The 227215-nt window shown below is 63.8% G+C and carries 218 protein-coding genes, 1 tRNA gene and 5 pseudogenes (2 of these 224 only partly in view); 101 read left to right on the top strand and 123 right to left on the bottom strand.

The features are described from left to right. The 3 genes from LY284_RS18980 to LY284_RS18970 form a co-directional block, all read left to right on the top strand. Positions 1 to 1160 carry the 3' end of a penicillin acylase family protein gene (locus LY284_RS18980; protein ID WP_233387608.1) on the top strand. The gene continues 1300 nt to the left of window position 1, outside the view, so 1160 of the gene's 2460 nt are visible here — the last part of the coding sequence; its start codon lies beyond the left edge, outside the window; the stop codon is at positions 1158 to 1160. A gap of 85 nt (positions 1161 to 1245) precedes the next feature. Then, on the top strand, positions 1246 to 2715 hold the full coding sequence (locus LY284_RS18975) for a M20 family metallopeptidase (protein WP_233387607.1): 1470 nt from the start codon (positions 1246 to 1248) through the stop codon (positions 2713 to 2715). A 178-nt stretch (positions 2716 to 2893) separates the two neighbouring features. Beyond that, complete coding sequence (locus tag LY284_RS18970; RefSeq protein ID WP_233387606.1) at positions 2894 to 4003, top strand: malate/lactate/ureidoglycolate dehydrogenase; 1110 nt, start codon at positions 2894 to 2896, stop codon at positions 4001 to 4003. A gap of 55 nt (positions 4004 to 4058) precedes the next feature. On the opposite strand, the gene LY284_RS18965 is transcribed toward LY284_RS18970, so the two are convergent. Continuing rightward, positions 4059 to 4955, bottom strand: a complete 897-nt coding sequence (locus tag LY284_RS18965; RefSeq protein ID WP_233387605.1) for an NAD-dependent epimerase/dehydratase family protein — start codon at positions 4953 to 4955, stop codon at positions 4059 to 4061. Positions 4956 to 5063: 108 nt separating this feature from the next. Here LY284_RS18965 and LY284_RS18960 point away from each other — a divergent pair, with 108 nt between their 5' ends. Both LY284_RS18960 and LY284_RS18955 read left to right on the top strand, forming a co-directional pair. Next, entirely contained in the window at positions 5064 to 5963 is a 900-nt protein-coding gene (locus tag LY284_RS18960; RefSeq protein ID WP_233387604.1) for a LysR family transcriptional regulator, read from the top strand. 44 nt (positions 5964 to 6007) lie between these two features. Further along, positions 6008 to 6400, top strand: a complete 393-nt coding sequence (locus LY284_RS18955; protein WP_233387603.1) for a RidA family protein — start codon at positions 6008 to 6010, stop codon at positions 6398 to 6400. A 3-nt stretch (positions 6401 to 6403) separates the two neighbouring features. On the opposite strand, the gene LY284_RS18950 is transcribed toward LY284_RS18955, so the two are convergent. Both LY284_RS18950 and LY284_RS18945 read right to left on the bottom strand, forming a co-directional pair. Then, complete coding sequence (locus LY284_RS18950) at positions 6404 to 8107, bottom strand: acid phosphatase (RefSeq protein WP_233388384.1); 1704 nt, start codon at positions 8105 to 8107, stop codon at positions 6404 to 6406. 253 nt (positions 8108 to 8360) lie between these two features. Beyond that, complete coding sequence (locus LY284_RS18945) at positions 8361 to 9155, bottom strand: sulfite exporter TauE/SafE family protein (RefSeq protein ID WP_053569457.1); 795 nt, start codon at positions 9153 to 9155, stop codon at positions 8361 to 8363. 156 nt (positions 9156 to 9311) lie between these two features. Here LY284_RS18945 and LY284_RS18940 point away from each other — a divergent pair, with 156 nt between their 5' ends. Further along, positions 9312 to 11561, top strand: a complete 2250-nt coding sequence (locus tag LY284_RS18940; protein WP_077159110.1) for an amylo-alpha-1,6-glucosidase — start codon at positions 9312 to 9314, stop codon at positions 11559 to 11561. A gap of 23 nt (positions 11562 to 11584) precedes the next feature. Here LY284_RS18940 and LY284_RS18935 read toward each other — a convergent pair whose 3' ends face one another. Both LY284_RS18935 and LY284_RS18930 read right to left on the bottom strand, forming a co-directional pair. After that, positions 11585 to 12766 (bottom strand): 4-hydroxybenzoate 3-monooxygenase, encoded by a 1182-nt coding sequence (locus tag LY284_RS18935; RefSeq protein WP_045454006.1) that lies wholly within the window; start codon positions 12764 to 12766, stop codon positions 11585 to 11587. 192 nt (positions 12767 to 12958) lie between these two features. Then, positions 12959 to 14011 carry an aldo/keto reductase gene (locus LY284_RS18930; RefSeq protein WP_053569454.1) on the bottom strand — a complete coding sequence of 351 codons (1053 nt, stop codon included), beginning with the start codon at positions 14009 to 14011 and terminating at the stop codon, positions 12959 to 12961. Between the two features lie 228 nt (positions 14012 to 14239). On the opposite strand from LY284_RS18930, the gene LY284_RS18925 reads away from it, so the two are divergent. The 5 genes from LY284_RS18925 to LY284_RS18905 all read left to right on the top strand — a co-directional run bounded on the left by LY284_RS18925 (position 14240) and on the right by LY284_RS18905 (position 17355). Next, positions 14240 to 15238 carry an AraC family transcriptional regulator gene (locus tag LY284_RS18925; protein ID WP_041731702.1) on the top strand — a complete coding sequence of 333 codons (999 nt, stop codon included), beginning with the start codon at positions 14240 to 14242 and terminating at the stop codon, positions 15236 to 15238. A gap of 165 nt (positions 15239 to 15403) precedes the next feature. Then, on the top strand, positions 15404 to 15784 hold the full coding sequence (locus LY284_RS18920) for a hypothetical protein (protein ID WP_233387602.1): 381 nt from the start codon (positions 15404 to 15406) through the stop codon (positions 15782 to 15784). 74 nt (positions 15785 to 15858) lie between these two features. Then, entirely contained in the window at positions 15859 to 15999 is a 141-nt protein-coding gene (locus tag LY284_RS18915) for a hypothetical protein (RefSeq protein WP_156903125.1), read from the top strand. Between the two features lie 46 nt (positions 16000 to 16045). After that, positions 16046 to 16567 (top strand): RNA polymerase sigma factor, encoded by a 522-nt coding sequence (locus LY284_RS18910; protein ID WP_014250888.1) that lies wholly within the window; start codon positions 16046 to 16048, stop codon positions 16565 to 16567. Further along, complete coding sequence (locus LY284_RS18905) at positions 16564 to 17355, top strand: anti-sigma factor (RefSeq protein ID WP_082378104.1); 792 nt, start codon at positions 16564 to 16566, stop codon at positions 17353 to 17355. The genes LY284_RS18910 and LY284_RS18905 overlap by 4 nt, the downstream gene beginning before the upstream one ends. A gap of 69 nt (positions 17356 to 17424) precedes the next feature. Here LY284_RS18905 and LY284_RS18900 read toward each other — a convergent pair whose 3' ends face one another. After that, positions 17425 to 17646, bottom strand: coding sequence for a hypothetical protein (locus LY284_RS18900; RefSeq protein WP_233387601.1), 222 nt, complete (start codon positions 17644 to 17646; stop codon positions 17425 to 17427). A 411-nt stretch (positions 17647 to 18057) separates the two neighbouring features. Between LY284_RS18900 and LY284_RS18895 the strand changes: the two genes are divergently transcribed. Beyond that, on the top strand, positions 18058 to 18582 hold the full coding sequence (locus LY284_RS18895; RefSeq protein ID WP_014250885.1) for an Rrf2 family transcriptional regulator: 525 nt from the start codon (positions 18058 to 18060) through the stop codon (positions 18580 to 18582). Positions 18583 to 18595: 13 nt separating this feature from the next. Here LY284_RS18895 and LY284_RS18890 read toward each other — a convergent pair whose 3' ends face one another. Then, positions 18596 to 19018 carry a BspC domain-containing protein gene (locus LY284_RS18890; protein WP_233387600.1) on the bottom strand — a complete coding sequence of 141 codons (423 nt, stop codon included), beginning with the start codon at positions 19016 to 19018 and terminating at the stop codon, positions 18596 to 18598. A 236-nt stretch (positions 19019 to 19254) separates the two neighbouring features. On the opposite strand from LY284_RS18890, the gene LY284_RS18885 reads away from it, so the two are divergent. From LY284_RS18885 to LY284_RS18845, 9 genes and pseudogenes are all read left to right on the top strand, one after another. Then, on the top strand, positions 19255 to 19818 hold the full coding sequence (locus LY284_RS18885; RefSeq protein WP_233387599.1) for a putative glycolipid-binding domain-containing protein: 564 nt from the start codon (positions 19255 to 19257) through the stop codon (positions 19816 to 19818). A 42-nt stretch (positions 19819 to 19860) separates the two neighbouring features. Further along, positions 19861 to 20916, top strand: coding sequence for a selenide, water dikinase SelD (gene selD, locus LY284_RS18880; RefSeq protein ID WP_233387598.1), 1056 nt, complete (start codon positions 19861 to 19863; stop codon positions 20914 to 20916). A gap of 28 nt (positions 20917 to 20944) precedes the next feature. Next, positions 20945 to 21871 carry a cation diffusion facilitator family transporter gene (locus LY284_RS18875; RefSeq protein ID WP_014250881.1) on the top strand — a complete coding sequence of 309 codons (927 nt, stop codon included), beginning with the start codon at positions 20945 to 20947 and terminating at the stop codon, positions 21869 to 21871. 94 nt (positions 21872 to 21965) lie between these two features. Continuing rightward, a complete protein-coding gene (locus LY284_RS18870) occupies positions 21966 to 24524 on the top strand; it encodes a mechanosensitive ion channel family protein (RefSeq protein ID WP_233387597.1) in 2559 nt (852 codons plus the stop codon). Between the two features lie 99 nt (positions 24525 to 24623). Next, positions 24624 to 25690: pseudogene (locus LY284_RS18865) on the top strand (purine nucleoside permease). 147 nt (positions 25691 to 25837) lie between these two features. Further along, complete coding sequence (locus LY284_RS18860) at positions 25838 to 26098, top strand: hypothetical protein (RefSeq protein WP_143281662.1); 261 nt, start codon at positions 25838 to 25840, stop codon at positions 26096 to 26098. Positions 26099 to 26207: 109 nt separating this feature from the next. Beyond that, positions 26208 to 26525, top strand: a complete 318-nt coding sequence (gene flhD / locus LY284_RS18855; protein WP_014250878.1) for a flagellar transcriptional regulator FlhD — start codon at positions 26208 to 26210, stop codon at positions 26523 to 26525. Positions 26526 to 26550: 25 nt separating this feature from the next. Continuing rightward, positions 26551 to 27213 (top strand): flagellar transcriptional regulator FlhC, encoded by a 663-nt coding sequence (gene flhC, locus LY284_RS18850; protein WP_014250877.1) that lies wholly within the window; start codon positions 26551 to 26553, stop codon positions 27211 to 27213. 161 nt (positions 27214 to 27374) lie between these two features. Next, positions 27375 to 29756 (top strand): DNA polymerase II, encoded by a 2382-nt coding sequence (locus LY284_RS18845; RefSeq protein WP_233387596.1) that lies wholly within the window; start codon positions 27375 to 27377, stop codon positions 29754 to 29756. Positions 29757 to 29768: 12 nt separating this feature from the next. Here LY284_RS18845 and LY284_RS18840 read toward each other — a convergent pair whose 3' ends face one another. Next, positions 29769 to 30773, bottom strand: a complete 1005-nt coding sequence (locus tag LY284_RS18840) for a hypothetical protein (protein WP_233387595.1) — start codon at positions 30771 to 30773, stop codon at positions 29769 to 29771. 246 nt (positions 30774 to 31019) lie between these two features. Between LY284_RS18840 and LY284_RS18835 the strand changes: the two genes are divergently transcribed. The 4 genes from LY284_RS18835 to LY284_RS18820 all read left to right on the top strand — a co-directional run bounded on the left by LY284_RS18835 (position 31020) and on the right by LY284_RS18820 (position 33346). Then, on the top strand, positions 31020 to 31259 hold the full coding sequence (locus LY284_RS18835) for a hypothetical protein (protein WP_041731693.1): 240 nt from the start codon (positions 31020 to 31022) through the stop codon (positions 31257 to 31259). A gap of 94 nt (positions 31260 to 31353) precedes the next feature. After that, positions 31354 to 31773 carry a DUF3574 domain-containing protein gene (locus LY284_RS18830; protein ID WP_052485729.1) on the top strand — a complete coding sequence of 140 codons (420 nt, stop codon included), beginning with the start codon at positions 31354 to 31356 and terminating at the stop codon, positions 31771 to 31773. A gap of 313 nt (positions 31774 to 32086) precedes the next feature. Further along, entirely contained in the window at positions 32087 to 32521 is a 435-nt protein-coding gene (locus tag LY284_RS18825) for a hypothetical protein (protein ID WP_233387594.1), read from the top strand. A 66-nt stretch (positions 32522 to 32587) separates the two neighbouring features. Then, the gene (locus LY284_RS18820; RefSeq protein ID WP_233387593.1) at positions 32588 to 33346 is read left to right on the top strand and encodes a hypothetical protein; all 759 of its coding nucleotides are present in this window, start codon (positions 32588 to 32590) and stop codon (positions 33344 to 33346) included. A gap of 43 nt (positions 33347 to 33389) precedes the next feature. On the opposite strand, the gene LY284_RS18815 is transcribed toward LY284_RS18820, so the two are convergent. Continuing rightward, on the bottom strand, positions 33390 to 33806 hold the full coding sequence (locus LY284_RS18815) for an HPF/RaiA family ribosome-associated protein (protein WP_014250872.1): 417 nt from the start codon (positions 33804 to 33806) through the stop codon (positions 33390 to 33392). A gap of 95 nt (positions 33807 to 33901) precedes the next feature. Then, positions 33902 to 34783, bottom strand: coding sequence for a LysR family transcriptional regulator (locus tag LY284_RS18810; protein WP_233387592.1), 882 nt, complete (start codon positions 34781 to 34783; stop codon positions 33902 to 33904). A gap of 128 nt (positions 34784 to 34911) precedes the next feature. On the opposite strand from LY284_RS18810, the gene LY284_RS18805 reads away from it, so the two are divergent. Both LY284_RS18805 and LY284_RS18800 read left to right on the top strand, forming a co-directional pair. Next, positions 34912 to 35706, top strand: a complete 795-nt coding sequence (locus tag LY284_RS18805) for a TerC family protein (RefSeq protein WP_233387591.1) — start codon at positions 34912 to 34914, stop codon at positions 35704 to 35706. A gap of 237 nt (positions 35707 to 35943) precedes the next feature. Continuing rightward, positions 35944 to 37398: a hypothetical protein gene (locus LY284_RS18800; protein WP_233387590.1), complete on the top strand. Its 1455-nt coding sequence runs from the start codon at positions 35944 to 35946 to the stop codon at positions 37396 to 37398. A 5-nt stretch (positions 37399 to 37403) separates the two neighbouring features. On the opposite strand, the gene LY284_RS18795 is transcribed toward LY284_RS18800, so the two are convergent. After that, positions 37404 to 39014 carry a Na+/H+ antiporter gene (locus tag LY284_RS18795; RefSeq protein WP_233387589.1) on the bottom strand — a complete coding sequence of 537 codons (1611 nt, stop codon included), beginning with the start codon at positions 39012 to 39014 and terminating at the stop codon, positions 37404 to 37406. Positions 39015 to 39151: 137 nt separating this feature from the next. Here LY284_RS18795 and LY284_RS18790 point away from each other — a divergent pair, with 137 nt between their 5' ends. The 4 genes from LY284_RS18790 (at position 39152) to dhaK (ending at position 43029) form a co-directional block, all read left to right on the top strand. Beyond that, positions 39152 to 39376, top strand: a complete 225-nt coding sequence (locus LY284_RS18790) for a hypothetical protein (protein ID WP_041731690.1) — start codon at positions 39152 to 39154, stop codon at positions 39374 to 39376. A gap of 93 nt (positions 39377 to 39469) precedes the next feature. After that, positions 39470 to 41308, top strand: a complete 1839-nt coding sequence (locus LY284_RS18785) for a glycoside hydrolase family 15 protein (protein ID WP_233387588.1) — start codon at positions 39470 to 39472, stop codon at positions 41306 to 41308. A gap of 71 nt (positions 41309 to 41379) precedes the next feature. Then, positions 41380 to 42018, top strand: coding sequence for a dihydroxyacetone kinase subunit DhaL (gene dhaL / locus LY284_RS18780; RefSeq protein WP_233387587.1), 639 nt, complete (start codon positions 41380 to 41382; stop codon positions 42016 to 42018). Between the two features lie 21 nt (positions 42019 to 42039). After that, the gene (gene dhaK / locus LY284_RS18775) at positions 42040 to 43029 is read left to right on the top strand and encodes a dihydroxyacetone kinase subunit DhaK (RefSeq protein ID WP_233387586.1); all 990 of its coding nucleotides are present in this window, start codon (positions 42040 to 42042) and stop codon (positions 43027 to 43029) included. Here dhaK and LY284_RS18770 read toward each other — a convergent pair whose 3' ends face one another. Together LY284_RS18770 and LY284_RS18765 are read right to left on the bottom strand one after the other, a co-directional pair. Then, positions 43030 to 43473, bottom strand: coding sequence for a MarR family winged helix-turn-helix transcriptional regulator (locus LY284_RS18770; RefSeq protein ID WP_233387585.1), 444 nt, complete (start codon positions 43471 to 43473; stop codon positions 43030 to 43032). Between the two features lie 20 nt (positions 43474 to 43493). Further along, positions 43494 to 45389, bottom strand: coding sequence for an FAD-binding monooxygenase (locus tag LY284_RS18765; protein WP_233388382.1), 1896 nt, complete (start codon positions 45387 to 45389; stop codon positions 43494 to 43496). Positions 45390 to 45728: 339 nt separating this feature from the next. Between LY284_RS18765 and murJ the strand changes: the two genes are divergently transcribed. Beyond that, positions 45729 to 47105, top strand: a complete 1377-nt coding sequence (gene murJ, locus LY284_RS18760) for a murein biosynthesis integral membrane protein MurJ (RefSeq protein ID WP_233387584.1) — start codon at positions 45729 to 45731, stop codon at positions 47103 to 47105. 189 nt (positions 47106 to 47294) lie between these two features. Then, complete coding sequence (locus LY284_RS18755; RefSeq protein WP_045453964.1) at positions 47295 to 48431, top strand: branched-chain amino acid ABC transporter substrate-binding protein; 1137 nt, start codon at positions 47295 to 47297, stop codon at positions 48429 to 48431. Position 48432: 1 nt separating this feature from the next. On the opposite strand, the pseudogene LY284_RS18750 reads toward LY284_RS18755, so the two are convergent. Together LY284_RS18750 and LY284_RS18745 are read right to left on the bottom strand one after the other, a co-directional pair. Next, positions 48433 to 48600: pseudogene (locus LY284_RS18750) on the bottom strand (helix-turn-helix domain-containing protein); the annotation flags it as partial. Positions 48601 to 48935: 335 nt separating this feature from the next. Beyond that, a complete protein-coding gene (locus LY284_RS18745; RefSeq protein ID WP_233387583.1) occupies positions 48936 to 49946 on the bottom strand; it encodes an IS110 family transposase in 1011 nt (336 codons plus the stop codon). Positions 49947 to 50227: 281 nt separating this feature from the next. Here LY284_RS18745 and LY284_RS18740 point away from each other — a divergent pair. Then, positions 50228 to 50304 (top strand) — tRNA-Val (locus LY284_RS18740). Positions 50305 to 50395: 91 nt separating this feature from the next. Here LY284_RS18740 and LY284_RS18735 read toward each other — a convergent pair. The 4 genes from LY284_RS18735 to LY284_RS18720 form a co-directional block, all read right to left on the bottom strand. Then, the gene (locus LY284_RS18735) at positions 50396 to 50614 is read right to left on the bottom strand and encodes a hypothetical protein (protein ID WP_014250860.1); all 219 of its coding nucleotides are present in this window, start codon (positions 50612 to 50614) and stop codon (positions 50396 to 50398) included. 82 nt (positions 50615 to 50696) lie between these two features. Continuing rightward, the gene (locus tag LY284_RS18730; RefSeq protein WP_053569291.1) at positions 50697 to 52037 is read right to left on the bottom strand and encodes a DUF3100 domain-containing protein; all 1341 of its coding nucleotides are present in this window, start codon (positions 52035 to 52037) and stop codon (positions 50697 to 50699) included. 76 nt (positions 52038 to 52113) lie between these two features. Beyond that, entirely contained in the window at positions 52114 to 53634 is a 1521-nt protein-coding gene (locus tag LY284_RS18725) for an aldehyde dehydrogenase family protein (RefSeq protein WP_233387582.1), read from the bottom strand. 14 nt (positions 53635 to 53648) lie between these two features. Next, on the bottom strand, positions 53649 to 54518 hold the full coding sequence (locus LY284_RS18720; RefSeq protein WP_233387581.1) for an NAD(P)-dependent oxidoreductase: 870 nt from the start codon (positions 54516 to 54518) through the stop codon (positions 53649 to 53651). Positions 54519 to 54631: 113 nt separating this feature from the next. Here LY284_RS18720 and LY284_RS18715 point away from each other — a divergent pair, with 113 nt between their 5' ends. After that, positions 54632 to 55540: a LysR family transcriptional regulator gene (locus LY284_RS18715; protein WP_014250856.1), complete on the top strand. Its 909-nt coding sequence runs from the start codon at positions 54632 to 54634 to the stop codon at positions 55538 to 55540. A 22-nt stretch (positions 55541 to 55562) separates the two neighbouring features. Next, positions 55563 to 56048, top strand: a complete 486-nt coding sequence (locus LY284_RS18710; protein WP_233387580.1) for a nucleoside deaminase — start codon at positions 55563 to 55565, stop codon at positions 56046 to 56048. Positions 56049 to 56187: 139 nt separating this feature from the next. Here the strand turns inward: LY284_RS18710 and LY284_RS18705 are convergent, their stop codons facing one another. The 9 genes from LY284_RS18705 to LY284_RS18665 form a co-directional block, all read right to left on the bottom strand. Continuing rightward, positions 56188 to 57402: a porin gene (locus tag LY284_RS18705; protein ID WP_233387579.1), complete on the bottom strand. Its 1215-nt coding sequence runs from the start codon at positions 57400 to 57402 to the stop codon at positions 56188 to 56190. A gap of 10 nt (positions 57403 to 57412) precedes the next feature. Next, on the bottom strand, positions 57413 to 58918 hold the full coding sequence (locus tag LY284_RS18700) for an aldehyde dehydrogenase family protein (protein ID WP_233387578.1): 1506 nt from the start codon (positions 58916 to 58918) through the stop codon (positions 57413 to 57415). Between the two features lie 11 nt (positions 58919 to 58929). Beyond that, on the bottom strand, positions 58930 to 59388 hold the full coding sequence (locus LY284_RS18695; RefSeq protein ID WP_233387577.1) for a cytochrome c: 459 nt from the start codon (positions 59386 to 59388) through the stop codon (positions 58930 to 58932). After that, complete coding sequence (locus LY284_RS18690; protein WP_045453948.1) at positions 59385 to 59870, bottom strand: cytochrome c; 486 nt, start codon at positions 59868 to 59870, stop codon at positions 59385 to 59387. The genes LY284_RS18695 and LY284_RS18690 overlap by 4 nt, the downstream gene beginning before the upstream one ends. Next, positions 59867 to 60388 (bottom strand): methylamine dehydrogenase light chain, encoded by a 522-nt coding sequence (locus LY284_RS18685; protein ID WP_014250850.1) that lies wholly within the window; start codon positions 60386 to 60388, stop codon positions 59867 to 59869. The genes LY284_RS18690 and LY284_RS18685 overlap by 4 nt, the downstream gene beginning before the upstream one ends. 39 nt (positions 60389 to 60427) lie before the next feature. Next, on the bottom strand, positions 60428 to 61072 hold the full coding sequence (gene mauD, locus LY284_RS18680) for a methylamine dehydrogenase accessory protein MauD (protein WP_014250849.1): 645 nt from the start codon (positions 61070 to 61072) through the stop codon (positions 60428 to 60430). After that, a complete protein-coding gene (locus LY284_RS18675; protein ID WP_014250848.1) occupies positions 61069 to 61617 on the bottom strand; it encodes a MauE/DoxX family redox-associated membrane protein in 549 nt (182 codons plus the stop codon). Before LY284_RS18675 ends, mauD begins: the two co-directional genes overlap by 4 nt. 9 nt (positions 61618 to 61626) lie before the next feature. Next, on the bottom strand, positions 61627 to 62778 hold the full coding sequence (locus tag LY284_RS18670; protein ID WP_375294268.1) for an amine dehydrogenase large subunit: 1152 nt from the start codon (positions 62776 to 62778) through the stop codon (positions 61627 to 61629). 207 nt (positions 62779 to 62985) lie between these two features. Continuing rightward, entirely contained in the window at positions 62986 to 63927 is a 942-nt protein-coding gene (locus LY284_RS18665) for a helix-turn-helix domain-containing protein (RefSeq protein ID WP_233387576.1), read from the bottom strand. A gap of 287 nt (positions 63928 to 64214) precedes the next feature. Between LY284_RS18665 and LY284_RS18660 the strand changes: the two genes are divergently transcribed. After that, a complete protein-coding gene (locus LY284_RS18660) occupies positions 64215 to 65624 on the top strand; it encodes an MFS transporter (RefSeq protein WP_233387575.1) in 1410 nt (469 codons plus the stop codon). 109 nt (positions 65625 to 65733) lie between these two features. Continuing rightward, positions 65734 to 66702 (top strand): PDR/VanB family oxidoreductase, encoded by a 969-nt coding sequence (locus LY284_RS18655; RefSeq protein WP_233387574.1) that lies wholly within the window; start codon positions 65734 to 65736, stop codon positions 66700 to 66702. Between the two features lie 2 nt (positions 66703 to 66704). Here the strand turns inward: LY284_RS18655 and LY284_RS18650 are convergent, their stop codons facing one another. Next, a complete protein-coding gene (locus tag LY284_RS18650; RefSeq protein WP_233387573.1) occupies positions 66705 to 67625 on the bottom strand; it encodes a LysR family transcriptional regulator in 921 nt (306 codons plus the stop codon). Between the two features lie 156 nt (positions 67626 to 67781). Here LY284_RS18650 and LY284_RS18645 point away from each other — a divergent pair, with 156 nt between their 5' ends. Then, the gene (locus LY284_RS18645) at positions 67782 to 69065 is read left to right on the top strand and encodes a Rieske 2Fe-2S domain-containing protein (RefSeq protein WP_233387572.1); all 1284 of its coding nucleotides are present in this window, start codon (positions 67782 to 67784) and stop codon (positions 69063 to 69065) included. Further along, positions 69062 to 69562 (top strand): aromatic-ring-hydroxylating dioxygenase subunit beta, encoded by a 501-nt coding sequence (locus tag LY284_RS18640; protein ID WP_077158451.1) that lies wholly within the window; start codon positions 69062 to 69064, stop codon positions 69560 to 69562. The genes LY284_RS18645 and LY284_RS18640 overlap by 4 nt, the downstream gene beginning before the upstream one ends. A gap of 21 nt (positions 69563 to 69583) precedes the next feature. Here LY284_RS18640 and LY284_RS18635 read toward each other — a convergent pair whose 3' ends face one another. Further along, complete coding sequence (locus LY284_RS18635) at positions 69584 to 71050, bottom strand: PAS domain-containing sensor histidine kinase (protein ID WP_233387571.1); 1467 nt, start codon at positions 71048 to 71050, stop codon at positions 69584 to 69586. 185 nt (positions 71051 to 71235) lie between these two features. Here LY284_RS18635 and LY284_RS18630 point away from each other — a divergent pair, with 185 nt between their 5' ends. The 5 genes from LY284_RS18630 to LY284_RS18610 are packed head-to-tail and all read left to right on the top strand — an operon-like array spanning position 71236 to position 75220. After that, positions 71236 to 72411, top strand: coding sequence for an acyl-CoA dehydrogenase family protein (locus LY284_RS18630; RefSeq protein WP_233387570.1), 1176 nt, complete (start codon positions 71236 to 71238; stop codon positions 72409 to 72411). A 34-nt stretch (positions 72412 to 72445) separates the two neighbouring features. After that, on the top strand, positions 72446 to 72820 hold the full coding sequence (locus LY284_RS18625) for a hypothetical protein (protein WP_053569237.1): 375 nt from the start codon (positions 72446 to 72448) through the stop codon (positions 72818 to 72820). A 4-nt stretch (positions 72821 to 72824) separates the two neighbouring features. Beyond that, a complete protein-coding gene (locus LY284_RS18620) occupies positions 72825 to 73334 on the top strand; it encodes a nuclear transport factor 2 family protein (RefSeq protein ID WP_233387569.1) in 510 nt (169 codons plus the stop codon). After that, entirely contained in the window at positions 73331 to 74464 is a 1134-nt protein-coding gene (locus LY284_RS18615; protein ID WP_233387568.1) for an amidase, read from the top strand. The genes LY284_RS18620 and LY284_RS18615 overlap by 4 nt, the downstream gene beginning before the upstream one ends. Before the next feature lie 12 nt (positions 74465 to 74476). Next, positions 74477 to 75220 carry an SDR family NAD(P)-dependent oxidoreductase gene (locus LY284_RS18610; RefSeq protein WP_233387567.1) on the top strand — a complete coding sequence of 248 codons (744 nt, stop codon included), beginning with the start codon at positions 74477 to 74479 and terminating at the stop codon, positions 75218 to 75220. A gap of 7 nt (positions 75221 to 75227) precedes the next feature. Here LY284_RS18610 and LY284_RS18605 read toward each other — a convergent pair whose 3' ends face one another. Further along, positions 75228 to 75860: a response regulator transcription factor gene (locus tag LY284_RS18605; RefSeq protein ID WP_041731677.1), complete on the bottom strand. Its 633-nt coding sequence runs from the start codon at positions 75858 to 75860 to the stop codon at positions 75228 to 75230. 294 nt (positions 75861 to 76154) lie between these two features. On the opposite strand from LY284_RS18605, the gene hpaC reads away from it, so the two are divergent. Continuing rightward, positions 76155 to 76691 carry a 4-hydroxyphenylacetate 3-monooxygenase, reductase component gene (gene hpaC, locus LY284_RS18600; protein ID WP_233387566.1) on the top strand — a complete coding sequence of 179 codons (537 nt, stop codon included), beginning with the start codon at positions 76155 to 76157 and terminating at the stop codon, positions 76689 to 76691. A 140-nt stretch (positions 76692 to 76831) separates the two neighbouring features. Further along, complete coding sequence (locus tag LY284_RS18595; RefSeq protein ID WP_052485673.1) at positions 76832 to 77284, top strand: SgcJ/EcaC family oxidoreductase; 453 nt, start codon at positions 76832 to 76834, stop codon at positions 77282 to 77284. A 45-nt stretch (positions 77285 to 77329) separates the two neighbouring features. On the opposite strand, the gene uraD is transcribed toward LY284_RS18595, so the two are convergent. Both uraD and LY284_RS18585 read right to left on the bottom strand, forming a co-directional pair. Next, a complete protein-coding gene (gene uraD / locus LY284_RS18590; RefSeq protein WP_053569233.1) occupies positions 77330 to 77854 on the bottom strand; it encodes a 2-oxo-4-hydroxy-4-carboxy-5-ureidoimidazoline decarboxylase in 525 nt (174 codons plus the stop codon). Positions 77855 to 77982: 128 nt separating this feature from the next. Next, complete coding sequence (locus LY284_RS18585; protein ID WP_233387565.1) at positions 77983 to 78930, bottom strand: LysR family transcriptional regulator; 948 nt, start codon at positions 78928 to 78930, stop codon at positions 77983 to 77985. A 288-nt stretch (positions 78931 to 79218) separates the two neighbouring features. On the opposite strand from LY284_RS18585, the gene LY284_RS18580 reads away from it, so the two are divergent. From LY284_RS18580 to LY284_RS18565, 4 genes are all read left to right on the top strand, one after another. Next, entirely contained in the window at positions 79219 to 80559 is a 1341-nt protein-coding gene (locus tag LY284_RS18580) for an MFS transporter (RefSeq protein ID WP_041731674.1), read from the top strand. A gap of 1 nt (position 80560) precedes the next feature. After that, positions 80561 to 81085, top strand: coding sequence for a hydroxyisourate hydrolase (locus LY284_RS18575; RefSeq protein WP_014250828.1), 525 nt, complete (start codon positions 80561 to 80563; stop codon positions 81083 to 81085). A gap of 38 nt (positions 81086 to 81123) precedes the next feature. After that, positions 81124 to 81462 (top strand): hydroxyisourate hydrolase, encoded by a 339-nt coding sequence (uraH, locus tag LY284_RS18570; protein WP_233387564.1) that lies wholly within the window; start codon positions 81124 to 81126, stop codon positions 81460 to 81462. An 86-nt stretch (positions 81463 to 81548) separates the two neighbouring features. After that, entirely contained in the window at positions 81549 to 82478 is a 930-nt protein-coding gene (locus tag LY284_RS18565; RefSeq protein ID WP_233387563.1) for a LysR family transcriptional regulator, read from the top strand. 25 nt (positions 82479 to 82503) lie between these two features. Here LY284_RS18565 and LY284_RS18560 read toward each other — a convergent pair whose 3' ends face one another. The 4 genes from LY284_RS18560 to LY284_RS18545 are packed head-to-tail and all read right to left on the bottom strand — an operon-like array spanning position 82504 to position 85954. After that, entirely contained in the window at positions 82504 to 83469 is a 966-nt protein-coding gene (locus LY284_RS18560) for a nitronate monooxygenase family protein (protein WP_233387562.1), read from the bottom strand. Between the two features lie 3 nt (positions 83470 to 83472). Next, positions 83473 to 84057: a cytochrome b gene (locus tag LY284_RS18555; protein ID WP_233387561.1), complete on the bottom strand. Its 585-nt coding sequence runs from the start codon at positions 84055 to 84057 to the stop codon at positions 83473 to 83475. Between the two features lie 17 nt (positions 84058 to 84074). Then, complete coding sequence (actP, locus tag LY284_RS18550) at positions 84075 to 85646, bottom strand: cation/acetate symporter ActP (RefSeq protein ID WP_233387560.1); 1572 nt, start codon at positions 85644 to 85646, stop codon at positions 84075 to 84077. Next, positions 85643 to 85954 carry a DUF485 domain-containing protein gene (locus LY284_RS18545; protein WP_233387559.1) on the bottom strand — a complete coding sequence of 104 codons (312 nt, stop codon included), beginning with the start codon at positions 85952 to 85954 and terminating at the stop codon, positions 85643 to 85645. The genes actP and LY284_RS18545 overlap by 4 nt, the downstream gene beginning before the upstream one ends. Positions 85955 to 86314: 360 nt before the next feature. Between LY284_RS18545 and LY284_RS18540 the strand changes: the two genes are divergently transcribed. Further along, the gene (locus LY284_RS18540) at positions 86315 to 86818 is read left to right on the top strand and encodes an H-NS family nucleoid-associated regulatory protein (protein WP_233387558.1); all 504 of its coding nucleotides are present in this window, start codon (positions 86315 to 86317) and stop codon (positions 86816 to 86818) included. Between the two features lie 76 nt (positions 86819 to 86894). Here LY284_RS18540 and LY284_RS18535 read toward each other — a convergent pair whose 3' ends face one another. Together LY284_RS18535 and LY284_RS18530 are read right to left on the bottom strand one after the other, a co-directional pair. Beyond that, positions 86895 to 87296 carry a VOC family protein gene (locus tag LY284_RS18535; protein WP_233387557.1) on the bottom strand — a complete coding sequence of 134 codons (402 nt, stop codon included), beginning with the start codon at positions 87294 to 87296 and terminating at the stop codon, positions 86895 to 86897. A 105-nt stretch (positions 87297 to 87401) separates the two neighbouring features. Then, complete coding sequence (locus LY284_RS18530; protein WP_014250819.1) at positions 87402 to 87827, bottom strand: organic hydroperoxide resistance protein; 426 nt, start codon at positions 87825 to 87827, stop codon at positions 87402 to 87404. Between the two features lie 262 nt (positions 87828 to 88089). Here LY284_RS18530 and LY284_RS18525 point away from each other — a divergent pair, with 262 nt between their 5' ends. Continuing rightward, positions 88090 to 88785, top strand: coding sequence for a GntR family transcriptional regulator (locus tag LY284_RS18525; RefSeq protein ID WP_233387556.1), 696 nt, complete (start codon positions 88090 to 88092; stop codon positions 88783 to 88785). Position 88786: 1 nt separating this feature from the next. Here the strand turns inward: LY284_RS18525 and LY284_RS18520 are convergent, their stop codons facing one another. The 3 genes from LY284_RS18520 to LY284_RS18510 form a co-directional block, all read right to left on the bottom strand. After that, a complete protein-coding gene (locus LY284_RS18520) occupies positions 88787 to 89182 on the bottom strand; it encodes a hypothetical protein (RefSeq protein WP_014250817.1) in 396 nt (131 codons plus the stop codon). Positions 89183 to 90085: 903 nt separating this feature from the next. Then, positions 90086 to 91609 carry a HAMP domain-containing sensor histidine kinase gene (locus tag LY284_RS18515; RefSeq protein WP_233387555.1) on the bottom strand — a complete coding sequence of 508 codons (1524 nt, stop codon included), beginning with the start codon at positions 91607 to 91609 and terminating at the stop codon, positions 90086 to 90088. Further along, positions 91606 to 92337: a response regulator transcription factor gene (locus LY284_RS18510; RefSeq protein WP_014250815.1), complete on the bottom strand. Its 732-nt coding sequence runs from the start codon at positions 92335 to 92337 to the stop codon at positions 91606 to 91608. The genes LY284_RS18515 and LY284_RS18510 overlap by 4 nt, the downstream gene beginning before the upstream one ends. A gap of 153 nt (positions 92338 to 92490) precedes the next feature. Here LY284_RS18510 and msrB point away from each other — a divergent pair, with 153 nt between their 5' ends. From msrB to msrA, 3 genes are read left to right on the top strand one after another with little or no spacing between them, the layout of a single operon-like run. Then, positions 92491 to 93006, top strand: coding sequence for a peptide-methionine (R)-S-oxide reductase MsrB (msrB, locus tag LY284_RS18505; RefSeq protein WP_233387554.1), 516 nt, complete (start codon positions 92491 to 92493; stop codon positions 93004 to 93006). Positions 93007 to 93046: 40 nt separating this feature from the next. Beyond that, complete coding sequence (locus tag LY284_RS18500) at positions 93047 to 94870, top strand: cytochrome c biogenesis protein DipZ (protein ID WP_233387553.1); 1824 nt, start codon at positions 93047 to 93049, stop codon at positions 94868 to 94870. A gap of 15 nt (positions 94871 to 94885) precedes the next feature. Then, on the top strand, positions 94886 to 95599 hold the full coding sequence (msrA, locus tag LY284_RS18495) for a peptide-methionine (S)-S-oxide reductase MsrA (RefSeq protein WP_233387552.1): 714 nt from the start codon (positions 94886 to 94888) through the stop codon (positions 95597 to 95599). On the opposite strand, the gene LY284_RS18490 is transcribed toward msrA, so the two are convergent. Next, complete coding sequence (locus LY284_RS18490) at positions 95563 to 96690, bottom strand: aminotransferase class I/II-fold pyridoxal phosphate-dependent enzyme (RefSeq protein ID WP_233387551.1); 1128 nt, start codon at positions 96688 to 96690, stop codon at positions 95563 to 95565. The genes msrA and LY284_RS18490 overlap by 37 nt on opposite strands. 93 nt (positions 96691 to 96783) lie before the next feature. Here LY284_RS18490 and LY284_RS18485 point away from each other — a divergent pair, with 93 nt between their 5' ends. Next, the gene (locus LY284_RS18485) at positions 96784 to 97677 is read left to right on the top strand and encodes a LysR family transcriptional regulator ArgP (protein ID WP_233387550.1); all 894 of its coding nucleotides are present in this window, start codon (positions 96784 to 96786) and stop codon (positions 97675 to 97677) included. Between the two features lie 3 nt (positions 97678 to 97680). Here LY284_RS18485 and LY284_RS18480 read toward each other — a convergent pair whose 3' ends face one another. The 3 genes from LY284_RS18480 to LY284_RS18470 form a co-directional block, all read right to left on the bottom strand. Then, on the bottom strand, positions 97681 to 98061 hold the full coding sequence (locus LY284_RS18480; RefSeq protein WP_233387549.1) for a DUF427 domain-containing protein: 381 nt from the start codon (positions 98059 to 98061) through the stop codon (positions 97681 to 97683). A 93-nt stretch (positions 98062 to 98154) separates the two neighbouring features. After that, the gene (locus LY284_RS18475; RefSeq protein WP_053569215.1) at positions 98155 to 98490 is read right to left on the bottom strand and encodes a DUF4148 domain-containing protein; all 336 of its coding nucleotides are present in this window, start codon (positions 98488 to 98490) and stop codon (positions 98155 to 98157) included. Between the two features lie 115 nt (positions 98491 to 98605). Continuing rightward, a complete protein-coding gene (locus LY284_RS18470; protein WP_233387548.1) occupies positions 98606 to 99499 on the bottom strand; it encodes a ketopantoate reductase family protein in 894 nt (297 codons plus the stop codon). Positions 99500 to 99969: 470 nt separating this feature from the next. Here LY284_RS18470 and LY284_RS18465 point away from each other — a divergent pair, with 470 nt between their 5' ends. Next, complete coding sequence (locus LY284_RS18465; protein WP_014250806.1) at positions 99970 to 100680, top strand: FadR/GntR family transcriptional regulator; 711 nt, start codon at positions 99970 to 99972, stop codon at positions 100678 to 100680. Between the two features lie 183 nt (positions 100681 to 100863). After that, complete coding sequence (locus LY284_RS18460) at positions 100864 to 101346, top strand: bacterioferritin (RefSeq protein ID WP_014250805.1); 483 nt, start codon at positions 100864 to 100866, stop codon at positions 101344 to 101346. Between the two features lie 54 nt (positions 101347 to 101400). On the opposite strand, the gene LY284_RS18455 is transcribed toward LY284_RS18460, so the two are convergent. Then, positions 101401 to 102057 carry a peroxiredoxin gene (locus tag LY284_RS18455; protein ID WP_014250804.1) on the bottom strand — a complete coding sequence of 219 codons (657 nt, stop codon included), beginning with the start codon at positions 102055 to 102057 and terminating at the stop codon, positions 101401 to 101403. A 381-nt stretch (positions 102058 to 102438) separates the two neighbouring features. Here LY284_RS18455 and LY284_RS18450 point away from each other — a divergent pair, with 381 nt between their 5' ends. Next, a complete protein-coding gene (locus LY284_RS18450) occupies positions 102439 to 103926 on the top strand; it encodes an amino acid permease (protein WP_045453859.1) in 1488 nt (495 codons plus the stop codon). Between the two features lie 21 nt (positions 103927 to 103947). On the opposite strand, the gene LY284_RS18445 is transcribed toward LY284_RS18450, so the two are convergent. The 9 genes from LY284_RS18445 to LY284_RS18405 all read right to left on the bottom strand — a co-directional run bounded on the left by LY284_RS18445 (position 103948) and on the right by LY284_RS18405 (position 116675). Next, complete coding sequence (locus tag LY284_RS18445) at positions 103948 to 105948, bottom strand: acyl CoA:acetate/3-ketoacid CoA transferase (protein WP_233387547.1); 2001 nt, start codon at positions 105946 to 105948, stop codon at positions 103948 to 103950. 97 nt (positions 105949 to 106045) lie between these two features. After that, complete coding sequence (locus LY284_RS18440) at positions 106046 to 107971, bottom strand: potassium transporter Kup (protein WP_233387546.1); 1926 nt, start codon at positions 107969 to 107971, stop codon at positions 106046 to 106048. Between the two features lie 118 nt (positions 107972 to 108089). Then, a complete protein-coding gene (locus LY284_RS18435) occupies positions 108090 to 108926 on the bottom strand; it encodes a shikimate dehydrogenase (protein WP_014250800.1) in 837 nt (278 codons plus the stop codon). A gap of 90 nt (positions 108927 to 109016) precedes the next feature. Further along, positions 109017 to 109751, bottom strand: coding sequence for an ABC transporter ATP-binding protein (locus LY284_RS18430; protein WP_233387545.1), 735 nt, complete (start codon positions 109749 to 109751; stop codon positions 109017 to 109019). Between the two features lie 604 nt (positions 109752 to 110355). Then, entirely contained in the window at positions 110356 to 112299 is a 1944-nt protein-coding gene (locus LY284_RS18425) for an ATP-binding cassette domain-containing protein (protein ID WP_053569212.1), read from the bottom strand. 10 nt (positions 112300 to 112309) lie between these two features. Then, on the bottom strand, positions 112310 to 113182 hold the full coding sequence (locus tag LY284_RS18420; RefSeq protein ID WP_014250797.1) for a branched-chain amino acid ABC transporter permease: 873 nt from the start codon (positions 113180 to 113182) through the stop codon (positions 112310 to 112312). A 632-nt stretch (positions 113183 to 113814) separates the two neighbouring features. Next, the gene (locus LY284_RS18415; RefSeq protein ID WP_374730242.1) at positions 113815 to 115023 is read right to left on the bottom strand and encodes an ABC transporter substrate-binding protein; all 1209 of its coding nucleotides are present in this window, start codon (positions 115021 to 115023) and stop codon (positions 113815 to 113817) included. Positions 115024 to 115294: 271 nt separating this feature from the next. After that, positions 115295 to 116014 (bottom strand): anti-sigma factor, encoded by a 720-nt coding sequence (locus LY284_RS18410; protein ID WP_045453845.1) that lies wholly within the window; start codon positions 116012 to 116014, stop codon positions 115295 to 115297. Continuing rightward, on the bottom strand, positions 116004 to 116675 hold the full coding sequence (locus LY284_RS18405) for an RNA polymerase sigma factor (RefSeq protein WP_233387544.1): 672 nt from the start codon (positions 116673 to 116675) through the stop codon (positions 116004 to 116006). Before LY284_RS18405 ends, LY284_RS18410 begins: the two co-directional genes overlap by 11 nt. A gap of 306 nt (positions 116676 to 116981) precedes the next feature. On the opposite strand from LY284_RS18405, the gene LY284_RS18400 reads away from it, so the two are divergent. After that, positions 116982 to 117971 (top strand): metallophosphoesterase, encoded by a 990-nt coding sequence (locus LY284_RS18400; RefSeq protein WP_085952652.1) that lies wholly within the window; start codon positions 116982 to 116984, stop codon positions 117969 to 117971. Then, a complete protein-coding gene (locus tag LY284_RS18395; RefSeq protein ID WP_014250792.1) occupies positions 117968 to 118372 on the top strand; it encodes a cupredoxin family copper-binding protein in 405 nt (134 codons plus the stop codon). Before LY284_RS18400 ends, LY284_RS18395 begins: the two co-directional genes overlap by 4 nt. A 24-nt stretch (positions 118373 to 118396) precedes the next feature. On the opposite strand, the gene LY284_RS18390 is transcribed toward LY284_RS18395, so the two are convergent. The 3 genes from LY284_RS18390 to LY284_RS18380 form a co-directional block, all read right to left on the bottom strand. Continuing rightward, positions 118397 to 119491 carry a 4-hydroxyphenylpyruvate dioxygenase family protein gene (locus LY284_RS18390; protein ID WP_233387543.1) on the bottom strand — a complete coding sequence of 365 codons (1095 nt, stop codon included), beginning with the start codon at positions 119489 to 119491 and terminating at the stop codon, positions 118397 to 118399. 174 nt (positions 119492 to 119665) lie between these two features. After that, a complete protein-coding gene (locus LY284_RS18385; protein WP_014250790.1) occupies positions 119666 to 119914 on the bottom strand; it encodes a hypothetical protein in 249 nt (82 codons plus the stop codon). Positions 119915 to 119961: 47 nt separating this feature from the next. Further along, positions 119962 to 120462 carry a lecithin retinol acyltransferase family protein gene (locus tag LY284_RS18380; RefSeq protein WP_045453836.1) on the bottom strand — a complete coding sequence of 167 codons (501 nt, stop codon included), beginning with the start codon at positions 120460 to 120462 and terminating at the stop codon, positions 119962 to 119964. A 474-nt stretch (positions 120463 to 120936) separates the two neighbouring features. Here LY284_RS18380 and LY284_RS18375 point away from each other — a divergent pair, with 474 nt between their 5' ends. Both LY284_RS18375 and LY284_RS18370 read left to right on the top strand, forming a co-directional pair. After that, positions 120937 to 121269 (top strand): hypothetical protein, encoded by a 333-nt coding sequence (locus tag LY284_RS18375; protein WP_045453833.1) that lies wholly within the window; start codon positions 120937 to 120939, stop codon positions 121267 to 121269. A 106-nt stretch (positions 121270 to 121375) separates the two neighbouring features. Then, positions 121376 to 122146 carry a PP2C family serine/threonine-protein phosphatase gene (locus tag LY284_RS18370; RefSeq protein WP_233387542.1) on the top strand — a complete coding sequence of 257 codons (771 nt, stop codon included), beginning with the start codon at positions 121376 to 121378 and terminating at the stop codon, positions 122144 to 122146. Positions 122147 to 122153: 7 nt separating this feature from the next. Here the strand turns inward: LY284_RS18370 and LY284_RS18365 are convergent, their stop codons facing one another. The 11 genes from LY284_RS18365 to LY284_RS18315 form a co-directional block, all read right to left on the bottom strand. Then, positions 122154 to 122411: a BrnA antitoxin family protein gene (locus LY284_RS18365; RefSeq protein WP_233387541.1), complete on the bottom strand. Its 258-nt coding sequence runs from the start codon at positions 122409 to 122411 to the stop codon at positions 122154 to 122156. Beyond that, a complete protein-coding gene (locus LY284_RS18360) occupies positions 122389 to 122667 on the bottom strand; it encodes a BrnT family toxin (protein ID WP_233387540.1) in 279 nt (92 codons plus the stop codon). Before LY284_RS18360 ends, LY284_RS18365 begins: the two co-directional genes overlap by 23 nt. 80 nt (positions 122668 to 122747) lie before the next feature. Continuing rightward, a complete protein-coding gene (locus LY284_RS18355; RefSeq protein WP_014250786.1) occupies positions 122748 to 124061 on the bottom strand; it encodes a sigma-54-dependent Fis family transcriptional regulator in 1314 nt (437 codons plus the stop codon). Next, complete coding sequence (locus LY284_RS18350) at positions 124058 to 127117, bottom strand: peptidase domain-containing ABC transporter (RefSeq protein ID WP_233387539.1); 3060 nt, start codon at positions 127115 to 127117, stop codon at positions 124058 to 124060. Before LY284_RS18350 ends, LY284_RS18355 begins: the two co-directional genes overlap by 4 nt. A 23-nt stretch (positions 127118 to 127140) precedes the next feature. Next, positions 127141 to 127893 carry a peptidylprolyl isomerase gene (locus LY284_RS18345; RefSeq protein ID WP_014250784.1) on the bottom strand — a complete coding sequence of 251 codons (753 nt, stop codon included), beginning with the start codon at positions 127891 to 127893 and terminating at the stop codon, positions 127141 to 127143. Positions 127894 to 127966: 73 nt separating this feature from the next. Then, positions 127967 to 129340 carry an HlyD family efflux transporter periplasmic adaptor subunit gene (locus LY284_RS18340; protein WP_077158421.1) on the bottom strand — a complete coding sequence of 458 codons (1374 nt, stop codon included), beginning with the start codon at positions 129338 to 129340 and terminating at the stop codon, positions 127967 to 127969. Beyond that, positions 129318 to 131864, bottom strand: coding sequence for an FHA domain-containing protein (locus tag LY284_RS18335; protein ID WP_233388379.1), 2547 nt, complete (start codon positions 131862 to 131864; stop codon positions 129318 to 129320). Before LY284_RS18335 ends, LY284_RS18340 begins: the two co-directional genes overlap by 23 nt. A gap of 245 nt (positions 131865 to 132109) precedes the next feature. Further along, positions 132110 to 133558, bottom strand: coding sequence for an efflux transporter outer membrane subunit (locus LY284_RS18330; RefSeq protein WP_014250781.1), 1449 nt, complete (start codon positions 133556 to 133558; stop codon positions 132110 to 132112). Between the two features lie 341 nt (positions 133559 to 133899). After that, positions 133900 to 134199, bottom strand: coding sequence for a hypothetical protein (locus tag LY284_RS18325; RefSeq protein ID WP_053569205.1), 300 nt, complete (start codon positions 134197 to 134199; stop codon positions 133900 to 133902). 315 nt (positions 134200 to 134514) lie between these two features. Continuing rightward, positions 134515 to 134916: a DUF4399 domain-containing protein gene (locus tag LY284_RS18320; protein WP_045455665.1), complete on the bottom strand. Its 402-nt coding sequence runs from the start codon at positions 134914 to 134916 to the stop codon at positions 134515 to 134517. A 93-nt stretch (positions 134917 to 135009) separates the two neighbouring features. Then, complete coding sequence (locus LY284_RS18315) at positions 135010 to 135450, bottom strand: DUF4399 domain-containing protein (protein ID WP_041731661.1); 441 nt, start codon at positions 135448 to 135450, stop codon at positions 135010 to 135012. Between the two features lie 362 nt (positions 135451 to 135812). Between LY284_RS18315 and LY284_RS18310 the strand changes: the two genes are divergently transcribed. Next, the gene (locus tag LY284_RS18310; RefSeq protein WP_233387538.1) at positions 135813 to 137765 is read left to right on the top strand and encodes an SUMF1/EgtB/PvdO family nonheme iron enzyme; all 1953 of its coding nucleotides are present in this window, start codon (positions 135813 to 135815) and stop codon (positions 137763 to 137765) included. Between the two features lie 18 nt (positions 137766 to 137783). Here the strand turns inward: LY284_RS18310 and LY284_RS18305 are convergent, their stop codons facing one another. Next, the gene (locus LY284_RS18305; protein WP_375294290.1) at positions 137784 to 139640 is read right to left on the bottom strand and encodes a DUF3857 domain-containing transglutaminase family protein; all 1857 of its coding nucleotides are present in this window, start codon (positions 139638 to 139640) and stop codon (positions 137784 to 137786) included. Positions 139641 to 139822: 182 nt separating this feature from the next. Here LY284_RS18305 and LY284_RS18300 point away from each other — a divergent pair, with 182 nt between their 5' ends. The 4 genes from LY284_RS18300 (at position 139823) to LY284_RS39050 (ending at position 143632) form a co-directional block, all read left to right on the top strand. Beyond that, a complete protein-coding gene (locus LY284_RS18300) occupies positions 139823 to 140977 on the top strand; it encodes an HPP family protein (protein ID WP_233387536.1) in 1155 nt (384 codons plus the stop codon). 25 nt (positions 140978 to 141002) lie between these two features. Continuing rightward, on the top strand, positions 141003 to 141413 hold the full coding sequence (locus tag LY284_RS18295; RefSeq protein WP_014250774.1) for a MarR family winged helix-turn-helix transcriptional regulator: 411 nt from the start codon (positions 141003 to 141005) through the stop codon (positions 141411 to 141413). Positions 141414 to 141448: 35 nt separating this feature from the next. Continuing rightward, on the top strand, positions 141449 to 143230 hold the full coding sequence (locus LY284_RS18290; protein ID WP_233387535.1) for a chloride channel protein: 1782 nt from the start codon (positions 141449 to 141451) through the stop codon (positions 143228 to 143230). 228 nt (positions 143231 to 143458) lie between these two features. After that, positions 143459 to 143632, top strand: coding sequence for a SymE family type I addiction module toxin (locus LY284_RS39050; RefSeq protein WP_309243207.1), 174 nt, complete (start codon positions 143459 to 143461; stop codon positions 143630 to 143632). On the opposite strand, the gene LY284_RS18280 is transcribed toward LY284_RS39050, so the two are convergent. From LY284_RS18280 to LY284_RS18270, 3 genes are all read right to left on the bottom strand, one after another. Then, positions 143616 to 143942, bottom strand: coding sequence for an immunity 53 family protein (locus tag LY284_RS18280; RefSeq protein WP_233387534.1), 327 nt, complete (start codon positions 143940 to 143942; stop codon positions 143616 to 143618). The two genes, LY284_RS39050 and LY284_RS18280, sit on opposite strands and share 17 nt — an antisense overlap. A gap of 1082 nt (positions 143943 to 145024) precedes the next feature. Further along, complete coding sequence (locus tag LY284_RS18275; RefSeq protein ID WP_233387533.1) at positions 145025 to 146512, bottom strand: RHS repeat-associated core domain-containing protein; 1488 nt, start codon at positions 146510 to 146512, stop codon at positions 145025 to 145027. Positions 146513 to 146630: 118 nt separating this feature from the next. Further along, complete coding sequence (locus LY284_RS18270; protein WP_233387532.1) at positions 146631 to 147104, bottom strand: hypothetical protein; 474 nt, start codon at positions 147102 to 147104, stop codon at positions 146631 to 146633. 318 nt (positions 147105 to 147422) lie between these two features. On the opposite strand from LY284_RS18270, the pseudogene LY284_RS18265 reads away from it, so the two are divergent. After that, positions 147423 to 148477 (top strand): annotated as a pseudogene (locus LY284_RS18265) (IS630 family transposase). On the opposite strand, the gene LY284_RS18260 reads toward LY284_RS18265, so the two are convergent. Continuing rightward, positions 148464 to 150218 carry an RHS repeat domain-containing protein gene (locus LY284_RS18260; RefSeq protein ID WP_233387531.1) on the bottom strand — a complete coding sequence of 585 codons (1755 nt, stop codon included), beginning with the start codon at positions 150216 to 150218 and terminating at the stop codon, positions 148464 to 148466. The pseudogene LY284_RS18265 and the gene LY284_RS18260 sit on opposite strands and share 14 nt — an antisense overlap. On the opposite strand from LY284_RS18260, the pseudogene LY284_RS39250 reads away from it, so the two are divergent. The 7 genes and pseudogenes from LY284_RS39250 to LY284_RS18230 all read left to right on the top strand — a co-directional run. Continuing rightward, positions 150183 to 150284: pseudogene (locus LY284_RS39250) on the top strand (DUF6531 domain-containing protein); the annotation flags it as partial. The gene LY284_RS18260 and the pseudogene LY284_RS39250 overlap by 36 nt on opposite strands. A 7-nt stretch (positions 150285 to 150291) precedes the next feature. After that, positions 150292 to 151350 carry an RHS repeat domain-containing protein gene (locus tag LY284_RS18255; protein WP_233387530.1) on the top strand — a complete coding sequence of 353 codons (1059 nt, stop codon included), beginning with the start codon at positions 150292 to 150294 and terminating at the stop codon, positions 151348 to 151350. Positions 151351 to 152407: 1057 nt separating this feature from the next. Next, positions 152408 to 153319: an aldo/keto reductase gene (locus LY284_RS18250; RefSeq protein ID WP_233388375.1), complete on the top strand. Its 912-nt coding sequence runs from the start codon at positions 152408 to 152410 to the stop codon at positions 153317 to 153319. A 10-nt stretch (positions 153320 to 153329) separates the two neighbouring features. Beyond that, complete coding sequence (locus LY284_RS18245) at positions 153330 to 153752, top strand: DUF1810 domain-containing protein (protein WP_233387529.1); 423 nt, start codon at positions 153330 to 153332, stop codon at positions 153750 to 153752. A gap of 56 nt (positions 153753 to 153808) precedes the next feature. Beyond that, positions 153809 to 154024, top strand: a complete 216-nt coding sequence (locus LY284_RS18240; RefSeq protein WP_077158416.1) for a DUF2945 domain-containing protein — start codon at positions 153809 to 153811, stop codon at positions 154022 to 154024. A gap of 168 nt (positions 154025 to 154192) precedes the next feature. Beyond that, positions 154193 to 154630 (top strand): PRC-barrel domain-containing protein, encoded by a 438-nt coding sequence (locus tag LY284_RS18235; RefSeq protein ID WP_014250767.1) that lies wholly within the window; start codon positions 154193 to 154195, stop codon positions 154628 to 154630. Positions 154631 to 154734: 104 nt separating this feature from the next. Then, positions 154735 to 155727 carry an MDR family oxidoreductase gene (locus LY284_RS18230; protein WP_233387528.1) on the top strand — a complete coding sequence of 331 codons (993 nt, stop codon included), beginning with the start codon at positions 154735 to 154737 and terminating at the stop codon, positions 155725 to 155727. A 4-nt stretch (positions 155728 to 155731) separates the two neighbouring features. On the opposite strand, the gene LY284_RS18225 is transcribed toward LY284_RS18230, so the two are convergent. Further along, positions 155732 to 157438, bottom strand: coding sequence for a methyl-accepting chemotaxis protein (locus LY284_RS18225; protein ID WP_233387527.1), 1707 nt, complete (start codon positions 157436 to 157438; stop codon positions 155732 to 155734). 294 nt (positions 157439 to 157732) lie between these two features. Between LY284_RS18225 and LY284_RS18220 the strand changes: the two genes are divergently transcribed. Then, positions 157733 to 158989: an aminotransferase class V-fold PLP-dependent enzyme gene (locus LY284_RS18220; protein WP_233387526.1), complete on the top strand. Its 1257-nt coding sequence runs from the start codon at positions 157733 to 157735 to the stop codon at positions 158987 to 158989. A gap of 3 nt (positions 158990 to 158992) precedes the next feature. On the opposite strand, the pseudogene LY284_RS18215 reads toward LY284_RS18220, so the two are convergent. Beyond that, positions 158993 to 159850 (bottom strand): annotated as a pseudogene (locus tag LY284_RS18215) (NAD-dependent protein deacetylase); the annotation flags it as partial. A 127-nt stretch (positions 159851 to 159977) separates the two neighbouring features. Here LY284_RS18215 and LY284_RS18210 point away from each other — a divergent pair. Next, complete coding sequence (locus tag LY284_RS18210; protein ID WP_053569193.1) at positions 159978 to 160988, top strand: zinc-binding alcohol dehydrogenase family protein; 1011 nt, start codon at positions 159978 to 159980, stop codon at positions 160986 to 160988. A gap of 8 nt (positions 160989 to 160996) precedes the next feature. On the opposite strand, the gene LY284_RS18205 is transcribed toward LY284_RS18210, so the two are convergent. From LY284_RS18205 to LY284_RS18195, 3 genes are all read right to left on the bottom strand, one after another. Further along, entirely contained in the window at positions 160997 to 161395 is a 399-nt protein-coding gene (locus LY284_RS18205) for a GFA family protein (RefSeq protein ID WP_053569192.1), read from the bottom strand. Between the two features lie 34 nt (positions 161396 to 161429). Then, positions 161430 to 161972 (bottom strand): hypothetical protein, encoded by a 543-nt coding sequence (locus LY284_RS18200; protein WP_233387524.1) that lies wholly within the window; start codon positions 161970 to 161972, stop codon positions 161430 to 161432. 203 nt (positions 161973 to 162175) lie between these two features. Continuing rightward, positions 162176 to 162793: an OmpW family protein gene (locus tag LY284_RS18195; protein WP_233388373.1), complete on the bottom strand. Its 618-nt coding sequence runs from the start codon at positions 162791 to 162793 to the stop codon at positions 162176 to 162178. A 230-nt stretch (positions 162794 to 163023) separates the two neighbouring features. Here LY284_RS18195 and LY284_RS18190 point away from each other — a divergent pair, with 230 nt between their 5' ends. Continuing rightward, entirely contained in the window at positions 163024 to 163326 is a 303-nt protein-coding gene (locus LY284_RS18190; RefSeq protein WP_233387523.1) for a hypothetical protein, read from the top strand. A 9-nt stretch (positions 163327 to 163335) separates the two neighbouring features. Here LY284_RS18190 and LY284_RS18185 read toward each other — a convergent pair whose 3' ends face one another. Both LY284_RS18185 and LY284_RS18180 read right to left on the bottom strand, forming a co-directional pair. Next, entirely contained in the window at positions 163336 to 163842 is a 507-nt protein-coding gene (locus LY284_RS18185) for a hypothetical protein (RefSeq protein ID WP_148276121.1), read from the bottom strand. Positions 163843 to 163957: 115 nt separating this feature from the next. Further along, a complete protein-coding gene (locus LY284_RS18180; protein ID WP_233387522.1) occupies positions 163958 to 164926 on the bottom strand; it encodes a GlxA family transcriptional regulator in 969 nt (322 codons plus the stop codon). A gap of 199 nt (positions 164927 to 165125) precedes the next feature. Here LY284_RS18180 and LY284_RS18175 point away from each other — a divergent pair, with 199 nt between their 5' ends. Next, complete coding sequence (locus LY284_RS18175; RefSeq protein WP_014250756.1) at positions 165126 to 165815, top strand: HD domain-containing protein; 690 nt, start codon at positions 165126 to 165128, stop codon at positions 165813 to 165815. 1 nt (position 165816) lies between these two features. Here the strand turns inward: LY284_RS18175 and LY284_RS18170 are convergent, their stop codons facing one another. The 10 genes from LY284_RS18170 to norR form a co-directional block, all read right to left on the bottom strand. Continuing rightward, positions 165817 to 166527, bottom strand: coding sequence for an extensin family protein (locus LY284_RS18170; protein WP_041731649.1), 711 nt, complete (start codon positions 166525 to 166527; stop codon positions 165817 to 165819). Positions 166528 to 166534: 7 nt separating this feature from the next. After that, a complete protein-coding gene (locus LY284_RS18165; RefSeq protein WP_233387521.1) occupies positions 166535 to 167599 on the bottom strand; it encodes an NAD(P)/FAD-dependent oxidoreductase in 1065 nt (354 codons plus the stop codon). A gap of 103 nt (positions 167600 to 167702) precedes the next feature. After that, the gene (locus LY284_RS18160; protein WP_233387520.1) at positions 167703 to 168221 is read right to left on the bottom strand and encodes a GNAT family N-acetyltransferase; all 519 of its coding nucleotides are present in this window, start codon (positions 168219 to 168221) and stop codon (positions 167703 to 167705) included. Between the two features lie 683 nt (positions 168222 to 168904). Further along, complete coding sequence (locus LY284_RS18155) at positions 168905 to 169714, bottom strand: c-type cytochrome (RefSeq protein WP_233387519.1); 810 nt, start codon at positions 169712 to 169714, stop codon at positions 168905 to 168907. Continuing rightward, positions 169711 to 171336: a cbb3-type cytochrome c oxidase subunit I gene (locus LY284_RS18150; RefSeq protein WP_045453782.1), complete on the bottom strand. Its 1626-nt coding sequence runs from the start codon at positions 171334 to 171336 to the stop codon at positions 169711 to 169713. Before LY284_RS18150 ends, LY284_RS18155 begins: the two co-directional genes overlap by 4 nt. Beyond that, on the bottom strand, positions 171326 to 171892 hold the full coding sequence (locus tag LY284_RS18145; RefSeq protein ID WP_014250750.1) for a cupredoxin domain-containing protein: 567 nt from the start codon (positions 171890 to 171892) through the stop codon (positions 171326 to 171328). Before LY284_RS18145 ends, LY284_RS18150 begins: the two co-directional genes overlap by 11 nt. Positions 171893 to 171919: 27 nt before the next feature. Next, the gene (locus LY284_RS18140; protein ID WP_014250749.1) at positions 171920 to 172090 is read right to left on the bottom strand and encodes a hypothetical protein; all 171 of its coding nucleotides are present in this window, start codon (positions 172088 to 172090) and stop codon (positions 171920 to 171922) included. Between the two features lie 9 nt (positions 172091 to 172099). Then, positions 172100 to 173317, bottom strand: coding sequence for a cytochrome c (locus LY284_RS18135; protein ID WP_077158404.1), 1218 nt, complete (start codon positions 173315 to 173317; stop codon positions 172100 to 172102). Positions 173318 to 173375: 58 nt separating this feature from the next. Next, positions 173376 to 173987 (bottom strand): c-type cytochrome, encoded by a 612-nt coding sequence (locus LY284_RS18130; RefSeq protein ID WP_233388371.1) that lies wholly within the window; start codon positions 173985 to 173987, stop codon positions 173376 to 173378. 444 nt (positions 173988 to 174431) lie between these two features. Then, complete coding sequence (gene norR, locus LY284_RS18125; protein WP_233387518.1) at positions 174432 to 176024, bottom strand: nitric oxide reductase transcriptional regulator NorR; 1593 nt, start codon at positions 176022 to 176024, stop codon at positions 174432 to 174434. A gap of 125 nt (positions 176025 to 176149) precedes the next feature. On the opposite strand from norR, the gene hmpA reads away from it, so the two are divergent. The 4 genes from hmpA (at position 176150) to LY284_RS18105 (ending at position 179201) form a co-directional block, all read left to right on the top strand. Then, positions 176150 to 177331 carry an NO-inducible flavohemoprotein gene (gene hmpA / locus LY284_RS18120; RefSeq protein ID WP_233387517.1) on the top strand — a complete coding sequence of 394 codons (1182 nt, stop codon included), beginning with the start codon at positions 176150 to 176152 and terminating at the stop codon, positions 177329 to 177331. Between the two features lie 111 nt (positions 177332 to 177442). Beyond that, positions 177443 to 178666, top strand: coding sequence for an NnrS family protein (locus LY284_RS18115; protein ID WP_233387516.1), 1224 nt, complete (start codon positions 177443 to 177445; stop codon positions 178664 to 178666). A gap of 31 nt (positions 178667 to 178697) precedes the next feature. Beyond that, positions 178698 to 178886 carry a hypothetical protein gene (locus LY284_RS18110; RefSeq protein WP_233387515.1) on the top strand — a complete coding sequence of 63 codons (189 nt, stop codon included), beginning with the start codon at positions 178698 to 178700 and terminating at the stop codon, positions 178884 to 178886. Between the two features lie 141 nt (positions 178887 to 179027). Continuing rightward, positions 179028 to 179201: a hypothetical protein gene (locus LY284_RS18105; RefSeq protein WP_233387514.1), complete on the top strand. Its 174-nt coding sequence runs from the start codon at positions 179028 to 179030 to the stop codon at positions 179199 to 179201. A 201-nt stretch (positions 179202 to 179402) separates the two neighbouring features. On the opposite strand, the gene oxlT is transcribed toward LY284_RS18105, so the two are convergent. From oxlT to LY284_RS18070, 7 genes are all read right to left on the bottom strand, one after another. Next, complete coding sequence (gene oxlT, locus LY284_RS18100) at positions 179403 to 180719, bottom strand: oxalate/formate MFS antiporter (protein WP_085952650.1); 1317 nt, start codon at positions 180717 to 180719, stop codon at positions 179403 to 179405. Positions 180720 to 181069: 350 nt separating this feature from the next. Beyond that, positions 181070 to 182476 (bottom strand): OprD family outer membrane porin, encoded by a 1407-nt coding sequence (locus tag LY284_RS18095; RefSeq protein ID WP_233387513.1) that lies wholly within the window; start codon positions 182474 to 182476, stop codon positions 181070 to 181072. A gap of 205 nt (positions 182477 to 182681) precedes the next feature. After that, positions 182682 to 183665, bottom strand: coding sequence for a murein tripeptide/oligopeptide ABC transporter ATP binding protein OppF (oppF, locus tag LY284_RS18090; protein WP_233387512.1), 984 nt, complete (start codon positions 183663 to 183665; stop codon positions 182682 to 182684). Further along, the gene (locus LY284_RS18085; RefSeq protein ID WP_233387511.1) at positions 183658 to 184644 is read right to left on the bottom strand and encodes an ABC transporter ATP-binding protein; all 987 of its coding nucleotides are present in this window, start codon (positions 184642 to 184644) and stop codon (positions 183658 to 183660) included. The genes oppF and LY284_RS18085 overlap by 8 nt, the downstream gene beginning before the upstream one ends. A 3-nt stretch (positions 184645 to 184647) precedes the next feature. After that, positions 184648 to 185538 (bottom strand): ABC transporter permease subunit, encoded by an 891-nt coding sequence (locus LY284_RS18080; RefSeq protein WP_233387510.1) that lies wholly within the window; start codon positions 185536 to 185538, stop codon positions 184648 to 184650. Between the two features lie 11 nt (positions 185539 to 185549). Beyond that, a complete protein-coding gene (gene oppB, locus LY284_RS18075; RefSeq protein WP_014250738.1) occupies positions 185550 to 186470 on the bottom strand; it encodes an oligopeptide ABC transporter permease OppB in 921 nt (306 codons plus the stop codon). Positions 186471 to 186488: 18 nt separating this feature from the next. Then, positions 186489 to 188135, bottom strand: coding sequence for a peptide ABC transporter substrate-binding protein (locus LY284_RS18070; RefSeq protein ID WP_233387509.1), 1647 nt, complete (start codon positions 188133 to 188135; stop codon positions 186489 to 186491). A gap of 434 nt (positions 188136 to 188569) precedes the next feature. On the opposite strand from LY284_RS18070, the gene LY284_RS18065 reads away from it, so the two are divergent. The 4 genes from LY284_RS18065 (at position 188570) to LY284_RS18050 (ending at position 193913) form a co-directional block, all read left to right on the top strand. After that, the gene (locus LY284_RS18065; RefSeq protein WP_045453760.1) at positions 188570 to 189499 is read left to right on the top strand and encodes a LysR substrate-binding domain-containing protein; all 930 of its coding nucleotides are present in this window, start codon (positions 188570 to 188572) and stop codon (positions 189497 to 189499) included. 106 nt (positions 189500 to 189605) lie between these two features. Next, positions 189606 to 190367: an SDR family NAD(P)-dependent oxidoreductase gene (locus tag LY284_RS18060; RefSeq protein WP_233387508.1), complete on the top strand. Its 762-nt coding sequence runs from the start codon at positions 189606 to 189608 to the stop codon at positions 190365 to 190367. Positions 190368 to 190436: 69 nt separating this feature from the next. Then, positions 190437 to 192170, top strand: a complete 1734-nt coding sequence (gene ggt / locus LY284_RS18055) for a gamma-glutamyltransferase (RefSeq protein WP_233387507.1) — start codon at positions 190437 to 190439, stop codon at positions 192168 to 192170. Between the two features lie 336 nt (positions 192171 to 192506). Continuing rightward, positions 192507 to 193913 carry an NCS2 family permease gene (locus LY284_RS18050; protein WP_014250733.1) on the top strand — a complete coding sequence of 469 codons (1407 nt, stop codon included), beginning with the start codon at positions 192507 to 192509 and terminating at the stop codon, positions 193911 to 193913. A 54-nt stretch (positions 193914 to 193967) separates the two neighbouring features. Here the strand turns inward: LY284_RS18050 and LY284_RS18045 are convergent, their stop codons facing one another. From LY284_RS18045 to LY284_RS18015, 7 genes are all read right to left on the bottom strand, one after another. Beyond that, the gene (locus LY284_RS18045; protein ID WP_233387506.1) at positions 193968 to 194408 is read right to left on the bottom strand and encodes an SRPBCC family protein; all 441 of its coding nucleotides are present in this window, start codon (positions 194406 to 194408) and stop codon (positions 193968 to 193970) included. Next, positions 194401 to 194724: a helix-turn-helix transcriptional regulator gene (locus LY284_RS18040; RefSeq protein ID WP_041732160.1), complete on the bottom strand. Its 324-nt coding sequence runs from the start codon at positions 194722 to 194724 to the stop codon at positions 194401 to 194403. Before LY284_RS18040 ends, LY284_RS18045 begins: the two co-directional genes overlap by 8 nt. Before the next feature lie 120 nt (positions 194725 to 194844). Next, the gene (locus tag LY284_RS18035) at positions 194845 to 194994 is read right to left on the bottom strand and encodes a hypothetical protein (RefSeq protein ID WP_156903120.1); all 150 of its coding nucleotides are present in this window, start codon (positions 194992 to 194994) and stop codon (positions 194845 to 194847) included. A gap of 108 nt (positions 194995 to 195102) precedes the next feature. After that, positions 195103 to 195570 (bottom strand): RbsD/FucU family protein, encoded by a 468-nt coding sequence (locus LY284_RS18030; protein WP_077158396.1) that lies wholly within the window; start codon positions 195568 to 195570, stop codon positions 195103 to 195105. Positions 195571 to 195614: 44 nt separating this feature from the next. Further along, the gene (locus LY284_RS18025; protein WP_233387505.1) at positions 195615 to 196745 is read right to left on the bottom strand and encodes a succinylglutamate desuccinylase/aspartoacylase family protein; all 1131 of its coding nucleotides are present in this window, start codon (positions 196743 to 196745) and stop codon (positions 195615 to 195617) included. A 75-nt stretch (positions 196746 to 196820) separates the two neighbouring features. Next, positions 196821 to 197609, bottom strand: coding sequence for an ABC transporter substrate-binding protein (locus tag LY284_RS18020; protein ID WP_014250689.1), 789 nt, complete (start codon positions 197607 to 197609; stop codon positions 196821 to 196823). A 103-nt stretch (positions 197610 to 197712) separates the two neighbouring features. After that, positions 197713 to 198807: a calcium:proton antiporter gene (locus tag LY284_RS18015; protein WP_233387504.1), complete on the bottom strand. Its 1095-nt coding sequence runs from the start codon at positions 198805 to 198807 to the stop codon at positions 197713 to 197715. 269 nt (positions 198808 to 199076) lie between these two features. On the opposite strand from LY284_RS18015, the gene LY284_RS18010 reads away from it, so the two are divergent. Further along, the gene (locus LY284_RS18010) at positions 199077 to 200051 is read left to right on the top strand and encodes a diguanylate cyclase (RefSeq protein WP_233387503.1); all 975 of its coding nucleotides are present in this window, start codon (positions 199077 to 199079) and stop codon (positions 200049 to 200051) included. A 6-nt stretch (positions 200052 to 200057) separates the two neighbouring features. Here the strand turns inward: LY284_RS18010 and LY284_RS18005 are convergent, their stop codons facing one another. The 3 genes from LY284_RS18005 to LY284_RS17995 are packed head-to-tail and all read right to left on the bottom strand — an operon-like array spanning position 200058 to position 202996. After that, positions 200058 to 201374, bottom strand: a complete 1317-nt coding sequence (locus tag LY284_RS18005) for an MFS transporter (protein ID WP_014250686.1) — start codon at positions 201372 to 201374, stop codon at positions 200058 to 200060. A gap of 36 nt (positions 201375 to 201410) precedes the next feature. After that, complete coding sequence (locus tag LY284_RS18000; RefSeq protein WP_233387502.1) at positions 201411 to 202154, bottom strand: SDR family NAD(P)-dependent oxidoreductase; 744 nt, start codon at positions 202152 to 202154, stop codon at positions 201411 to 201413. Continuing rightward, complete coding sequence (locus tag LY284_RS17995) at positions 202151 to 202996, bottom strand: fumarylacetoacetate hydrolase family protein (protein ID WP_053569172.1); 846 nt, start codon at positions 202994 to 202996, stop codon at positions 202151 to 202153. Before LY284_RS17995 ends, LY284_RS18000 begins: the two co-directional genes overlap by 4 nt. 138 nt (positions 202997 to 203134) lie before the next feature. On the opposite strand from LY284_RS17995, the gene LY284_RS17990 reads away from it, so the two are divergent. Continuing rightward, the gene (locus LY284_RS17990) at positions 203135 to 204073 is read left to right on the top strand and encodes a LysR family transcriptional regulator (protein WP_233387501.1); all 939 of its coding nucleotides are present in this window, start codon (positions 203135 to 203137) and stop codon (positions 204071 to 204073) included. 39 nt (positions 204074 to 204112) lie between these two features. Here LY284_RS17990 and LY284_RS17985 read toward each other — a convergent pair whose 3' ends face one another. Further along, the gene (locus LY284_RS17985) at positions 204113 to 204544 is read right to left on the bottom strand and encodes an OsmC family protein (RefSeq protein ID WP_014250682.1); all 432 of its coding nucleotides are present in this window, start codon (positions 204542 to 204544) and stop codon (positions 204113 to 204115) included. 408 nt (positions 204545 to 204952) lie between these two features. On the opposite strand from LY284_RS17985, the gene LY284_RS17980 reads away from it, so the two are divergent. From LY284_RS17980 to LY284_RS17965, 4 genes are all read left to right on the top strand, one after another. After that, complete coding sequence (locus tag LY284_RS17980; RefSeq protein WP_233387500.1) at positions 204953 to 205720, top strand: hypothetical protein; 768 nt, start codon at positions 204953 to 204955, stop codon at positions 205718 to 205720. Next, the gene (locus LY284_RS17975; protein WP_233387499.1) at positions 205717 to 205950 is read left to right on the top strand and encodes a hypothetical protein; all 234 of its coding nucleotides are present in this window, start codon (positions 205717 to 205719) and stop codon (positions 205948 to 205950) included. Before LY284_RS17980 ends, LY284_RS17975 begins: the two co-directional genes overlap by 4 nt. Positions 205951 to 206101: 151 nt before the next feature. Next, entirely contained in the window at positions 206102 to 207451 is a 1350-nt protein-coding gene (locus tag LY284_RS17970) for an FAD-binding oxidoreductase (RefSeq protein WP_233387498.1), read from the top strand. Between the two features lie 126 nt (positions 207452 to 207577). Continuing rightward, positions 207578 to 208231 carry a DsbA family protein gene (locus LY284_RS17965; RefSeq protein WP_077158389.1) on the top strand — a complete coding sequence of 218 codons (654 nt, stop codon included), beginning with the start codon at positions 207578 to 207580 and terminating at the stop codon, positions 208229 to 208231. Between the two features lie 24 nt (positions 208232 to 208255). Here the strand turns inward: LY284_RS17965 and LY284_RS17960 are convergent, their stop codons facing one another. From LY284_RS17960 to LY284_RS17950, 3 genes are all read right to left on the bottom strand, one after another. After that, positions 208256 to 209158, bottom strand: a complete 903-nt coding sequence (locus LY284_RS17960; RefSeq protein WP_233387497.1) for a flagellar brake protein — start codon at positions 209156 to 209158, stop codon at positions 208256 to 208258. Between the two features lie 166 nt (positions 209159 to 209324). Then, positions 209325 to 210317 (bottom strand): lipopolysaccharide heptosyltransferase I, encoded by a 993-nt coding sequence (gene waaC, locus LY284_RS17955; RefSeq protein ID WP_233387496.1) that lies wholly within the window; start codon positions 210315 to 210317, stop codon positions 209325 to 209327. A gap of 225 nt (positions 210318 to 210542) precedes the next feature. Beyond that, positions 210543 to 211418, bottom strand: coding sequence for a neutral zinc metallopeptidase (locus LY284_RS17950; protein WP_053569164.1), 876 nt, complete (start codon positions 211416 to 211418; stop codon positions 210543 to 210545). Between the two features lie 390 nt (positions 211419 to 211808). Here LY284_RS17950 and LY284_RS17945 point away from each other — a divergent pair, with 390 nt between their 5' ends. From LY284_RS17945 to LY284_RS17935, 3 genes are read left to right on the top strand one after another with little or no spacing between them, the layout of a single operon-like run. Next, positions 211809 to 213206, top strand: a complete 1398-nt coding sequence (locus LY284_RS17945; protein ID WP_233387495.1) for a cytochrome ubiquinol oxidase subunit I — start codon at positions 211809 to 211811, stop codon at positions 213204 to 213206. Positions 213207 to 213210: 4 nt separating this feature from the next. Beyond that, on the top strand, positions 213211 to 214212 hold the full coding sequence (gene cydB / locus LY284_RS17940; RefSeq protein WP_045453715.1) for a cytochrome d ubiquinol oxidase subunit II: 1002 nt from the start codon (positions 213211 to 213213) through the stop codon (positions 214210 to 214212). Then, positions 214190 to 214327, top strand: coding sequence for a hypothetical protein (locus tag LY284_RS17935; RefSeq protein WP_167350994.1), 138 nt, complete (start codon positions 214190 to 214192; stop codon positions 214325 to 214327). Before cydB ends, LY284_RS17935 begins: the two co-directional genes overlap by 23 nt. Positions 214328 to 214337: 10 nt before the next feature. Here LY284_RS17935 and LY284_RS17930 read toward each other — a convergent pair whose 3' ends face one another. Beyond that, positions 214338 to 215387: a permease gene (locus LY284_RS17930; protein ID WP_014250672.1), complete on the bottom strand. Its 1050-nt coding sequence runs from the start codon at positions 215385 to 215387 to the stop codon at positions 214338 to 214340. 26 nt (positions 215388 to 215413) lie between these two features. Then, a complete protein-coding gene (gene mnmH / locus LY284_RS17925) occupies positions 215414 to 216478 on the bottom strand; it encodes a tRNA 2-selenouridine(34) synthase MnmH (RefSeq protein ID WP_233387494.1) in 1065 nt (354 codons plus the stop codon). A 134-nt stretch (positions 216479 to 216612) separates the two neighbouring features. Here mnmH and LY284_RS17920 point away from each other — a divergent pair, with 134 nt between their 5' ends. Together LY284_RS17920 and eutC are read left to right on the top strand one after the other, a co-directional pair. Further along, entirely contained in the window at positions 216613 to 217989 is a 1377-nt protein-coding gene (locus tag LY284_RS17920) for an ethanolamine ammonia-lyase subunit EutB (protein ID WP_233387493.1), read from the top strand. Continuing rightward, the gene (eutC, locus tag LY284_RS17915; protein WP_233387492.1) at positions 217986 to 218762 is read left to right on the top strand and encodes an ethanolamine ammonia-lyase subunit EutC; all 777 of its coding nucleotides are present in this window, start codon (positions 217986 to 217988) and stop codon (positions 218760 to 218762) included. The genes LY284_RS17920 and eutC overlap by 4 nt, the downstream gene beginning before the upstream one ends. Here eutC and LY284_RS17910 read toward each other — a convergent pair. From LY284_RS17910 to LY284_RS17900, 3 genes are all read right to left on the bottom strand, one after another. Next, positions 218759 to 220621, bottom strand: a complete 1863-nt coding sequence (locus LY284_RS17910; protein ID WP_233387491.1) for a sigma-54-dependent Fis family transcriptional regulator — start codon at positions 220619 to 220621, stop codon at positions 218759 to 218761. The two genes, eutC and LY284_RS17910, sit on opposite strands and share 4 nt — an antisense overlap. A 135-nt stretch (positions 220622 to 220756) precedes the next feature. Further along, positions 220757 to 220930: a DUF1328 domain-containing protein gene (locus LY284_RS17905; RefSeq protein ID WP_041731592.1), complete on the bottom strand. Its 174-nt coding sequence runs from the start codon at positions 220928 to 220930 to the stop codon at positions 220757 to 220759. A 145-nt stretch (positions 220931 to 221075) separates the two neighbouring features. Next, positions 221076 to 222215 carry an OpgC domain-containing protein gene (locus tag LY284_RS17900; protein ID WP_233387490.1) on the bottom strand — a complete coding sequence of 380 codons (1140 nt, stop codon included), beginning with the start codon at positions 222213 to 222215 and terminating at the stop codon, positions 221076 to 221078. Positions 222216 to 222505: 290 nt separating this feature from the next. Between LY284_RS17900 and LY284_RS17895 the strand changes: the two genes are divergently transcribed. Then, on the top strand, positions 222506 to 223258 hold the full coding sequence (locus LY284_RS17895; protein ID WP_014250665.1) for a TerC family protein: 753 nt from the start codon (positions 222506 to 222508) through the stop codon (positions 223256 to 223258). 3 nt (positions 223259 to 223261) lie between these two features. Here the strand turns inward: LY284_RS17895 and LY284_RS17890 are convergent, their stop codons facing one another. The 5 genes in view from LY284_RS17890 to LY284_RS17870 are tightly spaced (at most 7 nt apart) and all read right to left on the bottom strand, a layout consistent with a single transcriptional unit that may run on beyond the window. Beyond that, a complete protein-coding gene (locus LY284_RS17890; RefSeq protein WP_233387489.1) occupies positions 223262 to 223666 on the bottom strand; it encodes a DUF4186 domain-containing protein in 405 nt (134 codons plus the stop codon). 7 nt (positions 223667 to 223673) lie between these two features. Next, a complete protein-coding gene (gene cobM / locus LY284_RS17885) occupies positions 223674 to 224399 on the bottom strand; it encodes a precorrin-4 C(11)-methyltransferase (protein WP_233387488.1) in 726 nt (241 codons plus the stop codon). Further along, the gene (locus LY284_RS17880) at positions 224396 to 225133 is read right to left on the bottom strand and encodes a cobalt-precorrin-6A reductase (protein WP_233387487.1); all 738 of its coding nucleotides are present in this window, start codon (positions 225131 to 225133) and stop codon (positions 224396 to 224398) included. Before LY284_RS17880 ends, cobM begins: the two co-directional genes overlap by 4 nt. Beyond that, on the bottom strand, positions 225130 to 226221 hold the full coding sequence (locus tag LY284_RS17875) for a cobalt-precorrin-5B (C(1))-methyltransferase (protein WP_014250661.1): 1092 nt from the start codon (positions 226219 to 226221) through the stop codon (positions 225130 to 225132). The genes LY284_RS17880 and LY284_RS17875 overlap by 4 nt, the downstream gene beginning before the upstream one ends. Before the next feature lie 6 nt (positions 226222 to 226227). Further along, positions 226228 to 227215: the 3' portion of a bifunctional cobalt-precorrin-7 (C(5))-methyltransferase/cobalt-precorrin-6B (C(15))-methyltransferase gene (locus LY284_RS17870; protein WP_014250660.1), read on the bottom strand. It continues 224 nt past the right edge of the window; only the last 988 of its 1212 coding nucleotides appear in the window; its start codon lies off the right edge, out of view; its stop codon occupies positions 226228 to 226230.

The following is a 227215-nucleotide window of genomic DNA, read 5'->3' as shown; positions in this document are numbered from 1 at the left end:
TCGCCATCGGACGCGGCGACGAGCGCGTCTGGTTCGCCGATATCGGCCCGATTCCAAACGTGCCCGATGCGCTCGCCCAGTCATGCACGACGCCCGCCGGCCGCGCGTTCGCGGCGCGCGTGCCGGGCGTGCCTTTCCTCGACGGCTCGAAGAGCGCATGCGCGTGGCGCGTCGATCCGGCGAGCGTGCAGCCGGGCGCGCTGCCGCTCGATCAACTGCCCAATACCGTGCGCGGCGATTACGTCGGCAATTTCAACGACAGCTACTGGCTCACCAACGCCAACGCGCCGATGTCGGGCTATCCGCTCGTCGCGGGCGCGACGCGCACCGAGCAGTCGCTGCGCACGCGTTACGGCCATCTGCTCGCGGCGCGATTGCAGCGCGAGCGCGGCGGCGTGACGCGCGAGGCGCTGGAGACGGCCGTGCTGGAGACGAACTCGATGTCCGAGCGGCTCTTTCGCAAGCCGCTGCTCGACGCGGTCTGCACGGTCAACGAAGCGGGCGGGCCGCTGCACGAGCCCTGCGAAGTGTTGCGGCGCTGGAACGGCACGGCGGAGATCGACGCGCGCGGCGCGAATCTGTGGGACGAGTTCTGGCTGCGCGTGACGCGCATCGCGCCGGAGCGTCTGTACGAGTCGGGCTTCGATCCGAACAAGCCGCTCGCGACGCCCGGCGGCTTCAACGTCGACAATCCGGCCGTACTTCAGGACTTGCGCCAGGCGCTCGGCGGCGCGGCGCTCGCGCTCAGGCTCAACGGCTTCGCGATCGATTCGCGGCGCGGCGACATTCTCTATACGACACGCAACGGCGCGCGCGTGCCGCTTTACGGCGGCTGCGACGAAGCGGGCTATTTCACGATCGTCTGCGCGCGGCGGCCGCTCGACCGGCAAGGCTATCCGATGGACGCGAGCGGGCAGGGCGACAGCTACGTGCAGGTCGTGACGTTCGGCGAGAACGGCGTGGAAGCGGACACGATGCTGTCGCATTCCGAATCCGACGATCCGGCCTCGCCGCATTCCGGCGACGCGACGCGCGCGTTTGCCGCGAAACGCTGGCTGCGCTTTCCTTTTAGCGAACAGGCGATCGATTCGGACCCGGCGGTGACGCGCGCCGTCGTATCGGCCGCGCGCGATCAGGCGGCGAGCGCGGCGGGACGTTAACAAATCGCTTCAAAAGGCGCGCGTCCGGTCGAGCGGCGAGCAAATCCCGTCTATCATGGAAGTTTGCTCGAATGGAATTACGGTCATGACTATCGGCGACAGCACGCAACACGACGAAGCGGTGCGGCTCGATTCCGCCGCGCTGCGGGATTTCGTGGAACGCAAGTGGAACGACGAGATCGTGCCCGCACTCACCGACTACATCGCGGTGCCCGCGAAAAGCCCGATGTTCGACAGCGACTGGGCGCGCCACGGCTTTATCGAGCGCGTGGTCACGGATGCGGTGGACTGGGTCAAGACCCAGCCAGTGAAAGGCCTGAAAGTCGAGATCGTGCGCTTGCCCGAGCGCACGCCGGTCATTTTCTTCGAAGCGCCCGCGACACGTTCCGGCAGCACGGAAACGGTCGTGCTGTACGGCCATCTGGACAAACAGCCGGAATTCGAAGGCTGGCGCAGCGATCTCGGCCCGTGGACGCCGAAACTCGAAGACGACAAACTCTACGGCCGCGGCGGCGCCGACGACGGCTACGCGACCTACGCCAGCATCACCGCGCTCGCGGCGCTGGACGCGCAGGGCGTCGAGCGGCCGCGCTGCGTCGGCATCATCGAGACGTGCGAGGAATCGGGCAGCTACGATCTCCTGCCTTACATCGACGCGCTGCGCGACCGGCTCGGCGACGTCGGCCTCGTGATCTGTCTCGATTCCGGCGCGGGCAACTACGATCAGCTCTGGCTCACGACTTCGCTGCGCGGGCTCGTCGCCGGCGATCTCGAAGTGCAGGTGCTTGACGAGGGCATTCATTCGGGCGGCTACGGCGGCATTGCGCCATCGGCGTTCCGCATTCTGCGGCAACTGTTCGAGCGTCTCGAAGATTCGAGCACCGGCGATCTGTTGCCGAAGGAATTTCACTGCGCGATCCCGATGATGCGCCGCCGCGAAGCCGAAACCACCGCGCGCATTCTCGGCGACGACATCTGGAAGAAGCTGCCGTGGGCCTGCGGTCAAGACGGCGGCAGCGTGCTGCCGACGACTACCGATCCGCGCGAAGCGCTGCTGAATTCGACGTGGCGTCCGTCGCTCACGGTGACGGGCGCATCCGGCCTGCCGCCGCTCGCCGATGCAGGCAACGTGCTCGCGCCGCGCACGGCGTTCAAACTGTCGCTGCGCCTGCCGCCGCTCGTCGATGCGACCGAAGCCGTCACGCGCCTGCAACGGCTGCTCGAACGCGACGCGCCGTACAACGCCAAGGTCACGTTCAAGCCGGAAGCGGGCGCGGCCACGGGCTGGAACGCGCCCGATCTCGCGCCGTGGCTCGCGACCTCGCTCAACGAGGCGTCGAAACGTCACTTCGGCGCGAACGTCGCGTATATCGGCCAAGGCGGCACGATTCCGCTCATGAATACGCTGAAAGAAGGCTTCCCGCGCTCGCAGTTCATGGTGTGCGGCGTGCTCGGCCCGAGATCGAATGCACACGGCCCGAACGAGTTTCTGCACATTCCGTACGCGAAGAAGCTGACGGCTTCCGTCGCGGAAGTGATCGCGGCCGCGCCCTGAACCGCCGCAAGTCGTTCGATGAATCTGAAAGCCCGGTTCGGCCGGGCTTTTTTTTCGGCCGTTTTCAGCGATTTTGTAAAAACAAACTGGTAAGGCCAGTTGATCGTCTGTAAAGTGGGAGGCCCGCGCGTCTCGAAAACGACGCGCGCGCCATCTAACTACGGAGACGAGTGCCGCAATGAATGCATCCCCCACGTCCAACCTTGCCGCCAACGAACGACGCATCGCCGCCGACACGCTGCACGCCTACGTGCGCGCGATCTGGGAATCCGCCGGCAGCGCGCCGCGCGAGGCGGAACTGGTCGCGGATCACCTCGTGATGTCGAATCTGTCGGGCCACGACTCGCACGGCGTCGGGATGATTCCGCGTTACGTCGCGTCGCTGGGCGAGGGGCAATTGAAGCTCAACACGCACGCCGAGATCGTGCGCGACGCCGGCGCGGTGCTGACCGTCGACGGCCGCAAGGGATTCGGGCAGGTCGTCGCTTACGAGGCGATGGAGCACGGCATCGAACGCGCGAAGAAGCTCGGCGTGTGCGCCGTGGGCTTGCGCAACGCGCATCACATCGGGCGCATCGGCCACTGGGCGGAGCAGTGCGCGAAGGCGGGGCTCGTGTCGTTCCACTTCGTGAATGTGGCGGGCGATCCGCTCGTCGCGCCGTATGGCGGCATCGACCGGCGCTTCGGCACGAATCCGTTCTGCGCGGCGTATCCGCGCACGGGCAAGAGCCCGCTCGTGCTCGACTTCGCGACGGCCGGCATCGCGTACGGCAAGACGCGCGTCGCCTACAACAAGGGCGTGCAGGTCGCGCCGGGCATGCTGCTCGATCACGAAGGCAATCCGACCGTCGAGCCGAAGGTGATGCACGAAGAGCCGTTCGGCTCGCTCACCGCGTTCGGTCTGCACAAGGGTTCGGGACTCGCCGCGCTGTGCGAGATTTTCGGCGGGGCGCTGTCGGGCGGCTATACGACGCATGAGAGCACGCTGGAACAGTCGAGCGCGATCATCAACTGCATGACCTCGGTGATCGTCGATCCGAACGCCTTCGACGCGCCCGCCGCGCAAGCGGAAGCCGAGGCGTTCCTCGAATGGATGAAGGCGTCGCCCCGCGCCGAGGGCATCGATGCGATCTACGCGCCGGGCGAGCCGGAAGACGCACGTCGCGCGGACCGCGGCGCGAACGGCATCGCGATCGACCCGACGACGTGGACGCAAATCCGCGATTCGGCCACCAAATCGGGCATGGCGGAAGCGGACATCGAGAAGTTCGCGAGCGCGCTGAAGTAAGTTTCGATGCAGGGCGCGGCAAATTGGTCAAGCCAGTTTGCCGCGCCGCGTGCGATTACGCGGTCATGTCCTGCGCGATCCAGTCGATGACCGACGTGCGCTTCGGATTCCAGCCGAGCACATCACGCGTGCGCTGGCTACGCACGCGGCTGTTCGAACCGAGACCGTACGACGCCATTTCGTAGCCCCATTCCTCGATCGCCTGATCGAGCGGCCAATCCTCCGGCCCGCGCAGCCCGAGCGCCTTCGCCATGGCGGCGGTCATGTCGCGAAATTGCGCTTCGCCGCTCTCGACGAAGTAGAACGTGCCCGCCGGCGACTTTTCGAGCGCGAGGCGATAGATCTCGACGACATCGTCGATATGCACGTTCGACCAGATGTTCAGCCCGCGCCCCACATGCCGCACGATCCCGCTCTTCTTCGCCTGGCGTTCGAGGCGCGGCAACTGCACGCTCGACGTATCCGGCACTGCGCCGTGTCCGTAGATCAGCGTGTTGCAGAGCACGGCGGAGCGCACGCCGCGCTTCGCGGCGTCCAGCACGAGATTGTCGATGGCGACGCGCGGCGCCTTGTCGGGCGTCGGTTCCGGCAAATCGTTCTCGGTGTAGATCATGTCCGACGCCTCGCCGCCTGACGCGTCGCCGACGATGCTCGACCCGCTCGTGTGCAGAAACGGCTTGTTCGAGCCTTCGAGCGCGGCGATCAGCGCCTCGACCGCGCCGCGATGATCGCTGCTCGCCGCGTTGATGACCGCATCGGCGGCGCGCGCTTCGGCGGCGAGCAGGGCGGTGTCATCCAGACTGCCGATCACCGGTTCGATATTCAGACGCTTCAGGTCGTCGGCCTGCTCGGCGCGCCGGATCAGCCCGCGCACGCGATGGCCGTCGCGCGCGAGTCCCGCCGCAATCGATCCGCCGATGAAACCGCCCGCGCCCGTGATGAAAATGTTCATATTCCTGCTCCGTTGAATGTTCAAACTGCGATGAATGCAGTATGGACCGCTTCGACTTTCGCAAAAACAGTGATAGTCTCAAATGAAACTTGACTTCGAATCAATAATTTGAAGACCAACACGGATGAACTGCTCGTTTTCGTCACGGTGATCGACGCCGGTTCGATGACGGCTGCCGCCGAAATGCTTCAGCAGACGGTATCGGGCGTGAGCCGTACTTTGACGCGGCTGGAGAAGAAGCTCGATGCCACGCTCGTGCGTCGCACGACGCGCCGTCTGCAACTGACCGACGAAGGCGAACTCTTTCTCGCGCGCGCCCGTGCCATCCTCGCGGCGATGGAAGATGCCGAAGAAACGATGGCCCGCCATCGCGAGCGGCCCGCCGGAAGGCTGCGCGTGGACGCGGCGTCGCCATTCGTGCTTCACTGCATCGTGCCGCACGTGCAGGCGTTCGCGGCGCTGTATCCGGAGATCACGCTGGAATTGACGAGCAACGAGCGCATCGTGGACTTGCTGGAGCAGCGCGTGGATATCGCGATTCGCATCGGCGCGCTGCGGGATTCGACGCTGCGCGCCCGCGCGCTCGGCAGCAGCCGTCTACGCGTGCTGGCGAGTCCCGCTTATCTCGCGGAGCATGGCGAGCCGCGCGACATCGACGAACTGATGCGCGCGCGCCTGATCGGTTTCACCGCGCCCGAAAGCCTCAACGACTGGCCGCTCGCCGACACGCGCGACGGCCGCGGCGCGTCGTTCGTGTCGATCCGTGCGGCGATCGCGGCATCGAGCGGCGAGACGATACGGCAGCTCGCGCTCGATGGCGGCGGCATTGCCTGCCTCGCCGAGTTCATGACCGCCGCCGACATGCGCGCGGGCCGCTTGCGCACAATACTCGACGACATCCTCGAAGACGTGCGCCAGCCGGTTAACGCGGTGTATTACCAGAGCGAATCGATGGCGGTCCGCTCGCGCGCTTTTCTCGATTTCCTCGCGAGCAGGCTCGAACTCTGATGCGCGCTGCCCGCCGATTCAACCCAACCCCACCGAACCCGACCATGCCACCGATCGAAACCATTACCGCGCCCGGCCTGCCCATTCCCGCCGGCCACTACAGCCACGCGACGCGCGCGGGCAACCTCGTCTGCGTGTCCGGTCAGTTGCCGGTCCGCCCAGACGGGACGCATACCGGCGACCTGCCGTTCGAAGCGCAGGCCGAGCAAACGCTGTCGAACCTGCGAACCGTGCTCGAAGCGGCGGGCGCGGGCCTTTCGGACTGCATCGAAGTGACGGTGTATCTCGTCGGCGTCGAGCACTGGAAGGCGTTCAACGAGATTTACGCGCGCCACTTCGGCACGTGGAAGCCGGCGCGCGCCGTCGTGCCCGTCGGCGCGCTGCACTACGGCTATCTGCTGGAAATTTCAGCGCGCGCCTGGGTCGAGCGCGCGTAGCCGCTAGGCCAGATCCAGCGGATTCGTCAGGTCGCCGAGCGGCGTCTCGCCATTCGCCGCGAACGCGCGATCCCGCGCCGCGACGCCTTCGAGCGGTGCGAGATCGTGCACGCGCGAGATGAAGCGCAGGATCGAGTTCGTGTCGTAGACCGTGTGATCGACGTAGCCCTTTTTCGCGAAGGGCGATATCACGAGCGCCGGAATGCGCGAGCCGGGACCCCAGCGATCGCCCTTCGGCGGCGAAACGTGATCCCACCAGCCGCCGTTTTCGTCGACGGTGACGACGATCACGGTGTTCTGCCACTGCGGCCCGCGCCGGATGTGCTCGATCACGTTCGCGATATGGCGGTCGCCCGAGGCGATGTCCGCGTAGCCCGCGTGCATGTTGAGATTGCCCTGCGGCTTGTAGAACGTGACGGTCGGCAGGCGGCCCGCATCGATATCGGCGAGCAGCTTGTTCGTCGATGGATCGTCGCCGAGACCGGCGTCACGCAGATGCTGCGCGCGCGCGGCCGTGCCCGGCGCGAAGTTCGCGAAGTAATTGAACGGCTGATGGTGATACTGAAAATCCGGCACGGCACCGGTGTCGCGATGCTCCAGCGCGTACTGCCAGGCGCCGGAATACCACGCCCAGTCGACGTTCCTCTCCGACAGGCGATCGCCGATGGTCGCGTAGGTCTGTGGCGGCAGCACGAGCGCGTTCGATCTGTCGGCGAAACGCGGATCGCCGCCTTGCGGGGGCGGCACGTTGCTCGGCTGATACGGCGGAAACATGGTGTTGACCGCGTAGCCGTCGGCGGTGAGCGCGCCGTCGCGCACGTATTTGGGCGGTCCCTGGAGCGCTGATTGGGGCGAATCCGGCGCGAGCTTCAGGCGCGTGCCCTTGGGGTCGTCGCCCTCGATGACCGCGAGCAGCTTCGCCGCCGGTCCGTTTTTCACATCCGGATAGAAGGGCGCCTGCGCCGAAATCAGGAAGATATGGTTCAGCCACGAGCCGCCGAATGCCGACATGAAGAAGTTGTCGCAGAGCGTGTATTGCTGCGCCAGCCCCCACAGCCTGAGCGTGTCCGGCGAGTTCCGGTAATGGCCCATGACGAGTCCGCCCGAATCGCCCCAGGCCGCGAACTGATTGTTGCGGCCGGCGTTGATCTGCATCTGGTTCTGGTAAAAGCGATGCACGAGATCCCGCGTGATGACGGAATTGGGCAGCGGCGCGCCCTGCGCGTCCATGATCTGAAAGGGCGCGTTGCGCAGACCGGCGATCTGCGGCTCGGTGATCGCGTAGCGCTTGCCGTCGACCTCCTGCGCCTGCGGCACGAGCCCGCCCCAGATTTTCGGCAGCGTGGACATGGGCGTGGCGCCGTCGCGATCGAGTTGCACGTAGCGAGAGGCAGGCACCGCCGACAGCGGATACTGCACGCCCGGATAGTCGCCGTAGAGATTCGTGAAGCTGCGATTTTCGGCGTAAATCACGACGATATTCCGCACTTTGGCCGCGAGCGTGCGATCGAGCGCGAGGTCGGCCGCGGTCTTGGGCGTGGCCGGCTTCTGGTCGAACAGATTGCACCCGCCGAGCGACAGGCCCGCGATGCCGACACCCGCCGCGAGCAGCCGGCGCCGCGCGGGGTCCGCAGGAGCGTCGCCGGAAGGGGTGTCGTTGTCGTTGCTGGAGGGAAGCTCGTTTTGCGGATGGTCGTGCTCATTCATCGCCTGACTCCTCGTGAATAGGCGCACACGCCCGATGGCGCGCGCCTGCATGATCGGCACCGAAAGATGACGCGCCTGTACACGGCGCCCCATTCGACCGTCCTGCGGCTGACGGGTCGATTGAGCGGCAATGATGCCGCAACGGCCGCTTGCGTGAAAGCTGGCCGAACGGCATAGGAGAAAAATCAGAACGATGTGCGACTCGGCCTATGTCTTTTGGCCGACTGGAAACCGCAATGCAGGGTGACTAACATCAACTGAATACGAGCTTAGCTCCGACCAGAACCAGCGTCGCGGCGAGCACATGGCGCAGCAGCGCTTCCGGCGCCTTGGAGGACAGCATGCTGCCGATGGCAATGCCCGGAATCGAGCCGACGAGAAGCGAAGCGAGCAGCGACCAGTCGACCGAGCCGAGCATCCAGTGGCCCGCGCCGGCGATCAGCGTCAGCGGCACGGCGTGCGCCACGTCGGAGCCGACGATGCGCACCGTCGCGAGACGCGGATAGAGCAGGAGCAGCACGGTCACGCCGATCGCGCCCGCGCCCACGGAGGTGATGGAGACCAGCATGCCGAGTATCGCGCCGGTCGCAACGGTCCAGGCGGCGGTGCGCACCGGGTGTTCGGGGCGGCCGTGGCCCTTTTTATAGGCGAAGCGCGCGAGCTGCGGCCGGAAAATCAGCGAGACGGCGGTAATGAGCAGCGCGGTGCCGAGAATGAGCTGAATGAGCCGCGCGGTGCCCGGCGATGCAATGCCGTGCTCATGCAGGAAATACAGTGTGATGGCGGCGGCCGGCACGCTGCCCGCCGCGAGACGGCCGGTGATGCGCCAGTCGACTGAGCCCTTGATGCCGTGCACGAGCGTGCCGGCGGTCTTGGTCGCGGCGGCGTACAGCAGGTCGGTGCCCACTGCCGTCGCCGGGTGAATGCCGAACAGCAGCACGAGCAGCGGCGTCATCAGCGAACCGCCGCCCACGCCCGTCAGGCCGACCAGGAACCCTACCGCGAGCCCTGAGGCAGAATAAAGTAAGTCGATATGCGGAAATGACATTGCGCGCGGAGAACCCGTCAGGCGTGGTTGGGTCGAAAAACCGTCGATGATAGCGGGTAAGCGGCTCACTTGCTTCAGGAAGCGCGCGAAAGCGGCATGGGCGCGCATTTGCGGAAGCTTACGAAACACCCTGCAGATCACTTTCAGGAAGGTGCGATGAATACACAGCAACAGACGCAGGAACAGGTGCAGGAACAGATCCAGCAGTCGCAGGCCAGACTGGCGGACGAGGCGTTCATCCCCACCGAGCACGCCAGCATGCCGAGCGAGCGCCAGTTCGTGCTGAAGTCCGGCAACACCTTCGCCGTGTACGACGCGAACGGCGACATCCGCGGCCACGACGACGGACTTTTCGTCAACGACACGCGCGTGCTCTCGGAACTCGTGCTGACCTTCGGCGGCCGCGCACCGTCGCTGCTTTCGGGCAGCGTATCGAGCGACAACGCCGTGTTCACCGCGCACCTGACGAACCGCCCGCTGCCGCCGATCGGCGGGGCGCGCACGCCCGAGGGCGTGATTCACGTCGAGCGCAAGCGCGTGCTGTCGGGCCATGTGCTGCACGAGAGCATCGTGCTCACGAACTACGGCACCGAGCCCTCCACCGTGCCGCTTTCGATTTCCTTCGCGGCGGACTTTCTCGACATGTTCGAGGTGCGCGGCGCGACGCGCGGCAAGCGCGGCACCCTGCGGCCGCCGGAGATCGAGAACGGCGAAGTGGTGCTGCGCTATGTCGGTCTCGATGAAGTGGAACGCACGGCGCGCATCCAGTTCACGCCCGCGCCGGACGTGCTCTCTCCGACGCGCGCGGATTACGCGCTGCATATCCAGTCGGAAACCGCGATCTCCATGTATCTGTCGGTGACGGCGGTGACGCACGCCCTGTCCGACGCCAGTGAGGAAAGCAAGCGCAACGCGGCGGAAGCGGCCGAGTGCGCGCCCGAATCGGGCCGCCCGGCGATTCGCGAGGCGCTCGTCGAGGCGCATCGCCGCATGCGGGACCGGCGCCGCGCCAGCGCGCGCGTGCGCTCGAGCAATCCGCTCTTCAGCGAATGGATCGACCGTTCGCTCGCCGACCTCGGCCTGCTCACCACCGATCTCGAAACCGGCCCTTATCCGTACGCAGGCATCCCGTGGTTTTCGACGGCATTCGGCCGCGACGCCATCATCACGTCGCTGCAGATGCTTTGGCTGCATCCCACGCTCGCGCGGGGCGTGCTGCGCTTTCTCGCCGCCCATCAGGCGCGAGAGGACTCCGCGTTCCGCGATGCCGAAATCGGCAAGATCATGCACGAGACGCGCAAGAGCGAAATGGCCGCGACCGGCGAGGTGCCGTTCGCGCTGTACTACGGCGGCGTGGACAGCACGCCGCTCTTCATCGTGCTGGCGGGCGCGTACGTCGAGCGCACCGGCGATCGCGAGCTGATCGATGAAATCTGGCCCGCGCTGCAACTCGCGGCGCAATGGGTCGCGCGTCATTGCGACAAGAACCCGCACGGCCTGCTCGACTATCAGCGCGCGTCGGAGCACGGTCTCGCAAATCAGGGCTGGAAGGACAGTCAGGATTCGGTCTTCCACGCGGACGGCAAGTTCCCGATCGGGCCGATCGCGCTGGTCGAAGTGCAGGCGTACGCGTCCACCGCGTTTTCCACGATGGCGCGCCTCGCCCGCGAGCGTGGCGAAGACGAGCAGGCGGGCGACTACGAGCGGCGCGCGCGGCACATTCGCGAACGCGTGGAGGCGATGTACTGGATGCCGGAGATGGATTTTTACGGCATCGCGCTCGACGGCAAGGGCGAACTGTGCCGCGTGTTGTCATCGAACGCGGGGCATCTGCTGGCGTTCGATCTCGTCGAGCGCAAGCGTGGCGAAGCCGTCGCGCGTCAGCTCGAATCGACGCTCTTTCACACTGGCTGGGGCGTGCGCACGCTGGCCGCGAGCCAGCCGCGCTTCAATCCGATGTCGTATCACAACGGCTCCGTGTGGCCGCACGACACGGCGCTGTGCGCGCGCGGCCTCGCGCGTTACGGCGAGCGCGGCGCGGCCGTGGGCTTGCTGCAATCGCTGTTCGAAGCGGCCGTCACCTTCGACATGCGCCTGCCGGAGCTGTTCTGCGGATTCACGCGCCAGCGCGGCGAGCGGCCGATTGCGTATCCGGTCGCATGCCTGCCGCAAGCCTGGGCGGCGGGTGCGCCTTTCATGGTTCTGGAAGCTTGTCTCGGCGTGACCGTCGACGCCATTAACGACGAAGTGCGCATCGACCGGCCGCAACTGCCCGAGGGTATCGACTGGCTGGAAATCGGCGATCTGCGCCTCGGCGACAAGATCGCCACGATCACGTTCAGGCGCGTCGGCGGGCAGGTGATTCCGTCGGTGGACGGCGACGTGCGGGTCGTCGCCGTGCTTTGAAGCGGCGAGCGGTTTGAACCGGCTTAAACCGCCACGCTGCCGACGTAGTTTTCCGCGAGCGCCGTGGCGGCGGCGCGCGAAGTCGTCACGTGTTCGAGTTCCGCCACTTGCAGCCGCTGCTCGAACGGCGAGGTGTCGTCGAGCTTGTGCAGCATGCGCGTCATCCACCACGAGAAGTGCTCGGCGCGCCATACGCGCTTGAGCGCCGTCTCGGTGTAGCGGGCGAGCTTGTCGCTGTGGCCTTCCTTGTAGAAATCGACGAGCGCGGCGTTCAGCACGCGCACGTCCGACACCGCGAGGTTCAGGCCCTTCGCGCCGGTCGGCGGCACGATGTGCGCGGCGTCGCCGGCGAGAAAGAGCTTGCCGGACTGCATCGGCGTGGACACGAAGCTGCGCATGCCGACGATATTCTTCTGGAAGATCTTGCCTTCCGTGATCTGCCAGCCATCGGCGGTATCCACGCGTGCATGCAGTTCGGCCCAGATGCGGTCGTCCGACCAGGCATCGACGGAATCCTTCGGGTCGCACTGGAAATACATGCGCTGCACGCCCGGCGAGCGCGTGCTGATGAGCGCGAAGCCGCGGTCGTGGCGCGCGTAGATGAGTTCGTCGGAAGAGGGCGGCGCTTCGACCAGAATGCCGAACCAGCCGAACGGATAGATACGCTGATAGTCCTGCCGCACCGCCTCGGGAATGCACTGACGCGCCACGCCCTGCGAACCATCACAACCGATGATGAAGTCGCATTCGAGTTCTTCATCGCGGCCTTCGTGCTGATACTTGATGCGCGGCTTGCGGTCGCTGCCATCGTGGAAGTCGTGCAGTGACACGTTCGACACGTTGAACTTGAGCGCGCCGTTCGCCGCCAGCCGCGCCGCGACGAGATCCTTGATGACTTCGTGCTGCGCGTACACTGTGATCGAATGTCCGGTCAGTTCGGTCAGCGCGATGCGGCGCCGCTGGCCTTCAAAGGCGAGTTCGAAGCCGTGATGCAGCGCGCCTTCCGCCTGCATGCGCGCGCCGAGACCGGCCTGGCTGAGCGTGTCCATCGTGCCTTGTTCGAGCACGCCGGCGCGAATCGTCGATTCGATATCGTTCTGGCTGCGCGCTTCGAGCACGACCGATTCGATGCCGCGCAGATGCAGCAGATGGGAGAGAAGGAGTCCGGCGGGGCCCGCGCCGATAATGCCGACTTGTGTACGCATGATGTCTCCGTGAGGCAGTGGTGATGTTGTGCGTACAGTGTCGGAAAAGCGGCCTTATGCCGCAACGCGATAGCGAAGATAGGGTCTATCTTAATTTGAGATAAAGGCCCGAAAATGGCCGAAAATGCGTCGAATCGAGGGTAAATCCCTACGTGAAGCGGGCGGCGTCGGACGCCGCCCGCGTCTTGAAACTTACTCCGCGCGCTCTTCCTTCAACTGATTGCGCCGGTATTCACCCTGCCGCGTGAGCATCCAGCCGGGATATTCGGCGGGCAACTGGCTCACTTCGTCGAGTGCGGCGAGTTCGTCCGCGTTGAGCCGGACCTTCGTCGCCGCGATGTTGTCGTCCAGTTGCTCCACGCGTTTCGCGCCGATGATCACGCTCGACACCGCCTTCTGATGCAGCAGCCACGCCAGCGCGACCTGCGCGACCGATACGCCTTTGGCCTCGGCCACGCGCCGCATCACGTCGACGCAGTCATGCGCGCGTTCGACATTGACGGGCGGAAAGTCGAACTTGGTGCGGCGGCTGCCTTCTTCCTTGCCGCCGTCGCGCGTGTACTTGCCGGACAGCAGGCCGCCCGCGAGCGGACTCCACACCATCAGGCCGACGTTCTCGCTTTGCAGCAGCGGCACGATCTCGCGCTCCAGATCGCGGCCCGCGATCGTGTAATACGCCTGGAGCGACTCGAAGCGCGCAAGCCCGAGCCGCTCCGAAATGCCGAGCGCCTTCATGATCTGCCACGCGGCCCAGTTCGACACGCCGATATACCGCACATGCCCGTGCTGAACGAGATTGTCGAGCGCGCGCAGCGTTTCCTCGATCGGCGTCGCCGGATCGAAGCCGTGAATCTGGTACAGATCGACGTGATCGAGTTGCAGGCGCTTCAGGCTCGCCTTCACGCCGTCGATGATGTGATAGCGCGACGCACCCCGCGAATTCGCGCCCTTGGTGCCGGTTTCGCCGAGAATCTTCGTCGCGACGACCACGTTTTCGCGCGGCACTTTCAGATTCTTCAACGCCTGACCGGTGATGATTTCGGAGCGGCCGTCGGCGTAGACATCGGCGGTATCGATGAAATTGATGCCCGCGTCGAGCGAGCGCCCGATCAGCGCGTCCGCCTCCGCCTGCTGCAACTGCCCGATGTTGTCCCAGATTCCGCCGGTGCCGCCGCCGAAGGTCATCGTGCCCAAGCACAGTTCGGAGACGAAAAGACCGGTATTGCCGAATTTCCTGTAGCGCATGGTTGCTCCCGAGTGACGCCGAGTGACGGATAGAGCGCGGCATCGCACGAGCAAGACGAGGCGATCCGCGCAGGCAATGCAGTATCGTCCCGGGTCGCGGCCGGGTCATAGCCTGATCCTGTTCGATCCTTGCCTGTTCCTGCAAACGCGCAGGGCGGCCCCGAGCAATCCCGCGCTGGCGCGAGTAAGCTAGTCGGACTCCTCCCATCTCGAAATAGTCCGCGAATCATGGCTTTGAACGACACGCCCGGCCTCGCCGGAAAAGACAGTCACGACCAGCCGAGAGAGAGCCGCCACGGCGGCACGGCCGATGCCGCGCTGGATCAGGCGCGGCTCGATCTCGTCGCGCTGCTCGACCGGTTCACCATCGGTTGCGAAGGCTCGGTCGAAACGCCGGTGCCGGGGCTTTTCCTGCATCGCATCATGAATCCGGGCGGGCCGAAGCATGGCATCCAGACGCCGGCGCTCGCGCTGATTGCGCAAGGCAGCAAGCGTCTCATGGTCGGCGACGAGGTGTATATCTACGATCCGATGCACTATCTGGTGTCGTCGGTGGATCTGCCCGTGTGCGGGCAGGTGTCGGTCGCGAGCGAATCGGAGCCGTATCTGGGCATGCGGCTCGATCTCGATGTCGACGAAATCACGTCGCTGATCCAGGACGAACATCTGCCGCCCGCGACGCAGGCCGACGCATCGCGCGGCCTGTACGTGAACCGCCTCGGCAACACGATGCTCGACGCGGTCCTGCGCCTGTTGCACCTCGTCGATCACCCCGAAGACGTGCCGATCCTCGCGCCGCTCGTGAAGCGCGAGATTCTCTATCGGCTGCTGATGAACGGCTCGGGCGCGCGGCTGCGGCAGATCGCGCTGCAGGACAGCCAGACGCAGCGCATCGCCAAGGCCATCCAGTTGCTGCGCCAGAATTTTGATCAACCGCTGAGGGTGGAAGATATCGCACGCGACGTGCACATGAGCGTGTCGTCGCTGCATCATCATTTCAAGGCCGTCACCGCCATGAGCCCGTTGCAGTATCAGAAGCAGCTGCGGCTGCAGGAAGCGCGCCGCCTGATGATGCTCGATATCGTCGACGCCGCCACGGCCGCGCATCGCGTGGGCTACGAGAGCGCGTCTCAGTTCAGCCGCGAATACAGCCGCCTGTTCGGCGCGCCGCCGCTGCGCGATACCCGCCGCTGGCGCGATGCGACGGCGGCCGCGGCCGGCGCTTGAACAACAATATTTCGATGAACCCCTGGCCGAGCGCGCGCGAATGGTCTTGAATGGATTGCCGACAGCCGATGCGAAGGCGCTGCCGCATCGATTTATTTCATCGTCCGCGGAATAGTGCAGCGCTTACGAACGTTCTACGGATACTTCTACAACAGGAAAGATGAAATGAAGAAGCGCATCCAGATGTTCGCCGCTGCCGCAACGGTCGCAACCGTGTTCGCCTCGCTCGCTTCGTCCGCGCAAGCCGCGGCGCCGAAGGAAGCCAACGGCATGTATGTCGATGAAAACGGCATGACGCTCTATACCTTCGACAAGGACACCAAAGGCGGCGCGAGCGCCTGCACGGGCGGCTGCGAGCAGGCGTGGCCCGCCGCCATGGCAAGCGATTCGGACAAGCCGAGCGGCAAATGGACCATGGAATCCGCCGATGGCGGCAAGCAATGGGCCTACGACGGCAAGCGCGTCTATCGCTTCGCGAAGGACACGAAGCCCGGCGACAAGAACGGGGACAACTTCCGCGACGTCTGGCATGTCGTGAAGCCCTGAAAGCGTTCGCATCGCGGCGGACTCGCGGAATAAACCGGCGAGTCCGCCGGTCTATCAATCAACGGGTATGGATCATGAAACGATCGATCGGAGTGACGGCGCTCCTGATCGCGCTCGGCCTCGCATTCGGCGCGGCCGGTTGCGCGACCGGCACGCAAAGTGCGCCGGGATCATCGGGCGCGCCAAGCGCGCCGGCGGGCGGAGGCAGCTACTGATGGCGCGGGCCTTCATTGCGTCGCGCGCGCAGACGGACGCGCGGCCTTGAGCTTCGAGAGCGACCTGCTCGCGCATCTGCCGCAGTTGCGGCGCTATGCGCGCGCGCTGACGGGAGACCGCGCCTGGGCCGACGATCTGGTGCAGGACGCGACCGAGCGCGCGCTCAACCGCGCGAAATCGTTCCAGGCCGGCACGAATTTGCGCGCGTGGCTGTTCACGATCATGCGCAATCTGTATATCGACCAGTTGCGCGGGCGCCGCGACATCGCGGTCGACGACGAAACCGCGCCCTGGCGGCACATGGCCGCGCCGCGCGGGGAAATCGACGGCCTCGTGCTGCGCGACGTGCAGCGCGCGCTGTACTGTCTGCCGGTCGAGCAGCGCGAAGTGATGCTGCTCGTGTGTGTCGAGGAAATGAGTTATCAGGAGGCCTCCGTGGTGTTGAACGTGCCGACCGGAACCGTGATGTCGCGCCTTTCGCGGGCGCGGGAGCACATGCGCGTTCTGCTCGGCGAGGAACCGGGCCGCAAGGCGTCGGCGTCGCTGAAAGTGGTGAGCCGCTCATGACGAATCAAGACCGTCCATCCGAAGGCGGCGACCGTATGGGGCCGCCAAAGCCCGATCGCGATCTGCAGGCGCTGTCCGCCTTCATCGACGACGAACTGCCCGGCGACGAGCGCGACGCCGTGGCCGCGCGCATCGCGGCCGATCCCGCGAGCCAGGCGACCGTCGATGCGTATCGCGCGCAGGACAACGCGTTGCGCGCGCTGTTCGCCGACCAGACCGAGCCGCAAGTGGTTCGGCTGCGGCCGCGCTCGCGCGAGCGCTATCTGATCGCGGCGTGCTTTCTGGTCGTCGGCATCGCGTGCGGGTATCTCATGCACATGCTTCTGCCCGCGCTCGGCGAGAAGCCGCGCTTCGCGGAGCGCGCGGATATCGCGTATGCGGTGTACGCGCCCGAGCAGCGGCACGCGGTGGAAGTGGCGGCGTCGCAGCAGGATCATCTGGTCACGTGGCTCTCGAAGCGGCTCAATCGCGCGGTGACGATTCCGTCGCTGGCCGAGTACGGTTTTCAGCTCGTCGGCGGACGCCTGTTGCCGGACGAAGAGGGGCCCGCCGCGCAGTTCATGTACCAGAACGCGGCAGGCGAACGTCTTACGCTCTACATGACGACCGCCACGATCCGCGGGAACGACAACCGTATCCGGATGCTGAAGGACGGTCAGCGCACGACGTTCTACTGGGCGTGGAACCGGGTCGGCTATGCACTCTCGGGGCAGATCGGCGAGGCGAAGCTGCAGGCGATCGCCTATGACACCTGCAAGGAGCTCGGCGGCGATCCCAAGAACTGGTGAGCCGTCGATCCAAGGAAAAGGCCGCAGCGAAGACGATTCGCTGCGGCCTTTCTTCATGCGCTGCCCGGCTTAGTAATAACGATGCGGCGGCGGTGCAACGCGGTGGTGATGACGCTCCCACTCGCTGCGCTGCCAGTAGCGATGACCATCCCAGTAGCGGTCGCCATGCCAGCCGACGTTCACGTGATGCGGCGCGGGGCGATGCATGTCCGCCGAAGCGACGTTCGCGAGGCCCATGCCCAGCGCGGCGGCGAGGGAGGCGATCAGCAGGCTCTTTTTCGTCTTGTTCATGATGTTGGCTCCTTTCTCGTGTGCCCGTTCAACCGATGCGCGCACGGAACTGCGATGCATCGGGTAAGAGTTCAGTGGGTCGATTCAGTGCGGGTTCAATCGCGGTAATAGCCGTGATGATGGTGATATCCGCCGCCATCCGGCACGACGATGCAGCCCGACAGCGCGCTAGTCAGCAACACGCCCAACGCTGCCAGGATCGCTAGTTTCTTCATTGGTTTCTCCCTGTGAATCCGTGAGAACCAATTTAGCGGTTCGCAAAATGACAAGCCGTGTTCGTTTGTAAGCAAACGTGTAACCTGAAATAATTGCAACGGCCGCCTGAAAGGAAGCGACGCGGCGCGTCGCGCCCGTTGCAAGCGGCCGCGCAACGCGTTATCCTGAACTCCGATTCGAATTGTCGGAGTGATCATGTCTCATATCAGCACGGGCGTCGAGTATGCGCTGCATTGCATGCTGTATCTCGCGGAGCCGCCGCACGGCGTGCGCGAGGCGAGCGTGCGCGACCTCGCTGAGTTGCAGGGCGTGCCGGCGGAGTATGTCGCGAAGCTCTTCACCAAGCTGCACAAGGCCGGGCTCGTGGTAGCGACGGAAGGCGCGCGCGGCGGCTTCGCGCTCGCGCGGCCGTCGCGTGAGATCAGCGTGCTGGATGTCGTCGACGCGATCGACGGCGACAAGCCGCTTTTCGACTGCAGAGAGATTCGCGCGCGCTGCGCCGTGTTCGGCGAAGACGCGCCGCCCTGGGCGACGAGCGGCGTCTGCGCGGTTCACGCGGTGATGAAGAACGCCGAGAAGCGCATGCGCGAGGCGCTGGCGGCGGACCGCATCTCCGATCTCGCGGACCGCTTGCATGCCAAGGCGCCGCGCACGTTCGCGCCGCAGGTCGTCAAGTGGCTGGACGAGCGCACCCACCAGCGGCGCGCGGGCAGAACCTGAGGTTCGAGCCGGACTAGCGGACGATCTTCGGCTTCATGTTCGGCGTGAGCGACACTCCGACCACGTGACCATCGCGCACGCCGCAACGGCTATCCACGCGCGTCCATTGTTCCTTGCCGCGCGCCTTCGCAAAGGCGCGCATCACGATCACCTTGTCCACGGGAATCGGATTGCCGACGCTGAAGATCGCAGTATCATCGTCGATTTTCGCGGACAGCACGCGCCGGTCGGGGACGATCAGCGTGTCGTACTTCGGCGCGTTCTCGACCCAGCGATCGAAAGCGGCGACGCATTGCGCGACGGATTCCGGCACGTGGAGCTTCGTCAGATACGAATAATCCTCGGGCAGATCTCGCGCTTCCTGCGCTTCGGCGAACTGAAACATCGACGCGGACAGCGCGAGCGCGCACAAGACGGGGGCAAGCATGTTCTTCATGCGATGAACGATGAAAAAGGGCGTTCGGAACGGGCGGGCAGAGCGCGGGATCGCCAAGGACACGGATCGCGTGAATGGCGCTGTGAGGGAGGCGCGCGCCTGCGCTGGAATGGCGCGAAGTATACCGTGTGAAGTTTTGTCACGTCGAGCGAATTGCGCATTCCGAATGCCGATCGAAAGCATCGCGCGGGGCGTTGTATCCTTCGAATCGGACGAACACGGCGGCGAGGTGCGCAATGAAAGCGGTGCAATGGTCGCAACAGGACGGCACGGGGCTCGAATATCTGGTTCTGAACGAGTCGCCGGAGGGCGCCGTGATCGAAAGCGCGGTCGTGGGCGAAGACGAGGCGCATGCGTTCGGCCTCGTCTATCGCATCGAGTGCGATGCGCGCTGGCAGGTCACGCGTCTCGCGCTCAAGCTCGCGGGCGGCGCAACGCTCGATCTGCATCGCAAGGGCGGCGACAACGGCGACGCGCATGCGTGGAGCGGCGCGAACGGCGAAGCGCACGAACTGCTGCGCGGCTGCATCGACGTGGACATCACCGCGACGCCTTTCACCAACACCTTGCCGATTCGCCGTCTGCGGCTCGAACGCGGCGAGCGGCGCGTGATTCGCGTCGTCTATGTGCGCGTGCCCGAGCTCAGCGTGAGCGCCGTGGAGCAGGCGTACACGTGCCTCGAGCCGGATCGCCGCTATCGCTACGAAGGGCTCGATACGGGCTTCACAGCGGATATTACCGTCGATGAAGACGGCCTCGTGCTCGACTATCCCGGCCTCTATACGCGCATCCGGCGATAATAAGCGCACCTCCGCTTCGAACCGCTTCGGACGATTGCCACGATGACCGACACCACCTTCCCCCGTCTCACGAGCCTGTCGCACGGCGGCGGCTGCGGCTGCAAGATTGCGCCCGGCTTGCTTGCCGATCTGCTCAAACGCACGACGCCGCTGCCCGCGTTTCCGAATCTCCTCGTCGGCAACGACACCGCCGACGACGCCGCCGTCTACAAGCTCAACGACGAGCAGGCGATCGTCGCGACCACGGACTTCTTCATGCCGATCGTCGACGATCCGTTCGACTTCGGCCGCATCGCCGCGACCAATGCGCTCTCCGATGTCTACGCGATGGGCGGCAAGCCGATCCTCGCGCTCGCGCTCGTCGGCATGCCGATCAACGTGCTGCCGCACGAGGTCATCGCGCAAGTGCTGAAGGGCGGCGAAGCGGTGTGCGCCGAAGCGGGCATTCCGGTCGCGGGCGGGCATTCCATCGATTCCGTCGAGCCGATCTACGGGCTCGCGGCGCTCGGCATCGTGCATCCGTCGCGCGTGAAGCGCAACGCGGCCGCGCGCGCGGGCGACGTGCTCGTGCTCGGCAAGCCGCTCGGCGTCGGTGTGCTGTCGGCGGCGCTCAAAAAAGAAAAGCTCGATGCAGCCGGCTACAAGGCGATGATCGATGCGACCACGAAGCTCAATCGGCCGGGCGCGGAACTCGCGCAGCTCGACGGCGTGCACGCGCTCACCGACGTCACCGGCTTCGGCCTGCTCGGCCATGCGCTCGAACTCGCGCGCGGCGCGAAGCTCACGGCGCGCATCCGCTATGCCGATTTGCCCTGGCTGCCGCAGGTGCGCGAGTTCGTGCGCGAGGGCATCTACACGGGCGCGTCGGGGCGCAACTGGAGCGCTTACGGCCATGACGTTTCGCTGAACGCGCAGGGCACGGAAGGGGACGAGGCCCGCGCCTTGCTGACCGATCCGCAGACTTCGGGCGGCCTGCTCGTATCGTGCGCGCCGGAAGCCGTGAACGACGTGCTCGCGATCTTCCGCGCGGACGGCTTCGAAGATGCCAGCGTGATCGGCGAAATGGCGGACGGCGCGAGCCGCGTCGACGTGAGCTGATCGACCCTCGACAATCAAAAAGAACCGCATGAAGGAAGAATCCCCGAAAGCCATTTTCTACGCGCTCGCCGCGAACTTCGGCATCGCCGTCTGCAAGTTCGGGGCGGCGGCCTACACCGGCTCGGGCGCGATGTTCGCCGAAGCCATCCATTCCACCGCGGATTGCGGCAATCAACTGCTGCTGCTCTTCGGCCTGAAGCGCGCACAGGCGCCCGCGAACGCGCTGCATCCGCTGGGCTCGGGGCGTGAGATCTATTTTTACGCGCTCATCGTGGCGCTGCTGCTGTTCTTCGTGGGCGGCGCGTTTTCGGTGTACGAGGGCGCGCATCGGCTGCTGCATCACGAGCCGTTGAGCAATCCGATCGTCGCGCTCGTGATTCTCGGCGTCTCCGTCGTGCTCGAAGCGTTTTCGCTCGCGGGCGCGATACGCGAAATCCGCAAGGGCGCGCCGAACAAGACCTTGTGGCGATGGTTCCGCGAGACACGCGAATCGGAGCTGCTCGTGGTCGCGGGCGAGGACGTCGCGGCGCTCCTCGGCCTTGCCATCGCGTTCGCCGCGGTGCTCATGACCATGCTCACCGGCAATCCCGCCTACGACGCGGCGGGATCGGTCGGCGTCGGCGTGCTGCTGATGATCATCGCGTTTCTCGTCGCGCGCGAAGTCAAGTCGATGATCGTCGGCGAGTCGGCGAGTCCGGAAGTGCGCAAGGCGATCGATGCGCACCTGCGGGCGCGTCCCGAAATCAAGCGCATCATCAGCCTCATCACGCTGCAGTGGGGCAAGCATGTGGTCGTCGCCGTGCAGGCGGAAATGCTCGACTATCCGAGCGGGCGCGCGATGATCGATGCGATCAACCTCATCGAGGACGATCTTCAGCGTGCGTTTCCGCAAGTGCGCTGGGTGTTCTTCGAACCCGATATCGCGCGCGATCGCGGCGAACCCGCGACCGTGTGACCGCAGTGCACGCATGAGGGCGTCGGGGATGGTTTTTGCTGGCCCGACCACACCGCGCTAACATAGGCCGAGCCATTTCGAGATCATCCGACCCATGCGCAAATTGTTCCTTTCTGCATTGTTTATCGTTTTATCGACCAGTCTTTCGCTTATTTCGCAGTCCTCCTTCGCCGCGGCCGATGCCACGCAAAACGCGTCGCAGGCCGTTGCGCTGACGCCGCAACAGGCGCGCGACGCCCTTTCGGTGCTGAACGATCCTGCGCGCCGGTCTCAGGTCGCCGATACGCTGCGCGCCATCGCGGCGGCCGGTGCTTTGGCCGCGCCCGCGAGCGCGCCGCAGAGCGCTTCGGCATCGGCAACTGTGGCGGCGGCGGCGCCCGCGTCGGGGGCGTCCGGCGTGCTGGCCCATTCGCTGACGGCGAACGGGCTCGCGTCGCAGATATCGCGTCAGGCGGGGCACTGGCTCGTGGAGATCGGCGCGGGCATCCGTCATTCCGTCGCCGCGCTGCTCGACTTCGGCTCGATGGCTTCGTGGTGGCGCGATCGCATGTCGAGCGACGAGGCGCGCGCGCTCATCGGGCATGTCGCGTGGACGGTGCTCGCATCGCTCTTGCCCGCGCTGCTGCTCGAATTCCTGTGCTCGCGCCTGCTCGCCAAGCCGCGTGCGCGGATCGCGGCGCGCGGCGTCGCCGATGCCGAGGACCAGCAGCCCGAGCTCGTGCGCGAGCAACGCGCCGCCGAACGTGAAGAAGACGCCGCGGCCAGAAGCGGCGACGAAACCGCGATACATCTCGCCGAGCGCAAGGTCGATACCGCACGCGGACAACGTCATGCGGCGCGTCACTGGACGCTCCTGCAGCGCTTGCCCAGCGCGCTGCTCCACGGCTTTCTCGCCATGGTTCCGCTCGTCGTGTTCATTGGCGCGGTGACGGTGCTGATGTCGGTGTTCATCGACGACAACACGCCCGAAGCGCGGGTCGCCGGCTCGATCATCGACGTCTATCTGGTGTGCCGCGCGATCGTGATCGTGAGCGGTTTCTTCTTCGCGCCGCGCGCGCCGGGCTTGCGTCTCATCCAGATGGGCGATGTCCATGCGGCCTACCTGCATCGCTGGCTGCGGCGCACCGTATGCGTCGCGGGCGCGGGCATCGCGCTCGCCAACGCCGCGGAGCCGATCGGCTTGTCCGACGATGCGCGCATCGCAATCCTGAAGATCGTGCTGCTCGGGGTGCATCTGATGATCGCGTTCGTGATCTTCGAGAGCCGGGTGCCGGTGGCCGAGCGCATCCGGGCGAGCGCGCGGACGAATCGCTCGGTGCGGCTTTTTGGCAACTGGGTCGCCGATGTCTGGGCGGGCGTCGCGATCTTCTTCGTGATCGCGCTGTGGTTCGTGTGGGCGCTCGACGTGCGCAACGGCTACCGGACGCTCTTCCATCTGGGCGGCCTGTCGCTGCTCGTGCTGGTCGGCGCGCGCGTGGTGGCGATCGTCGTGTTCGGCGCGCTCGGCCGCGTCTTCCATCGCGAGGACGAGGACGACCTGACGGGCGAGTCGATCGTGCGCCGCCGCGCGTATCGCTATTACCCGGCGCTGCGGCGCATCGTGCAGACGCTCATCTTCATCGCGATGATGGTCGCGCTGCTCCAGGTGTGGGGCATCGACATCATTCATTTCTTCACGTCGGGCGGGGTCGGCAACCGTCTCGCGTCCGCGCTCATCACGATCGTGATCGCGGCGGCGTTCGCGGTGCTCGTGTGGGAGGCGGCGAACATCGTCGTCGAGCAGCGTCTCGAACAGTGGACCGCGAGCGGCGAACGTCTGCGCGCCGCGCGCCTGCGCACGCTGTTGCCGATGATGCGCACCGGCCTTTTCATCGTCATCGCGATGGTCGTGGTGCTGACGGGTCTCTCGGAGATCGGCGTGAACACGGCGCCCTTGCTCGCGAGCGCGAGCATCTTCGGCGTGGCGCTCGGCTTCGGCTCGCAAAAGCTCGTGCAGGATTTCATCACCGGCATCTTCCTGCTGATGGAAAACGCGTTGCAGGTCGGCGACTGGGTGACGCTCGCGGGCGTGTCGGGCACGGTCGAGTATCTGTCGATCCGTACGGTGCGGCTGCGCGGCGGCGACGGCTCGCTCTATACGGTGCCGTTCAGCTCGGTTTCGACGGTGAACAATACCAATCGCGGCATCGGCAACGCGGCGGTGCGCGTGTCGATCGCGCTCGGCCAGGACGTGGATCTCGCCATTTCCACGCTCAAGGAAATCGGCGCCGCCTTGCGCGACGACGAAGCGTTCCGCGACGGCATTCTGTCCGACTTCAGCTTCTGGGGCGTCGATGCCGTCGATGGCTCGACCGTCACGCTCGCCGGTCAGATGCAGTGCCGCGACAGCACGCGCTGGCCGGTGCAGCGCGAGTTCAACCGTCGCATCCTGAACGAATTCACGGCGCGTGGCATCGAGATCGCGAATCCGCAGCGCAATTTCGTGATCGTCAACGGCGGCAATCAGGAAGGCTCGCCCGATGCGAACGAAGCGGGCGCGGATCAGCAAGGCGAGCCGTCGAAGGCCGCGCAGCATCCGACGAGCGAAGCGGCGGGCGCGCCAAGCGTGGCGTCGAATGCGCCGCCGCCGCGGTCGTCGCAAGGCGGGACGTGATCCTATAATCGTTTCGGCCCCGATCGCGCCCATGATCGCGCCCACTGCCGGGCGCGATTTTTTTTGCATGATCGACTGTCTGCGAGGAGCACGCCCGCCATGAGAAACGCCGCATCGCGAACGAAGAAAATAACGAAAGCCGTCGCCGCGGTGGCGTGTGCGGCCAGTCTCGCGGGATGCGCCTCTTCGCCGCGTTCCGTCGACAGCGCGGCCGGCGCGCGCGAAGTCAAGGTGATGATCGTCACGATGTTCGCGCCCGAAGGCAAAGTCTGGCTCGACCGGCTCGGCCCGTGGGACGCCGTCAAGGTGGCGGGGCTGTCGCCGGATTATCCGGACGTCCATTGCAATCGCGACGATGTCTGCGTCGTCACCACGGGAATGGGTCACACCAACGCGGCGGCGTCGATGATGGCGCTCGCGTTTTCGGATCGCTTCGACTTGCGCCGCACGTACTTTCTGGTCGCGGGCATCGCGGGCATCGATCCGGCGCAGGGCACGGTCGGCTCGGCGGCGTGGGCGAAGTATCTCGTCGATTTCGGTCCGCAATGGGAACTCGATGCGCGCGAAAAGCCCGCCGCCTGGCCAAGCGGGTTCACGGGTATCAACACGAAAAATCCGAATGAAAAGCCGCCGCCCGACTATCGCACGGAAGTCTTCGCCCTCGATGCCTCGCTCGCCGACACCGCCTACGCGCTGTCACGCAACGTGACCCTCGCCGACAGCGACGCGGCCCAGGCCGCCCGCGCCAAGTTCAACTACGCGCCGGCGAACCAGCCGCCGCGCGTGATCCAGTGCGACACGCTCGCCGGCGACACATGGTGGTCGGGCAGGTTCATCGGCGAACGGGCGCGCGAGTGGACGCGTCTGCTCACCGACGGCCGCGGCGTCTACTGCACGACGCAGCAGGAGGACAACGCGACCTACGAGGCGCTCAGGCGGGCGGCAAGCGTGCAGCGGGTGGATGTCTCGCGCGTGGCGGTACTGCGCGCCGGATCGGATTTCGATCGGCCCTACGAAGGGCAGAGCGCGGTCGAGAATTTGCTCGACTACGCCGCGCAAGGCGGTTTTGCGCCAGCACTCGAAACTTGTATCGCGCCGGTAATCCGTTCGTACGGGAAGTTGTTACAAACTGGGGCGTGTGGAGAAACGGCTCGCCAAAAAGGTAACAGACGGCGTTACAAACGAGGGTAACAAAGACCGTAACAAGCAATAGGTAATTATTGCCTCATCTTCGTTGCATCGGTAAAGCCCGTCTGAGCGACGATTTTGGCGTTTATTCTTCTGATGAATAGCGCTAAAAATAGGCGATACCGATGTCAACCGAATCTCGAAATCCCCCGTTATTGCTGGCGGCCAGCGATTTTACCGACAAAAACGAAGCTGCCCTGATTTTGCGCGGAAAACATAAGAAGAATAGAAATGGTCCGGCAAAATCAGTCAAAATCTCCATACCGAAAAAATTACCGATCGAAAGTGTTGTTTGCAACAAAATATTATTGAGATGTGCTTGCTTTCGTCTCAGACAGTTCTTAGAATCCGTCTCACAGTGGTTGTTACAAGATGTAACTCACTGAAACAAAGATTACGCGGTACGTAGCCGGGCAGAACTAGCCCGGTGAGGCACAAAAAAGATATCGGCGAAAAGCCGGCGGGAAATTCGGGGATTTACTGGAAGTTGCAACCATGAACGGTCGCGAAACGCTGGAATCGATCCGGGAAATCAACTTGTCGTACATCATGCTCGCGCAGCGTCTGTTGCGCGAAGACCGCGCCATCGGCATGTTCCGGCTCGGTCTGTCGGCGGAGCTCGCCGATCTGCTGTCGGGCCTCACGCTCGCGCAGGTCGTCAAGCTCGCGTCGTCGGATAACCTGCTTTGCGCATTCCGCTTCAACGATCACACGATGCTGTCGGCTTTGACGCAACCCGCGAAGAACGCGGACATCGCGCCGACGCACGCGGCCATCCTGCTGGCTGGCCAGCCGGCTGAACAGTTCGCTTAAGGTGACCCAGGTGACGGAGCGAGCCATGCTGAAGAAGAGCCTCACTGAAGACGCCCAGGAAGTGTTCCGCGCCATCGCGTTGATCGAGCTCGGCGCGCGCATGCAGGTGCTGGAGAGCGAACTCACGCTCTCGCGCGACCGCATGATCCGCCTCTATCGCGAAGTGAAGGGTGTATCGCCGCCGAAGGGCATGCTGCCTTTCTCGGCCGACTGGTACATGACGTGGCTCGCCAACATCCACGCATCGCTTTTCTACAACACCTATACGTTCCTCAAGAACGAAGCTGGTTGCTCGCATCTCGATGCGTTGACCAAAGGGTATCGGCTGTATCTCGAGCACTGCAATCATAGCGGCGCCGAGGCGGTACTCGATCTCACGCGGGCCTGGACTCTTGTGCGCTTCTTCGACGCGGGCATGCTGCAGATGACGCCGTGCTGCCGCTGCACCGGGAAGTTTGTCGCACACAAACATGATTTGCAGAACAACGTGGTGTGCGGGGCCTGCCAGCCGCCGTCACGCGCGGGGAAGACCAAGAAAGCGGCGGCCGCTAAACAGGCCAGCAAAGAAGCCGCTCTGGAGGTGGTGATGTCGAAGAACGAAGTGCCGGAGCATGCGGAGCACACGGTACTCGCAAACGTAGCGGCGTTACAGTCGCAACGGGCAGGCCTGGTCGCACAGGCCGCTTAGGCGGTAGCGGCGGCGGCCGCCCTCCGGGGACCGTCCGCGAGGATGGTGGACGACCGGTCCGCCGCTACCGCGTTTTACTTTTTCCGTACCGAATTCATGCGGCTCGGCGTCGAAAGGCGCCGGGCCGCTTTCTCATCCGGCCAGTAAAATGCTTCGATGGCATGGGCTTTCGGGGTATCGGTTTGGCTTTGGCACAACAGGGTTTTCTGCTGACTCGTCACTGGCGCGACACCGCGGCCGGGACGGAAGTCGATTTCTGGCTCGCCACCGGCGACGGCCCGAAGAAAATCCGCATCGCGCTGCAAACGAGCGTCGCGTTCATTCGCGCCGAGGATCGCGCGAAGGCGGAGCCGATCGTCGCCGGCGTGCGCGACGCCTATCTGCGCGAACTGCCGCTCAAGGATTTCCGTCAGAAGCCGGTGCTCGGGCTGTATTGCCCGCACTATCGCCCGATGCTCGCGCTCGAAAAGTCGCTGCGCGGCGCGGGCGTCAACGTCTTCGAGGCGGACATTCGCCCGCACGAGCGCTATCTGATGGAGCGCTTCATCACCGCGCCGGTGTTGTTCGAAGGCGTCGAGCGCGACGGCGCCATTTTCAGCGAGCTGAAGCCCGCGCCGGATTACCGGCCGTCGCTCAAAATCGTCTCGCTCGATATCGAAACGAGCCTCAAGGGCGATCTCTATTCGATCGCGCTCGAAGGTTGCGGCGCGCGTCAGGTCTTCATGCTCGGGCCGCCGAACGGAGATACTGCCGGCACGGATTTCGCGCTCGATTATTGCGATTCCCGCGCCGACATGCTGCGCCGTTTCAACGCGTGGATCGCGCATCACGACCCGGACGCGATCATCGGCTGGAATGTCGTGCAATTCGATTTGCGCATTCTTCAGCGGCACGCCGACGACTACGGCGTGCCGCTCGCGCTCGGCCGCGACGGCAGCGTCGCCGAGTGGCGCGAGCACGGCATGAACCGCAATCACTGGTTCATCGCGATCGCGGGGCGGCTCGTGATCGACGGTATCGAGGCGCTGCGCTCGGCGACGTGGAATTTTCCGTCGTTCAGTCTCGAATACGTCGCGCAGTCGCTGTTGGGCGTTGGCAAGGCGATCGACAGTCCCTATGCGCGCATGGACGAAATCGAGCGGCGTTTCCGGGAAGACAAACCCGCGCTCGCGCATTACAACCTGAGCGATTGCGAACTGGTCACGAAAGTCTTCGAGAAGACGGAACTGCTGTCGTTCCTGCTCGAACGCGCGACCGTCACGGGCCTGCAGGCCGACCGCAGCGGCGGTTCGGTCGCGGCGTTCACGCATCTGTATATGCCGCGGATGCACCGGCTCGGCTTCGTCGCGCCGAATCTCGGCGACGTGCCCGAGGAAGCGAGCCCCGGCGGCTTCGTGATGGATTCGCGTCCCGGTCTTTACGATTCCGTGCTCGTGCTCGATTACAAGAGCCTGTATCCGTCGATCATCCGCACCTTTCTGATCGATCCGGCCGGACTCGCGCAAGGCATGGCGACGGCCGATGAAACCGCGACCGTGCCCGGCTTTCGCGGCGCGCGTTTTTCGCGCGAGACGCACTGCCTGCCCGCGATCGTCGCGCAGGTGTGGGAAGGGCGCGAGGCGGCGAAGCGTCAGCACAACAAGCCGCTGTCGCAGGCGCTCAAGATCATCATGAACTCGTTTTACGGCGTGCTCGGATCGAGCGGTTGCCGCTTTTTCGATCCGCGTCTCGCGTCGTCGATCACCATGCGCGGTCACGAGATCATGCATCGCACGCGCGAGCTGATCGAAGCGCGCGGCTACAGCGTCATCTACGGCGACACGGATTCGACTTTCGTCTGGCTGCGCCGCGCGCGCACGGAAGATGACGCGGCGCGCATCGGCCGCGCGCTCGTTGCGCATGTGAACGCCTACTGGCGGGACCATCTGCGCGACGCGTTCGGCCTCGACAGCGCGCTCGAACTGCAATTCGAAACGCACTTCAAACGCTTTCTGATGCCGACGATCCGCGGCACGGAAGAGGGCAGCAAGAAGCGCTACGCCGGACTGACGGCGCGAGCGGATGGCAGCGAGGACATCGTCTACAAGGGCCTGGAGACCGTGCGCACCGACTGGACGCCGCTCGCGCAGCGTTTCCAGCAGGAGCTGTACATGCGCGTCTTCAAGGGCGAGGCATATCAGGACTACGTGCGCGATTACGTCGTACGCACGCGGCGCGGCGAGCTGGACGAATTGCTCGTCTATCGCAAGCGGCTGCGACGCACGCTCGGCGACTATCAGCGCAACGTGCCGCCGCACGTGCGCGCCGCGCGCATCGCCGACGAATACAACGCGCGCGCCGGCCGTCCGCTGCAATATCAGAACGGCGGCTGGATCAGCTACGTGATGACGACGGCCGGTCCCGAGCCGGTCGAGGCGCGGCATGCGCCGATCGACTACGAGCACTACGTGAGCAAGCAGCTTCAGCCGGTCGCGGACGGCATCCTGCCCTTCATGCGCGACGATTTCACCGCGCTCATGTCCGGCCAGAAAGCGCTGTTCTAGCGCCGGTTCAGGTCAGAACCGCATGCCGACACCCGCTTCGATGATGTCCGCGTCGCGGTCGTAGCGCGTGACCATGCGATTCCACGTGACGCGCGCGAGCCAGCGGTCCGTGAACCGGTAGCTCGCCGATACCGAGACGAGACCGGAAAAGCGTCCGTCGCCGGTGCGGTTTTGCGGCAGATCGTCGTTTTGCGTGATCGACAGATACGGGCCGATACCGACGCCTAACGTGAGCCTGTCGTCGAAGAAGGCGCGCGTCGCCCAGAGTTGCGCGGCGACGCCATCGCGGCGCGACTGCACGTGGCCGCCTTCATGCAGGTACGAGGCGGTGAAATCGACGTAGTGCCACAACCCGCGCCGGTACTCGATGCTCTCCGCGAGATTCGATTCCGAGTCCGGGCTGTTCAGGATCGTCGTGCCGAGCATCACGGTGACTTCGTTGCTCGTGACGTTCGTCGTGCGCGACGGCGGCCGCGCGCGCGGACCCGGGCCATCGGGTGCGTCGAGCTGATAGCCAATACCGAAAAGCAGCGCGGTCGTATCCGGACCGCCGTACGCCTGCACGCGATTGAGCTTCACCTCCGCGATCCAGCGGTTGTCGAAGTAATACGCGGCGCGCAGCGAAAATAGGCCGCCCCAGCCATGCGTGTTCGAATAGTCGCCACCCAGTTGCGCCTGCTTGGTGTCGAACCAGCGATACGGCCCCGCGCCCGCCGACAATTCCAGCCGGTTGTTCCAGAGCGGCAGCCGTCCCCAGAACTGCACGGCCTGGCCGTCGCGGTGATGATCGGGAATATGGCCTTCATTCAGCCACGAGAAGCTCCACGCGGCGTAGCGGCCGAGCCCCTCGCGATAGGTGCCTTCCCAGGAATACGTGTTGTTGCTGCTGCTCTTGAGCGCGCCGGCGAGCAGCGACAACTCCTGAGCGTGCAATGCAGTACTCGCGAAGCCGAGCCCCGCGCAGGCGATGACCCAGGCGGCGGCTCTGCAATGTCGTTCTTTTTTAAAGTTTGTCATTACACGAAGTCGGCTTGCTGGAACTTCCGGCAATTTTTGTCGGGGCCCGTTCGTCGGAGCATACCGGCTTAGGAAAATTCTTGCATGAAACGGACTCATTCCTATTTGATGAGGCGATTGGTGAAACGTTTGCGCGGAAGTTTCGATCAGCCTACGTTCGCGGCCACTCACACGCGGGGTTACGCGCCCGGCCGACCTTGCGTAGATTGATCGAATGCGTTTCCGATCATGCAAGCGAGGTCAACCGTGGACTCCACTCCCATCGAATATCGAGGCTGCGAGCTCTCGGTCATCGTCCGGCATCTGGCCGGCCAGTTCGTCGCGACGCTGCTGATCGAGCGGCCCGGCGGCGTGCGTCGCGCAATCGGGCCGTTTCGCGCATTTCCGACCGCGCTAGCCGCCGCGAGCTACGCGATCGAATGCGGCAAGGCGGAACTCGACGGCCGTCTGGCTGCACGCGGTCCGCAGGTCGCGCTGAGAGGCTGAGGTTCACTCCGGACCCGGGCATCGGGAGACAACCCAGAAGCACAATCCGCTGCCCCGCTATAACATGGCGTTCTTCATAGAAACGACGCCGCGCATGTTCGGATTTCGAACGATTTCGATGCTGTTCGTCGCCGTGATGCTGCCGGCGTGCATCACGACGCCCGCGCCGCCTGCGTCAGCCTGCGCGACGGGCGAGCAGCGCGTGGTGAGCGATCTCGTCTATTTCGGCGCCGGCCGTGCAAAGGGCGCCGTGACGCAGGGTGAATGGGACGACTTCCTGCGCGATGAAGTCACGCCGCGCTTTCCGCAAGGCTTCAGCGTGTGGCAGGCTCGCGGCCAGTGGCGCGCGGGCGATGGCGCGATCATGCGCGAGCCATCTTGGGTGCTGAGCGTGGTGCATCCCGACGACGAAGCCAGCGATACCGCCATCGGTGAACTGCGCGAGCGCTATCGCGTGCGTTTCGAGCAGGAGTCGACGATGCGCGTCAGGCAAGCGGCGTGCGCATCGTTTTAGGCCTGCGTGCGCCGTTCATGCGAAAGGCGGCGCACGCACCCGCGCGTTAGACGGCGTAGCACGCGCAACCCGCACCGTCGTCAAGATGTACTCCTAAAAATTCATGAAACCAGCGAATTCCTAGTGTCGAGCGGCCGTTTAGCCCAATAATTTCAGGTTTCCGCTGCCCTCGCGCGCCATATAAGGTCGCCCGCAGCCCTCGCCCTTCGACTGTTGAACCGCCGTGACCATGACTATGCTGGTTAGCTGTTTCGCTGATCGCAACGCGACATCGTCGCTCGACAACCATGTCGAGTATTGTCGGCGCACGAATGTGAAACATCGTTTCGAAGCGATCTCCCAATGCGTCGATTCGATCGAGTTGCGCACGCTTTACAAGTACCAGTTGCTGAGCGACGTGTTGCGCGAGAGCGAAGAGGGCGAAGTCGTTATCTTCGCGACAGAAAACGCGCTCTTTATTCGCTTTCACGATTTCGAGCCGATCATGGCGGGCCGCGACGTCTTGTTGACCAAGGGCCATTTCGGCGTCAACACCGAGATCTTCGTGTTGCGAAACAATGAGGAGAATCGCCGCATCGCCCGCGGTCTAGCCGCACGGTGCCGCAAGTACTATGACTACGGCGCGTTCGTCACCGAAGAGACGCTGCTCGACGATCTGCCGACCGTGCCCGACTGGGATCCGCTGAACGGCGTGGTGCCGATAGCGTCGATGTGGTCGAGTCAGCATCCGGATGTGCATGGCCGCTAGGTCGTCGCGGTCTCGCTCGTCTACACGCCGCGGCTTTACAGCAAATATGGCCCGCAATGGCGCGTCGTGTTCGCACGGCATGTGAACGCGTGCCACGCATCGGGCGAACCGGGCGTGTTACAAAACGCGGCCCCGCTTCTTATCGATTCGAACGAGCCGTTCTCCGTGTATCAGCCAGGGCGCGCCATCGCGGTCGTGATGCTCCATACGCCGAATATCGCCAGCTACGCCCGCTTTGGAGAGGCGAGCCTGCGCGCTTACTGCGAGCGGCACGGGTACACGCTCTACGTGTATCGCGACGTGCCGCCGGACTTCGGGCGCGACGCCTGCGGCAACTGGGTCAAGCCTTTCCTCCTCAGCAAGTATCTGCCGCATCACGAATGGGTGTTCTGGATGGACGCGGATATCATCGCGATGAACCAGACGGTGAAGCTGGAAAAGTTCACCGAAGGGCGCGACCGCGTGCTGACGGCGGACATCTGCGGTTGGTCGTTCAACTCGGGCGTGATGGGCTTTCGCCATATCGAGACGAATGCGCGCCTCCTCGACGCCGTGCTTGCGAAGGTGTACGAGATCGAGGACGTCAAGTCCACGTTTGCGAGTCACGGCGATCAATACATCTTCATGGAAGTGTCGATGGGCCAGGGCCTGTGCCCCGAGATGGATTCGCCCGAACTCGTGAGCTTCAGGGAGTTGAACACGCCGTGGTATTTCGCGGACGGGAACACGTTCCTGTGCCACTTCCACGGCCTGAGCACGGAGCTGCGGGCCTTGTACATGTCGATGGACTGCGTGCCCGACGGCGGCTTCGAAGCCGTCGGATGACAGGCCCCGTCAACCCCGGCCGGATGCAAACCGCGTCTGCCGCTTACGTTCCGTGCACGAAGGTCTTCCTCATGAGCGATTCACGCGGATCGATCGCTTCCTGCAAGACCGGCTCCGGCGCGAAATGCCATGCGAGACTGCGCGCCCGCACACGCCGCGCCGGCTTGACGTTCTGCCGCCGGCGCACGAGCGAGCGCACCGCGCGGGCGAGCGCCAGATCGATCGCGCCGCGCCAGTCGCGCGCGATCGATGTCGCCACGACCTTGTTTTCCCGGCTCACCTGCAATTCCACCTGACAGCGCTTGTCGACCCCTCCGCGCGGGCCGTTGATGTCGGACAGGCTGACGGTCGCTTTCGAGATCAGCCACGCGAGGCGGCGAAAAACGAATTCGCTGCGCGCCTTCGCGAGTTCGTGCATCGCAATGGCTTCGGGTTCGCGGGACTTGAACAGGACTTTCATTGAGGCCTCCTCGTTGGACATGAATCCAGCGTAAGGCGTCGGCTCGCTGCGAAAAAGCAGAAGCAATGGAACACGAACTTCGGAAAAACCGAAGTTCAGCCCGCGGCGTGCGCGAGCACTTGCTGCGTCAACGGATGATGCCGCCCGCGCCGCGACACGATCGCGTGCACTTCCTCCTTCACGTCGGGCGAGCGGCCGAGCCAGCGCAGGCCGCGCAAAAGCGGCGCATCGCCCGCGCCGAATTCCGCGAGCGGAAACACGCCGAGCCCGCGCGCGCCGAACACCGCCATCAGTGCGCTATCCTCGAATTCGCCGACGATGTGCGGCGCGATGCCTTGCGTTTCCAGCCATCGATCGAGCCGCGCCCTGAGCGACGAATGACCGGTCGGCAGCAGCATGGGCAGCGACGCGAGACTGTGCGGGAACTGGTCGATGGCGCTCTTGCGCACGATGGAAGCGGGCCCGTACCAGTCGACCGGCGAAGCGACGAGCCGCTCGCTCGTGAGGCGCAGATTCTGATTGTGCGGCGCGGCGTGGCTTGCGAGCACGAGATCGAGCCGATGCAGCGCGAGTTCGCCGAGCAGTTCGTCGGTCTCGCCTTCATGACACAAAAGACGCAGCGCCGGATTGCCGAGCACGGGCGCGAGCAGCGCATGCGCGGCGAGCTTGGAAATGCCGTCCGACAGACCGACCGCGAGACGCGCAAGCGTGCCGCTCGCGGCGCCGCGCACTTCGTCCTGGATAAGCTGGCCGATCTGGAAGATTTCCTCGGCGCGCGCGAACGCCGCCTGGCCCGCTTCGGTCATCGTGACGCCGCGCCCGGCGGGCTTCAGCAACTGATGACCCAGCGCTTTTTCCAGATCGCGCACCTGGGCGCTGATCGTCTGCACCGCCATGTCGAGGCGCTCCGCCGCGCGCGCGAAACCGCCTTCCTTCACGACGACCCAGAAGTAATGCAGATGCCGGTAGTTGAGCATGCGTGCCTTTCGTGGTTTTTACCCGGTTCGAATAAACCGAAGTCTGGCTTCGATTATCGCTGATTTTTCCGGGCGCACGAACAGACCATCATGGCGCGAAACGTCCAATCAATCCTCCTTCCTCGCTCATGGAATATCTTCTTTCGCTTGCCGCCGATCCCGCCGTCTGGGCCGCGCTCGTCACACTGATCGTGATGGAAGTCGTGCTCGGCATCGACAACCTCGTCTTCATTTCGATTCTCAGCAACAAGCTGCCCGTGGCGCAACGCGCGCGCACGCAGCGCATCGGCATCATGCTCGCGCTCGTGATGCGGCTGGCGCTGCTCGGCACCGTCGCGTGGATCGCGCAACTGACCGCCCCCGTGTTCTCCGTCTTCGACCACGCCTTCTCGTGGCGCGACCTCATTCTGCTCGCGGGCGGCCTGTTCCTCGTCTGGAAGGCGACCAAGGAAATGCATCATCACGTGAGAAAGGATCACGACGATGCGTCCGGCGTCATATCGAGCGCCGGCACGCTGACCGCGTGGTCCGCGATCGGCCAGATTCTGCTGCTCGACCTCGTGTTCTCCGTCGACAGCATCATCACGGCGGTCGGCATGACGGACCATCTGCCGATCATGTTCATCGCCGTCATCTTCGCCGTCGCGACGATGCTTTTCGCCGCGCAACCGCTGTCGCGCTTCATCGAGCGCAATCCGACGGTCGTGACGCTCGCGCTCTCGTTCCTGCTCGTGATCGCGATGACGCTGATCGCCGAAGGTTTCGGCACGCACGTGCCGAAAGGCTACATCTACGCGGCAATGGGCTTTGCGGGATTCGTCGAAGCTTTGAATCTGCTGGCGCGCGGCGCGAAGGTCAAACGCGAGCGGCGCGTTCACGGCGATGCACGGCATGAAGGGCTTCGGGCCGGCGAGGCGCGCTGAAAGACGAAGCACAGGCCAAAGAAAGCTGACGAATAGCATTGCCCGCGGCGCACTGTGCGGCACCCGGCAGTCCGCGCGATATCGGGCGGGAATTCGCCTTGCTTATCTCCGGCCAAGTGACTACGGTAAGCGATAGCGCGCGCCGCATTCTTTCGGTTCCCGAAATATCGGCTGAAACATCCGCCGAAAGAAGCGCCGCGCGGTCACTGCGATCAATCGTCTTCGGAATGGACCAGGATGAGCCCGCACTGGGAGATCGGCACGGCGAGCGAGGGGTTCGAGCCCATCGCGCCGCACGCGCTCGCATCCGTCGCGCGGATCGATCCGTATATCGTGTGGGCCAACGCCACGCAGTATCGCGATCTCGGCGGCATGCCGCACGGCCGCATTCCGGTCGCCATCGAGATGAAGCAGGGCGGCGGCACCGCGCGGCAGTTCGCGCAGGAAATCGAGCGGCGCGGCTGGCAGAGCTGGATCTGGATGTCGGCGCTCTACCGCGATCCGCCGCCCGCGCTCGAAGCCACGCGCTTTTGCACCGCCCACGTCACGCGCGAGTTCTACGCGCGCCTCGGCACCGACCTCGCCGGTAAATTCGAGCGCTTCACCGAAGCGCTGGCGATCATCTCGCACGCCGACGGCCCCGTGGACCGTGTTCCGGCCAGCCACGCGGCCACGCACGCGGCGGCGGGCAATGCGATCGTCGGGATTTGCGACGAGGACGTCACGTTCACGCACCGGCGTTTTTCTGAGGACGGCACGGGCACGCGCACGCGCTTTCTGTGCTTCTGGAACCAGAACGATGCCGCCGATACGGCCGCCACGCTCGGCTACGGAAGCGAGCTGCTCAAACATCAGATGGACGCGCTGCTCGGCGACGTGCGGCTCTCCGTCGAAGCCGCGCAAGCGGCGGGCGGGGCGCGCGTCTATGCCTTCGCGGACGGCGACGACGCCAGCCGGCCGGTCGATCACGACGCGCCCTTGCCGATGGTCGGCGTGCAACTCAAGAAACGCTGCCGCTCGATGCGTGACGCCTTCGGCCCCTGTCTCGACGCCGAAGTGCTCGACGCGGTCCGCTATATCGTGCAGCGCGCGCGGGAGATCGGCGGCGCGGCGTGCCATGCGCTCGTCAGCGTGAGCGCGGGCAACGCGGCGTGGCAGCAGGACGGCAGCTCGCTCATCGAAAGCGCGCTCGACGAATTGATGGACACCGGCGCATGCTCGGTCGTACTGCCGTCCGGCAACGCCGACATGTCGCGCTGCCGCGGCGCGCTGACGATCGCGCAACGCGCCGTGGCGGAACTGCGCTGGCCGGTGCGCGCGTACGCGTCGTCGCCGAGTCTCGCGGAGATCTGGTTCGCCAGCAACGACGGCGCACCCAGCATCGACGTGCAGATCGTGCCGCCGGGCGGCATCGCGAGCGCCTGGCTCACGCTCGGCGATATCGCCACCTACACGCGCGGCGGCGAAGCGATCTGCACCGTCGTGCATCTTGGCCGGGGCGCGCGCGGCAACGGGCATATGATTCTCATCGCGCTCGCGCCGACATCCGCGCGCAGCGGCCTGCGCCGCGCGGCGGCGGGCGAATGGCTGGTGCGGCTGCGCAACAACGCGCGCTCGGGCGTGACCGCCTATACGTGGATGCAGTGCGACGAATCATCCGGCGACACGCCGCTCGTCGCCCCAACGCGTTGAACAAATCAACCGCGCGAATGCATCGCCATGATTTCCTGCAGATCGAGATCGTGCTCCAGCGAATGCAGCAGCTCGTCGTGGATCTGCCCCGCGCGATGCATGCGCAGCAACTCCGCGCGGCCGGCCGCGATCGCGGCGAGCACGACGTCGTAATGCGCATGGCGCGCGTCCGCCGGGAAGGTCTCCATGTCCTGAAAGCGCTTCGTGAGCCCCGCCCGATACGTGTACTGTTCGAGCAGGCGCGGGTGGATCACATTGCCGTCGGCGTCGCGCACGAGCGGCTGGATCGCGGCGAGTTGCGCCTCTTCCATGCGCGCCCACGCCTGCGGTTCGCTGAGATGACGCGACGAGCGCTCGTGCCCGGCCGCGAGCGAGAGCCACGCGATCAGCGGGCCGATGGTCGCGCCTTGCAGCAGCACCGTGACGAGAATCACCGCGAAGCCCGCGAACACGATGAGATCGCGGCCTGGCATCGCCTCGGGCAAGGAGAGCGCGACCGCGAGCGTCACCACGCCACGCATGCCGGCCCAGCTCACGACCGTCGCCGCGCGCCAGTCGGGCACGGCGGCGCTGGCTTCTTCGCTCTGCGCCTGCTTGCGGCCGGTGACGGTCCACGCGAGCCACTTCACGCTTTCCGTGGCGAACACCCAGACGAAGCGCGACAGAATCACGACCGCGATCACCGCGGCCGTCGCCGGTCCGAGCAGCGAAAACGCATCGCCGATGCCGCCCAGACGCACGACGATGCCGCGCAGCGAGAGCCCGATCAGGACGAACACGAGCGCTTCCAGCACGAACACCACGACTTGCCAGAACGCCGTGCCGCGCATGCGCTGCGCCGCCGAGAACACTTCGTGCTGATGCCAGCCGACGACCATGCCGCACGTGACCGTGGCGATCACGCTCGACACGCCGAGCTCTTCGCCCGCGATATAGCTGACCCACGACGTGAGCATCGACGTGGTGATGACGAGGTAATCGTCCTCCAGCGCGCGCATGACTTTCACGGCGATGAAGCCCGCCACGATCCCGACGACGATGCCGCCGATCGCGAGGCCCGCGAAGCTCGCGACTGCGCGCGGCGCGCTGAACACGCCGCTCAGCGCCGCGACCATCGCGAAGCGGAACAGCACGAGACCCGCCGCATCGTTCAACAGGCTTTCGCCTTCGAGCAGCACCATCAACCGCCGCGGCAGCGCCACGCGTTCGAGCACCGCCTTGGCCGCGACGGCGTCGGGCGGCGAGACGACCGCGCCGAGTGCAAAGCACGCGGCCCACGGCAGCGCGGGCACGACCAGATGCACCGCGACGCCGACGACGAGCGTGGTGAAGGCCACCGCGCCGATCGCGAGCAGCAGGATGCCGCTGAGATTGCGCTTGAAATCGTCCCAGACGAAGAAATACGCGCCGTACATCAGAAGCGGCGGCAGAAACACGACCAGCACGAGTTCCGGGTCGAGCTCGAAATGCGGCAGTCCCGGCACGAACGCCATCGCGACACCGCCGATGAGCAGCGCCGCGGCGGGCGGCAGACGCAGGCGCCGGGCGAGCACTTCCAGCGCGATGATGGCGATCAGTGAGACGAGCACCAGGTTGAATGCCGTTGCGGCGTGCATGAATTGTCCTCGGGTTCAGATGGGTTTTCTTATGATGCAATGCGCGGCGGACCACGCAGACGCTGCCTCGCGCGCTGCTACCATCGACGCGGTCCGGGCCGCGAGCCGGGGTGTCATCGTATCCGAAAGGAGTGAAAATGAGACGAAAGTCGTCGGGCGTCGCGGTTGCGGCGGTGCTGGTGGGCGTCGCCGTGGCGGCCGTGGTCTACATTGCGAGCTTCGGCAAGTCGCGCCATGCGGATGCGCCCGTGCCGGCGGTCTCGACCTTCGCCGCGCAGAACGGCGCGGCGAGTGCGGCCGCCTTCGGCGATGCGCCGCGCGAGCATGTCACGGCGTCGGGCGAGCAGACCGCCGCGCAATAAAGCGCAAGGTCCCGAATCTGTCATTCCCGACAGGAATATGACTTGCTGCCCGGCCGATGTCGCCTTTACAAGGCTCATCGGGAGCAGATTGCGATGGGACATGATCCCGGGCAGATTCCACCCGCCGCGCTGCCCGTCGATGGGCGCGGCATGATCGGCAACATGAAGACGGCGGCGCTCGTGTCGCTGTCCGGCGCGATCGATTTCATGTGCTTTCCGCGCATCGACTCGCCAACGGTCTTCGCCGCGCTGCTCGATCGCGAGCGCGGCGGCGCTTTTTCGATCACGCCGCGCGAGCCGCACGCGAACGTCAAGCAGATGTATCTGCCCGAAACGAACGTGCTGCTCACGCGCTTCATGACCGGCGACGGCGTCTGCGAACTGCTCGACCTGATGCCGGTCGCATCGGAGGCGAACGCGGCCGGTACGGCGCCGAACTGCGTGTTGCGCATCGCGCGGCTCGTGTACGGACGCATGACGCTCGACGTGCGATGCGATCCGCGTTTCGATTACGCGCGCGCGAAGCATACGGCGCGCGCCGTGGAGCAGGGCGTCGAGTTCGTTCGCGACGATGGCGCGCCGTCCCTGCGTCTGCTCGCGAACGTGCCGCTCGCCATCGAGGACGCGGGTGCACGCGCCACACTCGACCTCGCGCAAGGCGAATGCGCATGCTTCGCGCTCGGCGACGCCAACGGGCTTGGCGAGATCGGCGCGAATCACGATGCGGTGCTCGAACAGACCATCGATTACTGGAAGACGTGGTCGTCGCGCTCGACGTATCGCGGGCGATATCGCGAAGTCGTGCTGCGCTCGGCGCTTACGCTCAAGCTCCTGAGCTCGGAAGAATTCGGCGCGATCGTCGCCGCGCCGACATTCGGCCTGCCCGAAACGCACGACGGCTCGCGCCGCTGGGATTATCGCTATACCTGGATTCGCGACGCGGCTTTCTCCGTCTACGCGTTGCTGCGCCTCGGCTATACCGGCGAGGCGGAACGCTTCATGAAGTGGATTGCCGAACGCAGCCGCGATTGCAGCGCGCACGGCCAGTTGCGCGTGATGTACGCCGTCGATGGCGCCGACGCGCTCGCGGAAGCCGAACTGAAAAGCCTCGTCGGCGAAGTGCCGGGGCAGGTGGTCGTCGGCAACGAAGCGCGCGAGCAGATCCAGCTCGACGTCTACGGCGCGCTGCTCGACTCGGTGTATCTCTACAACAAGTACGGCGCGGCCATTTCCTACGACGGCTGGCGGCACGTGACGCGCACGGTCGATTACGTCGTCGAGCACTGGCGTGAGGCGGATCACGGCATCTGGGAGTTTCGCAACGGCACACGCGCACTGCTGCATTCGCGCCTGATGTGCTGGGTGACCGTCGATCGCGCGCTGCGTCTCGCCGAAAAGCGCTCGCTGCCCGCGCCGCTCGCAAGCTGGTTCGACACGCGCGACGCGATTCATCGCGACATCCACGAGCAGTTCTGGAACGACGACCTGCAAAGCTTCGTGCAGACGCCCGGTTCCGCCACGCTCGACGCCGCCGCGCTGATGATGCCGCTCGTGCGCTTCATCGGCCCGAAAGATCCGCGCTGGATCGGCACGCTCGATGCGATCGGGCGCGAACTGCGCGTCGATCCGCTGATTTTCCGCTATACGCGCGGCTCGACGCTCGACGGCTTGCCGGGCATGGAAGGCGGCTTCTCGGCGTGCTCGTTCTGGTACGCGGAGGCGCTCGCGCGCGCGGGGCGTGTCGACGAAGGGCGGCTCGTCTTCGAAAAGATGCTGGCGTACGCGAATCATGTCGGTCTCTTCTCGGAGGAAGTGGCGATCAGCGGCGAAGCGCTCGGCAATTTTCCGCAGGCGCTCACGCATCTCGCGCTCATCAGCGCCGCGTATCAGCTCGATCGCGACCTCGATCGCGTGCACGTGCCCTGGACCTGAGCGCTTCCACGCGCCGCGCCGCGACGCTGTATCCTTGCTGCTCACGCTTTTCGTGAACGGAGGAACGGCGCATGAACGGCAAGACGCTCATGACGTGCATCGACGCGGCGCACGCGTCGCTCAAGGAACATGCCGACGAAATCGCGTCGCTCGATCAGGCGATCGGCGACGGCGATCACATCATCAACCTGCTGCGCGGCATGGATGCGCTCGCGGCCCTGCGCGCGTCGATCGAAGCCGAAGCGTTCGCGCCCGCGCTCAAGCTGGCGGCGGCGAAAGTGCTTTCCACGGTCGGCGGGTCGTCCGGGCCGCTGTTCTTTTCGATGCTCACGGGCATGGCGAAAGCCGCGCCCGACGAGGCCGGCGAGACCGACGTGAAGGCGTTCGCGCGGGCCTTCGCGGCGGGCGTGGACGCCGTCGGCCAGCGCGGCAAGACCGGCACGGGCAGCAAGACGATGATGGACGTGCTGATTCCCGTTGCCGAACGATTCACCGCCCTGGCCGACGCGGGCGCTTCGAAGCAGGACGTGCTCGAAGCGCTGCCGCGCATCGCCGAAGACAACATGCTCGCCACGCGCGACATGCTCGCCACCAAAGGGCGCGCGTCGTTTCTCGGCGAGCGCTCGCGCGGTCATATCGATCCGGGCGCGCGGTCGAGCCAGCTCATGATCGCGGCGGTCTGCGCGCATCTCGCGCAAGACGGCGCCTGAACACAACAAGGAGCAGGGGATATGAAGAAGTTCATCAATCGCGTCGACGATTACCTGACGGAGAGCCTCGCGGGATTCGCCGCCGCGCACGCCGATCTCGTCACGGTCAGCTTCGACCCGCTGTACATCGTGCGCAAGACGTTGAAGCCCGGCAAGGTGGCGATCATTTCGGGTGGCGGCTCGGGTCACGAGCCGCTGCATGGCGGCTTCGTCGGTCACGGCATGCTCGACGCCGCGTGCCCCGGCCAGGTCTTCACCTCGCCGACGCCCGATCAGATGATGGCCGCGGCGCAGGCCGCCGACACCGGCGCGGGCGTGCTGTTCATCGTGAAGAACTATTCGGGCGATTTGATGAACTTCGAGATGGCGTCCGAACTCTGCGAGATGCCCAATGCATCGGTGTTGGTCAACGACGACGTCGCCGTCGAGAATTCCAGCTTCACGACCGGCAGGCGCGGCGTCGCGGGCACGGTGATCGTCGAAAAGCTCGTCGGCAGCTTCGCGGAAACCGGCGCCGATCTGCAGGCGTGCCGGGCGTTCGGCGAACGGGTGACGGCGCGCATCGCGTCGATGGGCGTGGCGTTTTCGAGCTGCACGGTGCCTGCCGCGGGCAAGCCGACCTTCGCGCTCGGCGACGATGAAATCGAAATCGGCGTCGGCATACACGGCGAGCCGGGACGCAGGCGCGCGAAGTTCGACACGGCGAACGCCATCGCGGACGAACTGCTCGCGGCGATGGTCGAAGACCTCAAGCCGGCCGCCGACGCGCCGTTGCTGTTGCTCGTCAACGGGCTCGGCGGCACGCCGCTATCGGAGCTGTATCTGCTGTATCACGCGGCGCGTGCCTGGCTCGACGGGCGCGGCCTGAGCGTGGCGCGCTCGCAGGTGGGCGCGTTGACGACATCGCTGGACATGGCGGGCGCATCGCTCACGCTCTGCACGCTCGACGACGAAATGATGCGGCACTGGGACAGTCCCGTGCATACGGCGGGACTGCGCTGGGGCATGTGATTATTCCGCGCGCTCGGGCAGCAGCGCCGCCAGCAGGCGCCGCAGTTCGGCGGCTTCGCGCGGCGTGAGCCTCGCCGTGAGGATGCGTTCGACTTCCTCGACCCGCGGCCGCAACGTCGCAAGCTGCTTCTTGCCCGCCGCAGTGAGAAAGAGCACGTAGCTGCGCTTGTCGACGGGATCGTCGGAGCGAGCGATCAAGCCGTTGCGAACCATGCGCGCGACGAGATCGGCGATGGTCGAACGGTCCACGTCGAGTTCATCGCCGAGCTGCCGCTGATTGACGCCCGGCGTTCGCTGCAGGATCTCGAGCGCCGCGTACTGGACGCTCGTGATCTCCGCGGAGACTTCGCTGAGCCATACCGCCACATGGCGCTGCTGGGCGCGGCGCACGAGGCTGCCCGTGAATTTCGCGAGCGTTTCGGGATCGTCGTTTCTAGTCGGCAATTTCGCGGAGTCGTTGTAAGTCAGTGCGCGCGGAAGATCGGCCGGAAGAAGGCGGCCAGTTCCTCGTAGGCATCGAGTGGCAGAACGTGCGCGACATACTGATCCGGACGGACCACGACGAGCACGCCCCGTTCGCGGTCGATGCCACGCTCGTCGAAGATATCAGTCGCCGCGTCGCTCGTAAATGCCTTCTCGTAGTCGACGAGACCGTGACAACCTTTGCGCGGCAGCAGCAGCGCGGGGAGTTCTTCGAGCCGCACTTCGCGATGAGGCTGCTGCAGCACCGCACGCACGTCGAGCACGCTGTCGATGTCGGCGCCTTTCGGCGTGAAGCGCCGCAAGACCGAATCGGGCGACGTGGCGAGATGCTCGCACCACGCATGCAGCGCACTGCGATTCGCATCCGCGAATGCATACAGACGCCAGCGGCCATCGGCGCGCGCGGCGTGGCCGAGATGCATCGGCTTGGCATCGGCCAGACGCACGACGGGTGACGAATGAAAGCGCGTGCCGATCGTAAAGCCCTTCGCCAGCGGCTGATGCGTCGATTCGCCCGTGAGCACCGCCGGCCGATAATGCGTCGCGACGCCCGCCGTATAGCGGCCCGCGCGCACGAAGTACGCCTGAAGCTCGGCCGGATCGACGCCGCCTGCTTCGGGCCGGTTCGGGTCCTTCGGCGGCGCGGCCATCATCGCGGACCATTCCTTGTCGAAGTCGATCAACTCCTGCGCGATCGGCTGGCGCTCGTCGGAATAGGTGCGCAGCAAGTCGGCGTCGCTGCGTCCCTGCAATACCGCGCCGAGCTTCCAGCCGAGATTGAAGCCGTCCTGCATCGACACGTTCATGCCCTGGCCGGCTTTAGCGCTATGCGTATGACAGGCGTCGCCGGCGATGAACACACGCGGCTCGCGCGACGTTCCATCGGCCGCGAGGGCGTCGTCGAAACGGTCGCTCAGACGCTGTCCCACTTCGTAGACGGAGAACCAGGCGACTTCCTTCACATCGAGCGAGTAGGGATGCAGGATGCGCTGCGCCGTCTCGATGATGTGATCGACCGACGTCTGCTTGATGCCGTCGCGATTGTCGGGCGAGACCTCGCCCAGATCGACGTAGAAGCGCACGAGATAGCCGCCTTCGCGCGGAATGATGAGCAGATTGCCCTTGCTCGCGGACTGTATCGCCGCCTTCAGCCGTATGTCGGGGAAGTCGGTGACGGCGAGCGCATCCATGACGCCCCACGCGTGGTTCGCGGCATCGCCATGCAGCGTTTGCCCGATGGCGGTGCGCACGCGGCTGCGCGCGCCGTCGCAACCCACGACATAGCGCGCGCGCACGGTCACTTGCTCGTCGAGCCGCGCGGCGTCGGTGCGGCGCATCGTGACGCGCACGGGATAATCGCCGGCGTCGTCGCGCTGCACGTCGATGACTTCGAGATCGTAGTCCGGCTCCAGACGGTGCGCGGAACGGCGCATGACATCGAGCAGATAGTCCTGCACGCGCGCCTGATTGACGATCACATGCGGAAACTCAGACATGCCTGTTTCGGTATCCTGAACACGTCCGGTACGTTTGATTGCGCCGCGATCCTGCGCATCGGGGCGCCAGAACACGGTCTCGTTCACCCAATAGGCTTCGCGCATCAGGCGGTCGCTGAGGCCGAACGCATTGAACATCTCGACGGTGCGGCATGCGACGCCGTCAGCCTGTCCCATCTGCAGCGGTCCCGCGCGGCGTTCGACGATGCGCAGGTCGATGCCCGGAAACTGCGAGAGCTGCGCCGCGAGCACGAGCCCGGCGGGGCCGCTCCCGACGATGAGCACGTCCACCGTGTCGGGCATTTCCGTGCGGGGCGCGCCGTCGGCGGCGGGTTCGATCGTCGGATCGCCGACCCGAAAGCCATTGAGATGAAACTGCATGGTGTCTTCCTCCATTCGATGCTCGTCAGTGTGATGAGAAATATACTCCGTACACCAACCATTTCCAAGACTTTCCGGCGCGCCTGATGTTTACCCCTAGTTTTGGTCGTTAAGAACGCGATCTTTGTCGTATCAAATGAGGTAAGGGAGCGTAAGAATGCGTTACAGACTGCGGCCAGTCCGTGTGATAAAAAGCTTGTCGCAGCGGCTGCCTTTATCGCTTTCGGGGAGTAAAGCGTGGGCAGGCCACGCCGCTGGCTTCCGAGTCGTCCAACAATAAACAGACGCCTTCCGGCGTCGATTCTTTTCGGCGAAAAGCTTCAGTGTCGGAGGCACAACATGTTGACCCTGGCGGTCGAATCGGTAAGACGGCGCTTACGGGGCGTTCATCAGGACCACAAACGGATTGCACGAAGCGCGGTCGTGCTGCTTGTTTTCGTTCTCGCCGGAAAATGCATAGGCGCATCGAAGGAAATGGCGATCGCTTATCGCTACGGGATCAGCGGAGTCGTCGATGCCTATCAGCTTGCGCTGACGCTCGTCACCTGGCTTCCGACGATGATCACGAACCAGTTGAGCGTGCTGCTCGTTCCGGCGCTCGTCGCATTACGGAAGGACAAGTCTCAGCAGAACGGATTTCTCGGCGAACTGGAAGGCATGGGGCTCGTCATCGGCCTTGCATCGTGTCTGCTGCTGTTTCTCTTCTGGCCGTACATGGCCGAACTCGTCGCAAAGAATCTTGCCGACTCGACTCGCGAAACGGTCGGGCGGATGATCATCGGCATGGCGCCGGCCGGCGTATTGAGCTTCACGATCTGCATTTCGTCGTCGCGGCTGCAGGCATCGGGACGGCACATCAATACCTTGCTCGAATGCGTGCCGGCCATCGGTTTGCTGGTCTTCGTGCTGGCCGCGCGCGATAACGATTCGATCATGCCGCTCGTGCTGGGCACGTCGATCGGCTTCGTGATTCAGAGCCTGTGGTTGAGAATCCTGGCGCGGCGTGCAGATGCTTTGGCCGCCGCGCCGCGCCTTTCGACGCGTGCGCGCCAATGGCCGAACACCGTGCGCTCGATGGGCACGCTCATGATCGGCTCGGTCGCCGCGGGCCTGTGGCTGCCGGTGGATCAATACTTCATGGCGCAGCAGGGCGACGGCGCCATCGCCACGCTCGGCTATGCGAACCGGCTGCTTTCCTTACTGCTCAGCATGGGTGCGCTCGCGATCAGCCGCGCGACCTTGCCGATCCTCTCGGAGATCCTGTTTCAAGGCGACCACGCCCGCGCGCGCAACACCGCGCTGAAATGGTCGGGGATCATGCTGACAGTCGGCGTCGTCGGCGCGGGCATTGCGTACGCGCTCGCGCCGTATGTCATCAGGCTGCTGTTCCAGAAGGGCGCTTTCACGGCGGAGGACACCATCGCGGTAACGAACCTGTTCCGCTTCGGGCTCGTGCAGGTGCCGTTCTATTTCGGCATGTGCGTGCTGGTCCAGTTGTTCGCGAGCGAGACGCGCTACCGGACCATTTCCGTCATCTCCGTTCTGGGCTTCGCCATCAAGATTCTGGGCAACGTCGTGCTGGCCCGGCTGTATGGCGCGCAAGGCGTGCTTCTCGCTACCGGCGTCGGCGCGGCGAGCGTGCTCGCTTGCTATGTCTTCGGAACGCGATACATTCCGCTCGCGACAGATACAGGCCGGCGCGGCCCGGCCGATTGAAAGTAGGCGGCTAATTCAGTGAGGCGATGCGAAGGGGAGAACATCGACACCTATTTTTTATCCGCGGAATTGACGATATAGTGGGCCGAATCGCGAGCCTTGCGACCAATGTTCAGCAGATGCCTAACCTCGTGCCGGCATCATGATGCCGGCGTCAGCCAATAACATTCCTCTGAACGGGTGTGCGACATGAAAGTGCTCCTTTCCTTCCTCGCGGCTTCGGCGCTTTGTCTCGTGACGGCGGCGGCCAGCGCCCAGCAAACCGTTCACATTGGTGTTTCGGCGCCGCTCACCGGCCTGGGCGCCGCCAACGGCAAGGACATCGAAAACGGCGTGCGTCTTGCCGTGGAGGAGGCGAATGCGCAACGCCTCACTATCGGCGGGCAGCCGGTCAAATTCGAACTCGCATCCGTCGATGATCAGGGCGATCCGCGCATCGGCGTTCAAGTGGCGCAGAAGCTCGTCGACGATGGCGTCGTGGCCGTGGTCGGCTACTACAACTCCGGCGTGGCGCTGCCTTCGGCGCCGATCTTCGCGCGCGCGGGCATTCCGTTGATCGACCCGGCGGCGACGAATCCGGCGATCACACGCCAGGGCTTGAACAACGTGTTCCGCATCATCGCGACCGACACGCAGAACTCGGGCAACGCGGGCACGTATGCCGTGAAAGTCACGAAAGCGAAGCGAATCGCGGTGATGGACGACCGCACGGCCTTCGGGCAAGGCGCGGTCGAGGAATTCAAGAAGGCGGTGCAAGCGGCGGGCGGCCAGGTCGTCGCCGAGGAATACACCACTGACAAGGCCGTCGAGTTCAATGCGCAATTGACGAACATAAAGGCCGCCAACGCGGACCTTCTGTATTTCGGCGGGCTCGATGGCCAGGCGGGCCTGATCGTCAAGCGCATGAAGCAACTGGGCATCCGGGCGCAGTTCGTGGGAAGCGGTGGAATTGCCGATAGCGTGTTCATCAGTTCGGCGGGCAATGCGGCCGAAGGTGCGATGGCATGGGAGTATGGCCGGCCTGTCGAGTCATTGCCGGAAGGGCGCGCGTTCGCGGAAAAATTCAAGAAGCGCTTTGGCGCGGAAACGCTGACTTACGCGCCGTTCGCTTACGACTGCGCGTGGCTCGCCATCACGGCGATGAAGCAGGCCAACTCCGTCAAGCCCGCGACGTTCATGGAGACGCTGCGGAAGATGCAATATAACGGCATTACCGGGCATATTTCGTTTGATAAGTATGGAGACCTGAATAGTCCGACGTCGACGCTTTATCAGGTGAAGTCGATGAAGTGGCAGCCGGTTACTACTATTGGGGCGGAGAAGTAGTCGGTCCGTCCTCACGGAAACGCGCCACCAGACGCCGAATCTGACGGGTCGTGAGCGCCAGCCGCGCGGCGGCACGCCCCGGCTTGAGGCGACCGTCCGTGACGTCTTGAATGACCTTGAATCGATCGAGTTCGCGCATGCTCATGGTGATCTGTCCGGTGCTCGCCATCGAAGCCTCCGTCGCCGCGAAACCCGCGAACGGTCAGCTTGCGTGCCATCAAAGCGGACATTTGAACTTGGTTAAAAGCGGACATTACTTATATGGTCGCCTCCCATTTGCAAGGTAATTGTTCGTAGCGAGGAGGGTGGTTGCGGACTTATATCCGGACTCGATCGCGGGCATGCCCGCCGGCCCCGATGGATTTCGCCGCAAAGGTCCTAATCTAAATAGCGGACTCGAAGTCCGAGTAATGTCTCAGGCTTGCCTTTGCGCGGTCCAACCTGTCTTGCCATCGTTCAATCCACCTGTGCAACCGTGGATAAGTTTTACGTTGCGTAGCTTGCTTAGTGCAGCGGTGAGGCTTGATACGTTCGTCCATACGCAAGCAGCGCCCAAATCGTTCGTGCCATCTTGTTGGCGAGAGCGACAGCAACGACGTTCGTCGGACGCCGGGTCAACATCAGGCGCAATCGCTCCGGCAAATGCCTTGAGCTTGAGATCACCGCCCGAGCACCGTGAATCAGCAGCGTTCGCAAATAGACGTCACCGCGTTTGCTGATGCCTCCAAGCTTCGTTTTGCCTCCGGAGCTATTCTGTCGCGGCACCAGACCAAGATAGGCAGCGAACTCGCGTCCGGAGCGGAACGACTTCGCTTGTCCGATCACCGATACCGCAGCGGTCGCCGTAAGCACACCAACGCCGGGAATTTCGGAGATACGGCGACATGCGTCGTCGTTGCGCCGCCATTCCTGAATGCGATGTTCGAGCAATTCGATCTGCTCGTCGAGCATGCGAAGTCGCGAGAGTTGATCTTGCAGACTGTCCGTCAGCATGACGGGAAACTGGTCATCGAATGACACTAGGGACGCTTTTGCAGCCTCAATGGATGGGCGACGGCCTTGCGGCAGTACGATGCCGAACTCGTAGAGCAATCCACGAAGCTGATTGATGTGCATGACGCGAATCCGGACCAGTTGCTGACGGATCCGGTGCAGCGCCAGCATGGCCTGCTGATCTTCGGTCTTGACTGCGACGAACCGCATGCCAGGGCGCTGGGCGGCTTCCCAGATTGCGGCGGCATCAGCCGCATCGTTCTTGTTCGACTTCACGAACGGTCGTACGAACTGGGCCGCTATGAGCCGCACGTCGTGGCCGAGTCGTGCCAGAGTTCGGGCCCAATGATGAGCGCTGCCGCAAGCTTCCATGACGACGCGGCATGCCGGCCGGTTCGCAAAGAACGGCACGAGCTGCGCACGTTTGAGCGCCTTGCTGTAAATCGCGCCGGTCTGAGGATCGACGTAGTGAATCTGGAAAACGCGCTTGGCCAGATCGATGGCGATGGTCGTGGATTCCATCTGGTTCTCCTTGACGGCGGACACGCCGAACCAGCAATGTCGCACGCTCCAGTCAACCGAACTGCGGCGACGGATGACCGCTAAGGCGGGAGGCGACCATTCCATCTAAAGAGCTCTAACACACAAAAATTCGCTAATTTATGTTATGTCAAATAAAAAACGCAAGCTCATCAATTCCCCTCCAAAAACCACAACCCGCCCGCCAACCCCACACCCTCAAAAATTTTTCACCCAAAAACCCCCACACCCAAAAACTTTCCCCTATAATTCGCGGCTTCCGTAGGCTCGTAGCTCAGCTGGTTAGAGCACCACCTTGACATGGTGGGGGTCGTTGGTTCGAGTCCAATCGAGCCTACCAACGCACAAATTAAAACGCACCGTCGCGATATCAATCGCCACGGTGCGTTTTTCATTCATGCGCCGCTTTCATCCGGCGCACAGACTCAATCTCAATCCCAGCAATTTCGAAATGCCACCGCGACGATCACCGGCACGGTAAGCACGAGCGGAATGGCGAAGTACGGGATTTCCAGATGGACGATCCATGTGTAGATCAGCCAGCCCACGCCCAGCGCGAGCGTGGCCAGGCCGATGAGCGCCGTCAACACGTTGAGCGTGCGCGGCGACATCCGCTTGACGGGAGATTCTTTGCCCGAAGGAGTTTCCATGGCGGCGGGCGCGTTCGAGCGCGAAACAAGTACATCTCGATTTTATACCGCGCTGCCCGCCCCTGTACTGCCGCCGTCGTCTTCAGATATGGAACAGTTGCGCCACGAGCGCCGCGCCCAGGAACGTCCCGGCGTTCGCCACGAACGAGACGAGCACGATCCGCCAGCCGAGCCGCCTGAACGCCGGGATATCCTTGGCGATCGAAAGCCCCGCGAAAGTCAGCATAGGCGTCGTCACGCCGAGGAAGTCGTTTTGCGCGCTCAGCGTCGCGATCTGCGCGCCCCACGGGCACCACGGCGAGGTCAGGAACATCGCCACGATCGACACCCAGCACACCGCCGGAATCTTGCGCCCGGTCGCTTGCGCAATCGCGTCGCCGACGATCGTCGCGAGCACCATCACGGCCATGCCGGGCAAGCCTTGCAGCGGCGTCGTGCCGTGCGTGATCCAGTCGGCGACGAGCGCCATCAACGCCGTCACGCCCCACGCGAGCATCTTGCCGCCGTAGCCGAGATGCGGCGCCTCGGTCTTCACATCGCCCAGTTTCGGCGCCGATGAAGCCGTCTCCCGCGCACTCGATGCCTTCGTCGTGCGGCCGATCAGAGGCTCCAGCAGCCGGTATCCCCACACCGCCATCGGCAGCGAAATGAACAGCGTGAAATACGTGCCGATGGTCGTCGTGATCAGGTTGCTCGCCGCCGCGAACGTCAGCACCGATTTCGCCGTCTCCGGGTCCTGCTGTGCCGCGATCGCGCCCGATGCCGCCGCCATCATGCTGCCTGAGCCGACGCCCGAGCCCATCGCGAGCGCGAGCGGATGAAAGATATGCAGGCTCGCGACGAAGCCCGCGAAAATCGCGATGAACACCGCGCCGAACACCGTGCCCGTCAGATACTCGGCGAGCACGCCGCGCCCTTCCGCCGAATCCATGCCGTACTTTTCGCCGATGATCGCAAGGCTCGGCTCGCGCCCGACCGAAAACGTCGCGCCGATCGCCTCGCGCTTGATGCCGAGCAGAAGCGCGAGCGGCAATCCAAGCAGAATCGTCCCGACGAAGTGGCCGAGTTCCTGGAACGCCAGCGCCCAGCCCGCCGCGGCGAGCTTGGGCAATGCGCTGCCAACCATCAGGCCGAGTTTCGAAACGAACAGCAACAGCGCGGGCTGCAGAATGGCCGCGGCATAGAACTGGCTGCGCACGTCGAGCCGCGCCGGGCTCTTCCAGCGTTCCGAAGCCAGCCCGAGCGCCGCGCCGAGCAAAAGCGCCCAGATCATCGGCAACAGAACGACCTTGCCCGGGCCGATCCTGAACGTGAACGAGCCGATGAACTCCGCGATCAATAAAATGATCGCCGCATAAAAAAAGAGCTTCGCGGTTCTCAGGCCGCTGCCTTCCGCGCCATCCGCGCTCAACGTGCTTTCCATTGTCTCGTCCCCTTGTTGGCCCGCGCGACGCATCGGCGACGCGCGGGCGCCTTGGTCATCGATTACTCATAGCCAGTCATAGATAGCCGAAGGTCGTGGCCGGCTCCTTCGCCGTCTCGACCCACACGCTCTTGGTCTGCGTGTACTCGTAGAGCGCCTCGACGCCGCTGGATCGTCCGTAGCCCGACAAGCCGTAGCCGCCGAACGGCGACGCCACGTTGATGGTCTTGTAGCCGTTGACCCAGAACGTGCCCGCATCGACGAGACTCGCGACGCGATGCGAACGCGCGACGTCGTTGGTCCACACCGCGCCGGCCAAGCCGAACTCGGTATCGTTGGCGATCGCGATGGCTTCCTCTTCCGACTCGAACGGGATCGCCGCGACGACCGGCCCGAAGATTTCCGTGCGCGCGACGTCCATCTCGTTGGTGACGCCGGCGAGCACGGTCGGCGGCACGAAATAGCCCGCATCCGAGCGCTCGGCCGTGCCCGCCGCGAGCGTCGCGCCGGCCGCCACGCCCTTCTCGATCATCGAGATGACGTGATCATATTGCCTGCGATTATTGATCGGGCCGACTTCGGTGGCATCTTCGAGCGGCGCGCCGACGCGAATTTTCTTCGCGCCCGCCGCGACCATCGCGACGAATTCGTCGTAGACGGAACGCTGCACGAGCAGGCGCGAACCCGCGACGCAGCTTTGTCCCGCGCCCGCGAAAATCGCCGCTTGCGCGGTCAGCGCGGCGCGCTTCAAATCGGCATCGGCGAAGATGATGTTGGCCGACTTGCCGCCCAGTTCGAGCACGCACGGCAGCACGCGCTTTGCCGCCGCTTCGGCGATGCGCGCGCCCGTTGCAGGCGAGCCGACGAACACGACTTTCTTCACCGCCTTGTGCGCGATCGCCGATTGCGCAACGGTCTGTCCAAGTCCCGCGAGCACGTTGACGAGGCCCTTCGGCGCACCCGCGCGCTCGGCCAACAAGCCGATGACAAGCGACGTGAACGGCGTGAGCTCGGAAGGTTTGAGCAGCACGGCATTACCCATCGACATGGCGGGCGCGACCTGCCAGCCGCACGTGAAGACCGGCGCGTTCCACGGCGTGATCTGCAGCACGGTGCCGGCCGGTTCGCGGCGCGTGTAGTTCAGGTGCGATGTCGGCACGGGAATGACATCGCCATAAAACTTGTCGGCCCAGCCGCCGTAGTACTCGAACATCTCGGCGACCTTCGCCACTTCGCCGCGGCAATCGCGGATCGGCTTGCCCGAACCGAGCGATTCGAGCCGCGCGATGTGCTCCGCCTCCTTGCGGATCTCGCGCGCGATCTCGAACATCACGCGGCCGCGCGCCGCGTGGGTGAGCGCCCACCATTGCTTCTGGGCACGCGTGGCCGCTGCTGCCGCCTGCTCGACGACCGCCGCGCCGCCGTCCTTGTACGCGAGGCTCGGCTTGCCGGTGGCGGCGTCGTAAAGCTGGATGCTGTCGCCCGCGCCTTCGATCAACTCGCCGCCGACATACGATCCGATGGTCTTCGCGCCCGGAAAGAAATGCGTGAAGGCCGCGAGAAGCTGTTCTGCTGCGTCGTATTCCCTATTCGCCATGTCGATGAGTCCCGTTACTTCGATTCAGTGAACTGCACGATGCGATTGAAATCCTCCGCATCGCCGATGCTCGTCTCGCTTGCCGCCCACAAGCGCCCTGCTTCACGCGCGATCGGCGCGTTCTCGTGCTGGCCGTCGAGCAGCGCCATCGCGAGGCGCACGTCCTTGCGCATCAGCTTCATCGTGAAGCCGGAGTCGAACTTGCCGTTGAAGATCCACGTCGGATAGTTGGTGAGCGTCGCGCTGTTGCGGCCCGATCCGCCGTTGAGCGCCTCGACGAGCTTCTCCGGATCGACGCCCGCGCCCTGCGCCGCGCGCACGGCCTCGCTCGCGGCGAGCAGATGCACGCCCGTCAGCATGTTGTTGATGATCTTCGTCACATGGCCCGCGCCGACCGGCCCGACATGCACGCGCTTGGCGCTGATCGCCGCGAGGATCGGTTCGACGGCCGCGACGTCCGCTTCCGAGCCGCCGAGCACCATCGTCATCGTGGCGGTCGCCGCGCCTTTCGGGCCGCCGCTCACGGGCGCGTCGACAAAGCCGATCTTGCATTCCGCGAGCGCCGCGGCCACTTTCTTCGTGCTGTTCGGATCGGCGGTCGTCGTATCGACGACGATCAGACCAGCCTTGCCGCTTGACGCCACACCGCCCTGCCCGAGCACGACTTCCTCGACGATCGCGGAGGTCGGCAGCGAGAGAATGAGCACATCGGCTGCGCTCGCAATCGCCGCAATCGATGCGCACGCTTCGATCCCGTCGTCCCGCAGCGCTTCTGCGACGCCCGGCGCCGCATCGAAGCCGAGCACGCGAAAACCGCCGCGTCGCGCGCAGCGCGCCATGCCGCGCCCCATGTTCCCCAGGCCGATCACACCTACAGTCTTCATCCGTCTTGCTCCTCTCATGCGTTGTGCGGTTCCGTCATATTCGGCCGCCGAAGCCGTACAATCAATCAACGCCAATATTGGAATTGTTCTAATTTTTAGAACACTCAAGCGCCATGACGGACAACCTCACCGACAGCCGCATCGTTTATTTTTTCGAAGCCGTGCGCTGCGGCACGATTCGCGCGGCGGCGGATTACCTCAACGTCGCGCCTTCTGCGGTCAGCCGGCAGATCGGCCTGCTGGAAACGGAACTCGATGCGGCGCTCGTCGAACGCCATGCGCGCGGCGTGAAGCCGACCGAGGCCGGGCAATGCGTGATCGAATATTTTCGCGAGCAGCTCGCGCATCGCGACGATCTGCTTTCGCGTCTTCAGGAATTGCGCGGATTGCGCACGGGGCAAGTGAACATCGTGCTCGGCGAGGGCTTCGTGTCGGATCTGCTTTCCGGGCCGATGCAGCAGTTCTGCCGGCAATATCCCGGCATCAAGGTGAATCTCGATCTCGGCGGCACCAATGACGTGATCCGCAAGATCTCGGAGGATGAAGGCGAGATCGGTCTCGTCTATAACCCGCCGCAGGAACCGAAGCTCGTGTCGCGCGCGATCAAGCGTCAGCCGATGATGGCGATCGTCGGCGCGAGTTTTCCGCGCAAGGAACACAAGTCGATGACCGTGCACGAGCTTGCGCGCTATCCGCTCGCGGTGACGCACGCTTCATACGGCACGCGGCAGATGTTGCAGGCCGTCGAATACGCGGAGAAGCTGCGGCTCGATCCTGTGGTGACGACCAATTCCATCGCCATACTCAAGCAGTTCGTAAAATCGGGGCTGGGCATCACGGTGCTGCCCGCCTTCGCCGTGACGAGCGAAATGGAAGCGGGCGATCTTTTCGCGATCGACATCACGCATCCCATTCTCGCCGATGCCGAAGCGCATCTCGTCACGCGCGCGGGGCGCAGGTTATCGGTTGCATCGAACAAGATGCTTCAGTTCATGACCGCGCAGATGCGCGCGTTTCGCTAACCCGTCAACAGGAGGACATGACATGATCGACGATATCGACCGGAAGCATTTGCTACGCTGCATCGAACTCGCGCAGGAAGCGCTCGACGATGGCGACGAACCCTTTGGCTCGATGCTCGTCGCGAAAGACGGGCGCGTGCTATTCGAAGATCGCAATCGCGTGAGCGGCGGCGATCACACGCGGCATCCGGAATTCGCGATCGCGAAATGGGCGGCGGAGAACATGCCGGAAGCCGAGCGCCGCGACGCGGTCGTGTACACGTCCGGCGAGCATTGCGCGATGTGCTCGGCAGCGCACGCGTGGGTCGGTCTCGGGCGCATCGTGTACGCGGCGTCCACTCAGCAGTTCACGCGATGGCGAGCCGAACTCGGCGCGAAGCCCGGGCGCGTGCGTGCTCTGGCGATTCAGGACGTTATCGACGATACGGTAGTCGATGGACCCGTCGAGGACTTCGCCGAACGCGTGAAAGCGCTGCATGTTGCGCACTATCGTAAGGCGAATGCCTAGCGAGTGGCAACAGGGCGTCGATGCTCGCTCATATATGGCGTGCCGTATCGATGAATCTTATCGCTGCGCAAGCGCAATGCAACGCAAAAAACCCGGCGGGGAATGTCCCGGCCGGGTGAAAAGCACGCCCTCGGATGGTTTAGAAGTTATGCCGTATGCCAAGCGTCACGGACAACTGGCGGTCGCTGTTCGAGTTCGGCAGGTTCGGAATCTGCGCGTAATTCGCCGGTCCGCCCGTTGCCGGATCGACGCCGAGTCCCGCGCCCACCGCCTTCTGCATGATCGCGACGCCGTACAGCGCCGTGCGCTTGGACAACGCGTAATTCGCGCCGAGGTTCACCTGATGAAAGCGCGTCGATGAACCGCCGTCCGGTTTCGCGTTGTTATAGATATACGCAAGGCCCAGTTGCAGGAATGGCGTGGCCGCATACGTGAGATTCACTTCGCCGATGTCGAAAGCAATGTCGCGGCCCTGCGGATTCGCGCTGTCGGCGAAATACTGGCTATGCTCCAGACGGCTGTGCGTATAAGTCAGCGCAATGGTCGCCGGCCCGATCGCATACGATGCGCCCGCGCCATACGCCTTCAATGCTTCCGCGTTCTGCAACTGGCAATACAGCGCTGTCGGATTCGAGCAGGCGAAATCGCCGATATAACCATTCGTGCCGCCCAAAGCCGCATCGAGCGGATTATGCAGGTTCAGATAGCCCGCGCTGATCGACACGGGCAAACGCGTATAAGCCGCGGCAATCGCATAGCCGCGCCGTTGCGAGAAGTCCCCTGCCACACCGCCGAGACTATACGTGCCGCCGATCGAGAAACCATTCCAGTCCGGGCTCGTGTACTTGATCGCGTTATTGAAGTTGAAGGCTTCGTTGAGGTTATCCACGTCGCCGATATGCGATCCGTATAGCGTCGCCCATGAATTGCTCGACACATACACGCCGAGGAAATCCGAGTACGAATCGTACTGACGCCCGAAGGAGAGCGTGCCGAATTGCTCTTGCGCCAATCCGACCCATGCCTGCCGGTTGAATAACGCACCGCCCTGAACGAAACCGCCGCTACCTGTGTAGAAGCTGTTTTCCAGGTTGAACTTCGCCTGCAGGCCGCCGCCCAGGTCTTCCACGCCGAGAAAGCCGAAGCGCGAAGGCACCAGATTGCCGCCCGAAAACGCGATGTTATGCCCCGAGCCGACGCTGCCGTCGGCGTTGGTGAACTGCTGATTGGTCGTATATGTCAGCCCGGCATCGACGGTGCCGTACAGCGTCACCGTGCTCTGTGCCGATGCGCTCGCGCATACGGCGAGCGCCGCCGTGGACAGCAACTGGCGCGAGATCGTTCTAGTTATCATGCGAGCGTCCTCACGCGTAGTTGATCAGCACCGACTTGGTTTCGGTGTACATGTCGATCACCGCGCGTCCGAGTTCGCGCCCGAAGCCCGATTGCTTGAAGCCGCCGAAGGGCATGGCGTTATCGAGCAGCGAGTGGCAATTGACCCACACCGTGCCCGCCTTGATGCGCGGCACGAGCTTGTGAATCGCCGAAAGATCATTCGACCAGATGCTCGCGCCGAGGCCATACGGCGTGTCGTTCGCCTTCGCGACCACGCTGTCGATATCGCTGAACGGCATCGCGACCAGCACCGGCCCGAAGATTTCCTCGCGCACGACCTTCATCGAATGATCGGTATCGACGAGCACGGTCGGCCTCACGAAATAGCCTGCGCCTTCCTTGCGCGCACCGCCCGCGATCGCGCGCGCGCCTTCGTCGCGGCCCGCTTCGATATAACTCAGCACACGATCCATCTGCCGCGCCGATACCAGCGGCCCGATCTGCGTCGATGCATCGAGTCCCGGCCCCATCGGCAAGGATTGCGCGATCGCCGCGACGCGCTCCATCACGCGATCGAATACCTTGTCGTGCACATAGACGCGCGAGCCTGCCGTGCACACTTGTCCCGAGTTGAAGAAGATCGCATTGGCGACGCCTTCCGCGGCCTTGTCGATATCGACATCCGGCAGGACGATCACCGGCGACTTGCCGCCGAGTTCGAGCGACATGCGCGTCATGTTATCGAGCGCGGCGTGACCGATCGCCTTGCCGGTGGGGGTCGATCCCGTGAACGCGATCTTGTCGATGCCCGGATGACGCGCGAGCGCCGCGCCCGCCGTGCGGCCGAGGCCCGTGACCACGTTCACGACGCCCTTTTCGATGCCCGCTTCCTCGATCAGCATCGCAAGACGCAACGCCGACAGCGGCGTGTCTTCCGCGGGCTTGAGCACGACCGTGCAGCCGGTCGCAAGCGCGGGCGCGAGTTTCCACGAAGCCATCAGCAACGGGAAATTCCACGGAATGATCGCGCCGACGACACCCACCGCTTCCTTGCGCGTATAACCGAAGAAATCGTTCGAAGGGCTATACGGAATCGAGGCTTCGAGCGTGCTGCCTTCGATCTTCGTCGCCCATCCCGCCATATAGCGGAAGCATTGCGCGGCCATCGACACATCGAGGCCTTGCGCGACCGTCACGGGCTTGCCGTTGTCGAGCGATTCGATCTCCGCGAGCTCGCGCGCATTCGCTTCGATCAGATCGGCGACGCGCAACAGCAGACGTTCGCGATCCGTCGGCTTCATGCGCGACCATGCCGAATCGTCGAATGCGCGGCGCGCGGCGAGCACGGCGCGGTCCACATCCGTTTCGTCCGCACTCGGCACGCGTGCGAGCAATTCGCCATCGGCGGGATCGATGACATCGAGCGTCTTGCCGCTTGCGCTTTCGACCCATGCGCCGTCGATCAACATCTTCTGTTTCGACGCGAGAAACGCGCGCGTCGAATCGAGCATCGCGGGATGCTGGCTGTCATTCATGTTCTTGTCTCCTAGTAGTGTTCCGGGACGGCGTTCACGCCGTTCTCCTGCAATTCCTTCACGAGCTTCGTGCGGGTGCGCGCGACATCGGTGAGCGCGGGACGGCGGTGCGCCGCGATCTCTTCCGCCGTATAAGGCCTGAACGATGCGGGCCGCGATTGCGCGTTCATCGTCGTGAGCAGCCAGTTCAGAACGTTCGCGAGTTCCGCGTCGTTCAATGCCGAATTGGCCGCGCCGGGCACGCGCATCACGAACGTCCGGCCTTCGGGCAGCGAGACGAAATGCCCGAGCGATTCGCGCAACGGCGGCACCTTGCCGGGAATGCCCGAACCGTCGGCGGTATGGCATCCCATGCAGTTGAGCACCCAGTCCTGACGCGCACGCGCCGCGTCCTGCGCCTGTGCCTGCGAAGCAGCCGCCGGGCCGAGCGCGGCGAGCATCGCGGCGGCGATGACCGCGCGCGGCTTCATAGCCCGAGGCCCTTCACGACCGCGTCGCGCCGCTGATGCACCGCGGTCTGATCGAGCGGCGCCGCGCGCCATGCCTTCACTTCGGCGGCATCGAAGGGCTTGGCCGAACCGTGCTGCGCGTTCAGATCGAACACGACGTAATTCAGCACATCGGCGATTTCCTCGTCCGACAGCGACGCGAAACTCGGCATCTTGAAGTTGTAGCTTTTCTCCTTGACCTTGATCGGGCCGAACATGCCGTACATCACCGTATGGCCCAATTGCGCGCGGCCCTCGGGCGAGCCCGCATACTTGCCCGGATAGTCGACGAGCGGCGGCGCAAGTCCGTCCATGCCCTTGCCGCCCGCCTGATGACAGACCGCGCATTTGCCGTCGAAGGACGATTTGCCGCCGGGATAATGCACCGTTTGCGCGAAGCCCTGCGATGCGAGACTCATGGCGCCCGCGACGAGCGCCGTCATCCATACACGTGCCGTCTTCATTGCGTTGCCGCCCCCAACAGGACCGATACCGAGCAGTGGTAATTCGAATTGCCGTTCGCCATGCACCAGTTGATGTCGTTATTGAGCGACAGTTTGTAAAGCGGCTTTTCGCGTTCGTTGCGATTGCAGAAGCAGCGTCCGCAACTCGTCTTGCCGCAGCAATCGTTGTACGACACGATGTAATCGGAGCCGTCGTGCGGATTGCGGCATGTGCCGATCCACGTGATCGGCGAAGGCGTCGTGCCCGGCGGGCAACTGCTCGACGTGCCGCCGCAACAACTGCAAAGCCAGCCGTCGATCGCGCAATACTTCCAGTAATCGCAGCTCAGCGGATCGTCGCTTGCCGATGAACCCGGCTTCTTCGGTTCCGTCGCATAGGCGGTGCGGTCCACCGGCAACAACGGCACCATCGCCGATCCGACCAACACCTTGCCGAGCTTCGCCATCGCGCTGCGCCGCGAGCTGCGCTGCGCGACACCGCGCGCCTTATGTTCGAAGAATGAATCCAGCCATTTCATGGACGCTCACCTGTAGGAATGAATGATTTATCGGCGTCTTCAGGCGTGCTGCCCGACTTGGCCTTCATGGTCGTGATGCGCGTGATCGTCGTGCTTGCCGTGCACGAATTCCTGCAGCGATGCGACACCGCGCTCCTTCGCTTCGAACAGGCTTTCCAGATGCTCGCGCGTATTCACGAGACCCTTCGCGCGCACCTTGCCTTCTTCGTCGAGCAACACCGCATAAGGCAGCTTGCCGATCTGATAAGAGAGGCCGAGTTCTTGCGACAGCACATACGGGTATTGCGAAAGACCCGCCTTGCGATAGAACGCGGCATGCTCCGCGAAATCGCCATCGCTCGCGAGCACGATGTCGGTCGCGCCTTCGCGTGCCTGGATCGACGGGAGCAAGGGCAGCAGCTTCTTGCACACGGGGCAGCTCGGCGACAGGAAGAACACGAGCGTATTGCGCTTGGAGTTGGACAAGCCGCCGACCTTCACGGCGCGGCCGGCGATATCGCCGAGTTCGAAGACCGGTGCAATGGTGCCGACGGCCGGGCCTTTGTCGATCATGAGCGCGCCCGCGGGCATCATGCGTTCATAGAGAATGCCGACTTGGCGAACGAGTGCGAGACAGATCGCGCCGAGCGCGAGCAAAGCGGCCCACGACAGTGCGGCCGAAATCATCAGGGCGGTTTGCATCATGAATTCCTCAGAGAATCGAGCTTGGGAAGATTGACCAGCAGCACGTCGAGCGTGAACCACGCGGCGACGGCGAAAAGCGTGCAGGCGGCCGCGCTCATATAGTCGAACCACACGAGCGAGCGCGTTGCTTCAGGGATAAGCGTGAGCGCGGTCAGCGCGGCAAGCGCGAAAGCGCGCGCCACATGCCACCAGCCGATCGATTTCGGCGTGCGTGCCGAGGCGATGAAGCCCGAGCAGCCGCAATCGATATCCGTATGGCCGCGCATCACGTTGATCGCGAGCGCCGCGCCGAAGAGCGTGAACAAGGCGATCAAGGCGATGGCGCTCGGCATGCGCGTATCGGCGAACAACAAGCCGAGCGCACCGGCGGTCTCCACGGCCGGAAACGCAAACGACAGCGGCGTGAGCGCGAACGACGGCAGCAAAGCGAACGCTTCGAGCGATGCACGGAAGCGCGACGGATCGCGCCATTTGGGCGCTGCGCTCGCGAGCGAGACGATCGCCGCCGACGCGATGCACACCATGAGAATGACAGGATCGATCATCGCGTCACCTCAAGGATTGAGCAGCAGCGTCGACGTCGTGCCGAGCTGCTTTTCGACGTGCTGGCGCTTGCCGGTCATCGCGTCGAGCACGACGAGATCGGACGTCGGCGTGAGGCCGTAGAACAGCGGCTTGTCGTCGGTGCTGACCTGAATCGCGAGCAGCGGATCGATCTTCTGCTTCGCGAGATCCCAGCGCGCGACCCGCTTCCTGCTCTCGGTGTCGTACACCCAGACTTCCGTGCCCGGTTCCTTGTGCGAACCGTCGACGCCCTTATGCATCGCGACGTAAAGACGATGACTCGCCACGTGCAGCGCGGTCTGCTGCAAGCCGCCCGGACGCCATCCGGCCTTGCGCTCCTGATCGCTCAGCAAGGACCACGAAGTGCCGAACACCGGCGCATCGCCCGAGAAATCCGCCGTGCGCGCGTTGCCGTTGAAGGTGACGAAGAGATACTTGTTGCCGTCGCGCACCGCATTGACGAACGCGGGATCGCGATCGACATCGATGAACGCATCGGAGAGCTTGCGGCTCGCTTCCTTGCCCGCCGCATCGAGCCTGATCGTGAGCGCCTTGCCGCTCTCGCACAGCGCGGAGAAACGATCGTTGCCGCTCGGGTACGCAAGCACGCAGGCATCGGTGTCGATCTCGCTCACGACCTTCTTCGTGGCCGTATCGATCACCGTCACCGATGTGGACGGCGTGATGTTCGACACATACAAACGGCTGCCGTCTTCCGACAAGATCGTGTTGTACGGCGTCGGCACAGCCTGGCCGTGCTTCGCCGGAATGACGATTTCGCCGGTCACGTCGAGCGTCGTGTTGTCGATGATCTCGACCACGTCCGTGCGCGCGCCGTGACCGCCGCGCGCGAAGTAGGTCGTCGCGACATAACTCGTCTTGTGATCGGGCGAGATCGCGAATCCCGGCGCAAAGCCGCCATCGATCTCGCCGACGAAGCGTTCCATATCGCCATCGAAAACATGAACGCGCGCATCGGTCATGCTCGCGAACGATACGTCCGCCACGAACACGCGATGCGGGTTATACGGCGGCAACTTCGCCACCGTCAGTTCTTCCGGCTTCTCGGCCGCGTGCGCCTGACACGCAAGCAGTCCATACAGTAAGGCCCCCATCGCGGCGGCCAGCCGTCTCAGCTTCATCTGTGCTCCTCCTTGTTTATCGTCGAATTGACTCTAAAGACGACAATAAAAAAGAGCACTTCGGAACCGGCAGCGCGTGCGTGCCGAAATGGAGCATTCGAAAGCAAGCCGACAGAGAGACGCCTTTACGCAAGGATCGACAGGCGATAGCGATCCACGCCGCGCCAATGCGGCTTACGTTCATTTAAAAGGAAAAAGCGCGCCGCTTTATCGGGCGCGCTGTGTTTGAGAGGGCAGCTCGCCGAACAGGCTTTTGTAATCGCTCGCGAAATGGCCGAGATTGGAGAATCCCCAGCGCATCGCGGCTTCGCGCACCGGCACTTCGTTCGGCGATGTTGTCGTCAGCACGCGTCTTACCTGTGCAAGACGCACGGCGCGCAGATAACTGACCGGATTCATCTGCGTGACGGATTGAAAGCTGTTTTGAACGGTCCGGCGGCTCACGCGCAGTTTCTCGCACAGGTCCAGCACGGATATGGGCTGCTCGGGGCGCGCGAGCACGAGATCGTGCGCGCGCTTGACGACATCGGCGCGGCACGCATAAGTCAGCCGGTCCTCGCGCGTCGGCACATGAAATGTCAGCAGATCGATAAGGCTTTCCGTGACCGTTTGCGTGAAGCGGTGCGCGCCCTCGCCGGAAACGAAAGGATCGGGATCGGCCAGCACCGATTCGACCGCCGCGATGATGCGCTTGCCCGCGCGTGCGCCCGCCGCGCTCGGGATGCTCAAGACGTGCCGGTGAAGAATTTCGTCCTGGACATCGACGCCTGCGATATCCGCCGCCGCGGACAGCAGTTTCGCGTCGACGGCGACGCCGAGCATCGACATATTCGGCGGCGAGTGCAACAGGAATTCCCGCGATCCGGGCGCGACGACGAGCGCGTTCTCGTCGACCTTGACGCCCTGAAATGAAAACGGCGCACCGCCGCCGAGCACGAGCCCGAAGGTAACGAAGCCCGCCGGCAACTGCCCGCGCTGAACAATGCGAACGTTCGCGGATTCCTGAAATACCTGCACGCCCGCGATCGAAACCTGCTTCACCGTGCTGCGAAAAGCGCCCTCGCCAACCTGGTCGTAACGCTGTTCCCAGCCCGTCAGCGCATGCGCGTGGCGGTCGGCGTCTTCAAAGGTTTCGAAATTGGCGTACATCCCTCCTCCTGCTACTTGCGTCGCCACTGATGCGACTGCTTATAGATTTTCATTTTCATGGCGTCAAGCTTTTCAATTTTTCTCCGGCAGCGGTTCGTTGCGCAATGCTAGGAATGCACGATTGAAAAACATGCGCGAGCGTGCATAGGCGCGAGTTGAGACATTACTTTAAGTTGACGAACATTTGCCGCACTGATGACCGCTGCCCTTTTCGGCGAATTTGACGCGGATTTACGCCGCATCGACACTGCGCACGTCGAAAAACCAGCATTCATCGGAGACGCACGATGCATTCATCAAGCACCACGAAGCCCGAAGGCAAGCGCTACAGATACGAGTGGTATGTCGTCGTGATCTGCATGCTGGCCTACGTTTTTTCGTTCATCGACCGCCAGGTGCTCGCGCTCATGATCGAGCCGATCAAACGCGATCTCCATCTCACGGATACGCAATTCAGCCTGCTGCACGGCTTCGCGTTCTCGCTCTTTTATGCGGTGATGGGCATGCCGATCGCCTATCTCGCCGACCGTTTCGCGCGGCCGAGAATCATCGCGGCGGGCATTGCGCTGTGGAGCATCGCGACGGCGACATGCGGTCTGAGCCAGAGCTTCGTGCATATGTTCGCCTCGCGCATGAGTGTCGGCGTGGGTGAAGCGGCGCTGTCGCCCGGAACCTACTCGATGCTCGCGGATTACTTTCCCAAGGAAAAGATGGGCCGCGCAATCGGCATCTATTCGCTCGGCTCGTTCATCGGCGGCGGCATTGCCTTTCTCGTCGGCGGCTATGTGATCGCGCTGCTCAAGCATGCAAGCGCGTTCACGCTGCCGCTCGTCGGCGAAGTGCGCGCGTGGCAGCTTACGTTCTTCATCGTCGGCTTGCCGGGTCTGCTCGTCGCGCTCGTCTTCATGCTGACGGTGCGCGACCCCGCCCGCAAAGGACTCGCGCAGGACGGCACGGGCAAGGTCAAACGCGTGGCGATGAGCGACGCGCTGCGCTTCATCGCGAGCCATCGAAAGACATTCTTCTGTCATTACGCCGGCTTCTCGTTCTATGCCATGGGCCTCTACTGCCTGATGGGATGGACCCCCGCGTTCTATATGCGCCGCTTTGGCCTGACGCCCGTCGAGACCGGTTATATGCTCGGCATCGTGATGCTTGCCGCCAATACGACGGGCGTGTTTTGCGGCGGCTGGCTCAACGACTGGCTGCTGCGCCGCGGCCGCACCGATGCGCCGATGCGCGCCGCATGGATCGGCGCTGCGTGCATGCTCGTGCCGGCCATCGCGTTCACGCAGGCTTCGAGCCTCGGCGTATCGCTTGCATGGCTCGTTGCGGCGATGTTCTTCGCGTCGTTCCCGCTTCCGACTTCGGCCGCGGCGATGCAGGCGCTCGCGCCGAATCAGATGCGCGCGCAGATATCGGCGATGTTTCTGCTCGTATCGAACCTGATCGGCCTGGGTCTTGGCACGACGCTCGTCGCGCTCGTCACGGACAAGGTGTTCGCCTCGCCGCTCGCGGTCGGCCACTCGATGGCGATCATCAACGCCGTGGCCATCGTGCTCGCCGCCGCACTGCTCTTCGCCGGATGCAGACAATACCGGGCGAGTCTCGATCGCGAAGCGCGTGAAGCGCGCACGACGGTCGAGGCGGCATCCCCACGCGAATCAGCGCCCGCAGCTGCGGCGACGACCGCGTGAAATATCCGTCGCATTGATATCACGGGTTATTTTTAATCTATTTTGTTTATCCGAAAAGGGACGATACGCTAGACACATCGTCCCTTGATCACTTCGGAAAGGCATCATCATGCAAGCTCAAACGTTCAAAGTTCGCGTCGATGCATTGCGCGAGGAAGCGCACGGCATTCGCTCGTTCAGCGTCTCGCGGCTCGACGGCCTGCCCTTCGACAGCTACGAACCCGGTGCGCATATCGATGTCACGGGTCCGACCGGCATCACGCGCCAATACTCGCTGTGCGGCGATCCGTCTTGCCGCGACTCGCATGTTTTCGCGGTCAAGAAGGAAGATGAGTCGCGCGGCGGCTCGCGTTCGCTGCATGACGAAGTGCGCATCGGGAGTGAACTGTCGATCGGCGCGCCGCGCAACCTGTTCCGGCTCGAAGAAACCGCGAGCGAGCATATTCTGATCGGCGCGGGCATCGGCATTACGCCCTTGCTTTCGATGGCGTACCGTCTCGTCGCCATCGATGCGCCCTTCACGCTGCACTATTTCGCGCGCAGCGAAACGCATGCGGCTTTTCTGCCCCTTCTCGCGCGCGCGCCGTTCGACCGCCATGTAAAGCTGCATTTCGGCGTCGGCCGCGAGGCGCTATCGGATGAACTCGACGCCTTGCTGCGCGATGCGAACGAGCGCGCGCATGTCTACACGTGCGGTCCCGCGGCATTCATGGACGTCGTGGTGGAGTCGGCGCAGAAACGTCTTCCCGCCGATGCCATTCATCTCGAACGCTTCAAGGCCGAGCCGCACGCTCAGCCGGAAACATCGCTCGATACGTTCGATGTGAAAATCGCAAGCAGCGGCGAGACCGTGCGTGTCGATGCCGCCACATCGATCGTCGATGCGCTCGCTTCGATCGGCATCGAAGTGGATACGTCATGCGGCGAAGGCGTTTGCGGCACCTGCATGGTGGATGTCGTGAGCGGCGAACCCGAGCATCGCGATCATTGTCTTTCCAAGGCCGAGCGCGCGAGCAACAGTGTGATCTGCTGCTGTGTGTCACGCTCCCGTTCGCCGGTGCTCGTGCTCGATCTCTGAGCTCACAGTTTCCCGAAGCTTGCGAGGATATCGGCGATCAGGCCGCGCATCCATGCGATGCCTTCGTCTTCGTGGAAGTGCTCGTGCCAGTGCATCGTGACGGCGGCCTTAGGCAACTGCACCGGCAGCGCATAGATGCGGAAGGCGTCGTTGCGATTGAGGATATGCGCGAGGCGTTCGGGCAGCGTCGCGAACAAATCCGTCACCGTGAGCACGCCGGGCACGGCGACGAAGTGCGGCAGCGCAAGCACGATGTTGCGGCCTACGCCCTGCGCGCGCAACGCGTCGTCGAGCGCGTGATGGCTATGTTCGAGCGAACGCACCTGCACATGGGACGCCCGTAGAAACTCATCGAGATTCAATGTCTCGCCTGCGGGCAAGTCCGCGCGCTTTCTCGTCATGCAGACATACGCTTCCTCGAAAAGCAGCGCATGACGCGTGCGCGGCAGCAACGACGGCAGATTGCCGATCGCGAAGTCCAGGCGGCTCGAACGCAGCGCCTCTTCGATTTCCTCCACGGGCGAAGGCTCGATCAACAGCTTCACGCGCGGCGCGGTCTCGTGCAGCGCCTGGCAAATCGCCGGCAAATACGCCATTTCTCCCGCATCGGAAAGCGAAAGACGAAACGTGCGATTGCTCGTGGATGCATCGAAGCGCTCGGCGAAGCGCAACGCTTCGCGCACGGTATCGAGCGCGCGTCCGACGATCTCGGCCAGTTCCAGCGCGACGGGCGTCGGCTGCATGCCCGCGCGCGTGCGGATAAAAAGCGCGTCGTCGAAAAGCGTGCGCAGGCGGCCGAGCGAATAACTCACCGCGGGCTGCGATAGCGCGAGCCGCTCGCCGGCCTTCGTGAGGCTGCGCTCTTCCACGATGGCCTGAAAGACACGCAGCAGATTGAGATCGACATGGTCGAGGGAAGTCATTGCGGAACTCTCAAGATATCGGCCGCATTTATCGGGCAACCGTTTTTTAATCGATTTGACGCATGATCTTCGCAAAGCGAGACTGATGTCAACGAGAGGATGTGCCGATCCGCATCGCGCGCCTCTTGACCGATCAACCTCACCCCACAACGAACGATGAGTACATCGACCACCCACATCATCGACACGAGCGCGCTGCATACGCGCGCGCAAGCCGATCGTATCGCGCCGTCGCTCTATTACGACGCCGATCTCTTCGAAGCGGAACTCGAACGCATCTTCTATAAAACATGGATCTGGGTCGCGCACGAAAGCGAATTGCCGAAGCCCGGCGATTTCGTGACGACGACCATCGGCCGCCAGCCGGTTATCGTCGTGCGCGACAAGAGCGGCGCGGTGAACGTGCTGCAAAACCGCTGCCGTCATCGCGGCGCCACCGTGTGCGAAGAACACAAAGGCAATGCGAAGGGCTTCACGTGCCCCTATCACAGCTGGTCTTATGCGCTCGACGGCACGCTGCGCGCATTGCCCTACGGCGACGGCTACGAAGGCGTGTGCGAGAAAGGCGATCTGCCGCTCAAGAAACTGCGCGTGGGGATTTATCAGGGCTTGATCTTTGCGAGCTTCAACGAAGCGATCGAACCGCTCGAAGATTTTCTCGGCGGCGCGAAGCCGTGGATCGATCTGTTCATGAAGCAAGGCGCGGGTTATCCGATCAAGGCCAACGGCGAGCACAAGTTCAAGTTCAAAGGCAACTGGAAGATTCAGCTCGAGAACACGACCGATCTTTATCACTTCCCCGTGGTCCACAAGTCGTGGATGAAGTCGATCGACGATGAAACCGCTGCCGCCATCACGAGCTTCATGACGAGTGAAGACGCCTTCTGCCGCTCGCTCGGCAACGGCCACAGTCTCGCGGTGCTGGTGCCCGAAATCGTCGATCTCGACGAGGACGACGGCGCGCCCTTGCCCGAACGCTTCAGCGAACTCGCCGCGCAGCTCGCAGAGAAGCACACGCCCGAGGAAGTGCGGCGCATCGTGCGCTCGCTGATGGGCGTCGGCTTCAATCTGAATCTCTTTCCGAATCTCGCGCTTTCCATGGCGTTCTTCCGCGTGCTGCGCCCCATTTCCGCGCAGGAGACCGAGATTCGCCACGTCGCGCTTGCGATGGACGGCGGGCCGGAAGAAGCCAATCGCGTGCGCTTGCGCATTCACGAGCATTTCCAGGGTCCCTTCGGCTTCGGCAGTCCGGACGACGCCGAAGCATGGGAACGCGTGCAGCGCGGCTCGCATGCGGGCCCCGATGTGCCGATTCTCGTGAATCGCGGCCTGAACCGCGAAACCACCGCACCCAACGGTGAAAAGACCGCGCACGCCACCGACGAAACCGGCATGCGCGAAGCCTACAAACAATGGCGCGCAATGATGGAGCATGCATGATGGACGATCGCAACGCACTCTTCTCTCAACAGACTTTCGCGCGCGCGATCGAATTCATCTGGCGCGAAGCCGAACTGCTGGATCGCCGCGACTATGCCGCGTGGCTCGACTTGTGGGAGCCGTCGGGCTTCTACGTGGTGCCGATCGATCCGGAAACCACGGACTATGCCGCGACCCTGAACTATGCCTACGACGATCACGACATGCGCGAAAAGCGCGTTCAGCGCATGATGTCGGGCTACTCGGCTTCGGCATCGGATGCGGCGCGCACGGTGCGCACGGTATCGCGCTTTACGCTGTCGAGCGATAGCGCCGATAGTGTCGAAGTGAAATCCGCGCAGGTGATCGTGGCCTACAAGCGCGGCGTAGCGACAATCTTTGCCGCCGATCTCACGCACAAGATCAGCATGACGAGCGGCGAACCGAAGCTCGTCGAAAAGGTGATTCGCCTGATCGATTCGACCGAAGCACTGAGCGCAATCGGTTTTCTGCTCTGATCATTGGTGACGCATAAGCCTTCATGCGGGACGAGACAGCGGCAGCGCGAAGCGGCATTCGAGGCCGCCGCCTGCCGCGCGCCGCGCCCAGATGCGTCCTTCGTGGCGCGACACGATGTTCTTGCACAGGGACAAGCCGATGCCGTTGCCGCCCGCCTTCGACGAAGAGAAACCGTCGAAGAGGCGTTCGAGCGCATCGTCGGGCACGCCGGGACCATTGTCGATCACATGCAGTTCGGCCATCTCCCCATTCATCGCGGTCGCAAGCGTCACGATGCCCGTCGATGGTGTCGTGCCCGTCAACGCTTCGACCGCGTTGAACGCGAGATTGAGCACGACCTGACCGATAAGCACTCGCTCGCAACGTATCGGCAAGGGCTTCGCACATTGCGCGATCCTGACCGTCACGCCTTCGTCGCGCGCGCGCAACTGGATGAAGTACGCGACGTCCGCGAGCACGTCGCGCAGATCCGCGTGCGCTTCGATAGGCTCGCGCTTGACGATGAACTCGCGCACGCTCTTGATGATGTGCGCCGCGTGCTCGGCCTGGCGATCCGCCGCGCGCAGGCCCCATATCGCGCTTTCGACGGCATCCGGTTGAGCGAGCCGCTGTATCGCGCCTTCGATGAAGTTGCGCACCGCGGCGAGCGGCTGGCTCAACTCATGCGCGATCGCCGTCGCCATCTCACCCATCGCGTTGTAACGCCCGGCGTATTCGAGCATGCGCGCTTCGTTCCGGCGGGCCTCTTCGGTCGCGACTTCATCGCTGACATCGCGAAAGTGCACCAGCGTTCCCTCTTCGATATCGATACGTCTGCACGTAATGCGAAGCCATCGCTTCGCCCCGTCGCGGCGCGTGATCGCATAACGTTGCGCGGGCGTCGAATGCAGGCGCTCCGCGCTGCGCAACTGCGCGATCAGACGGTCGCGGTCTTCTCTCGTGCAATAGTCCAACGCGACGCCGAGCGGCGCATTGCTCGCGACGCCGAGCACGCGCCGTCCCGATTCGCTGATGAAACTCACCTTGCCGCGCGGCGTAATGACGGCGACCCCCTCGCCCAGATCCTGCATGTATTCGCGCAGGCGCGCTTCGTAGCGGCGCAGTTTGCGGCGCATCGCGTCTTCCTCGCTGATGTCGCGAAACTGCACCATCACCACCGCGCGGCCGGAAAGCGGCACATAAGTCGCGATTGCTTCGGAAAGCATGTCCACGCCCGCGCGCGAGCGGTAACACCATTCATAGCTTTGCGGACCTTCCGCGACCGAGCGGTCCATTGCGCTCACTGCGATCTCGCGGCGATAACGGATGTCGTCGCGCGTCATGTCGTGCGCCTTCAGCGGCAGCAACTCCTCGACCGAAAACCCGAGCGCGACGCATGCCGCGCGATTCGCCCAGACGATCGCTTTCGTTTGTGCGTCGTGCAGCAGCACGCACTGCGTCAATGCGTCGAGCAGACGGCGGAAATCGTCTTCGGCGGGAAAGTCCATAGCGAGGCGCGACAAAGAAAACCGGGTAACGATAACCATAGCATCGGCGCAGGCCGCGCGCCCCTAAAGATTTCTTTAGAAGACCGGGATGCTTCACCCAATCGCGCGCACGCCTTCCCAATTGTGCCGGTCTTTTTGCGTTTCTAGACTGGCATCAACGTGAACAAACGAAAAGGAGACGCCCCATGTCAGCTTCCGCGAGTGCTGTCGCGATCCGCGACGATTTCTCGACTCAACCCGATGTCCTCACGCTCGACGACGTGATTGCGGAAATCGCGCAGCGCCGTGACGAATTCGATCGCCTTTCGCACATTCCACGCGATGTCATCGCGAAGTTGAAGCGCGTCGGCATCTATCGGGCGGCGACCCCTGAGCGCTTCGGCGGCGATGCGCGCGCGCCGGGCGAATTCCTCGAAATGATCGAACGTATCGCCGTGGCTGACGGGTCTGCCGCGTGGGTCGCGAGCTTCGGCTCCGCGAATCTCTATCTCGCCGCGCTGCCGCTCGCGACGCAAGCCGCGATCTATGCGGACGGTCCCGATCAGGTCTTCGCGGGCGGCCTTTTCCCGGTGCAGAACGTGCAAGCCTCGCCAGGCGGTTATCGCGTGAACGGTACGTGGAAATTCGCGAGCGGCTGCAAGGGCGCGGACTGGCTAGGCGTCGGGATCGGCACGGGAAAGCCGGGCGAAGCCCCGGGCAAGCCCCGCACCGCGGTGTTTCGTCCGCACCAGGTGGAGATCGTCGAGAACTGGAATGTGGTCGGCATGCAGGGCACCGGCAGTCACGATCTGCGCGTGACGGACCAGTTCGTCGCGGAAGACTGGACCTTCGTGCGCGGCGGCCCATCGACGGTCGATGAACCGCTCTATCGCTATCCGACGATCGCCTATGCGGCGCAAGTGCTCGCCGTCGTGAACCTCGGTCTCGCGCGCGCCGCGCTCGATGTCGCGAATCAAATGGCGGGCGGCCGCAAGACCACCACGGGCGCGCCGCAGCTCGCGGATCGCGCTTATTACCGCATCGAGCTCGCCAAAGCGGAAGCGCAACTGCGCTCGGCGCGCGCGTTCTTCTATGAAACGACGGACAACGTATGGCGATCGATCATGGCGGGCGATGACGTCACGCCCGATCAGGTCAGCCTGCTGCGGCTCTCAGCGACGCAGATCGCGCGCGAAGGCGCGGACGTGGTGAATCGCGCCTATCGGCTGGGGGGAACGATGGCGATCTACCGCACGCATCCGCTGCAACGGCTGATGCGCGACGCGATGGTCGTCACGCAGCACGCATTCCTCGGCGAGGGCAACTACGACGGCGCAGGCGCGGTGTTCGTGGGCGTGCCGCCGATTCCCGGCTATCTCTGATCATCATCGGCGCATAACAAAAGGAGCATCAAACATGGACGAAAAACGAAACCTTCCGCTGCGCGTGTTGTTCTGTTGCGGCGTGACGCAAAACTTCTTCGACTTGCCGCGCGAGCAGATCGGCGAAGTCTGGCAGGCCTACGGCAAGATGCTGGCTGCAATCGAAGCCATGAACGACGTGCGCGTGCTCGGCGTGATGGACGACGATCGGCTGGTCGTGGGTCAGTCCGATGGCGCGCCGTGGACCTTCTACATCATGGCGGATGTCGCCGATTTCGACACGGCCGTGGCCGTATGCAATCTCTATCGCACCACACCCGTTGGCGAGTACAACCTGTGGCGGTATGGAAAAATCGAAGCGCGCGTCGGTCGTGCGCTGACCGTGCCGCCCGCAGTGAACAATGCGTGACGCCATGACGCAAACCACGATCGATGCCTTGTTCACGCGTCTCGCGATGCTCGAAGCGCAGAACGAAGTGCGCAAGACCGCAGCACGTTACATGGCGTTATGCGACGTGCCCCGCGCCGCGCTCGAAGGCGAAACGCTTGGCGCGCTCTTCACCGATGATGCCGTGTGGGAAGGCATCGGCCCGCACTATGCGCACAAGTTCGGGCGGTTGCAAGGCCCCACAGCGATCGTCGGCATGCTCCAACGCTATTTGCCGCCCGCGCCGCATTTCGCGACCAATGTGCATTTTCTGACGTCCGAGCATATCGAGGTCATGGGCGATAAGGCCAAGGGCCGATGGATCATGCTGCAAGCGTCGGGGTATGTCGACGCGAAAGCCGAACTCATTGCGGCGCGGCTGGAAATCGATTTCTCACGCGGCGCCGATCATGCGTGGCTGATTCGGCACTTTCGTACCGAGCGGCTTTTCGACGCGCCGTGGCAGGTGAATCCGCGAAAGGAGACGAAGGCATGAGCGCATTCATCAGCGAATTCGATTTGCACACGCGCGACGCCCAAGGCCCGAGCATCGCGATCAAGGACAGTATCGATATCGCAGGTTATCCGACGACAGCGGCTAGCCGCGCACTCGCGGATGCACCCGCCGCGACCGCGCATGCGGAAGTTGTCCAGCGCCTGCTCGATGCGGGCTGGCGCATCAAGGGCAAGGCCAACATGCACGAGCTCGCGTTCGGCATGACCGGCATTAACGACTTCACCGGCACGCCCGAAAATCCGCAAGACGTCACGCGCATTCCGGGCGGCTCGTCGAGCGGTTCGGCGTCCGCCGTGGGCCTCGCATTGGTCGATGCCGCGCTCGGCACCGATACGGGCGGTTCCGTTCGCGGCCCCGCTGCATGTTGCGGCGTAATCGGACTGAAGCCGACGTTCGGCCGCGTGTCGCGCCGTGGCGTCGCGCCGCTGAAAACCACGCTGGATTGCGTTGGCCCGTTCGCGCGTGAAATGCGCGTGCTGATCGACACGATGCAAGCGATCGATCCGACATTCGATACGCGTATCGCGCAACGAGACGCATCGAAGACGCGCGTGGGTATCGCCGCCGTGAATGCGGATGCGGACATCAGCCAGGCGATCGATACGGCCGCGCGCCGTGCAGGACTCGCGTCCTGCAGCATCGCACTCGATTCGATTGGCGACGCATTCAACTCGGGCCTCGCGGTCATCAATGCGGAGACTTGGCAAGCGTTCGGTCATCTCGTCGATACGGGCAAGCTCGGCGCAGATCTCGTCGCACGTCTGCGCTTGGCATCGAACACCACGGCCGCCGATCTCGACAACGCGGAGCATGTCAGACGCATCTTCACTGCGGCAGTGGATCGTGCGCTCGATGAGGTCGATGTCATCGTGCTCCCTACCCTGCCCGCGTTTCCGATCACGTTGCAAGCCGCGCGCGCAGGATCGTCGGTCATTGCCATGTCGTCGTTGATCAGGCCATTTAATCTCAGCGGTCATCCCGCGTTGAGCCTGCCGGTGCAGGTCGAAGGCGCATCGCTCAAGGCAGGCTTGCAGATCGTCGGCCGTAAAGGCGACGACGAGACAGTCTGCGCGGTAGCGGCCCATATCGAAGCGGCGCTCGCTCTATAAAGGAACTCGAACATGTCGAACAGAATCGCGCTCGTCACGGGCGCAGCGCGCGGCCTTGGCGCAGTCGTCGCGCGCCGTTTTCACGCTGCGGGCTATAGGGTCGCCCTCGCCGATATCGCAACCGATGCCACGCAAGCGCTCGCGCGTGAGCTGAGCGAAGATCAAAGCAGCGCATGCGCAGTCAAACTCGACGTCACCTCGAAAGCGGATTTCGAACGCGCGCGCGACGCGGTGCTCGAACGCTGGGGCGCTATCGATGTGCTCGTGAACAACGCGGGCGCGTCGAAGGTCATACCCGTGATGGAAATCACCGCCGAGCAATTCGATGACGTCATCGACATCAATCTGCGCAGCGTGCTATTCGGTTGTCAGGTCCTGGGCCGCTATTTCGCGGATCGCGGCGCGGGACGCATCGTGAATATCGCATCGCTCGCCGGCCAGAACGGCGGTTCGGCAACCGGCGCGCATTATGCGGCAGCGAAAGGCGGCGCGATTACGTTGACCAAAGTATTCGCACGCGATCTCGCGGCTTATGGGGTAACCGTCAATGCGATCTCGCCGGGTCCGCTCGATCTGCCCGTCGTGCACGAAAGCGTGCCCGCCGACAAGCTCGACAAAGTGATCGCGGGGATACCCGTCGGCCGTCTGGGCTCGGCGGATTACATCGCCGATGTGGCCGTGCTGCTCGCGTCGCCCGATGCGTATTTCGCCAATGGCGCGTGCTGGGACGTCAATGGCGGGCTTTACATGCGTTAGCGCGCGTTCAGGCGAGCCCGTCGTCGGGCGGGCTCCATACTTCGAGCACGTCGCGCACGAGCGTGGCGATGGATGCCGCGCCGAGCTTGTCCTTGATGCTCGCGCGGTGCACGTCGACGGTCTTCACGCTGATCGACAGATCGGCCGCGATGCGCTTGCTCGCCTTGCCTTCGATCACGCCGCGCAAGACATCTTTTTCGCGCGCGGTCAGCGATTCGACGCGCTCGCGCAGTTCACGCTGCCGCTGATCTTTTGCGTGACGCTGCGTGGCGAGCTTCATCGCGCGCTGCACGCGATCGAGCATTTGCTGCGAGTTGTAGGGCTTTTCGACGAAGTCGATCGCGCCATGCTGAAGCGCTCGCACCGACATGGGTATGTCGCCGTGACCGCTCACGAAGATGATCGGCAAGGTCGCGCCGCGACGGTTGAGTTCGGCTTGCACATCGAAGCCGCTGGTTTCGGGCATGCGCACATCGAGTACGAGGCAGGCGGGCCGGCTCACGTCGAAGGCACGCAGAAATTCAGCGGCATTCGCGAATCCTTCCGACTTCACGCCGACCGAATCGAGCAGCCATGCGAGCGAGGTGCGCATGCCGTTGTCGTCATCGACGATATAGACCACGGGAGCGGGAGAGTTCATTGCGAGTGCTCGTTCGATGCATGCGTCTCGGACCGTGCGCGCCGGAAGATTCGGCTGTCTCATCGCAGGGGTCTCGTTTTTATGGAGCGTCAATGATAACCAGAGGAAATTCGCCGCGAAAGCCCCTTCTTTTAGCGGGATCGAATGAGATAGGTAAAAGCTTTAGTGCGCTTGGTAACGGCGCAGGGCAAGTCGGCTGATCGTGCCGATATGTTTTGTGCGGTTGAGCGCGTACGCTTGACTCACAACTTGATATACACAGACTTGAAAACGAATCGAACAGGAGACGCCGATATGTCCGCGATGCCCCGCCCCGACTATACCGACATCGAACAGGTGCGCAAGCAGTTTCGCCAGGCCATGTCTCATCTCGGCGCCGCAGTGAACGTCATCACCACGGCGGGCACGCACGGACGCTGCGGCATTACCGCGAGCGCGGTGTGCTCGGTCACGGACTCGCCGCCCACGCTGCTCGTCTGCATCAACCGGTCGAGCGCCATGCATGCGGCATTCGCGGGCAATCGCAATGTGTGCGTGAACGTACTGCCGGGTCATCAGGAACAGATCGCGCGGCATTTCGCCGGGCTCACTCAGTTGTCGATGGAAGAACGCTTTTCCTTGCCGGTGTGGGACGAAGGCGCGAACGGCGTGCCGGTGTTGCGCGATGCATTGGCGAGTCTGGAAGGCACCATCGTCGAAGCCAAGGAAGTGGGCTCGCATTCAGTGATGTTCGTCCAGACGACAGCGATCCGCGTGCGTGACGATGGCGATAGCCTGATTTACTTCGATCGCAACTTTCATCGCGTGCCGCGCGTGTGCGCTGCGCAATGATGTCTTAGCGCCGGTTCCGCGTTAATTGATTACAGGAACACCGCTTCCTATACTCCACGCGCAGACAGGCGATTGAAAGGAAGGCGTGAATAACGGCGCGCATCGCCCGGGTCTGCTCGTTCGCCACTTGGAGAGTCGTGATGAACAAGATCTCGAGGCAATGGAGTGCGTGTGTGCTGTTTGTGCTGGTCGCGTCACCGCCGGTTTTCGCGCAAGGCGACAAGGTCGTCGACGATGCGAACACAACCTGGAATGCGGCTTTTAACAAGGGAGATGCTCGGGCGCTCGGCGCCTTGTACGACGAAAAAGTGGTGTTATCGCCGGGGAATGGCACGACGATTCAGGGACGCCCGGATGTCGAGAAGTTCTATAAGGGCTTGTTCGAGGCGGGCTTTCGCGATCATACGATCGATGTCGTCAGCGCGAAACGCGTCGGCAATCTGATCTATCAGACGGCGAACTGGACGGCCGTTGCCGAGAAGGACGGCAAGAAGACGCCTTATAAGGGCGTCGTACTCAAGGTGCTCACCAAAGGCACGGACGGAAAGTGGCGAACGACCGCGCAGACATGGAACGCGGCGCCATCGCAGTAATGCTATTGCGAGCCCGAACGGGGATCGGGCCCGCGAAATCGCGCCTCAGTTCAATGCGGAAAGCCGCGCATTCAGCCGTGCGCGCGTGATCGCCGCGATCTGCGCCAGCGCCTCGTCGAGCTCTTGCTGCGTGCTGCGTCCGATACGGCGCTCCAGCGCGCTGAAAATGCCTTCACGCGTGTAATTGCGCACACAGATGATGAACGGAAAGCCGTGGCGCGCAAGATAGCTTCCATTGAGGCGATCGAGCGCAGCTTCCTGATCCACAGGCATCGTGTCGAGGCCGGCGCTCTTCTGTTCGGCATCCGAATCCGCCGTCATCGTTCCCGAACGAATGTTCGCTCCGGACAAGAGCGGATGCTGATTGAGAAAAGCCCGCTGCGCATTGGCGTCGAGCTTGCGAATGACGTCCATCATCGCGTCGTGCAGCGCCGCTTCGGATGCGAAAGGACGCGCGCTCCATGCGCCCTCCGCTGCCTGCGGAAAATGCTCGAATACGCTTGCGAACGCGCCGACGAAGGCCGTGCGATCCAGCGCGTTGACCGGCTCGAAATTGATCGACTGTGACATGAACTCCTCTCCTATAAGGCACGCCGAATTCGCATGGCGTCGATGGCGATTCGTGCCGAGTATAGGAAGCGCGCGAACGCGCGGCGAGGCATCCAATCCTATTGACCGCATAACAGAACGCGATAGCGCTACGCGCGATTCATATCGCGCAGCGCGCGCAATTCCTGCGCAGCCGCCGTCAGCATGCCGCGCAGCCATACGTGCGACGCCGATCGATGCCGCGACGGATGCCATAGCTGATAAAAGCGCATGAACGGAAACTCGATCGGCGGTTCGAGCACCGCGAGCGGCAGATGCTGAGCGTGATAGTTGGCGAAATGCCGGCCCGTCGTGAGAATCAGATCGGTGCCCGGAATCAGGCTCGGCGCAAGGTTGAAATACGGGCAGCTCACGCGATTGTCGCGATGCACGCGCATGGTGCTGAGCCCCGTATCGACCACGCCTCGCTGATCGCGCGAATACGGCGCCGGCACGATATGCGACGCGCTCAGATAATCCTCCGCATCGAACTTGCCGGACTGCGCATACACGCTGTCGCGCGCGACGACGCATACGACCTCGTCTTCCAGCAGGACCGACAAATGCAAATGCTCCGGCGGATTGGGCCAGTTGCCGATGACGATATCCGGCGAGCCTTCGGATAGCCCCTGTTCATAGTTGAACGATGCCGAGAGCGGCACGGCGACGATGCGCGCGTGCGGCGCAGCACGCCTGAATTCGCGCACGACATGCGCGAAAAACGGCGGCGCCAGATAGTCTGGCATGCCCACGGTGAAGCTTTGTTCGGTCGTCGCGGGATCGAAATGATCGTCCGATACGAGCAGGTTATCGAGCGCGCTCAATGCGGCCTGTGCGCTCTGCGCGAGTTGAATCGCGCGTTCGGTCGGCACCATCGCGTTTTTTTCGCGCGTGAGCAGCGGATCGTTGAAGATCGCGCGCAGCCGCTTCAGCGCCGAACTGATCGCAGGTTGCGACTGGTTCATACGAATCGCCGTGCGCGACACGCTGCGCTCGCCGATCAGCGTGCATAGCACGCGCAGCAGATAGGTATCGAATGGATCGTCGGTGCGATTCATGGTGAGTTCCGTGTCTGATAAGTTCGCGTCGCCGCGCCGCTATTTTGACAGCCGCAATCGCCATAACCGCTTCAACGGCACCGCGCTAGGGTAATCCATAGGTCGCGGAAAGCGGCATGAAAAATCGCGCACAGCCCCACCGTATAAGGCTTCGCAACCCATACAGGTGTTGCTATGGGGCTTATTGGCCCGCCCGCCGTTCCCCTATTCATGGCCGTTTCTATACTTGCTTCCAACCGGACGCACGGCCGTCACCGCGCGACGCAAACCGACAGGAAAGGAGACACCATGTCGCTCATCAAACAGGAGATGCCGGTATTCGCGAGCGAGGCCGAAAGCGCCGAAGCGAGCGTGTATCGCAAAGTCTCGTGGCGCTTGCTGCCGTTTCTCGGCGTGTTGTGGGTGCTCGCGTGGCTGGACCGCGTGAACATCGGCTTCGCCAAATTGCAGATGCTGGACTCGCTGCATTTCAGCGAAGCGGTGTACGGCCTTGGCGCGGGTATTTTCTTCATCGGCTACTTCCTCTTCGAAGTGCCGTCGAACATGCTGCTGCAGAAGATCGGCGCGAAAAAGACGATCATGCGCATCACGATTTGCTGGGGCGTCATCTGCATGCTGCAAACGCATGTCACGACGCCGACGCAGTTCTATCTCCTGCGCTTTCTGCTCGGCGCATTCGAAGCCGGCTTCTATCCCGGCGTGATTCTCTACCTCACGTACTGGTATCCGTCACAGCGGCGCGCCCGCGCGTTCGGCACGTTCATGTCGGCATCCGCGATTGCGGGCGTGCTCGGCGGCCCGCTCGCCGGCTGGATCATGACGTCGATGGGCGGCGTGCAGGGCATGCATGGCTGGCAATGGCTCTTCATTCTCGAGGGCATTCCGTCGGTGCTGGCCGGCATCTTCGCGTGGTTCTACATGACCGACAAGCCCGAGCAGGCGCGCTGGCTGTCCGACGATGAAAAGCGCGTCGTGCTCGACGCCCTGCAACGCGATAACGCGGCGATGGGCGAACGCGGCCACGACTGGCGCTCGCTCTTCACGAACCGCAAGGTGTGGCTCCTCATCGCGATCTTCTTCTGCCTGCTGTGCGCGAATTCGACGCTGACGTTCTGGATTCCGACCGTCATCAAGGACGTGGGTATCAGCACGCCGATGGCCGTCGGCTGGATCGCGGCGGTAGCGTATCTGTGCGGCGCGGCCGGCATGATCCTCAACGGCGCGCATTCCGACCGCAGCAACGAAGTGCGCTGGCATTTCAGCGGCGCGGCGATTGTGGGCGGCGTGGCAATGGCGGTGCTGGCGATTCTGATGGGCTTCGACAAGCTGTCTCCGGTGGTGGCGTTGCTTGCGATGACCGTGTCGCTCGTCGGCACCATGAGTGCGATCCCCGTGTTCTGGCAGTTGCCTAACCGCTATCTGGCCGGCAGCGCGGCGGCGGTCGGCGTGGCGCTGATCAACTCGGTCTCCAATCTCGCGGGCTTCGGTGCGCCGTACGCGATGGGGCTCATCAAGAATGCGACGGGCAAGGTCACGACCGGCCTGTATATCGTCGCCGTGATCGAAGTGATCGCCGCGGTGCTCGTGCTCATCGGCATTCGCAAGCTCGGCAACAAGCAAGGGGCCTGACATGCGCGACAAAGACCTTTCCCCCGCATTCGATGCGAGCCGCCGTCGTTTCGCGCTGCGCTCGGTGGCGCTGGGCGGCAGCATGCTCGTGGCCAATGCCGCGCTCGCCGCCGATCCTCAGTCGCCGGTGGCGCCCAACCAAACGACCGGGCCGACGCAACAGGACGGTCTGAGCCCGCGCCTCACGATGCATGCGCTCGACACCTGGCACGGCACGCCCGGAGCCGGCATGCGCGTCGATCTGTTCGCGATAGAGGATGGCCGTTCGAAGCTACTGCAGACCATCACGCTTGCCGCGAGCGGCCGCAGCGAGCCGCCTCTTCTGATCGGCGACACGTATCGCGCGGGCACGTATGAATTGCTGCTTCACGCGGACGACTACTTCGCCGCGCGCAAGGCAAATCTGCCGCAACCGCTGTTCCTTTCGAAGATACCGCTGCGCTTTCGCATTACCGACGTCAATCAACGCATTCACTTGCCCGTGTTGTTCGGACCGTGGAGCTATAACTATTACCGCGGCAGTTGAGCAGAAATCGAACGGCAAACGAGATCAGGAGACACATCATGGCCGCAGGCATCACCACGCATGTACTCGACGTCGCGCTCGGCAAGCCCGCTGCGGGCATGCAGATCGAATTGTTCGATGTCGGCACTCAACCGCCGACGCTCATCGCCCGCACACGCACCAATCGCGACGGCCGCACGGACTCGCCGATTCTGCCCGCTGCGCAGGCCCGCGCAGGCGATTTCGAATTGCGCTTCTGGGTTGCGGATTACTTCAAGACGCCCGATGTTTTCGCCGATGTCGTCCCGGTGCGTTTCACGCTCGCCGATGCCGCTCAGCACTATCACGTGCCCTTGCTCTGTTCGCCCTGGAGTTTCGGAACGTATCGCGGCAGTTGAGCCGGGTCTGCTTTACATGCCTTGCATCATCAATCAGAATGGAAGCGCGACTGCTTCATCATTCTCGATGATTAAGGGGCATACCGATGGAACTTCGACATCTGAAGATCTTCTGCGCCGTGGCGGAAACCGGCAGCTTCACCGCTGCGGCCGAAAGAGTGCATAACGTTCAGTCAAATGTCACGATGCGCGTGAAGGAGCTGGAAAGCGAGCTCGGTCAGCAATTGTTCGTGCGGTCCAAAGGTGGCGTGGTGCTCACCTCCGCGGGCCATACGTTTCTCGGTTATGCACGGCGCGTGCTGCAATTGATGGACGAGAGCCGCAGCGCCATGCTCGATGTGACCACGCCGAAAGGACCGCTGCGTCTCGGGTCGATGGAAACCACCGCGGCGATCCGCTTGCCGAAAGTGCTCGCCGGCTATCACAAGAAGTATCCGCAAGTGCAGCTTTCGCTCATTACCGGCACGACGAGCGAACTCATCAAGGCCGTGGAAACCCATCGGCTCGATGCCGCATTCGTCGGCGGATTTCATCAGAATGCCGCGCTTCATCAGGAAGAAGTGTTCCGCGAAGAGCTTGCATTGCTCAGCAGTATGCAGTTCCGTTCGCTTGAACAATTAATGGCGCAGATCTCGAATCAAACGGTGCTCGTATTCAGAACCGGTTGCTTCTATCGTTCCACGCTCGAGAACTGGTTTTATCAGTCGAGACTCATTCCGGGACAAATACTCGAACTGGGCACGCTCGACGGCATCATGTCGTGCGTCGCGGCGGGAATGGGCATCACGCTCTTGCCGAAAGCGGTCGTCGAACGACACAGCAGCCGGCGCTCTGTACGCATCCACGAACTGCCGCCGGATTTTTCGAATGTGACCACGGTTTTCATCCGCAATCAGGATGCGGTCGTGACGCCCGCGTTATCAGCGCTGCTCGCGCTGGCGCATGAGCAGTTCGGCAATGGTTCCGGCCAACCGAATGCCGATAGCGAGCTTTCGCTCGCGAATGCGCCTGCATAAGATCGCAGGCGCATTCGTGTTCGAATCACGCATAACGAAACTGCAATCCTTCCTCGCAGTCGAACGCCAGACCTTCGGCCAGTTCGGCCACGCGCGCCGCTGCGGGCATGACGCGATCGATCTTGCCCACCCCTTGTCCCGCATAGAGCGACAGCTTTTGCGCCATGCGCGGCTTGTCGATGATGCGCGCACCGCCGCCGATGAATCGCAGCAGATTCCAGCGTTCCCGGTTTGGCATGACGCGATGCGGTGTGCCGTATTTCCAGCCAAACGAATAACCGGTGCGATACTCGGTATCGTCGACCGTCGCTTCGACGATCTTTTGCTTGTACAGCGCATGCGCGTTGGATTCCTCGCAAGCGACGAACGCCGTGCCCACGAGCACGCCGGACGCGCCCATGCGCATCACCGTTTCGACATCGCTTCTATTCGTGATGCCGCCGGCGGCGAGGACGGGCCGCTCTTTTGCGACGGCAAGAATGCCCGGCAACAAAGACAGCAATCCGATCGTGCCGCGATTCAAATGCCCGCCGCTTTCGCTGCCCTGCGCGGTGATGATATCGGCGCCGTTGGCAATCGCCTGGCGCGCCAGTTCCACCGAACCGACCTGAACCATCACGACCATGCCCGCGTCTTTCGCGCGCCGGATCATATCCGGATAAGCTTCCGCATAGAAAAGCGAAAGCATGTTCGGCTTCTTTTCGAGGACAACCTGAAACTGTGCCTCGAATACATCCGGCCCGCCGAACGACGGCACCAGATTCACGCCGAAAGGCTTGTCCGTCAGCGCCCGCGTTTCGTCGATCCAGCGTCGCAATGCGAGCGGCGGCAACCGCAGTCCGCCGATCGTACCCATCCCGCCCGCATTGGCGACCGCCGCGACGAGCCGAGGCCCCGAGATGGCTGCCATGCCGGCGAGGAAGATCGGATAGCGGACGCCGCAAAGCCTGGCGACGGCGTTGGTCGGCCCATTTCTATTGATTGCATTCATGGTTCAAAGCTCCACATGCTTGCCAAGCATTCGCCTGAGCGAATCGTTCTTCAACACGAAGTGATTTTTGAAGGCGCCGAACATGTGCAGGATAAGTCCGCACAAGAATGCGCCGGCGCCGATGTCGAACAGCACGCCGAATACATGCGCAGCACCGAAATGTGGACGCATGAGGGCCGGCACGATGACACCGCCCGGCAATTCGATCGGTACGCCCGCGCTCGATTTCGCAAGCCACGCGGCAATCGGCAGGAGCACCATCGCCAGAGCCAGCGCAACGGCGACCGAGCGGCTTACCATCACTTCCACCGGATTCGGCGTGCCGACCGGCAACGGATGCCACGACGTGATGCGCGCCCAGAACCGATAAATCGAGAGCGGAAAGAGTAACGTTGCGCACAGATTGACGAAGCGCTCGGCGTTGTCCGACGCTGCGAAAAGCGCGACGATTTTCATTGCGATGATCGATAGCACGAGAAACGCAATCAGCCAGTGAAGCACGATGGTGATTGGCGAAAACCCGAGTCCGTTGTCTCTCGTCTTGAAACGCACGGATCCCGGCATGAGGTGAGGCTGAGCTTTGGACATGACGACTCCTTCGAGGATCAATGACTCACCGCGCCCGATGCGCCCATTCCGGTCTGCGCACGAACGAACTGATCGTTGAATCTGCGCCGTTCTTCATTGGCCTGAGCGCGGCGATCGGTCACGGAGCCGAGCCACATGAAGAAGAACGCGATACTCATGGAGATGAGCGCCGGATAGTCGTAAGGAAAAACGGGCGCCGCATGCCCCAGAACCTTCACCCAGACGGCGGGCGAAAGGACCACCAGCGAAATGGCGCTGACGAGCCCGGCCATGCCGCCGATAAGCGCGCCGCGCGTGGTCAGGCCTTTCCAGTAGATCGCGAGCGTCAGGACCGGAAAATTCACCGACGCAGCAATGCTGAATGTCAGCGCAACGAGAAACGCGACGTTCTGATCCTTGAACAGCATGCCGAGCATGATGGCGACCACCGCTATGCCCATCGATGCAATGCGCGATACGCGCTTCTCGTTCTCTGGCGTCGCGCGATTCTTCTTGTAGACCATCGCATAGAGATCGTGCGAAATCGCGGATGTGCCCGCCATCGTGAGGCCCGCGACGACAGCCAGAATCGTCGCGAAAGCAACGGCGGAGAGAAAGCCGAGCGCCGGGTCGCCGCCAAGCGCTTTCGCGAGATGCATGACAGGCATGTTCGACCCGCCGATCAGCTTGCCGCCTATCACCCCGCCCTCGTAAAAGAGCGGATTGCGCCCGACGATCGCAATTGCCGCCACGCCGAGCAAGGCCACCACGAGAAAGAAATAGCCGATAAAGCCCGTCGCAACGAATACCGACTTGCGCGCGGCCTTCGCATCGCGCACCGTGAAAAAGCGCATGAGGATATGAGGCAGGCCCGACGTGCCGAATACGAGTCCGACCGATAACGAAAGCATCGCAAACGGATCGGCGACGAGTTTGCTCGGCAGCATGATCGCGCTTCCGTTCTTGTGCGTTCGAATCGCCTGCTCGAACATCGTGTCCAGTGAGAAGCCGAATTGCCTGAGCGCAAGAAATGTCAGCAAGGTTGCGCCGAACAACATCAGCACGGCTTTGATGATCTGAACCCACGTCGTCGCGACCATGCCGCCGAATGTCACGTACACGGCCATGAGCACGCCGACGACGACGATCGCCTGGTTGTAGCTCAGCCCGAACAAAAGATGAATCAATTGCCCTGCCCCGACCATCTGCACCACGAGATAGAAACAGACGACCGTGAGCGAGCCCAGAGCCATCATCGCGCGCGTTCTTTGCTGATCGAGACGGAATGAAGCAATGTCCGCAATCGTGACTTGCCCAAGGTTCCGGATGCGTTCGGCAAACAGAAACATCAGCAACGGCCAGGCGACGAAGAAGCTCACGGCATAGATCATCCCGTCATAGCCGTTGAAGAAGATCATGCTCGTGAGACCGAGCAATGCCGCCGCCGACATGTAATCGCCAGCCAGCGCGAGACCGTTTTGAAAGCCGGTGATCGATCCGCCCGCGTTATAGAAGTCCTTCATGGAGCGCGTCTTCGAAGCCGACCACCAGGTGATCGCGAGCGTGGCGAAGACGAAAGCGAGAAACATCGAGATAGCCGTCAGATTCATTGACCTGCTCCCTTCAGGATTTCGCTCGTAAGCGCATCGAATTCGCCATTCGCACGGTAAATGTAGAGGCCCGTGAGAAGCCAGGTTCCCGCAATGAGCAACACGCCGACGGTCCACCCCGCCGTCATGACGCTTGCGCCGAAGACCCGCGCGGCAAGCAGATTCGGCGCGAATGCGGCGATCAATACGAAGGCGTAATACGGCACCAGCGTGCCGAGCGTCAGGCGCGCGATGAACTTGCGTTTGCGCGAGACGAGTTGGTGGAAAGCAGGCATCAGCCAGAGGTCCTGGCCAGCAGTCGAGGGCATTGCGGTGTCTCCTGATTTGGAATGTTATGGATGTCGAAGACACGATAGGCCGCGCGATGTCTCATGTAAAATGATGATTGATGATTCCATGCATCATTTTTGATGAACCATCTGTTTGCCTCGCATGGCCTTTCGTTCGCTTCGCCGCCGTTCGCGTGCCGAAGGAATGCAATCGTGAAACGAAAGTTCATCGCAGGACGCTAAAGAACTGGAGGGTTTTTTTAAGGCTGCCGTTATGAATGTGCGACGCACCGCCTAACAAAGTTATCCCTTTCATTTGCAACGCATTTATACGAATTACCTCTGGCGTATCGTGCATGCGCATGGCATAGTGCAAAAACCATCAATTAGAGATTCGTCATGTCAACGCTCGAAAGTATTCAGGCACGTATCGAAGCACTTCAGGCGAAAGCCGATGCACTCGTCGCAAAGCAATCGGAAGGCGCGCTGCAAAAGATTCGGGACTTGATGTCGCTTCACGGATTGAGTATCTCGGACATCGAACAGTATTCGGGCACGCGCAAGAAAACCGGACGGTCGAAGTCGCTAAAGAAGCAAAGCACGGTGGCTTATCAGGATCCGAAAACCGGAGCAACGTGGAGTGGTCGCGGGCGTGCGCCCGGATGGATCGCTCAAGCGAAAGACCGCAGCAAATTCGCGGTGGGCGCAAGCGAATCAGTTGCCAAGACTAAAGGCAAAGCCGGCGTCGCAGCCAAGGGGAAAGGCAGAGCAAAGGGGCAACCGCGCGGCCCTCAACCTGCCCTCTATCGCGATCCGCAGTCCGGCGCAACGTGGAGCGGACGTGGCCGCGCGCCTGCGTGGCTCGCATCTGTCGAAGACCGCACGCCATTTCTGATCGGCTGATCAAGCATTCAGAACCGGTGGAGTTCGTCACTCCCCCGGTTGCGTTCGAAAGCATGCCCTTAGCGCATTTCCTCAGCTAAACGCGAGGATCGAAATCGAATTCGATCCGGATGCCGCCCGGTTCATAAATCATCATATGGCGTTTGGGACCGGCGCCTAACAGTTCTGGCGCAAACTCCACCTCGACACCCGGCCAGGCCGACACGCGCTCGAGAATCGTCGCGAGCGCGGCTTCATCCGCTGCGCGAAACGCGAGATGGTGAAGCCCGATATTCTTTCGCCTATCGAACGCGTTTGGCGCCGAGTCGTCTTTCACCTGCCATAGCGTAACCAATAGTTTTCCGTCGGAGACGAATACGGCGGGATACTCCGGCCGCTCGCCGACGATCTTCCATTCGAGGCATTGCACGAAGAAGTCTCGCGTCGCTTCCAGGTTACGCACGGTAAGGCCAACGTGGTCGATTCCAGATGTCAGCATCGTTTCCTCCTGTACGGCATCTACGCGCGCCCGAAAAACAATACGGCGTTCGAGCGTGCGCAGAAGGAGCGCTCGAACATTCGAGCGCGCTCAGGCAAGCGTCACTCAGACAAGCGTCAACTTGACATCGATGTTATTGCGCGTCGCATTGGAATACGGGCATACGTAATGAGCCTTATCGATCAATGCCTGCGCCTCGTTGCGATCCATGCCCGGCAATGAAATCTTCAATTCCGCTTCGATACCGAAGCCATCCGGGATTTGACCGATGCCCACGCTGCCATCGACCGCGACGTCTTTCGGCAGCGTGATCTTGTCGCGCGCGGCGACGAACTTCATCGCGCCGATGAAGCACGCGCTATAACCTGCGGCAAAAAGCTGCTCCGGATTCGTGCCGTCGCCGCCACCACCGCCTAACTCTTTCGGTGTTGTCAGTTTGAGTTCGAGATTACTTTCGGGCACGGTCGCGCGGCCGTCGCGTCCGCCAGTGACATGGGCATGCGCACGGTATAAAACCTTTTCGATCGACATCGCCAGACTCCTGTGCATTGTGTTGAGCGGCCTGCGCGGCGCGAACGCGCCGTTCGAGTCCGCTGACATGGATTCCTGATGGGACGCCGTCCTGCAAGGGCCGGATTCCCAGTATCGAAGGATACTCAAGACGCGGCAAGCTCGCTCACGGGCTGCTCGCGTTCCGTAGCTAGCGCAGTTGTTTCCCTCGCAGCGCGTTGACGCACGACGCCGCCGCGCTGTAAGCTTGGCGTATTCTGTATCCAGACATGTAGTAAATACCATGGCCGCCAAACTTCTCAAGCTCCAGGCGCGCACCGACTATGTGGACGAGGTCTACAAAGTGCTGCTCGACGCCATCAGCTCCGGTACGCTCGCGCCCGGAACGCGCATCACGCAGGAAGAAATCGCCGAGCAACTCGCCGTCTCGCGCTCGCCCGTCCTTCAGGCCTTGCGCCTGCTGAAGAAGGACGGCCTCGTGGTCGATGCGCCCGGACGCGGCCTGCTCGTCACCCCGCTCGATCCCGCGTGGATCAGTCACCTCTACGAAATTCGCGGCGCGCTCGACTCGCTCGCCGCGCGTCTTGCCGCCGAACGGGGCGCGAAGATCGACAAGGCGCTCATCACCAACGGAAGGCGCGCCTCGAAGAGCGACGATGTGAAGGCCATGATCGACGCCGACCTGGCGTTTCACAACGCGATTTACGCGGCGTCGGGCAATCCGCTAATCGCCGAGACCGCGCAGACGCATTGGGTGCATCTGCGCCGCGTGATGGGCGCGGTGCTGCAAGTATCGGGACAGCGCAAGGCGATCTGGGACGAGCACGCGGCCATCGCGACGGCCGTCAACGAAGGCGACGGCCAGCGAGCCGCCGCGCTCACGGATCTGCACACCGCGAACGCGCGCAAGAATCTCGTCGAACGGCTCGGTCTCGTGCTGAGCGAACAGCGCGAGCGGGAATCGGCAGCCGACGCCTGAATCACGCGGCCTGTCGCGCTCGCTCCTCTTCCAGCATCCGCGCGTGGGCATAGACGCGGTCGCGCTCCCGTGCGACGAGCGTGCGCTTGCCCGCGAGCGTCTGTCTGTGATATTTCGGATCGCCCATCTGCGTCACGTATTCGCCATGACGATGCCGCAGATAACGCTGGAAGAACTCCGCTCCGGGCAAGCCGCTGTCCAGCGCCATGAGCACGCCATAGTCGATGTCGCGCACATCGCCGAGCGTCTTGATCGCGGATTCGAGCGCCGCATAGCGCTGAGGCAGCGGCACGCTCTTGTCGCACAGTGCATGAAAGCGCTGATAGGCCAGCACATGCCCGTGCAACGCACAACGCCATAATGCCTTCGCAAGCCGTTGGCTGAGTTCCGTTTCCACGTTCCCTCCCGCATGGTGTGCGCATCCTGTGCGCGTGATATCCCATCGTCATTCGAAAGCGATGACGATAACTCATTGCCTGGAAATCACCTGCAACGCCAAGAGATATGCGCGTCTTATGTCGAAGCGCCGAATTGAATTGCGCGCGCGTTTAAACGTGCTGCGACAAAACCGGCAACATTCGATCCGATTACCTTAAGATTCGGCTAAAGACGCTTCACGAAAGCGATACGTTTTTTAATTACCCGCGTTAAACGAAACAGCGCAAATGGCTGTGCACAATGAACGCGCTGAAGATATGCTTATCAGGTTCCCCACGAAGCGACTGTGCCTCGCGCATGATGTGACAAACGAGTGAAGGCCAAGCGCGGACATTACGCGCTTCGATTACTTTTCGCCTCAAAGATCCTTATTGAATCGGCCGCCGGGTGTTGCGCCTCGTGACTCGGAACGCGCGCGTCAGCATGCGGCTCGATTACATGCTAGCAAACATATCGCGGGAAACCAAGGAAAGTTTCCTCATAGAGGAACGCCGCAGGGTTTCACATAGGTGTCACTCGGCACATTTTGCCGTCGAGCACGGCCAGAATCGTGTGTATGCATCCACCACATTGCGAAACAACACGAGCAGGGGCAACGAATAAACGCATTATGACGAAAACGCCGGCGCGGCGTTTCGCGCACCGCACGGTCCTTAAGATTGGTTTAAGCATTGGAGATTAAAACATGACTTAAGGCGCGGGCAACATAGCGGCGCGATGCCGCTACTCGCAGCGCACCGGCTTTCATCCAACGTCCACGCGGATGGTCAGACCGGGCAACGCCACACGCGCTCTCAACAGCGCGGCACGGCGCAGGCGATGACCATCCCATTCAGCCCGGCATTCACGCCGGGCTTTTTTTTCAATCGTGCCGTCCGCTTATTCGGGGCGCGCCATTGCCTGTCGGCGCAGTGGCGGCAGGAAGGTCGAACTCGAACGCCGTGCCGGTCTCCGTCGTATCGATCAGGCGAATCTGGCTGCCGTGCAATTGCAGCATCCGTTGCACGATCAATAAGCCCAGGCCGCCGCGATGCGCGCCGCCGGATGCAAACGGCCGCTGAAATAGCGCGTCGCGCATGGCGGGCGGAATGCCCGATCCCGTGTCGCGGACCGTGACGGTCACGCTATCGCCATGATTGCGCCCGTGCGCGAGCGACACGCTGACCGTTCCCTGCGCGGGCGTATGACGGATCGCGTTGTCGAGCAGATTGGTCAGCACGCGCTCGATCATGCCCAGATCCGCCATGACATTCGGCAAACGCGGGGCGATCTGCGCATCGAGCCGCACGCCGCGCGATTGCGCGGACAACTCGAACTTTTCGAATACGTCCTGCAGCAGATCGACGAGCGAGAATGGCTCGGCTTCCGGTGCAACCATGCCGTGTTCGAGCTTCGCGAGTTCGAACAGCGACTGCGCGAGATGGCCGACTTTCGCGCTCTGCGCAAGCGCGATCGACAGATAACGTCGGCGCTCGGCATCGGCGAGCGTATCCGACTTGAGCGACAGCGTTTCCAGATAACCATGCAGCGACGATAGCGGCGTACGCAAATCGTGCGAGATATTGGCCACCATCTCGCGACGCTCGCGGTCCTGCCGCCCAAGCTCGCGCCATTGTTCCGCGATGCGATCCGCCATCTGCGCAAAGGTCCTTTCGAGCACGGCGATCTCGTCGCGTTCATCGGCTTTATCGGCGGGCAGCATCGCCGACAATGGCTTCTCGGCGGGCGCACCGCGTGCGTCGAAGTTGCGCATCGCCTCGGTCAGGCGGCGCAGCGGCCGCGTGACCAGACCGAACGCGACCACGCCCGCGACGAGGCCAAGCAACGTGACGAGGCCCATCGACGCCAGCGTGGTCCGCAGTACCGCGCTCGCCGATGCCTTCGCCGCGAGCGCATCGTGCTCTTCGCCGAGCAGCACGACATAGACATAGCCGAATGGCGGCATGCCGGGCGCGGCGAGCGGCGCGGCGCTGAAAACCTTTCGCTTGTCGCCGCTGCGCGGATCGTCGCCGAGAATCGGCAAGGGATCGCCATCGAGAAACTTGCCGATGGGAGCGAGATCGACGCGATCGCGTTTCAAGTGCCCCGGCGGCGCATCGTCGGCGCGGATATGGCCGGCGCTGTCGAGCAAATACACTTCGACGCTCGGATTCACCACCATCAGTTGATTGAAGAGACGGCGCACGGCGGGCGCGTCGATATCTTTCGCATCGGCAAGCGCGCCGTCGCGCGCGATATGCGCCGCGAGTCCGCGCGAAAGACTTTGAATGACCTCTTTCTCGCGCAGATCGCTCGCGCGAATCTGCAGCCATGCCGACGCGCCGCAGCACGCGAGCAGCAACACGCAGAACACCGCGAAGAGCCGTTGCGACAGCGTGAGCTTCACGGCGCGGCGTCCTTGTCATCGGGCGCATGCGGCGCGAGCTTGTAGCCGTGGCCCCATACGGTGAGAATGCGCTGCGGATCGGCCGCGTCTTTCTCCACTTTCGCGCGCAAGCGGTTGATATGCGTGTTCACGGTGTGCTCATAACCTTCATGCCGATAACCCCACACCGCGTTGAGCAGATCCATGCGCGAGAACACCTTGCCGGGATGGCGCGCGAAGTGATACAGCAGATCGAATTCGCGCGGCGTGAGTTCGATGCGCGCGCCATCGACCCATGCCTCGCGCGCAAGTGGATCGATCGCGATGCCCGCGACTTCGACACGCCCCGCATCGAGCCGCGAATCCTTCGCGACGGCATCGACGCGGCGCAACAGCGCCTTCACACGCGCGACGAGTTCGAGCACCGAGAAGGGCTTGGCGAGATAGTCGTCCGCGCCGAGTTCGAGACCGAGTATGCGATGCACTTCACTAGAACGCGCGCTCGTGATGATGATCGGCGTATAGCGCGTCATCGCGCGGGCGCGGCGGCAGATTTCGAGGCCATCGACGCCGGGCAGCATCAGATCGAGAATCAGCGCATCCCAGCCGCCCTGTTCGAGCAGGCGCAGGCCTTCGGCGCCGTCGGCGCTGTGGACGACTTCATAGCGCTCGTCGCGCAGATTGAGACTGAGCACCTCGGCGATATGCACGTCGTCTTCGACGATCAGAATGCGTTTCGGATGATCCATGAGCGAATGTCGTCGGCAAACGAGGTTTCCTGTGCGTCATTGTGCAGAAAAGCGCGCAGCCAAGTATCACATTTAATTTAACTTTCGGTGAGGACTCGGGGATACGCGCGCGGCTACGATGCAGCCAATCCAGTCGAAAACGAGGATCGCATCATGCAGACACGCCGCCGTTTTCTCATGACGGGCGCCGCCGCGGCCGTCGCCACGTTCGCCTTCGGCGGCCGCCTGCGCGTGCTGGCGGCGGGCTCGCCAATGAAAGCCCCATCGCAGGAAAGCTTCGAGATCGTCCATGGCGACGACGAGTGGCGCCGCCTGCTGAATCCCGCGCAATTCGACGTGCTGCGCCGCGAAGGCACCGAGCGCCCTTATACGAGCCCGCTGAACGGCGAGCATCGCGCGGGCCTGTTCAGTTGCGCGGGCTGCGCGCTCGCGGTGTTTTCGTCGCGCACCAAGTTCGACAGTCACACGGGCTGGCCGAGTTTCTGGGCGCCGCTCGATCATGCGGTCGGCACGCGCATCGACGGTTCGTTCGGCACGGTCCGCACCGAAGTGCATTGCCGCCGTTGTGGCGGTCATCTCGGCCATGTGTTCGACGACGGTCCGAAACCCACCGGCCTGCGCTACTGCATGAACGGCATCGCGATGAACTTCACGCCTGGCGCGGCCTGAACCGCGCCTGCTTTCCTCTCACTCACGACACGACATCATCATGCTGCTCATCGTTCTTGCCTATCTCGGCGGCGCGCTGACGATTCTCAGTCCGTGCATTCTGCCCGTGCTTCCTTTCGTGTTTTCGCGCGCGGATCAGCCGTTCGTCAAGAGCGGCCTGCCTTTGCTCGCGGGCATGGCGCTGACCTTCGCCGCGGTCGCGACGCTTGCCGCCGTCGGCGGTGGCTGGGTCACGCAGGCCAATCAGTACGGCCGCTGGGCGGCGATCGTCTTGCTCGCGGTGTTCGGCCTCACCTTGCTGTTGCCGAGCCTGGCCGAGCGCGTGATGCATCCGCTCGTCAGCGCGGGCAATCGTCTGACCGCATTCGCGCAACGCGGCGACGGAACACCGGGGACCGGCAGCTCGTTCGTGCTCGGCATCGCGACGGGGCTGCTGTGGGCGCCGTGCGCAGGCCCGATTCTCGGCCTCGTGCTGACGGGCGCGGCGCTCAATGGCGCGAGCGTCGGTACCACGCTCCTGCTGATTGCCTATGCGGCGGGCGCGGCCACGTCGCTCGCGATTGCGCTGCTCATCGGCGGACGCGTCTTCACCGCGATGAAGCGCTCGCTGGGCGCGGGCGAATGGGTGCGGCGCGGCATCGGCGTGGCGATGCTCGCCGGTGTCGCCGCGATTGCGCTCGGGCTCGACACCGGCGTGCTCGCCCGGGTATCGACGGTCGCGACTTCGGGCATCGAGCAGCATCTCGTCGACAAGCTGTCGAATCGAAACGACGGCGCGATGATGAAAGCCGCCAATACGTCCAACAATGCGTCCAACGACGCGTCCAACGACGCCCCCGCGATGATGCGTGCAAGCACCGAACCGCCGAAAGCCGCGACGCTTCCCGTGGAAGGCGCGCTGCCGCCGCTCGACGGCGCCGTGCAATGGCTCAACTCGCCGCCGCTCACGAAGGAAGCGTTGCGCGGCAAGGTCGTGCTCGTCGATGTGTGGACGTATTCCTGCATCAACTGCCTGCGCACCTTGCCTTATCTGAAAAGCTGGGCGCAGAAGTATCGCGATCAGGGGCTCGTCGTGATTGGCGTGCATGCGCCGGAATTCGCATTCGAGCGTAATGTGGATAACGTGAAGCAGGCGGTTCACGATCTCGGCATCGATTATCCCGTCGCGATCGACAACAACTATGCGATATGGCGTGCGTTGAACAACCAGTATTGGCCCGCGCACTATTTCATCGATGCGCAAGGCAATATCCGTTATCACCATTTCGGCGAAGGCGATTACGCGCACTCCGAGCGTGTGATTCAGACCTTGCTCGCCGAAGCGGGCCACGGTGCGCCGCCTGCCGCTGCGATGACCACGCACGACGACAAGGCCATCGGCCAGGGCGCGATGATGCAGGCCGATAACGCGGACATGCGTTCGCCGGAAACGTATATCGGCTATGAGCGCGCGCAGCAGTTCATGTCGCCGGGCGGCGAGCGGCCCGATCGCATTCACGACTATGCCGCGCCGAAAGCGCTGGATGTCAACGACTGGGGGCTTGCGGGCGCATGGAAGGTCGGCGCGGAGAATGCGACGCTCCAAGGCGGGACGGGCCGCATCGTGTATCGCTTCCATGCGCGCGATCTGCATCTGGTGCTCGGGCCGTCGAAGGATGGCAAGCCGGTGCGCTTTCGCGTGAGCATCGACGGCGCCGCGCCGGGTGCATCGCATGGCAGCGATGTGAATGCCGATGGAAGCGGCACCGTCACCGGGCAACGCCTTTATCAACTCGTGCGGCAAACGGGACAGGTAGCGGACCGCACCTTCACGATCGAATTTCTCGACCCTGGCGTCGAAGCCTACGCATTCACGTTCGGTTGAACCCGAGGAGCAAACATGTCGAAGATCACCAGCAGGACTTTCAAAGCCGCGAGCGTGGCCGTGCTGTTCGCGGGCGCATTCGCCTTGCAGCGCGCCGCGCATTCGAGCGAGGAAGCCGTCAGGATTCCCCCGCCCGCGCACGATGAAACCGCGGGCGCCGTGCATACGGAAACCGCCGTATTCGCAGGCGGCTGCTTCTGGGGCGTGCAAGGCGTGTTTCAACACGTGCGCGGCGTGAAGGAAGTGATGTCGGGTTATGCGGGCGGCGCGGCGAACACCGCGCAATACGATCGCGTCAGCGAAGGCGACACCGGGCACGCGGAATCGGTGCGCATCACCTATGACCCGGCGCAGGTCACGTACGGCAAGCTCTTGCAGGTCTTCTTTTCGGTTGCGCACGATCCGACGCAACTGAACTATCAAGGACCGGACCACGGCACGCAATATCGTTCCGCTGTGTTCCCGACCAACGCGGCGCAACGCGATATCGCCGGTGCGTATATCGCGCAGCTCGACAAAGCGCACCTCTATCGCGGCAAGATCGTCACGAAAGTCGAGGATTACAAGGGCTTTTATCCGGCGGAAAGCTATCACCAGAACTACTTGACCGAGCATCCGGAAAGCCCGTATATCGCGATCAACGATCTGCCGAAGGTGGCGAATCTGAAGCGGGCGTTTCCGGATGCCTACCGTCAGGATGCGGTGCTCGTGGCGGTCGCGTCGAGATAGTCCGCTACCACGGCGAGCACCTCGGGCATGTTGCGCCTGCCGAAGCCAAGACGGACATGCGCATCGCCATGATCGATCAAGGTCGAAGGCAGCAGCAACACGCCCGTGCGTTCGAGCAGTTGCGCGCAGAACTGCTCGGCGCGTCCGTGCTTCAAGCGCACGAAGCCGATCGTGCCCGCACGCGGACGATGCCATGTGAAGCGATCCGCGTAACGCGCGAAGAATGCGTCGAGCAGCCGCAGATTGGCGCGCACGATCCCCACGTTGCGTTCGATGAGCGCATCGCTGTGACGTACCGCGATGGTCGAAAGATACTCGCTCGGCGCGCTGTTGCTGATGGTGAGATAGTCCTTGAACGTACTCATGCGCTCGATCACTTGCGCGCTTTTCGACGTGATCCAGCCGAGGCGCAGGCCCGCGAGTCCATGCGTCTTCGATAAAGCGCCGAGCGAGATCGCCCGCTCGTAGACGTCGCAGGCGGCGGGCAGGCGATCGGCGGGATCGTGTTCCAGCCCGCGATACACCTCGTCGCTGAAAAGCCATAAACCGTGCTTGCGCGCGAAGGCGACGATCGCATCGAACACATCGCGCGACGGCAGATAGCCGGTCGGATTGTGCGGCGCGCAGAGCACGATCGCGCGCGTGGCGGGCGTGACGAGCGCTTCCAGTTCGTCCGGATCGAGCGCCCAGCCCGCTTCCTCGCGCGCCCTCCAGGGCGACACCTTCACGCCCATCGCCTCGGCAACCGAATAGTGCGACTGATAGCCGGGCATATGCACGATCACGTGATCGCCCGGCGCGAGCATCGTGTTCATGAACGAATAGATCGCTTCCTGCGCGCCCGTGTGCACGATGATGTCGTCGGCCTCGATGTTCTGGTATCGCGATGCGAGCGCGCGCCGCAGTTCCGGCGCGCCGGGATATTCGGTGTAGCCGAGCCAGGTCTCGCGCAATCCGTCGATCGCGTTCGGCTCGTAAGCGAGCAATTCGCCTACCGACATCGATTCGGGATCGGAACTGCAGAGCAGATGGCGCGCGGTGAATTCATGCCGCGCGAAGTAACGTTCGAGTTTGAAGGGAGTCGGTTGCATGGCGCGCTTGATCGCAATGAAAGAAAGCCGTAGTCTGCGCTCATGCCCGTCATTCAAACAGCTAAACTTTCTAATTTGAATTAAGCAACGCTAATGCTCGACTATGCCCTGCTCGATGCCCTTCTCGCCGTCGTTCGGACCGGTTCGTTCGAACGCGCCGCGGGCGATCTCAACGTCACGCCCTCGGCCGTGTCGCAAAGGGTGAAACTGCTGGAAGAACGCGTGGGCAGCCTGCTCGTCAAGCGCGGCCAGCCGTGCGAGGCGACCGCGTCGGGCGCGCTTTTGTGCCGTCACACGGAACGCGTGCAACTGCTCGAAGCGGAACTCGGCGGACGCATGCCGACCTTGCCCGGCACGCCGAGCGAACGGCGAGCGAAATTGCGCATCGCCGTGAACGACGACAGCATGAGCACCTGGTTCATCGACGCCGCGGCGGACTTCTGCATCGAACGTGAACTCATGCTCGATCTCGTCGTGGACGATCAGGACCACACCGCGCAGCGCATTCGCGAAGGCGACGTGCAAGGCGCGATCACGACGCAAGCCGAGCCCGTTCCCGGCTGGCGTTCGCTAAAACTCGGACGCATGCGCTATCGCGCGGTGTGCTCGCCCGCCTACTTCGAGCGCCATTTCGCGCACGGCCTCACGCGAGACGCGCTGCGGCGCGCGCCGTGTGTGAACTTCAACGAGAAAGACGAATTGCAGAAGCGCTTTATCAAGCGCGTGAGTCGCGTGGATATCGAACCGCCCGCGCATATCGTGCCGCACGGCGAAGGCTTCGTGCGCGCGTGCACCTCGGGACTGGCGTGGGGCATGTGTCCGCAACGGCTCGTCACGCGGCAACTCGAAAGCGGCGAGCTCGTGGAAGTGCTGCCCGGCTCGCGCTTCGATGTGGATCTCTACTGGCAGAGCTGGCGTCTCGCGCTCGGCTGGCTCGATGATTTCAGCACGATGCTGAAGCACCGCGCCAAATCGTTTCTCGATTGAAGCTCAGGAGGCCTCGTGCGTCTCGAACGAATCGACGCGATCGCGATAGAAAGCGAGATGCTCCTTGATGTCAGCGACGGCGTCGTAGGGCGACTCGTACGTCCACACCGCATTGGCCGCCTTTTGTCCACCGGAGGGAATGCTGTAATAGCTGCATTCGCCCTTGTAAGGACAATACGTGCTGTGCGACGTGCGCGCCAGTTGCGACATGTCCACATCCTTGCGCGGGATATACAGCACTTCGGGGTACGAGGCCTCGTGCAATGAAAGCGCCTCGGTCGTATCGGCGATTACGTGCCCGCCTGCTTTAACGATCACGCGCAGCGGACTGCGCGCGATCGTGATCGGATGATCGGGACCGGGAATCTTGACGGCTTTGTCCATGAGTGTCTTCCTGCGCTTCGCGCTTGGGCTAAACGAGAAGCGATGGTAGCGCCGTTGCGCGCAATGCGCAGGATCGAACCGCCGCCAGAAGCATTAATGCCCGAAATACAGGGGCTTGCTGCCGTCGTCGTTCATCGGGCGCATCGTGCGCATTCCCGCTGCAGATCGGCCGGCGGCGGCTCCGCCGTATGCGTTCATGTTCGCGTTGTCGGTATTGTCGCCCTGCCCAGAAGCGCGGCGTTCTGCAGCCTGGATATCCGACGGATACGAAGTCTGGTCGGAGCGCGTCGGGTCATAGCCCGCGGCTTCGACCCGCCGCAGATCATCCTTCACCTGGCCGCGCGTGAGCGACGAATCGGTTTGTGCAAACGAGAGCACGGGCGCCACCACTACGGCGGCGACGGCGATTGCCTTGACGATCGATTTCATGGTGAACCTCCGGTTTGTTGGGCTACGCACGGTGTTTTCTGTGCGTGCTGCATAAAATCAGCATCGCCCGTGCCCGCCCGTTTGCCGGAGTGCGCCCGCGTGTGTCGATCAAGCGCTATGCCGCTTTGCTTTCGATTGCCTTCACGAGCACATGCAGCATGCGGTTCGCGGGCGTCGGCACGCCGAGCGCCTCGCCACGCCGCACCACCAGCCCGTTCAAGTGATCGATCTCGCTCTTCTTGCCGCGTACGAGATCTTGCGCCGTCGACGAATACTGGTTCGGCATCGTTTCGGCGATGCGCCGCACGGCTGTATCGACGTCGCCGGGAATCGTCACGTTGTCGGCCTTCGCCACGGCGAGGCATTCGTCGACGACATCGCGCATGGCCCGCGTCACGCCCTCGCCGTGCACGAGCTTTCCATACGGCAACTGCGTGATGGCCGACAGCGCGTTGTAAGCGCAGTTCAGAACGAGCTTGGCCCACAGCGCGCCGCGCACGTTATCGGAGATCTCGGTCGGCACGCCCGCCTCGACGAGCGCGCGCGCCACGTTCTCGCTTTGCGCCGACGGCTCGATCACGAGTTCGCCGCGACCGTTGTGCTTCACATGGCCCGGCCCCGCCATTTCAGCGGCGACGTACACGACCGCGGCCGCGGCTTCTTGCGGCAAAAGTTCGCGCAGACGCTCCGCGTTTTCCACGCCGTTTTGCAGCGAAAGAACCAGCGCGTCGCGTTCGAGATACGGCGCAAGCGACTGGGCGGCGCTATCCGTATCGGTGGATTTCACGCAGAAGAGCACCAGTTGCGCGCCCTTCGCGGCGCTCGCTTCGGTGCTCGCGGCCACGCGCACACGCTCGTCGAAATGCTGCGTATCGAGGCGCAAGCCTTCGCGCTCGATCGCCTCCACATGCTGCGGCCGCGCGATCAGCACAACCTCGTGACCCGCGCGCGCGAGCATGCCGCCGTAATAACAACCGACCGCGCCTGCTCCCATGACAGCGACTTTCATGTTTCGCTTCTCCTTGTTGCGTTGCTATGGCACGCAAAGGTAACACACGGGCATGCATCGAAACGATGCGTGCGATGCTTCGCATAACCGATGACGCGCAAACGCTTGCGCATCTCGAGCGCTATCACGCGGCGTGCCGCGCCCGCCCGATTTTGTGGGCCGACGCACGATAGTCAGTCGAATTAGCGGTGGACCATATTGTTAAAACGGGGCACGCGGATATACGCTTCCTTCAGCGGATCGACGATGCAGTCCAAACAAAAGCCGGCCGCTGCGGGGTGTGCGGCTGTTGCCGCATCGGTAGCTGAAAACCTGGGGACCAAATACACGGCGTGCCGGAAGGGGAAGCGCTTCGCAGAGATGCAGACGCGTGCGCACCGAGGCGCCGTGATCTTAGACAAACGCTGGCTTCGCCGCTCCTGACCGGGCGGCGAAGCCGCAAGCGTGGGCGTTATCACGAGAACAAGAAAATGAATCATGGATATGAAGCATCGCTCGTCAAGCGCGTGGTGAATCAACTCGTCGCGGGCATCGTGGGCGGCGAATACCAGGACAACGTGCTGCCGCCACAAGTCATTCTGTCGAAGCAGCACGGCGTGAGCCGCACCATCATGCGCGAGGCCCTGAGCATCCTCATATCGCGGCGCATGCTCGACGTACGACCCAAGACGGGCACGCGCATCAAGCCCGCGCGCGAATGGCTCATCATGGACCCGGAAGTGGCCGAGTGGCGCCTTCGTGCGCTGCACGATCCCGATTGCATACGCAGGCTGATCGAGTTCCGCTCGCTCGTCGATCCGCCCGCCGCAGGCCTCGCCGCGACGCGCGCGAACCGCCACCAGCGCATCGCCATCAACGCGGCTTATCAGCGGCTCGTGCACGCGAGTCCGTCCGAGCCGTTGCAGTCCGCCGCCGAAGATGCGTTGCAGGCCGCCATCGTCGATGCGAGCGGCGACGAACTGCTACGGCAGATGGGCAGCGTCGTACGCGTCGGCATCAGGACGATGAAGGCCGCGCTGCGCACGCAGCCGCATGCGCTGCCGCGCGTGCCCGATTCGCAGCTCGGCGACTACGGCAGGGTCGTGCGCGCGATCGAAACCGCCGATGGCGACGGCGCGCGCACGGCGATGTCGCAGGTGCTCTCGCGCACGGCGTCGATCTGGATAGAGGAAATCGCCTGAGGGCATGCCGCCGGCGCGGCCACGAGCCGCCGCGCCGCACCCGCCTTCCCCACCCCTTCGAGCCGGGAGCGTATCTTGCGCGCCCCGACGCCGCAGTTTCGCCTCGCATGCGCCGCTCACGTGACTACAATGAGTGAAGCCGCATGCGATTAAGCGCCTGGCGTTGAAAATACGGAGGCTGGAATGGCAGAGCTCGAAAAGGAAAAGGTCGTCGCCGTCCTGAACAAGATTCTCGAATCCGAACTGGCCGGCGTCGTGCGTTACACGCACTATTCGTTTCTCGTGTTCGGCTTCGGCCGCATTCCGATCGTCTCGTGGCTGCGCGCGCAGGCCGACGAATCGCTCGTGCACGCGCATCAGGCCGGCGAATGGATCACCACGCTCGGTGCGTATCCGTCGCTGGAAATCGGCCCGCTGCTCGATAATCACACGTTCGACATCGCAACGATCCTGCGCGAATCCCTGCAGGCGGAGACGGTTGCGCTCGGTCTTTATCGCGACTTGCTGAAGGTCGTGGAGGACCGTTCGGTCGCGCTCGAGGAATACGCGCGGCAGATGATCGAAGTCGAGGAAATGCACGCGGGCGAAGTCGACAAGATGCTGCGGCGGCCCGGCGAAGTCGATACGTCGCCCGAGCGCCGCACGGGGCACGCCGAGCCGAAATGACAAAGCGCCGGTCCGCATTGCGCGGGCCGGCGCCGCATTGCACGAAAAAGCGCGTTACTTCGGCTGCGCGACGGTGCGCAGATAAGGCTTCAGCGTCTTGAAGCCGTCGGGGTACTTCTTCTTCGCGTCGTCATCCGACACCGAGGTCGGGATGATCACGTCATCGCCCGGTTTCCAGTTCACCGGCGTCGCGACCGTGTGCTTCGCGTTCAGTTGCAGCGCGTCGAGCAGGCGCAGCACTTCGTCGAAGTTGCGGCCCGCGCTCATCGGATACGTGAACGTGGCTTTCACTTTCTTGTCCGGACCGACGATGAACACCGCGCGAATGGTCGCGTTATCGGCCGCGGTGCGCGGGTTCGCGCCGCTCGCGTTCGGGTGGATCATGTCGTAGAGCTTCGCGACGTTGAGGTCGGCGTCGCCGATCATCGGATAATTGACCGCGGTGCCCTGCGTTTCCTCGATGTCCTTCGCCCACTGCGAGTGATTCGTCACCGGATCGATCGAAAGGCCGATGACCTTCGTGCCGCGCTTGTCGAACTCGGGCTTGAGCTTGGCCATGTAACCGAGTTCGGTCGTGCAGACCGGCGTGAAGTCCTTCGGGTGCGAGAACAGGATGGCCCACTTGTCGCCGATCCACTCGTGGAAGCGGATCGTGCCCTCGGTCGTCTCTGCCGTGAAATCGGGAGCTTCATCACCAATGCGTATAGCCATATCAAATCTCCACGTGAGGGAAAGTCCGGGGAACGTTCCGCCGTCGCGGCAAAACGGTTTCCGGGATTGAGAAACGCAACTATGAGTTCGATTATAGTGCGCGGCGCATCGGTGCCCGCAGCGGCCCGTTTTTGCCCTTGAGCGCCGTGGGGTCTTGCGTTCTCATGGCCTTTCAAGGCGCATCGGCATGTAAGGCACGCTTCGTGCTGCCGCATCGTCCTGCCGTTCGCCGCTGAACGAGCGTACGCTTAAAAATGCGCTTGCCATACGGATCGCGCATCGGGTCGCGCTCGAATTCCGCTGCAAAATCTGCTATCACGAAACGACATCAACTCAGAACCAACGTGCAGCCGTAGCGCACAGGAGGCGATCGTGACCGTCATGCAAAGAAAATCCGTCGCTGCGCTGCAGAGCGAAGCGGCCGAAACCGAAGAAGTGCTTCAGGAGCACGGCGGCCATGCGCTCACCCGCTCGCTCACCGGGCTCGATGTCACCCTGCTCGGCATCGGCTGCATCATCGGCGCGGGGATCTTCGTGCTGACCGGTCACGCGGCGGCGACCAACGCCGGTCCCGCCATCACCATTTCGTTCGTGCTGGGCGCGATCGTCTGCGCGCTCGCAGGCCTCTGCTACGCCGAAATGGCCTCGACGGTGCCGGTCTCGGGCAGCGCCTACACGTATGCCTATGCGACGATGGGCGAACTGATCGCCTGGCTCATCGGCTGGGATCTGATTCTCGAATACGCCGTCGGCGCGACGACGGTCGCGATCGGCTGGTCGGGTTATGTGGTGAGCTTTCTGCATTCGCTCGGCATCGACATACCGGAGCAGTTGTCGAAAGCGCCCTTCGCTTACGAGCCGGGACACGGCTGGAGCCACGCCGGCGCGATACTCAACGTGCCCGCGATGGTTGTCGTCGGGCTCATCACGATGCTGCTCGTGGTCGGCATACGCGAGTCGGCGCGCGTGAACAGTGTGATCGTGGTCATCAAGGTGCTGATCGTGCTCGCGTTCATCGCCGCGGGCTTCGCGTATGTGGACAAGGGACACTGGGTCACCGCGCAGAACCCCACGGGCGCGTTCCTGCCGCCGAATACGGGCGAATCCGGCGTGTTCGGCATGAGCGGCGTGTTGCGCGGCGCGGCGGTCGTGTTCTTTGCCTATATCGGCTTCGATTCCGTGTCATGCGTGGCGCAGGAAACGCGCAACCCGAGGCGCGACATGCCCATCGGCCTGCTCGGCTCGCTCACGATTTGCACGATTCTCTACGTGCTCGTGGCGTATGTCCTGACGGGCATCGTGCCGTACGACAAGCTCAACGTCGCGGACCCGATCGCCGTCGGCGTCGATGCGATCGGCATGCGCTGGCTCTCGCCCATCGTGAAACTCGGCGCGATCTTCGGCCTGACTTCCGTGATTCTGGTGCTGCTGCTTTCGCAGCCGCGCATCTTCTACACGATGGCGAAGGACGGCCTTTTGCCGCCGTTCGCTTCGAAGATTCACCCGCGCTTTCGTACGCCGTACATCACGACGATCGTCACCGGCATCATCGTGATGATTCTCGCGGGGACGCTGCCGATAGGGCTCGTGGGCGAGCTCGTCAGCATCGGCACGCTGTTCGCGTTCATGGTCGTGTGCGTGGGCGTGCTCGTGCTGCGCATCACGCAACCGAATCTGGAGCGCGCGTTCAAGACGCCCGCCGTGTTCATCGTCGCGCCGCTCGGTGCGCTGTCCTCGCTCTTTCTGATGTCAGGCTTGCCCGCCGATACGTGGATACGCCTCGTCATCTGGATGGCGATCGGCGTCGTGATCTACTTTGCGTATGGCATACGCCATAGCAAATTGCGCAATCGACGAGACGCATCGTGACGACGCCAAGGCCCGTTGCTTTCACTCGGTAGCGCGCTTCGATTCGTGTTCGCGCGCTTCTTCCGGGCTTTCATAAATATACGGCGCGACGCCGCGGCGCTTCAGTGCATCGCCCAGTTTCAGGCGCAGGAAACTGCTCGTCGTATAGCGCGTCACGCGGTCGTAATGACCATCGACTAGTTTCGTCACCATCTCCGAATAGGCGTCGAGCATATCGGGGCGAATGGAAAAGTTATCGTAATTCACGATCGCGTGCGGCCGTGTCTTGGCATCGGCCAATTGCTTTTCGACTTCGCGGCGAATCGCTTCGACATCGCTCAGGCTCTTGACTTCGAGCCCTTCGAAATTGATGAAGAAGAGATGCTTCTCCGCGTCGTAGCTGAAGCGTTCGGACAGGTCGAGACTCAGCAGGATCTTGCGCAGGCCCATTGGCGCATCGCGGAAAATGCGTTCGTCCATGAGACGCGGCGGCGTGTTCATGACCGGCGCGAAACCCATTTGCGCGACGATGTCCCGCTCGATATCGATGCCGGGCGCCACTTCCGTCAGCGCGAGTCCTTTCGCGGTGAGCTCGAACACGCAGCGCTCGGTGATATACAGCACGGGCTGTCCGCGCTCGGCGGCGTAACGGCCGCTGAAGGTGCGATGCTCGACCGCATCGACGAACTTGCGGCAATCCCCTTCGCGATTGATCCTGAGCAGGCCGTCTTCGATCGTCACATCCAGCTTGCCCGCGTTGAACGTGCCGACGAACACGACCTTTTTGGCCGCCTGGCTGATGTTGATGAAGCCGCCCGCGCCCGCGAGCTTCGGGCCGAACTTGCTCACGTTGAGATTGCCTTCGCGGTCCGCCTGCGCGAGACCGAGGAATGCGATATCGAGGCCGCCGCCATCGTAGAAATCGAACTGATACGGCTGATCGATGATTGCCTGAGTATTCGTCGCCGCGCCGAAGTTGAGGCCGCCAGCCGGAATGCCGCCGATCACGCCGGGCTCGGTCGTGATCGTGAAGAGATCGATCACCTGCTCTTCGTTCGCCACGCTCGCGATGCCTTCCGGCATGCCGATGCCGAGATTCACGATGCTGTTCGCCATCAACTCGAAGGCGGCGCGGCGCGCGATGATCTTGCGCTCGGTGAGGCCCATCGGCGGCACGGAGCTCGCGGCCACGCGCAATTCGCTCGAAAACGCCGCGCTGTACTGCTCGCCGAAGGTCTGCCAGTGGTTGTCGGGTTTCGCGAGCACGACGCAATCGACCATTACGCCGGGAATCTTTACCTGACGTGAATTGAGCGTGTTCGATTCAGCGAGCCGCTCGACTTGCGCAATCACGATGCCGCCGGAATTGCGCGCGGCCATGGCGATGGAAAGCGCTTCGAGCGTCAGCGCCTCCTTTTCCATCGTGACGTTGCCGTTGAGATCGGCCGTGGTGCCGCGCACGATCGCGACATCGATCGGGAAGGTCTTGTAGTAAAGATAATCCGTGCCGTCGATGGGCATGAGCCGCACGAGGTCTTCCGTCGTGCGCGCATTGAGCTTGCCGCCGCCGTTGCGCGGATCGACGAAGGTGCCGAGCCCGACCGTGGAAAGCTGTCCCGGCCGGTGCGCGGCGATATCGCGAAAGAGCTGCGAAATTACGCCTTGCGGCAAGTTATAGGCTTCGATGAGGTTATCGATCGCCATCTTCTGCAAACCCGGCACGAGGCCCCAATGGCCACCGATCACGCGCTTCACGAGGCCTTCGTGCGCGAGATGATTGAGGCCTTTCGCGCGGCCATCGCCCTGACCGGCCGCATACACGAGCGTCAGTCCGGCAATGGGATCCGCGCCTTCCACGAACCGTTCTTCCAGCGCGATCGCGACTTCCTCCGCGAAGCCGATGCCGACGAAGCCGCTCGTCGCGATCGTGTCGCCCGAGCGGATCAGGCGCACGGCCTCGCGCGCCGACACGATCTTGCCGCGCTCGACGAGGCGCGTGGTGGAGGGAAACGAATGGCGGGTCGGCGTGCTGCTGGCGGTCATGGCGTCTCCTGTGCGCGGCGTTGTCTTGTCGTCAGTCTCGCTCCCCGTCGCGTTGCATGCTTGCGTCCAAAGCACGCAGATCAGCCGATTTGCGCCGTCATATCTCGACACGCGCCCCAAGCTCGATCACGCGATCGGCGGGCAGGCGCAAATAGGCCGCGACGTTCCCCACATTGTGCAGCATGATGGCGAACAGCCGCTCGCGCCATAACGCCATGCCGGTGCCCGGCGTCGGCACGACGGTCGCGCGCGACAGGAAATACGAACTCGTGGCGCGGTCGAATTTCACGCCCGAGGGCCGGCATTTTTCCAGCGCGGCGGGCAGGTCCACTTCGTCCTTGAAGCCGTAGTTCACCGTCACCTGGAAGCAGCCCTCGCCGAGCGCCTGCAAGACCACGCGGCGGCCCTCGTCGACCCACGGCACGGGTTCGGTCGCGACCGTCAGAAACACCGTATGCTCGTGCAGCACGCGGTTATGCATGAGGTTGTTGATCAGCGAATGCGGCACGCCTTCGGGATCGTTCGACATGAAGATGGCGGTGCCTTCCACGCGCGCGGGCGAATGCGCGATCAGATTCGCGAGAAACGGCTTGAGCGGCGCCGCGCCCGCGCGCGCGCGCGCTTCCTGGATCATCATCTGCGCGCCGCGTCCCCAGGTCGCCATGATCGTGAACATCACGAGGCCGATCACGACCGGAAACCAGCCGCCCTCCCTGATCTTCAGGCAATTCGCCGAGAAGAACATCGCGTCGATGATGAAGAAGAACGACGTCGCGAAGAGGCATAGCGCCCAGTTGTAGCCCCAGGCGTAGCGGATCACGAAAAAGGTCAGCACGGTCGTGATGAGCATCGTGCCCGTCACGGCGATGCCGTATGCGGAACCGAGCGCGGTCGACGAGCCGAAGCCGAGCACGGCGGCCACGACCGCGAGCAGCAGCGTCCAGTTGATGCCCGGCACATAGATCTGACCGATCTCTCTCGCCGAGGTGTACACCACGCTCATGCGCGGCAGAAAACCGAGCTGCATCGCCTGCTTGGTCATCGAGTAAGTGCCGGAGATCACGGCCTGCGACGCGATCACGGTCGCGATGGTGGACAGCACGACCATCGGATAAAGCATCCACGACGGAAAGAGCCGATAGAACGGATTTTGCAATGCGCTCGGATCGGCGATCAGAAGCGCGCCCTGCCCGAGATAGTTCAGCGCGAGTGCGGGAAAGACGACGGCGAACCAGGTCAGGCGAATCGGCCGCGAGCCGAAGTGGCCCATGTCGGCATAGAGCGCTTCAGCGCCCGTGAGCGACAGCACGACCGCGCCGAGCGCGACGAAGGCGAGCCAGCGATGATGCAGGCCGAATGCGAGGCCTTCGAGCGGATTCAGCGCGGTGAGGATATGCGGCGCATCCTTGATGTTCACGATGCCCGATACCGCCAGCACGATGAACCACAGCACCATGACCGGCCCGAACACCGCGCCGATGCCCGAGGTGCCGTGCTTCTGCATCACGAAGAGCGCAATGAGCGCGACGAGCGTCAGGGGCACGACATACGGCTGCAGCACCGGCGCGGCCACTTCGAGGCCTTCCACCGCGCTCAGCACGGAAATGGCGGGCGTGATGACGCCATCGCCGTAAAAGAGCGCCGCGCCCATCACGCCGATGAGCAACAGCACGTGCTTCAGCCGCTTCTTCGATTCCACCGACGACGCCGCCAGCGCGAGCAACGCCATGATGCCGCCTTCGCCATGATTGTTGGCGCGCAGGATCAGCGTGACGTACTTGAGCGAAACGATGACCGTGAGCGACCAGAAGATCAGCGAGACGATGCCGATGACGTTCGCGGGCTGCAACGGCAGGCCGCCCGCGGGATCGAACACGGTTTTGAGCGTATAGAGCGGGCTCGTGCCGATATCGCCATAGACGACGCCCAATGCCGCGAGCGAAAGCCCCAGCAATGCCGGATGGCCGTGCGGTTCGGGCGCGTGTTTGTCGTCGGCCGGCACGCCGGGTGCAGTCGATCCCATGATTCCTCCCTGCATTGTTCAGGCCGCCGAGATTCGCGAGCCGCCTATTTGTCAGAGGATGAGCGTCTGCGTTGCTGTGTCGATAAGAGTATAGAAACGGATGCGCGTTCGAGAAGCTTTACGCGTACTTGATTTGCGCGACGGCGCGCAAATCGTCGGCGGTGGCGGTGCCGTAGCCGAAAAACTCCAGATACGCCGGGATCATTTCGAAAAGCATGTCCGTGCCAACCTGCACGGCGCAGCCCTTTTCCTTCGCCGCACGCAAAAGCGGCGTGTACTCCGACTTCATCACGACTTCACCGACGAACGTGCCCGGCGCGATTCGATCGATATCGAACGGCAGCGGGTCGCTGTCTTTCATGCCCAGGGGCGTCGCGTTCACGATCACGTCGAAGCCGTCGGGGTCTTTAGTGTCGGTTCGCACGACGAGTGCGGGATAGTGCTCGCGCAAGCGCGACGCGAGGCCATCGACGGAGGCCGTATTGGTGTCGAAGACCGCGAGTTCGGCGACGCCCGCAGCCGCGAGCGATGCGGCGATCGGCGAACCGACGCCGCCGCTGCCGAGCACGAGCACGCGCGTGCCCGCGAGCTTGCGGCCTTTGCGTTCGACGCCGCGCACGAAGCCCGCGCCATCGAACTGATCGCCGACGAGCGTGCCGTCCGGGCGCTTCAGGATCGCATTGCAGGCCCCGGCGATGCGCGCGGTCGGGCTCACTTCGTCCATCAGGCCGACGGTCGTGATCTTGTGCGGCATGGTGACGAGCGCGCCGCGGATGTTGGTCAGCTTGAACAGATGCGGCAGGAACGCGACGTAATCCTCGGGTTTGACGCCCATCGGCACGACGACGGCGTCGATGCCCTGTTTGTCGAACCATGGGTTATAGATCATCGGCGCCTTGAACGCTTCGGTCGGGTAGCCGAGATGAGCAATCAGAGTGGTCTTGCCGCTGATCATGGCAGCTCCTTGTGAGGATGTCGGACAGGCGTCTTCGCGCCTTCACCATGATAGAGCGTATTGTTTCGTTCCTTTTGCGCAGTGCGGCAATCAGTGACTCGCGCCGAGATACGCCGCCTTGACGGAGGGATCGTTGCGCAACTGCTCGGCCGGGCCGTGCGTCGCGACGCGGCCGTTTTCCAGCACGTAGCCGTAATCCGCGACATTCAGCGCGGCGGCGGCGAACTGCTCGACCAGCAGCATCGTGACGCCATCGGCTTTCAGGCGCTCGATGATGCGGAAGACTTCATCGACGAGAATGGGCGCGAGGCCCATCGACGGTTCGTCGAGCAGGACGAGATCCGGATTGAGCATGATCGCGCGCGCCATGGCGAGCATTTGCTGTTCGCCGCCGGAGAGCGTCCCCGCGAGTTGATTGCGGCGTTCTTTCAGGCGCGGGAATAGCTCGATCGCGCGTTCGAGATCGCCGTTGACGTCGCCTTTTGGTCTTGACCATGTGAGGCGTGGGAAGGCGCCTAGCAGCAGGTTATCGGTGACGGACATCGTGGCGAAGACGCGTCTGCCTTCGGGGGAATGGGCGAGTCCCAGGCGCGCGATCTTGTGCGAGTCTAGCGAGTCGATGCGCTTTGTTTCATTGCCGAGGCCCATCGTGATCTCGCCTTCTGTTGGCTTGATCATGCCGGAGATCGCGCGCATGGTCGTGGTTTTGCCTGCGCCGTTTGAACCGATCAACGTCACGACTTTTGCCTTCGGCACGGTTAGCGATATTCCGTGGAGGACTTTGACTTTGCCGTAGCCGGCGTGGAGGTTTTTTATCGTCAGCATGTTTTGTTTTTTGATGTCGTGGAAGCCTGAAATCGTGTCGGTCTATTTGCACTGCCCCTCCCCGGGGCGGGGGTAACTTTCTTTGCTGCTGCAAAGAAAGTCACCAAAGAAAGCAGCTTTGTCACCGCCCGCGGTCACACGCACGTTGGCCATTTTTCTCCTCCGGGAACGGCCCTCGCCTAAAGAGTGCCCTCACAGGACCCATCGGGCTTGGATCGCACACGGTCCGTCACATCGCACCACTCAACAAACTGGTACAGCCATTTCAAGTTCCGGCCCGCTTCGCGGCCGATGGGTTTCCCTTGCATACCCGGCGGCAGCGCGTAGCGCTGTGCCGAAGCTATTTCGTGCTGAACCAGCGCGCTTCGCGCACTGGCTTGTCAGACCGTGCGCGATCCAAGCCCGATTGGGCCTACGAGGGCACTCTTTAGGCGAGTGCCACTGTGGGCTGGCAAGCATGGTCAAACTGCGTGTGACCGCGGGCCTGAACGAGCTGCTTTCTTTGCCTACTTTCTTTGCAGCAGCAAAGAAAGTAGGTGCCGCCCCGCACAGGGGCAACACTAATAGACCACCAAGAAAACAGGATTCCACGAAACGAAAAAAATCAAACCGCCTCAGCCGTCTGCCCGCCCAAATAAGCCTCAATAACCTTCTCATTAGCCTGAATCTCGGAAGGCTTCCCTTCAGCGATTTTCTGCCCGAAGTCGAGCACCGACACCACATCACACACACTCATCACCACATCCATATGATGCTCGATCAACACGAGGGTAATCCCGTGATTCCGCACCTTCCGAATGATGGCGACAAGCTCGCGAATATCCGGCGCGGTCAACCCCGCCGCAGGCTCATCGAGCAAGAGCAATTGCGGATCGAGTGCCAACGCACGCGCAATCTCGAGCAGACGTTGCTTACCATAAGGCAGGTTCCGCGCTTCCTCGCCCGCGACATTCTCCAGCCCCACGAAACGCAGCATGTTGAAAGCCCGCTCGCGCGCCGCGCGCTCTTCGCGACGGTATCGCGAACTCATCACCCCGACATCCGCGAGATTCGACTTGAACGTGTGATGCAATCCCACGAGCACATTCTCGAGCGCCGTCATCTCGCCAAAAAGCTGCACGTTCTGAAACGTACGCGCGATACCCGATAGCGCAATCTTCGACGATGTACGCCCCGCAAGCGACTGCCCTTCGTATTCGATCGCGCCCGCGGTCGGCACATAGATGCCCGTCAGCACGTTCATCATCGTGCTCTTGCCCGAACCGTTCGGACCGATGAGGCCGTGAATCGTGCCGCGCTTCACGGTCAGATTCACGTCGTTCAATGCCTTCAGTCCGCTGAACTGCATCAGCACGCCGCGCACGTCCAGGAGCGTGTCCGCGCCTTCCGTGGCGACCGCCGCAACCGCATCGTCCTGGCGCGTGTGGCTCGCGAGTTCATCGGTATCGACCTTGGTCACGCGCACGCGTCCGAGATTCAATGTCTTGCGCACGAAGCCCACGATGCCGTCCTGCAGGTAATACACCACGAGCAGAATCATCAAACCGAAGATGGTGAGCCGCCAGTCGGTCAACGCATCGATCCAGAACGAAAATGCGGCAAGTCCCGCCGTGCCGATGATCGGCACCGCCACGCGCTGCGGCGTCGTGGTCTTGCGCATGAGCGCGAGCGCCGCGCCCGCCACGACGACCACCGCAAGCGCCGTCGCCACCACGCGAAAGTTGGCGATGTCGTCGAGCAGCTTCGGCAACAGCACGATAACCGTCGAGCCGATGATCGCGCCGGTGCGCGTCTTGCGCCCGCCCATGATGATCGCGAGCAGGAACAGAATCGTCAGCTCGAAGTTATACGTGTTCGGCGAGATGTACTGCTCCGAGTACGAATAGAGGCATCCCGCAAGGCCCGCAAAACCCGCGCTGATCACGAAGGCATACACCTTGTAGCGATACACCGACACGCCCATGCAATCCGATGCGATCGGACTGTCGCGCAGCGCTTCGAATGCGCGCCCCAGATGCGACTTCAGCACGCGATGCACGACGATCAGCGACACCACGAGCATCGCCGCCACGAGCCAGTAATACTCCACTTCGTCGAGCTTGTGACCCGCGAACATCGGCTTCGGAATCTTGAGGCCCATCGGCCCGTTCGTCAGAAAATCCATCTCGTTGATGAGAATCTGGATGATCGTGCCGAACGCGAGCGTCACCATCGCGAGATAAGGGCCGGAGACGCGCAGCGCGGGCAAGGCGAGGATCGCGCCGAACGCCGCGGTGACGAGTATCGAAAGCGGCGCGGTGACATAGAACGGCATGCCGAGCTTCATGAAAAGCACGCCCGCCGTGTACGCGCCCACACCGAACAAGCCGGCGTGACCGAGCGAAACCTGCCCCGTATAGCCCACCACGATATCGAGCCCGAACAACAGGATCGCGTAGATCATGATGGTTTCGACAAGGTGGATGTAGTACGGGTTGCCCGATGCCACCGGAAAAATAAGCAGTGCGGCTAGTCCAATCAGCGCCGCGATCCAGTTCTTTGCTTTCATCGTCGCCGCCTCAGACTTTCTTGATCGCCGTCTTGCCGAAGAGACCTGCCGGTTTGACCGCAAGCACGATCAAGAGCAGCACGAGTCCCGGCACGTCTTTATAGCCGGTGGAAATATAAAAGCCGGTCGTCGTCTCGGCGATGCCGAGGATCATCCCGCCGACGATGATGCCCATGCCGCTCGACAGGCCGCCGATGATCGCCACGGCGAATGCCTTGAGGCCGAGCACCGCGCCCATGGTCGCGCCGGTCAGCGTGAGCGGCGCGATCAAAACCCCTGCAAATGCAGCGGTCAGCGACGAAAGCGCGTACGAGAACGTGATGACGAGGCCCGTGTTGATGCCCATGAGCGAGGCCGCATCGCGATCGTTCGCGGTGGCGACCACGGCCTTGCCGAAGATCGTCTTGCGGTTGAAGAATTCGACCGCGAGCATCATCACGACCGCGCCGCCGATGACGAGCAGTTCCATCGGCAGAACATTCGCGCCGAAGATCTTGAGCGGCGCTTCGGGCAAGGGTGACGGAAAGCGCAGGTCGTCGCGGCCCCAGACGTTTTCCGCGACGTTCTTGAAGATGATGCCGAGCGCGATCGTCGACATGATCCAGCCGAACTCCGACTTGATCTTGATGGCGGGCCGCACCCCGATGCGCTCGACGAACGAGCCCTGCACGAGGCCGAAGAGACAGACGAGCGGGATCATCAGCCAGTAGTTGACGCCTGCCGAGACGAGCGTGAGACCGACGAGCGCTCCGAGCATGAGCGCATCACCTTGTCCGAAGTTCAGCGTTCCCGATGTGGCGAAGGTGAGTTGATAGCCGAACGCGATCACGGCGTAGATCATGCCGAGGGCGATGCCGCTGTAGATGAGTTGGAGGAGAATCATCGGGGGCTTTCTGGGTGGCTGGGTTGGGTGTGCCTTGTGCTTCTGTGAAATCCTGAATTCTTGTCGGTCTATTAGCATTGCCCCTCCCCGGGGCGGGGGTAACTTTCTTTGCTGCTGCAAAGAAAGTCACCAAAGAAAGCAGCTTTGTCACCGCCCGCGGTCACACGCAGTTTGACCACTCTTCTCCTCCGGGAACGGCCCTCGCCTAAAGAGTGCCCTCACAGGACCCATCGGGCTTGGATCGCGCACGGTCTGCCGCATCGCGCCACTTAATGTGTTGGTACAGCCATTTCAAGTTCCGGCCCGCTTCGCGGCCGATGGGTGGTTTCCCTCGCATACCCAACGGCAGCGCGTAGCGCTGTGCCGAAGCTATTTCGTGCTGAACCGGCGCGTTTAAAGTTATGGCTTGTCAGACCGTGCGCGATCCACGCCCGATTGGGCCTACGAGGGCACTCTTTAGGCGAGTGCCACTGTGGGCTGGCAAGCATGGTCAAACTGCGTGTGACCGCGGGCCGTGACGAGCTGCTTTCTTTGCCTACTTTCTTTGCAGCAGCAAAGAAAGTAGGTGCCGCCCCGCACAGGGGCAGCGCTATTAGACCAAAAAGAAAACGGGATCAGTCAAAAAAGAAAGATCAATTAGAAGCAGTCGTCTGCTTCGTGCGCAACGTCCCGCCGCCCTTCTTATCAGCGTCATACGCAAAGATCACCCGCCCGCTCTTCACCTCGCCAATAACCGGCACATTCGGCGTAATAGCTTCGTGATCGGCCTTCGTAAAAGGCTTGTCATAGACCATCACCACGCCTTCCACCTTGCCATTCAAGTTCTCGAGCGCCGCCTTGACCTTCGGGCCTTCGGTCGTGCCAGCCTGCTTGATCGCCGCCGCGAGCAGATAGATCGAGTCATAACCCTGCGCCGCCGACACCGGCGAATCGATGCGATCGTTCTTCGGCTTGAACTCCTTCAGATACGCATCGATGAACGCCTTGCGCTTCGGCGTGTTCGCTTCCTGAATGAAAGTCTGCGGCATGCGCGCGCCTTCGCCATTCGCGCCCGCATTGTCGATGTAGTTCGCCATCGACAGCGTCCACGATCCGATCAGCGGCACCTTCCAGCCGAGCTTGGCCATGCCGTTGGCGATCTGCGCGAGCTCCGGCCCGATGCCATACGTCAGCACGGCTTCCGCGCCCGCTTCCTTCGCCTTCAGCAACTGGGCCGTCATGTCGACGTCCTTGATGTTGAACTTCTCGACCGCAACGGGCTTCACGCCCTTCGCAGACAAGGCCTTCTCCAGATCTTCGCGCCCGAGCTGGCCGTAGTTGGTCGAATCGGCAAGAATCGCGACTTTCTTGAAGCCGCGCTTCGTGATGGCTTCTTCGACGATCATCGGCGCCTGAATGCGGTCGGCGGCCGAATTGCGGAACACGTAGTTATCCGGCTGATCGTCGAATTGCTTCGTCACCACCGTGCCGGTCGCGACGTTGTTGAACACGGGAATCTTCGCTTCCTGGAAAAAGCGCTGCGACGCAAGCGCCACGCCGGTGTTGATATAACCGACGACCGCGACGACCTTCTCCTTGTTGATGAGCTCCTGCGCGATCTGCACGCCGCGCTCGTTCTTCGCTTCGTCATCACGCTCGACGAGCACGATCTGACGGCCAAGCACGCCGCCCGACTTGTTGATTTCCGCCGTGGCGAGACGCACGCCGTCGCGCATGCTGACACCCATGGAAGACGAACCGCCCGTGAACGGACCATCGACGCCGATCTTGATCGGATCCGCCGCGTGCGCCAACGAAAAAACGCCGAACGCGAGCGCGCTCGCGATGAGCTTCATCTGCATACCCATGTGTGTCTCCGTCGCTTTGAATCGTTAATCGTTATTTGACAGCCCATGCAACGTGGCGACATGCCGGCACTGCTTTTTAAGCGCACCGTGCGTTATCGATTACATAGGTTGAGCGAGTTTAGAAAAATGTAAGGATATGACCATATTCGGACATACCCGAAGAGCACGAGCGTTAGCGCACATCGCACGCCAGGCGCAAAAAAAGCGCGCGGCTATCCCCCGGAGGACGGCCGCGCGCAACCTTGCGCACTCCACGAACTCTTTTTTAGCGCGGCGCGCCCGTCTCGATCGCGTGTGCGAACTGACGCAATACCGCGCCCGACGCATCGGTGACGGCCCAGAACGTCATGCCATCGTGATTCCAGCGCGCGAGCGCATAGCCGTCGTCGGACTGGGTGACCACCGGTTCAGTCTTCGCATCGCCTCGGCGTTCGGGAAACACATACACGTCGATCGGATGTTTCAGGTAGCGATACACCACGACCGCCACGGGCCGGTGATCGATGTAGTCCAGCCGACCGCCGACGAGCGCGAATCCCGGCCCGGCCGGATCGATCACCGGCGGCGCGTAGTCGATGCGGCCGTTGAACCACGGCTTCACCGTGTGCTTGTCGCTCGACAGCACGTCGATCGGGCGATCCGACATCAGCGCGCGCACATGGCTCGACACGATTTCCTGCGCGATCGGCGAGCCGCCCGATCCCGGCGACACGAGCGGCGCCGCCTGGAACCACAGCATCGTGCCGAGCACGAGCGCGGAAAGCGTCGCGCCCGCGAACGCACCGCCGAAGAACGGCAAGGGCGCCGCGAACGGATTGCTCCAGCCACGCCGGGCACGCCGCGCCGGCTCGGCCTTGCGCGCGTCCTGTTCGGCTTGCTCCCGCACGCGCGCCAGCACTTGCGCCCGCAAATGCACAGGCGCGCGCTGATAGAGCGAGCCATCGGTGAGCCTCGTATCGAGCGAGGCGGTGTCGTTATTTTCCATTTCCCGACTCCTCTGCATGTCCCGGTCCCGCGCGGCGCACGAGCCGCACGTTCGGCTTGTCCTGTCCGCTCTGCGCCGCGCGCACCGCCCCCGCCAGCATCTTGCGGCCGCGCGCGAGCCGCGACATCACCGTGCCGATCGGCACGCCGGTCACGGACGCCACTTCCTTGTAGCTCATGTCTTCCAGTTCACGTAACACCAGCACCTCGCGAAAGGCGATCGGCAGCGCCTCCAGCGCGCGATGCACCAGATGAACCTCGTCGCGGCGCACGGCCAGCGTTTCGGGATCGACCGCGCCTTCCTCCGACCAGCCCGGCAAGGCTTCGTCGCCGCCGAGTTCCTCGTCGTAAGGCGTCGCGTCCGCGAGTTGCACGCGCCGCCGCCACTCCGTGAACCACGTATTGCGCACGATCGCGAGCAGCCACGCACGCGCGTTCGCGTCCTCGCCGCCCTCGAATCCGCCGAAGAAACGGAAGGCGCGCAGATAGGCTTCCTGCACCACATCGTCGGCGTCGTTCGCGCTGCCCGAAAGCCAGCGCGCGAGGTTGTACGCGGCGTCCAGATGCGGCATCACGGCCGCCTCGAAGCGCGCGTGGACGGCCCCGGCGTCCGACTTGCCGCCGCGCCCGGACTTGTCTTGTTTCGACCTGCTCTGCCACATCGCGCGGGTCTCCTTTCGACAACCACGTTCAGGAATCATCGTTCGGGCGCCGCCGCATGCCGGCTTTGCGCGCCTTCCCCTCCGATACTCCCGGCGCGTCCGGTTTATTCCCGCGTACGTCGACGGAGCGAAAAAATATCGCGGGAATAACGCGACGTCATCGCCGGTTCGATGGACACGAGCCGCTGCGGCCTCGCTCACCGAGGCAAAGCCGCCGGCCTTGCGCCCATGCATCGAGCCGCCATGCGCGTGAATTTACCGATTCGAACGACAAGAACCGCGGCCGCCAACATCAGAGGAACTGCCATGAAACCCGATCCCACCTTCCTGCCACCGGAGCAGGAACGCGACGAACTCGACGCGCACGGCCAGCGCCGTCGCACCGCACTCTCCTGCATGGCCTGGGCCGGCGCGGGCGTGATCTGGACCGTGAGCGGCGGCGTGCCCGTTTCGCGGCTGATTTCATCGGCGGAAGCGGCCGAGAAGACCAGTTCGTTCAGCTTCGTGCAGATCAGCGACAGCCATATCGGCTTCAACAAGGATCCCAACACCGAACCGGCGAGCACGCTCGAAGAAGCCGTCAACCGCGTGAGCGCCATGAAAAAGCGCCCCGCCTTCATGATCCACACCGGCGACATCACGCATCTGTCCAAGCCCGCGCAGTTCGACACCGCGACGCAGATCATCGACAAGGCGGGCATGGACGTGCATTACGTGCCGGGCGAACACGACGTGCTCGTCGAAGAAGGCAACGCGTTCTTCGAGCGCTTTTCCGGGCAGTACGGCAAGGGCAGTACCCGGCACTGGTACAGCTTCGATCAGGGCGGCGTGCATTTCATCGGCCTCACCAACGTGATCGATCTCAAAGGCGGCGGTCTCGGCTTTCTCGGCGATGCGCAACTCGCCTGGCTCAAGGCCGATCTGCAAGGCAAATCGAGCAGCACGCCGATCGTGGTGTTCGCGCATATCCCGCTGTGGGCGCTGTATCCGCAGTGGGGCTGGGGCACCGACGACAGCACGCAGGCGCTCGCGCTGCTCAAGCGCTTCGGCTCGGTGACGGTTCTGAACGGCCACGTCCATCAGGTAGCGCAAAAAGTGGAGGGAGAGATGCGTTTCTATTCGGCGATGTCCACGGCGTTTCCGCAGCCCGCGCCCGGCGCGGCATCCGGGCCCGGACCGATGAAAGTGCCGTCGGAGCAATTGCGCACCATGCTCGGCTTGCGCGAAGTCACGCATGTCGCGGGGCGCGAGTATCTGGCGGTCACGGACATGTCGCTCGCAGCGGGGCAATCATGATGATCGCAAGCTACCTCTCGCCCGACACTCTGCGCCCGCTCGCCGGCAAATTCCTGCGCAAGGCCGCGTTTGCGCTCGTCGTGAAAGGCGTCATCAGCGCGGCGATACCGGCGGCCTGCGCGCAGGAACCCGCGCAGCAGATCGCGGCGGTCAACGCGCCGACGGTGTCCATCGACAACTTCGCGTTCAACCAGGCGACGATCACCGTGCCGGCCGGCACGAAGGTGACGTGGGTGAATCACGACGACATGCTGCACACCATCGCCGACGAGGGCAAGAGCTTCAAGTCCGATCCCCTCGACAACGGCGAGAGCTATTCGCATGTGTTCGACAAGCCCGGCACGTACAAGTACTTCTGCTCGCTGCATCCGCACATGACGGGCACGGTCGTCGTGCAATGAAGCCGTGCGCGAAGGCGCGCCGCGTCAGCCGCGCGCCTTCGCGATCGCCGCGAGATTACCCTCGCCGAAACCGTGATGCCCGCGGCGCTCGACGATCTCGAAGAACATGTCGCCGGGCTTGCGCTCGACGAAGGTTTGCAGGAAAAGCTGCGGCGCGCCGTCGGCGAGAATCTCGCCATCGACGAGAATGCCGCGTGCGCGCAGCGCGTTCGTATCGAGCCCGTGCCCGGGCAGGCGCTCGTCGATCTCGTCGTAATAGCGCGGCGGCGGCTGCAAAAAGCGCACGCCGCGCGCGAGTAGCGCATCGACGGACGCGAAGATATCCGCCGATGCCAGTGCGATATGCTGCACGCCTTCGCCCGCATGATCGGGAAGATACTGCTGCATCAGGTCCGTGCGATACGTGCCTTCCTCGTACACCGGAATGCGGATCGAGCCGCACGGCGACAGCGTCACGGCCGAATCCTGCGAGACGTGCCAGTCCGGATGCACCTGATGAATCTCCGAGAAGTGCAGCACTTCGCGGTAGAAATCGAGCCATTCCTGTATGCGGCCCGCGCCGACCGTCTGCGTGAAGTGATCCACTTCGAGCAGGCCGGCGCTCTGTGCGTCGCTGCTCGCGCCCGGAATCGGCCGGAAGTCGATGTCGTAGATCGACGTCTCGCCACTATTCTTGCCGGGCCAGTGATCGACGAAATAGATATGCGAATCGCCGATGCCCTGGATCGCCGGAATCGCAAGCTCGTTCGGGCCGATCTTCTCGCCCTCGAAATCCCATGCGCCGTATTCGAGCGCGCGCTCATGGGCGATCTGCGCATCGAGCACGCGAATGCCGATCGCGGCGATCCCCACGCCATGCGATTCGGCGAAGCGCGACGCGAACGAATCCGGCTCGGCGTTGAGGAGAAAATTCATGCTGCCCTGCCGAAACAACGTCACCGCCTTGCTGACGTGCTGGGCAATCGGCACGAAACCGAGCGTGCAGAACAGTGTGGCGAGCCCTTCGGGATCGGGACTCGAAAACTCGACGAACTCCAGCCCCGCGATGCCGAGCGGATTGTCGCCGACGTTCGGATCGGGCATCGCGCGGGCGGGGGAAGAGGAGTCGGGCTGGGTCATCGGCAATACCTCGAAAATGGTCGATCTGGTTCACGGACGCAAAACTACCACGACCTGCCGTATCCGTGCGACGAACCGCTGCGATGGTGCGCCTAGATTAGCGGCAGCGGGATTGCCGTGTCAAAGCCGGGGAGCCCGACGCGCCCCGGCCGATCGCCGTCAAATCGTGACCGTTCAGGCGGCGAGGCGCTCCGCGCTCATCGACGGGCGCTTTGCCTGCGGCGGAAACACGTTCCAGGTGCCGTCGTCGTGGCGGAAGAAGATAATCGCGAGAGGGCCGCCCGGATGCTGCGCCTCGATGCAGACATAGCGCGCGCCGGTCACGTGCGAACGGCACAGACGCACGACGCGTGCCGGATGCGCCGGCGTCGGGGCGAGCCATTTGTCGACGGCCCAGTGCAGTGAGTTTTCGGTGGTTTGCATGATGGTCTCCTCGCGATCGGATCTGAATGGACGGCTAGGCTTGAGGTTCAGGCTGCGAGCGCCGCGTTCATGCGGCGGCGGCGTTCGGCGGCGACATAGGCGCGAAACAGGCCCGTCACGGCGCGAACCGCGGCGCTCGGGTGGACGAAGCAGGCCTGCACTTGACGGCTGCGTGCGCGGCCGTCGAGGCACCATGTGACGAAGTGCTCGCAGTTGTTGGTCAGCAGGTGATAGTTGTCTTCGCCGAGGCGGCTGCGCGCGCGGCGCACCGCTTCCATGCCGACGAACTTCGCGGCCGGGTTCTGACGGATCGTGACTTCATGGCCGGCGGCGAACTGTTCGACGGTGACTTCTTCCACCGGGCCGCGATGCAGCGACTTTGCGAAACCCGCGTAGTGGATGACCATGCCGTTGCCGGCATAGACGCCGTGGTGTTCGTAGCCCGAGCGGCGCGTCACGAGTTCGGTGCCGAGCGCCGGTTCGTTGTCGAGCGAGAAACCGCAAGCGGCTTGCTGGTCGATCAGTCCGGATTGTTGGTTGGTTGACATGGCTGGCTCCGATTTTTCTCTGCTGGGCGCCAGGTGTTTGTTTGGCGCCGGGTTGCCATGTCATTTGCATCTTCCTTGCCAGGTTTGTTAAGTCATTGATTTATATACCTTTAGCGCCGATCTAGAGCATTCCGCCGTGCCGTTGTGTTTTTGCTAAGCCAACAGAATTCGGCGGTGTTTGTCGGGTTCAGAGCGTCAGAAATGGAGGCATCGAAATCATGGCCGGACGGGCCGCTAAAAGCGCGCGGCCGTTCGATCGCCGAAGTGTTGGTTCGTCTTCGCTGCGCCAACATCGCCTGTTGGCGGTCATCCAACTGATGCGAAGCGAGGCGTTCTGAAGCGCGGGTCGCGCGCAGCCGCCACGACCCCACGCAGACGGCGATACGCCGAAAAGTCCGGCATGGACGGGCGCGTCGGCACGGGCCTTGCATTGAATGCGGGCGTCCTGCTCACAGGCCCTTACGGAGAAACAACATGTGCGCCCTCACCATCAGCGATCTTCAGTACGACCGCGAGCTGGATCATGCGGCGATGTCGGCCATCGGCGGTGGAGGCGGCGCGCCGTGGGTGTTCGGCTGGATCGTGCCGTTCGTGGAGCGTCCGTCGGGCGGCGGCGGTGGTGCGTCGGCGGTGACGCTCATCGATGTCACCAACAACATCTATCAGGTCACCAACAACATCACGAACAACAACATCACGGTCGGCCAGATGGTCAATCAATTCCAGAGCGTCGCGGTCAGCAACACGGGGAACGGCGCGACGCTCACCGTCAATCCGAATTCGGTGGCGGGCAATCGCGCGGGTTGATGCCGTGCAGATCAAGATTCGTTTCAGGCGCGGCTTGGGTCACAATGAGCAGGACCCTCGGCGCGAGCCGTCCGACGCCGCGCCACCCGAAATTCCGGAGGTTGCCATGACCTTCAGCACCGAATTCCGCTGGACGTCCGCTGCCCGCACCGATACCGGCTGCGTGCGGCAGATCAATGAAGACGCACTGCTCGATGCGCCCGAGCGCGGCTTGTGGGCCGTCGCGGACGGCATGGGCGGGCACGCGGTCGGCGATCTGGCGAGCCGCATGGTGATCGAGAGCCTCGCGAAGGCGACGGGCGCGAACGGCCTCGCGAGCGTCGTCGCCGATGCCCGCACGCGGCTGCTCGACGTGAACGAGCGCTTGCGCGTGGAAGCGGCGCGCCGTCAGGTATCGCGCATCGGCAGCACGGTGGTGCTGCTCGCCGCGCGCGACGGCGCGTGCGCTTATCTGTGGGCAGGCGACAGCCGCATCTATCTGTTCAGGCAGGGCCGGCTGGTGCAGCTCACGCGCGATCACAGTCACGTCGAGGAACTGAAGGCGCGCGGTCAGTTGACGGCCGAGGAAGCGCTGCATCATCCCGCGCAGCATCTGATCACGCGCGCGGTCGGCGCGCTCGACGTACTCGAACTCGACGAGAACACGCTCACCTTGAACGATGGCGATACGTTCCTGCTATGCAGCGACGGTTTGTCGAACGAGGTCAGCGAAGCGGAGATGGCGAGCGAACTCGCGCCGGGGAACTGCGAAGCGGCGGCGCAGCGGCTTCTGGAGATCGCGCTCGCGCGCGGCGGGCGCGACAACATTTCGGTTGTCGTCGCGCATGCGGAGGATTTGATGGCGAGTGATAAGACGCAGGTGAATCCGTCTATCTGAAACCGCCTCAGGAATGGCGGCGCTGCTGAGTCTGCATATAAGCGCGCAGAAGCCGGTTGATGCGCGTTTGATAACCTTTGCCCTGCTGACGAAACCACTCCAGAACGTCGGCGTCGAGTCGCATCGTCACAGCTTGCTTGGGAGGTACGTGCAGTTCCGCCTGCTCGAAGAACGCGTCGTCGAGTTCCGGTATGTCCGAAAAGTCGATGTCGGCATCCTTCATCTTCTCCAGCCGCTTCCAGTCAGTTCCCGATTTCTTGCTCATATCGTTTTGCCTCGTGTCTGGCTGCCTTTCGCGCCGAGACGATCCGGATCACGTCCGCGTAGCGCTCCACATACACCACGACGCCAATCAGTTCCTTCATCCAGCCTAACGCAATCCAGCGTTCTTCTCCGTAAGCTTCCCGCGTATCCGGCCACGTCAGTACTGGGTGATTGAACACGTCAACTGCATCTTGAAAATCGATTCCGTGCTTTCGAATGTTGGTTTGATTTTTCTTTTCATCCCATTCGAAATGCACACACCACCTGTATTGACGTTTGTATGTACATTTTGACCCGGATGCACATACGACGTCAAGCTACTACCGCAACCATTCCCTCACCCCCCCGCCTCCCGATTCTTCTGCGCCGCCGCCCGAAACTCTTTCGAATGCAGCCCATGCTTCTTCAACAGCATCTGCAGATGCGACCGGTTCATCTCGTACCGCCGCGCAAGCTCGGCGACCGTGCCGCCGGTCTCCTGCAATCCGCGCTCGAGGAACGCGCGCTCGGCCTCGTCGCTCGCCACGCGTTTCGCTTCCGCGAGCGAACTCGCCGTCGCAATGCCATTGCCGCTCGCAGCCGGCCCGCCCATCGCCAGCGACAGCGATGACTTCGGCCGGATGTCCACCGGCAGATGATCGATGTCGGCCATATCGCCCGCAAGACACGCGAGCCGGTACACCACGTTGCGCAACTCGCGGATATTGCCCGGATAGTCGTAGTTGCGCAGGAAATCGCGCAGTCTCGGCGACAGCTTCACCGGCCGACGCTTCAACGTCGCCGCCGCTTCATCGCCGAAATAGGCAAGCAGCAGCGAAATCTCGTCGCGACGTTCGCGCAACGCGGGCAGCGTCAGATGAATCACGCTCAGCCGGTAAAACAGGTCTTCGCGAAAGCGCCCTTCGTCGCAGAACTTGCGCAGGTTGCGATTCGTTGCCGCGACGATGCGCGTATCCACCGCGATCGGCTCGTCGGAACCGACGCGCTGAATCTCGTGCGATTCCAGCACGCGCAGCAGCTTCACTTGCCCCGACAAAGGCAACTCGCCGATTTCATCGAGAAAGATCGTGCCCGTGTGCGCGCTTTCGAACTTGCCCTTGCGATCGTTGGTCGCGCCCGTGAACGCGCCCTTGCGATGCCCGAATAGTTCGGACTCCAGTAGATTTTCAGGAATCGCGCCGCAGTTGACCGAGATATACGGTTTGTCCGCGCGCGAGCCGTTGGCGTGAATGACCTTCGCCATCAGTTCCTTACCGGTGCCGCTTTCGCCGTCGATCAACACGGGAAGATCCGTCGGCGCGGCTTTTTCCGCGATTTCCAGCGCTTCGAGCAGCTTCGGGTTATCGCCGAACGTGCCTTCGAACACGAAGCTGCGTTCGATCAGCGCCTGACGCCGTGCGCCCGCCGACAATTCACGCTTCGGCTCGGCGGCGGCCGCCTGCACGAAGCGCTCCTTGTGCGAGAGCTGCATGACTTCGTCGCGCAAGGTGCTCGCCTGCCGCAACAGCTTTTCGATTTCGGGCCGCTCCAGCCGCGAGGTCCATCGAAGCGTCGAGCGCAAGATCTCGATCTTTTCGATGAGCCCCGCATACGAAATCGCCGATGACGCGGGCGCGCTGCTATCGCTTTCCGGTTGGTCGAGTATTTTCATGCTGCGCTCAGTTGCTTTTGCACGAGTTGGTAATACATGCCCTTTCTCGCGACGAGTTCGTCGTGCTTGCCTTGCTCGACGATGCCGCCTTCATACAGCACGAGAATCTTGTCGGCGCGCATGATCGTCGAAAGACGGTGCGCGATGATGACCGCCGTGCGCCCTTTCAGAATCTCCTGCATGTTGCCGAGAATATTGCTTTCCGATTGCGTGTCCAGCGCGGACGTGGCTTCGTCGAACACGAGCAGGCGCGGATCGTGATACAGCGCCCGCGCAATGCATAGCCGCTGAATCTGCCCGCCCGAAAGCCCCACGCCGCGCTCGCCCACGACCTGCTCATAACCGAGCGGCATCTTCGCGATGAAACCGTGCGCGTCTGCCATCTTCGCCACTTCTTCTATGCGCCGCCTGTCGGGCGCTTCGTCGCCGCTCGCGATGTTATCCGCGATCGTCCCCGAGAACAGCAGATTGCTCTGCATCACATAACCGATCTGCGCGCGAAAGAAGCCTTTATCGACAACGTTGATGTCGTAACCATCGACGGTCATTTTTCCTTCGCTCGGCGCATAGAAACCGACGAGCAGTTTCGCGAGCGTCGTCTTGCCCGAGCCGCTGCGCCCGACGATCGCGATCAATTCGCCTGGCTTGATATCGAAGCTGATGTTTTCGAGCACATAGGGCGCGTCGCCTTCGCCATAACGGAAGTACACGCCTTTGAAGCTGATGTCGCCCTGCAGGTCCGGCAGCATCACGCGCTGCTGCATGTCCTGAGGCTTTTGCTCCGGCTCGATGTCAAGCACGTCGCCGAGCCGCTCCATCGCCACGCCCGCATCGTTCAACAGGCTCCACAGATTGATGAGGCCCATCAGCGGCGCGAGCACGCTACCCATGTACGCATTGAACGCGATCAGTTGCCCGATGGTGAGTTCGCGCGCGAGCACGAGATTCGCACCGACCCACAAGATGCCGATGGTCGTCGCCGCGTTCAGCAACTGGCTGCACAGGCCCACCGCGATATTGAAGCGCTGCGACTTGTACTGCACCTCCAGCGACTTCGCGTACTTCTTCTCCCACTTCAGCCGCACCGCCCGCTCGATGCCCATGCCCTTCACCGTTTCCACGCCGCCGAGCGCTTCCATCAGATAGGAACGCGCATCCGTTCCCGCGTTGAAGGTCTCGCGCGCGTTGTGCTTGATGCGCGGCGTCGCGAGCACGGTCAGCGCCATCATTGGGATCACGAACGCGATGAGCAGCAACGTGAGCTTCACGTTGTAGAGGAACATGATCGTGAAGTAGATGAAGATCATCAGCAGGTTCAGCACGGTCGACACCGTCGATTCCGTGAGAAACGCGCGGATCGTGTGATTCTCCTGAAAGCGCGCGAACACGTCGCCGGTCTTGCGCTTCGCGAAGAAGCCGAACGGCAGCGAGAACGTGTGCTTGAAGAACTGCGACATCATCGCGAAGTCCATGTTGCGGACCATGAAGTTCGCGAGATACGCGCGTATCGTCGTCATTAGTTGCGTGAAGAGACTCGCGATGACGAGCCCCCCGATCAGCACATGCAGCAAGCTGATGTTCTGATGCACGATCACGCCGTCGAGAATGTTCTGGATGATGAGCGGCGGAATCACGCCCAGCACCTGAATCACGAAGGTCGCGAGAAAAAGATGCAGCAGGATCTTCTTGTACGGCTTCAGATAGCCGACGAAGCGCAGCCACGGCGAACGCGACACGGCTTGCTGGGCGAGATCCTGGCCGGGCGTGAAAAGCAGGCAGGTGCCGCTCCAGCCGCGCTCGAATTCGCCGACCGTCATCTTCTTGAAGCCGATCGCCGGGTCCGCGACCCAGACGTTTTCGCTCGAAATACCGTAGATGATGATGTAGTGGTAGCCCTCCCAGTGCGCGATGAACGGCATCTCGAAGCCGCGCAGCGATTCGAACGTGCATTGCACGCCGCGCGTCGTGAAGCCGAGCGATTCGCCCGCGCGCGCGAGCGAATCGAGCGTCGCGCCCGATGTCGTCACGTTGGCGAGCTCGCGCAGCTTGCCGAGTGTCATGTTGATGCCGTAGTGCCGGCAGATCATCGCGAGACAGGCCGCGCCGCAATCCATCTCCTCGGCCTGCTCCACCCACGCGAAGCGCTTGATCACGCGCTCGCCCAGTTCGGGCCTCGTGTGCAGATCTAGCATGGCGGGCAGCTTGCGCTTTTCCGCGATCTTCTTTTGCCGCTGCAATTCGCGCTCGGTGAAGCGGATGCGCTCTTCGAGCACTTCGCGCAGCTTCACGTTGCGCTCGATAATGAAGTGCACCGTCTTCTCGGGAATCACGAGCAGGCGTGTATCGACGCTCGCAATGGCCGACGCCATCTGCTCCTGGCGCATTACGCAAGCCTTTTCGCCGAAGATCTCGCCAGGGCCGAGCGTCGCGAGTACGTGTTGCGCGCCGCCCTCTTCGCGCACGATGCGCACTTCCCCCTGACGCACGACATAAAGACGCCGGTCGTCGCGCGAATCCTGCTTGAGAATCTCCTTGCCTTCGCCGACACGCTTCACGCCCACGCTGCGCACGCACTCTTCGAGTTCGGCGCGATCGAGCTTGCCGCGCAGATCGAAGAGCTTGGCGACGAAACCGCCCGCCGAATTGATCGCGACATAACTCGTGACGAACGCGAGCGCCGCGGGATTCTTCTCGATCACAGGGTCGATCGCGGTACGCGGGATATACAGCAATTCCGTCTTGCCCGAGGAGCGCACCGACGACTCATGGCGGTAGTCGCGCAGCATCGCGATATCCGCGAAGGTCTCGCGCTCCTTCTTCACCCCCATGCTGATTTCCTTGCCGTGCTCCTCGGTGAAGATGCGCACGGAGCCCGCCTTCACGATATAGAGCCCGGCGGCCGCATCGCCCACATTGCACACGGTTTCGCCGAAGCCGAAGCGCCGCGACTCGGTGTGCGCCGCCAGATGCTCGATTTCCTCGCGCGTGAACGGCGAAAGAATCTCGACCGACGCAAGGAAGTCGGCGGGCGAATCAAGGCTCGATGGAGCGTCCATGTTTTATCGCGTGTCCGATGAGATCAGCGTGCTTCGATGACGTGCTCCTGCGCGCGCGCCATCATCCATTCCTCGCGCAGCAGGCGGCGGATTTCCGCGGACACGTCTTCGTCGAGCGCGGCGGGATACTTCGCCGTCACCGCGAAGATTTCATACGACGCGCCGTCCGCCGAGATGAACGGCCCGAGCAGGTCGCCGACTTCCGCGTTGAACACCTTGGCCTCGACTTCGGGCTTCATCTGCCCGCGCATCACGCGGCCGATCACGCCGCCCTGGTCGCGCGTGTCGGCCAGCGAATGCTCGCGCGCCATCTCCGCGAAGCTGTCGGGATCGTCGTTGAGATACGAGATCATTTCCTTCGCGCTGCCCTCGGTATCGAGCAGGATGTGGCTCACTTCGATGCTGTCGAACCGCGGCGAATTGAGCTGGAAATATTCCTCGACCTCGCGCTGCGTGCCCACCCTGTCGAGCATCTTCTCGTGATAGAGCGTGTCGGTGATGAAGACCTCGAACTCGTCGAGGCTCACGTGCAGCGCATCGAGGTAATTGTTCATGTCCGCCGCGCGATGCAGCCCGCGAATGCGGCGGAACTGATCCGCGCGATTCTGGATCTCGTCATCGCTCACGGCGACGCCGGATTTCTTCGCCGCGCGCACCGTGAGCTTGTCGCGCACGAGCTGCTCGATGAGACCGTCGAACTGTCCGTTCAATTTCAATAACCTGATGAATTCGCCGACATCGACCACTTCGTCGTCGATACGCACAATCGCCGTCATGTCGTTCTCCGTTCGGTTCTAGGTTGAATTGCGCATCATCTTCGCGTTTGGGCGGGTACGTAACCCTCCCTCCTTATCCCGCCAGATTGCGGAACGGGTCGAGCCCGAGATCGATCAGGCGCCGCTCGCGCACGACGATCTCGGCGCTCGCCGTCATGCCGTAACGCAGCGGATATTTCGTGTCCGCCACCTGATAGAAATCGCGATCGAGCGTCACGCGTCCTTCATACACCGGCTGCTTGGAAGTCGGGCTCGGCTTGGTCGCGGGCGATATGAACGCAAGCGTGCCGTCGATCACGCCATAGCGCTGATAGGGAAACGCGTTGAACTTGAGCTTCACGCGCTGCCCTTCGCGCAGGAACGCCCGGTCGTGCTCGGCGATCTCGATCTTGAGCACGGGCTTCGCATTGGCCGGCGCGATGCCGCCGAGCGGCGTGTTCGCCTGAATCTTGTCGCCGGGCTGCGTCGATGTCACGTCCGTGACCACGCCCGAGACGGGCGCGAGAATCAGCAGGAAATTGTCCTTGTCGATGTTCTCGAACTTGATGCGCGCGGCGGCATCCGCGACGAGACGCGCCGTCTGCAGTTGCAAACGCAGCTTGTCTTCGGTGCTCGCCACTTCGCGCATCGCGGCTTCGTATTGCAGGCGCAGACTGGTCGCTTCCTGGCCGCTCGTTTCGAGCTGGCGCTTGGCCTGCGTGAAATCGTGGCTCAGACGAAAGTCCAGTTCCGCGAGCCGCGATTGCTCGACGCGATACGCGCCGTCCGCTTCCAGATACGCGTTGCGCTTCTGATCGACCTGCGCTTCCGCGATGCCGCCGCCGCCCGGCAACGCAAGCAGGCGCTGGAAGCGGTCGAGCTCGACCTTCGCCGCATCGCGTGCGCGGCGCGCGTTTTCCAGCGTGCTGCGCGCTTCCTGCAACTGCGCCTTCTGGCCTTCCGCGAGCTTGCTCGTGCCTTCTGACACGCGCTGCTGGTGCTGATGCTCTTCCACATCCATCTGATCCTTGAGCGCGGCGATCCTGCGCTCCATCAGGAGCTTTTTCTCGGGGAACTGCTTCCACTCGCGCTCGGCGTCGTCGAGCTTCAATTGCGCTTCGAGCGCATTGGTCGCCGCCTCGATCGCGCCGCGCGCATTGAGCCGCGCAACGACATCGTCTTTGCGCACGGGCTGCCCTTCGGCGATGAAGAGATCCGCGAGCTCGCCGTCGATCGGCGCATAGAAGCGCCGCACTTCCGATTCCGGCGCGAGCGTGCCTTGCGCCGTGACCATCACGTCGGCATGACCGACGAACGACCACACGAGCGCGGACGCGACCAGCGCGACCATGGCGACGACGAGCCCCTGCGTGACCCTGGCCGGCTCGGCGGTGAGTATTGCGATGCCTTCGGCGCCGTGCTCTCCGAGCGCCTCCGACAGCGGCTTAAGGTGTGCGTCTCGCTTCACTGCTCGTGCCTCCGCCGATCAGACTCAGCTTTGTGTTGAGAAGCCCCGGTTCGAGCACCATGCGCAGGTCCTGCAGCGAACGCCGCTGCAAGTCCGCTTCGGTGTCGATCTCACTGGCGAGCGCGGACCACTTCGCCGTCGCGCTGTCCGCCTTCACTTGCCTGAAGATGCGCATGCCGCGCGTCGCCGCATCCTGCGCATCCGTCAGCAGCCGCGCCTGCGTCCTGAACGTATCCGAGACGCCCGATTCGAGCCGCTGTGATCCGCCGATACCGCCGTTCGTCCGGTACTGCTGCCACTGCGTCTGCGCCTGCGCCATCAGGGTCTGCGCGCGGCCGATCGCCCGGTCCTTCAGCGCCGCGACTTCAGGCGCGAGCGCCTTCGCGTAGAACGTATCGGCGTCGAGATCGAGCGTTTCGTAGAACGAGAGCAGCGCGTCTTCATAGCCTTTCGAGCCGCGCGCTTTCTGCAAGTCGGCGTATTGCGCGGCCACGGCCTTCTTGTGCGCGAGTTCCTTTTGCACCATCGGCGACCACGTTCCCTGCGGCAGCTTTTGCAGCGCGTCGATCGCCTGCGCGCTCTGGCCGCGATTCCACGCATCGGCAACGGTCGCGTATTGCGTGAGCACCTCCGGCGGCGGCAACTGGCTCGCGCTCATCTGCTTGAATCTTTCCTGAAATGGCGGCGTCGAGAACGTGGCCTTGCCCGCCGCGCCCGCGAGCGGCGCGAGGCTCGTCCCGGCGAGACCGCGCCGCAGGACCGTGTACGCATCGAGATCGGCGCGCACGCGATCGAGGCCCGCGAGACGGGGATACTTGTCCGCGTATTCCTTCAGCGTCGCGCCGATCGCATCGGTATCGTCCTGGGCGAGACTCTTGGCGATGCTCGCGTCGAGCCGGTCGATGGCCGCGAGATACACGGAGTCGTCGCTTTGCAACTTGCGCAGATGGCTCAGTGCGAGCGCATACGGATCGCGGAATTCGGGCACATAGCCCGCGATGCGGTCCAGATCGCGCTGATGCCCCGAGGCATCCGCTTCCCAGTGCTTCAGAATCGCGCCGATGCGCGGCTCGTCGCCATACATGCGGATCGGCGCTTCGGCGCCGCCGCGGCTCATCACGAAGCTCTCCAGCTTGCCGACCCATTCGAGTTCGTCGATGAGCGAATGCACGTCCGCGTTGTGCTCCGCGAGCGTGCGCATTTGCGCGATGATCGCGTCCGCGCTCGCGAAATCGCCCTTCTTCAAGGCCGCGAGCCAGCGCGGCACGTTCGACTTGAGCACGGCCTCGGTGTTTATCGACGCGAACTGCGCGCTGCCCGGATGCGTCTTCAGATAGTCGTTCGTGACCGACGCCGCCTCGCCGAATTCGCCGCTCGCCATGAGCGATTTCGCCTGACGTTCCGGCGAGCCGCTATAGAAAAGCGCCGCGCCGCCCGCAACGAGCACGGCCAGCACGCACGCACCGATGATGCGCGTGCGGCGCGCGGCGTGCGGATCGTCGCTCGCGAGCGCACGGCGCAATTCGCCGACGAAAAGCGCGAACTTGCCGCGCTTCGCCTGCCGCTTCGTCTGCCCCGCCTCCTGCCGTTTCTCTTCGGCGGGCGCCGGCTGCGCTTCCTCGTTGACTTCGTCCTCGCGCGCGGCGGCCTGATCGACGCAGAAGATATCGAGGAACGAATGCGCCGAGCCGACGAAGGTGGTCTTGTCGCTGTCGAGTTCGTCGCGATGATCGTGACTGGACGGCGCCGCCGCCTGCGCCACCATTTCCGTGAGCGTCGATTCGCCCTCGTCGCCGTGCAGTTGCACCTTGTACGCGAAGTGCGTGCCGCCGAACGCGAGCGTGTCGCCATTGTTCAGTTCGACCGCCGACGCGCCGAGGCGCTCGCCGTTGACGAACGTGCCGTTGGTGCTACCAAGATCTTCGACGAAAGGCGAGCCGCCCTTGATGAACACATGCGCGTGCCGCCGCGATACGTAGTTCACCTGATGCGGATACTGCTCGCGATAGCGCGCGAACGTGTCATCGGTCTTGCTGACGAGAAACGGGAACTGCGCGAGTTCGATCGGATGCAGACCGATGTCGTCGCGTTGCGGCGTGAGCGTGATGCCGACCGGCCTCGGCGCATCGAGACGGCGCGTGCGCGGCGCGAATTGCGTGCGGTACGAAAGCCGGTTGCCAAACGAAATGATGTCCCCGCTGCGCACGCGCGCCGGCGTTTCGCGCACGGGCGTGCCGTTTACCGCGGTGCCGTTCTTGCTGCCGAGATCGGCGATATAGACGAACCCGTGCTCGATGAAGATGCGCGCATGGCGCCGCGAAAGCTGCGCGACGGCTTCCGGCGGGCTCGTGTCGAACGGCGCTTCCGCACGCCCGATCGCGAACAGGTTTTCGTCGATGCGGATTTCCGTGAGCCTGTCCGCCAGTTCGCGGGCAAGCTCGGGGTGCGGGGCGGGCTTCAGAATGACGTCGAACGCCTCGCCCACGCTCGGCTGTTGTTCCGCTACGGAAGCGCCTTGAGCCATGTCCATGTCACGAGGTACGTCCAGCCGCTGCCGCGCACGCGCCAGAGGAACGCCCGGAAAGTCCGGGCGCATGGACAGGTTGGACCGCGCCGTCATCGATGTCATTGGGAACCGGCGGCTGTTGAGAGTTTAAGTCACGCATCGTCGTAGTCAATCGGGCGGCACCGGCGCATTGCGCCATGAAATAGCGATTTGAAACGATCGTTAGTTCTTCATATGATTGCAGCCACTATTCATGGAGCGCTTCACTTCAAGCCGTCCTTGCTCACGGCCTGCACGTCCACCGTCGGCCAGCCGCCGCCGAGCGCCTTATACAGCGTCACGGTGTCGGAGAGAATCTGCTGATGATTCGCGAGCAGCGCGAGTTGCGCGGCGAGCAGCGTGCGTTCCGTCTCGAACACCTGAAGCTGCGAAATCACGCCCTCTTTCAGTTGCGCGTCGATCTGCGCGGCCACCACGCTCAACTGATCGACTTCCTGTTGCAGCTCGACGCGCTGCTTCATGTGCGAGTCGAGATTGACGAGCGCATTCTCCACTTCCTCGAACGCATTCATCACCGTGCTGCGGTATTGCTGTTCCGCGACCCCGGTCTGCGCTTCGGTCGTCTTCACGCGTGCGCGCACGGCTGGATCGAGAATCGGAATATTGATGCTGGGCACGAAGCTCAGCGTGAACATCTTCAGCAGATCGGTCAGTTGAAAGCTCGCCGAGCCCGCGCGTCCGGTCAGATTGATGGTCGGCAGTTGCGCGAGCTTCGCCTGGCCGACGAGGTCATACGCTTCGAGCACGCGATATTCGGCCGCAATCAGATCGGGACGGCGCGCAAGCAACTGCGACGGCAACCCGCTCGGCACCGGCGGCGGCTGCACGCGCTTTTGCAGCTTGCCGTCGGGCATTTTGAATTCGCCGGCAGGCACGCCGATCAGCGTCGAAAGCGCGTTGTTGGCGAGATCGCGCGCGCGGCGCAGTTCGAGCAGCTCGCGCGTCAGGCGGTTGAGTTCCGCGCGTTGCGTCAACACCTGCGTCTTCGGCACGAGACCGTTCTTCTGCATGCCTTCGAAGATCGTCAGGATCTGCTGGTTGGTCGCGATGGTCTGCTTCTGTTGCTGGATCTGGTCATCGAACTGGAGAATCTGGAAGTACGTCGTCGATACGAGCGCGACGAGTTCGAGATAACCCGCGCGCCAGTCGGCCTCGGTCGCGCGGAATTCGGCCTTCTGCGCCTGCACGCCCTTCTCCACCGTGCCCCAGATGTCGATGTCCCAGCTAACCTGCGTGGCCAGGTTGTATTGCTTGGAGAACTGCTGGCCGGTCGTCTTTTCGAAGCTCGCGCCCGCGCCGAGATCCATCGACGGCAACGCGCCCGCGCGCGCCTCGCCGATCTGCGCGCCCGCCACCTGAATGCGCGCGGCCAGCACCTTGATATCGAAGTTGCTGCTGATGGCCTTCTCGACGAGCGAGTCGAGATACGGGTCCTGGAACTGCTTCCACCAGTCCGGCTGGATAGTGTCGGCAGGAGCGACCTTGGGCGCGTCGATCTTCGAGAACGATGTTTTCTCGGGCGTGTCGGGGCGCTGGTACGTCGGCACCTTCGTGTCGATGCAGCCGGCGAGCAGCGCGGCGGCGGCCAGCGCCGGCAATACGGTCCATTTTCGCTCGATGGCGACGCGCAACGATGGCAACAAGGCTTGCACGATCTCGCTCCCGGTGAACGCGCACCGACGGTCAGATTATGTTGGGTGAGAAGCGCGGCGCCGGCCGTTCGGTACATCAAGTAAATCACACGGCGCGCCGGGACTCCATACGGGTTAAGTCACGGGTTAAGTCGCGGGTTGGGTCACTTGGCGCGCGCGTGCTCTGTGGCACGTCGCGCGTTTCGTGACGCGGTTCGTTTGCGCTGCCCCTGCTGCGCTCGAACCGCGACGCCCATGAAGCGGGCGGTGTTATAGCGAAGCTCCCCGCGCCCCGCTTTTACTGCTGACTGCATGGATGCTTTACCGCATCGACTTATGATTCATTCCTTGCACGGCTCGCCTTATGCGAGATTGCCCGCCAGGCCGAAGTTGACGTTGGCGATGTTCTGCGCGCTTTGCGTCGGCGCGACGTTCGATTGCGACTTGAGCGCTTCCGCGAACGCGACGTTGCTGCCGACCGAATTCGTCGTCGTCTGCGTCTGATTGATGAACTGCTGCGGGCTGAACGGCATCGACAGCGTGACGCCGTCCATCGAAATGAAGCCGGGGAACAGCACCGCAGCGCCGCCGCGCACCGCGGACATCGCACGGCTGTCGAGCTCTTCGGTCACGGGAAGATCCTTGATGGTCAGCGTCTTCATTTCGGTGCTCCTTGGGTGCGCGTCGCGCAGTCGGTGGTGGCTTCGAACAACTTGTCTGCTTGCGGCCATTCAATGCATGAGCCGTGCCAATTGCGTGACGCTGCGCTTCGATTTCCGTGTTTCCCTTGCCGCATAAGGCGTTGAACGCTTCTATCGCCGAGCTGCCGATAACCTCGTGTGATGCTGCCGAACCAACACTCCGCGCTGCGGCTGTCTGTTTCATGGCGACATCGGCCAAAAAGCAGAAGGCAAACGCGTCCCCGCCGCGATAAAACACGCGGGATGGAAACGCGATTAAAAAGCTATCGGGAACGACTACTTGACGTAGATCGTGATCTTCTTGGAATAGACGGGCGGGTTATGCGGTATGTGCTTGTCATCGCCCATCAGAAGCTGAATCGTGTGCTTGCCCGGCGGCAGTTCGAGCATCGTTTCGGTTTCGCCGGCGCCGTAGTGCAGATGATTGCGGTCCGATGGAATCTCCTGATCCATCGGCGGCAAATCCACATCGATCAGTAGATGATGATGCCCCGTGTTCGGAAACTTCACGCCGCGCGGCGCGACGCCCATGTAGCGCAGCCCGAACCAGACCTTGAACGGTTTGCCCGCGGGCAAGGTCTGACCATCGTTCGGATAGCCGATGTACGCATACGCGTTGGCGGGCGCGGGCGTCGGCCCGGCGAGCGCGCAAGGCGCGGCGAACGCCGTCGCCAGCATGGCGGCGACGAGGAGCGAACGCGAGAGCGCGAGCGCGTCAGCGGATCGATTCTTCATGTCGTATGCCCTCTGCAAATACGCGGTTTTCGCGGCTCATGTAACGGTGATCGTGATCTTCTTCGAGTAGACCGGCGGATCGTGCGGGACGTGGTTGTAGTCGCCCATCAGCAATTGCAGCGTGTGCTTTCCCGGCGGCAGTTCGAGACGCGCATCGGTTTCGCCCGCACCGTAATGCAGGTGATTGCGATCCGACGGAATCTCCTGATCGAGCGGCGGCAGGTCCGTATCCACGAGCAGATGGTGATGACCCACGTTCGGCAGATCGACGCCCTTCGGACAGACGCCCATGTTGCGCAAGCCCATTCGCACCCACAGCTTGCCGCCGGAAATCACGGCGCCATCGGGCGGCCAGATGATGTACGCCTCGGCGTTCGGCGGCGCGGGCGTACGCGTGCGCGCGGCGGCGGAAAACGTCGAATCGGCGGCCAGCGCGGCCAGGGAAGCCAGCGCGCCAAGCACGGTTCTTCTCATCATGTTATGCACGCCCCTCTTGTTGAAAGGCCTCGCGAACGGCCCGGGAATCGATCCTTGCGCGCGCGAACGCTCGTGCAAGGCGCACGATGCAGCCAGCGCAACGCATCGTCTTCGGCTTTTAGATTAGGACGTAACGTTTAAAAAAACTACGTGCACACGACGGTCGTTCGACCCCGATGACGGATACCTCCTTTCAGGGGATTAAGCGCCGCGTGAGTGCGTGCTATCGTTGTTAATGCTGTAGTTGAAGTGTCGTTGGTGCTGGCCATCGAGGGCGCGGACCTCGCCCCGAAGCCTCGGCATAACATGCGCGAACGCAGCGCTATGCCATCCACTCAAAGCCGGACGGACAGGGTGTGAATATGTGGCGAACTTTTCTTCTCGCGGGCGTGTTCCTGATGACCGGTGCGATCGCGCCAGCCTGCGCGGCCGCGGTCACGACGCCGCCCGCTTCATCGGCCACGACGAACGCGCACGCATCGCAGCGTTTCGCGCTCGTGATCGGCAATGCAGATTATGTCGATAAACCGCTTGCAAGCGCCTCGCGCGATGCCGGCGATATGAGCGCCGCGCTGCTGTCGCTCGGCTTTCAGGTCACGCGTCTCACGAATCTCGATGAAGCCGCGATGCGCCACGCGCTCGATGTCTTCGCCGCGCGTCTCGGCCCCGCTGATACGAGTTTCGTCTACTTCGCCGGTCACGGCGTGCAGGCGGGCGGCGACGCGCTGCTCGTCCCGCTCGGCGCGCGCAAAGCCCGCCCCGTCACGCTCGTGCGCGATGCGCTTTCGGCGCGGGACATCGTCGAGCGCATGACGCGCGCGCGTCCCGGCGCGGCGAATATCGTCGTGCTCGACATGTGTCTCGACGAGCCGTTCGAAAAGACACCCGCGCGCATCTCGAACCTGCCGCCGCGCACGCTCGTCGCCTATGCGGCCGCGCCCGGCGCCGCGGCCGCCGAAGACGCGCGCAACGGCCGTTATACGGCGGCACTCCTGCGCGCGCTCGATGCAGAGCGCGCCGTGACGCCGGCAACGTTCGCGGCCGCCGCAGCCGACGTCGCGCATGGCTCGCACGGCGCACAGCGTCCGTGGATCGCATCGACGCTCGAAGCGGGTTTTGCCATCGCCGATGCGCCGAAGACCCTGCGTATCGCGAATGCGGACACGCACGCCATCGAATCGGCCGAATCGGCCAGCGTCATCCGCATGCGCGGCATCCTGCCGAAGGACAGCAACGAGCAGTACGAACTGACGTTCTGGGATTCGATCAAGGACAGCACCTATCCCGGCGACTACGAGGCGTATCTGAAGTCGTATCCGAACGGACGCTTCGCGGCGCTCGCCAAGGCGCGCATCGAGCGTCTCAAGGCGTCGGGCACGGCGAGCGCGAAGCCGGCCACGCCTGCGGCGCCCCCGGCGGCGACCGCCACGCCCGCCGCACCGGCGCCCAAGCCCGCGCCGGCCGCACCCGCGACGCCTGCCACCGCCGCCGCGCCGGAAAAGCCGCGCCCGAGCGCGCCGCCTGTGGCCGCGACGCCCGCCGCGCCCGCCGCCGCCAACGCCAAACCGGCCGCGAAGACGGCGAGCGGCGGCGAAGTCAAGGATTGCCCGTCGTGCCCCGTGCTGATCCCGCTGTCGGCCGGCAGCTTCACGATGGGCAGCAACAACGACGATCCCGCCGAGAAGCCGCCGCATCGCGTATCGATCGGGCATCCGTTCGCCATCGGCAAATACGAAGTGACCGTCGAGCAATGGAACGCGTGCGCCGATGCCGGCGCATGCACGCGCATCGCGCTGGACGGCGACGGTTCGACGCCCCCGGCCGGCAACGCGCCGATGCGCAACGTCAGCTGGGACGACGCGCAGGTCTACGTCAAATGGCTGAGCAAGGTGGGCGGCAAGGCGTATCGGCTGCCGACGGAAGCGGAATGGGAATATGCGGCTCGCGGCGGCACGCAATCGACCTACTGGTGGGGCGACCAGATGAAAAAAGGCAACGCGGACTGCAAGGATTGCGGCGATCCGTACAAGCCCGAAGCGCCGACGCCGGTCGGGTCGTTCGCGGCGAATCCGTATGGTCTTTACGACATGAACGGCAGCGTCTGGGAATGGGTTGCGGACTGCTGGCACAGCTCGTACAAGAACGCGCCCGCCGATGGCCGCGCGTGGGACGATCCCTCGTGCTCCGTGCGCGTGATTCGCGGCGGCTCGTGGCGCGAAGGCGCGACCTACATGCAGTCGGCGACGCGCTTCAAGTACAGCTCCAGCGTGCGGCAATCGCAAAACGGCTTTCGCGTCGCACGCGATATGGAGTAGTGAAAGCGGGCGCGCGCGTCATCGTCCCGCCGCCTTGACGATGATCTGCGCCTGCGTGTCGCGCTCGATCTTCCTGAGCGCGGGCAGCGCCGCCTGAAAATCGTCCGGCGTGCAGACCTGCCGGCCGAAATGCGCCCGCAGCGTGCGCGAAATCTGGATCACGTTCGTCGACGGATCGAAGACATAGCGCGCGCGGTAGCGGAAGACATCGTTCGTCAGGTCCACGTCGTCGGGCACTTCGGTCACGCGCATCGCTTTGGGCAGCGTGATCTGCGACACCTCGTCGAAGCTGCCGCCGATGCACAGATACGGCTGCGTGCGCGTGCGCTCGGCGAGCCAGTTGCGCGTGGTCGTGGCGATGCCGCCCGAGAGGCTCGTGAGCGCGGGCAGCGCCGTCGTGCCTGTCGGCCAGACGATGTCGTCGAGCGTGCCGCGCAGCGTCGTCGCGAACGGGCCGCTGGTTGCATCGACGTCGCTCGTCGTCAGTGCGCCCGCGCCGCGCAGATTCGTGAAGCGCAGCCGGTCCGCCGCGATCTGATCACGCCGCTGCGTGTTGGCGAGGCGCAAGGTGATGCGCTCGATTTCCGCGCTCCATCCCGAATCCTCGACCCAGTACGCAAAGTTCGCCTCGCCCTCCGGCGCGACTTCGATCTGCAGGCGCACCGTGCGCGCGAGCGGCTGCGTCGCGGGCGTGCGCGACAGCGCGCCGGCATTCACGAGCAGCGCGGGCCGGTCCATGTCCGCGAGCGGCAAAAAGCCGAACTCGACGCTCGACGCCGTGCTGTCGGCATACGTATTCAGGTCCGGCAGCCACGTGATCACATGATTGATCGCGCCCGACCCGTACCCCGGCACCGACGGCAGCGTATACACCGCGCCCAGACCGATCAGCGCCGGCTCGTTGCGAATGCCCACTGCATCGAGCAACGCGCCGTAGAGCGCGACGTGATCCTTGCAATCGCCGTAGCGGTTCGCCAGCACGTCCATCACGCGATGCGGCGCGGCCGGACTCTGGCCGATGAACATCGCGACATAGCGGATATTGCGGCGCACCCAGTCATACAGCGTTTTCGCTTTCGCGCGATCGTCCGCGTCGTTTTTCGTGAGCGATTGCGCGAGCGCGCGGATGGCGGGATCGCCCGCGCCCGCATCGATGGCGGCGTCGCGATAACTCGCCGCGAAGGCCGCGTAATCGGGAAACGTCGACACCATCAGGCGATCGCCGTACTGCGCGTAGCCCACCGAGCCGCCTTCGATGCGCGCAATCCGCTCGCGCCGGTAAGCGAACGCATAGCGCGTGCGGCCGTTTTCCGTGATGGGCGGCTCGGCGACATAGCCGCGCGCGTCGGCGTACAGCGGCTTGCCGGCGGGCAGATCGAAAACGAGCCGCTGTTGCAGCACGGGCCGCTGACCCGGATCGACGAAATAGTTGAACTGCCCCGGAATCACCGCCGCCGCCTGGCTTTTGCGAAAGCGAAGATGCACCGTCGATCCGATGCCGACCGCCGGAAAGATCACCGCGCGCAGTTTTGCGTCCTGAAACGTCGGCGCGCCCGCCGAGCGCGGCTCCTGAATGTCGCGGATCTGGTCGGGCGTGACGTCGTGGCGCGCGCCGTTCGCATCGACGGAATACGCCTCGACGATCTCCACGTTCGACACGCTCCTGTCGTACCAGACGTAGCGCTGCGCGATCTCGTCGACGCCCGCGGACGTGTTCGCGCGCAGCACGGTGGTGTCGTCTTCGGTAAGCGAGCCATCCGCCGCGACGACGAACGCGTGGTCGTCGCTGACGATGGTCGAGGGATCGTCGTCCGGCGCGGCCATGACGCCGGTCCACGCGCAAAGTCCGGCGAGAAGAACGAGGCAGCGAACCATGTCGGGCGTGATGGGCAGAGGCGCGAGGGATAGCTCATCGTACACGCCGCGAAACAACGCACGCGACAATTTGTATCATGTTGCGATAGAATTTCGTGTTTTACGCACGCTCGCTTTCGCGTCATCGACCCGGGCAGGCAGTGTTGTGTACGTCCACTGACTTTTCCGGGAACACTGAAAACGTGTCGCGATCCGCTTTGCTTCGCTGGCTGCATGGCTTTCTTCCCGCCCCCGTCACGCTGCGCTGGTCCGAGCGCCTGCGCGCGGGCCTCGGCGCGCTGATCGGCATTGCGCTGACGGGCGGCATCGCGCATCTGCTCACCGGCGACGCGTCCGCGATTCCGTTTCTGATCGCGCCGATGGGCGCTTCCGCCGTGCTGCTGTTCGCGGTCCCGGCGAGCCCGCTTGCGCAGCCGTGGTCGATCATCGGCGGCAATATCGTCTCGGCGACGGTCGGCGTCACCTGCGCGATGTTCATCCACGATCCCGTCGACGCCGCCGCGCTCGCCGCGTGTCTCGCCATCTGCGCGATGTTCGCGCTGCGCTGCGTGCACCCGCCCTCGGGCGCGGTCGCGCTGACCGCGGTGCTCGGCGGGCCATCGGTCCACGCGCTCGGCTACGGCTTCGTGCTGGCGCCCGTCGCGATTCAGTCGGTGGCGTTGCTCGGCTCGGCGATCGTGTTTCATGCGCTGACCGGGCACCGCTATCCGCACGGTCATGCCGTGCCGAAGCCCGCGAGCGCGCCGCCGGACGCGGCGTCCTTCACGCGCGCCGATCTCGAGGCCGTGCTCGCGCGGCGCAGCGAAATGCTCGACGTCGATCCGGACGATCTCGAAACGCTGCTGCGCGAAACCCAGTTGCAGGCGTATGCGCGCCGCTTCACCGAGTTCACCTGCGCCGACATCATGTCGCGCGCGATCGTCTCGGTGAGCCCGGATACGAGCGCGCAGGCGGCGCTCGCGCTCATCGACCGGCATCGCGTGAAGGCGCTCCCGGTGATCGATGCGACGCGCCGCGTGCAGGGCATCGTCACGCGCGCGGACCTCGCGCCCGTGCGCCGCGGCGGCATCGCGGAAGGCGTGAAGCACGCGATCGAAAAGCTGCTGCGCGGCCCCTCGACGACGCCGCCGCTCGTCGCCGCGCTGATGACGACGGATGTCTGCACCGTTCAGACCGAGACGCCGATCGCTGAACTCGTGCCGATGTTCGCGCACTTCGGGCACCACCATATCCCCGTGATCGGCCCGCACGATCAGCTTGTCGGGATGATCACCGAGACCGACCTGATTTCGGGCCTTTATCGACAATCGTTCGCGGGCGAGCGCAAGAGCGCGTGAGCCGCGTCGCAGGAAACCGGAATCCATGAACGAACCACGTCATCTCAACAAGCCGGACTTCGAGCAGTTGTCCGAATTCCGCTATCAGATGCGGCGTTTCGAGCGCTTTTCCGAACGCGCCGCGCAGGACGAAGGCATCACGCGCCTGCAATACCTGCTGCTTTTGCATATCAAGGGCTATCCGGGCCGCGACTGGGCGACCGTCGGCGAGCTGGCGGAGCGCATGCAGTCGCATCACCACGGCGTCGTGGCGCTGGTGACGCGCTGCGAGGCGGCCGGGCTCGTGCGCCGCGCGCAGAGCGTCGAGGACCGGCGCCAGGTGCACGTGTATCTCGAGGCGCGCGGCGAAGAAGTGCTCGAACGCCTCGCCGCGCTGCATCGCGCGGAACTGAAGTCGCTCGAAGGCGCGTTCCGCGTGCCGCAAATCGATCTGTGAATCAATCGACGTTTGAATCTCCGGGAGCACACGGCATGGACCATCACAAACGGGACTTTTCGGTCAACGACCGGCTCCTGAAAATCTGCGGGCTCGCCGCCGTCATCGGCGCGATCGCGACGCTCGCGGCCGTCGTGCTCCTCGCGCTCATCCATCTGTTCACGAACCTGTTCTTTTTCGGCACGTTCTCGATCGCGGACCGCTCGCCCGCCCTCAATACGCTCGGGGCCTGGGTCATTGCGATTCCGGTGATCGGCGGCCTGATCGTCGGCATGATGGCGCGCTTCGGGTCGGACAAGATTCGCGGTCACGGCATTCCCGAAGCCATCGAAGCGATTTTGTTCGGCAAGAGCCGCATGTCGCCGAAAGTGGCGATCCTGAAGCCGCTTTCGTCGGGCATCGTGATCGGCAGCGGCGGGCCGTTCGGCGCGGAAGGCCCGATCATCATGACGGGCGGCGCGCTGGGCTCACTGATCGCGCAATGCATCGACGTGACGGCGGCGGAGCGCAAGACGCTGCTCGTCGCGGGCGCGGCGGCGGGCATGACGGCGGTGTTCGGCACGCCGGTCGCAGCGGTGCTGCTCGCGGTCGAGCTGCTGCTGTTCGAATGGCGGCCGCGCAGCTTCTTGCCGGTCGCGCTCGCGTGCGCGGTCGCGGGCTTCGCGCGCGCGGCGGTGTTCGGCACCGAAGCGCTCTTTCCGCTTCAGACCGAGCCGCCGCACATGATTTCGCTGCTGTCGTGCCTCGTCGCGGGCCTGCTGTCGGGCGCGCTGGCGTCGGGGCTGTCGGCGGCGCTCTACAAGCTCGAAGACCTGTTCCACAAGCTGCCGATCCACTGGATGTGGTGGCCGGCGCTCGGCGCGGTGTTCGTCGGCATCGGCGGATATCTAGAGCCACGCGCGCTCGGCGTCGGCTATGACGTGATCGGCGACCTGCTGCATCAGCACATCGCGATTTCCGTCGCGCTGTCGATCCTCGCGGTGAAAGCGATCATCTGGGTCGTCGCGCTGGCGTCCGGCACGTCGGGCGGCGTGCTCGCGCCGCTGTTGATGCTCGGCGCGGGCCTCGGCACCGTGCTCGGCGCGGTCCTGCCGGGACACGACGCCGCGCTGTGGCCGCTCGTCTGCATGGCGGCGACGCTCGGCGCGACGCTCGGTGCGCCGCTCACCGCGATCGTGTTCGCGTTCGGCCTCACGCACGACGCCAATGCGCTCTTGCCGCTGCTCGCCGCGACGCTCGTCGCGCACGGCTTCGCGACCGTCGTGATGAAGCGCTCGATCATGACCGAGAAAATCGCGCGGCGTGGCTATCACATCTATCGCGAATATGGCGTGGACCCGCTGGAGCGCCATCACGTCGATGAAGTCATGACCCGCGACGTGCTGACGATCGACGCCGCGACGCCGCTCGCGGATGTGCTCGCGAAGCACTTCGGGCCGCAACAGGTGCATCGCGCGTATCCCGTGGTGCGCGACGGCGTGCTGGCCGGCATGCTCGACCGGGCGTCGCTGGGCGCGTTGATCGGGGCGTCATCGGCGGATGAGGCGGGCCTGACGGTCGGCGATGCCTTGCAGCGCTCGAGCCACGACGCGCCAGCGTTCGCGCTGCCGGGCGAACCATGCCGTCTCGCCGCGACGCGCCTCGCGGTGCATGAGCTGGAGCGCCTGCCGGTGGTCACGGACAAGCAGTCGCTGAAGCTCGTCGGCATCGTGTCGCGCAGCGATCTCGTGAAGCCGGCGAAGGCGCATTTCGACGAGGAGCATCGGCGGGAGCGGTTCAGGGGGTTTCGGCGTGAGGTGGTGTTGAGGAAGCATTGAGGGCTGTTAGGTCGGCGAGTGGCCGGGTCCAGTCGCCAGTTTCGGTTTGTTTGTCGATAGAGATGCATCCACGGTTACTACGGCGTGAAGCGCTAGCAGTCGTCCCAACGGCAGTCGCACGCCTGCGATAAGCACCCACACCGAGCGGTTCAGCGCGCCGGCGAGATGCACCCGCCGGTGTCGATCGTGATCAGCAGATCTGAGGTTTTTCAACACGCGGTAGGTTAGATCCAGTCGCAGCGCGAGAGCCGCTCAACGAAACCGTACTGGCAACGTCCCGAGCCACCGAGTTTTCCGTGGCTCAAACGCGCCGGGCGGTGGATTGAGCAGACAGGGTTTGAAGCAGGGCAGCGTGTGACGATCAATGATGAGCAGGGACGGCTGATTAGAACTGCCGAGTAGAAACACGAAGGGCCGCGTCAGCGACCCTTCGTGTCCATTGAATCCAATCAACAGCTAGCGTAAGCAGTTCTTGCAAATTTCGGGGGCCGCCGTATCCATTGAACTCCGTTTCCGTTGTTTGAACCGTAATCCAATCGGTTTCACTGCGCTCAAGACTCACGTTCGTCAATTTTCTAGCGGTTGCTCCAGTTATCTTTACCTTCCAGCCTGGATTATCAATGTTGGCGATTTCGACACCGAATGAATGTTCCCAGGCATCGTCACATTGGCTTGCATACCAGCTTTGCAACACATCGATTAAGTTCATCATCGGCACAACCCTTGGCGTCTTGCAAGTTCACGGGCCACTCGAACATCCTGCTTGGTTGCTACTCTTGCAACTTCCATCTTTTTGAATGTAGTTATCATGCCGTTTGGTGCAACGTTAATCTTTCTCGTTTGCACATGCGGCGTTGGAATATCGACACCCGTCGCCTTATCGAAGTGCGAAGCGCCCTGCAAGTCGATATGGGTCTCGTCTTTCGAGCCCGGAACTGTGTTGTCAGTACATTTTGGAAGGCAGTTGCAACGGTATCGACGCCGATTGTAATGCAGACCCGACTCTGTTCGCCTGGACGCAAACTCCCCACGCGTCGGGCGCAATCCCTTATCCGGCAAGCCCTCCAGACGATCGGCCGGCGTCCAGGAGGAATTTTCCTCCAGAGTCGCATTCTGCGTCGCGAACGGCAACAAGCCATGTCTGCGAACACATACAACAGCCCGATGCAGCACATTGGCCAGCGAAGTAAGTTGCCTGCGCGAGGTGCAGGCCATCGTAGTATGAACGGATTCATGCACGTGAGTATAGCCGCGCCGATCATCATCCGGCCGGAGCCGACGGCGGCCGCAGGTTGACGGCAGAGGCGGCGGAACAGGGCCGATGCACACCGGCGCTCCACGCTCGCGCACGTCTTTGCGCACTGCCGCGCCCTGGCTGATCATTACCGCCGAATGAACGAAGGGCCGCGTCAGCGGCCCTTCGTTTAACTATCTGGACGTGACGAGCCGAAATTGTTCAACTTTGTCTTTACGATTTCAGACAAACATATTGGACAAACATATTTCATTTCAGAAGTAATTTTTGTTATGAGAAGTCGATCATTCAGTTTTTTTTGCACAACATCTCTATCGTGCAAAACGACTTCTCCATGCGAATGTTTTGGCAAAAAATGATCTAGATATTCATCGTCTACCCAATACTCGCTCCAACGCTCGCTTGAATATATTCGGAGTTTCGTGATCGATATTCCGCCTAAATTGTCATTAAAGTCAGCCTTCGCTAAGAGAGGGGAGGTAATCGTAAATCGTTGAACCCCGTGCTTTTTGCAGATTCCCGGCTTCACTTTCAACTCCTTATAAACCTAGTCGCTTAAGAAATTTGAACTGAGCACCGGGTTCTTTTGGCACATTCACGCCACCCGCTCTAAGAACATCACCGACATGAGTTACGCAGCTACGATGCTTTGTGTCATAAGCGGGTCCGATTTTATTCAAATTTTCTTTCTGAAAATTTTGTGCGGACTTAGCGTCAGGTAGATCGACTGTTCCCGATTTTGCTAGAGGATCTGTTTTCGGATCCAACATTGTCAGGTCATTGCTAATCATGGTATCTGTGCCTGGAGCTCCCAATTGATGCGTTTTAAGCACACTACCACCGTGCTCCACGGAAACTGAATAGTGACCATACGCGTTATCTGGGCCGCGATTATCGTACCAATTTATCGTGGCTTTTCCGCCAGAAGTCAGGCCACGGGGATCAATCCAGCCAATCGGATTGGGCGCGTATTGGTAGACGTTGAGTCCACCTTGCAATCCAATCGGGTCCTTCGAGATAAACCGTCCCGTCTTCGGATCATAATACCGATGCCGGTTGTAATGCAGCCCCGTCTCATGATCATGGTATTGCCCCTGGAAGCGCAGCGGATTGCTGATCCCCGCCCTGCGTGCCGCCGTACTGATCGCCTCCTTCGCCTCGCCCCACGCCTTGTAATGCGCGCTCCACGCCACCTCACCTTGAGCGTCCGTGATTTCCTGCGGCGTGCCCAGATGATCGCACTGATAGTAGCCGATCTGCGCAAACGCCACCGGCTCCGTCACCGATATCCACAACGGATCCCGGTCGATGTCGTAACGCCCTTCATACACCGGCTGCGCGTGCAGCCCGATATAGCCGCTCTGGCTCGCCTGCGCCAGCGGCACGAAACCGCCCGGCTCGTACACGTAATGCGTCGTGCGCGCCTGACCACCCGCGTATGCGTCGCCACTCTCCCACGCCAGCGTATCGCCATCCCATCCATACAGCGTCGCGCCTGCGCCTCGTCCATCCGCATCCGGTGCACGTAGCCCCTGCGCCGTGGATTCCTTCAGGATGCGCCGGCCCAGTGCGTCGTAGTGGTACGCCACCCGCATGGTCGGGCTGCTCGAACTCACGAGCCGGTCGAACAAATCCCACCGATACTCCGTCTGCTCGCCCTGTTGCGTCCGCTGCGTCAGGTTCCCAAACTCATCGTAGCGATAGTGCGTGCCTGCGTAACCCTTCAGCAAGTTATCCAGCAGCACCGGCCGCCCCTGAATGCGGCTCGCGTACTCCGCCGTCCCTCGTTCGGAGTCGGCCTCGATGCGCCGCGTGTGCGGATCGTCCAGCAGATTGCCCGCCGGATCGAACGCAAAACGCTCCTCGCCCTGCGCGCTGAGCGCCGACAGCAACCGCCCCGCCGGGTCATAACGGTAATCCAGATCGCCGCGCCGCACATCGCGGATCGCCTGCAACTGGCCCGCGCCATCGTAGCGGTACTCACGCATCTGCAGGCGCTTGCCACCCGGCGTTTCGTGACTCGCCATCTTGATTGAGAACGCCGGATTTCACGCAGGGCAGCGCGTCAAGATCAACGTTGAACACGGGCCGACGACCATTACCGCCGAATGAACAAAGGGCTGCGCAGCGGCCCTTTTGTGTTTGCTAATTGATCTGCTTACCGTCAATCCATAACCCGGGTTTGGAGACCGTTCCGGTCTTCAATACACACTCGCAACCCAACATGCGCTCATCAGCAATGTAGCAGGTCCCGAGGTACTTAGAATTTTCGATTGAGAAGAACTCTAGTTCCTTGCGTTGATCAAGTGTGGAGAGCACAGCAATCAACTCGTCAATGCCGAATGTTTCCTTGCCGATAGTCTGCGTGTATTTCAGGCGTCGATTCGCTTGATTCAGCGCAAACGAAACAATACAACTTTGCGGATTGTCCGCCTTCTCCATAAAGCTGTCAGACGCAAACATCGTGCGCAGCTTTTCCGTCCACGGCTTTTCCGCCGTTTGATCGAGCAGTTTTGTGAGGTAAGCAACATCGTTTTTCATAAGTGCGATACCTTTACACCCGTTCTCGTACCTTCCTGAAGCATCTCTGGTTCGCCCCATTCCGTCCAATGGGTCCATCCCCAACTCCATGAATCTCCTGGTTGTGGAGGACCCTTTGGAACCGATAAAAGCACACCACCAGGGCCGTCCTTATTCGCATTGTCAAGCGCGATGTCTTTGTTCGGGGTCCACGAAACATACTGACTTTTACCGGTCTGCCCCCCAGCAGCGTGTTCCTCCGGCGTCAAATTACCATGTGAATTCGCGGGACACACGATTCCCTGCTTGGCTTTCTCCAGTGCTGGATGCTTTGCGCTTACGCCTCTATACAAGAGAGGGCTACTAGTGGACTGTAACGTTTAAATGGGAAGTATCATTGCGTCTTGGGAGGACGCGATGAACTTGACCGAAAGCGAAATCATGGAACTGCAGCGGCGAGCCAGTGCGAGGACCGTGCGAGCGGATTCGGCACGTCGCGCTCGCCTGATCTTGCTGCTCGCTGACGGGCTGACCTGGTCGGAGATCAGAGCCAAGCTCGATTGCAGCGACAGCTACATCGATCGCTGGAGCAAGCGCTTCGCTGCGGAGCGGTTGGCGGGCTTGTTCGCTCGTCACACCGGGCGCGAACGCTACAAGGTGACCGATCGCGTGGAAGCACGAGTGCTTGCGCGTACGACCAGGCACACGCCCGCGGACGGCTCCACGCACTGGTCCACGCGCAAGCTCGCGGCCGAACTCGGCGGCGACATCTCGCACATGACTGTGGCCCGCATCTGGGCCAACACGGCATCAAGCCGCATCGGCTGGAGGGCTACCTTGCCTCCAATGACCCGGACTTCGAGACCAAGGCGGCCGATGTCATCGGGCTGTATCTCAACCCGCCGCAGCATGCGGCCGTATTCAGCGTCGACGAGAAGACTGCCATTCAGGCGCTCGATCGCAAAGACCCTGTGCTACCCCTGTCGCCGGGACGCGCCGAGCGTCACGGCTTCGAGTACCTCAGACACGGCACGCTTTCGCTGTACGCCGCCTTCAATACAAAGACTGGCGAAGTCCTCGGCAAGACGGCAACGCGGCATACCTCGGCCGAGTTCGTAGCGTTCCTGAGCGACCTCGTGGCCAACCAACCCCGCGGCAAAGAAATTCATGTCATTGCCGACAACCTCTCGGCGCACAAGACCCGGCAGGTCGATGCGTTTCTCAGCGAGCACCCGCAAGTTCATATGCACTTCACCCCGACCTATTCGTCCTGGCTCAACCAGGTGGAGTTATGGTTCGCCAAGATCGAGCGTGACGTGATCTCGCGCGGCGTGTTCACCTCGGTACCCGATCTCAAGCGAAAGCTCATGCGCTACATCCGCAAATACAACGAGCAACCCAAACCCGTAAAGTGGAAGTACTTTGACCCAACACGTCGAATTACTCCCGTTTCAATCGTTACAGGCCACTAGTCAGTCCGAGCGGATCGATCCCACCGACCGGATTAGCATTAGCGTACTGGTAATAATTGAATCCACCCGCCAAGCCGATGGGGTCTTTACTTAGGTAGCGCCCCGTTGCCGGATCATAGTACCGGTTGCGATTGTAATGCAGCCCCGTCTCATGATCGTGGTATTGCCCCTGGAAGCGCAGCGGATTGCTGATCCCCGCCCTGCGTGCCGCCGTACTGATCGCCTCCTTCGCCTCGCCCCACGCCTTGTAATGCGCGCTCCACGCCACCTCACCTTGAGCGTCCGTGATTTCCTGCGGCGTGCCCAGATGATCGCACTGATAGTAGCCGATCTGCGCAAACGCCACCGGCTCCGCCACCGATACCCACAACGGATCCCGGTCGATGTCGTAACGCCCTTCATACACCGGCTGCGCGTGCAGCCCGATATACCCGCTCTGGCTCGCCTGCGCTAGCGGCACGAAACCGCCCGGCTCGTACACATAATGCGTCGTGCGCGCCTGACCGCCAGCGTATGCGTCGCCACTCTCCCACGCCAGCGTATCGCCATCCCATCCATACAGCGTCGCGCCTGCGCCTCGTCCATCCGCATCCGGTGCGCGTAGCCCCTGCGCCGTGGATTCCTTCAGGATGCGCCGGCCCAGTGCGTCGTAGTGGTACGCCACCCGCATGGTCGGGCTGCTCGAACTCACGAGCCGGTCGAACAAATCCCACCGATACTCCGTCTGCTCGCCCTGTTGCGTCCGCTGCGTCAGGTTCCCAAACTCATCGTAGCGATAGTGCGTGGCTTGCCCGTGGTGGGCAACATCATCGCGCTGGTGTCGGTGGCGCTGGACGTGAAGGATCTGTACGAGAAGAAATCGGCCGATGCCCTGGACTATGTGGACATCGGCGTGGACCTGATCGGGGTGATCCCGATGCCGGCGAATCTGGCGGCGATGCGCATGAGCCTGCGCCCGATGCTCGGCGTGGTGCGTCAGGAACTGGTCGCGCAGGGCAAGCTGCTGGTGAAGGACTACGCGAAGGCAACCTTGAGCGACACGTTGGTGGGCCTGCTGGCCGATCACCTGAACGCGACGATCATCGGCGATCTGGAGACGTTCGTACGCGAGGCCGAGAACAGGCTCGACGAGATGCTCAAGGCGGCGGGCGAGTTGCTGGAGACGATGCTGCATCAGTTGGCCAATGGCCTGAAGCAGGCCGCGCTGGGCAAGCTCGACGCGTCGGGTAACGCACGGCAGGCGGCGAGCGAGGCGCACGAGGCTGCGGCCACCTTCGTGCACGATCCGTCGAAGAGCATCGCCATGGGCTGGAGCGCGTTGTGGCATGCGCAACAGGTTGCGATGGGGACGGCATCGAATACGCTGGTCAATGCCGCGACCACGGCGCATCAGCGCGCGGAGATGGCCGCCGTCGTCGAGGCAGAAATCAAGAAGATGGCGTCGATGTGCCGCCAGGCGCTGGCGGCGCTGGCGAACCCGCGCACCGGCGCGATTGCGAAGCTGCTGACGATTCTGGTGAGCCTTATCGCGGCGTGGCGCAAGAAGCACGCTCGCGGCAAGAACCTCAACATCAAGGAACAGGAAGTCAGTCAGGCGAAGAAGCAGAATGGCAAGGGCAAGCTCGAGTCCAAGCATGTTGAAGCGGACTCGGAGAGCGACCCCGGCTGCAAGAACTGCCCCGCGCCCGCCAATACCGGCCGCAGCATCAGCTTCGCGCGCGGCGCCGAGCAGCTCACGCACGAGGACTTCTCGCTGGCGGGCGTGTTCGCGCTGGACTGGGCGCGCATGTATCGCTCGGATCATGACGCCTACGATGCCAGTCCCCTGGGGCGCGCGCTGGAGCTCGCCCTTCACCACGCGGCTGGACATCATCGATCGCGGCGCACGGCCCGAACTGCTGCGCTATCACGGCGCGGACGGTCGCACGCACGAGTGGCCGCAGCCGAAGGTCGGCGCGTTTCACTACGACGCCATCGAGAACGTGACGCTGGTGCGCGTGGCGGAGAACAGCGTGGCGGTGTGCCGCGGCGTCGAGACGAAGGAAACCTACGAGCGCCATGGCAAGCACTATCGGCTGGTGAACATCACGCTGCGCAACGGCGCAGCTGTGGCGCTGGCCTACGAGCACGCGGGCGAAGCGAATGCGCTCACGCCCTCCGACCTGATGAGCCATCACGGCGACGATATCCACGCGCACGTGCATACGATTGCCGACAAGACGGGTCATATCACGCAGATATGGCTGATCGACGAAGGCAAGCCGGTGCGGCAACTGGCGGCATATGAATACGACGAGGCGGGCGATCTGGTGTCGGCCACCGACGAGCACGGCGCGCAACGCGGCTACGCGTACGCTCACCATCTGCTCACCCGCTACACCGACCGCACCGGACGCGGCATGAACCTGCGCTGGCACGGCACGGAGCCGACCGCGAAGGCGGTGCGCGAATGGGCCGACGACGGCAGCTACGACACGAAGCTGGAATGGGATCCGGATATCCGCCTGACCTACGTGACGGACGCCCACGGCAACGAGACCTGGTACTACTACGACATTCTGGGCTACACCTACCGGGTGCGGCACGCCGATGGCCTGTCGGAATGGTTCTTCCGCGACGCGGCCAAGAACGTGGTGCGTCATCTGCACACCGATGGCAGCAGCGACGAGTACACGTATGACGATCGCAGCAACATGGTTTCGCACACGCGCGCCGATGGCAGCACGGTGCACTTTGCGTACGACGAGCAGGACAATCTGCTAAAGATTCGCGACGCCGAGGGCGGCCTGTGGAAGCGCGATTACGACCAGAAGGGCTATCTGACGCAAGAGAAAGCACTCCATGACGCCACAATGAAAGCGAATGACGGCTGAACTGACGATCGACTCATGAGTTTGATTTCCTTTTGAGATTTTGATGAGGGTCGAGGGTCTGCACTCTATCAGGGATGCAAACCGTCTTCTCTTGCAGTTTCGTAGGTCGAAACTTTTTGACAATGTTGTCGATGCCGGTCCGTTTTTTGGGCCGTCGCTCAGCTATCATGTTTGCGCTGCTCCATTTCGTGGAGATAGACCGCGTAATAGCCCCGACGAACCAATTCCTCCGTTCAACGGAGCCTTTCAGTCTCATTTCTTCTTGCCTGACGGAGTCTTCCCGGGAGACTCCATGCCCTTCTCTAATTAATATAATTAAAACGGTCACTCAGATGCGAGCGACCGCTAGAGACATCGAAGAGAAGCGATCAATTCCACGCGGCAAACATAGTCTATTCAATACTGCTTTTAGTCATTTAATTTCGATAAAACAACGAAATTAATTTCAAGCCGTTCGGCAGTATTTTTGAGGAAACTCCGAACCTGCTTGTTCACCGTTGCCCGAATCGACGGTCAGCATTATCCTGTGCTCGGTCGAACCCGTCTTTTCATCTGGGCTTTTACGGTTGTGAGCTTCGTTGAAGCAAATCCGGGCTTTATCCCCTACCGAAGGCTGCTCTGCATTGAACGACCAGCCTTTCCCCGCGCGCACTTCGCGCCAACTTCGCATTCGGCATTGAGGAAATGAAAAAACGCAGGAAGAGCAACGAAATATTTGATCGAGGCTACGTCATTAAATCTCTCGTCAATTTAAGCTGTGCGGCATTGTCAGAATTTCTGAGAGACAACGATCAACTATGCCAGCCCGGAACATTGCAAAACCAATTATGGATCATCTTTTGCATTGTTATTTTCAGCAGAATACGCACAGGGATTCTGCGCTAATAGTCCCCGATACCATCGCATGAGAAATGGCAATTTCAGGTTCGCTATGCAGAAGGCGAAGGCAAAATCAAATAGCACTATCCGAGTACACTCGCTTCTGTCGTCCATCGAACATCGGAATACACGAGTACGAGAAACCGCGTCGCACTCCGGACTGAGGTCTTCCCCGCCCATGCCCACCCGCCGCCACTTCCTCCGCACGGCCACCGCAACCGCCCTCGCGACGCACCTCGCCCACGCGCCCCGCGCCGCTGAAACACAGCCCATGCATACCCGCCCCATCCCCTCGACGGGCGAAAAGCTGCCCATCGTCGGCTGCGGCACCTGGCGCACCTTCGACGCCGGCGACGACTTAGCCCGCCGCCGCGAACTCGCCGGTGTCCTGCGCGCGCTCTTCGCGGCCGGCGGCTCGGTGATCGATTCATCGCCGATGTACGGCTCGTCCGAAGCCGTCGCGGGCGCGCTGCTCGCCGAATCGAACACCCGGAACAAGGCGTTCATCGCCACCAAGGTCTGGACCGACGGACGCGCAGCCGGCATCGCGCAGATGGAGCAATCGATGCGCTTGTGGCAAACCGATCGCATCGACCTGATGCAGATCCACAACCTGCTCGACTGGCGCACGCACCTCGCCACCCTGCGCGACTGGAAAGCCGCCGGGAAAATCCGCTACATCGGCATCACGCACTACACGTCGAGCGCGTTTGCCCAGGTCGAAGCGGTGCTGCGCTCGGAGCGCATCGACTTCGTGCAGATCAACTACGCCGCCAACGACCGCGACGCCGAAGCGCGCCTCCTGCCGCTCGCAGCCGAACGCGGCGTCGCGGTGATCGTCAACCAACCCTTCGGCGGCGGCTCGCTGCTCGCCAGCCTGCGCAACCGCCCGCTGCCCGCGTTCGCACAGACGCTCGGCTGCACGTTGTGGGCACAGCTCCTGCTCAAATTCGTGCTGGGCCACCCCGCCGTCACCTGCGTGATTCCCGGCACGGGACGGCCCGAATACATGATCGACAACGCGCACGCGGGCATCGGCGTCTATCCGGATGCCGCGATGAAACAGCGCATCGCCGATGCGATCCCGTAAGGAGCCCATCATGAGCGATCCCCACGACCTTCAACGTTTCGTCGATGCGCAGGCCAGCGTCATCGATGATGTCCGCGCCGAGCTTTCCGCCGGCCGCAAACGCACGCACTGGATGTGGTTCGTCTTTCCGCAGATCGCCGGCCTCGGGCACAGCGCGATGGCGCAGCATTACGCGATCTCGTCGCGCGACGAAGCCCGCGCCTATCTCGCGCATCCGGTGCTCGGCGCGCGGCTCGTCGAGCTGACGCGCATCGTCAACGGCGTGCAGGGACGCGGCGTCGAGGAGATTTTCGGCTATCCGGACGACCTGAAATTCCATTCGTCGATGACGCTCTTCGCCCACGTCGCCGACGACCCAGCCGTCTTCGACGAAGCCCTGCGCCGCTATTTCGACGGCCACGCCGACGACGCAACGCTCGCCCGCCTCGCATGACGGGCATGGCCGTTGCGCTGCCCGAAACACCCCTGTTTCGCGAGGAGCCCGACGCCATGAGCCAGTCCTTCAAGCTGCACGATCACGTCCGCTGGAACACGCCGCAAGGCGAGACGACTGGCCGCATCGTGCGCATCGTCACCGAACGCACGACGCTCGACGGCCACACCGTCAACGCCTCGCGCGACGATCCGCACTTCGAAGTGGAAAGCGACAAGAGCGGCAAGCGCGCCGTGCACAAGGCCGGCGCGCTCAAGCGCATCGCTGGCTGAAAACCTTTCATCGCGCGCGCATGCTCGCACTATTCCGGTGCGCGCGCGGCGCGACCTTACACCGTTGCTGCAAAAACCCCGATTAGCGGTCAAACTTCTACCGCGCTGAAAAATCGAAACGCGCATTCCATAGAACCGCTTTGCCCAATCCTTTGAGGAATCGAACCAATGAAATCGAAACTCGTGGCACTGCTCGTTGCATCGTCGGCACTCGGCCTGACTTCCACGGCATCGTTCGCCCAGGTTGCGGGAAGCCAGCCGCTCGGCGTGTCGGTCGAAGTCTCGACGGCCATCATTGACGGCTGGAGCGTCAAGAAGTCCGTCCTCAATAAACCGGTCGTGAACGAACAGGGGCAGCGCGTCGGCGTGATCAACGACATCATCGTCGCGCCGGACAAGTCGGTTTCGTTCGCGATCATCGCGGCGAACAAGTTCCTCGGCGTGGCGCGTCACGACGTGGCCATTCCCATCGAGCAACTCGACGTGAAGAACGGCCAGTTCGTGCTCGCGGGCGCGACCAAGGACGCGATCAAGGCGCTCCCCGAGTTTCAGTACAACAAGGTGAAGACCACGCCCAAGCCGCGCGCGGAATACGAGCATCATTGATGCCTGGTGTCACAGCGTCACAGCGTCATAGCGTCATGACGTCGTAGTGTCACGGCGAGGCGGCCGCGCGCCGCCTCGCCGTCTGCCGTCAACCGGAGCCCCCGATGTTCAACGCCCTCATGCTCGACAAACAGGACGAGCGCACCGTCGCGTCCATTCGGTCGATCGACGAAGCCAGCCTTGCATCGTCCGGGAACGGCGACGTGCTCGTGCGCGTCGAATTCTCCACGCTCAATTACAAGGACGGACTCGCGATCACGGGCAAGGGCCCGGTCGTGCGTCAATGGCCGATGGTGCCCGGCATCGACTTCGCGGGCGTCGTCGAAACGAGTTCGCATCCGGACTACAAGCCCGGCGACAAGGTCGTGCTCAACGGCTGGGGCGCGGGCGAAACGCATTGGGGCGGGCTCGCGCAGAAGGCGCGCGTGCCGGGCGATCATCTGATCGCGCTGGCCGCGAACATCACGACGCGCCAGGCGATGGCGGTCGGCACCGCGGGCTATACCGCGATGCTGTGCGTGCAGGCGCTGGAGAAGCACGGGGTCGCGGCGCAAGACGGCGACGTGCTCGTGACCGGCGCGAACGGCGGCGTCGGCAGCTTCGCGGTCGCGATTCTGGCGAGGCGCGGCTATCGCGTGATCGCGTCCACCGGACGTCCCGAGGAAGCGGCGCGGCTGCGCGAGCTGGGCGCGGCGGATATCGTCGAGCGCGCGGCGCTGTCGGAACCGGGCAAGCCGCTGCAAAAGGAACGATGGGCCGCAGCCGTCGATTGCGTCGGCAGCCATACGCTCGCCAACGTCTGCGCGAGCCTGCGCTACGGCGGCGCGGTCGCCGCGTGCGGCCTCGCGCAAGGCATGGATCTGCCGGCGACGGTCGCGCCGTTCATTCTGCGCGGCGTCGCGTTGCTGGGCGTGGACAGCGTCTACGTGCCGCGCGCACGGCGCATCGCCGCATGGAATGCGATCGCCGACGAAGTGCCAGTCGCGACCATCGAAAGCGTCGCGACGACGATCCCGCTCGCCGACGCGCCCGAAGCCGCCGCGCGGCTCTTGCGCGGCGAAATCAAGGGGCGCGTGATCGTCGACGTCAACGCCTGAGGCGTCAGAACGTGCTCCAGCCGTCGTCGGCGGATGCCGCTGCCGTCGCCGCCGGCCTCGCTGCGGCAACTTTCGCGACGGCGCGCGGCGCGGGCTTCGCAACTGGCGCGCGCGCCGTACGAGGCGCGTTCGGCTTGAACGCCGCCGGTGCGCCTTCCACCGTGAAAAACGCCACCGCTTCGTTGAGCCTGCGCCCCTGATCTTCGAGCGACGTGGCCGCGGCCGCCGCCTCTTCGACGAGCGCGGCGTTCTGCTGCGTGACTTCGTCCATCTGCGTGATCGCCTGATTCACCTGCTCGATGCCGCGTCCCTGCTCCGCCGACGCCGCCGCGATCTCCTGCATGATGTCCGTCACGCGTGCGACGGCCTGCGTGACTTCGGCCATCGTCGTGCCCGCTTCGTCCACGAGCACGGAGCCGTCGCGCACTTTATCGACCGACGCCGCGATGAGTTCCTTGATCTCCTTCGCCGCCGTCGAGGAACGCTGCGCGAGGCTGCGCACTTCGCTCGCCACGACCGCGAAACCGCGTCCCTGCTCGCCCGCGCGCGCGGCTTCCACCGCCGCGTTGAGCGCGAGGATATTGGTCTGGAACGCAATGCCTTCGATGATCCCGGTGATGTCCGCGATCTTGTCCGAACTGTGGCTGATGCCGTTCATCGTTTCGACCACGCGGCCGACGACATCGCTGCCCTTTCGCGCGATATCCGACGCGTTCGACGCCAGCGTGCTCGCCTGCTGCGCATTCTCCGCGTTCTGACGCACCGTGGACGTGAGTTCTTCCATGCTCGCCGCCGTCTGCTGCAGCGAGGCGGCCTGCTCTTCGGTGCGCTGGCTCAGGTCGGTGTTGCCGGATGCGAGCTCCTTCGCCGCCCCGCCCACCGCGCCGCTGCTTTCGCGCACGCGGGCGACGGTTTCGGTGAGACGCGCGTTCATCGTGGCGAGCGCGCGCAGCAGGTCGCCGGTTTCGTCCTTCGTGTCGGCGACGATGCGGCTCGTCAGATCGCCGCGCGCCACCGTCTGCGCGATGCCGACCGCCTCGCCGATCGGCGTCGTGATCGAACGCGTGATCGTGATGCCCGCGCCGATCGCGAAGAGCGTGGCCACCGCGCACAGCGCGATCAGCAGGTTGCGCTGCACGCGATAGCCGGCCTCGTCCGCGCGCACGATCTCTTCGCGGCGCGTGGCGGTGTAGGTCGCGTAATCGTCGGTGGCCTTCACGAGTTGCGTGAGCAGCGGCCGGCACTGATCGTCGAGCTTGACGACCGCCTCTTCATGCCGTCCCGCGAGCGCGGTGGCGACGATATCCGTCGCCACCGGCCCGTACAGCGCCTCGACGCGCGCCATTTCCGCGACCAGGCTCTTCGCCTTTTCGCTCGTATCGGTCGCGGTGGCGATCATGTCCTGCAAGCGCTTGAGCCGCGTCTGCACGTCCTCGTGCGCCCGCGTGACTTCGGCCTTTTCCAGTTCGACATCGGCGGGCTTCGTGACGAGCACGAGATTGCGCGCGGCGATCGCGCGCCGATCCACGGCCGTGCGGATCTGCGCGGCGACATCGGCCCGCGCGTTGATGCCGTTGACGTAATCGGCGAAACCCGCCGTTGCGTCGGACAGCGCGCGCAGCGACATGCCTGCAACCAGCATGACCAGTACAGCCAGGATGCCGAAACCTGCGATCAACTTGTTTTTGATCGTGATGTTCTTGAGGTTCATGTTGTGGGTTCTCTCTCAGTGTCCGTTCTCGCGGATAAACGGCGTCATCGCTCGCTGCGCGCGGCGTCCCACTCCGCGCGAGCGAACGTTTGCCCGTGCTTCGGGCGCAACGCTCTTCCTGCTGATTACGGCGGCAGCGTCTACGGTCTGAAGGGTAAAAGATGCACCCGGTCCGCATTTTGTCCATGCCCGGCGGTCGGAACGACCGACGCAGTCCGGTAATCGCCTACTTGCATGCGCGATGGGCGATACTGAACGCTCGTGCTCGCTTTTCTTCCCAACCCAAGAGTTCCGATGCCCGATTCCCTCGACTTCCGCACGCCCGAATTCGAAGCAGCGCTCGCCGCGCTGCCGTCCACGCCCACGGCGAACCTCGCCGCCGACGACACCTACTGGCACGCCGTGCGCCGCCTGTGGCGCCACTCCGACGCGCTGATCAATCTGGAAAACGGCTTCTGGGGCGCGATGACCGAGCCGGTCAAGGCGATGTTTCATCACTGGACCGAGCGCGTGAACCACGAGACGACGCTGTTCATCCGGCCGCATCTGATGCCGCTGTATCAGGGCTTGCGCGAACGCCTCGCGTCGGCGATGGGCTGCGCGGTCGAGGAAATCGAGCTGACGCGCAACGCGACCGAAGCGCTGCTCGCGCTCATCAGCGGCTACAACCGTCTCGCGCCGGGCGACACCGTGCTTTACAGCGATCTCGATTACCCGTGCGGCAAGGACGCGATGGAATGGCTCCGCGAGCGGCGCGGCGTGACGCCCGTGCGCATCGTGATACCCGAGCCCGCGACGCGCGAAGCGGTTCTCGATACCTACGCGAAGGCTTTGCGCGAGCATCCGCGCGCGCGGCTCGTGCTGCTTTCACACGTGTGCTTCGCGACGGGCCTCGTGCTGCCGGTGTCCGAAATCTCGGCGATGGCGCGGGACGCAGGCGCGGACGTGATTGTCGATGCGGCGCACTCCTGGGGCCAGCTCGATTTCGACGTGTCCGATCTGAACGCACCGTTCGCCGCGCTGAATCTGCACAAGTGGATCGGCGCGCCGCTCGGCTGCGGCGCGATCTATATCCGTCGCGGCCATGTCGCGTCGATCGACCCGTATTTCGGCGACCGCTCCTGGCCCGCCGACGACATCCGCGCGCGCGTGCACACCGGCTCGCCGAACTTCGCCGCGTGGTTCACGTTGCCGGCCGCGCTCGACGTGCATCTGCGCATCGGCGCAAAGGCGAAGGAAGCGCGTCTGCGGGCCTTGCGCAACGCCTGGGCGGAGCCGGCGCGCGCGCTGCCCGGCGTGCAGATCATGACGCCCGCGGATGCCTCGATGACCGCGGGCATCACCGCGTTTCGGCTCAACGGGCACGCGACCAAGGCAGCTTGCGATGCGGTCGTCGCCGCGTTGCGCGACCGCTTCGGTGTGTTCACCGTGACGCGTCCCGGCCCCGACGCGGGCGAAGTCGTGCGCGTGACGCCCGCGCTGTTCTCGACGATGGCCGACGCGGCGCGTTTGCTCGAAGGCATCGAAACGCTGGCGCGCGAATCGAAGTAGGCGTCAGCGCGCGTCGAGGCGCTCGATCAGGCGTTCGAGCGCCTCGGAGCACGGCGCTTCGATCTTCAGCGCGAGGAGCGCGTCGGCCCGCGTCTTGCCGATGTTGATCGCGGCGATCGGCTTGCCGCTCTTCGCAGCCCATTCGCAGAAGCGATAGCCCGAATACACCATCAGCGACGAGCCGACGACGAGCATCGCGTCGGCGGCTGCGAGCGAATGCGCCGCGTCGTCGACGAGCGCGCGCGGCACGCTCTCGCCGAAGAACACCACGTCGGGCTTGAGCACGCCGCCGCAGCGCGTGCAGCCGGGCACATCGAAGGCGGCGAAGTCGAGGTCTTCTATCTGCGCGTCGCCGTCCGGCACCGCCGGCGCCGTGTGGCCGACAAAATCCGGATTCGCCGCCTCCAGCATGCGCTGCACCGCCGCGCGCGTATGCCGCTCGCCGCATTCGATGCAGCGCACGCGCCCGATATTGCCGTGCAGTTCGATCACATCGGGATTGCCCGCGCGCGTGTGCAATCCATCGACGTTCTGCGTGACCAGCCGATGCACCCGCGAGCGCGCCGCCAGCGCCCGCAAGGCGTGATGCGCGGCGTTCGGCTGGGCCTTGTCGACGACCGGCCAGCCGATCAGGCTGCGCGCCCAGTAGCGCCGCCGCGCATAGTCGGAGCCGAGAAAATCCTTCAGCAGGATCGGCGCGCGGCCGGTGCGCTGGCCCTCGCGGTCGCGATAACAGGGAATGCCCGATTCCGTGCTGATGCCCGCACCCGACAGCACGAAAAGCCGCGGATACCGTTCGACGAATTCATGAAGCTGCTGCACGTGCCATTCCTTTCGCGCGTCGGCGCGCTCGTCATCGGAATATAAGGCGAAACCGGCCGCGCCGCTGGCCTTACCACTTTCATATTAACGAAATTGGCTTGACCAAATGGACGCGCATCGTTAGATTGTGGTTCGCCCCACTCCAAAGACATCAAGAGACAAGAGCATGCTGACCGTCATTTGCGAAACGCCCGGAACCCTGAAAGCCGAACAGCGCGAGAAACCGCAGCGCGGCGAAAACGAAGTGCTGCTGCGCGTGAAGCGCGTCGGCGTGTGCGGCACGGACCTGCACATCTTCACCGGCAATCAGCCGTATCTGTCGTATCCGCGCGTGATGGGCCACGAACTCTCCGGCGTGATCGAGGAAGCAGACCCGGCGAGCGGCCTGAAGGCGGGCGACACCGTCTACGTGATGCCCTATCTTTCGTGCGGCAAGTGCATTGCATGCCGTCAGGGCAAGACCAATTGCTGCGTGAACATCCAGGTGCTCGGCGTGCATCGCGACGGCGCGTTCACCGAATATCTCAACTTGCCCGCGCAGTTCGTGCACAAGGCCGAAGGCGTCACGCTGGATCAGGCCGCGATGGTCGAATTCCTCGCGATCGGCGCGCACGCCGTGCGCCGCGCGGACGTGCAGCCGGGACAGCGCGTGCTGGTCGTCGGCGCCGGTCCGATCGGCATGGCGGCCATCACCTTCTCGCGGCTGCGCGGCGCGAACGTCACTGCGCTCGACACGCGCGAAGACCGCCTCGCGTTCTGCCAGCGCGAACTGAAGGCCGACGCGACCGTGCAGATCGGCGAGCATGACAAAGAGGAACTGTCGAAGCTGACGAACGGCGAATTCTTCGATGTCGTCTTCGACGCGACCGGCAATTCACGCGCGATGGAACGCGGCTTCGAGTTCATCGCGCATGGCGGGAAGTATGTGCTGGTATCGATCGTGCCCGATCGCATCTCGTTCGCCGATCCCGAGTTTCACAAGCGCGAAGCCACGCTGCTCGCGAGCCGCAACGCGACGCCCGAAGACTTCGAGACGGTGCTCGCCGCCATGCGAAAGGGCGAAGTGCCGACCGATGCGCTCAACACGCATCGTCTGACGCTTTCCGGCGTGCCGGAACAGTTCGCGTCGCTGCTCGATCCGAAGGCAGGCGTCGTGAAGGCGATCGTCGAGTGCTGAGGGTCTAGTCAGGGCGCGCCGCGTGCATAGCGCGGCCGCCCTTGTGCGTCGTGCCACGGCTCGGCGCTCTTGCACCAGATTTCGTACTGCGGCGGATACAGCCCGGTTTCATCGAAGATGCCGGTCGGCACTTCGATCTCGTCGACGCCATCGAACGCCAGATAAACGGGCGAACCGCACGCCGGGCAATGATGCCGCCTGCCCGTCGCGGAGCTTTGCCATGCGACGGTGTCGCCCGATACCGCGAACGCGGCGCGCGGAAAGATCGCGTAGACGCCGAACGGCGCGCCGTGAATGCGCCGGCACGTCATGCAGTGGCACAGGTTCACTTCCTTGGGCTCGCCCGTCACGCGCACCCGCACCGCGCCGCATGCGCAACCGCCTTCGTGGACCGGCTGAGGGTTCATGCGTCGTCTCCCGCGACCGGCACGCGCCGGTGATTCACCGCACGAAGTAGCCGCGGTTCGACATGCAGTCGCTATAGGCGCGCCAGTAGCGCGTCATCGGCGGTTCGGGCGGCGGAAGCGGCGGCATCTTCATGTCGCCGCCGTAGATGGCGTCGGAGGCGCCGGACGCGCCGGCCGCAATCGATGCCGGCAGTGTCGGCATCGCCGACGATGCATCGCGCGGCGCGGAAGCCCCTGCGACCGTCGCCGCCGGTGCGCCCGACGCCGCGATGGCCGCCGACGCCGGCACGGCGGCCGAAGCCCCACGCGCACCTGAAGCGAGCGCCGGCAACGGCGGCTCGACCGGACGCGGCGGCGTGAGCACGCGCGTTTCGCGCGGTGCATCGCGCGGCGCGGTCTGCGGCTCGCGCGCCATGTTCACTTTCGTCGTCTGATTGGCGTAGCCGTAGCAGGCGGCGTTATCGACCGATTGCTGCCACGAACTCTGGCTGCGTCCCGGCACGGTGAGCGGCTGCTGCGCGAAGGCGGCGCCACACGCCGCGAGCAAGGCGATTCCCGCGTAAGTGGAAGGTCTCATTGGCTTGCAGTTCCCCGATGCGGTGTTATTTGTCGTTGCAGGCCGCGCCGCTCGGCTATATGCGAACGGCGCGAGCCTGCGCCGGGCCTGCTGTCAAGGATACCGCGACCGCACAACCGTCCACGCCAGAAGCACCGGCATCTTCCGCCATTTTTCAGACGAAGCGCGGCCTCGCGCACACGCGGGAAGACCGAAGCCGCGCGTCAGAACTTCATGCCGACGCCCACGCCGATCACCCACGGATCGATCTTCAGCGAGCCGAGATCCGTGCCTTCGGCCGAGGCGCTCGTGCGCATCCAGATCTTCTTCAGATCCGCGTTGACGAAGAGATTCTTCGCCACCTGCACGTCGACGCCGACTTGCAGCGCCGGCCCGAAACTGCTGCGCTTGATCGACACCGGCGTGTCGCCGGCCTTCAGCTTGTCGTTGTAGAAGTACGTGTAGTTCAGACCCGCGCCCACGTACGGACGCACGCGGCCCGCGTGATTGAAGTGGTATTGCAGGAGCAGCGTCGGCGGCAGCACGCCCACGCCGCCGAGTCCGCCGATGCTCGACGTGACCTGGTGCCGCGATGTCGCGAGAATCAGCTCCGCGCCGATCTGATCGGTGAACATGTACGTGAAGTCGAGCTCGGGCACGATCGCATTGTTCACGCCGACGCCGAGCGTGCCCAGCGCGCCGCCCGCGGACACGTCGGGCTGAATGCTGATCGCGCGCAGCCGCACGAGCACGTCGCCCGCGTGGATGCCGTCCATCGATCCGCCCGGCGATACGTCGCCCGCTGCCTGCGCCGCGCCTGCGAACAACGCCGCGCACGCCATCGCGATTGCCCCGAGACCTTTTCTCATTTCTATCTTTCCCACGTTAAAAACGAGAATTGTCCCGGCCGCGTTGCATTGCGCCTTTGATGGCAGTCAAGCCGTCCGTGCGCGTGCACACTCGCATGCCGCGAGCTTGCGCGCCGACAAGCAACGTGTACGCAAGCCGCCCGAAAGCGGGTCCGCGCCTTGCTAAATCAAGGGGAAAGTGCAGAACAAATGGGAGGCAACCGATGAGACCCAAACTCGGCACATTCGGCGCATTCGGGCGCATGGCGGCGATCCTGCTCGGCGGCACGCTCGCCGTCGTGGCGAGCGCTCAGCAAGCGCCGCAAAAACCGAACAAGCTTGAATACGACAGCACGCCCGCCTACTCGGAAAAGAACGTCACGCCGCCCGCCGCGGCGGCGGCCAACGCGAGCGATGCGTTGAAGACACGGCCGGGCGAAACGTCGGCGGGCAAAGGCGCGAAGCCCGACCGGCCGAATGGACTCGGCTTCGATGCGGGCGCGAGCGGCATGAGCAAGAAGCAGTAACGCGGCCGATTACGCCCCGGCTGGTTTGTCGGGCCACGGCCACGTTGCGTAGCGTGATTTCTTGCCCGGCTTGGCCGCAGGCGCGGACGTCTCGGCTTCATGCGCGGGCGCCGCGCTTTGCGCGCTGTCGGGCAGGTCTTCGCCGAACCACGGCACGTCGCGCTGCCGCTCTGTCCTGTACGCGTCCCAGCCCGTCGCGTTGTCCGCGAAGAGATCGTGCTTCACCGTGTTCGCGAGCATCGGGCGATTCAGCGTTTCGTCGAGCAAACCTTTCGGCCAGACGAAAAACGCGCCCGACGCGCGGCGGATGAAATCGCGCGGCGTCATCTTCTCGTCGACGAAGCCGAGCAGCGTGAAGCCCGCGAGCGCATCGTTGCCCTTCACCGCCTCGCCGATGCTCGCGTATTCATCGGCGCATTGGCTCAGGCAAAACACCGTCTCCAGCACATCGCCCAGGTGCAGCAGCAACGCGCGTCGTTCGTAGGGATCCTGCATGGCGGTCTGTTGTTTCGTCATTCGCTGTTCCGATATGTCGAGGGTGGATTCTGCGGCGCGCGCACTGCCGCACGTGCCGCGTTCATCTTGAATTTTAGCGAACCCGCCGTGATGCGTCGGCGCGCGAGCGCTCCGGTCACTTCGTGAAACGGGTGCGAAAGCTCAGCCGATAGTCGTTCGGCGACACGCCGAGCCGCCGCGCGAACACGAGCCGCATGCGGTCCGCCGTGCCGAAGCCGCAGTCGAACGCGACGGTTTTCAACGGCGTGTCGCTACTTTCGAGCATGTTTCGGGCCGCGTCGACGCGCGCGCGTTCGACGAATTCATGCGGCGTCATCTGCGCAAGCTGCACGAAGGCGCGCGCGAAATTGCGCTCGCTCATGCCGGCGACGCCCGCCAGCCGCGCCACCGAGAGCCGTTCGCCGATGTGCTCCATCACGTAGGCCTGCACCTTCGCGACCGGCGAGGTTTCATCGGCGGGCGCGCTGAGGTACGGGCTGAACTGCGACTGGCCGCCGCGCCGCTGCGCAAACACCACAAGGCGCTTCGCCACCGCGAGCGCGACCTGCGCGCCGTGATCCTCGGCGACGAGCGCGAGCGCCACGTCGATGCCCGCTGTCACGCCCGCCGACGTGACGAGATTGCCGTCGCGCATGTAGATGCGGTCCAGTTCGACGCGCGCGCGGGGAAAGCGTTCGGCGAGACGCGGCGCGTCCTGCCAGTGCGTGGTCACGTCGCGGTCGTCGAGCAGGCCCGCGTGACCGAGCGCGAACGCGCCCGTGCAGATCGAGCCGTAGCGGGCGCAGCGCGACGCGATATCGGTGAGCCAGGCGCTCAGGCGCGGATCGGGCGCATCGACGGGAAGAGTCGGGCCGCCCGCGACGAGCGCCGTGCCGTAGCGCGCGCTGGCTTCGTCGAAGCTCAGGTCCGCGACGAGCCGCGTGCCGTTCGATGCGCGCACGATGCGCTCCTCGGGCCCGACGAGCGCGATCTCGTAGGCCTCCGACGCGGCGATGAAACCGTTCGCTTCCGCGAAGACATCGACGGGACCGGCGACATCGAGCGCCTGCACGCCCTGAAAGATTGCGATTGCAACTGTGCGCATCGGCGTGAATGTCCGTGTTGGGCTCGCGTGGCAGGAGACGGCGTGCGCTTGGCAGGCTTCGACGCGTCGTTCCGATTGAGCTGCCAGGGCGTTTTGACGAGACTGATAAGCATCCGACGCGCTGCGCGATTTTAGCAACGCACAGGCATTCGCGTCTCCGGACGCCCGATCCACCGATCAACATTACGGAGCCATACTCATGAGCGAAATCATCGCAGGCATCAGGATTCCCGACAGTCAACTGGCGCGCGAAGCCACGCAACTCGTGCGTGACACCGAGCCCGACCTGCTCTATCACCATTCGCGCCGCGTCTTCCTGTTCGGCGCGCTCGCGGGCGAGCGCAAGCAATTGCAGTACGACCCGGAGCTGCTGTATATCGGCGCGATGTTCCACGACATGGGGCTGACCGAAGCGTATAGCAGCGCGCACGATCGCTTCGAGGTCGATGGCGCCAACGCCGCGCGCGATTTCCTGCGCCAGCATGGCATCGGCGAAGTCGAGATCGAACAGGTTTGGGACGCGATCGCGCTGCATACGACGCCCGGCATTCCGCAATACAAGAAACCGGTGGTCGCGCTGGTTACGGCAGGCGTCGAGATGGACGTGCTCGGCCTCGCCTACGACGAGTTCAGCGCGGATCAGCGCCGCCTCGTGGTGGCCGCGCATCCGCGCGAGGCGAACTTCAAGGAGAGCATCATCGATGCGTTCGCCAAAGGCACGCAAAACAAGCCCTTGTCGACCTTCGGCAACGTCAAGGCCGATGTGCTCGCGCTGAAGGACCCGAACTACAAGCGCCTGAACTTCTGCAGCATCATTCTCGGCTCGGCATGGAACGATCAGCCTCACGATCATTCGACGTGCCGCAATCCGGCGCATCATCACGCGTGATTCAGCGGCATACGCGGTATGGGCCCATGTCGACATGAAAGTGCGTCTTGTGAAGCGCGTTGTAGTCGGGGCCCAGCGTCGTGTCGAACGAACGGCACGCGCCTTCGTGGACGCGTCGCAGGAACTGTCCGTCGAGCGACGATGCATCGTCCCAGCGCGCGAGCGTGATGCGTCGTCCGTCATCGAGCACAAAGCCCGTCAGGTCGATCGCGTTCGCGCTCGCGTGCTGGCTCAGCGCCGCGTCCTGCTGGTGATTGACGTTGCGGCACGCATAGCTGCCCACGTGCTCGATGCGCGTGACGCGTGCGCCGAAGGTTTCGAGCGCCGCGGTCTGAAGATACTGATGCTCGAAATACGCGAGGCCGAGCGCGAGCGGGCATGTCGCGAGAAACGGCGAACTGAAGCGCAGGTCCTCTGACTGCGTGATGCGCACCACGTCGTTCAACTCACAGCCGCCCTGCCCGGTCGCATCGGCCATGGCGCGATAGACGAGCCCGGAACGCGCGAGCGCCGCGTCGCACAGTTTCGCATCGTGCATCGCGCGCCATAGCTTGAGGCGCGTGAGCGGACCTTGCGGCGCGCGCACGTCGAGCGGCGCGAACGGATCGTAGCGTTCCGGCACGGCGATGCGCTTCGAATACACCGCATAGCCGAACGCGATCGCGCCGGCGAGCGACGCCAGCAACAGCCACGCGATGAGGCGTGCGATCACGCCTGGCTTATGCGCCGTCGGCGCCGTCGGCGGCGTGCGCGGCGTTCACACGCTCGGCGAGCTTGGCGTCGTAACTCGAATGCACGTGCACGCGCTTTTTCTCGGGATACGCATACGCATAGGCCTTGCGCAGCGCGAGCGATGCCTCGTGAAAGCCCGACAGGATGAGCTTCTGCTTGTTCGGATAGTTCGCGATATCGCCGACCGCGAAAATGCCGGGCCGCGACGATTCATAGTTCGACGTATCCACTTCGATGCGCCCGCCGCGCACGTCGAGATTCCATGTCGCGATCGGTCCCAGTTCCGAGACGAGGCCGTAGAGCGCGACGATCTTGTCCACGCGGATATCCGTCGCGCCTTCCACTTGCTTGATGCGCGCGCCGCGCAGGACGCCATCGGGCGCATCGAGCGATTCAATCATGCCGACGACGAACTCGATCTCGCCGGCTTCGACTGCGCGCTTCATCGTCGCCACCGAGTTCGCCGCCGCCGAGAAGCCGTTGCGCCGATGTACGAGCGTGAGCTTCTTCGCGATGTCTTTCAACGCGAGCGCCCAGTCGAGCGCGGAGTCGCCGCCGCCCGCGACGATGATCTCCTTGCCCGCGAAATCCGCCGCGCGCGACACGCTGTAGTGCACGTCCTTGTCTTCGAGCGCCGCCGCTTCCGGCAATTGCAGGCGCTGCGGCACGAAGGCGCCGTTGCCCGCGGCGATAAGGATGGCGGCGGCGTCGAACGTCATGCCGTTTTCGGTTTCGATCGTCCAGCGATGATCGCCTTCGCGCTGCGTGACGGATTGCACGCGTTGATCGAGATGAATGGGCACGTCGAAGGGGCGGATCTGCTCCAGCAGTCGATCGACGAGTTCGCGCGCGGTGCATGACGGAATCGCGGGGATATCGTAGATGGGCTTGTCGGGATAGAGCTCGATGCACTGCCCGCCGATGCGCCCGAGGGTATCGACGATCTGGCACGTGAGGCCGATCACGCCGGCCTCGAAGGCGGCGAACAGGCCGACGGGGCCTGCGCCTATGATCAATACGTCGGTTTTTATGGCTTCGCGTTGGGGTTCCATTTCAGGGGTTTCCGTTTCCTTGGCTTTCAGCATTCCTTGGGCCACGATACAGAAAGCGTTTTGATGGAGCAATGAAGCCCCTTTTGGCTTAGCGGCGATTGGGTCAGGCGCGGGCTTCGAAGGCTTCGTCGAAAGTGACGGTTCCGGAAGGGATGTTCTTTTTGAACGCGATGGCCTGGAAGTATTCGGCGGGCACATCGGGAAGGATGAGCGCGGCTTCGGCCTTGAAACCGAAACGGGCGTAGTAGTCTGGGTCGCCGAGTACGACGCAGCCTGCTGCGTCTGCGTTTTTCAGGTGTTGGAGCGCTTCTTTTACCAACGCGCTGCCAATGCCTTCGCGTTGACGCTCGGGTGTCACCGAGAGCGGGCCGAGGCCAAACCAGCCGGTTGCGTTTCCTGTGACGGAGACGGGGGAGACTGCGATGTGGCCGAGGATTTCGTCGGTTGCGCTTTCGATCGCGACCAGCGATAGCGTGAGACGGCCCGCCCGGCGTAATGCGTTCACGATGAAATGCTCTGTGTGGCTCGAATAGGGCATTTCGAGGAATGCCTTTTCGGTCAGGGATTCGATCGCGTAGATGTCCTTTGCGGTTTCTTTTCGGATTTTTTTGAGGGGGTTCATAGGGTTCTGCTCGGCGGCTGTTTGCTATGAAGCGCATTCTAGCGGGCTTGTTTCGTCGCCGGATCCCGTTTTCGTGTGGGTTTATTAGCACTGCCCCTCCCCGGGGCGGGGGTAACTTTCTTTGCTGCTGCAAAGAAAGTCACCAAAGAAAGCAGCCTTCTCACCGCCCGCGGTCACACGCACGTTGGCCATTTTTCTCCTCCGGGAACGGCCCTCGCCTAAAGAGTGCCCTCGAAGGACTAATCGGGCTTGGATCGCGCACGGTCCGACAAACCATAACTTTGAACGCGCTGGTTCAGCACAAAATAGCTCCGGCACAGCGCTGCGCGCTGCCGCTGGGTATGCAGGGGAAACCAGCGAACGCGAACGCATTCGCAAACCCGCTCTTCCCATCGGCCGCGAAGCGGGCTGGAACTTGAAATGGCTGTACCAGTTTGTTGTGTGGTGCGATGTGACGGATCGTGCGCGATCCAAGCCCGATTGGGCCTATGGGGGCACTCTTTAGGCGAGTGCCGCCTTGGAGGAGAAAAATGGTCAAACTGCGTGTGACCGCGGGCGGTGACAAAGCTGCTTTCTTTGGTGACTTTCTTTGCAGCAGCAAAGAAAGTTACCCCCGCCCCGGGGAGGGGCAGTGCTAATAAACCACCACGAATACGGGATCCGGCAAAATCAAAGAAACCCCCTCACTTCCCCGAATTCAACTCCCTACCGTAATACATCGCCGCCGCATCGATCTCCCCCGCAGTCATATTCCGCGCAACATTGCGCATAACCTCATTGATATCGTTCGTCCGCGTCCCATTGGCAAACGCAACCAACTGCGCCTTGGTATAAGCCGCCGGCAACCCATCGAGCCAGGGACTTCCAGCCTTGTTATCAATCCCCCCATGACACGCCGCACACGGCGCGATATTACGCATCGGCGCACCATGCGCCACGATCGGCGGCGCAAGCGAATCGCTCACCTTGCGCTGCGCAGGCGGCCGCGGCAGGCTCGCGTAATACGCCGCGAGATCGCGCATATCCTGATCGGACAGGTTCATCGCCATCGGCGACATCACCGCGTTGGTGCGCGCGCCCTTCTGAAAATCGATCAGCTGCTTGTAGATCACCGACGCATACTGCCCCGCGAGATTCGGCGAATTCGCCTCGCTCATGCCGCGCTCGCCATGACACATCGTGCAGCGCAAGGCCAGCGTCGCACCGCGCCCGATCGAGTTCGCGTTCACCTCGACGAGCAATTGCGGCGTGACCTCGACGCTCGTGAGCTTGACCTTCGGCGCGATGATCGCTTCGCCGCCCGCATACCAGCTACGCGGCACGCCGGCCGCGCTGCAGATCGCGTTCCAGATGCCCGAGAACTGCGCATCGCGCTGCACCGACGGCAGCCACACGAAACCGATCAAGGCCGATACCACCGCAATCGCAATCGTCCCCAGCACGCTGACCGTGAACCAGCGATTGCGGAATGTGAAAAGGCGTTCGTCGCTCATCGCTGCGCTCCGATCGGCACCGCAGGCACCGCCGTGTCAGACCGCGCAATAAGCTGCGCAATCGGATAGCCGTAGTTGACGAGCGTGAGCCCGATCATCAGCACGAGCCACAGCGCGAAGCTGTTCAACGCCACCGGAATGCTGCGCGGCTCATGCACCGCACGGGCGAAACGAAACTCCTCGACCGCGATCTTCGGCGCACGATGCCCCTTGATCAGCACGATGAAAAACAGCACCGCCGAGACCACCAGAATGAATCCGCCGATCACCGAAATGATCACCGAAAGCGCCTGCGCCGCGATCGCCGGGTCGTTGTAGTCGTAGAACGCCATGCGCCGCGGCATCCCGAGAATGCCGACGAAATGCCACGGGAACGTCAGCACGATCATGCCGATGAACCACAGCCACAATTGCCAGCGCATCAGCTTCACGCTCTGCAATGCGCGGCCCGTCAGATGCGGCCACAGGTCGTAGGCGATCACGAAGTACATGATGACGATCGCGCCCGCGAATATCAGATGGAAGTGGCCCGTCACCCATTGCGTGTTGTGCACGGTCGAATCGAGCTGATAACTCATGTTGATGAGCCCGCCCGCGCCGCCGAAGCCGAGCATCACGAAGGAAAACGCGACGGCGAGCATCATCGGGTTATCCCACGGCAGCGCCTTGATCCAGCCGAACGGCCCCTTGCCGCCGCGCAGCCGCGCCGCGATCTCCACCGACGCGCAGATCGTGAACACCGTCAGGAACGTCGGCACGGCGACGAGCGCGGTGAACACCGAATGCATGAACTTGAAGCCCGAGCCCACTTGCGGATCGGCGAAAAGATGGTGAATGCCGATCGGCATCGACACCACGAGGAACAGGATGAACGAGATGCGCGCCATCGCATCGCTGTAAAGACGCCCGCCGATCGCGCGCGGAATGATCGTGTAGTACGCGATATACGCCGGAATCAGCCAGAAATACACGATGGCGTGCAGCGTCCATGAGAAGAACACGCGCGCAAGGCCGGCGTCGATGGTCGTCTTCCAGCCGATCGCCACGGGCAGGATCATGAAGATCACTTCGATGGCCGCGCCCACCGCCGTCCAGCCCCACAGATACGCGCCCGCCACGGTCGCGAACATCGCGAGCGGGATCGGCTTGCCACGGTTCGCGCGCTTCCACGATGCAAGATTCACCGACATCAGCGCGACCCACACCCACGAGCCGACCACGACGAACACGACGCCGACGTAATAGAACACGTTGCCGATCATCGGCGGATAAAAGGTGTAGAGCACGGAGGCCAGGCCCATGGCGACGGGCACGGTCGCCGTCACCGCGCCGATGGCGACGAGCCAGAAGCCGAGCCACGCCCAGCGCAGGCCCACGAGCGGGCGCTTCAGCGCAAGCTCGCTCACCGCGTAGCCGAAGCCCATCGCGACGAGCGTCGGGAACGCATAGCCCATGACGGTGCCGTGCTCCGTCACCGAGCGATAGTAAAGCTCCGGATTCTGCAGCCACGGATGCAGCGGGCTGCGCACGAGCATCTGCCATGCGCCGAGCAGGAGCGCGACGCCGAAGGCGCCGAACGCCAGCCAGAAATGCGCGAGTACGAGGCGCTTGCTATTGAACACAGGAGACTCTCCGCGAATCGGCCGGCAGCTTGTCGGCCATCTGCATGAATTCGGCGCGATCGACCACCTTCACGTGCGCCCACATGTTCTGATGCCCGGTGCCGCAGAACTCGTGGCACGGCATCAAATGCTCGCCGGGCTTGGCGAAGGTCGTCTTGAAGGTCGATACGTAACCCGGCTCCAGCATCGAATTGATGTTCGTATCGGTGATGAGAAAGCCGTGCACCACATCCGAGCTCGTCGCGCGGAACGTGACCGGCACGCCCGCCGGCACGACGAGGCATTGCGGCGTGAACGAATACTGCTGCGCGACGATGCGCACCGTCACCGAGCCGTCCGCCTCGGGCGCGCTGCCGAGATTGCTTTCGATGAATTCGCCCGATATATGCAGCGTTTCCGGCCGCACCGTCTCGACGCGCGAGGGCGGCATCATCGCCCAGTGCACGCCGGTATAGACGACCATCGCGACCAGCACCACGACGATCGCGAGTACGAGAATCGCCCAGCGCCGTTCGACCTTGTCGGCGACGTCGTGCGAACTTGGATCAATGGCCATATGCGATGCCTTAATAAGCCTTGCGAATCACTGGATCACGCCGCGCGGCAGAAACACGGCGAAGTAAAAGACGAACCAGAGGCCGATCACGATCGCGGTCGAAATGCCCGCGAGCGCGATCGCGCCGGACGGGCCGCGTCGCACGATCTCGTCGACCTTCGCGTCTTCGGCCGAGGCTTCCTTCGGGTCTTCGTTCATGGTCGATGTTCAATAAAGTGGCGCCGAGCGCAGCTCGTTGACTTCCTTCACCGTGACCGGCGTGCCGTGATTGCCCCACGCGGTGCGGATATACGTGACCACCGCGGCGACCTCGACATCGGACAGCGACTGCGCGAAAGGCGGCATGCCGTAGGGCTTCGGGTTCTTGAAAGTGCCAGGCGGATAACCGCCGTTGAGCACCATGCGGATCGGATTGACGGCCGAACTCATCACGATCGACTGGTTGTTCGCGAGCGGCGGAAAATCGGGCGGCTTGCCCTGGCCCTGCGCGGCATGGCATTCGGCGCATTGCGCGTCGTAGATCTTCTTGCCGAGCGGCGACAGGCTCGTCTTCTGCTCGGCGACCGCCTGGCTCGGCGGCTCGGACTTGTCGCCGGAGCGCGCGGGCAGCGCCTTCAGATAGACGGCCATCGCACGCACGTCTTCCTCGGTCAGATATTGCAGGCTGTCGTAGACAACTTCGGCCATCGGCCCATAGACCGCGCCGCGATTGCTGACGCCCGCATGCAGCAGACCGACGATGTCCTCGATGCTCCAGTCGCCAAGACCCGCTTCCTTGTTCGACGTGAGCGACGGCGCATACCAGTTCTGAATCGGGATCAGGCCGCCTTCGAACGCCTTCGAGGTCACGTTGCCGCCGAGCGCGTTGATTGCGGTATGGCACATCGAGCAATGTCCGAGACCTTCGACGAGATACGCGCCGCGATTCCATTCCACCGACTGCTTCGGGTCCGGCTGATACTCACCCTCTTTGAAGAACAGCGAGCGCCAGCCGAGCAGCAGTTGCCGCTTGTTGAACGGAAAACGCAGTTCATGCGGCCGGTTCGGCTGATGCACGGGCGGCGTGGACATCAGGAAGGCGTAGATGGCGTCCGAGTCCGCGCGCGTGACCTTCGTATAGGACGCGAAGGGCATCGCCGGATAGAGCAGCGAGCCGTCGCGCGACTTGCCCGTGTGCATCATCGCGTAGAACTCGTCGGCGCTCCATTGACCGAGGCCCGTCTCCTTGTCCGACGAGATGTTCGGCGTATAGAGCGTGCCGAAGGGCGTGTCCATCGGGCGGCCGCCGCCGAAGGTCTTGCCCGCCGGCAGCGTATGGCACGCGATGCAATCGCCCGCGCGCGCGAGATATTCGCCGCGCTTGATGGTGGCGGCGTCCGCGCCCTGCGCCAGCGCCTGCCCGGCTGGCGCGGCGCACGCCGCCATGAAGACCGCGACGGTCAGCGCTCGGAGATGTCGAAAACGGAGCACGACGGGTCCTCGGTTAGTTATGAACGCTGCCGCACTGGAGCGGCATCCTGAACGAGCCGGCGGCGACGGGCACCGGATTGGCGGGGGCCGGCAGCGACGCGAGATAGGCAGCGATCGCGGTGATGTCGCGCTCGGAGAGCAGCTTCGCGACCTGCCCCATGCAATCGGGCGGGACGGTCGAGCGCGTGCCGTAGCGCCATGCGCCCAGTTGCGCGCTGAGGTAGTCCGCGTGCAGGCCGAGCAGGCCGGGAATCGCCGGCTCCATGCCCGTCATCGAGGTACCGTGGCAGGCGACGCACGCGGGCACCTTGCGCGACGCATCGCCCTTCATGACGAGCGTCTTGCCGAGATCGAGCATCTTGGCATCGACGGTGACGGCGGCGGGCGGCGGAAACGGCGGACGCTCGCTCGCGAAGTACTCCGCGATCTGCTTCAGATACGCGTCCGGCAGATACGCGAGCAGGTAGTTCATCGGCGGATACTTGCGCCGGCCATCGCGAAAGGCGAGCAACTGGTTGTACAGATAGCCGGCGGGCTTGCCGGACAGGCGCGGGAAGTAGTCGTTGTCGGTGCCCTCGCCGCGCGCGCCGTGGCATGCGGCGCATCCGAGGACGCGGGCCTGCATCGTGTCGGGCGCACGTTCGAGCGGTGCGCCGCCCGCAGCGTCCGCCGCGAACGCCGCGACGCTGAAAAAGGCGAAGAGCGCGGACGAGATGAAAGCGCTGCGCTTTGCCACGTTTCGCACGTAACCCCCGTTGTCGATTTGCCGTATTCGATTGATCGGGCGTGTGCTGCTCTTCACCCGACGCGGTTCTTCAAGGCGCTGCAATGTTCTTGCTGCCGATGGGTTGCGCTTGGCTTTTCTGATCTTAGAAGAGACAGCCTGTTTTTCCCAGCTTCAGAATTGTCTCAATGTGTCGCGCCAATGCATGCGACTCACTTGATCGTTTTTTGCGTTTGAACAATAAAACGCATCTTTTTGAGATGCGCAATGTCCTTGCGCCGATCCGATGGAGACTACAGATAGTCGCTTTGCGCGGCCTTGTCGATCATTTCGGGACAAACGATGCTATTTGAGCCCGAGCCGCCTGGCGAGCCGGTTGAGATTCGCGCGATCCATGCCGAGCTCCCGCGCGGCCGACGCCCAGTTCTGGTTGTGACGCGTGAGCGCGTCGAGGATGAGCGTGCGCTCGTAGGCCGTCACCGTTTCGCGGAAGTCCGCGCCGGGCGCGGGCAATGGCGGCGCCGCAGCGGGCGCGGTCTCTGGCGCGGTGTCGCCGGAGAGCGTGAGATCGGCGGCCGTGAGCGTCAGGATGCGCGGCCGCTCGCGATGCGCCGCAAGCGCCTTCAGCGCGCTGCGTCCGATCAGGTGTTCGAGTTCGCGCACGTTGCCGGGCCAGCGGTACGCGAGCAGCGCCGCCTGCGCGTCGGCGGACAGACGCAGACTCAGCAAGCCGAGCCGCGAACGGTTCTCTTCGAGAAAGTAGCCCGCGAGCAGCAAGACATCGCGCCCGCGCTCGCGCAGCGGCGGCACGACGAGCGGATACACCGACAGCCGGTGATAAAAGTCCGCGCGGAACCGCCCTTCGCGCACTTCCTCGGCGAGATCGCGATTGGTCGCCGCGATGAGCCGCACATCGACCTTGTGCTCGCTGTCGGAGCCGATGCGTTGAAGCTGGCCGTTCTGCAGCACGCGCAGCAGTTTCGCCTGCACGGGAAGCGGCAGTTCGCCGACTTCGTCGAGGAAAAGCGTGCCGCCGTCGGCGAGTTCGAACTTGCCGCGCCGGTCCGACGACGCGCCCGAGAACGCGCCGCGCACATGCCCGAAGAGCTCGCTCTCGACGAGCGTATCGGGCAGCGCCGCGCAGTTCAGGCTGATGAGCGGCTTGTCGGCGCGCGGCGAGAGCGCATGGATCTCGCTCGCGACGAGTTCCTTGCCGACGCCGGTTTCGCCGGTCACGAGCACGGTCAGATCGCTCGACGCGACGATCGCAATCTCTTCCTGCAAGCGGTTGTGCGGCCCGCTGCTGCCGATCATCTCGCGCCGCCGCGGGCCGCTCGCCTGCCGGTACACCTCGGCGCGCTGGCGTTCGGCCTCGCTCGTTCGCGCGAGCGTATCGATGCGCTCGGCCACGCTCACCGTCGCCGCCGCGAGACTGAGAAACGCCTGAAGCGAGGCCATGTCGATGCCGTCGAAACGTGCCGGATCGAGCGCATCGAGCGTGAGCAGGCCCCACGCGCGGCCGTTGATGACGAGCGGACAACCCAGGCAGTCATGCACTTCCAGATGGCCGCTCACGCCTTTCACGAGACCGTCGTAAGGATCGGGGAGATCGGAGCTGGCGGAAAAGCGCGTCGGCCCTTCGCGGGCAAGGATGCGCGCGAACCGTGGATGCTCGCTCACGCGAAAGCGCCGCCCGAGCGTGTCGCCAGACAGACCGTCGATGGCGAGCGGCACGAGCGTATCGCCATCGAGCCGTAGCAGCGCGGTTGCGTCGCTGGGAAAAAGCGCGCGCAGCGTGTGCAGCAGACGCCGGTAGCGCTCGGTCTCGGGCATCTGGCTCGACAGATCCTCGATGAGCGGAACGAGCGCGTCCAGCAACACGCGCGAGGTCATTGCGACTACTTCGGCAGTCTTTTTGACTAGAGTCGAATCGACCATGTGATGTCTTAAGCGGTTGATTTATCGACGATTCTACTCTGGCATGGTTCGTGTATAAGAATCTGCCGAAAGATTTCAATGCGGAAGCGCCCCGCTGCCGCCTTCATCACACGAGGAACCGAAGCATGCTGTCAGCAGAACACCGCGCCATCGTCAAGGAAACCGTCCCCCTTCTGGAAAGCGGCGGCGAAGCGCTCACCAAGCACTTCTACAACAAGATGCTCACCGAGTACCCCGAAGTGCGCCCCATGTTCAATCAGGCGCATCAGGCGAGCGGCGCGCAGCAGCGCGCGCTGGCCAACGGCGTGCTGATGTACGCGCGGCATATCGATGAACTGGAAAAGCTCGGCGGCCTCGTCGGGCAGATCATCAACAAGCACGTCGCGCTGAACATCCAACCCGAGCATTATCCGATCGTCGGAAGCTGCCTGCTCAAGTCGATCCGCGAAGTGCTCGGCGAGGAAATCGCCACCGACGCGGTCATCGACGCCTGGGCGGCCGCGTATGGCCAGCTCGCGGATCTGCTGATCGGGCTCGAAGAAGGCATCTACAGCGAACGCGAACAGGCGCCGGGCGGCTGGCGCGGCACGCGGCCTTTCGTCGTCGCGCGCAAGGTCAAGGAGAGCGACGAAATCACGTCGTTCTATCTCGTGCCGGAAGACGGCGGCGCGCTGCTCGATTTTCATCCGGGCCAGTACATCGGTCTGCGCGTGTTCATCGACGGCGTGGAATTGCGCCGCAACTACTCGCTCTCGGCCGCGCCGAATGGCCGCGAATATCGCATCAGCGTGAAGCGCGAAACGAACGGCAAGGTGTCGAATTTCCTGCATGAGACCGTGCACGAAAGCGACGTGCTCAATCTCTATCCGCCCGCGGGCGACTTCCGGCTCGAAGCCGGCGAGAAGCCGCTCGTGCTGATCAGCGGCGGCGTCGGCATCACGCCCACGCTCGCGATGCTGCAAGCCGCGCTCGAAACGAAGCGCCCGGTCCACTTCATCCACTCGGCGCGGCATGGCGGCGTGCATGCGTTCCGCGCGGCGATCGAGGAACTCGCGGCGCGTCATCCGCAGTTGAAGCGCTTCTACTGCTACGAGCACAAGCGCGACGGCGATCACGATGCGCACGGCATCGGTTTCGTCGATGAAAAACTGCTGGATACGTGGCTGCCGAAGAACCGCGACGTCGATGCGTACTTCCTCGGACCGAAGGCGTTCATGAAGGCGGTGAAAAAGCATCTGAAGGCGCTCGGCGTGCCTGAGGCGCAGAGCCGTTACGAGTTCTTCGGCCCGGCCGCGGCGCTCGACTGAACCGTACGCGCGTGACACTGCGCCTCTCGACCCGCGGCGCATTCGCCCCGCGGGTTTTTTTGTGCGCAGTGGCCGCGACGCCGTCGCGCATGTGTTTAATGTGAGGATGTCATGAAGATCGCAGAACCCAGCACCGTTTTCGTCGCGGCGCCCGAGCGGCAGCCGAAGCATCGGCGGCTCGCGCTGTTCAATCTCGGCTTCCGGCCGTTCTACCTGTGCGGCGCGGCGTTCGGCGCGGTGGCGCTCGCCGTGTGGCTGCTCGTGCTGTCGGGCGTGCCGGCGCTCGGCGGCTATCTGCTGCGCGCGGACCCGATCGGCTGGCACGCGCACGAGATGGTGTTCGGCTTCGCGGCGGCGATCGTCGTCGGCTTTCTGCTGACCGCCGTGCGCGCGTGGACCGGGCGCGACACGGCCAAAGGCGCGACGCTCGCCGCGCTCGCGCTGCTCTGGCTCGCGGGACGCGTCCTCGTATGGAGCGGCCCGGCGCTGCCGGCTGCTGTCGTCGACAGCGCGTTCCTGCCCGTCGCGGCGCTCCTGCTGCTGCGCGTGCTCGTGAAAGCGGGCAACCGGCGCAATTACTTCATCGCCGCGGTGCTGCTCGCCTTCGGCGCGCTGAACGCGGCGTTCCACAGCCTGTCGATCGACGCGCGCCCCGACCTCGCGATGCGCGCCGTGTACGCATCGGCGGGGGTCGTCGTGTTGCTCGTCGGCGTGATCAGCGGACGCGTGATCCCGATGTTTACCGCCAACGCGATTCCCGGCTTCGTCGCCCGCCGCTGGCGTTTCGTCGAAGCGACGGTCGCGCCGCTCACGCTCGCGGCGTTCTTCGCCGACGCGTTCGACCTCCATGCCGCGATCGTCGCGCCGCTCGCGCTCCTCGCGTGCGGCGTGCATCTGGCGCGCATGATCGGCTGGCGCTCGTACGCGGTGCGCGGGCGGCCGATTCTCGCGATCCTGCATCTCGCGTATGCCTGGCTGCCGCTCGGCTTCGCGCTGCTTGCGCTCGCCGCGATCGGCTGGCCGCGCGTGCCGCACAGCCTCGCGATGCATGCATTCGCCACGGGCGCGATCGGCGGCGCGATCATCGGGATGATCACGCGCACCGCGCGCGGTCACACGGGCCGGCCGCTCGTTGCGGACGGGCGCGACGTCGCGTGCTATGCGCTCGTCCTGGCGGCGGGCGCGCTGCGCGTGCTCGGGCCGCTCGCTGCCCCCGCATGGCATTCGATGTGGATTTACGCTGCGGGGATCTGCTGGGCGCTCGCCTTCGCGCTGTATGTCGCGGCGTACGCGGCGCCGCTCTTCAGGCCGCGCGAGGACGGCAAGCCGGGCTGAGGCCGCCACGCTTTTTGACATCGGGGCCGGCGTGTTCCGCGAGAATCGCGCTCGGCTTTTCACTTATCGATGTCGTCATGAAGCAACTCCGTTTCTCTGCGCCGCGGCGGCGCTCGTCGCCGCTTCCCTCACGCTCGGCGGTTGCGGCCTCTTCGGCTGCGGCGGCTTCGCGACCAACGGCGGCGGCTTCGGCGGCTGCAGCGTGGGCACGCGGTTCTGATCCGCCGCCCCCACTCATGCGGGGCTCGATTCGTCTATCTCCTGAATAATCGCGGGCTCCCTGCGCGAGCCGGGTTTGCGCGCGCATCGTTCACGGCGACACTGCAGTCACTGGGCAACATCACATCGACCGGAGACACGCATGAACGCTCACGTAAGTCTGGCCCTTCTCGCTCTCGTATCGCCGGCTTGCGCGCTGGCCTTCGTCGCGTGGAGCGCCAGCATCGACCTCCGTATGCCGCGGCTCGCGTATCGCGCCGCGCGCGGTGCTTCGAATCCGCGCCGTCATCTGCTTTCGTTTCGCGCGTCGCCATAGAACGCGCATCGTGCTGCCTCGATCACGGGGATAAGGGAGCGAGGAGACCACCTGCCGGCGGCACGATAAAAACGCGCATCCGCAATGCGGCGCACGCGCCGCATCATCAAAATCAGTCGCAAAAGCGGAGAGCGCGAGCTCGATAACAAGAAACGGGCGACACGCCGGGTCGCCCGCCCTGCCACATCACGCTTTAAACCGTCATTCCTTCACGATCGGCGTGTACGACATGTCCAGCGATGCCGCGCGCGCGTGCTTCTGCGAATGCGCATTACGCATCGGCTTGAGCACGAAGAGCGCGAGGAACGCCGATACCGCCGCCATCCCCGCCGCGAGCATGAACACCGCGTGCCAGCTTCCGGTCATATTCGTGATGACGCTCGAGAACGGCACCAGCAGCGCGGCCGTGCCCTTCGCCGTGTAGAGCAGACCCGCATTGGTCGCCGCGAACTTCGGACCGAAGGTGTCGCCGCACGTCGCCGGGAAGAGGCTGTAGATTTCGCCCCACGCGAAGAACACGATGCCGGTCAGCACGACGAACGCCACGGGATCATGCCCGTACTTCGACAGCGCGACGATGCCCACCGCTTCGATCGCGAACGCGATGAACATCGTGTTCTCCCGCCCGATGCGGTCCGACACCCAGCCGAAGAACGGCCGCGTCAGGCCATTGAGCACGCGGTCGATCGTGAGCGCGAAAGTCAGCGCGGGCAGCGTGAGGCCGAGAATCGACACGGGCGAATCGTGCAGGCCGAAGTCCTTCGCGATCGGCCCGAGCTGCGCGGTGGCCATCAGGCCGCCTGCGGCCATCATCACGAACATCAGGTACATGACCCAGAAGATCGGCGAGGCCAGCACCTGCTTCGGACTCGCGTTGTAGACCGCGGCCTTGACCGTGCTCTTGACCGTCGCGAGCAATTGCGCGGGCGGCGCATACAGCGCCATGCCGAGCAGGAACACGACGAGACCCTGGCCGAGACCGAACCAGAGGAAGGTCGATTCATAGCCGCTCGCCTTGATCATGTGCGCGATCGGCACGACGGTCGCAGCCGAGCCCATCCCGAAGCCCGCCGCCGTGATGCCCGCGGCCAGCCCGCGCCGCGTCGGGAACCACTTGAGCGCGTTGCCGACGCAGGTGCCATACACCGCGCCCGCGCCCACGCCGCCAACGGCCGCCGCGAAGTACAGCAAGGGCAGCGACGACGCCACCGAGTTGAGCGCCCACGCAATCGCGCATAGCAGACCGCCGCCCACGACGACCGGGCGCGGACCGTACTTGTCGACGAGATAGCCTTCCACCGGCACGAGCCATGTTTCCGTGACGACGAAGATCGTGAAGGCGACCTGAATCGCCGCGCGGCCCCAGTGATACTTCTCGTCGATCGGATTGACGAAGAGGGTCCAGCCGTACTGCATGTTGGCAATCATCGCCATGCAAATCACGCCGAAAACCAACTGCAGCCACGGCGACGCAAGACGCGACGCTCCTTCCTGGCGGTCCATCTGGTTCATTCCCATGCCTGTCTCCTGGGCAAATTTGCCTTGTGTATGCGGACGCCGAACGGCGCCTCTCACGACGCGTTTGTCATGCTGCGTCGCATATACACAGTATGTGATATATCAAGTAAGTCAAGCGAAAGAATTGACGGGGTTTTCACTTAGACGAACCCATGCTGTAAGCGCATGAAAGCTGCAGTGGGCCGCGCTTCGAGCAGACAAAAAAAAGCCCGGCAGAGACAGGCCTGCCGGGCGATGAGCGTGGGGCGAGACATGGCAATCCGCAGCACGCACCCTCTTTATAAATGAAAGTTAAACGTAATGTAAATGAGTTTTTTTGTAGGGTTTACGCTGCAACGAATTCAGCCGTTTCAGAACACGTTCACCGGGACGTTCACCATCAATCGATACACATTGCTCGTGCCGTCCGGATAGTAAGCGCTGTTGCTGTGATGATGCATGTAGTAGAACTTGACCGACGTGTTCTTGAACTTGCCGTCCGGCACCGTGTAGCTCGGAATCACGCCAAGTTCGTAGTGCGTGCCATGAAGCGGCTCGCCATTCACGATGTAGTTGCCCGCCTGCGCCGTACCGCTGCTGGCCATTGCGCTGCCGTCGGCGCCCCATCCGTAAGCACCCCACATCGTCAGCTTGAGTCCGGGCACGCCGTACTGCTTCATGTTGAGCGAGTACGAGAGGCTCACGGACTTTTCATGCGGCTGGTTGTAGTCCACGTCGAGCGAGTTCGAGAGAAAGTCGCCCGCGGACTGGCCGATATAGTCGAACGTCTGATCGCTCACGATCTGCTGAAACGCGAACTGCACCGTGTGCGCGCCGTGCGTGCCGGCGAGCGCGAGCGAATACGCGTTGTTGTTGATGGAGCCTTGCCGCTTGTCGCCGATTGCGCCGGTGTAGTAGTAGTTCAGCGAGCCCGTCCAGCGGATGCTCTTCGGATCGCCGATGCTCTGCGTCGCCGTCAGGTAGTACTGCTGCCATACATCGTTCGCAATGCTGCCGTACAGCGTCACCGCCGTGTCTTCGCCACGCGTCCAGTCGCCGCCGAAGTACGTGAAGCGCGAGATGTGCGTGCCGCCGTATTCGGTCGTGAGACCGGTCACGGTCGTCATGCCGCGCGCGATCACGCCATCGACTGTACCGGCCTTCAGCGTGAGATTCTTGATCTCGTCGCTCGCGAGCGAGAAGCCGCGGTAGGTCGGCGGCAATGCGCGGTTGTCGTGCGGCACGAGGAACGGATTGTCGAAGAGTTGCTGACCGTACTTGAGCACGGTGTTCGACACGCGCGCTTTCACGTCCCACACGCCCGGATACGCCCACGCGAGCTGATTCGCGCCGCTCGGGTCGCCGCTCGACGAAACATGCACGCGATTGCCCGCGCCCTGCCCGCCATTCAGCTTCAACGCGCCGAAGAGCGAAACATCGCCGCCCAGCCCGATCAACCCTTTCGTATAACCCGATTCGAACACGGCCTGCGCGCCGAGCACCCATGCGTCCTTTTTACCCGCGCCTTTGAACTCGTCGTGCTCGGTGAAAGAGCGCATCAAGAGATTCAGATGCGAATCCTCGACGAAACCCTTGGACTTCGCCTGACTGCTCACGGGCGCATCCGCTTCGGTGTTCGGCGGCGAATCCGGCGGCGCCTCGGTATGGCGTGACGGCGGCTCGGTATCGGTTTCATCGGCGTGCGCGGCGAACCCGGCGGCCATGATCCCGCTGAACAACAAAATCGATAGCGCGAGTGAACGTTTTTGTTTTTTCACGAAAAAGATCTCCACTTTTAATTCAACTTCTGACGGCTTGATCGAAACTAAGGATGACGAATGACCCTGCCCGGCGACGTCCGAAAACGTCGAGGCATTGAGGCGGTTTGGTGAACTGGGGTGAACTCGATTAACGGGCGTGGTCTATTGCTGGGGCGTGGTTTCCTCGAATGTCATTGATCTTTTGTTCGGCGCGAGATACCTGTCACGCGAACAGGCACGCGGCCGAAGCATCCGGGCCGAGCACGCGCAGCGCAGGCACTTCGCGCGCGCAGCGGGGCTGCGCCATCGGGCATCGCGTATGGAACACGCATCCCGAAGGCGGGGCGATCGGGCTCGGAATATCGCTGGACAGAATCTGCACCGTCTTCGCGCGCTCCACGGACGGGTCCGGCACCGGCACCGCCGACAGCAGCGCGCGCGTGTACGGATGCCGCGGCGTTTCGTAGAGCGCGTGCTTGTCCGCGAGCTCCATCACGCGGCCGAGGTACATGACCATCACGCGGTCGGAAATGTGGCGCACGACGGCCAGATCGTGGGCGATGAAGATCAGCGCGAGCTTCATCTCCTTTTGCAGCGACTTGAGCAGATTGACGATCTGCGCCTGAATCGACACGTCGAGCGCGGACACCGGCTCGTCGCAGATCACGAGCTTCGGCTCGACGATCAACGCGCGCGCAATGCCGATGCGCTGACACTGCCCGCCCGAAAACTCGTGCGGATAGCGGTTGATCATCTGCTCGCGCAGGCCGACCTTGGCCATGATCGCGCGCACGCGTTCGTCGATGTCACGCTTGCCCATGCCCGGCCGATGCTCGACGAGCGGCTCCGCGATGATCTGCCCGACCGTCATGCGCGGATCGAGCGAGGCGAGCGGGTCCTGAAAGATCATCTGCACGTCGGCGCGCACGCGATGCCATTCGCGTGTCGATGCGCCCGAGAGCGTTGCGCCCATCCACACGATATCGCCGCTCGTCGCGGGAATCAGGTTCAGGATCGCGCGCGACAGCGTGGACTTGCCGCAGCCCGATTCGCCGACGACGCCGAGCGTCTCTCCCGCCTTCAGATCGAAGCTCACGCCTTCGACCGCCTTCAGCGTGCGGCGCGGCGCCCAAGGCAGGCGGCTTTTCGACTTCACCTGAAAATGCACGCGCATGTCGCGCACGGAAAGAATCGTCGCGTCAGACATGGCTCGTTTCCTTCGTGATCAGTTCGACCGGACGATGGCAGGCGCGCAGCCAGCCCGGTTCGACAGCTTTCAACGCGGGCGCTTCGGCCGCGCATTCGGCGCTCGCATTTGCGCAGCGTTCGTGGAACGGGCAGCCTGCCGGCGGATGCGCCATGTTCGGCGGATTGCCGGGAATGCCCGTGAGTTCGCCGCCTTCGTAATCGAGACGCGGCAGCGCGCGCAGCAAACCGATGGTGTACGGATGCGAGGGCTTCGAGAACAGGGTGGCCGCATCGCACTGCTCCATCACGCGGCCGCCGTACATCACCATCACCTTTTCGCAGAGGCCGGCGACGACGCCGAGATCGTGCGTGATCAGCACGATCGACGTGCCGAAGTCGTGCTGCAGATTGCGCAGCAGTTGCAGGATTTGCGCCTGCACGGTGACGTCGAGCGCGGTGGTCGGCTCGTCGGCGAAGAGCACTTCGGGCTCGCAAAGCAGCGCCATCGCGATCATCACGCGCTGCCGCATGCCGCCCGACAGCTCGTGCGGATACTGCCCGATGCGATGCGCCGCTTCCGGAATGCGCACGGCTTCGAGCATCGAAATCGCGCGCTTTTTCGCTTCGCGCCGCGTGACGTTCTTGTGCAGCTCCAGCACTTCGGTCATCTGCCGCTCGATCGTGAGATACGGATTGAGCGAGCTCATCGGGTCCTGGAAGATCATCGAAAGGCGATTGCCGCGGATGCGGTTCATCGTCTTGTGCGGCATGCCGATGAGATTCTCGCCGCGATAGAACGCCTGTCCGCGCGCGCGTCCGTTCGATGCGAGCAGGCCCATCATCGCGAGAATGCTCTGGCTCTTGCCCGAACCCGATTCGCCCACGATGCCGAGCGTCTCGCCCTCTTCCAGCGCGAAGTTCACGCCGTTGACGGCGCGCACGGTGGCGTCGTGCGTCCTGAATTCGACCTGCAAATCTTTGACTTCGAGTAGCGACATGGCTCACCTGTCCTTCGGATCGAGCGCGTCGCGCAGCCCGTCGCCGACAAAGTTGATGCAGTAGAGCGTGATCGACAACAACGCCGCCGGGAACAGCAGAATCCACGGCGACGCCTCCATCACGCCCACGCCGTCCTGGATCAGCACGCCCCAGCTCGTCATCGGTTCCTGCACGCCGAGGCCGAGGAAGGACAGCACGGACTCCGTGAGAATCACGGCGGGCACGGTGACGGTCGTGTAGATCGCGACGATGCCCAGCAGATTCGGCACCACATGCCGCGCGATGATGCGCCGCGTGGGCACGCCGATCGCGCGCGCCGCTTCGACATACTCTTTCGAGCGGATCGACAGCGTCTGGCCGCGTACGACGCGCGCCATGTCCATCCACGAAAACACGGTGATGGTGACGACGACGAGATAGAACTCGCGCCCGAGCAGCGTCACCATCAGGATCGCGATGAGCAGATACGGAATGGCGTACATCATGTCGACGATGCGCATCATCGCGTTATCGACGCGCCCGCCGACGAAGCCCGCGATCGCGCCCCACACGATGCCGAGCGTCACCGATGTGAGCGTGGCGAGCGCACCGATCAGGAGCGACACGCGTCCGCCAATCAGGCAGCGCACGAGCAGGTCGCGGCCGGTGTCGTCGGTGCCGAAGAGATGCCAGCCGGCGAGCGTGGGCGGCACGCTGGTCGCGTTCCAGTCGGTCGAGTCGAATTCGTTCGGCAAAAGCCACGGCCCGGCGATGCAAGCGAGCGTGATCAGCACGAGCAGCGCCAGGCTCACGACGGCGGCCTTGTTGCGCAGGAAACGCGCACGCGCGTCCTGCCACGGACTGCGACCCGCGACCGCCTTGTCCAGCATGGGAGCCAGTGAAGCAGATTTCATTGCGCGCCCTCTCAATAGCGAATCTTCGGATCGAGCCACGCATACGCGAGATCGACCAGCAGGTTGAGCAGCACGGCCACGACCGTCACGAGCACGACGAGTCCGAGCACGAGCGTGTAATCGCGATTGGCCGCGCCGTTGACGATCAGCTTGCCGATGCCCGGCAGCGAGAACACGGATTCCGTGACGACCGCCGCCGTGATCGACGAAATCGCGAGCGGCCCGATCACGGACACGACCGGAATCAGCGTGGGCCTCAACGCATGGCGCAGCACGATGGTGCGCGTGGACAATCCCTTGGCGCGCGCGGTGCGGATGTAGTTCGTGTTCAGCACTTCGATCAGGCTTGCGCGCGTCACGCGGCCAACGGTCGCCACGTTGATCATCACGAGCAGCGCGACGGGCAGCGCCATGTAGCGCAACTGGAAGTCGTTCCAGCCGCCCGCGGGCAGCCACTTCAGCAGGATCGCGAACACGAGGATCAGCACCGGCCCGAGCACGAACGACGGAAACGCGTTGCCCGCGTTGCTGGCGAGCATCAGCGCATAGTCCGCGAGGCTGTTGCGACGCAGCGCCGCCACGATGCCGAGCGCGACGCCGATCACGATGGCAAGCAGCATCGACACGCCGCCGATTGCGAGCGACACCGGCAGCGCGCGCAGCACGAGATCGTTCACGCTCCAGTCGGCATAGCGGAACGACGCGCCGAGATCGCCGTGCAGCAGGCCGTCGAGATAGTAGACGTACTGCTTCCACAGTGGCTCGCCGAGGTGATACTTCGCCTGCAGATTGGCGAGCACTTCGGCGGATACCTTGCGCTCGCCGTCGAACGGGCCGCCGGGCGTCGCATGCAGCAGCAGATAGCAGACCGTGACGACGATCAGAAGCGTCGGCAGCGTGAGAAGCACGCGCCGTAGCGTATAAGACCACATGAGAAAGGCTCCTTTCCGTCAGTGCTTGACGATGTACAGATCCTTGCTGCCGTAGTGATCCATCGGGTTCTTGAGCGAGTATCCGCCCACATAGCTCTTCACGAGGCGCGGCAGGCCGTATTGCAGCAGCGGCAGAAACGGATAGTCGTCCATCGCGAGCTTCGCGGCCTGCGTCTGCAACTGCGCGCGCTTAGCGAGATCGGTGGTTTCGCCGGCTTGCTTGATGAGCGCGTCGGCTTTCGGGTTGCAACTGAAGTTGTCGTTCTGCTCCGACTTGCACTGCACGAGCGTGAGGAAGCTGGTCGCGTCGTTATAGTCGGCCACCCAGCCGTTGCGCGCGATCTGATAGTCGCCGCCATGACGCTTCTTCAGCAGCACCTTGAACTCCATCGACTCGATATCCATGGTGAGGCCGAGCTTGGTCTTCCATTCCGACGCGACGAAGATCGCCATCTTCTTGTTGTAATCGCTCGTGTTCATCGCGAAACGCAGCTTCGTGCCCGGCTTCACGCCCGCCTCTTCGAGCAGCTTCTTCGCTTCTTCGACGCGCTTGGCCATGGGCCACGACGACCATTCGTAGTTCGACACGTCCGCGCCGCTCACGCCCTTCGGCAGCAGGCCGTAGAGCGGCGTCTGGCCATCGGCGGTCACGCGTTGCGCGAGCAGGTCGCGGTCGATCACCATCGACAAGGCACGGCGCACGCGCACGTCCTTCAGAAGCGGATCGCGATTGTTGAAGCTGTAATAACGCGTACCGAGAATCAGCGAATTGCGGATGTCCTTCGGGAACTGCTGGCTGTATTTCGGGTACGTGCCGGTCGGCAGTTGATACGTCATGTCGTTCTCGCCCGACTGGAACATCTTGACGTCGGTGTTCTCGTCCTCGATCGGCAGATACGTGACTTGCGTCAGTTGGACGTTGGTCTTGTCCCAATAGTTCGCGTTCTTCGACAGCACGAGCTTGCTGTTGACCTGCCAGTCCTTCAACTGGAACGCGCCGTTGCTGACGATGTTGCCGGGCTTGGTCCAGTCCTTGCCGAATTTTTCGATGGTCGCGCGATGCACCGGCCCGAGGTTGGGATTCGACATCAGTTCCGGCAGGAACGGCACCGGGCCGTCGGTCTTGACTTCGACGGTGTTCGCGTCGATGGCGCGCACGCCGAGCGCGCTGACGGGCTTCTTGCCCGCGACGATATCCGCGCCGTTCAAGAGGAACGGGCCATACACGCTCGCATACGACGACGCGGTCTTCGGATCGAGAAAGCGCTGGCAGCCGTAGACGAAATCGTTTGCGCTGACAGGATCGCCATTGGACCAGCGGGCATTCTTGCGCAAATGGAAGATCCAGGTCGTGGCGTCCTTCTGCTCCCACTTCTCGGCGACGCCGGGCACGACTGCGCCATCGTTGTTCGTCGCGGTCAGGCTTTCGAACAGATCGCGAGCGACGTTGGCCGCCACCACGGTTTCCACCAGCGCCGGATCGAGCGTCTCGACTTCAGAGCCGTTGTTGCGCACGAGTTCCTGTTTGACGGCGAGCGCGACGCCGGGCGGCACCACGGCGGCCGTCGCGTTCAGTGCGCTCAGTGAGGACAAGGCAAGCAGCGCCGCGGCGGCGGCGAGCTTCGTGCGTTGGATCGATGCATGGGGAACGGCAAAAAACGTCATGGGGAGTCCTCTTTGTTCGTCTCGTCTTATTGCTTGTGGTGCTTCGTTGGCTTGCGTGCTTTTCGTTTCGGCGTGTTTATCGAAATAGAGATAAACACGCGCTACGAATTTAGCAAATCTAACAAAAAGCTTTCTGCCAATCGTCGACGCGATGCGTCGATTGCGCGCTGGCGTCTCACGTCGGGTAGTCGATTCTGACGCAAACGCTTTCATCTGCGCTTTCAAGCTGGCGGCGAGTATTTCGCATCAATAAGACGGATGCCACTCACATGTGCTTATAGTCACTAAATTTTTCGAATAGTCGTGCATTTTTTTGAGTCGGCGCGCGGAAAGTTTGGGCCGATCGGCAAGGTTAGAGGCAGCAAGTGCTTGTTTCCTATAAGATCTGCGTCGCCGTATCCCACGTTCACCGTCGCCTCACAGCCGTCCGCAAGATGATCCGTTTTCGCCAGATCGAGGCTTTTCGCAGCCTCATCATGACCGGCACCAGTGTCGGCGCAGCCAAGAAGCTCCATGTCACCCAGCCCGCGATCAGCCGTCTGATCGCCGATCTCGAAGCCGACCTGGGCTTCAGCCTCTTTTCGCGTGTCGGCGGCCGTCTGAATCCGACGACGGCGGGCCTGCGTTTCTACAAGTCGGTCGAGGAAAACTTCCTCGGGCTGGAGCGTTTGAAACAGGTCGCCGACATGATTCGCGAGGAAGCCTCCGATGGCCTCACGGTCGCCTGCATGCCCGTGCTCGCGACGACGCTCCTGCCGCCGGTGCTCGCCGACTTCACCGAGCGCCATCCCGGCGTGCCGATCAAGGTCGATTCGGTGAAGGTGCCCGAAGTGCTCGTGAACCTTCAGAACCACAAGGCCGATATCGCGCTGAGCCTCGCGTTTCCCGCGGTCGCGGGCATCGAAGTGGAGACCTTGCTCAAGGCGCCCGCGGCGTGCGCCATGCCCGCCACGCACAGGCTCGCGAAGAAGAAGATCGTCCGGCCGGCCGACTTGCGCGGCGAAAAGCTGATCGGCTGGCTGCCGAACTCGCGCCAGCCTTACGAGGCCGAGCAGTCGCTCATTTCGTCGACGGAAGACCGGCCGCGCTATACCGTGTTCACCGACACGGCCCACACCCGCTACGCGATGGTCGCGGGCGGCCTCGGCATTTCGATCGTCGAGCCGTTCGCGGCCAAGGTCTGGCGCGCGCACGGCGTGGTCGTGCGGCCGTTCGAGACGGACATCGAATACGAATACGTGCTGTCGTATCCGAGCAGCGGCATCCGCTCGGATCTGGTCGCGTCGTTCCGCCATTCGGTGAAGCGCGTGGTCGAGCATTATTCGTTCGAAGCCCCACAGGACGTTCGCGTCGAAAGCGACTGACACGCTCGCTCGCGCTTCGCTTCATACTCTCGTCTGCAGCGCGCGCTTCAAAACCTGTCCATGCAGCGCCCGCCGCGCGGCGGGCCCTCTTCCACACGGAGCATTCATGCACGATCTCAAAGGCAAATCGATCCTCATCACCGGCGCGAGCACGGGCATCGGCGCAGCGGCGGCGCGTGCGTTCGCGCAGTACGGCGCGAATGTCGCGGTGCATTACAACAGCTCGAAAGAACAAGCCGAGGAAGTCGCGAAAGACGTGCGGGCGCTCGGCGTCTCGGCGATCACGGTCGGCGCGGACGTGCGCGATTCGAAGGCGATCGACGCCGCCGTCGCGCAGGTCGTCGAAAGCTTCGGCAAGATCGACGTGCTCATCAACAACGCGGGCAGCCTCGTGAAGCGCGAGCCGATCGCGTCCGTGAGCGACGAGCTCTTCGACGAGATCATGCACATCAACGCGCGCTCGGTCGTGGCGTTCACGCGCGCGGCGCTGCCCTCGCTCAAGGAAGGCGGCGGCGGCTCGATCATCAACGTGACGTCGGTGGCGGCGCGCAACGGCGGCGGCCCGGGCGCGCTGCTGTACGCGGCCTCGAAGGGCTTTGTCAGCACCATCACGAAAGGCATGGCCAAGGAGTTGATGCCCGATCGCATCCGCGTGAACGCCGTCGCGCCGGGCGTGATTCAGACGCCGTTTCAGGAGCGCTTTACGTCGCCTGAGCAACTCGAAGCGTTCCGCAAGTCGGTCCCGATGGGCTTCATCGGCGAGCCCGACGATTGCAGCGGCGCGTTCCTTTACCTCGCGTCCGAAGCGATGTCGCGCTACGTGACGGGGCAGATCATCGACGTGAACGGTGGCCAGTTGATGCCCTGAATCTGATCGCGCGCGGCTCATGGTATAAGCGTGGTGTTTTCGTCGCACGTAACAAAGGAGACGCAGGACATGTTTTTCAAACAAGAACCGCGCGTGCGGTCCCTCGCGCTGAGCGCCATCGTCGCGTCGGCGCTCGTCGCGGCAGGATTCGTCGATACCTCGCCCGCGCACGCAAAAACCACCGACGCTCAGCCGCAGGTCCTGACGGCGTCGGCCGTCGCGGTCGCCGACACCTACGCCGCCGACACCGCCGAGCAGATCTTCAAGCAAGGCGGCAACGCGGTCGATGCGGCCGTCGCGATCGCCTTCACGCTCGCCGTCACGTATCCGGAAGCGGGCAATATCGGCGGCGGCGGCTTCATGACGCTGTACGTCGATCATCGCCCGTACTTCCTCGACTATCGCGAGCGCGCGCCGATGTCCGCGACGCGCAACATGTATCTCGATGAAAAAGGCGAGGTCATCAAGGGCATGAGCCTCTTCGGGCATCGCGCGGTCGGCGTGCCGGGCACCGTGGACGGCATGTGGGAAGCGCAAAAGCGCTTCGGCAAGCTGAAGTGGAAACAGGTGCTCGCGCCCGCCATCAAGTACGCGAAAGATGGCTTCGTCGTCGACGATCAACTGATCAAGCGGCGCGACGCGGCCTCGAAGGACTTCGAGAACAAGACCAACTTCGATCTCTACTTCGGCGGCATGAAATCGGGCCAGACGTTCAAGCAGCCCGATCTCGCCAACACGCTGCAACGCATCTCCGATAAAGGCGCGAAAGGCTTCTACGAAGGCGAAACGGCCGATCTGATCGCCAAGTCGATGGAAGGCCACGGCCTCATCACGAAGCGCGATCTGAAGGACTACAAGGCCGTGTGGCGTCAGCCGATCACCGCGAGCTGGAACGGCTATCGCGTGATCACCGCGCCGCCGCCGAGCTCGGGCGGCGTCGGCCTCGTGCAGTTGCTCAAGATGAAGGCCGATCTCAAGGACAAGTTCGACGGCGTGCCGCTCGATTCCGCGCAGTACATTCATCTCGTCGCGGAAATCGAAAAGCGCGTGTTCGCCGATCGCGCGCAGTATCTCGGCGATCCGGACTTCTACAAGGTGCCGGTCGCGCAGCTCATCAACGACGACTACATCCTGAAGCGCGCGCAGGAAGTGAATCCCGACACGCCCTCGGACACGAAGAGCGTCCAGCCGGGACTCGGCACGTCGATGCCGGAGAAGGCGGAAACCACGCACTTCTCGGTGGTCGACAAATGGGGCAACGCGGTGTCGAACACGTACACGATCAACGGCTATTTCGGCTCGGGCGTGATCGCGGAAGGCACGGGCGTCGTGCTCAACGACGAAATGGACGACTTCGCCTCGAAGCCCGGCGTGCCGAACATGTTCGGCGTGGTCGGCAGCGACGCGAACGCCATCGCGCCGAAGAAGCGCCCGCTTTCCTCGATGACGCCGACCATTCTCACGAAGGACGACAAGGTCGCGATGGTGATCGGCACGCCGGGCGGCTCGCGCATCTTCACGTCGATCTTCCAGGTCATCACGAACGTGTACGACTTCAACATGCCGCTGCCCGAAGCGGTGGGCGCGACGCGCTTTCACCATCAGTTGTTGCCGCCTGACACGATCTACCAGGAGCCGTTCCATCAGCTCGATCCGGAAGTGATCAAGACGCTCGAAGCGAAGGGCTACAAGTTCACGATGCAGGGTTTCAACGGCGACATTCAGGCGATCCGCATCGACGGCGGCAAGCCCGAACCGATGTCCGACCCGCGCGGACGCGGCGTCTCGCGCATCATCCGATAATGCGCCGCACAACGCCGCGCGAGTAAAATAGCGCCCCTGGCCGGACTAAGCGTTTGCCCTAGTCCGGCCTTTTTCCACTCATGCGCAAGCCCCGCCCCATGCGGGATTCGCGGCATATAAGCCCTTCGGCATGAGCGGCATGTTTTTCATGGGATTGGACCCCGCGTTCTGTTCCCCTAGTCTCTGTCCTGACCGAGTGCAGCCGGCAACGCCCGTCACTCGGCACTATCCAGAACTACACATACGAGACGACCCTGACGACGGACCGAAGTGCGTATCGGCATACCCGATGCGTGCACGGTGTTTCCGTTTCAGCGTGCTGATAAAGGAGCAGTCATGTTGGAATCCTCCGCCCAGCAGCTTGGCGATATCGACGTTTCCCCCACCGAACGCGAGGAACACAAAGAGGCCGTGAGCGGCGGCTTTCTCGACCGCTATTTCGGCATTTCCCAAACCGGCAGCACCGAGAAGCGCGAAGTCGTCGCGGGCATCACGACGTTCCTCGCGATGGTCTACTCCGTGTTCGTCGTACCGGGCATGCTGGGCAAAGCCGGCTTCGATACCAGTGCGGTGTTCGTGGCCGTGTGCCTCACGACCGCGTTCGGCTCGCTCCTGATGGGCGTGTGGGCGCGCTTGCCGATTGCGATCGGCTGCGCGATTTCGCTGACCGCGTTCACGGCTTTCGGCCTCGTGCTCGGCAAGGGGCTGACGCCCGCCATCGCGCTCGGCGCGGTGTTCCTCATGGGCGTCGTGTTCACCGCGATCTCCGTCACCGGCGTGCGCTCGTGGATCCTGCGCAATCTGCCGACGGGCGTCGCGCACGGCACGGGCATCGGCATCGGCTTGTTCCTGCTGCTGATCGCTTCGAACGATGTCGGGCTGATCATCAAGAATCCCGCGCCCGGCATGCCGGTGTCGCTCGGGCATATCACGGCCTTTCCGGTGCTGATGTCGGTGCTCGGTCTCGCGGCGATTTTCGGTCTGGAGCGCCGGCGCGTGCCGGGCGGCATCCTGCTCGTCGTGATCGGTCTGTCGGCGATCGGCCTGATGTTCGATCCGTCCGTGCGCTTTCATGGCGTGTTCGCGCTGCCGTCGCTGTCGGCGCCGGGTCATTCGTCGCTGATCGGTGCGATGGACATCAAGGGCGCGCTCTCGATGGCCGTGCTGCCGAGCGTGCTCGCACTCGTCATGACCGCCGTGTTCGACGCGACCGGCACGATCCGCGCGGTCGCGGGCCAGGCCGGCCAGATCGACAAGAACGGGCGCATCGTCAACGGCGGCCGCGCGCTGACCGCGGATTCGCTGAGCTCGATCTTCTCGGCCTGCTTCGGCGGCGCGCCGGCGGCGGCGTATATCGAATCGTCGGTGGGCGTGGCGGCGGGCGCGAAGACGGGGCTGGCTGCGACGGTCGTCGGCGTGCTGTTCCTCGTGGTGATGTTCCTCTCGCCGCTCGCCGCGCTCGTGCCCTCCTACGCGACGGCGCCCGCGCTGATGTACGTCGGCCTGCTGATGCTCGGCAACGTGAGCAAGCTGCACTTCGAAGACACCGTCGACACGATGTCGGGCCTCGTCTGCGCGGTGTACATCGTGCTGTCGGCGAACATCGTGACGGGCATCATGCTCGGCTTCAGCACGCTGGTGATCGGCCGGCTCGTCGCGGGCGAATGGCGCAAGCTGAACGTCGGCACGGTGGCGATCGCCGTGGTGCTCGCGGTGTTCTACCTCGGGGGCTGGGCGATCTAGTTGTATTGCGGGAACGGCGCGCTCGTTCGACAGGACGGCGCGCCGTTTTTGCGTTTACTTCGTCTCGATGGCGACACGTCCCGTTTCCAACAGCGACTTGAGATTCGAAAGAATCTTCGGCCATCCGCCCGACACGGCTTCGATGAACTTCCTGCCTTCGCTCGCGTGCGTGACGGTGAGCTTCACGGCGTCGTCGCCATGCCTTTCGATCTCGTAAGTGCAGCGCGACCAGCCCTCGTCCTTCAGATCCTCGCGGAATTCGTTGCGCCATTTCAGCACCAGGCGCTTGCCCGGCTCCGCTTCGAGCACTTCCCCCGCATCCGCGACGCGCCCGTCGGAAAACAGCATCTTCCACGCCGAACCGGCTTGCCAGTCGGATTCCTGATGCATCGAGAACCAGTATTGCCGCTGCCACTCGGGCGTCGTCAGCGCGGACCAGAGCTTCTCGGGCGTCGTGCGGATGTAGGTCACGTACACAAAGTGGTCGTTAGTCATGGTCGTCTCCTTCGAGCTTGCGTTTGAGGTCGGTCAGAGCATCCAGACGCGGACGCTCGAACTTGCTGATCCAGCGTTGCGCGATCTCGTGGATCGGCACCGGATTGAGGAAATGACGTTTCTCGCGACCGTGACGCTGCGTCGATACGAGATTCGCGGCCTCCAGAATCGCGAGATGCTTCGACACGGCCTGGCGCGTCATGCGAAGGCCGTCGCAGAGATCGCCGAGCGTCTGGCCGTTTTCATCGTGCAGGCGGTCGAGAAGCTGCCTGCGGCTCGCGTCCGCGAGCGCGCGAAAAACCGAATCGTCATCCATAACGATCATTATGCAACCATTTGGTTGCATGTCAAGGCGATCGTCGCCGGAAACGACGACGCCCCCGGAAGCCTGAGGCTTCCGGGGGCGTCGACCAACGCGCTTAACCGACTACCGCGCTTACTTGCGGCGATACGATTCGACGAGCACTTCGCAGTTTTGCAGATGCAATTGCAGCGCACGGTCCCACTCGCGACGCAGCGTAGCCTTTGCTGCGCGCAGCCAGGAACCGAACGAAACGAGCAAGGATTGTTGTGCGGTGGTTTTCATGTGCGTCTCTCAGGGTAAGTAGCTAGGGGATAACCCTGACTATACGCCTTTCACGCTGCATTGCAACAACTTGTCAAAAAAGCAACAGGGTATTCCCTAGTGCGCCGGTCAATTTTGCTGCGGCGCGTCGGGCGCGAGTTGCACGCCCTTTTTGAAGATGAAGCAGCCGTACCCGCGCGTTTCGCCGGTCGCGATGACGCAATAGGCGCGTTTCGCCCGCTCGTAGAACGCGAAACGCTCGACCGATGCGAACGGCACGGCGCGCCCTTCTGCGGCGTCCACTTCGTGCTGCGCCTCGCGCTGAACGGCGGGTTGCGCGCTTGCATCGCCGACAACTTCCATGCGCTCGGCCGGATGATCGACGAAGGTATCGAGCGGCAACACCGAGAGCACCGCCCGCACGGCGCGCGGCGCGCTCACGCCGTCGAGGCGCAGCACCCGGCCGAGCACGGTCTGGCGCGCGACGGAATCGGCGGGGAAGTTGGCGTCGCAGATCACGACTTCGTCGCCGTGCCCCATGGCGCAGAGCGCGTGCAGGATGTCGGCGTTGAGCAGCGGATCGATGTTCTTCAGCATGCTTTCTTGTTCTCCAGTGACGTGAGGTCAGAGCCGAATCTATTCTAGGGGACGAGCAAATCGCCGGTGCGCGCCGCCTCCGCGCCCGCGATGCGCGCGACCAGCATGCCCGCCGTCGCGAAACGGGTCCAGTGCCGCGCGTACAGCACGCCTTCGGTCTGCGCGACGAGCGGCACGAGCCGGTCGCCGAGCGGATCGAGCACATCGGCGATCGTCTCGCCCGCGCGCACCCTGTCGCCGATTTCGCGCCGATGCAGGATCACGCCCGACACCGGCGCGTGCACGTACTCGCATCCGGCGAGCGGCGTCGCGGGATGGCGCAGCGCGGGCGGCTCGGCCGCCTCGCCCGCGATCATCCCGATATGCGTCAGATAGTCGATGATCGCCTGCGCGTCGCGCGCCGCCATCTCGTGCGACACGTCGCGCACACCGCGCAGTTCCAGCGTGACCGGCTTCATGCCCATCGGAATCGGAAAACGCTCGCCGAACGCGCCGCGCAGATAGCGCCACACCGATGCGCACGCTTCGTCGAACGGCTCGCCGCCCGACACGTCCGCGAGCAATTGCGCCTCGCTGCCGAGAAAGCGCGCGAGCGGCTCGATCGCGGGCCACGCTTCGGGCGTCGTGTACAGATGCGCGACGGCTTCCCAGTCGCAATGCAGATCGATGACGAGATCCGCGTCGCAAGCGAGCTTCATCAGTTCGATGCGTTGCGATTCGAGTTCGGTCGCCGCCTTCATCGCCTCGAAATGCGCGCGTAAGGCGGCGCGGATGAGCCGCGCGTTATGCGCCGCGTCGTCCGTCAGGCGGCGCTTCAGTTCGAGCGCGAGTGCCGGACCGCACGCGGGAAAGCGCCGGTTGAAATCCTGGCCCGATAACATCTCGAAGCGGCCCATTTGCGCGCCGAACCAGTGTTGATTCAGCCCCGCCGGATTGGCGAGCGGCACGAGCACCACGCGCGCCGCGAGCCGCCCGGCCGCTTCCAGTTCGGCGAGACGCTGCTTGAGCCGCCACGCGACAACCATGCCCGGCAGTTCGTCCGCGTGCAGCGACGCCTGGATATAGACCTTCGGCGATGTATCGGCGTCGCTGCCTTGCGGACCGAATCGATAGCTCGTGATCGCGCGCGCGGTGCCGAGCGACGCGCAGACGAGCGGATGATGATGGACCTGCATCGTGTCGGATTCCCTCGTCAAAAAAGAAAGGCACCGCGAACGATGCCTTCTTCGTGTGACCGTGTCAGACGGCGATCACTGGATCGAGATATCGGTCTCGAAGTATTTCGCCATGATGCGCTTGAACGTGCCGTTCTTCTTGATCTCGGCGAACGCGTTGTTCAGGCCGTTCTTCAGATCGGCATCGCCCTTGCGCAGCCCGATGGCCGTGCCCGGACCGATGATCGCCTTGTCTTCGACGATCGTCCCGACGAGCGCGAACGGCTTGCCCTGCGGCTTCTTCAGAAAGCCGATGGCGGCTTGCGCGGCGTCGGTGAACATCGCGTCGATGCGGCCCGCGACGAGATCGGCCTCGACCTGCTCCTGATCGCCGTAAGGCACGACCGTCACGCCCTGCGGCTCCCACTTCACTTTCGCGTAACGCTCCTGCACCGTGCCCTGCTCCACGCCGACGCGCTTGCCCTTGAGCGCCTGCGGCGTCGGCAAAATGCCCGAGCCCGCGCGCGCGACGAGCTGCGCGTGCGTGTCATACAACGGATCGGTGAAATCGATCTGCTTGAGGCGCTCTTCGGTGATGCCCATGTCGGACAGCACGGCGTCGAACTTGCGCGCCTTCAGGCCGGGAATCATGCCGTCGAAATTGTTTTCGACCCACACGCACTTGACCTTCATCTGCGCGCACAGCGCATTGCCGAGGTCGATATCGAAACCGGCGAGCTTGCCGTCGGCCTGCTTGGATTCGAACGGGGGATAAGACGGATCGACGGCGAAACGGATTTGCGTGATCTCTTTGGCCTGCGCGGAAAACGAAACGGCGGCCAGTGCGGCGAGCATCGCAAGCGATGCGGACTTCTTCAATGACATGCTCTTCCTTCGGGACTTTCGATGAGACGACGACACGTCGCGCGCCAGCGCGCGCGAAACCGCGAATGGTAACAAAAACGCACGCCTGAACGCACGACGTCCATCAAGGCACAACGGAGAGGAAGAGGAACGCCGCGAAGATCACGAGATGCACGACGCCTTGCAGCACCGTCGAGCGGCCCGTGCCGAGCGTGATGACGGATACGAGCAGGGTGAGCGCCAGCATGACGATTTCCTTGGGCGCGAGGCCGAGCGAAATCGGCTGGCCGATGACGATCGATACGACCGCCACCGTCGGAATCGTCAGCCCGATGCTCGCGAGCGCCGAGCCGAGCGCGAGATTCAGGCTCGTCTGCAGCCGGTTCAGGCGCGCGGCGCGCAAGGCGGCGAGCCCTTCGGGCAGCAGCACGAGCGCGGCGATCACGACGCCCACCACGGCCTCGGGCGCGCCGGCCGCCGCGACGCCCGCCTCGACCGCCGGCGACAGCAGCTTCGCGAGCCCGACCACCGCCACGAGCGACAGCATCAGAAACCCGAGCGCGGCCCACGCTTCGCCATTCGTCGGCGGCGGCGCGTGCGGTGCATCTTCTTCGCCGTTCGCATTGACGGCGGCGGCGGGGATGAACGGCAGGAAATAATCGCGATGGCGGATCGTCTGCACGAACACGAACGTCACGTACAGCACGAGCGAGATCACGCCGACGAAAATCAGTTGCGACGTGGACAGCGCCGGGCCGACGACCGTGCTCGTGAAGTTCGGCAGCACGAGCGTGAGCACGGACAGCGCGCAGAGAATCGCGAGCGCCGCGGCCGCGCCTTGCAGCTGAAAGTCCTGCACGTGATGCCGCAAGCCGCCGATGAGCAGACACAGGCCGACGATGCCGCAACTGCAGATCATGATGGCGGCGAACACGGTGTCGCGCGGCAGGCCGGCCTTTTCCGGGCCACCGGAGAGCATCACGGAGACGATCAAGGCCACCTCGATCACCGTGACCGCGATGGCGAGCACCAGCGTGCCGAATGGCTCGCCGACGCGATGCGCGACCACTTCCGCGTGATGCACGGCCGCGAACACGGAAAACGCGAGCGCGATAGCCGCGAGCGCGGTCATGAAGGCTCCCGGCATCAGCGCGGCTGCGCCGAGCACGACGAGCGCGACGATCGGGGTAACGAGGGTCCAGTCCAGCTTGAATTTCATCGGCGCTCCGGGGAGATCGGGTGAAGGGAATCGTCGGCTCATGCAATGCGGCCGCAAGGTCGCTGCAAGAACGCGCCGAATGCATCCGACCCGATCGAGCGCCGCGCGTGCAAGAAACTTGCCGTGACAAAGGGCCGCAGACCATCGGCATGATAGCGAAAACGCCGTGTGGCGCGCGTTCTCGCGCACGATGCCGCCACGGGGTGAATTAATCGCGCAATTGTCGGAGAATAAGGCCTTCGCGCCCACGAAGAGGAACCGAAAGACACATGCTCGTCGCCCCGAAACCCGAGAACGAACCCGCCCGCCTCGCCACGCTGCGCTCGCTCGGCATCCTCGACACGCCCGCGGAAGAACGCTTCGATCGCCTCACGCGCCTCGCGCGGCGGCTTTTCGATGTGCCGATGGCGCTGGTCAGCCTCATCGACGAAAACAGGCAGTGGTTCAAATCGTGCGCGGGCCTCGGCGCGCAGGAGACGTCGCGCGATGTCTCCTTCTGCGGGCACGCGATCCTGCAGGACGACGTCTTCATGATCCCCGACGCCCGCGCCGACGCGCGCTTTCACGACAATCCCCTCGTGACGGGCGATCCGGGCATCCGCTTCTACGCGGGCCAGCCGCTCACGGTCCCGAACGGCATGAAGCTCGGCACGCTGTGCCTCATCGACACGCGGCCGCGCGAGCTCGACGCCGACCAGCGCGGCCTGTTGCGCGATCTCGCGCATATCGCGGAACACGAGATCGCGGCGATCGAGCTCGCGACCGTCGACGAACTCACGCTGATCGCGAACCGGCGCGGCTTCGAGGCGCTCGCCCAGCACGCGTTGAACGTGTGCAAGCGCGTGGGCCGCGACGCGTCGCTGCTGTTCTTCGATCTCGACGATTTCAAGCGCATCAACGATACGTTCGGTCACGCCGAAGGCGATCGCGCGCTCGTGGCGTTTGCGGACGCGTTGCGCGGGTCATTGCGGGAAAGCGACGTGATCGGGCGGCTGGGCGGCGACGAGTTCGTCGCGCTTCTGACCGACGCCCGCGGCGATGAAACGCAAAGCGCGCTCGACCGGTTGCGCGACGCGCTGGCGGCGAGCGACGCGGCTGCGTCGCGCGGCTACCAGATTCGCTTCAGCGTCGGGCAGACACAGTTCGATGCGAAGCGGCACGCGTCGGTCATCGATCTGCTCGCGTCGAGCGACAGCAAGATGTACGCGCACAAGGCCGCGCGGAAGCACGGCCGAGCGCACTAGAACGTCTCACTCGCTGCCGCTTTCCCGGAAGTACAGTCGGCGCGGCAAGCCCCAGACGATCAGCATCGCGCCGAGCAGGCACGCGAACGCAATGGCATAGAGGCCGGGCGTCGCGCTGCCGGTCATCGTCTTCACCTTGCCGACCATGTACGGGCTGATGATGCCGCCGAACTGGCCCACCGAATTGATGAGCGCGATGCCGCTCGCCGCCGCGATACCGGTGAGAAAGCGCGTCGGCAGAATCCAGAACAGCCCGAGCGAGGTAATGATGCCGGTCGCCGCGATCGTGAGGCCGATCACGAGCATCACCGTATTGCCCGGAAAGAAGCCGCACAGCACATAGCCGACCGTGCCCGCGAGCGCGCACGCGCCGAGGTGATAGCGCCGCTCGCCGGTCTTGTCCGAGTGCTTGCCGATCAGGATCATGCCGATGCCCGCGACCGCGTATGGCAGCATCGAAATCAGGCCGATCATGAACGGATCGCTCGTGCCCGCCGTCTTCACGAGTTGCGGCATCCAGAAGACGAGGCCGTAGATACCCATCGCGAGAAAGAGATAAATGAGCGCCATCACAAGCGTGACGGGTTCGCTGAACGCGGCCTTCAGCGAATGCACTTCGCCGACTTTCGGGTCGCTCGCGAGTTGCGCCTTGAGCGCGCGCTTTTCGCCGGCGTCGAGCCATTTCGCGTGATCCACGTCGTCATCGACGAAGGCGAGCACGACGAAGCCGAGCAGCACCGACGGAATGCCTTCGAGCAGGAAAAGCCATTGCCAGCCCGGCATGCCGTTGAGACCGTCGCAGAACTTCATGATCGCGCCCGAGAGCGGACTGCCGATAATGCCGCACAGCGCGATCGACGCCATGAAGAACGAATTGATGCGTCCGCGCCGCGACGACGGAAACCACTTCGTGAAGAAGTACAGCGCGCCCGGCACGAAACCGGCTTCGAGCGCGCCGATCAGAAAGCGCAGCACATAGAACCACGTGTCGGTGCGCACGAACATCATGCACGCCGATGCGATGCCCCAGGTAATCATGATGCGCGCGATCCAGCGCTTCGCCCCGACGCGATGCAAAACGATATTGCTTGGCACTTCGAACAAAAAGTATCCGACAAAGAACACGCTCGCGCCGAAGCCGTACATCGCATCGGAAAAACCGAGCTCGCTTTGCATCTGCAGCTTCGCGAAGCTGATATTGATGCGGTCGAGATACGAGAACACGAAGCACGCAACGAACAGCGGCACAAAGCGCCAGAACACCTTGCGGTAGATCTGGGCGTCGTCGTGCGCGAGCGCGCGCGGGGCGGCGATGGAATCCACGGGGTAGTCTCCTTGATTTTTATGGATGCTGCGATGTCAGTACGTTGCACGTCCCCCGGAAAGATCGAACACCGCGCCCGTCGTGAACGAGTTCTCCGACGACACGAGCCACGCGACCATCGACGCGATTTCCTTCACTTCGACGAAGCGCCCGCGCGGAATCTTCGAGAGCATGTAGTCGATATGCTCCTGCTTCATCTGCTCGAAAATTTTCGTGCGCGCGGCGGCCGGCGTGACGGCGTTCACCGCGATATCGAGCCCGGCCGTTTCCTTGCCGAGGCTCTTGGTCAGCGCGATCACGCCGGCCTTGGCCGCGCTGTACGCCGACGCGTTCGGATTGCCTTCCTTGCCCGCGATCGACGCGATATTCACGATGCGTCCATAGCCGCGCGCGATCATCGTTTTAACGACGGCCTGATTCACGTGGAAGGCTGCGTTCAGATCGACGTCGATCACGCGCGACCATTCTTCGGGCGCGTAATCGGCGACCGGCGCGTTCGCGCCCGCGATGCCCGCGCTGTGCACGAGCACGTCGATCTTGTCGAAGCGCGCCAGCGTCGCCGACGTGGCCCGTGCGACGGCATCGCGATCGATCAGATCGACGCACACGGTTTGCACGTCGCCCAGTTGCGCGCGCGCTTCGGACAACGCGCCTTCATCGCGATCCCACAGCGCGACGCGCGCGCCGCCTTCGAGCAGCCGCGCGGCCACCGCATAACCGATGCCCTGCGCGCCGCCCGTCACCACCGCCGCGCGATTCGTGAAGTCGTACTGGTTCATGCGTCCACCGTCCGTTGCTGTTGTTCACCCAATCCCTCGATGCCAAGACGCATCACCTGCCCCGCGCGCAGGTAGACGGCTTCCGGCTTCTGCCCCATGCCGACGCCCGGCGGCGTGCCCGTCGAGATGACATCGCCCGGTTGCAGGCTCATGAAGCGCGAAAGATACGAAACGATCTCGCCCACCTTGAAGACCATCGTGCTGGTATTGCCGTTCTGATAGCGCTTGCCGTCGACTTCGAGCCAGAGCGGCAGCTTGTGCGGATCGGGCACTTCGTCGGTGGTGACGAGCCACGGGCCGATCGGGCCGAACGTGTCACAGCCCTTGCCCTTGTCCCACGTGCCGCCGCGCTCGATCTGATACTCTCGCTCGGAGACGTCGTTGATCACGCAGTAACCGGCGACGTGGCTCATCGCGTCGGCTTCGTCGATATACGCGCCGCCCTTGCCGATCACGACGCCCAGTTCGACTTCCCAGTCGGTCTTCTTCGAGCCGCGCGGAATGCGCACATCGTCGTTCGGGCCGACGACCGCCGAGAGCCACTTGTTGAACACGACCGGCTCGGACGGCACCGGCAGATTCGACTCGGCCGCGTGGTCGGCATAATTCAGCCCGATGCAGATGAACTTGCCGATGCGTCCGACGCACGGCCCGATGCGCTCGCCCGCGGGCACGCTCGGCAATGTCGACGGGTCCAGCTTCGCCAGGCGCGCGATGGATTCGGGCAGCAGCGCGTCGCCCGCGATATCGCCGACGACGCCCGACAGATCGCGGATCGTGCCGTTGGCATCGAGTAAGCCGGGCTTTTCGCGGCCAGGCGCGCCGTATCGCAAGAGCTTCATGAGTCGGGGCTTCCTTGAACAGTTGATGGGAAGCCCACAATGTAGAGAACCCCGGCGCGCTTGAATAATGAAAGCTGCGGCACGGGAGATAACTTTGCGTTATCTTCGTGTTCTCCCTGATCTCCTCTTTTCGAGCGCATGCTGCCGAACGCCGATTCCATTGCCGCGCGTCTGCGGCTCAAGCAACTGCGCCTTCTGATCGCCCTCGACGATCACGGCTCGCTGCACCGCGCCGCCGACGAAATGGCGCTCACGCAGCCCGGCGCGACCAAGGCGCTGCGCGAAATCGAGGCCACGCTCGGCGCGACCTTGTTCACGCGTTCCGCCCAGGGCATCCAGCCCAATGACCTCGGACGCTGCGTGATCCGCTATGCGCGGCTGATTCACATGGACGTCGCGCATTTGCGCGAGGAAATGGCGGGCATTCTTCAAGGCACGGGCGGGCGGCTCGCGATCGGCGCGATCACGGGCGCGGTGTCGGGCGTGCTCGTCGACGCGCTCGCGCGTCTTCGGGAACGGCAGCCGGCGCTGACGGTGGAAGTGGTCGAGGACACGAGCGCGCGGCTGCTCTCGCTGCTCGACCAGGGACGGCTCGATGTCGCGATCTGCCGTGCGAGCGTCGCGCGGCAGCCGGATCACTATCACTATGTCGAGTTGCGCGACGAACCGCTCGCGATCGTTTCGGGGATCGCGCATGCGCTCGTGGATGCGCCGCGCGTCGAGCTCGCCGATCTCGCGTCGAGCCGATGGATCGTCTATCCGGCCATCATGCCGATTCGCAGCCTCTACGAGCGCGAATTCAAGGAAGCGGGCCTGCCGCTGCCCCAGCATCCGGTCGAAACGGCGTCGACCATCACGACCGTGCTGCTGCTGCAACGCGACCCGACGCTCGTCGCGATGATGCCGCTCGACATGGCGACCTTCCTCGCCGGCCACGGACTGGCGAAGCGCCTCGCCATCGCCGTGCGCTCACGCACGGAGCCTTATGGCGTCGTGACGCGCAAAGGCGCGGCGCTGCCGGCCCCGGCGCGGCTGATCATCGAGGAACTGACCCGCGAAAAAAACGCGGACGGATGACACGCCCGTCCGCGTGGCTTGACCGCGCGTGCCAAGTGCTCAGGACACGAGCTCGGCGTTCAACGTGATTTTCGTGTTGCCCGCGAACAGTTTCGAGACCGGGCAGCCTTCCTTCGCGGCCTGCGCCGCCTTGTCGAAAGCGGCCTTGTCGGCGCCGGGAATCTTCGCCTTCAGGTCGAGCTGGCAAGCGGTGATCGTGAAGCCATCGCCGTCCTTGTCGAGCGTGACCGTGGACTTCGTTTCGAGGCTTTCGGCCTTCATGCCGGCCAGTTCGAGTTGCAGCGAGAGCGCCATCGTGAAGCAGCCCGCGTGCGCCGCGCCGATCAGTTCTTCGGGATTCGTGCCCGGACCTTCCTCGAAGCGCGACTTGAAGCCATAGGGCGCTTCGTTGAGCACGCCGGTTTGCGTCGTGATGAAACCCTTGCCGTCCTTGATGCCGCCGCTCCATTTTGCCGATGCTGTCTTTTGCATGAGAGTTCTCCGAAAGATGAAGTGGAATTGCGATGACCGGCGCTCACGCGATGCCGATCGGCGAAGCGCACGCGTCATGAAGACCCGCACGCGCCGTGCCCGATTCGATAGCCCGAACGGTTTGGACAGGCCCGCCGTCGAGCATCGTAGCGGAACGTGCGAACGCACGCAGCAACGATGCGGAGCGGACTATGACGTTCGGACTATGCCGCCCGCAACGCCTTCTGCGACAAGGCTTTTCGGGCAATCGTCGCGATCTCGATGCCTTTAGGCAACTTCATTCGTATGGTCAAACGCGAACGATTCACTTAGCATCCTTTGACCCGCCGTTTTGACCGATGCGCGATAAAGCGCACCTGCTTCGCGCATCGGCCACGGCATTGTTTTTCGCATTTCTCGGCAATGAGCATGAACGCACTACCGCAACCGAAAACGCATCAGATCGTGGATCGCCTCAACGCGCTGCAGGCTGCCTCGCCGCGCTTTATCGACACCTCGGAAATCACGCCGCTGTCGCGCGAATGGAATGCCATCAGGCATGACATCGACCGTCTCATGCGCGTGGACGCGTGCGCCGCGTGGGAACTGACGGGATCGTGGCGCGCGCTCGCCGGCGACGTCGAAGGCGCGGAGGCGGCGTTCAGAAATAGCGTGGCGCTCGGGTGCACGGGCGTGAATCGCGAGAACTGGATGATCACGCGGCTGAACCTGGGCCTGTTTTCCGGGGCGCAGGCGTTGTTTCGCGAGCTTGCGGACCGGCGCGCTTCGGATCTCGCGACGATCGCGCGGTATGGGTTCCTTGTCGGGGCGATCGGACGCACGGCAGAGTTGATCGAAGAGGCGCGCAGGACGGGCGTCAGTCTTGATGAGGCGTGGTCGGCGGACGTGCTGGAAGCGCATTCGATCATGTCGGATGCGAATGTCGCCGACGAACAAATCGCGCAACGGCTCGATTGCGGCGGCGTGGTGTTGCGGCGGCATGGGTATCAGGCGGTTATCGCGACGCAGGTTATATCGGTGGAAGGGGTATGGCGCACGGTGACTTACAGGCTGCGAGTGCCGCTTGCGTTCGAGCCGGCACGGGGCATGGACCACGAGGTGATGCTCGAGGAAAACAAGCTGGACGGTATCGAACCCATCGCCTTTGCCGTCAGGATCAACGGAGCGTGCGTATGAGCAGCACCGCCGAGGAGCTTGTCGAATGCGCGACTGCGTTGCTGAGCGATGCGGCAGATGAACCCCGGTATCGGGCTGTCTGCAGCCGGGCGTACTACGGTGCATTTCATGCGGCCCATGCGTTTCATCGGCGACTGCCGGTTCCCGGCACCGTCGGACGCGCGCGCGGCCGTCACGAACAACTCATTGCGCAACTGAGTCGTCCCATGATCAACCCGGCCGATAGGTAATACGAGGTGTCGCAAGCGATCGCCAGAGACCTGGTTGAATTGCGAAATGCACGCGTCATGGCTGACTATCACCTTGACCAGCACGTCAACCACGAACTCGCCTCGAAGTCCGCGAGGATCGCCCGGAACGTCCTGAAAACTACGACATAACATGGGTCCACCTACCGAACGCATCACCGAAGACCGCACGCTCCCGGATCGCGTCGACGTCGTCATCGTTGGCGGCGGCATCATCGGCATCAGCACCGCGCGCGCGCTCGCGGAGAAAGGGCTGTCGGTCGCCGTCTGCGAGAAGGGCGCCATCGCCGGCGAGCAGTCGAGCCGCAATTGGGGCTGGTGCCGCGCGACGCACCGCGACCTGCGCGAACTCGAACTCAGCCTGGAAAGCCTGAAGCTGTGGCGGTGCATCGATGCGGAACTCGGCATCGACACGGGCTTTCGCGAATGCGGCATCCTCTATGCCGCCGACGATGCCGACGCCCTCGCCGATCACGAAGCCTGGCTCGCGCGCGCCGTCGCGCTCGTCGGCCGCGGCGCGCTCGATTCGCGCATCGTCTCGCCGGACGAAACCGCGGCGCTGATGCCGGGCGCGTCGCGGCGCTTCGCTGGCGGCATCTACACGCCCAGCGACGGCCGCGCCGAGCCGCAACGCGCCGTACCCGCGATGGCCGCCGCGCTGCGCGAGCGCGGCGTGAAAGTGCTGACGCCCTGCGCAGTTCGCGGCATCGAGTCGAGCGGCGGCGCGATCAGCGGCGTCGTCACGGAATACGGGCGCATCGGCTGCGCGAGCGTGGTCGTCGCGGGCGGCGCATGGACGCGCTATTTCGCGGGCAGCCTCGGCGTCGATGTGCCGCAACTCATGGTTCGCTCGTCGGTCATGCGCACGTCGGAAGTGAAAGCGCACGAAGACGGCCCGGCCGTGAGCGCGTGCAATCAGGAGATGGGATACAGAAAGCGGCTCGACGGCGGCTACACCATCGCCAACGCGTTTCACAGCTATCACGACATCACGCCGGACAGCTTTCGCCTGTTCGCCAGGTTCCTGCCCGCGCTGAAGAGCCAGATCGGCTCGATCAAGCTCGGCCTGAACGCGCGCTTCTTCGAGGAACTGCGAAGGCCGCGCCGCTGGCCGCTCGACCGGCCGACCGTCTTCGAGACCGTGCGCACCCTCGATCCCGCGCCGGTCGAATCGTTCAACGAAGCGGCCCTCAAGGAATTCCGCGCCGTCTTTCCGGCGCTCGCCCGTTTGCGCATCGAACAGGCGTGGGCCGGATACATCGACGTCACGCCCGACGCGGTGCCCGTCATCTCCGGCGTCGAAGGCAGGCCGGGACTCTTCATCGCGACGGGTTTCTCGGGCCACGGTTTCGGCATCGGGCCGGGCGCGGGCCAACTGATGGCCGATATCGTCGCGAACGATGCGCCGCTCGTCGATCCACGCGCGTTTCGCCTTTCGCGCTTTTTCGACGGCAGCACCATCGAGATCGACGGCGGCTTCTGACGCGCCGGTAAGACACGCGGCTGCCGCCCGCACGCGCTAACATACCGGTTTTGCGGCCGCGGCTCTTCGCTGCGGCCGCCCGGTTCGGTCAAACGGCGCAGGGGCGCCGTTCGTTTTGGGGCTCACATGGCATCCACGCCTGTTCTTTATATCGACGTCTGGTCGGACTTTACCTGTCCGTTCTGCTATCTCGAGACGCCCGTGCTCGACCAGTTCCGCAACGCATACGGCGATGCGGTCGAGATCCGCTGGCACGCGTTCGAATTGCGCCCGGAACCGACGCCCCTGCCCGATCCCAACAGCGAGACGATCGTCGATTCCTGGGAAAATTCGGTGCGCCCGCTCGCAGCGGAGCGCGGCGTGACGATGCGTCTGCCGCCTGTCGCGCCGCGCAGCCGCAAGGCCTTCGAAACTGCGATGTTCGCGCGCGAATCGGGCCGCTACGATCTCGTGCATCGCGCGATCTTCAAGGCGTACTTCGAGGAAGGCATCGATATCGGCGACACCGACGCGTTGCTCGACATCGCGGCAACCTGCGGCGTCGATCCCGAGATGCTCGAAGAGGCGCTCGATGACGGCACCTATACCGATCTCGTGATCGAAGACGAAGAGTTCGCGAAGAAGCTGGGCGTGACCGGCGTGCCGTTCGCGGTGTTGTCGCGGGAGTCCGCGCCGGGGCAGGAGCCGCCGCCGCCCATCGCCCTGCGCGGCGCGGCGCCGGTCCAGCACTTCGAAGCGGCGGTCGAGCGGCTTTTCCCGGACGGCTTTCCGGGCAACTGAAGCCGCGCAGGCGGCCCGCCAATACTAGCTGTGCTCGGCCATGAACGATTTCAGCGCGATACGCTGCGACGGCTCGATCGATTCGAATTCGAGCCCGTAGGCCGCGCTGCCATCGGCTGGATCGATCGTCCCGACATGGCGCACGATCGCGATGGTGTCGATCTTCACATCGACGCCATCGGTCTTGAACTGGAATGAGAGCTTCAGACGGTCGCCCACGCGCGCGGCCGGATTCGCGACGGTCAGCGACATGCCATAAGGACTGATGTCGCTCACGCGGCCCAGATGCGGCGCGGCGTGCGTTTGGCCATCCGCAGCGAAATGGGCCGCAAGGCGTGTCGGCATCCGTGCGAACTTGCGCGTGCGCAATCGGCGGATCGCCCCCGGCGCCGATAGCACCGCGTAGTTGAACGGCTCGCGGCAGGTGGCGTCGACCGTGCAGGCAAAGCGGAACACGCCCCGCCCCGTGAGCGCGACGAGATCGACCTGCTCGCCGAGCGTCAGGTCGAGCGGATCGAAACCCGTCATCACCGGCTGCGTCACGAAGAGCGACCGCTCGCCATTGCGGCGCGGCGTCGAAAATCCGATCACGCGGCTCGCATACATGGCCGAGCCCGTGCCGCCGGTGCCGCGCAAGCCGACCCGCGCGCCGATGGTCAGACCGATATCGTCCAGCGTCAGCGGACCGTCTTTGGCGGCCTCGTCGTCGGGCAGGCTCGGCGCGGGCTCCTGAAGCACGCGGTGCGGCTCGAAATGACGGAACATGAACGCGCGCGCCGACGCGTCCGGCACGACGGCGCCTGCATCGAACAGCAGCGCGCCATCGGCGGAAACGATGGGCCACTTGAGCGACGCGTTCAAGGGAATATCGGAAGCGGCGAGGCGAACCGTTAACGGGCGCGCCTCTGCAACGGTTTCTTCGGTCATCTTATAGGACGATTCTTAAGCGTTTTCGCAATCGTCGTGCTTACCGAAGCCGTCGTCAAGTGTCAGGCGGCAACTTTTACGTTAGCGCACTGATATCTGTTTCAGATTTACGACTTTCGACGCGACGCGCCGCATCCACGCAAAAAGTTTTATGCGCATAAAAGTTTTATCGAGATAACGCGCGCGGCGCGCTGGCGGAGACCGCCACGCTTTCGATGGCGGCAAGCACTTGTTCCACGTTAGGCGGCGCGCCTTCGTCGCCCACGGAAACTGAGCGGCCCGGTTCGTTCACGCCGAAGTGCTCGCGCGAGGTTGCCGCGAACAGCATGACGGTCCGGCGCTGCAACGCATGCGCCAGATGCACGAGGCCCGTGTCCGCGCCGACAACGAGCTCCGACGCGCGAATCCAGTGCGCGCATTCCAGGACGGAGAGCTTCGGCAACACGATCGCGCCGGGGACGAGCGCGGCGATCGCCTGCGCTTCGCCCTGCTCGCGCTCGGTGCCCCACGGCAAGGCGATCGTATGACCGCGCGCGGTGAGCCAGCGGCCCACTTCGCCCCAATGCTCCTTCGGCCACTTCTTCACGTCCGCCGACGTCGCATGGAACAGCATCGCGATGGGCTGGCCGCGCGGAATGTTCAGATCGCGCGCGACAGGCGGCAACTGGATGTTGTAGTCGGGCGTCTCGTCGAACCGGTAGCCGAGCGCTTCGGCGACGCTCACGCGCATGCCGCGCCACGCATCGGTGTCCGGCCGCGGGCCGAAGCGCGCGTTATACGCAAAGGCCGCGCCCCGTTCCCCGAGATCCTTGTTCTGATAGCCGTAGCGGCGCCGCCCGCGCGCAATGAACGCGATGATCGCGCTCTTGTAGACGCCGTGAATATCGAGAATCGCGTCGTATTTTTCCGCCCGAAGCTCACCGATCGACCCGGCGATGTCCTTCAGATCGTTCCAGTTGCGCGCCTTCTTGAACTTGCGCAGCGGCGCGCTCAGCACACGATCCACGCCCGGATTCCAGCGGATGATGTCGGCAAAGGCGGCGTCCGCGGCCCAATCGAGCTGGGCGGATGGAAACGCGCGCCGCAGGTCCGCAACGACCGGTAGCGTCTCGACGATATCGCCGAGCGACGTGACTTTGACGATCAGAATTCGCTTCATGAAGAGAACGGGAATGCTCCGGTGCGTGTCGGGTCCGGAGGACGTCACGTCGCGCGGCACCTGGCCGCGCCCGGAAAACCAGCGATTCTAATGACTTTAAGACAAACGCGTGTCAGCGTTTGTAAGCACCGGCGGCAAGCCGCGAGGCGATGCGGCCGCGCCTCGACGGTTCAGCATAGTCCATTTCGAGACGAAAGGCCGCTTTCGGCCGCGCCCGACGAACACTCAGAGCGAGCGCGCCGAGAAGGTGTCGCACTGACTGACATCGCCCGTCGACATACCGCGCCGCAGCCAGCGCTGGCGCTGCGCGCTCGTGCCGTGCGTGAACGCCTCGGGCACGATGCGCCCTTGCGACTGCTGCTGCAGACGGTCGTCGCCGATCGCGGCCGCGGCGTTCAAGCCCTGTTCGAAATCGCCGGGCTCGATCAGCTTCGCGTTCTGCTGCTGCGCGACCGCGGCCCAGACGCCCGCGAAGCAGTCCGCCTGCAACTCGACGCGAACCGACAGCGCATTGGCCTGCTCTTTCGACATCCGCGAGCGCGCCTGATCGACCTTGCCCATGATGCCGAGCACGTTCTGCACGTGATGCCCCACTTCGTGCGCGATCACGTAAGCCTGCGCGAAGTCGCCGCTCGCGCCGAAGCGGTCGCGCAATTCGCGATAGAACGAGAGATCGATATAGACCTTGCGGTCGCCCGGACAATAGAACGGACCCATCGCGGCCTGCCCCGTGCCGCAGGCGGTCTGCGTGGCGCCCGAGAACATCACGAGCTTCGGCGCCGGATAGTCCTGATTGAACTGCGTGCGGAAGACCTGCTGCCAGGTCCGCTCGGTATTGCCGAGCACGCGGCGCACGAAGACCGCGCCCGGATCGTTGGCGGGCGGCGCGTTGCTCGGCGCGGCCTGCTGCTGCGGCGCATTGCCTTGCAGCACCTGCGCGCCGTTGATGATCGTCATCGGATTGATGCCGAAGAAATACGACGCTGCGAGCGCAATGACGATCGTGCCGATGCCGATCGATCCGCCGCCGACCCGAAAGCCGCCGCCCCCGCCGCGCCGGTCTTCGACATTCCGGCTTTCTGCTTCGTCATCGAGGCGCATGATGCTTCTCCTTCCTGCTCGCGCGGTGCGCGTGTTCAAAAGTCATTATGGTACCCGCGCCGTTCGCACGTCTCGTGCCGGCGCATCGTAAAAGTTCTTTCCGCGCCTGCCGCGAACCAACTTCAACCGTGCGGTCGATTGTCGCGAAAGCGTCTGCGCGCTCTTGCCGCACCGCACTATCCGGGCGTCTCGAAATCATCGGTAAATCAATCTGGTAGCTGCGCTAAGCCATTGAAACTGCGGCATTTGCGCGCAATGAATAACGTCTGACGCAGCGCAACAGTTTGTCGAAATGGCGCTAAGCTCCGGCCCGTCAGACGTCTCATTCAGCACCGGACTCGCCCGCCTTCCGACGCGGGCCACGCGTGAATTTTCAAGGCACAGTCAATCATGCAATCGACTCCCGAAGCACTCGATCTGGCGCGGATCCAGTTCGCGTTCACCGTCTCGTTTCACATCATCTTTCCTGCGCTTTCCATCGGGCTCGCGAGCTTCATCGCGGTGCTCGAAGGCGCGTGGCTCAAAACCGGCAAGCCGGTCTACAAGGAGCTGTGCCTCTTCTGGTCGAAGGTGTTCGCCGTCGCGTTCGGCATGGGCGTCGTGTCGGGCGTCGTCATGGCTTACGAATTCGGCACCAACTGGGGCGGTTTTTCGAGCTTCGCCGGTCCCATCACGGGCCCCTTGCTCACGTATGAAGTGATGACCGCGTTCTTCCTCGAAGCGGGCTTCCTCGGCATCATGCTGTTCGGCTGGAACAAGGTCGGTCCGAAAGCGCACTTCGGCGCGACGCTGATGGTCGCCATCGGCACGCTCATCTCGACGTTCTGGATTCTCGCGTCCAATAGCTGGATGCAGACGCCGCAAGGCTTTCGCATCGAGGGCGATCACGTCGTGCCGGTGGACTGGTGGGCGATCATCTTCAATCCGTCGTTTCCGTACCGGCTCGCGCATATGGCGATCGCGGCGTTCATCGTCGCGGCGCTCGTGGTCGCCGCAACGGGCGCGTGGCATCTGCTGAAAGGCCGCCGCGACCCCGCCATCAAGAAGATGTTTTCGATGTCGCTCTGGCTGCTGCTCGCGCTGACGCCGATCCAGGCGCTCGTCGGCGACGCGCACGGCCTGAACACGCGCGAACATCAGCCGGCGAAGATCGCGGCGATCGAAGGCATCTGGGAGACCGAGAAAGGCGGCACCGCGCTCAATCTCTTCGGCATTCCCGACATGGAAGCCGAAACGACGAAGTACGCCGTGTCGATTCCGCATCTCGGCAGCCTCATCCTCACGCATAGCTGGGACGGCGAGATTCGCGGCCTGAAGGAATTCCCGAAGGAAGACCGTCCGAATTCGACGCTCGTGTTCTGGAGCTTTCGCGTGATGGCGGGCCTCGGCGTGCTGATGATCGTGATGTCGTTCGCGGCGTGGTGGCTGCATCGCAAGCGCAGGTTGTTCGATGCGCGCTGGTTCCATCGCTTCGCGCTGGCGATGGGCCCGAGCGGTTTCATCACGCTGCTCGCGGGCTGGGTCACGACCGAAGCGGGCCGCCAGCCGTGGGTCGTCTACGGCGTGATGCGCACAGCGGATGCCGTGTCGCCCGTCACGGCGCAGCAGGTCGGCGTGTCGCTGCTTGCGTTCGTGATCGTGTACACGATCGTCTTCGGCACGGGCATCTACTACATGTTGAAGCTGCTGCGCCACGGTCCCGCCTTGCCCGGCACGCCGAGCCAGCCTTCCGACGGCAGCGCGCGACGCCCGCTCAGCCTGCCGCAACAGTCCATCGAAGGAGCATAAGCATATGGATCTCACGCTCGCCTGGGCCGCGATCATCGCGGCGGGCCTCTTCCTCTACGTGGTGCTCGACGGCTTCGATCTCGGCATCGGCATTCTCTTTCCCTTCTTTCCCGACCAGCACGACCGCGACGTGATGATGAACACCGTCGCGCCCGTCTGGGACGGCAACGAGACCTGGCTCGTGCTCGGCGGCGCGGGGCTCTTCGCCGCCTTCCCGATGGTCTATTCGACCGTGCTGTCCGCGCTCTATCTGCCGCTCGTGCTGATGCTCGTGTGCCTGATCTTCCGCGGCGTGTCGTTCGAGATCCGCGCGAAGGCGCAGCGCACGAAGCACATGTGGGACCTCGCGTTCATCGGCGGATCGGCGGGCGCGACCTTCTTTCAGGGCGTGGCGCTCGGCGCGTTCCTCGGCGGCATTCCCGTCGCCGACGGCCGCTTCTCCGGCGACGCCTTCGGCTGGTTCTCGCCCTTCTCGATCTTCACGGGCGGCGCGCTCGTCGTCACGTATGCGCTGCTCGGCGCATGCTGGCTGATCGCGAAGACCGAAGGCGACTTGCAGCGGCGCATGTATCGCGTCGTGTGGCCGCTCACGGTATTGCAGCTCGCGACGATCGCGGTCGTCAGCATCTGGACGCCGTTGCAGGATGCGGGCATCGCGTCGCGCTGGTTCGATTCGCCGTGGTTCTACCGGATGCTGCCGGTGCCGGTGCTCGTCGCGGCCTGCGCGTTCGCGATGCGCCGCGCGATCAAGTCGCGCCACGAAAAACAGCCGTTCGCGATGGCGCTGGGCTTCGTGTTCCTCGGCTATACGGGACTGGTTCTGAGCGTTTCGCCCGATGCCATTTTCCCCGGCGTGTCGATCTGGGACGTGGCCGCGCCCCGTTCGAGCCAGCTTTTCACGATCGTCGGCGCGGCGGTGATCCTGCCCGTGATCGTCGCGTACACGACGCTAGGCTATTGGGTTTTCAGAGGAAAGGTGCGTCATGGCGAACATCACTACCATTGAACGCGCGCGCAAGGTGTTCTGGTTCGTCGCGCTATGGGTGGCGGGCGTCGGCGGCGCGATGCTGCTCGCGCTGCCGTTCAAGCTGCTGATCAAGGCGGGCGCGGCGATTCATTGACCGGGCACGCTCAGAACCACGCCGCCGCGATCAGCCCGCTCACGATCCCGAAGCCCACCACCGCCACCGACACCACCGCCAGCACGCGCGGCGGGAACGATCGCGCGAGCATCGCGAGCGACGGCACGCTGATGGGCGGCAAGGTCATGAGGAGCGCGCCGGCGGGCCCCGCCGCCATGCCGAGCGACAGCATCGCCTGGATGATGGGGACTTCGCCGGCCGTCGGAATGACGAAGAGCGTGCCGGCGACCGCGAACGCGACGATCCACAGCATGCCGTTGTCGATGTCCGGCCCGATATGCGGAAAGAGCCACGCACGCGCCGCGCCGAGCAGTAGCACGAGCACGATGTATTCGGGAATCAGGCGCAACGCCATGCGCCCGAGAATCGCGATCCAGCGCGAGAACGCCGTGCCCGGTTCATCCTCTTCGACGAGCTTCGCGAGCGCCGCGCGCGATGCCGCCGCCTGCGCGGGCGTCACCATGCGGTTCACCGCGTAGCCCAGGCCGAACACCATCAGCACGCCGAGCACGAGGCGCAAGCCGGTCCACTGCCAGCCGAGCACGAAGCCCATGAAAACCAGCGCCGCGGGATTGAGCACGGTATTGCCGAGCCAGAACGCGACCGCCGCGCCGGGCGCAGCCTCGCGCGCCCTCAGACCCGCGACGACCGGCGCCGCGCAGCACGTGCACATCATGCCGGGCAAGGACATCAGCCCGCCGTTCACGACGCTGCCGAAGTTATGCTCGCCGAGCGCGCGCGCGACCCAGCGCGGCGGAATCAGCGCCTGCACCGCGGAGCCGAGCAGCAGGCCCAAGACCATCGCCTGCCAGATTGCCTTGCCGTAGGCGATCGCGTAATCGAGCGCGGCCTGCCACGACGGTTCCGGCGCGCTCGCGGCGGTGCCCATCAGAATCGACTTGCCGATCGAATGCTGGCTCGCCGCGACGAACGCGCGGTTGTAGTACGGAAACCATTTGACATAGAACAGCCCCACGACGGCGATCAGCAGGAACACCAGCCAGCCCAGGGCGACGCGCGGTTGTCGAAGCGTGGTCATATTTTTCTTGAAAGAAGTGAGTTGAATCAGAGCGCGGGCGCGGTCTCGGCGAGCCGGGCAAGCAAGGCCTTCGCCTGATCGACGCTATCCGCATCGTTCGGACGGAACAGCATGCGCGACGCGTGCGGCAACGCCCTGTAAAGCGCCTGGCTGCTGCGCCCGTACGCGGGATCGTAGTGATAATCGATCAATTCGGCGAAAAGCGCAGCGCGCGCGTCGTCGTCGATCAGCCGATGCCAGCGTTCCACGCGCTCGCGGCTGTGCAGCGCGACGAGCTTCGACAACTGCGCCTTGAAAAACGCGGGATCGTCGAAGAGATGCGCGTAATCCTGCAGCAAAAACGCGATGCGGTCTTCGCGGCGCGCTTCCACCTGCACGCACGACGCCGCGTGGAGGTTGTCGAGCACCGCATCGGAAATCGTGATCGAGCCGATGCGCCGCCCTTCCGCTTCGGCGAAAACCGGTTTCGCCGGATCGAAGCCCGAAAGCCTCGCCAGCAGCGCGGAATCGAACGCCTTTTGCGACGGCTGCGGATGCCCCGGCAGCGCGCCGAGCAGCGACCCCCGATGCGCCGCTAGCCCTTCCAGATCGAGCGTCTGCGCGCCCGCCGCGGACAGCGCCTGCAAGAGCCGCGTCTTGCCGCTGCCCGTCGGACCGATCAGCACGACATAACGGAACCGCCCCGGCAGCATGCCGAGCCGCTCCATCACGTCGCGCCGGTAGCTCTTGTAGCCGCCCTCCAGTTGACGCGCCTGCCACCCGATCATGTTCAGCCACGTCGTCATCGCGCCGGAGCGCTTGCCGCCGCGCCAGCAATACACGAGCGGCCGCCAGTTGCGCGGCTTGTCCGCGAACAGCGTGTCGAGATGATGCGCGATATTGCGCGCGACCATCGCCGCGCCGACGCGCGTGGCCTCGAACGGCGAGACCTGCTTGTACATCGTCCCGACGATCACGCGCTCCTCGTTGCTGAGCACGGGCGCGTTGATCGCGCCGGGAACGTGGTCCTCGGCGAATTCGAGCGGTGTGCGGACATCGACGATTTCGTCGAAATCGCGCAGGCGGTCGATGGAAACGAGCAGGTTTTTCACGGATTTGCGGGCGTGCGCTGACTGAATCGAACGAAAAATTATCGCACGCGGGCGCATTTCGGCCCGGGCGGCGCTTTTTTGTCCGCGCGCGATGCGGTTAAAGTGAGCGGATCGATCCGTTCGGGGAAAGAGCGATGAGCTATCACGCGACGATCGGCGCGCGCCGCTACCGTTTCGACGATCTGAAGACGCTGCTCGCCCGCGCCAGTCCGCGCCGCTCCGGCGACGAACTCGCGGGCATCGCGGCCGCCACGGAGGAAGAGCGCGTCGCGGCGAAAATGGCGCTCGCGCAGACGCCGCTCTCGGCCTTCCTCGACGAACCGCTCATTCCCTACGAGCACGACGAAGTCACGCGCCTCATCGTCGATACCCATTCGCGCGAGGCGTTCGCGCCCATCGCGCATCTGACCGTCGGCGAATTCCGCGAATGGCTGCTCGCCGACAGCACCGACGCCGCCGCGCTCGACGCCCTCACGATGGGCGTCACGCCGGAAATGGCCGCGGCCGTCTCCAAGCTCATGCGCAATCAGGATCTGATCCTCGCCGCGAAAAAGCGCCCGGTGGTCACGCGCTTTCGCACGACGATCGGCCTGCCCGGGCGTCTGTCGGTGCGCCTGCAGCCGAATCATCCGACGGACGACCCGAAAGGCATCGCCGCATCGATGCTCGACGGGCTGTTCTACGGCTGCGGCGACGCGGTCATCGGCATCAATCCCGCATCGGATTCGCCCGCCGCCATCGGCAGCCTGCTCGCGATGATGGACGACTTCCGCCAGCGCTACGACGTGCCGATGCAATCGTGCGTCCTCACGCACGTCACGAACACGCTCGCGGCGATCGAACGCGGCGCGCCGGTCGATCTCGTGTTTCAGTCGATCGCGGGCACCGAGCGCGCGAACGCGAGCTTCGGCGTGTCCCTCAAGCTGCTGGAGGAAGCGCACGACGCGGCGGCGTCGCTCAAGCGCGGGACTGTGGGCGATAACGTCATGTACTTCGAGACCGGACAAGGCAGCGCGCTGTCGGCGAACGCGCATCACGGCGTCGATCAGCAGACCTGCGAGGCGCGCGCGTACGCGGTTTCGCGCCGCTTCAAGCCGTTGCTGACGAACACGGTAGTGGGCTTCATCGGGCCGGAATATCTCTACGACGGACGGCAGATCATCCGCGCGGGTCTCGAAGATCACTTCTGCGGCAAGCTGCTCGGCGTGCCGATGGGCTGCGACATCTGCTACACGAACCACGCCGAAGCCGATTCCGACGACATGGACACGCTGCTCACGCTGCTCGGCGTAGCGAACGTCAACTTCATCATGGGCGTGCCGGGCGCGGACGATGTCATGCTCAACTATCAGAGCACCTCGTTTCACGATGCGCTGTATATCCGCCGCGCGCTGAACCTGAAGCGCGCGCCGGAATTCGAGGCGTGGCTGGAGAAGATGCGCGTCACCGATGCCCGCGGCGAGTTGTTGCCGCCGCCGGCGCACCCTTTGCTCGAATGGATCGAATCATGACGAACGCCGACACCTGGGACGCGCTCAGACGCTTCACGAACGCGCGCATCGCGCTCGGCCGTGCGGGCAGCAGCCTGCCGACCGCCCCGCTGCTCGCGTTCGAGCTTGCGCACGCGCAGGCGCGCGACGCCGTGCACCAGCCGCTCGATACCGCCGCGCTCGGCGACGCGATTCGCGCCGCGGGCTTCGACACGCTCGACGCGCGAAGCGCCGCGCCCGATCGCGATGTCTATCTGCGACGGCCCGATCTCGGCCGCGTGCTGGACGATGAGAGCGCACGGCGGCTCGCGGCGCACGCGTGCGAGACGGAAGGCGAATACGAACTCGTCTTCGTCGCCGCCGATGGCTTGTCGGCCTTCGCCGCGCAACGCCACGCCGCGCAGCTGCTTGCTGCACTGCGCGAGCAGCTCGACGGCTGGAACGTCGGGCCCGTCGTGATCGCGACGCAGGCGCGCGTCGCGCTGGGCGATCGCATCGGTGAGCTTTTACGGGCGCAGATCGTCGTCGTGATGATCGGCGAGCGGCCGGGCCTGAGTTCGCCCGACAGCCTCGGCCTCTATGTGACCTACGCGCCGCGCGCCGGCCGCCACGACGCCGAACGCAACTGCATTTCCAACGTGCGCCCGGAAGGCCTCGGTTACGACGCCGCCGCGTTCAAACTGCTGTGGCATCTGAACGAAGCGCGCCGGCTGAAGCTGACCGGCGTCGGCCTGAAGGATCTGAGCGGCTCGCTGCCGCCGTCCGCGCACAAGGCAAAACCGCTCGAAGCCTAAACCCGCAACTTGCGATACAAGGTCGTGCGCGAGATGCCGAGCGCGCGCGCGGTCGCCGATACGTTGCCGCCGTGCGCCTTGAGCGCCGCCGCGACCGCGCCCGCTTCGATATCGGCGAGACGCGCGCCGCTCGAGCTTGCCGGTGCGTCGTGGGCCGGTACGCGTTCGCCCAGTTCATCGACGAAATCGTGCGGCAGATGTTCGACGCGAATATGCGTATCGTGATCGTCGAGCATGGCGGACGCGGTGCGCAGCACGTTGCTCAACTGCCGGAAATTGCCCGGCCACGGATGACGCGCGAAGAGCGCGAGCACGTCATCGCCGATGCCGACCACGCGGCCCGCGAAACGCTCGTGACGCAATAGCTTGTCGACGACGGCGCGCAGGTCGGTGCGCGCGGCGAGCCGCGGCAGCGTCACCGAAAGACCGTTGATGCGGTAGTACAGATCCTCGCGGAACTCGCCTTTCGCCACGCACTCGCGCAGCTTGCGGTTGCTCGCGCAGACGAGCGTGAAATCGACCGGCACCGCGCGGGCCGCGCCGAGCGGCTCGACGACGCGCTCCTGCAGCACGCGCAGCAGGCGGCTTTGCATCGCGAGCGGCATGTCGCCGATCTCGTCGAGAAAAAGCGTGCCGCCGTTCGCCTGCACGATCTTGCCGGTCGCGCCGCGCTTCGCCGCGCCGGTGAACGCGCCCTGCGCATAGCCGAACAGTTCGGATTCGATCAGCGTCTCCGGCAGCGACGCGCAATTCACCGCGACGAACGGCCCCGCGCGACGCGGCGAATCGGCGTGAATGGCGCGCGCGAGCATCTCCTTGCCCGCGCCCGTTTCCCCGCCGATCAGAATCGGTATGTTCTTGCCGATGACCTTGCGCACGCGCGCGACGATGTCGCTCATCTGGGCGTCGCCGGTGCAGAGATCGTCGAGGCCGGATGCGCGCGGCGGCTCGCGCACGGCGACGGCGCTCGTCGCCTGCACCACGTTCGACGCCGCGCGCGCGTGGAAATCGACGCTCGCGAACACCACCACGCCGCTATGCAGTTCCAGCCGGCAAGGCGCTTCGCCCGACCGGGCGATGAGCATATCCGCGCGTTCGCCGAACAATGCTTCGAGCGTCAGCGCGCGCAGACGCCCGAGTTCGTGACCGAATTGAAACTGCGCGCTGCGGTTCGCGCAGAGCAGCCGCCCGTCGAGATCGAAGACGGCGATGCCTTCCATCAGCGTGCCGATGAACTCGGGCCGGCTATGAAAGCGGATGCGCAGGCCGTCGCCGAATGCGCTCGCGATCAGCCGGTTCTCGATCATTTGGGCGGACATTTTCACGAGCGCCATCGTGTGCTGGTGATAGCCGCGGCGGTCGCCGGTGACGTCGAGCACGCCTGAGATATTGCCGTGCGGATCGAGGATCGGCACGCTCGAACACGTGAGGAAACGATTGGCGCGCAGATAGTGCTGGTCGCCGTGCACGGTGACAGCGTTGCGCTCGGCGAGCGTCGTGCCGATCGCGTTGGTGCCCTGATGCGCCTCGCTCCACACCGCGCCCGCGCGCAACGCGACTTTTTCGGCGCGGGCGAGAAAGTCGTCGTCGCCGAGGGAATGCAGGATGAGGCCGCCCGCATCCGTCAGCGCGATCATGCTGTGCGTATTCGCGATCTGCGCGTACAGCGTTTCCATGACCGGCAGCGCATGCGCGAACAGCGCGCGGCTTTCGTCCAGCTTGACGGCGAGTGCCGCACCCGAGAGCACGGCGTAGTCCGGGCGCATGGTTTCGCAAAGGCCGAACGTGGCCGAACGCTCGTGCGAATGACGGATGACGTCGTGCTGTTCCGGCCGCAAGGCCGCGCCGATGGCTTGCATTGCCCCTCCTTGTCGCGTTACGCGGCGGCTTCGGCCGAAGCCGCCGTGTCCGCCGTGTCTCTTCGGGGCAATGTAACACCGTCGCGGCGCGCGGGTCGATTCGAGGAAGCGCGGAGTGGCCGCGCGCCCTCCCCGCTACAGCACCAGCGATCCGGCTGAAATCGCGACGATCAGGAAGATCACGAACAGGATCAGGAAGATAAAGAAGCAGATCTTGGCGATGCCCGCCGCGCCGGACGACACGCGCGTAAAGCCGAAGAAACCAGCGACGACGGAAATGACCGCGAAAAGAATGGCGAGCTTGAGCATGGCAGGTCCGGTTTTAGTTGTGGTGACCTGTGCATGCAAGCCGTGTGCCTTGGCGCTTTCGGTTCGAGGCGGCGAAAAAACCAGACCGTTAGTTGCTTATCGATCGAAGATAAAAGCGGGCAGCGAACTGCCCGCTCGATTGCGTCTATCGCATCCGGTTGTCGGTCGCGGCCACGGCCCGCGCGGCTGCCACCGGCGGTGCGCGGCGCGTGCCGAGCCAGCCCGACACCCACTGATGCACGCGCGGCACGGCGAGCAGCGCGCCGATCGCGATGGCGTCGGCGGCGAGTCCCGCAGGCACGTTGACGAGGCCGTCGGTGAGCGTGAATAGGATCGAATCGACGGTCAGCGAAATCACCGTGCCCGCGACGAACGACACCATGCCGTCGCGCCCCACTGCGCCGACCCACTGCAGCCGTTTGGCGATTTCCTTGACGATGCCGTAGCGCGCCAGATTCGCCGCGATCCACGCGATCGCGAGGAAATTGACGACACGCGGACCGGCCAGATCGCGCTTGAACGCGCTATCCAGCACGGGCGGCAAAACGAGCAGCTTGTAGTACGCCATGCCGGCGATCAGCGCGGCCGCGCCCGCGCTCACGATCCAGCCGAAGCGGTTCGCGCTCACGCGCTGATAGATGGGCTGGCAGCGCGCCAGCACGCCGAGCACGAACATGAGCTGCCACGCCGCGGGGTTGAAGTCCCAAAGGTTGTCGTCGACGGACGGCATGTGTTCGCCGATCTGCGCGGCAAACGCCCACAGCGCGAGGCTCAGACCGAGCAACAGCCACGGCTTGCTGCGCGCGAGCGGCAGCATGACGGGCACGGCGAGCGCGAAGAACGCGTACATCGGCAGGACGGCGGCCAGATACGGCTGGCGCTCGAAGGTGAGAATCTGCGCGATGGAGGAAACCGGCTCGGACAGGAGACTGTCGAGGTCGTGCAGCGCGAGATTCGGCGCGTGACCGAACAGCGGCCGCAGCACAAACGAGGCGACGAGCATCAGCACGGCCGTGACGACGAACGCGCGATACAGTTCGAATGCACGCTTCAGGAACCGGACGCGCGCCGCGCTTTCGGAGCGGCGCTCCGCGAGCGAGACATACGCCGTGGCCGTGGCGAAGCCGCCGAGGAACACGAAGACTTCGGCGGCGTCGTTCAGCGCGAACGAATGCAGCGTGAAGCGGGACAACATGCTGCCGCCGATGTGATCGATGACGATGATCAGCAGAACCAGTCCCCGGAAAAAATCCAGTTCGACGAGACGTTGCGATTTTTGCTGCATGCGGCTTGGCGTGTTGTCCTGGGGCGACAGGATGGTTTAATGACGCCGCAAAAGACGCGGCCAGGTAAGCGTAGGAGTTTACCCGTAAATGACGCATCGCATCATCAGAAGTAGCGCAAATAATCGTTTCAAATCCGGTATTTGTGGCGGGTCTGACTAATTTCGTTGACAAAATTACCGGCGCGCGTGGAAAGCGCCTCGTGCGCGCCACAAGTTTTCAGACTCCTTTCAATTCCCGGGCCGATCAGGCTAAGATCACGCCCTCACCGTCGAACCTCATTCGAACCATCATGGATTACATCGTCGCCCTCCTCGCCGATCCCGCCGCCTGGGCCGCCCTCGCGACGCTCGTCGTGATGGAAGTCGTGCTCGGCATCGACAACCTGATCTTCATCTCGATCCTGACCAACAAGCTGCCCGAGGCGCACCGGGAGCGCACGCAGCGCATCGGCATCGCGCTCGCGCTCGTGATGCGGCTCGGCTTGCTCGGCACCGTCGCGCTGATCGTGCGGCTCACGACGCCGATCTTCGAGGCGTTCGGACACGGTTTTTCGTGGCGCGACATCATCCTGATCGCGGGCGGCGTGTTCCTCGTCTGGAAGGCGACGACCGAAATCCATCATCACGTCGCGCACGACGCCGACGCGCAGGCCGGCGCGGCATCGCCGAAGCGCCTGACGCCGCTGTCGGCGATCGGCCAGATCTTGCTGCTCGATCTCGTGTTCTCCATCGACAGCATCGTGACGGCGGTCGGCATGACCGAGCACATCCCGATCATGTTCGTCGCGGTGATCGCCGCCGTCACGGTGATGCTGTTCGCCGCGGGCCCGCTGTCGCGCTTCATCGAGCGCAATCCGACGATCGTGATGCTCGCGCTCGGCTTTCTGCTCGTGATCGGCATGACGCTGATCGCGGAAGGGTTCGGCTCGCACGTGCCGAAGGGCTATATCTATGCGGCGATGGCGTTCTCGGCGCTCGTCGAAGGTCTCAACATGCTGGCGCGGCGCGCGAAGACGCGGGCGGCCGCGCCTCGCCACGAGTAGCCTTCAGAACGGCAGTTCGCGCTGCGGATCGTCGGGCGCCGCTGCCGGCTGAGTCGGAAGCGGCTGCGCCCGCAGCCAGCGCTCGATGGCATCGACGACATGCCGCCGCTCGGCGTCGTCGAGCGCCCTGCCCGCCGCGATGCCGTGCCATTTGGCGAGACACGCGCGGCAGCACGTCGCCGTCGCGTGTTGCGCGATGAACACCGGATGCCCGCGAAACGGCGTCTGCTTGCCGTCGTTCAGGGGCGCTTGCGGCGCGAGCCGCTTGCCGATGAGTTCGTGCGCCTGCGCGAGCACCGTGTCGATGCCCTTTTCCCGCAGATATTTCCCCTCGCGCACGCCGAGCGCGAAGCGCCGCCGGAAGGCCGATTTCGCGAGCGCATCGAACACGGCGTCGAGGTCGCGCATGGCGTGATCAGTCCTTCGCGTAGAGCGTGGAATCCGCGAAACCGTCGGCGGCGAGCACGCGGCCGACGAGAATCATCGCCGTGCGCTCCATGCCCGCCGCGCGCACTTTCGGCGCGATATCGGCAAGCGTGCCCTCCACGCGCGTCTCGTCCGGCCAGCTCGCGCGGAACACGACCGCGACCGGGCAATCCGCGCCGTAGTGCGGCAGCAGATCCGCGACGATCCGCTCGATATGCCGCACGCCGAGATGGATCGCGAGCGTCGCGCGATGGCGCGCGAGATCCGCGAGACTTTCGCCCTCCGGCATCGACGTTTTCGTCGCGTAGCGCGTGAAAATCACCGTCTGCGAAATGCCGGGCAGCGTCAGTTCGCGCTTGAGCGCCGCCGCCGATGCCGCCGCCGCCGTCACGCCGGGAACGACTTCGTAGGGAATCGCGAGCGCATCGAGCCTGCGGATCTGCTCGCCGATCGCGCCATACAGCGACGGATCGCCCGAATGCACGCGCGCCACGTCCTGGCCATTCGCGTGCGCCTGCTGCAACAGCGCCACGATCGCGTCGAGATCGAGCTCGGCCGTATCGATGCATTGCGCCGCGCGATGCCCCGCCAGCACCGCTTCCGGCACGAGCGAGCCGGCGTAGAGAATCACCGGGCATTCGCGGATGAGCCGCTGCCCCTTGACGGTGATGAGTTCGGGATCGCCCGGTCCCGCGCCGATGAAATAGACAGTCATTGTTCCGATGTGTGAAGCCAATGGGTGAGCGCGTCGAGCGCGCTCGCGGCATCGTCGAAGGTGCGGTGGGCATCGGGCAGCACGGGCCGCGCGAGCATCACGACCGCCAGGCCCCGCTCGCGCGCGACCGCAAGTTTCGCCTCGGTCGCGCGACCGCCGCTGTTCTTGCTGATGACGACATCGACGCCCGCTGCATCGAACAGGGCGCGCTCGCCGTCGAGATCGAACGGGCCGCGCGCATCGACGATCATCGCGCGGGCATTGCCCGGATGCGCGTCGAGACAGCGGATCGTCCAGTGCTGCGATGCAGGAATCTCGTCGAGATGGGCAAGCGGCTCGCGTCCGAGCGTGAAAAGCGGCCGCCGATAGGACCCGATCCGCTCGGCGATGCCGCGCCAGTCCGGCGCATCGCGCCAGTCGTCGCCCGCTTGCGGTTGCCATGCCGGACGGCGCACGGCCCAGAGCGGCACGTGCGCGCTCGCGCACGCCGCGTGCGCATGGCGGCTCATCTGCGCGGCATACGGATGCGTCGCATCGACCACGAGCGCAATGCGCTCGTCGCGGAGATAGCGAACCAGCCCGTCGATGCCGCCGAAGCCGCCCACGCGCACCGAACACGCGAGATCGGCCGGCACGCGCCCGAGGCCCGCGAGACTGTAGACATGCCCGGCGGGCAGACCGCGCGCGATGGCGAGCGCATCGCCCGTGCCGCCGAGCACAAGCACGCGCTTCATGCCGCGCTCCCGACGATGTGCCCCTGCCTGTCGATCGCGAAGGTTTCGACGTCGATGCCCGGCGGCAGCACGTCGAGCGCGACGGCGCGCGCGCGGCGGCACACGATATCGCCGAGCGCGATGCCTTCGGCGCGCGCCAGCTTGAGCGCTTCCTGGCTCGTGTTGGCCGCGCGGATCGCGGCCTGCAGCGCGTCGCTCGCGCCCGCGTCGGCGGCCCAGACCGCGAGCAAGGTCAGATCGATGCTGGAACTGCGGCTGTGCAGATCCATATGCCCCGCCGCGAGCTTGGACAGCTTGCCGAAGCCGCCGCACAAGCTCAGCTTGTCCACGCTCGCGCGCCGCAGATGCTTGAGCACCGCGCCCGCGAAGTCGCCCATTTCGATCAGCGCGATGTCGGGCAAGCCGTACAGCGCGCGCATTGCGTCCTCGCTCTGATTGCCGGTGCACGCGGCGATATGCCGATAACCGTTCGCCCGCGCCACATCGATACCCTGATGAATCGACGCGATATACGCCGAGCACGAAAACGGCCTGACGATGCCGGTCGTGCCGAGTATCGACAGACCGCCGACGATGCCGAGCCGCGGGTTCATCGTCTTCAGCGCGAGCGCCGCGCCGTTCTCCACGCCGATGCTCACCTCGAAGCCGCCGCGATAACTCGCGCCGGCGGCGAGCGCTTCGAGATGTTCGGTCATCATTTTGCGCGGCACCGGATTGATCGCCGGTTCGCCGACCGCGAGCGCCAGCCCGGCGCGCGTCACCGTGCCGACGCCCTCGCCCGCGTGAAACCGCACGCCGGTCGAATCGGACAATTGCACGCGCGCGAAGACGAGCGCGCCGTGCGTCACGTCGGGATCGTCGCCCGCGTCCTTGATCACGCCCGCTTCGGCGGCATCGCTGCCCGTCGTCCGGCAGAACGAGAGCGTCATCGTCACGTGGCGGCCCTTCGGCAAGACGATGTCCGCGCGCTCGCTCGTCTCGCCGAGCAGCAGCAGGCGCGCGGCGGCGAGGCTCGTCGCGGTGGCGCAGCTTCCCGTCGTGTAGCCGCTTCTGAGCGGTGCGGCCTGTTCCGGCGACTCTTCACGCATGACGCATCACGGCTTGCTCGCGTGCAGGAGCGTGATCGGCAGGGCCGGCCGCCAGGTGTCGAAGCTGCCGAGCGGCTCCGCCTGCGCGATCCCGATGCGCGTCAGCTCGCCGCCGTGCCGCGCGCGCCATTCGACGAGCGCCGCTTCGCTTTGCAGCGTCACCGCATTGGCGACGAGCCGCCCGCCCTGACGCAGACGCGCCCAGCACGCATCGAGCAGGCCGGGCACGGTCAGGCCGCCGCCGATGAACACGGCATCGGGCGCGGGCAGGCCGTCGAGCGCGCCGGGCGCCACGCCCCGCACGAGTTGCAGCGCGGGCACGCCGAGCGCGTCGCGATTATGTTCGATGAGACGCTGCCGGCTTTCGTTCGCTTCGATCGCGATCGCGCGGCAGGCGCCGTGCGCGCGCATCCATTCGATGCCGATCGAGCCGCAGCCCGCGCCCACGTCCCACAGCAGTTCGCCCGGCTGCGGCGCGAGATGCGCGAGCGTCACCGCGCGCACGTCGCGCTTCGTGAGCTGGCCGTCGTGCCGATAGGCGTCGTCGGGCAGGCCTGGCGTGAGCGGCGGCCCGGCGTGGCCCGCGTGCGTGCGGCATTCGATCGCGACGAGATTGAGCGCGGCCACGAGCGGCTCGCGCCAGTCGTCGGCGCGTTCGTCGATCCGGCGTTCGTTCAGCCCGCCGAGATGCTCGAACACCGTCATGCGGCTCGCGCCGAAGCCATGCGCCGTCAGCAGCGTGGCGACGGCGGCGGGCGTCATGCCGTCCGCGCTCAAAACGAGCAGGCGCACGCCGCGATGCAGGCTCGCGAGCAAGGACGCGACCGGCCGCCCGACGAGCGACACGCACACCGCGTCCTGCAGCGCCCAGCGCAGGCGCGCCGCCGCGAGCGACAGCGACGACGGCGCGGGAATCACGCGCATTTCGCCGTTGGCAACTTCGCGCGCGAGCGTCGCGCCGACGCCGAAGCACATCGGATCGCCGCTCGCGAGC

Origin of the sequence: Caballeronia sp. PC1 (assembly GCF_021353155.1) — a bacterium.
Taxonomy (GTDB): Bacteria; Pseudomonadota; Gammaproteobacteria; order Burkholderiales; family Burkholderiaceae; genus Caballeronia; species Caballeronia cordobensis.
This window is presented reverse-complemented; position numbering and strand designations above follow the sequence as displayed.

Bases quoted from the DNA above. Each gene is read 5' to 3' on its own strand.
- LY284_RS18975 (WP_233387607.1), top strand. From the start codon at position 1,246: ATGACTATCGGCGACAGCACGCAACACGACGAAGCGGTGCGGCTCGAT.
- LY284_RS18970 (WP_233387606.1), top strand. From the start codon at position 2,894: ATGAATGCATCCCCCACGTCCAACCTTGCCGCCAACGAACGACGCATC.
- LY284_RS18965 (WP_233387605.1), bottom strand. From the start codon at position 4,955: ATGAACATTTTCATCACGGGCGCGGGCGGTTTCATCGGCGGATCGATT.
- LY284_RS18955 (WP_233387603.1), top strand. From the start codon at position 6,008: ATGCCACCGATCGAAACCATTACCGCGCCCGGCCTGCCCATTCCCGCC.
- LY284_RS18950 (WP_233388384.1), bottom strand. From the start codon at position 8,107: ATGAATGAGCACGACCATCCGCAAAACGAGCTTCCCTCCAGCAACGAC.
- LY284_RS18945 (WP_053569457.1), bottom strand. From the start codon at position 9,155: ATGTCATTTCCGCATATCGACTTACTTTATTCTGCCTCAGGGCTCGCG.
- LY284_RS18940 (WP_077159110.1), top strand. From the start codon at position 9,312: ATGAATACACAGCAACAGACGCAGGAACAGGTGCAGGAACAGATCCAG.
- LY284_RS18935 (WP_045454006.1), bottom strand. From the start codon at position 12,766: ATGCGTACACAAGTCGGCATTATCGGCGCGGGCCCCGCCGGACTCCTT.
- LY284_RS18930 (WP_053569454.1), bottom strand. From the start codon at position 14,011: ATGCGCTACAGGAAATTCGGCAATACCGGTCTTTTCGTCTCCGAACTG.
- LY284_RS18925 (WP_041731702.1), top strand. From the start codon at position 14,240: ATGGCTTTGAACGACACGCCCGGCCTCGCCGGAAAAGACAGTCACGAC.
- LY284_RS18920 (WP_233387602.1), top strand. From the start codon at position 15,404: ATGAAGAAGCGCATCCAGATGTTCGCCGCTGCCGCAACGGTCGCAACC.
- LY284_RS18915 (WP_156903125.1), top strand. From the start codon at position 15,859: ATGAAACGATCGATCGGAGTGACGGCGCTCCTGATCGCGCTCGGCCTC.
- LY284_RS18905 (WP_082378104.1), top strand. From the start codon at position 16,564: ATGACGAATCAAGACCGTCCATCCGAAGGCGGCGACCGTATGGGGCCG.
- LY284_RS18900 (WP_233387601.1), bottom strand. From the start codon at position 17,646: ATGAACAAGACGAAAAAGAGCCTGCTGATCGCCTCCCTCGCCGCCGCG.
- LY284_RS18895 (WP_014250885.1), top strand. From the start codon at position 18,058: ATGTCTCATATCAGCACGGGCGTCGAGTATGCGCTGCATTGCATGCTG.
- LY284_RS18890 (WP_233387600.1), bottom strand. From the start codon at position 19,018: ATGAAGAACATGCTTGCCCCCGTCTTGTGCGCGCTCGCGCTGTCCGCG.
- LY284_RS18885 (WP_233387599.1), top strand. From the start codon at position 19,255: ATGAAAGCGGTGCAATGGTCGCAACAGGACGGCACGGGGCTCGAATAT.
- selD (WP_233387598.1), top strand. From the start codon at position 19,861: ATGACCGACACCACCTTCCCCCGTCTCACGAGCCTGTCGCACGGCGGC.
- LY284_RS18875 (WP_014250881.1), top strand. From the start codon at position 20,945: ATGAAGGAAGAATCCCCGAAAGCCATTTTCTACGCGCTCGCCGCGAAC.
- LY284_RS18870 (WP_233387597.1), top strand. From the start codon at position 21,966: ATGCGCAAATTGTTCCTTTCTGCATTGTTTATCGTTTTATCGACCAGT.
- LY284_RS18860 (WP_143281662.1), top strand. From the start codon at position 25,838: ATGTCAACCGAATCTCGAAATCCCCCGTTATTGCTGGCGGCCAGCGAT.
- flhD (WP_014250878.1), top strand. From the start codon at position 26,208: ATGAACGGTCGCGAAACGCTGGAATCGATCCGGGAAATCAACTTGTCG.
- flhC (WP_014250877.1), top strand. From the start codon at position 26,551: ATGCTGAAGAAGAGCCTCACTGAAGACGCCCAGGAAGTGTTCCGCGCC.
- LY284_RS18845 (WP_233387596.1), top strand. From the start codon at position 27,375: ATGGGCTTTCGGGGTATCGGTTTGGCTTTGGCACAACAGGGTTTTCTG.
- LY284_RS18840 (WP_233387595.1), bottom strand. From the start codon at position 30,773: ATGACAAACTTTAAAAAAGAACGACATTGCAGAGCCGCCGCCTGGGTC.
- LY284_RS18830 (WP_052485729.1), top strand. From the start codon at position 31,354: ATGTTCGGATTTCGAACGATTTCGATGCTGTTCGTCGCCGTGATGCTG.
- LY284_RS18815 (WP_014250872.1), bottom strand. From the start codon at position 33,806: ATGAAAGTCCTGTTCAAGTCCCGCGAACCCGAAGCCATTGCGATGCAC.
- LY284_RS18810 (WP_233387592.1), bottom strand. From the start codon at position 34,783: ATGCTCAACTACCGGCATCTGCATTACTTCTGGGTCGTCGTGAAGGAA.
- LY284_RS18805 (WP_233387591.1), top strand. From the start codon at position 34,912: ATGGAATATCTTCTTTCGCTTGCCGCCGATCCCGCCGTCTGGGCCGCG.
- LY284_RS18800 (WP_233387590.1), top strand. From the start codon at position 35,944: ATGAGCCCGCACTGGGAGATCGGCACGGCGAGCGAGGGGTTCGAGCCC.
- LY284_RS18795 (WP_233387589.1), bottom strand. From the start codon at position 39,014: ATGCACGCCGCAACGGCATTCAACCTGGTGCTCGTCTCACTGATCGCC.
- LY284_RS18790 (WP_041731690.1), top strand. From the start codon at position 39,152: ATGAGACGAAAGTCGTCGGGCGTCGCGGTTGCGGCGGTGCTGGTGGGC.
- LY284_RS18785 (WP_233387588.1), top strand. From the start codon at position 39,470: ATGGGACATGATCCCGGGCAGATTCCACCCGCCGCGCTGCCCGTCGAT.
- dhaL (WP_233387587.1), top strand. From the start codon at position 41,380: ATGAACGGCAAGACGCTCATGACGTGCATCGACGCGGCGCACGCGTCG.
- dhaK (WP_233387586.1), top strand. From the start codon at position 42,040: ATGAAGAAGTTCATCAATCGCGTCGACGATTACCTGACGGAGAGCCTC.
- LY284_RS18765 (WP_233388382.1), bottom strand. From the start codon at position 45,389: ATGCAGTTTCATCTCAATGGCTTTCGGGTCGGCGATCCGACGATCGAA.
- murJ (WP_233387584.1), top strand. From the start codon at position 45,729: ATGTTGACCCTGGCGGTCGAATCGGTAAGACGGCGCTTACGGGGCGTT.
- LY284_RS18755 (WP_045453964.1), top strand. From the start codon at position 47,295: ATGAAAGTGCTCCTTTCCTTCCTCGCGGCTTCGGCGCTTTGTCTCGTG.
- LY284_RS18745 (WP_233387583.1), bottom strand. From the start codon at position 49,946: ATGGAATCCACGACCATCGCCATCGATCTGGCCAAGCGCGTTTTCCAG.
- LY284_RS18735 (WP_014250860.1), bottom strand. From the start codon at position 50,614: ATGGAAACTCCTTCGGGCAAAGAATCTCCCGTCAAGCGGATGTCGCCG.
- LY284_RS18730 (WP_053569291.1), bottom strand. From the start codon at position 52,037: ATGGAAAGCACGTTGAGCGCGGATGGCGCGGAAGGCAGCGGCCTGAGA.
- LY284_RS18725 (WP_233387582.1), bottom strand. From the start codon at position 53,634: ATGGCGAATAGGGAATACGACGCAGCAGAACAGCTTCTCGCGGCCTTC.
- LY284_RS18720 (WP_233387581.1), bottom strand. From the start codon at position 54,518: ATGAAGACTGTAGGTGTGATCGGCCTGGGGAACATGGGGCGCGGCATG.
- LY284_RS18715 (WP_014250856.1), top strand. From the start codon at position 54,632: ATGACGGACAACCTCACCGACAGCCGCATCGTTTATTTTTTCGAAGCC.
- LY284_RS18710 (WP_233387580.1), top strand. From the start codon at position 55,563: ATGATCGACGATATCGACCGGAAGCATTTGCTACGCTGCATCGAACTC.
- LY284_RS18705 (WP_233387579.1), bottom strand. From the start codon at position 57,402: ATGATAACTAGAACGATCTCGCGCCAGTTGCTGTCCACGGCGGCGCTC.
- LY284_RS18700 (WP_233387578.1), bottom strand. From the start codon at position 58,918: ATGAATGACAGCCAGCATCCCGCGATGCTCGATTCGACGCGCGCGTTT.
- LY284_RS18695 (WP_233387577.1), bottom strand. From the start codon at position 59,388: ATGAAGCCGCGCGCGGTCATCGCCGCCGCGATGCTCGCCGCGCTCGGC.
- LY284_RS18690 (WP_045453948.1), bottom strand. From the start codon at position 59,870: ATGAAGACGGCACGTGTATGGATGACGGCGCTCGTCGCGGGCGCCATG.
- LY284_RS18685 (WP_014250850.1), bottom strand. From the start codon at position 60,388: ATGAAATGGCTGGATTCATTCTTCGAACATAAGGCGCGCGGTGTCGCG.
- mauD (WP_014250849.1), bottom strand. From the start codon at position 61,072: ATGATGCAAACCGCCCTGATGATTTCGGCCGCACTGTCGTGGGCCGCT.
- LY284_RS18675 (WP_014250848.1), bottom strand. From the start codon at position 61,617: ATGATCGATCCTGTCATTCTCATGGTGTGCATCGCGTCGGCGGCGATC.
- LY284_RS18670 (WP_375294268.1), bottom strand. From the start codon at position 62,778: ATGAAGCTGAGACGGCTGGCCGCCGCGATGGGGGCCTTACTGTATGGA.
- LY284_RS18665 (WP_233387576.1), bottom strand. From the start codon at position 63,927: ATGTACGCCAATTTCGAAACCTTTGAAGACGCCGACCGCCACGCGCAT.
- LY284_RS18660 (WP_233387575.1), top strand. From the start codon at position 64,215: ATGCATTCATCAAGCACCACGAAGCCCGAAGGCAAGCGCTACAGATAC.
- LY284_RS18655 (WP_233387574.1), top strand. From the start codon at position 65,734: ATGCAAGCTCAAACGTTCAAAGTTCGCGTCGATGCATTGCGCGAGGAA.
- LY284_RS18650 (WP_233387573.1), bottom strand. From the start codon at position 67,625: ATGACTTCCCTCGACCATGTCGATCTCAATCTGCTGCGTGTCTTTCAG.
- LY284_RS18645 (WP_233387572.1), top strand. From the start codon at position 67,782: ATGAGTACATCGACCACCCACATCATCGACACGAGCGCGCTGCATACG.
- LY284_RS18640 (WP_077158451.1), top strand. From the start codon at position 69,062: ATGATGGACGATCGCAACGCACTCTTCTCTCAACAGACTTTCGCGCGC.
- LY284_RS18635 (WP_233387571.1), bottom strand. From the start codon at position 71,050: ATGGACTTTCCCGCCGAAGACGATTTCCGCCGTCTGCTCGACGCATTG.
- LY284_RS18630 (WP_233387570.1), top strand. From the start codon at position 71,236: ATGTCAGCTTCCGCGAGTGCTGTCGCGATCCGCGACGATTTCTCGACT.
- LY284_RS18625 (WP_053569237.1), top strand. From the start codon at position 72,446: ATGGACGAAAAACGAAACCTTCCGCTGCGCGTGTTGTTCTGTTGCGGC.
- LY284_RS18620 (WP_233387569.1), top strand. From the start codon at position 72,825: ATGACGCAAACCACGATCGATGCCTTGTTCACGCGTCTCGCGATGCTC.
- LY284_RS18615 (WP_233387568.1), top strand. From the start codon at position 73,331: ATGAGCGCATTCATCAGCGAATTCGATTTGCACACGCGCGACGCCCAA.
- LY284_RS18610 (WP_233387567.1), top strand. From the start codon at position 74,477: ATGTCGAACAGAATCGCGCTCGTCACGGGCGCAGCGCGCGGCCTTGGC.
- LY284_RS18605 (WP_041731677.1), bottom strand. From the start codon at position 75,860: ATGAACTCTCCCGCTCCCGTGGTCTATATCGTCGATGACGACAACGGC.
- hpaC (WP_233387566.1), top strand. From the start codon at position 76,155: ATGTCCGCGATGCCCCGCCCCGACTATACCGACATCGAACAGGTGCGC.
- LY284_RS18595 (WP_052485673.1), top strand. From the start codon at position 76,832: ATGAACAAGATCTCGAGGCAATGGAGTGCGTGTGTGCTGTTTGTGCTG.
- uraD (WP_053569233.1), bottom strand. From the start codon at position 77,854: ATGTCACAGTCGATCAATTTCGAGCCGGTCAACGCGCTGGATCGCACG.
- LY284_RS18585 (WP_233387565.1), bottom strand. From the start codon at position 78,930: ATGAATCGCACCGACGATCCATTCGATACCTATCTGCTGCGCGTGCTA.
- LY284_RS18580 (WP_041731674.1), top strand. From the start codon at position 79,219: ATGTCGCTCATCAAACAGGAGATGCCGGTATTCGCGAGCGAGGCCGAA.
- LY284_RS18575 (WP_014250828.1), top strand. From the start codon at position 80,561: ATGCGCGACAAAGACCTTTCCCCCGCATTCGATGCGAGCCGCCGTCGT.
- uraH (WP_233387564.1), top strand. From the start codon at position 81,124: ATGGCCGCAGGCATCACCACGCATGTACTCGACGTCGCGCTCGGCAAG.
- LY284_RS18565 (WP_233387563.1), top strand. From the start codon at position 81,549: ATGGAACTTCGACATCTGAAGATCTTCTGCGCCGTGGCGGAAACCGGC.
- LY284_RS18560 (WP_233387562.1), bottom strand. From the start codon at position 83,469: ATGAATGCAATCAATAGAAATGGGCCGACCAACGCCGTCGCCAGGCTT.
- LY284_RS18555 (WP_233387561.1), bottom strand. From the start codon at position 84,057: ATGTCCAAAGCTCAGCCTCACCTCATGCCGGGATCCGTGCGTTTCAAG.
- actP (WP_233387560.1), bottom strand. From the start codon at position 85,646: ATGAATCTGACGGCTATCTCGATGTTTCTCGCTTTCGTCTTCGCCACG.
- LY284_RS18545 (WP_233387559.1), bottom strand. From the start codon at position 85,954: ATGCCCTCGACTGCTGGCCAGGACCTCTGGCTGATGCCTGCTTTCCAC.
- LY284_RS18540 (WP_233387558.1), top strand. From the start codon at position 86,315: ATGTCAACGCTCGAAAGTATTCAGGCACGTATCGAAGCACTTCAGGCG.
- LY284_RS18535 (WP_233387557.1), bottom strand. From the start codon at position 87,296: ATGCTGACATCTGGAATCGACCACGTTGGCCTTACCGTGCGTAACCTG.
- LY284_RS18530 (WP_014250819.1), bottom strand. From the start codon at position 87,827: ATGTCGATCGAAAAGGTTTTATACCGTGCGCATGCCCATGTCACTGGC.
- LY284_RS18525 (WP_233387556.1), top strand. From the start codon at position 88,090: ATGGCCGCCAAACTTCTCAAGCTCCAGGCGCGCACCGACTATGTGGAC.
- LY284_RS18510 (WP_014250815.1), bottom strand. From the start codon at position 92,337: ATGGATCATCCGAAACGCATTCTGATCGTCGAAGACGACGTGCATATC.
- msrB (WP_233387554.1), top strand. From the start codon at position 92,491: ATGCAGACACGCCGCCGTTTTCTCATGACGGGCGCCGCCGCGGCCGTC.
- LY284_RS18500 (WP_233387553.1), top strand. From the start codon at position 93,047: ATGCTGCTCATCGTTCTTGCCTATCTCGGCGGCGCGCTGACGATTCTC.
- msrA (WP_233387552.1), top strand. From the start codon at position 94,886: ATGTCGAAGATCACCAGCAGGACTTTCAAAGCCGCGAGCGTGGCCGTG.
- LY284_RS18490 (WP_233387551.1), bottom strand. From the start codon at position 96,690: ATGCAACCGACTCCCTTCAAACTCGAACGTTACTTCGCGCGGCATGAA.
- LY284_RS18485 (WP_233387550.1), top strand. From the start codon at position 96,784: ATGCTCGACTATGCCCTGCTCGATGCCCTTCTCGCCGTCGTTCGGACC.
- LY284_RS18480 (WP_233387549.1), bottom strand. From the start codon at position 98,061: ATGGACAAAGCCGTCAAGATTCCCGGTCCCGATCATCCGATCACGATC.
- LY284_RS18475 (WP_053569215.1), bottom strand. From the start codon at position 98,490: ATGAAATCGATCGTCAAGGCAATCGCCGTCGCCGCCGTAGTGGTGGCG.
- LY284_RS18470 (WP_233387548.1), bottom strand. From the start codon at position 99,499: ATGAAAGTCGCTGTCATGGGAGCAGGCGCGGTCGGTTGTTATTACGGC.
- LY284_RS18465 (WP_014250806.1), top strand. From the start codon at position 99,970: ATGAATCATGGATATGAAGCATCGCTCGTCAAGCGCGTGGTGAATCAA.
- LY284_RS18460 (WP_014250805.1), top strand. From the start codon at position 100,864: ATGGCAGAGCTCGAAAAGGAAAAGGTCGTCGCCGTCCTGAACAAGATT.
- LY284_RS18455 (WP_014250804.1), bottom strand. From the start codon at position 102,057: ATGGCTATACGCATTGGTGATGAAGCTCCCGATTTCACGGCAGAGACG.
- LY284_RS18450 (WP_045453859.1), top strand. From the start codon at position 102,439: ATGCAAAGAAAATCCGTCGCTGCGCTGCAGAGCGAAGCGGCCGAAACC.
- LY284_RS18445 (WP_233387547.1), bottom strand. From the start codon at position 105,948: ATGACCGCCAGCAGCACGCCGACCCGCCATTCGTTTCCCTCCACCACG.
- LY284_RS18440 (WP_233387546.1), bottom strand. From the start codon at position 107,971: ATGGGATCGACTGCACCCGGCGTGCCGGCCGACGACAAACACGCGCCC.
- LY284_RS18435 (WP_014250800.1), bottom strand. From the start codon at position 108,926: ATGATCAGCGGCAAGACCACTCTGATTGCTCATCTCGGCTACCCGACC.
- LY284_RS18430 (WP_233387545.1), bottom strand. From the start codon at position 109,751: ATGCTGACGATAAAAAACCTCCACGCCGGCTACGGCAAAGTCAAAGTC.
- LY284_RS18425 (WP_053569212.1), bottom strand. From the start codon at position 112,299: ATGAAAGCAAAGAACTGGATCGCGGCGCTGATTGGACTAGCCGCACTG.
- LY284_RS18420 (WP_014250797.1), bottom strand. From the start codon at position 113,182: ATGATTCTCCTCCAACTCATCTACAGCGGCATCGCCCTCGGCATGATC.
- LY284_RS18415 (WP_374730242.1), bottom strand. From the start codon at position 115,023: ATGCAGATGAAGCTCATCGCGAGCGCGCTCGCGTTCGGCGTTTTTTCG.
- LY284_RS18410 (WP_045453845.1), bottom strand. From the start codon at position 116,014: ATGGAAAATAACGACACCGCCTCGCTCGATACGAGGCTCACCGATGGC.
- LY284_RS18405 (WP_233387544.1), bottom strand. From the start codon at position 116,675: ATGTGGCAGAGCAGGTCGAAACAAGACAAGTCCGGGCGCGGCGGCAAG.
- LY284_RS18400 (WP_085952652.1), top strand. From the start codon at position 116,982: ATGAAACCCGATCCCACCTTCCTGCCACCGGAGCAGGAACGCGACGAA.
- LY284_RS18395 (WP_014250792.1), top strand. From the start codon at position 117,968: ATGATGATCGCAAGCTACCTCTCGCCCGACACTCTGCGCCCGCTCGCC.
- LY284_RS18390 (WP_233387543.1), bottom strand. From the start codon at position 119,491: ATGACCCAGCCCGACTCCTCTTCCCCCGCCCGCGCGATGCCCGATCCG.
- LY284_RS18385 (WP_014250790.1), bottom strand. From the start codon at position 119,914: ATGCAAACCACCGAAAACTCACTGCACTGGGCCGTCGACAAATGGCTC.
- LY284_RS18380 (WP_045453836.1), bottom strand. From the start codon at position 120,462: ATGTCAACCAACCAACAATCCGGACTGATCGACCAGCAAGCCGCTTGC.
- LY284_RS18375 (WP_045453833.1), top strand. From the start codon at position 120,937: ATGTGCGCCCTCACCATCAGCGATCTTCAGTACGACCGCGAGCTGGAT.
- LY284_RS18370 (WP_233387542.1), top strand. From the start codon at position 121,376: ATGACCTTCAGCACCGAATTCCGCTGGACGTCCGCTGCCCGCACCGAT.
- LY284_RS18365 (WP_233387541.1), bottom strand. From the start codon at position 122,411: ATGAGCAAGAAATCGGGAACTGACTGGAAGCGGCTGGAGAAGATGAAG.
- LY284_RS18355 (WP_014250786.1), bottom strand. From the start codon at position 124,061: ATGAAAATACTCGACCAACCGGAAAGCGATAGCAGCGCGCCCGCGTCA.
- LY284_RS18350 (WP_233387539.1), bottom strand. From the start codon at position 127,117: ATGGACGCTCCATCGAGCCTTGATTCGCCCGCCGACTTCCTTGCGTCG.
- LY284_RS18345 (WP_014250784.1), bottom strand. From the start codon at position 127,893: ATGACGGCGATTGTGCGTATCGACGACGAAGTGGTCGATGTCGGCGAA.
- LY284_RS18335 (WP_233388379.1), bottom strand. From the start codon at position 131,864: ATGGCTCAAGGCGCTTCCGTAGCGGAACAACAGCCGAGCGTGGGCGAG.
- LY284_RS18325 (WP_053569205.1), bottom strand. From the start codon at position 134,199: ATGAAGACGCTGACCATCAAGGATCTTCCCGTGACCGAAGAGCTCGAC.
- LY284_RS18320 (WP_045455665.1), bottom strand. From the start codon at position 134,916: ATGCTGGCGACGGCGTTCGCCGCGCCTTGCGCGCTCGCCGGGCCGACG.
- LY284_RS18315 (WP_041731661.1), bottom strand. From the start codon at position 135,450: ATGATGAGAAGAACCGTGCTTGGCGCGCTGGCTTCCCTGGCCGCGCTG.
- LY284_RS18310 (WP_233387538.1), top strand. From the start codon at position 135,813: ATGTGGCGAACTTTTCTTCTCGCGGGCGTGTTCCTGATGACCGGTGCG.
- LY284_RS18305 (WP_375294290.1), bottom strand. From the start codon at position 139,640: ATGGTTCGCTGCCTCGTTCTTCTCGCCGGACTTTGCGCGTGGACCGGC.
- LY284_RS18295 (WP_014250774.1), top strand. From the start codon at position 141,003: ATGAACGAACCACGTCATCTCAACAAGCCGGACTTCGAGCAGTTGTCC.
- LY284_RS18290 (WP_233387535.1), top strand. From the start codon at position 141,449: ATGGACCATCACAAACGGGACTTTTCGGTCAACGACCGGCTCCTGAAA.
- LY284_RS18280 (WP_233387534.1), bottom strand. From the start codon at position 143,942: ATGATGAACTTAATCGATGTGTTGCAAAGCTGGTATGCAAGCCAATGT.
- LY284_RS18275 (WP_233387533.1), bottom strand. From the start codon at position 146,512: ATGGCGAGTCACGAAACGCCGGGTGGCAAGCGCCTGCAGATGCGTGAG.
- LY284_RS18270 (WP_233387532.1), bottom strand. From the start codon at position 147,104: ATGGACCCATTGGACGGAATGGGGCGAACCAGAGATGCTTCAGGAAGG.
- LY284_RS18255 (WP_233387530.1), top strand. From the start codon at position 150,292: ATGCCAGTCCCCTGGGGCGCGCGCTGGAGCTCGCCCTTCACCACGCGG.
- LY284_RS18250 (WP_233388375.1), top strand. From the start codon at position 152,408: ATGCCCACCCGCCGCCACTTCCTCCGCACGGCCACCGCAACCGCCCTC.
- LY284_RS18245 (WP_233387529.1), top strand. From the start codon at position 153,330: ATGAGCGATCCCCACGACCTTCAACGTTTCGTCGATGCGCAGGCCAGC.
- LY284_RS18240 (WP_077158416.1), top strand. From the start codon at position 153,809: ATGAGCCAGTCCTTCAAGCTGCACGATCACGTCCGCTGGAACACGCCG.
- LY284_RS18235 (WP_014250767.1), top strand. From the start codon at position 154,193: ATGAAATCGAAACTCGTGGCACTGCTCGTTGCATCGTCGGCACTCGGC.
- LY284_RS18230 (WP_233387528.1), top strand. From the start codon at position 154,735: ATGTTCAACGCCCTCATGCTCGACAAACAGGACGAGCGCACCGTCGCG.
- LY284_RS18225 (WP_233387527.1), bottom strand. From the start codon at position 157,438: ATGAACCTCAAGAACATCACGATCAAAAACAAGTTGATCGCAGGTTTC.
- LY284_RS18220 (WP_233387526.1), top strand. From the start codon at position 157,733: ATGCCCGATTCCCTCGACTTCCGCACGCCCGAATTCGAAGCAGCGCTC.
- LY284_RS18210 (WP_053569193.1), top strand. From the start codon at position 159,978: ATGCTGACCGTCATTTGCGAAACGCCCGGAACCCTGAAAGCCGAACAG.
- LY284_RS18205 (WP_053569192.1), bottom strand. From the start codon at position 161,395: ATGAACCCTCAGCCGGTCCACGAAGGCGGTTGCGCATGCGGCGCGGTG.
- LY284_RS18200 (WP_233387524.1), bottom strand. From the start codon at position 161,972: ATGAGACCTTCCACTTACGCGGGAATCGCCTTGCTCGCGGCGTGTGGC.
- LY284_RS18195 (WP_233388373.1), bottom strand. From the start codon at position 162,793: ATGGCGTGCGCGGCGTTGTTCGCAGGCGCGGCGCAGGCAGCGGGCGAC.
- LY284_RS18190 (WP_233387523.1), top strand. From the start codon at position 163,024: ATGAGACCCAAACTCGGCACATTCGGCGCATTCGGGCGCATGGCGGCG.
- LY284_RS18185 (WP_148276121.1), bottom strand. From the start codon at position 163,842: ATGACGAAACAACAGACCGCCATGCAGGATCCCTACGAACGACGCGCG.
- LY284_RS18180 (WP_233387522.1), bottom strand. From the start codon at position 164,926: ATGCGCACAGTTGCAATCGCAATCTTTCAGGGCGTGCAGGCGCTCGAT.
- LY284_RS18175 (WP_014250756.1), top strand. From the start codon at position 165,126: ATGAGCGAAATCATCGCAGGCATCAGGATTCCCGACAGTCAACTGGCG.
- LY284_RS18165 (WP_233387521.1), bottom strand. From the start codon at position 167,599: ATGGAACCCCAACGCGAAGCCATAAAAACCGACGTATTGATCATAGGC.
- LY284_RS18160 (WP_233387520.1), bottom strand. From the start codon at position 168,221: ATGAACCCCCTCAAAAAAATCCGAAAAGAAACCGCAAAGGACATCTAC.
- LY284_RS18155 (WP_233387519.1), bottom strand. From the start codon at position 169,714: ATGAGCGACGAACGCCTTTTCACATTCCGCAATCGCTGGTTCACGGTC.
- LY284_RS18145 (WP_014250750.1), bottom strand. From the start codon at position 171,892: ATGGCCATTGATCCAAGTTCGCACGACGTCGCCGACAAGGTCGAACGG.
- LY284_RS18140 (WP_014250749.1), bottom strand. From the start codon at position 172,090: ATGAACGAAGACCCGAAGGAAGCCTCGGCCGAAGACGCGAAGGTCGAC.
- LY284_RS18135 (WP_077158404.1), bottom strand. From the start codon at position 173,317: ATGGCGGCGTGCGCCGCGCCAGCCGGGCAGGCGCTGGCGCAGGGCGCG.
- LY284_RS18130 (WP_233388371.1), bottom strand. From the start codon at position 173,987: ATGCAGGCCCGCGTCCTCGGATGCGCCGCATGCCACGGCGCGCGCGGC.
- norR (WP_233387518.1), bottom strand. From the start codon at position 176,024: ATGGTCGATTCGACTCTAGTCAAAAAGACTGCCGAAGTAGTCGCAATG.
- hmpA (WP_233387517.1), top strand. From the start codon at position 176,150: ATGCTGTCAGCAGAACACCGCGCCATCGTCAAGGAAACCGTCCCCCTT.
- LY284_RS18115 (WP_233387516.1), top strand. From the start codon at position 177,443: ATGAAGATCGCAGAACCCAGCACCGTTTTCGTCGCGGCGCCCGAGCGG.
- LY284_RS18105 (WP_233387514.1), top strand. From the start codon at position 179,028: ATGAACGCTCACGTAAGTCTGGCCCTTCTCGCTCTCGTATCGCCGGCT.
- oxlT (WP_085952650.1), bottom strand. From the start codon at position 180,719: ATGGGAATGAACCAGATGGACCGCCAGGAAGGAGCGTCGCGTCTTGCG.
- oppF (WP_233387512.1), bottom strand. From the start codon at position 183,665: ATGTCTGACGCGACGATTCTTTCCGTGCGCGACATGCGCGTGCATTTT.
- LY284_RS18085 (WP_233387511.1), bottom strand. From the start codon at position 184,644: ATGTCGCTACTCGAAGTCAAAGATTTGCAGGTCGAATTCAGGACGCAC.
- LY284_RS18080 (WP_233387510.1), bottom strand. From the start codon at position 185,538: ATGAAATCTGCTTCACTGGCTCCCATGCTGGACAAGGCGGTCGCGGGT.
- oppB (WP_014250738.1), bottom strand. From the start codon at position 186,470: ATGTGGTCTTATACGCTACGGCGCGTGCTTCTCACGCTGCCGACGCTT.
- LY284_RS18070 (WP_233387509.1), bottom strand. From the start codon at position 188,135: ATGACGTTTTTTGCCGTTCCCCATGCATCGATCCAACGCACGAAGCTC.
- LY284_RS18065 (WP_045453760.1), top strand. From the start codon at position 188,570: ATGATCCGTTTTCGCCAGATCGAGGCTTTTCGCAGCCTCATCATGACC.
- LY284_RS18060 (WP_233387508.1), top strand. From the start codon at position 189,606: ATGCACGATCTCAAAGGCAAATCGATCCTCATCACCGGCGCGAGCACG.
- ggt (WP_233387507.1), top strand. From the start codon at position 190,437: ATGTTTTTCAAACAAGAACCGCGCGTGCGGTCCCTCGCGCTGAGCGCC.
- LY284_RS18050 (WP_014250733.1), top strand. From the start codon at position 192,507: ATGTTGGAATCCTCCGCCCAGCAGCTTGGCGATATCGACGTTTCCCCC.
- LY284_RS18045 (WP_233387506.1), bottom strand. From the start codon at position 194,408: ATGACTAACGACCACTTTGTGTACGTGACCTACATCCGCACGACGCCC.
- LY284_RS18040 (WP_041732160.1), bottom strand. From the start codon at position 194,724: ATGGATGACGATTCGGTTTTTCGCGCGCTCGCGGACGCGAGCCGCAGG.
- LY284_RS18035 (WP_156903120.1), bottom strand. From the start codon at position 194,994: ATGAAAACCACCGCACAACAATCCTTGCTCGTTTCGTTCGGTTCCTGG.
- LY284_RS18030 (WP_077158396.1), bottom strand. From the start codon at position 195,570: ATGCTGAAGAACATCGATCCGCTGCTCAACGCCGACATCCTGCACGCG.
- LY284_RS18025 (WP_233387505.1), bottom strand. From the start codon at position 196,745: ATGCAGGTCCATCATCATCCGCTCGTCTGCGCGTCGCTCGGCACCGCG.
- LY284_RS18020 (WP_014250689.1), bottom strand. From the start codon at position 197,609: ATGTCATTGAAGAAGTCCGCATCGCTTGCGATGCTCGCCGCACTGGCC.
- LY284_RS18015 (WP_233387504.1), bottom strand. From the start codon at position 198,807: ATGAAATTCAAGCTGGACTGGACCCTCGTTACCCCGATCGTCGCGCTC.
- LY284_RS18010 (WP_233387503.1), top strand. From the start codon at position 199,077: ATGCTCGTCGCCCCGAAACCCGAGAACGAACCCGCCCGCCTCGCCACG.
- LY284_RS18000 (WP_233387502.1), bottom strand. From the start codon at position 202,154: ATGAACCAGTACGACTTCACGAATCGCGCGGCGGTGGTGACGGGCGGC.
- LY284_RS17995 (WP_053569172.1), bottom strand. From the start codon at position 202,996: ATGAAGCTCTTGCGATACGGCGCGCCTGGCCGCGAAAAGCCCGGCTTA.
- LY284_RS17990 (WP_233387501.1), top strand. From the start codon at position 203,135: ATGCTGCCGAACGCCGATTCCATTGCCGCGCGTCTGCGGCTCAAGCAA.
- LY284_RS17985 (WP_014250682.1), bottom strand. From the start codon at position 204,544: ATGCAAAAGACAGCATCGGCAAAATGGAGCGGCGGCATCAAGGACGGC.
- LY284_RS17980 (WP_233387500.1), top strand. From the start codon at position 204,953: ATGAACGCACTACCGCAACCGAAAACGCATCAGATCGTGGATCGCCTC.
- LY284_RS17975 (WP_233387499.1), top strand. From the start codon at position 205,717: ATGAGCAGCACCGCCGAGGAGCTTGTCGAATGCGCGACTGCGTTGCTG.
- LY284_RS17970 (WP_233387498.1), top strand. From the start codon at position 206,102: ATGGGTCCACCTACCGAACGCATCACCGAAGACCGCACGCTCCCGGAT.
- LY284_RS17965 (WP_077158389.1), top strand. From the start codon at position 207,578: ATGGCATCCACGCCTGTTCTTTATATCGACGTCTGGTCGGACTTTACC.
- LY284_RS17960 (WP_233387497.1), bottom strand. From the start codon at position 209,158: ATGACCGAAGAAACCGTTGCAGAGGCGCGCCCGTTAACGGTTCGCCTC.
- waaC (WP_233387496.1), bottom strand. From the start codon at position 210,317: ATGAAGCGAATTCTGATCGTCAAAGTCACGTCGCTCGGCGATATCGTC.
- LY284_RS17950 (WP_053569164.1), bottom strand. From the start codon at position 211,418: ATGCGCCTCGATGACGAAGCAGAAAGCCGGAATGTCGAAGACCGGCGC.
- LY284_RS17945 (WP_233387495.1), top strand. From the start codon at position 211,809: ATGCAATCGACTCCCGAAGCACTCGATCTGGCGCGGATCCAGTTCGCG.
- cydB (WP_045453715.1), top strand. From the start codon at position 213,211: ATGGATCTCACGCTCGCCTGGGCCGCGATCATCGCGGCGGGCCTCTTC.
- LY284_RS17935 (WP_167350994.1), top strand. From the start codon at position 214,190: ATGGCGAACATCACTACCATTGAACGCGCGCGCAAGGTGTTCTGGTTC.
- LY284_RS17930 (WP_014250672.1), bottom strand. From the start codon at position 215,387: ATGACCACGCTTCGACAACCGCGCGTCGCCCTGGGCTGGCTGGTGTTC.
- LY284_RS17920 (WP_233387493.1), top strand. From the start codon at position 216,613: ATGAGCTATCACGCGACGATCGGCGCGCGCCGCTACCGTTTCGACGAT.
- eutC (WP_233387492.1), top strand. From the start codon at position 217,986: ATGACGAACGCCGACACCTGGGACGCGCTCAGACGCTTCACGAACGCG.
- LY284_RS17910 (WP_233387491.1), bottom strand. From the start codon at position 220,621: ATGCAAGCCATCGGCGCGGCCTTGCGGCCGGAACAGCACGACGTCATC.
- LY284_RS17905 (WP_041731592.1), bottom strand. From the start codon at position 220,930: ATGCTCAAGCTCGCCATTCTTTTCGCGGTCATTTCCGTCGTCGCTGGT.
- LY284_RS17900 (WP_233387490.1), bottom strand. From the start codon at position 222,215: ATGCAGCAAAAATCGCAACGTCTCGTCGAACTGGATTTTTTCCGGGGA.
- LY284_RS17895 (WP_014250665.1), top strand. From the start codon at position 222,506: ATGGATTACATCGTCGCCCTCCTCGCCGATCCCGCCGCCTGGGCCGCC.
- LY284_RS17890 (WP_233387489.1), bottom strand. From the start codon at position 223,666: ATGCGCGACCTCGACGCCGTGTTCGATGCGCTCGCGAAATCGGCCTTC.
- cobM (WP_233387488.1), bottom strand. From the start codon at position 224,399: ATGACTGTCTATTTCATCGGCGCGGGACCGGGCGATCCCGAACTCATC.
- LY284_RS17880 (WP_233387487.1), bottom strand. From the start codon at position 225,133: ATGAAGCGCGTGCTTGTGCTCGGCGGCACGGGCGATGCGCTCGCCATC.
- LY284_RS17875 (WP_014250661.1), bottom strand. From the start codon at position 226,221: ATGCGTGAAGAGTCGCCGGAACAGGCCGCACCGCTCAGAAGCGGCTAC.